Source organism: Oscillospiraceae bacterium NTUH-002-81 (assembly GCA_032620915.1).
Taxonomy (GTDB): Bacteria; Bacillota; Clostridia; order Lachnospirales; family Lachnospiraceae; genus JAGTTR01.
Genome location: CP136052.1, coordinates 1150172 through 1380857 on the forward strand (window position 1 = coordinate 1150172; position 230686 = coordinate 1380857).

Consider the following 230686-nt stretch of genomic DNA (forward strand, 5'->3'; position numbering starts at 1 on the left):
GGGATGCTGCTGATCGCCGGATGCCTTTGTTTTATTTTGCTGGGTATGGGCGGAAGTGCGGTACACTATGGCCTGTCACTGGCGGTGAAGGAGCGGTATCTTGCGAAAACAGTGGGTGTTTCCTATGGGGTGGGTATCTGTCTGCAATTTCTGAATCATCAGCTGGTGCAAAATGATATGGCAGAGTCGGTGGTGCTGGCGGTATCTGCTGCGGTGTTTGCCGTGCTTTTGCTGAGAGCAGACATCGGGCAGGAAAGGACAGAGACTCTGGACAGGAGCGTTGGAAATGAAGATATTTCTGCTCGTGCCGGTCTCTGGCTGATCCTGCTGGTGATTTTACTGACGTGTATTTTTTCCACCCTGGATGCGGCGGTGACGCTGGTGCATGCGGCGGGAGCTGCAGATGTGGGGCAGTGGCCGAGACTTTTGCTGGCGGGAAGCGGCCTGCTGGCAGGTGTTCTCTTCGATGGCTGGGAACACCGTGTTGGAAATATGCTCATGTACTGTGTGACGATCTTGTCCGTGCTTTGCATCGTGATCCTGGACAATGGCGGCGCCTTCTGGCTGGGGCTGGCGGTGTTTTATCTGTCAGCGGGATTTTTTGTCGTGTTTTTTACCGCCAGTTTTATGCGGTTATCGAAATATGAAAAATGCCCGCAGCTTTGGGCGGGGCTTGGAAGGGCGGTCAATAATCTGTGTGCTTTCTGGATGGGGCCCATGTCGGTGGCGCTGCTGCGGTCAGACAGGGAGGTGCTGCGGACGGGAACGCTGCTGGTGCTTCTGGTGTTGATCAGCCTGGCCTTTTTCTTCTATACCAATGCCGCAGAGATGGGAAATGCGCCCGGGGAGAGCCGGGAAAACGTCCGGGAGCCTGCGCGGGACGAAGTCCGGCGGATGGAAGCGTTTGCAGAAGATTTTTCCCTGACGGAACGGGAAAAAGAGGTGCTGCGCGTATTGCTGGTGTCGGAGGAAAATGTGCAGGACATTGCGGAGCAGCTGCTCATTTCCCGGGCGGCGCTGTACCGGCATATCGCCAGTCTGAATGAGAAGACCGGAACAAAGTCCCGCATCGGGCTCGTCCAGTTTTATTATACATATCAAGGGAGGACAGGGAATGAGAAAAAGACAGATCAGTAAAATGACAGCACTTCTGCTGGTGGCTGCGCTGTGTGCAGGCTGCGGTAGCGGAGGCGATAACCGGGCTGCATCGGACGGAACGGCGCAGACAGAAGCGGACAACGGACAGGAAGGGACAGCTGTGGATACAGCCGAAAGTACGAAAGCAGACGGCGGCAAGACGGCTGCCGGTGAAAATGCGTATGCAGCTTACCAGGGCTATGCTTATGCGGAAGCAGACGGCCAGGTGAAATATGCGCTGGATACATCAGATGGCCTGCGGCTGTACTGCTATTTTCAGTCGGATTCCCCGGCATATGAAGAGGTCATTTATGATCTGACGCTGGCGGGAGAAGGCGCTTCCACAGATGTGACGAAGGTGGTGCAGGAGCCGGATACGGATCTGACGGATTCTTTTGCCGGATTCCATTTCGCTTTTTATCCGCAGCAGGTGGTGATGACGGTGGAGCGGAAAGAGGAGAAGCTGGCAGGCGGCGAATCGGAAAATCTGCTGACGGGAGAGTATACCCTTGCCCCTTCGGACTGGAAGCCGCAGCAGACCGGAGAGAAGGCCGACGGGCGTTCGGCAGAGGCGGGCACAGAGACGGCGGATTTCATGGCTCCGTATCAGGGCAGGGAACTGGTGGCGCTGGCCCGGGCTTTTTATCAGAGGGAACATGATTTTCTGGCGCCGGAGGGGGCGTGCACCGACAATGGGGATGGCACGACTACCATCCAGCTCTACGAGAATGTACAGATTGATGCAGATACGTGGCACACAGCCACCTCTGCCTGGTACACGGTGGATGCCTATGGCCGGGGCAGAGACGATGTGATGGAGACAGAAGTCACGTTTCCGGGTCTTTCGCTGGCGGAGCTGGCCGCATACATGGGGACACCGGAGACGCTGACCTATGTACAGGAGGCAGAAGGACGAAATGAGTGGAAAATCACAGACGGAGAAACGATCGTTGCCTGCCTGAAAGCGCTGGAGCAGATGAAAGTAGGGGAGAAAACCGACCTTCGCGCGGCGGATGCCGGAGATACGCTGCTTTTTACAATGGCGGACGGAAGTACATGGACGCTGGATTTTGAAAACGGCAATCTGGTGCGGAACGGCAGCTGCTATGCGACTGAGGGCTGGAAGGCCGTTCGGGAGGTACTGAAGGAGGCGCTGGCCGGGGAGGGGATGCAATGAACCTGGGAAGAAAGCGATCACAAGCAGAGGTTGTAACAAAGACAGAAAATCTGTCGGCATCACAGAGGATATTGCGGAAAATCGAGAGGGCATTGATCAGTGGCTGGGAGCTGCGAAAAGCTGTGCTGCTGGCGGGGACAATCTTATCAATGCCGGTGTTTGGGCTGACAGCCTGCGGCAAGGCAGCGGCAGAAACGGCAGGCGCAGATACCCCGGCCGGGGCATGGACGCTGGTTCGCATGTCCTACAATGGCCTGACGGTGGAAAAAGAAGATCTGGAGGATATGGATGTTTCTATGGCATTGCAGCTGCTGGAGGACGGTACAGGAACGATGGACTATGACGGCGTGCTGCGGGAGCTGTCCTGGGATGAAACCGACATCACCATGGACGGTGTGGCAGATGCGTACACGCTGGCAGATGGCCTGCTGACCATGGCCGATGAGAACATGGAGCTGGTATTTGCACGGGCAGCAGGAAATCTGATGGCCGCAGGAACCGACGGAGACGGCGCTGGTGATCAGAATGGCGAAGATGAGGGCGACGACACAACGGGAAGCACAGATCTGGCAGGCAGAACGGGCAATTCCCCGTCTGGAAAGGCCCAAAATGCGATAGAGGACAACTGGACGGTGGTGCCCCTGGCATCGTCCCAGGCGCTGGTGCCCTACAGCTGCACGGAATTTAGCATGAACATTCCCCAGGGGTGGACGGTGCAGTCCTCTCCCATGCTGACCGGGATGTACCATGCCATTCGGGTGTTTGATCCGGCAAACCCGGTGAACCAGGTGTTCTTTATGCTGAAAATGGAGCCGCTGTTTGTCAGTGAGGATGCCCGCACCATGATGGCCCTGTATGGGCAGACCTTTGCCAGTTACCCGGTGCTGACCGATCCGTCAACGGAAGGGCTGTTTCACATATTTCCGCAACTGGCCTATGCCATCGGGAATACGTCCGATTATGACAGCATACAGGTTCCTTCTATAGAAAACTTTTCTGTGACGGAGCAGTTTGCCAGCAGCAGCGGAATGAGCAGCGTGGCTGTCAATCCGGCAGTGCTCCGGGGCACCTTTACGCTGGACGGCATGGCGGGCGAGGGAATGTTTTCGGCAGATGTGGTGCCCTTTGCCATGGATGTTGCCGGATATTATTCAGCCTATAATATCACCGTGCTCAGTGCGGCAAAAGATACGTTTCAGGACTGGGAAGCAACACTGGGAAAAGTGTTAAGCAGCCTGCAGTACACCCAGCAGTTCGTAGACTTTGCCATGTCCCAGAGCAATCAGTCTGCGGCCACCTCTCAATCTCTGAGCCAGACAGCCAGTGAGATGTCGGACACCATCATGTCCTCCTGGGAGAACCGCAATAAAAGTCAGGACATCATCAGCCAGAAGCAGAGCGATGCCACCCTGGGCTATGAGCGGATCGTAGACACCGAGACCGGCAGCATTTACAAGATCGACAACGGATTCACCGACTGGTATACGGGGCCGCGGTACAAAGCTGTCACCGATGACCAGTACACCGACGAGGTGGAGGCGGTGATCCACTGGAAATAAAGAGGGAAACTCCCCCGGCGTACTTTACCATACTTCGGGGGAGTTCGTTTCTTATGGTTTACAGCTCCGTATCACCGTCTGTTTCTTCACTTATGGTTGCTCTCGCAGCTTTCGGCTTCATCGTGCGGGCGTTGATGCCGTTGATCTCCACATGGTCGTCCACGGCGATGACCAGGCACTGGCGGCCGTCGATGATCCGGGTCTCCACCAGATCCGTGCGCTCGGGGTTGACCTGGATGACGATGTCCGGCGTCTTGATCTCAAATTTCTTCGTATTCACCACGTTGGTGGCCAGCAGGGTGGTGTTTTCTCCGGCAGTGTTTGCAAAGCTGTCATCAAAATTTTCCAGCTTTTCCTCGGCAACGCCGCTTTTCTCAAACAGATATCGCACCTCGTCCTTGTCCAGCGCCAGCGGATCGGGCTCGTCCTGATGCTCCTCCATCATTTCGTTGAGATTTTCATGGATGGTGCGCACGGTCTCGTAGGAGCAGTCCTCCCCCCAGGGTGTCCTCAATGAGGGCGTGGAACACTTCCTTCTGCTCGGCGGCGGACACGGGCTGGGGACAGCCGAAGATGGCATCAATGAGGCTGTCGTTTAAAAGCCCCGGATTTTTGGAATAGTACAGGACACTGTGGATGTCGGTGCTGCGGTCGTTGAAGGCCGGGAAAAGGAACCCCAGGTTCGGCAGTCCCACGATCCAGTCCCGGATGCGGTCCTGGAACCGGTTGTCCTGTACGTTGTAGGACAGGCCGGGTTTGCACAGATCTACGGGACAGATGCTGCACAGGATGTAGTCGTACACCTCATCGGAGGCGTCGAACATTTCCATATTGTCGGAAGCTCTGCCCGGAATGTCATAGGCGGCATGGATGAGCAAAATGAGAAAATTTTCCCCATAATCATAGGAAGTGATAATTTTATCATAAAACTGCTCCAGCAGGTCTTCATCAGTGAGTTTGCTGTCCCTGAGCCTCATGAGAAATTCCTGTGTGCCGCCGGTGAATTCGCTGTCCAGCGGAAATTCCATGTTCAGCAGGTTCTTCCCCACTGTGCCGGACAGGGTTTTACGGAAAATATCGAAATATTTAAAGATCTCTTCCTCAGGAAGAGAAAGAAAAGCCTCTTTCAACTCTGTTTTTTTGTTCTTTTCGCCGTCCACGTAACAACCGCACATACGGGTGATGGTGCAGTTGTTGGGCGTAAACTGCTTGCGGATCTCATTGATTTCCTTTTTATTCATGATAAGACACCTCATTTTATGTAGTAATTTTTTATTATATATGATTTGAAAAAATAAAACAAGCGGTTCAAAAATGGAAAATAATGATAAAAAATATCAATAATAAAAGTTAGGTTTGACGAATCGGAAGGTAAGCGCATATGATAGATTTACCAAAGGGAATGGCAATGCAATCCCGTTGGAATTTCATTCATTTACAAGAGGTGATTCCTGATGAAACAGCATAAGTTTTGGGCTTGGGCCACAGTGATCTGTATGGCAATGGTGTTATATACAGGACACCGGCGCAAATAAAAAGGAGGATAAAGAATCATGATTGAAAGTTCAGTACTTAAGAAACTCGGAGTTTTTGCAGGTGGCGTTTTATTTGGTACAGCCGGAATCAAGGTGCTGTCCAGCAAGGATGCAAAGAAAGTTTACACAGGCTGCACAGCTGCCGTTCTTCGCGCAAAGGATTGTGTCATGAAGACAGCATCTACTGTACAGGAGAACGCTGAGGACATCCTCGCTGAGGCAAAGCAGATCAATGAAGAGCGTGCCAAGAAGGAAGAGGAAGTTTTCGAGGACGAGGCTTGCTGCTGCGAATCTGAGACAGAGACAACAGAGGCTGAATAAGTTGCAGGACAGGGTGCCGCGGATCGAACCATATGAGGAGAACCGGGGCGCCCTCCTTTTTGCACAGGAGGAAGGATTTATATGAGATTTCAGATAAAGCATGAGATGCGGGGCAGACTTCGTATCCATGTGATCAAAAGCCGTATGACCTGTGAAGAGGCAGATATGCTGCAGTATTATTTGACACAGATCGAAGGCGTGGAGCAGGCGAAGGTGTATGAGCGGACCGGGGATGCGTCCGTTGTATATACCACAGACCGGCAGGTATTGTTAGAGAAGCTGCAGCAGTTCCGTTTCGACAGTTCGCTGGTACCTAAGGAGTATCTGGCGCACTCGGGCCGGGAACTGAACTCCGCTTATCAGGAAAAGCTGGTCATGAAGGTCGTTCTGCGTTATGCAGGAAAATTATTTGTGCCGTATTCCATCCGGGCCGTGTGGACTGCCATCAAGTCCGTGAAATATCTGAAGCACGGGGTACAGACGCTGGCCAAGGGCCGTCTGGAGGTACCGGTACTGGATGCGACCGCCATCGGGGTATCCGTATTCCGCGGCGATATGAAGACCGCAGGCTCTATCATGTTCCTGCTTGGCATCGGTGAGATCCTGGAGGAGTGGACCCACAAGAAATCTGTCAGCGATCTGGCGAGAAGCATGTCCCTGCGTGTAGGCAAGGTATGGCTGAAAACAGAGGGACAGGAGGTACTGGTGGATTCTTCCAAGGTACAGGCCGGTGATTCTGTCATCGTACACATGGGCAATGTGATCCCCTTCGACGGCATCGTGGAAGCGGGCGAGGCTATGGTCAACCAGGCATCCATGACCGGCGAGTCCCTGCCGGTACACAAGGTTTTGGACAGCTATGTTTATGCAGGTACCGTTGTGGAAGAGGGCGAGATCACCATTCGCTTGAAACAGACGTCCGGTTCTACCCGTTATGAGAAGATCGTGTCCATGATCGAGGAGTCCGAGAAGCTGAAATCCGGTCTGGAGAGCAAGGCCGAGCATCTGGCAGACCGCCTCGTACCTTACACCCTGCTGGGCACTGGCCTGGTATATCTGCTGACAAGAAATGCAACCCGGGCACTGTCCGTGCTGATGGTAGATTTCTCCTGCGCACTGAAGCTGGCTATGCCGATCTCGGTACTGTCCGCCATCCGTGAGGCAGGCAGCCATCATATGACGGTCAAGGGCGGCAAATTCTTGGAGGCAGTTGCCGCAGCTGATACCATCGTATTTGACAAGACCGGCACCCTGACCAAGGCGCGTCCGACCGTAAAAGAGGTTGTACCGTTCAACGGAAGAAAAGAGGCAGATATGCTCCGTGTGGCTGCCTGCCTGGAGGAGCATTTCCCGCACTCTATGGCAAAGGCTGTGGTAAAGGCAGCCCAGGATCAGAACCTGGAGCATGAGGAAATGCATTCCAAGGTGGAATATATCGTGGCACACGGCATTGCATCCACCATTCAGGAGAAACGGGTTGTCATCGGCAGCTACCACTTTGTATTCGAGGATGAGAACTGCGTGATCTCGACAGGGGAGCAGGAGAAGTTTGACAGCCTGTCACCGGAGATTTCTCATCTGTATCTGGCCATTGAAGGTGTCCTTTCTGCGGTCATCGGTATTGAGGATCCCCTGCGTGAGGAGGCACCGGCTGTGCTGGCAGCCCTGAAGGCAGCTGGCATCACCAAGACAGTCATGATGACCGGCGACAGCGAGCGGACCGCTGCAGCTGTGGCAGCAAAGATCGGTGTGGATGAGTATCATGCAGAGGTACTGCCGGAGGATAAGGCCAACTTCATCGAGGCAGAGAAGGCAGCAGGCCGTACCGTCATCATGATCGGCGACGGCATCAACGATTCCCCGGCACTGTCTGCGGCAGATGTGGGAATCGCAGTCAGCGACGGCGCAGAGATCGCCCGTGAGATCGCGGACATCACCATCACTGCGGATGATCTGCAGGAGCTGGTAACGCTGAAAGAACTGAGTGCCGGACTGATGAAGCGGATCCACGGCAACTACCGGAAGATTGTGGGCATCAACACGACGCTGATCGTGCTGGGCGCTATGGGTATCCTCACACCGTCCACCTCTGCCCTGCTGCACAACATGTCCACACTGGGCATCAGTCTGAAGAGCATGGAGAATCTGCTGCCGGAGACACTGTAAGAGGCAGATCTGGAAAAGATTATTGTAAATATCGTGATACGGATAAAAGGCGCTGCCGGGAATGGAAGAAAGCTTCCTCCCGGGGCGCTTTTTGTATCACAGGAACCGGTTGCCAGGAAGAAGAAATTCTTCTATAATAGATACATCACGATACCGGGGGCAAAAGGCTTACATCTATGTGAGCCTGCTCATCGTTGATATCATCACCTATGCATAGAGAAAAGCAAGACAGAACGGAGAATATATATGAGTCATAAACAGGATGAAAACGGAAAAATCTTGCTGGAAGGGATTCCCAATGCCCGGGATCTGGGCGTATATAAGACAAAGGACGGACATCAGATCAAACCCCGCCGGCTGATCCGCAGCGGCTGTCTGACGGGAATGACCGAGGCGGATACGAAGATTCTGACAGAGGATTATGAGCTGCGGGCGATCGTGGATTTCCGGACGGCAGCGGAACTGTCAGAAAAGCCGGATCCGACGCTTCCCGGTGTGACCTATATGCACAATCCGATTTTAAATGAGGCGCAGATGGGCATGACCCATGAGGAAAAAGCGGAGAACAAGGGACTGCTGGATTTTCTCGTGGAGCTCATTCAGACTGGAGAAAACGGGCCGGAGCAGTTCATGTCCGATCTGTACGCCCAGCTGGTGCTGCATGAGGAAACAGTTCGACGTTATCGGACATTTTTCGACGCTGTTTTAAACAACCGGGAGGGCGCATTGCTGTGGCACTGCTCCGCAGGCAAGGACCGGGCGGGCATGGGCGCGGTATACCTGCTGTGGGCGCTGGGCGTATCGGAACCGGTGATCCGGGCAGACTATCTTCTGACGGACCGGTATCTGGAGAAAAACTTAAACCGGATGATCGCCCATCTGGCGGAAACCGTACCGGATGAGAAGGTGTTAAATGGCGTGCGGATCATGAACACGGCCAGAGAGAGCTACCTGAACCGGCTGTATGCGGAAGTGGATCGGCATTATGGCTCCATGGATGCTTTTTTGCGGGAGGGACTTGGCCTTGGAGAGGAAGAAAAGCGGGAATTACGGGAAAACTACCTGGAATAGCGCAGGAGAGCACATATTTTCATTTGATTTCCTATTAGATTGTGGTAGAATAAGGTGAATTCAGGAAAACGGAGGAGAAAGGGTATGCTTGAACTCAAGAACGTCTCCTATGAGGTCAATGAAGACCAACGGGAGATCGAAATATTAAAGAACATTAATCTGAAAATAGAAGAGCGGTTTGTGGCCATCACCGGCCCCAACGGCGGCGGCAAATCCACACTGGCAAAGATCATTGCCGGTATTCTGGTGCCGACTTCCGGCCAGATCCTTCTGGACGGCGAGGATATCACAGGCATGAATATCACGGAGCGTGCCAAGGCAGGCATCAGCTTTGCCTTCCAGCAGCCGGTGCGGTTCAAGGGCATCACAGTGCGGGATCTGATCACCCTGGCAGCAGGGAAGAATCTGACGACGGCGGAGGCCTGTTCTTATCTGTCAGAGGTGGGCCTGTGTGCGCAGGAGTACATCAACCGGGAAGTGAACGCCAGCCTGTCCGGCGGAGAGCTGAAACGGATCGAGATCGCCATGGTCATTGCTAGAGGCACGAAGCTGTCCGTATTTGACGAGCCGGAAGCCGGCATCGATCTGTGGAGCTTCAATAACCTCATTCAGGTATTTGAGAAGCTTCATGAGGATGTCCACGGTTCGATCTTGATCATTTCCCATCAGGAGCGGATCTTAAATATCGCTGACCGCATTGTGGTCATCGCAGACGGCCGGATCAGCAAGACCGGAACGAAGGATGAGATTTTGCCGGAACTCTTATGTGAGCCCGGAAGCTGCAAATTTTACAAAGGAGAGAAGTAGACATGGATGCAATACAGTTAGGATTACTGGAACAGGTCGCAGATCTTCACGGCGTTCCGGAGGGTGCTTATAATATCCGTTCCAATGGCCAGGGAATCGCAAGAAATTCCACAGCTAACATTGAGATCGCGCCGAAGCAGGACAAGCCCGGCATTGATATCATTATCAAGCCTGGCACAAAGAAAGAGAGCGTCCACATTCCCGTTGTGCTCAGCCAGTCGGGACTGAAGGATATGGTATACAATGATTTTTATGTGGGAGAGGACGCAGATGTGGTCATCGTGGCAGGCTGCGGCATCCACAATGACGGCGGTGCGGATTCCCAGCACGACGGTATTCACCGCTTTTTCCTCGGAAAGAATGCCCGGGTAAAATATATCGAGAAGCATTATGGGGAAGGCACCGGTACCGGCGAGCGGATCCTCAACCCGGTGACGGAGGTTACCCTGGATGAGGGCAGCTACATGGAGATGGAGACCGTGCAGATCAAGGGTGTCAACTCCACCATCCGCACCACGAGAGGAAAGCTGGCTGCAGATGCCAAGCTGATCATTCATGAGAAGATCATGACAGACGGCGCCCAGACGGCAGAGACAGACTTCGAGGTGGATCTGGATGGGGAGAATTCCAGCGCCGATGTGGTATCCCGTTCAGTTGCCAGAGGAACATCTCACCAGTTATTCAAGTCAAAGATCAACGGCAACAATGTCTGTTCAGGACACACGGAGTGTGACGCTATCATCATGGATCATGCCAGCGTCAGCGCCGTACCGCAGCTGACAGCCAACAGCACCGAGGCCAGTCTGATTCATGAGGCTGCCATCGGAAAGATCGCAGGAGAGCAGCTGATCAAGCTGATGACCCTGGGACTGACCGAGGAAGAGGCTGAGGCACAGATCATCAACGGCTTCCTGAAATAAGACAACTATTTTATAGAAGAAACACAGACAGGAAAGGAAGAATAACAATGAGTATCAGATTAGGAATTATGGGTTACGGAAATCTCGGAAGAGGCATTGAGTGTGCCATCCGGCAGAATGCAGACATGGAGCTTGTGGCAGTATTTACCAGAAGAGATCCGAAGAGCCTGCACATCCAGACACCGGGCGTGCCGGTATATGCGGCAGAGGATGCGGTGAAGATGGCAGATAAGATCGATGTACTGCTTCTGTGCGGCGGCAGTGCCACCGACCTTCCGAAGCAGACGCCGGAATATGCGAAATATTTCAACGTAGTGGACAGCTTCGACACCCATGCAAGAATTCCGGAGCATTTTGCCAATGTAGATGCAGCAGCGAAAGAGAGCGGCCATGTGGCGCTCATTTCCGCAGGCTGGGATCCGGGCCTGTTCTCCCTGAACCGTCTGTATGCCAATGCCATCCTGCCGGAGGGCAAGGATTATACGTTCTGGGGCAAGGGCGTCAGCCAGGGACATTCCGATGCGATCCGCCGGATCAAGGGTGTCAAGAATGCCAAGCAGTACACCATCCCGGTGGAAAAGGCCCTGGAAGCTGTGAGAAACGGAGAGAATCCGGATCTGACAACGAGAGAAAAACATACGAGAGAGTGCTTTGTTGTGGCTGAGGAGGGCGCAGACCTGGCAGCCATCGAAAAAGAGATCGTGACCATGCCCAACTATTTCGCTGATTATGACACCACCGTGCATTTTATCAGCGAGGAAGAGTTTGCAAGAGACCACAGCACCATCCCTCACGGCGGCTTTGTCATCAGAAGCGGCAGAACCGGATGGGAGAAAGAGAATTCTCATATCATCGAGTACAGCCTGAAGCTGGATTCCAACCCGGAGTTCACCTCCAGTGTGCTGGTGGCTTACGCGAGAGCCGTTGCACGCCTGCACGCAGAGGGCCAGACCGGCTGCAGAAGCGTTTTCGATATCGCACCGGCTTATCTGTCTGCCAAGACAGGAGAGGAGCTTCGCGCTACCCTGCTGTAAGCGGTTGCGTGACTGAGAATATCTCCGAAAACAGGAGGGTTTATGAAGAAAGTTTTGATAGGGGAAGATGTGAAACGGACGCTGATGGTAGTGGCAGCTTCGGTATTCAGTGCGTGGAATATCAATACTTTTGTGCATGCAGCAGGGCTTCTGCCCGGTGGATTTACGGGTCTTTCCCTGCTGCTGCAGGAGTGCTTTGCGGCGTTCCTGCATCTGGCAGTGCCTTATTCTGCCATCAACGTCATTCTGAACTGCATTCCGGCAGCCATCAGCTTTAAGTTTATCGGGAAGAAATTCACCGGTTTTTCGGTGCTGTCCATCGTGCTCACCGGCCTGCTGGTGGATATGCTGCCGTCGGCGCCGGTGACGGATGAGGTGCTGCTGAACGCCATTTTCGGCGGCATCATCAATGGTCTGTGCATCACCATCTGCCTGAAAGCCGATGCCACCACGGGAGGGACGGATTTTATTTCCATCTTCCTGTCGGAGCGGTACGGCATTGATGCCTGGAATTATATCATGATGATCAACGTGTGTATCCTTTTGGTGGCGGGGGCCCTGTTTGGCTGGACGAAAGCGATGTATTCCATTATTTTCCAGTTTACCTCCACCCAGGTACTCCACGGCCTGTACCGCAGATACCAGAAGGAGACACTGTTCGTCATCACTGAGTGGCCGGATGAAGTATATCAGGCAATTCGGGATACGACCAATCACGATGCCACTCTGTTCAAGGGCATCGGCCTGTATCTGTACAAACCCAGGAAGATGGTATATTCCGTTGTTTCCCGGGAGGAGGCGCGCAAGGTTGTGGCGGCCATCCGCAAGGTAGATCCCAAGGCGTTCATCAATATGGTGAATACCGATCAGGTGACCGGACGGTTTTACCAGAAACCAAAGGATTAAAAAAATTGGTGAAAAATAAGGGCTACACAAATAAAGCAGACTGTGCTATAATACTTCTCATGCAGATATAGTTCATCGGTAGAACGCTAGCTTCCCAAGCTGGAGAGACGGGTTCGATTCCCGCTATCTGCTTGAGGCGTACCCGGAAGTACTGAAAGAACAAGGCAGTATTTCCGGGGTTTTTTATTAAATTAAAAATCAAAACAGACAATGAAGGAGGACACAGAATATGAACAACTTTGTGGTAGCGATTACAAGAACGTGCGGAAGCGGCGGTATGAGCATCGGCCAGCTGCTTGCGGACCATTATGGCGTGAATATTTATGACCGGAAGCTTCTGCAGCTTGCTTCAGAGGACAGCGGCATCAGTGAGGAGCTGTTTGCCAGCGCGGATGAGAATGTGAAGAAGAGCATGCTGTACAAGGTTTCCAGAAAGGTATATACCGGTGAGATCATTCCTCCGGAGAGTGAGAACTTCACATCGAACCAGAATCTGTTTGCGTTCCAGGCCAAGGTGCTCAAGGAGCTGGCAGAGCGGGAGTCCTATGTGGTGATCGGCCGTGCAGCCGACTATGTGCTGAAGGATTTCCACAACCTGATCCGTGTGTATATCCATGCACCGAAGGATATCTGCATCGAGCGGGAGATGAAGCGCCAGGGCATCACCGAGCATGAGGCATCCGCCTATGTGGAGAAGATGGACAATTACCGGGAGGCATACTATACCTACCACACCGGCCATGTGTGGAGAGATGCCAACAACTATGATCTGTGCCTGGATACATCCAAGTTTACCTATGAGGAATCTGCGGAGATCATCAAGAGCCTGATCCGCATCCATGCCGGAATTGACAAGTAAAAGGCGAAGTAATCCATACAGCAAAAGCAGAGACGGGAGTGAGAGGCATTCCCGTCTCTTTTTTTAAAACAATGTGGAAAATGTATGGTACAGGTTAAGAATGCCGTAGCCCCATTCCCGGTTGGGATAGGTAAGATCTGTGGAGCGTCTGGCACTGCGGATGAAGAAATTTTTGACGCCCAGGCCGTTGAGGGAGGGGGCATTTTGCCGGATGATGGCCCACTCGAAAAACAGGGCGGCAGCCCCGGCTCCGTGGGCGGCGGCCAGACTGGTGCCGGAGCGCTCCTGGAACCTTCCGCCCGGCAGCGGTCCGATGAGTCCGACACCCGGTGCAGCCAGATCCGGCTTGATGGACATGATGGGGGTGAAGCCCCGGCTGGCTTCCAGGTAGAGACTGGAATTGCGGTAATCGTAAGCGGTGTAGGTGATGGACGACAGGGAACTGCCCGGGCTGGCGACGGTCTGCAGCGGTGTGGAGCGCAGAAAATAGGTGTTTTCCCGGACAAGCCCCCGGGCGGGCAGCCACAGGTCATAAAACACCTCCGCCTGGGTGTCGGTGGTGACAGTGATCCGCCAAAGACCGGACTCGGGGGTAAGAAATCGGAGAAAGAGCATCTGGGCGCCGGACTGGGGATCCAGCGGGATCGTGGTGACGTAGATGGCAGACTGGGTGAAAATGTAACGGATGGTGGTGGAGGACTGGAACCGGGACGGGGTGATGCGGGCAGACTCACCGGAGGGGGACTGCAGGGTGACCTGATACGGGGCGAGGGAGCGGCCCCACAGCTCCATGGAAAATCCGGTCTCACCCTCTGCCACCCGAAGCTCGGCGATATCCTCTTTCTTCTCCGGCGTGTGGACGCCCCGGTAATGATGCCGGGCGTTCCCTTCGTTTCCGGCGGCGATGGAGATACACACGGCAAACTGCCGGGCGATCCGGTCGGCGTACTGGGACAGGGGACTGGTACCGCTGTGACTTCCCAGGCTGGTGCCAAGGCCGATGCACAGGCTGACCGGCAGGGTATCCATCTGGCCGGAGCAGGAAAGTACAAAGGAAATGGCCAGCATGATATCGTCCTCCTGATAGACATCGGCATCCGCAGGCAGAAGAAACAGCTCCCGCAGGTATTGTTTGGCCGTTTTGAGCCGGACAACGATCAGAGAAGCATCCGGTGCCACACCCCGGAAATTGTCGGTGCTGCTTTCTTTTCCGGCGGCGATGCCGGCTAGAAAGGTGCCGTGTCCGGTGGGATCTGCGGAGGGCACAACAGAGAGGGGATCCCCGGCTGTCAGCGCCCGGTTGATCTCTGCGGCGGAGAAAACCGCGCCGTAGGGGACCGAAGGATATCTGGGATCTGCATGGGTTTCGGTCAGCGCCTGATCCCACAGCCAGGCAATCCGTGTCGTGCCGTCGCTGTTTCGGAACACCGGCAGAGTGTAGTCGATGCCGGAATCGATGATGGCAACCGCAGTGCCCCGGCCTGTCAGCGACAGATACGGATGGTTTGCCAGACGGGTAATGCCGGAGCTGTCAAGGCTTGGCAGATCCATGGCCGTATAGCATTTGGGAATGGCACTGTAATCGGAGGCGGAAACGGTGTCCGGCATCAGGTAGGTGCGGGGCACGTAGAGTACGGCGTACCGGTCATCAATGACAGAGATGGCATGGGGTATGGAAGGGGCGGGGAGCCGGTCGGGGGTGTTGCGGTATTCTATGATAAAGTCTGCATAATTTTCATCCTGGGCCGGGGGAAGAGATGGGGTGTCTGTGAAGGAAGAAAATGCGTCTGGCATGGGTATTTTCCTGATTTATACATTTTTTATAAATATATGCACAGTTCATTCACATCATTCACAAAAACGCATCTGCGATGCTTTCCGCTACTGCGCAGCTCATTTTTGCTCATAAGAAGGCGCTCCCTACAAAGATTTTCACAGACAGATTTTCATGCGAACCTGAAATCTGCCTGCATAAATCTTTGTGTGAACTGTGATGTATAAAAATGCTTGATTTTTGTATAAAATGTGTTTATAATAAGAGAAACAGGATCCGGCGGGGGACGCCGGTTGAGAGAGGAGAGGTATATATGAAAAAGAAAGTAGTGGCACTGATGATGGCCTGTGCAGTTGCTGTATCTATGGCAGCCTGCGGACAGAAGGCAGCAGAGGATACAACTGCTGCAGAAGAGAAAGCAGATGAAACAGCGGATGCGACAGAAGAGACCGCCGATGACGCGGCAGCAGGCGGCACCCTGGTGATGGCAACCAATGCAGAGTTTCCGCCTTATGAATATCATGACGGCGGTGAGATCGTTGGTATCGATGCAGATATCGCAGCAGCCATCGCAGAGCAGTTAGGCATGGAGCTGAAGATTGAGGACATGGCATTTGATTCTATTATCATGGCAGTGAATTCCGGCAAAGCGGATGTGGGAATTGCGGGCATGACTGTGACAGAGGATCGTCTGGAGAATGTAAATTTCTCTGATCCCTATGCAACTTCCTCTCAGGTGATCATTGTTACCGGGGACAGCGAGATTGGTTCCAGTGACGATCTGTCCGGTAAGAAGATCGGTGTACAGCTGGGCACCACAGGCGACATCCTGGCAGATGATGTGGAAGGCGCAACCGTAGAGCGTTATAACAAGGGGTTTGAAGCTGTTCAGGCACTTTCCCAGGGAAAGATCGATGCGGTGATCATTGACCGTCAGCCGGCACAGGTGTTTGTGGATGAGAACGAGGGACTGAAGATCCTGGATGAGGCATTCGCAGAGGAAGAGTATGCCATTGCCGTTGCCAAGGACAATACAGAGCTGCTTGACAAGGTGAACGCAGCACTTGGTGAGTTGAAGGAATCCGGCAAGCTGGATGAGATCATCGGAAAGTACATCAGCGCAGAATAATCCATCGAAGAAGATATGCAGCCGACCCTCCACGCGTGACATCTGCATGTATGGCGCGTCCGGAGACGTCGGCTGTTCTGCTGTGTGGAAAAAGAGTCTGCGTGTGAAGAACAGATGCTTTTGTATGTAGCAGAGCAGTCGGTAGTAGACAGGAGAGAAAAAATAAGGGGGATGAGGGAATGGAAGCTTTTCTGAATGCGTTTTACAAAAATTTCATCAAAGATGACCGATGGAAATATATCACCAATGGTCTGGGGGTGACCCTGAAGGTAACCTTTTTTGCCGTACTCATCGGTATTGTACTGGGATTTCTGGTGGGAATCATCCGTTCCACCCATGAGCGGACGGGGAAATTCAGGTTGCTGAATGCCATCTGTAAGGTGTATCTGACTGTGATCCGGGGAACCCCGGTGGTGGTACAGCTGCTGATCATTTATTTCGTTATTTTTGCATCCACAGATGTGAGCAAGGTATTTGCGGCGATCATGGCTTTTGGTATCAACTCGGGCGCTTATGTGGCGGAGATCTGCCGAAGCGGTATCATGTCCATTGACATCGGGCAGCTGGAGGCCGGGAGAAGTCTGGGCTTTTCCTATGGCCGGACGATGTGGTATATCATTTTGCCCCAGGCGTTTAAAAATGTGCTGCCGGCACTGGGCAACGAGTTTATCGTGCTTTTGAAGGAAACATCTGTGGCCGGATATATTGCCCTGGAGGATCTGACCAAAGGCGGCGATATCATCCGCAGCCGTACCTATGATGCGTTTTTCCCGCTGATGGCGGTTGCTGCCATTTATCTGATCATGGTGGTAGTATTCAGCCACTTTGTGACGCTGCTGGAGAGGAGGCTGAAGAAGAGTGAGCGATAAGTATAACGGACCGCTGATCCGGGCGGTAAATGTAAAGAAAAATTTCGGCGACCAGGAGGTGCTCAAGGGCATCGATCTGGAGGTCAATGAAGGGGACGTGGTGGTGATCATCGGGCCGTCCGGCTCCGGTAAAAGTACCTTTCTGCGCTGCCTGAACCTGCTGGAGGTTCCTACGGATGGCCATATTTTATTTGAAGGAACGGATATTACAGACAAGAAAGTAAATATCGACCTGCACCGGCAGAAGGTGGGCATGGTGTTCCAGCATTTCAATCTGTTCCCCCATATGAACGTGATGAAAAATCTGACCTTGGGCCCCATCAAGCTGCAGGGCAAGAAGCCGGAGGAGGCAGAGAAGGAAGCCATGGAGCTTTTGAAGCTGGTAGGTCTTGCGGACCGGGCGGATGCATATCCCAACCAGCTGTCCGGTGGACAGAAGCAGCGAATCGCTATCGTCCGGGCGCTGTGCATGAAGCCGGAGGTGCTGTTGTTCGATGAGCCCACCTCGGCGCTGGATCCGGAGATGGTAGGCGAGGTGCTGAACGTGATGCGGGATCTGGCCAGAAGCGGCATGACGATGATCGTGGTCACCCATGAGATGGGATTTGCCAGAGAGGTGGCAAACCGGGTCGTATTCATGGACGAGGGAATTCTCATGGAAGAAAATACACCGGAAGAATTTTTCAGCCATCCGAAAAATGAGCGGCTGCAGTCGTTTTTAAGCAAGGTGTTATAATAACAAAAAAGTGGGGCGGGAATCGGTTGATTCCTGCCCCAATCTTATCTTTGGAAATGTGTGCAGTGATTAGCAAACAACAACGTTGACTGCCTGCATGCCCTTCTGTCCTTCGGCGAGATCGAAGGTTACCTGCTGACCCTCTTCCAGAGTCTTAAATCCGTTGGCAACGATGCCGGAAAAGTGAACGAATACTTCCTGGCCGTTCTCGGAATCGGTGATGAAGCCATAGCCTTTAGTTGCGTTGAACCATTTCACTGTACCTTTATTCATAGTAAAGATACCTCCTTTGATAAATTTAATGCGTATTTCAAGTAGGACTGAAAAAGAAAAAACGCATATAAGTAGGTCACGAATTAATTACTGACTTACATAATATGCGCATCAAAATCAACTGCTAAAATACTAACCTAAAGATAGCATATGCAAAAGACAGCGTCAAGAACAAATGAAAATAATTTGTGAATTTTTAGATTTATCCATTGAAAGAACACGGGGTTAAAGTTATAATAATAGGACATGAAAATTTAAAACAAAGGGTGGAATGCATGAAGAAAAGAATCCGTCTGCTGGCAGCGGCCCTGGCAGCATCTATGATGATACAGACACCGGTGTATGCGTCCAGCGTCAAGGATATGCAGAATCAGAAAAATAAGACGCAGCAGGAATTGAATAAAGTCAACGAGAATATTTCCAATCTGCAGAAGAATTCCCGGCAGACCCAGAATGAGATCAATGAACTGGACTCCGAGCTGGTCTCTCTTCTGGCAGATCTGGATATTCTGGAACAGGATATTACGAATAAAGAAGCGGAGATCGAACAGGCACAGAAGGATTATGATGCGGCCAAGGCACAGGAAGACAAGCAGTACGAGGATATGAAGCTCCGGATCCAGTACATGTATGAGAAGGGCGAGACGAGTTACGTGGAGCTTCTGCTTCAGGCGCAGAGTATTGCAGACTGGATCAACAAGGCTGATTATGCCCAGCAGGTATACTCCTATGACCGGGATATGCTCATCAATTATCAGGCAATCCGGCAGCAGGTGGCTGATCTGCAGGTACAGCTGGATGAGGATAAGGAAGAACTGCTGGAGATTGAGGCCAGCTACAAAGAGCAGCAGGCGTCCCTGGAGGCGATGATTGCAGAGAAGAAGAAGAAGGTGGCCAACTTTGAAAGCCAGCTGGCCAATGCCAAGAAGGAAGCAGCCAATTTAAAGAAGAAGATCGAGACGCAGAACAGTGAGATCAAGAAGGCGCAGGCGAAGGCAGCCGCCTCTACCACCAAAAGCGGCAGCTCTTCTTCGGGTTCCGGTTCTGTCAGCATTGGCAGCGGCGGAGGCGGCAGCGCTGCCGGAAACAGCATTGCCGGCTATGCCTGCCAGTTTGTGGGTAATCCATATGTATGGGGCGGTACCAGCCTGACCAACGGTGCAGACTGCTCCGGCTTTACCATGTCGGTATTTGCCCATTTCGGCATTTCCCTGCCCCACTCCTCGGGCGGTCAGGCTTCCGGCGGAAGGTCCGTGTCCTATGCGGATGCACAGCCCGGTGATATCATCTGTTATCCCGGCCATGTGGCGATCTATCTGGGCGGCGGGCGGATCGTTCACGCCAGCACGGCCAAGACAGGGATCAAATACGGCAATGCGACCTACCGTACCATTACAGCCATCAAGAGATACTACTAAAACTTCCGGTGTCAGAAAAAAGAAAGAAGAAAAGGCCCTGATGAGCAGGAACCTTTTCTTCTTTTTAAAATCAGGATGTTCTGTCTGTCGGAGCAAAGATCGCTTATCTGGTTTCTTTGCTGCTGTCTCGGGCAGCCAGCAGGATGTCCATGAGACTTTTGTCGGAGGGTGCTTCTGCACTCAGGAACCGGACCCCGTGTGCCGGGAAGATTTCCTCGATGTATGTGGTGCTCACAGAGGAACGGCGGCAGATGCGGGAGGCATCCTGTGCGATGACCGCCTCAATGAGACCGTTTTCCATATCGGCCATCAGCTCGTTGAAGGCCGGGCGGTCCATGGTAAGGCCGCTGACACCGCTGTCCACATAGAAGCGGGTGTTGGAAAGACCGTTGTCGCAGGCAGTCTGAAGAAGCAGGGCTTTCTGCTCCTCAATGATCTCGGGAACATCGCCGTAGGCGAACCGACAGTAAAGGGCTGTGATTTTATCCATTGATCTGTACCTCGTTTCATATTGTATTTATATATTTTAATCAAAAGATACACAGTTGGCAAGAGAAAGGATGAAATGCATTTATGCATGCGATATTCAGCTATACGACAGACCAGTGGCTGTTGTTTTTCTTTATTTATTGTTTTTTCGGATGGATTTTTGAGAGTACATATGTATCCCTGTGTAAGCACCGGTTTGTCAACCGCGGTTTCATGAGGGGGCCGTTCCTGCCGTTGTACGGGAGTGGCGCGATCCTTATGCTGTTCGTGTCTATTCCGGTGGAAAATCATCTGGTGCTCGTTTATCTGGCCGGCTGTATTGCGGCTACAGCGCTGGAATATGTCACCGGCGTGTGCATGGAGAAGCTGTTCAAGGTGCGTTACTGGGACTACAGCAAGCAGAAATTCAACTACAAAGGACAGATCTGTCTGTCCTCCACACTGGCCTGGGGCGGTCTGACCATTTTTCTTTTGAAGGTCATTCATCCGCCCATTGAACGGTTTGTGCTGGGGCTGAATGAACAGCTGGTGTCGGTGGTGACCCATGTGCTGACGGCACTGGTGGGAGTAGATATGGCACTTTCCTTCAAGGCAGCCCTGGATGTCCGGGATGTACTGGTGAAGCTTACTGCGTTGAAGGGAGATCTGGACAATCTGCAGAACCGGGCCAATGTGATCGTGGCTTTCGCCCAGGCAGACATGCTGGAGAAGAAGGAAGAACTGGAAAAACGGCTGGAAGGGCCGCTGGCAAGACTGGAAAGTACCGTCAGCCGTCTGGAGGCCCAGAAGGAAAAGCTGGGCGAGAAGCTGCCTGAGTTCGAGGGGCTGAAGACGAGAGTGGCTGTGACCCGGGAGAGACTGACCCAGGTGAAGAAGAACGGCCTGGATTTCTACGGCAGAAGCCTGTTGAAGAGCAGCCCGTCTGCCACCTCTGAGGAGTTTAAGGAAGCGCTGAAGATGCTGAAGGAAAGCCTGGAGGAACGGAAGCGCAAGGATCAAAAGGAATAACACTGCTGGAAAAGGTGGCAGCGGAAACCAATACATAGAATGAAGAAAATACTGACACAGGAGGAACCGGAAAAGGCTGTGCAGAAAAGAACAGGACGGAGAGAAGAAGCATGAACATCAACACGAAAAAAGCAAAAGGAAACGCGCTGCTGTTGCTGACAGCATTTATCTGGGGTATTGCATTTGTGGCCCAGAGTGCGGGCATGGATTATGTGGGGCCCTTTGCCTTTCTTTTTGCCAGAAGTGTCCTGGGCGGGTTGGTGCTTATCCCCTGCATCTTTCTGATGGACCACCTGACGCCGGAGGCGGAGCGGGAGAGAAAAGCGGCAGATGCCGAAACGACCGCTGCTGATCGGCGGCGTGTGCTGTGGCTGCGTGCTGTTTCTGGCCAGCAGCCTGCAGCAGTACGGCATACAGTATACAACGGTGGGAAAAGCCGGATTTATCACGGCGCTGTATATCATCATCGTGCCCTTTCTGCGGGTTTTTACGGGGCAGCGCATCCGGCGGAAGCTGTGGATCAGCGTGGCACTGGCCGTGGTGGGCATGTATTTTCTGTGCATCACCGAAGGTTTCTCCATCAGTGCCGGGGATTTTCTGGAGCTGCTGTGTGCAGTGGCCTTTGCCTGCCACATTCTCGTCATTGACCATTTTTCGCCCCAGGTGGACGGTGTGCGGATGTCCTGTATTCAGTTTTTTGTGTGCGCGGCGCTGGCGGGGGTGAGCATGCTGCTGGTGGAGCCGGTGTCTTTTTCGGCGATGACCCGGGCGTGGCTGCCCATCGTCTATGCGGGCGTGCTATCCAGCGGTGCAGGGTATACGCTGCAGATCCTGGCCCAGAAGGACACCGACCCGGTGGTGGCGTCTCTTCTGATGAGTATGGAATCGGTGTTTGCCATGCTGGCGGGCTGGGTGCTGCTGGGGCAGGCGCTGTCGCCCCGGGAGATGTTGGGCTGCGGGCTGGTTTTTGCCGGGATCATCCTGGCGCAGCTGTAGAGCATGCGAAAAAGACGTGAAAACAGGATGGAAAGCCTGTGACAGATGAGATCCTGAGAACAGAAAGAACGTAAATGCATAAGAATAAAAGAGAACGATGGAAGATTCCCGATTGAGAAAATTCCATCGTTCTTTTTTCATGATAAGAAAGTGTGTCCTATCCTATAGACGATATTATATTTGGCAGAAACGGCCAGCAGCAAGCTTTGCGAGCGTTGCTTCGGGCTTATTCCTGTCCGGGCTCCTCCTCGGCGATGGTGTCGGAAGACGGGGCATCACTGACGGTCACCTCTTCCTCGGGGGTATCCTGTGCAGGCTCAGAAGCATCCTGTGCAGGTGCAGCGGTGTCTGCGTTCTCTGTCTGGTGTGTCCGGTTCAGGGACACATATTCTCTGGAGAAGGGTTCGCCCGCTTCCTCCTGATCCAGTTCCTCGTCGAAGTCGTCAAAATCATCAAAGTCGTCGAAATCGTCCTCCTGCTTTTCCTGGCTGCGGTTTTTAACAAAATAAGCGGTAACTGCGGCTGCGATGGTGACCACAGCGGCAGAGAGGATCCATTTTCCGGATTTTTTCATATGAGATACATTCCTTTCTGTTGGAAATTGCTAGATGTCGAGATTTAAATCCCCCGACTTTGATGCCTGCGGATTGTTCCGTGCTACGCACTCCCACAATCCTCATCGACATTCGCATATCGTAGGATTATCATCCTACTTTTATGCTCATATCGGGGCGGGCCTCAAGGTCCTTCACCCACTTATGAGCAAGCTCATGTGGGTTTAGACCTTTTGGCCCTGGCATCATATCCTATATTGTAATACAAAACGGGAAAAAAGAAAAGGGAAAACTTTGCCGGAAACGCGGGAGAAGTTTGCGCGTCAGAAGGGGTACGTTTGTGTTGACAGGAGGGGGAAAGAGAATTAGAATACTTAAAAGATGTGTTTTTTCCTGTCAGGGGTAGGCAGGAGCATCGAGGATTTTCAGGAAGATGATGGGGCAAAGTAAAAGGAGCCGGAATATATGAGATATGAAGGAATGGTTTACAGACCCCCGAGTGAAGCACGCAGTTTGATCATACAGCTGACCATTGGATGTGCGAGAAATACGTGCACATTCTGCAGTATGTATAAGGAAAAGAAGTTCCGCGTCCGCCGGTTGGAGGAGGTGGCAGAGGATCTCAGATCTGCGAAGCAATATTACGGATCTTACGTACAACGGATTTTTCTTGCTGATGGAGATGCCCTGGTCGTGAAGACCGAGGATCTGCTCAGTATTTTGAAGGTTATCCGGCAGCTGTTTCCGCGGCTGGAACGGGTATCCGCATACGGGGCACCGCTGGATGTGCTGGCGAAGACACCGGAGGAATTGAAGCTTCTGAAGGAAGCCGGGTTGGATATGATCTATATTGGCGCGGAGTCCGGAGATGACGAGATCCTGCAGGATGTGAAGAAGCAGGCGACGGCAGAACAGATCCGGGAAGCCTGCCTGAAGCTGAAAGCAGCGGGCATCAAGGTATCTGTGACACTGATTTCAGGCCTGGGCGGCCGGGATCGTCTGGAGCAGCATGCCGTGGCATCCGGACGGCTCATCAGCGCTGTAAAGCCGGAGTATGTCAGCATCCTGACGCTGATGTTGGAGCCGGGCACACCGCTCTATGAGCAGCATAAGGCAGGAAAGTTTGAACTTCTGACCGCCGATGAGGTGGCCCGGGAAATGGTGTTGTTTCTGGAAAATACAGACAGCCAGGGAAGTATTTTCCGATCAAATCACGCTTCCAATTATGTGCCGCTGGGCGGAACCCTGAACCAGGATACGCCGAAGCTTCTGGCACAGCTTCATCAGGTAATGGAGCAGCGCGCTTACAAGCCGGAGGGCTTCCGGGGACTGTAAGACGCGGCTGTTTCAGCTGCCGCAGCTACAGGGCAGGCAGCAGGAACAACAGAAAAGAGGAAAAGATATGACCAGAGAAGAGGCATGGGAACTGCTGACAGAGTACAATCAGGACGCGTTCCATTTAAAACACGCCCAGACGGTGGAGGGCGTGATGAAATATTTCGCCAGAGAGCTGGGATATGCAGATCAGGAGGAGTTCTGGGGTATCGTGGGATTGCTCCACGACCTGGATTTTGAACAGTATCCCGAGGAGCACTGCATCCGTTCCCAGCAGATCATGAGAGAGCGGGGCGTGCCGGAGGACATCATCCACGCCACCGCCAGCCACGGATATGCCATTACGGTGGATATCCGGCCGGAGCATGAGATGGAGAAGGTGTTGTATGCCACGGACGAGCTCACCGGGCTTATCGGTGCGGTGGCGCTCATGCGGCCATCGAAGAGTACCATGGATCTGGAGCTGAAATCTCTGAAAAAGAAGTATAAAACCCCCAAGTTTGCGGCCGGGTGTTCCCGGGAGGTGATCCAGCGCGGCGCGGATATGCTGGGCTGGTCGCTGGACGAATTGCTGGAACGGACGATTTTGGCCATGCGGGAGGTTGAAAAGACTGTGGGATTGTGATATAATATCCCAGATATTACTGCGGGTGCCAGTTATCACTGCCGCGGTAGGACAATCGAGGAATGAACAGGAGGTAGATATCATGGCACATATCAAGACACTGAACACCAGAGGTTTACAGGGAACAATGAAGAAGGGCGGATGCGGCGAATGCCAGACATCCTGTCAGTCTGCATGTAAGACTTCCTGCACAGTTGGCAATCAGAGCTGTGAGAACGCAAGATAAATTCTGGTTATTCAGAAACTATTTATAATAAGCAGCGGCAACCTGCCGCTGCTTATTATGCTGTTACTTTACATTACACAGTTAGCAGGAGGATGAGAATGGTTCATCAATATAAGAACAACGGCCGGAATATCGTGCTGGACGTGAACAGCGGTTCTGTTCATGTGGTGGATGATCTGGCCTACGATGCCATTGCTCTTTATGATAAGAAGAGTGAGGAAGAGATCGTACAGGAGCTGAAGGGCAGCTACCCGGAAAACGATATCCGGGAAGTGCTGGAGGACATCCGGGCGCTGAAGGATGCCGGACAGCTTTTTACAGAGGACATTTACCGAGATTACATTATGGATTTCAAGAAGCGCAAGACCGTTGTCAAGGCGCTCTGTCTGCACATTGCCCATGACTGTAATCTGGCCTGTAAATACTGCTTTGCGGAGGAAGGCGAGTACCACGGCCGCAGAGCGCTCATGAGTTTTGAGGTAGGCAAGAAAGCACTGGATTTCCTCATTGCCAATTCCGGCAACAGAAGAAATCTGGAGGTGGACTTTTTCGGCGGTGAGCCGCTGATGAACTGGCAGGTGGTGAAAGACCTGGTGGCTTACGGCAGAGAGCAGGAGAAGATCCACGACAAGAATTTCCGTTTCACCCTGACGACCAACGGCATTCTCTTAAATGACGAGGTACAGGAGTTCGTCAACAAAGAGATGGGCAACGTGGTCTTAAGCCTGGACGGCAGAAAAGAGATCAACGACATGATGCGTCCGTTCCGGGGCGGCCAGGGCAGCTACGACCAGATCGTGCCCAAGTTCCAGAAGATGGCCGAGAGCCGGAATCAGACCAACTATTATGTGAGAGGTACGTTTACCCATTACAATCTGGATTTTGCCAAAGATGTACTGCACATGGCAGATCTGGGCTTCAAGCAGATTTCTGTGGAGCCGGTGGTGGCACCGCCGGAGGCAGATTACGCCATCCGGGAGGGAGGATGTGCCGGTTCTCTGTGAAGAGTATGACCGCCTGGCTGCCGAGATCGTGCGCCGGGAAAAAGCCGGAGAGCATTTTAATTTCTTCCATTTCATGATCGACCTGACCGGCGGTCCCTGTGTGGCAAAGCGCCTGTCCGGCTGCGGATCGGGAACGGAGTATCTGGCCGTGACGCCATGGGGAGATTTTTACCCGTGTCACCAGTTTGTGGGCCAGGAAGAGTTCCTTATGGGAAATGTGGATGACGGCATTGTCCGGGAGGACATCCGGGACGAGTTCAAGACGTGCAACGTGTACGCCAAGGAAAAATGCCGGGACTGCTTCGCCAGATTTTACTGCAGCGGCGGCTGTGCAGCCAATTCCTGGAATTTCCATCATTCCATCAACGATGTCTATGACATCGGCTGTGAGCTGGAGCGGAAGCGTGTGGAGTGTGCCATCATGATCAAGGCCGCACTGGCGGAGGATGAAGCATAAGCTGCAGGAAAACAGGCTGTACAGGTCTGCGGAGCAGCTGATCATAAATGTCTGTCCGGGCGCAGGGATTTTGGCCAGGCCCGCGGCAGAAGGAAAGATAAGGACAGAAAGATAGAAGAAAGGAAGTAAGCGAAAAGATGAAGAAGAGCAGAGGCGTGATCGTGATGCTCCTGACCGTGCTTGTCATCGGTGCACTGGGCTTCACCTGCATCAACGGGGTGGACAGCACCGGCAGCGGCGCAGCGAAGAATATCAAGCTGGGCCTGGACCTGGCCGGCGGTGTGAGCATCACCTATGAAGCCGAAGGAGATCCGACCAAGGAGCAGATGAAGGATACGGTGTACAAGCTGCAGAAGCGTGTGGAAGGCTACAGCACAGAGGCGCTTGTATATCAGGAGGGCTCTGACCGGATCAACATTGAGATCCCGGGCGTATCAGACGCCAACAAGATCCTGGAGGAGCTGGGCAAACCGGGTTCCCTGGAATTCCAGAATGAGGACGGGGAGACCATCCTTGCGGGAACGGATATCAAGACGGCAGAGGCCGGTACCCAGTCCAACAGCACCACAGGCAGCAAGGATTATGTGGTACAGCTGACACTGACCGACGAGGGTGCCAAGAAGTTTGCCGAGGTCACCGAAGCAAATATCGGCAAGCGCCTGCCTATCGTCTACGACGGTGAAGTGATCAGCGCACCTACCGTACAGAGTGCCATCACCGGCGGCGAAGCGTATATCACCCATCTGGAGTCCTTTGAGGCAGCAGACAATCTGGCTTCCACCATCCGCATCGGTGCCCTTTCCGTAGAGCTGAGCGAGCTGCAGTCCAAGACCGTAGGTGCCCAGCTGGGACAGACCGCTATTTCCACCAGCGTCAAAGCCGGTATCATCGGTCTGATCTGTGTGTTTATCTTTATGTGTATCGTATACCGGATTCCCGGTCTGGCAGCCAGCCTGGCGCTGGTTGTGTATACCGAGCTCATGCTGGCACTGATCAATGCCTTTGATCTGACACTGACCTTGCCGGGCATCGCAGGTATCATTCTTTCCATCGGTATGGCCGTGGACGCCAACGTCATCATTTTTGCCCGGATCCGGGAGGAACTGGCCACCGGCAAGACGGTGAAATCCGCCACCAAGATCGGTTTCCAGAAAGCCCTGTCCGCCATCGTGGACGGCAACATCACCACGCTGATCGCAGCACTGGTGCTGGGCATCAAGGGTACCGGAAGCGTCAAGGGATTTGCCCAGACACTGGGACTTGGTATCGTGCTTTCCATGTTTACGGCTCTGGTGGTCACCCGTCTGATCCTGAACGCATTCATTGCACTGGGCTGCAAGGACGTGAAGTTCTTCGGTGTGCAGAAGGAGCGCAAGACCATCAACTTCCTGGGAAAACGGAAGGTATTCTTTACCGCTTCCCTGGCAGTCATCATCATCGGTTTTATTTCCATGGGCATCCACAGATCCCAGGGCGGCGATATCCTGAACTACAGCCTGGAGTTCAAGGGTGGTACTTCCACCACTGTCACCATGCAGGATGACATGACCATTGACGAGATCGACAGTCAGGTGAAGCCCGTAGTAGAAGGCGTGACCGGAGATGGGGATGTACAGATCCAGAAGGTTACCGGCACCAATGAAATTGTGGTGAAGACGAGAAGCCTGTCCGTAGAGGAGCGCCAGTCCCTCAACGACGCGCTGGTGGATGCATTCTCCGTGGATGAATCCAAGATCACCTCCGAGAACATCAGCTCCACCGTCAGCTCTGAGATGAAATCCGATGCGGTCATTGCTGTGATCATTGCCACCATCGGTATGCTGTTATACATCTGGTTCCGTTTCAAGGATATCCGTTTTGCCACCAGTGCCGTGGCTGCGCTGGTACATGACGTGCTGGTGGTACTCACCTTCTACGCGGTGGCACGGATCTCTGTGGGCAACACGTTCATTGCCTGCATGCTGACCATTGTGGGATATTCCATCAACGCCACCATCGTCATCTTCGACCGGATCCGTGAGAATCTGGCAGCTATGAAGAAGAAAGACGAGCTGGAGGAGCTTGTCAACCGCAGCATCACCCAGACGCTGACCAGATCCATCTACACCTCCTTCACCACCCTGATCACCGTGGTCGTGCTGTACATTCTGGGCGTGACTTCCGTCCGGGAGTTTGCTCTGCCGCTGATCGTCGGTATCGTGTGCGGCGCATACTCTTCCGTATGCATCACCGGTGCTCTCTGGTTTGTGATGAAGAAAAAGCAGGAAAAAGCAGGCGCGAAGAAGGCGTAAATGGCCTGCGGGAAATAGAAAATAGTTACAGTTCACACGCGCCATTCGCAAAATCGCATCTTTGATGCTTTCCGCTGCTTCGCAGCTCATTTTTGCTCATTACCGGGCGCTCCCTTCGTATGTTCATGCAGCCAGATTTTCATGCAAGCATGGAATCTGGCTACAAGAGCATACGAGTGAACTGTAACAGAAAAATAGAGAAAACGTGCGTCCCCGGCGGGAATGGTGTAAAAGACTGTTCCAGGCCGGGGATGTATGCTATAATGATAGTGCGGGTTTGCGAGATGGATCAAGTTGCGAAACACATCGAAGGTTCCGCCTGCGATAGCAGGCAGTAGAGCACGATAGTGTGGGTTCGTGAGATGAAGAAGGGGGATTTTATATGGAAACTAAGAGAGTAACGGCTGTATATTTCAGCCCCTGCGGCAACGCGGGAAAAATTGCAGAGCGGATCGCAGCATCCATGGCGGAGGTGCTGCAGGCAGAGCGGGCGACGGTAGATTTTACCCTGCCGGGAGCGAGAGAGCAGGTATACACCTTTGGTCCGGAGGACGTGGTGGTGTTTGTGATGCCAGTGTACGCAGGTCGTCTGCCCAACAAGATGCTGCCCTGTGTGCAGGAGCTTTTTAAAGGGGATCACACGAAGGCGGTCATTGCCTGTTCCTACGGCAACCGGAGCTTTGGCGACGGTCTGACGGAGCTGCGGGATGAGCTGGTGAACAACGGTTTTGTGCCCTTTGCGGCAGCAGCCATCCCGTCAGAGCACTCCTTTGACAGTCGCCTGGCCACGGGAAGGCCGAACGCAGAGGATCTGGAAGCCATCGGTGCGTTTGCCAAGCAGGCGGCAGAGCGGATCACGGCGGGAACCGCAGAGACCATTGTACAGGTGCCCGGCAACAGCCCGGTGGGCCCCTTACTATACGCCCCTGGGACGGGACGGTCAGCCTGCCAAGTTCCTGAAAGCAAAACCTCTGACGGATATGGAAAAATGCAGCAAATGCGGGATCTGCGCAGGTGCTTGTCCCATGGGCTCCATCGAGGCAGACTGTGTGACCGTATCCGGTGTGTGCATCAAATGCCAGGCCTGCGTGCGGAAGTGTCCGGCGGGCGCCAAATATTTTGAAGATCCGGCCTTCCTTTCCCACAAGGAAATGCTGGTGGAGAACTTTACCGCAAGAAAAGAAAATGAATTCTTTATATGATACCAGAGGACAAAGGTCTGCATCCACGGGAGCTTGCTCACAAGTGGATGAAAGACCTTGGGACTCGCCCAGACATGAGCATAAAAGCGGGATGGTAATCCCGCGATATGCGAATGGATGTGTGAATTGTGAGAGTGCGGAGCACGAAGCAATTCACAGGTATCATCTGAAGGGGAGAAGAGACTATTGTTTCCTGGTGAAAGGGCCGGAAAGGATGGTCTCTTTTTCTCTGTATTTGCAAGTATCCCGAAACTTATGTTACAATGCCTTTTACAGGAGAGATCAGTATGACAGAAGAAAAATGGTTTGTAACAGCCAAGCGGGCGGATTTTCAGGGGATCGCGGACCGGTTTGGCATTTCCCCGGTGACGGCGCGCCTCATCCGCAATCGGGATATTGTGGGGGATGCGGCCATCGACGCGTACCTGCACGGCACGACGAAGGATCTTTCGGATCCCCGTCTCATGAAGGATATGGAGAAGGCGGCGGCCCTCATCGAGGAGAAGATCCGGGAAAAACGGCTCATGCGGATCGTGGGGGACTATGACATCGACGGCGTGTGTTCCTCCTACATTTTGCTCAAGGGCTTCCGGCAGCTGGGGGCGGTGGTGGATGTGCAGATCCCGGACCGCATCAAAGATGGCTACGGCATCAACGAGTCCATCATCCGCAAGGCAGCGGCGGACGGCATCGACACGATTGTGACGTGTGACAATGGCATTTCCGCCATCCCGGAGATTGCCCTGGCAAAGGATTTCGGCATGACGGTGATCGTGACAGACCATCACGATGTGCCCTTTGCGGATCAGCCGGACGGCAGGCGGGTGTTTTTACAGAGCGCGGCGGACGCGGTGGTGAACCCGAAACAGGCGGACTGCGCCTATCCCTTCAAGGTGCTCTGTGGCGCCGGGGTGGCCTACCAGCTCATGCATCTTTTGTATGCCCACGCCTTTGGGGAAGCGGAAGGGGCTGCCAGAAATGAGCAGGAGTTTCTTCCCTTTGCGGCCATCGCCACAGTGGGTGATGTGGTGGATCTCCAGGGAGAAAACCGGATTCTGGTGAAATACGGTCTGCGGGCGCTGGCCTTTGCAGATAATCCGGGGCTGCAGGCGCTGATGCAGGCATGCGGCGTGGATCCGGCGGCGGTGAGCGCCTACCATGTGGGCTTTGTGCTGGGGCCGTGCATCAATGCGGCGGGACGACTGGACACGGCCAGACGCTCGCTGGAGCTTTTTCTCACGGAGGATCCGGAAAAAGCAGTCCAGCTGGCCCAGGAGCTGAAAGAGCTCAACGATGCGCGCAAGGACATGACTCTTCGGGGCACGGAAGAGGCCAAAGCACTCATTGCCCGGAGCGATCTGAAAAACGATGCGGTGCTGGTGGTGCCGCTCTACAGCTGCCATGAGAGTCTGGCAGGCATCATTGCCGGGAAGATCCGGGAGGCGTACCACAGGCCCGCCTTTGTGCTGATCCGGGCGGAGGATGGGATCAAGGGCTCCGGCCGATCTATCGAGCAGTATTCCATGTATGAGGAACTGGTGAAATGCCGGCAGTATCTGGATAAATTCGGCGGACATCCCATGGCGGCGGGCCTGAGCATGCAGGAGGCGGCAGTGGATGATTTCCGTCGAGCATTGAATGCCAACGCGCGGCTGACGGCAGAGGATTTTATCCCCAAAGTGGCCATCGATGTGGCCATGCCCTTTGAGTATGTGACGGAGCAGCAGATCACGGAGCTGTCTTATCTGGAGCCCTTCGGCAAAGCCAACGAGAAGCCCCAGTTTGCCCAGAAGGATGTGGAGGTGTGCAGTGCCCGGGTGTTGGGGAAAAACCGGAATGTCCTGCGCCTGTCCCTGCGAAGTCCCTTCAGCCCGCTTCTTGTGGATGCGGTATCCTTTGCAGACCCGGCGGCATTTGACGCCTACGTCCGGCAGAAGTTCGGCGACGTGGAGGCGGAGAAGATGTATCTGGGCCGGAAGAATGCGGTGCGGCTTTCTGTGGTCTATTATCCCGAGATCCACACGTACCGGGGAGAAAAAAACATCCAGATCGTGGTGAAAAATTACCGGTGATGGGGAGCTTCCTGTCGGAAAATGCATCTGACTGCGGAAAACGGTTTGATATAAACAGGAAAAAGTGTTATACTGTTGACGAATATTCGCAGACAGTGATGGTCTGCGGACGAAACCGATGACAAATTACAATATACCGAGGTGGCGATTTCAGATGAAAAAACTGGAAGAATATGTAAGAAGCATACCGGATTTTCCGGAAAAAGGAATTATTTTCAGAGATGTAACATCCATCCTTCAGGATGCGGATGGACTGGCACTGGCCATTGATTCCATGCAGGAACTGCTGGACGGACTGGATTTTGACGTGATCGTGGGAACTGAGTCCCGCGGCTTTATTTTCGGTGTACCCATCGCATACAATCTGCACAAGCCGTTTGTGCCGGTGCGCAAGAAGGGAAAGCTTCCCTGCGAGACCATTTCCAGAACCTATGATCTGGAGTACGGCACCGCAACGGTGGAGATGCATAAGGATTCCATCAAGCCCGGCCAGAAGGTGGTCATTGTGGATGACCTGATCGCCACCGGCGGAACGATTGAGGCAAGCATCGCCATGGTGGAAGCACTGGGCGGCCAGGTCGTGAAGGTGATCTTCCTCATGGAACTGGCAGGACTGAAGGGAAGAGAGCGGCTTGCGGGCTACGACGTGGCTTCCGTGATCCGCTATGAAGGCAAGTAAAGCAGGATAAAATAGGACGGTTTTGTGTATGACGGTTCAGAGCGATAGAGAAGGTGCAGATATGGAGAATCAGTTACAGGAATTAAACCGGAACCTGGAAGATCCGGGCAATGCGAAGATCGACGGGGCAGTGAAGACGATGGAGGATTTTACGAGCCCGGAGCAGCTCTACCAGGAGCTGATCGCCAGTGTGAGAAAATATCATCCATCCGCGGACATTTCGATGATTGAGAAGGCGTACAACATTGCGTACAACGCCCACAAGGGACAGGTGCGCAAGTCCGGTGAGCCTTATATCATTCATCCACTTTGTGTTGCCATCATTCTGGCGGACCTGGAGCTGGATAAGGAGACGATCGTTGCCGGTCTTCTCCACGATGTGGTGGAGGATACGGTGATGACCAGCGAGGAGATCCGGCAGGAATTCGGCGCAGAGGTGGAGCTTCTGGTGGACGGTGTGACTAAGCTGGGTCAGCTGTCCTACTCCCATGACAAGGTGGAGGTACAGGCAGAAAACTTAAGAAAAATGTTCCTGGCCATGGCCAAGGATATCCGTGTCATCCTGATCAAGCTGGCGGACCGCCTGCACAATATGCGTACCCTCAAATATATGACCCCGGAGAAACAGAAGGAAAAGGCCAGAGAGACCATGGACATTTATGCACCCATCGCCCAGCGTCTCGGTATTTCCAAGGTCAAGGTAGAGCTGGATGACCTTTCCTTAAAATATTTGGAGCCGGAGGTCTACTATGATCTGGTGAAAAAGATCGCCGTGAAGAAGAGCGAGCGGGAGGCCTTTGTCAGCCGGATCGTGAAAGAGGTCAGCGCCCATATTTCCAATGCGGGCATCAAGGCCAAGGTAGACGGAAGAGTCAAGCACTTTTTCAGTATTTATAAAAAAATGGTGAACCAGGATAAGACGCTGGATCAGATTTACGATCTGTTTGCTGTTCGGATCCTGGTGGACACGGTGAAGGACTGTTATGCAGCCCTGGGTGTGATCCATGAGATGTATAAGCCCATTCCGGGCCGGTTCAAGGATTACATCGCCATGCCCAAGCAGAACATGTACCAGTCGCTGCACACCACGCTGATCGGCCCCAACGGCCAGCCCTTCGAGATCCAGATCCGGACCTTTGAGATGCACAAGACGGCGGAATACGGTATCGCAGCCCACTGGAAATATAAGGAAGCCTCCGACGGCAAGAAGCCTTCTGCCGATCAGGAGGAGGAAAAATTAAACTGGCTGCGCCAGATCCTGGAGTGGCAGCGGGACATGTCGGACAACCGGGAATTCATTTCCCTGTTAAAGAATGATCTGGATTTATTTGCAGAGAATATTTACTGCTTCACGCCTGCAGGCGATGTGAAGAATCTGCCCAAGGGTTCCACACCCATTGACTTTGCGTACAGCATCCACAGCGCCGTGGGCAATAAGATGGTGGGTGCCCGGGTCAACGGCAAGCTGGTGAACATCGATTACCAGATCCAGAACGGTGACCGGGTGGAGGTCATCACCTCCCAGAACTCCAAGGGCCCCAGCCGGGACTGGCTCTCCATCGTGAAGAGCACCCAGGCCAAGACGAAGATCAACCAGTGGTTCAAGAGTGAGTTCAAGGAAGAAAATATCGTCAAGGGCCGTGAGGTGATCAACCAGTACTGCAAGACCAAGGGTATCAACTATTCCGAGATCCGCAAGCCTGAGTATATGGAATCCGTCCAGCGCAGATACGGGTTCCGGGACTGGGATTCCGTGCTGGCGGCGGTGGGACACGGCGGCCTGAAGGAGGGCCAGGTCGTGAACCGGATGCTGGATGAATACCAGCGGGATCACAAGAAGAAGATCACCGACGCCAAGGTGCTGGAGGCGGCAGGGGGAGGCCAACAAGGACAAAGAGAAGCTTCACATTGTCAAATCTAAGAGCGGCATCGTGGTGCGGGGCATCGACGACGTGGCGGTGCGTTTTTCCAAATGCTGCAGCCCGGTGCCCGGGGACGAGATCGTGGGCTTCGTGACGAGAGGCCGGGGCGTTTCCATTCACCGGACAGACTGCGTGAACATCATCCATCTGCCGGCAGAAGAGCGGGCACGGCTCATCGAGGCGGAATGGCAGCAGCCGGACAATGAGAACACCGGAGAGAAATATGAGGCGGAGATCAAGATTTACGGCAACAACCGTATGGGCCTCCTGGTAGATATTTCCAAGATCATGACAGAGCGGGGCATTGATGTGACCGCCATGAACGTGCGGACGAGCAAGCAGGGAACGGCAACGATATCCATGTCCTTTGAGATCGGCGGGGTGTCGGAGCTGAATTCCATCATTGATAAAATCAGACAGGTAGAAAGCGTGATCGATATCGAGCGTACCACCGGTTAGGAGGAAATATGGGAAAAGCGAAGGTAGAGAAACTGGTCTGTGGTTCCGTGTGGACCAACTGCTATTTTCTCATCAATACACAGACAAAAGAGACCATCATCATCGACCCTGCGGACAACGCTCCGGCGCTGAAGCAGCATCTGGATGCCAAAGGATTGAAGCCTGTGGCGATCCTGCTGACCCACGGCCATTATGACCATATGATGGCTGCAGATGAGCTGCGGAAGGCTTACGGCATTTCGGTCATTGCCCATGAGAAGGAGCAGGAAGTGCTGGAGGATCCGAGAAAGAACCTGACGACCATGATCGGCATGAATTATACGCTGAAAGCAGATGAATTTGTGAAGGACGGACAGATGCTGGATCTGGCGGGCTTTTCCATCCAGGTATTGTTTACGCCCGGCCATACGGCAGGCGGCTGCTGTTATTATATCGCGGATGAGGGCATCGTGTTCTGCGGCGATACGCTGTTCAACGGTTCCGTGGGAAGAACGGATTTTCCCACCGGCAGCATGTCCAGGCTGATCCGTTCCATCAAAGAAAAACTGATGGTACTGCCGGACGAAACGAAAGCTTATCCGGGACACGAGGGTTCCACGGATATTTTATACGAGAAAGAAAACAACCCGTTCCTGTAACGGAAAGCCAGAAGAGAACGGCCGCGGACGGGAGCAGATGAATGCTCCGGGAGCGCGGCCGTCTTTAAGGTTACATGAGAAAGATGAAGATATGATAGAAATTCTGATCGGCAAAGAAGAATTTAAAAATGATATATATGAGCTGGTGAAGGCCTTCTATCCGGGAGAGCAGTTCACCGTGACGGTGGATGAACAGGTGGATGGCATCCAGGTGAAGCTGCCGGGAAGTGATGTACAGATGGCAGAAGAAGGAGCCTGTCCGGTGCGTGTGCTGGAAATCAGAGACACTTGGAGTGACCGGCAGGAGCCCCGCAAGGAGCGCAAAAGCGCCATGAAGCGGATGCTCTACCAGGCGCTTTCTGCCCGGACCGGCAGGGAGCTGCCCTGGGGCACTTTAACGGGCATCCGTCCTGTGCGCATTCCCATGGTGCTGCTGGAAGCCGGCATCGGCGAGGAAGAAATCGCCCAGCAGATGCAGCAGACGTATTACGCCAGTGACGAGAAGATCGACCTGGCCATCGACATTGCCAGGAGGGAGCGGCATGTGCTGCGGGCCATCGACTATGAGGACGGCTACAGCCTGTACGTGGGCATTCCCTTCTGTCCGTCCATCTGTCTGTACTGTTCCTTTTCTTCTTATCCTTATGAAAAATTCGGACATCTGGCAGAGCAGTATCTGGCAGCCATGTTTCAGGAGATCGATGCGGTGGCGGAGATTTTTGTCGGCAAGCGGCTGAATACCATCTATGTGGGGGGCGGTACGCCGACAACGCTGACGGCGGAGCAGCTGGACCGGCTGCTGTACAAGCTGGAGGACAGTTTTTCCTATGAATATCTGAAAGAACTGACGGTGGAGGCCGGACGGCCAGACAGTATCACCGAGGATCGGCTGCTGGCCATGAAACGGCACCGGGTGACGCGGATTTCCATCAATCCCCAGACGATGCAGCAGAAGACGCTGGATCTCATCGGCAGAAAACACACGGTGGAGCAGACAAAGGAAGCCTTCCATCTGGCCCGGGGGCTGAGATTTGACAACATCAACATGGATCTGATCCTGGGGCTGCCCGGAGAGACTGCAGCGGATGTGCGGAGCACCATGGAAGAGATCCGAAAGCTTTCCCCGGACAGTGTGACGCTCCATTCCCTGGCGCTGAAGCGGGCGGCACGGCTGAATCTGGAAAAAGAAAAGTACGAGCCGGTGAGCGCAGAAGAGATGGGGTGCATGATGGATATCGCTTCCTCTTATGCGGCGGACATGGGTCTGAAGCCCTATTATCTGTACCGGCAGAAAAATATGGCCGGAAATTATGAAAATGTGGGCTACGCAAAGGTTGACAAAGCCGGGATTTACAATATACTGATTATGGAAGAAAAGCAGACCATCGTGGCCTGCGGCGCCGGTGCTTCCACCAAGGCGGTGATCCACAGCGAGAACCGCATTGAGCGGGTGGAAAATGTGAAAAACGTGGAGCAGTATATTGACCGGATCGGGGAAATGATCGACCGGAAGCGGCAGTTTTTTGAAAAAAATCCGGTTTCGGGTGCGCTTTCCCAGGAACAGGTGGCCATGGATGACCTGGAACGGGAGCTTGCCCACGGCATGACGGTGAGCTGTCTGGCCAGACGGCTGGGCCGGGAGCTGGGCCTTTCAGAAGAGGAGCAGTACCAGCTGGCGGTGGCGGGCCTTCTGCACGACATTGGAAAATGCAGGCTGTCCAGCTATCTGTACGGCAATGCTCAGATCGAACTGAATGTGGAGAAAATGAAATATGTCCGCACCCATTCCCGTCTGAGCTATGATATCCTGAAAGAAAAGGGTTATGAGGAACCGATCCTGGAGGCGGTGCGCTACCATCATGAGAACTACGACGGCAGCGGCTATCCCGATAATCTGGCGGGGGAGGACATCCCGTATATGGCGCGGATCCTGCGGGTCTGTGACGTCTTTGCGGCGCTGACCTCGGACCGGCGGTACCGCAGCGCATTTTCCGCGGACACGGCAATGGAACTGATGATAGAAGAGATCAAAAACTTCGATATGGGCATTTTTCTGGCATTCCAGCGGATCGCCCATGAGGCGGGGACAGCGGACCTGCTGAACACGAAGCTGCATATACAGGAGGAAGAGGAATGATTACACAGGCACCCAGAGGCGTACAGGACTGGTACGGCGAAAACATGCACAAGCGGGCAGTGGTGGAGAAGATTGCCCGGGATCTGGCGAAAACCTACAATATGACAGAGATCATCACACCGATGTTTGAGCACACGGTGCTGTTTCAGCGCGGTGTGGGCGAGACCACCGATGTGGTACAGAAGGAGATGTACACCTTCAAAGACAAAGGCGACCGGAGCATTACGCTGAAACCGGAGGGAACCTCAGGCGTCATGCGTGCTTATCTGGAGCACAACATGTATGCCCAGCCGGCGCCCACCAAGTTATATTATGTGACCCAGGCGTTCCGTTATGAGAAGCCCCAGAGCGGAAGACTTCGTCAGCACCACCAGTTCGGCGTGGAGTTTGTGGGATCCAAGAGTCCCCTGGCCGAGGTGGAGCTGATCACGCTGGTGACCACCCTCATCAAAAAACTGGGCCTGAAAGATGCCAAGCTGCACATCAACAGCATCGGCTGCAAAAACTGCCGGAAGACGTACAACGAGGCACTGCTGGCTTACCTGAAAAAGCATGAGGAGTCTCTGTGTCCCACCTGTCGGGAGCGGATGCAGAAGAACCCGTTACGTGTCATTGACTGTAAGGTGGAGACGTGCAAGGCCATTGTGGCAGATGCCCCTAGGACCATTGACTATCTGGATGACGAGTGCCGGGAGCACTTCGAGGAGCTGCAGAGCCTGTTAAACGAGCTGAATATTCCCTACGAGATCGATACCGGTATCGTGCGCGGCCTGGATTACTATACGAAGACCGTGTTTGAGTTCGTCAACGAGGATGGCTTTACCCTGTGCGGCGGCGGCCGGTACGACGGCCTGATCCACGAGATCGACGAGAAGCAGGACATCCCTTCCGTTGGTTTCGGCATGGGCATCGAGCGTATTTTATATTTTCTGGAACGGGAAGGCGTGGAGCTGCCGCCCCAGGATCCGGTGGCACTGTATGTGGGCATCCTTGGAAAAGATGCCAAGGCCCGGGCATACAAGCTGGTCAATGAGATCCGCAGCCACGGTGTCATTGTGGAGACCGATTACATGGATCGCAGCGTCAAGGCCCAGATGAAATATGCCAACAAGATCGGCGCAAAGAAGACCGTCATCATCGGCAGCGAGGAGCTGGAAAATAATCTGGCCCACGTAAAAGACATGGAAACCGGCGAGCAGGTGGAAGTGGCGTTGGATAAAATTGCAGGGTTGTTCTGATATTTTGATAATATGATGTTGAGGTCAAAAGCCCCCGGCTTTGATGCCTACGGATTGTTCCATGCTATGCACTCCCACAATCCTTGCCGTTATTCGCATATCGTGGGATTGCTATCCCACTTTTATACTCATATCGGGGCGGGCCTCAAGGCCTTTCACCCACTTATGAGCAAGCTCATGTGGGCTTAGACTTTTTGGCCCTGGCATCATAATATATAATGAGGAGGAAGAGAAATGGCAGAGTCCATGCGTGGCATGAAGAGAAGCCACAGATGTACAGAAGTGTCGAAAGCAAATATCGGCGAGATCGTTACCGTCATGGGATGGGTGCAGAAGAGAAGAAATCTGGGAAACCTGATTTTCATCGATCTGCGGGATCGCTCCGGTATTTTACAGATTGTATTTGACAGCAACGATGTATCCGAGGCCGGAATGGAGAAGGCAGCTACTTTAAGAAGTGAGTTCGTGGTTGCTGTTACCGGTAAGGTCATCGCCCGTGCCGGTGCGGTAAATGAAAATCTGGCAACCGGTGATATCGAGGTGCAGGCCCACGAGCTGCGGATCCTGTCCGAGTCCGAGACACCGCCGTTCCCCATCGAGGAGAACATTCAGACCAAGGACGAGCTACGTCTGAAATACCGTTACCTGGATCTGCGCCGTCCGAACCTGCAGCGCAACCTGATGCTGCGGAGCAAGGTGGCAACCGAGGTTCGGAAATTCCTGGCAGACGAGGGATTCCTGGAGATCGAGACCCCCATCCTGATTAAGAGCACCCCCGAGGGAGCCAGAGACTATCTGGTACCGAGCCGTGTGCATCCGGGTAGTTTCTATGCACTGCCCCAGTCTCCCCAGCTGTTCAAGCAGCTTTTGATGTGCTCCGGTTATGACCGTTACTTCCAGCTGGCCAAATGCTTCCGTGACGAGGATCTGCGTGCGGACCGTCAGCCGGAATTTACCCAGATCGATATGGAGCTGTCTTTCGTGGACATTGATGATGTCATTGATGTCAATGAGCGTCTGCTGGCCCGGATCTTCAAGGAGGCCATTGGTGTGGACGTGCAGCTTCCCATCCCGCGGATGACCTGGCAGGAAGCCATGGACCGTTTCGGTTCCGACAAGCCGGACACCCGTTTTGGCATGGAACTGAAAAATGTATCTGATATTGTAAAAGACTGCGGCTTCGGCGTATTCACCGGTGCGCTGGCCAACGGCGGCACTGTGCGCGGCATCAACGCCGAGGGACAGGGCAGCATGCCGAGAAAGAAGATCGACGCCCTGGTAGAGTTTGCAAAAACCTATGGTGCCAAGGGCCTTGCATACCTGTGCATCAACGAGGACGGCAGCTACAAATCCTCCTTTGCCAAATTCATGACCGAGGAAGAGCTGCATGCCTTGGTGGCAGCCATGGACGGAAAGCCGGGCGATCTGCTTCTGTTTGCCGCAGACAAGAACAAAGTTGTATGGGATGTGCTGGGTGCGCTGCGTCTGGAGATCGCCAAAAACCTGGGACTGCTGCACAAGGACGAGTACAAGTTCCTGTGGATCACCGAGTTCCCGCTGCTGGAGTGGTCAGAGGAGCAGAACCGTTTCGTTGCCATGCACCATCCGTTTACCATGCCCATGGAAGAGGATCTGGACAAGATCGACACCGATCCGGGCGCTGTCCGTGCAAAAGCTTACGACATCACCCTCAACGGTACCGAGATCGGCGGCGGCAGCATCCGAATCCATCAGAACGACATCCAGTCCAAGATGTTCGAGGTGCTGGGCTTCACCAAGGAGCAGGCGCAGAACCAGTTCGGTTTCCTTCTGGATGCCTTCAAATATGGAGTTCCGCCGCATGCAGGACTGGCTTACGGCCTGGATCGTCTCATCATGCTCATGGCAAAAGAGGATTCCATCCGTGAGGTCATCGCCTTCCCTAAGGTGAAGGACGCTTCCTGCCTCATGTCCGGTGCGCCGGATGTGGTAGATCCGAAGCAGCTGGCAGAGTTGGATATCGCTGTCATCGAGAAAAAACAGGACGAGAAAAAGACAGAAGAATAATCTCAGAAAAAGAAAGAAAACCTGTTGAAAAAACGGGGTAAGAAAAAGCTTCCGCAAAGTTGGGGATGATGCCTGACGATGCGGGAGCTTTTTGTATGGTAGAAAATTGCTTATCAGAAACGATTTGCTGTGAAACAGGAAATGCGCCACAGGGATGTAACAAGCTGGAGGGTATATGTTATACGTTGCCCGAAGTAAAATGTAGACGCACTGCGGTGGGATAGACGAAATATCACAAGAGTGGTTCAGCGCAGAAAGAAAATCCGAAAACTAACGCCAGAAAGTCCTGCGGGCTAAGAACGGCTGCAAATCCACACTGCTAAAACCACCTGCAGGATCAGAATGGCAGGCATACCGATGACAAAATACCAGTGTCTGGTCTTGTGATGGAAGGTATACATGCCAGCGATGGCGCCGATGCTACCGCCCAGGATTGCCGACAGAAACAGCGTTTTCTCCGGGATGCGCCACTGATGCTTTCGTGCCCGGGATTTGTCCATGGCCATGAGCAAAAAGGCGATCAGGTTGATGATGACAAGATAAATGAAAACAATACGGGTAAATGACGGCATAAGAAGGACTCCTTTCTTTCACATTCGCATATCGTGGGATTGCCATCCCACTTTTATGCTCATGTGGGGGCTTCATTGATGTATTTGAATTGCTGCATTGCTGCGCAATTCGCGCAATTCTCGCCCACCTCAAACTCCCATAAAATGCCGTATACCCGACATTTTATTACGTTTTCGGTGTTCGGCGTGTCAATAAGTCTGAATTGCTCATTTGTGCAAGCACAATCGCATTTCAGACTTTTGACACTTACATCATAGTAACACATTACGGAAAAGGAATCAAAGAAAGTGGGAAAAGAAATACTTTGCTATTATATTAACGTGGTGCTATAATAAAAAACAAATTTCCGAAGGGAAAAGAAATGGAGGAGACAGGATATGTACAGTTTTGATGAAATCCAGAAAGTGGATCCTGAAATAGCGAAAGCGATCGATGATGAGCTGCAGAGACAGAACAGCCACATCGAGCTGATTGCGTCAGAAAACTGGGTCAGCAAGGCCGTGATGGCAGCCATGGGAAGCCCTCTGACCAATAAATATGCAGAAGGATATCCGGGAAAGCGGTATTACGGCGGATGTGAGAACGTGGATGTGGTGGAGACACTTGCCATCGAGCGTGCCAAAAAGCTGTTTGGCTGTGATTATGCCAACGTACAGCCACATTCCGGTGCCCAGGCCAATATGGCTTGTTTCTTTGCCATGATGGAGCCTGGCGATACCTTCATGGGCATGAGTCTTGACCATGGCGGACACCTGTCTCACGGAAGTCCGGTGAACATGTCCGGAAAATATTTCCATGTGGTTCCTTACGGCGTCAACGATCAGGGCTTCATTGATTATGACGAGGTGAGAAAACTTGCACTGGAATGCAAACCGAAGATGATTGTGGCAGGTGCCAGTGCTTATGCCAGAACGATTGATTTCAAGAAATTCCGTGAAATCTGCGATGAAGTAGGCGCATACCTGATGGTAGACATTGCCCACATTGCAGGTCTGGTGGCAACCGGCCTTCATCCCAGCCCGTTCCCGTATGCGGACGTGGTAACGACCACCACCCACAAGACCCTTCGTGGACCGAGAGGCGGTATGATCCTGGCAAACGAAGAGGCTGCCAAGAAGTTCAACTTCAACAAGGCCATTTTCCCTGGCATCCAGGGAGGCCCGCTCATGCACGTGATCGCAGCAAAAGCCGTGTGCCTGAAGGAAGCTTTAAGTGATGACTATAAGGACTACATGGTACAGGTAAAGAAGAATGCGGCAGCGCTGGCTGACGGCCTGATGAAACGCGGCGTCAAGATCGTATCCGGCGGTACAGACAATCATCTGATGCTGGTAGACCTGACAAGCGTGGGCCTCACCGGAAAAGAGGCAGAGAAGATTCTGGAGCGTGCCAACATCACCTGCAACAAGAACACCATCCCCAATGACCCGCAGTCTCCGTTCGTCACCAGCGGTCTGCGTCTGGGCAGCCCGGCAGTTACTTCCCGCGGTGTCAATGAGGAGGATATGGATCAGATCGCAGAGGCCATTGCGCTTATGCTCAAAGATGCAGATGCCAACGAAGAGAAGGCAAAAGCAATGATCAGGAAGATCACAGACAGCCATCCGCTGGTGGGATAATCGCGGCACGGTTGATCGACACAGGAAAAGCTGATAAAATAAGGAACCCGCCGGAGAGAGGCGCTGTAACAGGCACTCTTCGGCGGGTTTTTGATGTCTGTATGTGAAAATACCGGAAAAGCAGTTAAGAAATTTGTAAGAAAACGTTCAAAAAGAGGATATCGATGGAACCTGTGGATATGCTATACTAAATCCAATAGTATCATCCGGGGGCAGACGCTATATGCAGAGAGACCGGCAAAGATACAGGGAAAGAGAAGGGGAGGACACTTCTTTGGCAGAACAGGAAGCGGGAAAAACAGAAGTACAGAATCAGGAAAGGAAGCCGGTCATACAGGTGCGCAAGCTGTATAAGGTATATCCCATCGGAGAGTCGAAGGTGTTTGCGCTGAATGGCGTGGATCTGACGATACGGGAAGGAGAGTTCTGCTCTATCGTCGGAACATCAGGCTCAGGGAAATCCACGTTGCTGAACATGCTGGCCGGCCTGGAGAAGCCCACCAAGGGCGAGGTCATCATTGAAGGACATCATATGGAGCGAATGACGGAAAATGAGCTGGTTTCCTTCCGGCGGGATCATGTGGGATTTATTTTTCAGTCGTTTAATCTGCTGGGCACGATGGATGCTGTGGAAAATGTGGCACTGCCGCTGACATTCCGGGGAGAGAATAAGGCAAAGCGGATGAAAGCTGCAGAGGAGATGTTAAAGCTGGTGGGACTGTCCGGGCAGATGCACCACAAGCCTACCCAGATGTCCGGCGGCCAGCAGCAGCGCGTCGGTGTGGCCCGGGCACTTGTGGTGGATCCGAAGATCATCTTTGCAGATGAGCCGACGGGCAACCTGGACTCCCGGACTTCCGCAGAGGTCATGGAGCTGATGCAAAAGGTCGTGCGGGAGCAGGGCAAGACACTGGTTATGGTAACCCACGATAACCACCTGGCGGGATTTGCAGACCGGATCTTTCATATTATCGACGGCAAGATCGTGAAGATAGAGAATGGTGAGGAATACAGGGAGGAAATGAAACATGAGCGTGTATAAGAAACTGTTGGTTCTCGGAGTGTGTGCTGCCGTGCTGACGGCACCCATGCAGGCAGCAGCTGCCAATGTGGGCGGAGCAGGCCTGGAGCGGATGCTGTCCCAGAATCAGAATATCGAGGCAGTCAGTGTTGACGATTATAAAAAAGACATTAAGAAAGACATTGAAGATTACTTCAACGACAAAGTAAAAATTCTGGATAACGCTTTGAAAAATAAGCAGATTGACCAGGCAACCTATGATAAGACCCGTGCAGCATTGGAAAAAGAAAAGAAAGATGCCTGCGATAAGGTGGACAGCCGGAGATCAACGCAGAGTATCGATAATATTTTCAGCTCTGCGAAAAGCAATATGGATGGTATTATTGATAAGATGTCTGCTTCGTCAGGATCGAAGGATGAGAAGAAACCCGATACGGGTACGGGAAGGATCAGTGATACGGATAGTGCGAAGAAAGCCATCAACGATTATGCGGCTGTGATCCTTCAGGATACCTACAGCGCAGACGATGTGAGAGAGATCCAGAAGTATGCGCTGGAAGAGATTGACAACCGAAAGGATAAATGGACTCCAGCAGGACTGGAAGAGTTTGTGAACAAGACCAAGTCCCGTATGGAAAAATATGACAATTCCAACGCTCCTGCTGATGACAAAGAGCCGACACTCCCGGCGCCGACAGATTATGTGCAGGTGGGCGGCAACTGGGTGACACCGGTGGCAACGTACAGCCAGCGGGTGAATGTGGTGCTTCCTATCGTGAATATGGCGAAAGAGGATGCCACGGATGTGATCGTAACACCGGTGCTGGATACGGATCCGGAAAACTGGCCCTTTGATATTGAGCAGTCTTCCTATACAGTGAAGCTGGACCGGCTGGCCGGAGAAAATGTAAACGGGGATGCTATGGAAAGACGGCAGGAGATCACCTGGAATTTCAGGACACGAAAGGACGTGACATCCGGTTATAAGAAGATCGCATTCAACGTGCAGTATACCAACTCTGCAGGAGAGAAGGTGAACACCACGCTGAACACTTATGTAAAGGCGGTAGGTGCGCCGGGTTCCGGCACGGGAGATACCACATCTACGCCCCGTCTGATCGTCACAGGATTTGATACAGATCCGGAACAGGTACGGGCGGGCGATAACTTCACGCTGACAGTACACATGAAGAATACAGCCAAGAGAACGGCAGTTTCCAACGTGGAGTTTACGCTGAAGGCGGCAACGGAAGGCAAAGATGCAGATGCTGTCTATGAGGCATTTCTTCCGGTGGCCGGTTCCAGTACCATTTATGTGGAGAGCATTCCGGCAGGCGGAACGACCGACCTGGTCATTGATATGAAGGCGAAGGCCGACCTGGCCCAGAAGCCTTATGTACTCAATATTGATATGAAATATGAGGATGAGAAGCTGAAGGAATTCACTGCCAGCTCCAGTGTTTCCATCCCGGTTTACCAGGAGGCCCGCTATGAGATCAGTGAGCCTGAGGTGATGCCGTCCTCCATCGATGTGGGTTCAGAATCCAACGTCATGTTCAGTATTTACAATACCGGTAAGACAACCCTTTATAATGTATCTGTCCGGTTTGAGGGAGACAGTGTTTCCGGCGGGGAGGCCTTTGTGGGGAATATCCAGTCCGGCGGTACCGGCAATGTGGATACGATGCTGACCGGTGTGGCCCCCACCACTGATGACGGTATCATCAAAGCGATCATTTCCTTTGAGGACAACGAGACGAACAAGACTGAGGTGGAGAAGGAGCTGACGCTGTACGTCTCCGAACCGGTGTATGATGATATGGATATGAATGATTTTGACATGTCGGATGACACAAAGAGCGGGTTTCCCATCTGGGCAAAGATTCTCCTTGTACTGGTGGTGATCGCTGCCGTAGTGGCCGCTGTGATCATCGTAAAGAAGAAAAAGAAAGCAAGAGCAGCCTCTCTTCTGGAGGATGAACTGGCAGACAGCATCGGTGACGATGCCAAGGAAAATAAAGGAGAGTAACATGAATTTTCTGGATTTGCTCACGATGAGTGTCAACAATCTGTGGCGCAGAAAGCTCCGTACCTTCCTGACAGTGCTGGGCGTGATCATTGGAACAGCTTCCATCGTTGTAATGATCTCCCTTGGTATGGGAATGAACAAGGCCAATATGGAGCAGATCGAGAAATATGGCGGTCTGACGACGATCAACGTATATGCCAATGAAAATGGAAGCTCCACGCACTATGGATCCGGGACGGCTGTCTCCGATGGCGGTGTTTCCGGCTCCGGTTCCGGGAAGAATGAACCGGTCCGGCTGGACGATGCGATGATCGAGACATTGAAAAATATTCCGCATGTTTCTTTTGTTTCTCCGATGCTGACCATGAGTGTGGTGGCCAAGCAGGGTGCTTATATCTGTTCATATTTGAATGTGGTGGCCATGGAGCCGGAAGCTTTTACACAGATGAATATTAAGGTCGGGCAGGGATCGCTGCCCCGGGCAGGCGATCAGGAGCTGAAGTTTTTCTACGGCAATACGGTAGCAACCAATTTCATGAATGAAAAGACCCAGCAGTATTACTGGGAGACCGGTCAGGTGCCGGATGTGGATTTCATGAACCAGCCCATGTTTGTGATCTTCGATCAGGACGCATACTGGAAGTCGCAGAACGGAAATGGCACGAATGTGGATGAGAATGGGAATGCAACCGTAACACAGCCCCCGAAGAAATATATGATTGAATCCTGCGGCGTTATGGCCGGGGGCGTGGAGGACTGGGCTGACAACAGTGATTCCGTGCTGTGTGATATCAATCTGTTCAAGACGTACATCAGGCGGGTATTTAAAAACAAGGCGATCCCGGGTCAGCCCACGACCTCCTCGGGAAAACCGTACAAAGAGCTTTACTATAATCAGGCTTATGTAAAGGTAGACAATGTGGACAACATGAAGGATGTGCAGAAATCGATCCAGAACCTGGGGCTGAACGCCAGCAGCAATGCAGAGTGGATCGAGCAGATGCAGGAACAGTCCCGGAACATCCAACTGGTGCTGGGCGGCATCGGTGCGGTGTCCCTGTTTGTGGCGGCCATTGGAATTGCCAATACAATGATGATGTCTATTTACGAGAGGACAAAGGAGATCGGTATTATCAAGGTGCTGGGCTGTGCGCTCCAGAATATCAGGGAAATGTTTCTTATGGAAGCGGGATTTATCGGTTTTCTGGGCGGTGTTATCGGCGTGGTCCTCAGCTATATCATTTCATTTATCATCAATTTTGTGGCGTCCAGGCAGGGCGGGGATTATTATTCCTCGATTTCTTATATTCCGCCGTGGCTGGTGCTGCTGGCAGTGGGATTTGCCATTCTGGTGGGTATGGTGGCCGGATTCTTCCCGGCGGTACGCGCTATGAAATTAAGCCCGCTGGCGGCGATCCGCAATGAATAACCTTTATTTCTGCAATCGGCAATTACAGGAATGGCGGTGAGCTTTGATGAAAGGATGGGGGATGGAAATGACAGTATGGATATGTTGCGTGCTCATTGTTGTTTTATTATATGTACTGGCCATTCATCCGTCCTGTAGACGGGCGGCGCGGGAAGCAAAGCGAGAAGTCCGTTACTATGCCCACAGAGGCTTATATGACAATAACAGCGACGCACCGGAGAATTCTCTCCGGGCGTTTGCGCTTGCGGCGGAGGCCGGATACGGCATCGAACTGGATGTGAGGCTGACGAAGGACGGCGTCCCGGTGGTGTTCCACGATGCGGAGCTGGGGCGTGTGTGTGGCTGCTCCGGAAGTATCGAGGAGCTGAATGCAACGCAGACCGATGCCCTGCGGCTTCTGGGGACAGATCAGAAGGTGCCGCGGCTGCAGGAAGTACTGGAGCTGGTGGCCGGACGGGTGCCGCTGCTGATAGAATATAAGATGGAACAGATGGATGCGACAGTATGTGTGCGGGCTGACCGGTTGCTGAACAGCTACCCGGGAGAATACTGTATGGAGTCCTTTCATCCCTTTGCCCTGCTGTGGTACCGGCAGAACCGACCGGAGATCTTGCGCGGCATCCTGTCCACCGATTACCGGGATGGCAGGAGCCTTCCCATGACACCGCTGCATTTTTGCAGCAGGCATCTGCTGTTCAATTTCTTCGCCCGACCCAATTTTGTGGCCTATGACAGAAGGGTAAAAACAGAACTGTCCCGGGCGCTGTGCAGCAGGTTGTATCGAATTCCGCTGGCGGCCTGGACTGTAAAAAGCCGGGAGCAGCTGGAAGAACTGCGCCCGACTTACGACTGGTTTATCTTTGAAGGTTTTCGACCGTAAATTAATAGCCTAACTCTTCGCCCACAAGGATCACCTTGATGCGTCCCGGAATGCCGGAGCGCCTGGTGACAACGAACTGGCTGCAGATGCAGTCCGGGGAGAAGCAGTCTCCACAGCGTCCTGTGACCGCACAGGGCGTTTTTTTGTGCAGGCGGACGGTGTTGGGCGGCGTTGCGGTATTGCGCACCCGTTTCAGGCCCGCGTCCACATCGGTGACCACCTTATTCATACCGGCCAGAATGATGACGTTCTGGGGGCCGTAGCAGAGAAAGGCTACCCGGTTGCCGCGGCCGTCGATGTTGACCAGCTCGCCGTCCATGGTGATGGCGTTGGTACTCATGAGAAAATAATCGCAGCAGGCGATCTTACCATAGAGCTGCCGCTGTTCCTCGGGAGTTTTGGCACTTTCCCGGTCGATGATCTTATAAGGGCCATGACAGACTGCCTCCATCAGGCCACTTTCGTGCAGGGACATGGAGCCGCCCCAGGCGATGCTGGAGCCTTCGGGCATCAATTCCAGTGCTTTTGCCACAGCGGATGTGCGGTCCGGGCAGTAATAGCCCTCCATCTGGCGCTTTTCCAGCCCTTTGATGATGGTGGCGGCTGCGTTTTCATAATAAATCTGTTTTGGGGTCATAGGAGTTCCTCCTTTGTGTGTGAATGTTTTTGGAAAAATTTCTCTCTTTATTATAAACACAGGGATGCTGGCTGACAAGACGCCAATGTAAGGTTCCAGTCCACACGCACCATTCGCACAATCGCATCTTTAATGCTTTCTGCTGCTTCGCAGCTCTTTTTTTACTCATTACAAGGAGCTCCCTTCGTTGTATTGCATCCGAGTGAATTGTAACAATTTTCGCGACAGGAAAACGGCGGCCTTGTGCAGTGCCGGAAATTGAGATATAATGCACACATACTGGAAAAACGGAGGAACGACAAATGGCAAATATGCTTCCAAAGCGGGAGGAAGGAAAGAAAGAGACACAGTGGAGACTGGAGGATATGTACGCGTCCAATGAGGCCTGGGAGGCCGACGCAGCCCTGCTGTCTGAAAAAATAGAGAAGCTGGGCAGCTTCCAGGGAAGGCTGGGAGAGGGCGCGAAGGTTTTCCTGGAAGTGTTCCGGCTGCATGACGAGACAAATATGCTTTTTGAAAAGGTGTATGTGTATGCCAATCAGCGGCATCATGAGGATACCGGCAACAGCTTTTATCAGGCGCTGTCCGGCCGGGCGCAGACGCTGATGGTGGCGCTTTCCCAGGCGGAGGCGTATATGACGCCGGAGATCCTGGCCCTGCCGGAGGAAACGGTGGAGGGCTATTTTGCAGAGGAGCCAGAGCTGGAAATGTACCGCCATGCCTGCAGGGAAATTGTGCGTTTTAAGGAGCATACGCTGGATGCGGCCCAGGAGGCGCTGCTGGCGAAGGCCGGGGAGATGGCAGAAAGTCCCCGGGATATTTTTTTCCATGTTCAACAACGCGGATATCAAATTTCCCACCATCTGGGGAGAGGACGGGGAGCCCATCGCCGTGACCCACGGCACCTTCATCTCCCCTCATGCAAAGCCAGGATCGGGAAGTGCGAAAAGCAGCTTTTTCCTCGGTGTATGACACCTATCAGAAGTATAAAAATACGCTGGCGGCCACGTTCAAGGCCAATGTGGTGCAGGAGACGTTCTATGCGTCCGTCCGGGGCTATCAGAGCTCTCTGGAGGCGGCGCTGTTTGCCAACGGCGTGCCGGTGCAGGTATATGACAATCTGCTGGCTGTGGTGGATGAAAACCTGCCGTTGCTGCACCGCTATGTGGCGCTGCGGAAAAAGGTGCTGCAGACGGAAGAGCTGCACATGTATGATCTGTATGTGCCCATGGTTTCCGATGTGGACATGGACGTTCCCTTTGAGAAGGCAAAAGAAATGGTGCTGGAGGGGCTGGCCCCGTTGGGAGAGGAATATCTGGGCCTGCTGCGGGAAGGCTTTGCCAACGGCTGGATCGACGTGTACGAAAACGAGGGCAAGCGGAGCGGCGCTTATTCCTGGGGCGCTTACGGCACCCATCCCTACGTGCTCATGAACTATCAGGACAATCTGAACAGCGTCTTCACCCTGGCTCACGAGATGGGGCATGCGCTGCATTCCTATTATTCGGATCATAACCAGCCTTACGTGTACGCCGGTTACCGGATTTTCGTGGCGGAGGTGGCTTCCACCTGCAACGAAGCACTGCTCATCCGGCATCTCATTGACCAAGCGAAGGACCGAAAGGAAAAAATGTACCTGATCAACTATTTCCTGGAGCAGTTCCGCACCACCCTGTACCGGCAGACCATGTTTGCAGAATTTGAAAAACTGGCTCACGCCCAGCAGGAGTCCGGCGGCCAGCTGACGGCAGACTGGCTCTGCGAGACATACTATACTCTGAACAAAAAATATTTCGGCGAGGACATGGTGGTGGACGAGGAGATCGCCATGGAGTGGGCGCGGATCCCCCATTTCTATACGCCGTTTTACGTGTACCAGTACGCCACCGGATTTTCCGCAGCCATCGCCCTGTCCGGCAGGATCCTGAAAGAGGGCGCTCCTGCAGTGGAGGATTACAAGAAGTTCTTAAAGGGCGGCTGCAGTGCCTACCCCACCGAGCTGCTTCGGATGGCAGGTGTGGATATGGAAAGCACAGCGCCCATCACAGCGGCCCTGCAGGTGTTCGGGCAGTATGTGGAAGAACTGGAAAATCTTTTATAGAAGAAAATGCCTTCTTTGTATTGACTTTTGCCGGAAAACGGGATTTAATATTATTGTAACAATTACGTAACAATAATGGACGGTGAGAGCGATGACACCATTTGAAGCGATTTTTCAGAGACAGTCCATCCGGCACTTTCGAAAAGATCCCGTGCCGGAGACGGTTTTGCACAAGATAGAGAATTTTGAAGCGGAGCTGATCCCCATTTTTCCTTATGTGAAAATGGAGACGAAGGTTTACCGGGCAGAAGAGTATCACAGCAAAATGCCAGCCCTGTTCGGCGTGCAGGCTCCTTATTATCTGGCGGTGTATGCCCAGACGCTGGAGGGCAGCAGAAGCAATGCGGGCAACCTGCTGGAGCAGATCGCCCTGTATCTGCACAGCCGGGGCATCGGCACCTGTTTTGTGGGAGGCATGCGGCCGCCCAAGGGCGCACCGACGCCGGAGGGCATGGAATTTGTCATCATGCTGGCTTTCGGTCTGCCGAAAGGGAGAACTGAACCGCCCGGCAGAGAAAGCTCACCGGGAGTCCATGGAGCGGCTGTGCGTGTACAAGCAGGAGCCGCTGCGGGAAACCCAGGAGCTCATCGAGGCGGCACGTCTGGCGCCGTCCAGCCTCAACAGCCAGCCCTGGAAGTTTGTCGTATACCGGAACCGGCTGCACATCTTTGAGGTGCAGAAGCGGCAGGGCGGGAAGCGCAGTGCTTGGCAGGAGATCAACATGGGCATCATGATGGCCCATATTCTCATGGCGGCGGAGGAATACTGGATCGACGTGACCATGACCCATTCCGACAATCTGGCGGAGAAACCGGTGGCCAATTACCGGTATGTGGGAAGCGTGCTGGTGAAGCCGTAAATTGGGGAGGTTCTATGGCAGATTTCATGAGTTCCTACAAACACCTTGAAAAATTGTGTGGGGACATACTACAGGACGACAGACGGATATCTGCTTATATTGATGAAATGACAAAAATAGCCAGCGGTTCATCTGCAGTGCATGGCTGGAATGAAGATTTAAAGAAACTGAAACATTATCGGTGGGTGCGTAATCAGATTGTGCATGATCCTGATTATGAAGAAGAGGATTTATGTGGGCCGAATGATGTGCTGTGGCTTGAAAATTTTTATTCGCGGATCATGAACCAGACAGATCCGCTGGCATTATATTATCATCTTACAAAGAAAGTCGGAGAAGATAACCGGAAAAAGCAGGAATCTGTGAGAACAAATACATATGATACATATAACAGGCAACCCATGCCTAGGAGAGAACCAGAGCATTCATCAGGTGGGATGATTCTTGTTGTGTGTGTGATCATCATAGTAGCATGTGTACTCTTTCTGGGAAAATAGAATAAGAAACGAAAAAGGCTGCCACCTCTGTGACAGCCCTAAATTTTTGCATCAAAAAAGCGACAGACGGGACTCGAACCCGCGACCTCCACCTTGGCAAGGTGGCGTACTACCAACTGTACTACTGTCGCATGTGCGTTGTTTGAATTGTTATTGCCGAACGCATGATTAACTATACCAGAGGAATCCGGATTTGTCAACAGGTAAATTAAATTTTTTTAAAAAAAGTTCAGTTCAGCCGCGCCATTCGCAGAATCGTGCTGTCGCACTTCCCGCTGCTTCGCAGCTACTTTCTGCTCATCTCCGGCGCTCCGTCCATGCCGGCTCTCGTCCAGCTTTTCGTGCAAGCACGATCGCTGCACTCGTTTGTCATGGCTGAGCTGAACTCGAAGGTTGTCACCCCCCGATACGCGTGGTATAATGAAAGCCACGGTTACAGATCATTGATTTTTATATAAAGAGGATGACGAATGAATCGAATGCAAGGCAGAAGATTTTTGATGAAGATGGCGGCACCGCTGCTGGCGCTGACGCTGTTCCTGGCTCAGGGCGGGGAAGCGTATGCCGCAGCGCAGATCGTGTCGGATGTGGAGGCACGGCGGGCACTGCCCATCGTATCCAATGAGACAGAAGGCTGGCCCCAGGGGCCGGTGGTGTCGGCACAGTCGGCGGTGGTGATGGAGGCGTCCACAGGCGCGATCCTGTATGAGAAGGATGCCCACGACCAGCTGTATCCGGCCAGCATCACGAAGATCATGACGACGCTGGTGGCGCTGGAGCACTCCACCATGGACGAGACGGTGACGTTTTCCTATGACTCGGTGTTCAGCCTGGATACGGGCAGCAGTATCATCGGCGGTGTGAACCCCGGAGATACCATGAGCATGAAGGATGTGCTGTACGGCATCATGATTTGTTCGGGAAATGAAGCGGCTTACGCGGCGGCAGAGCATGTGGGCGGCAGCATCCCGGCTTTTGTGGATATGATGAACGCCAGGGCGCAGGAGATCGGCTGTACGGATACCCATTTTGAAAATCCACACGGCCTGCCCAACGAAAATCATGTGACGTCGGCCATGGATATGGCGAAGATCACCCGGACGGCCCTGGAAAATACCGCCTTTAAGACGATAGCAACCACAAGACGGTATACGTTTCCACCCACCTCGTCAGGGGAGGAGCGCATCCGCCTGAACCATCACAAAATGATGGAGGGCATGGAGTACGCCTACGACGGCTGCCTGGGCGGCAAGACGGGCTATACATCGGCGGCGGGTAGTACGCTGGTGACCTTCGCCCAGCGGGACGGCATGATGCTCATCTGCGTGGTGATGAACGAGGAGGCACCGTCCCAGTTTCTGGATACGGCCACCCTTCTGGATTATGGCTTTGCCAATTTCCGCAAGGTGGATATGAGCGAGTACGGTCAGGGGCAGGACAGCGAGAACAGCAGCTTTTTCCTGACCCAGGCGCAGACCCAGAATGCGGATACCGGCCTTTCTGTGCGGCAGAACGGCACGGCGGTGCTGCCGGTCAACGCTTCGGTGGATGATGTGAAGGGCGAGGCCCAGGCCGGAGACAGCGAAGGGACAGTGACCTCGGAGTTTTATTATCATGGCGTCTATGTGGGAAGCTCGGTGATGCGGGTGCAGGCGGCGGATCCCCAGTCAGGCAGCAGCCTGCTCTTTGGCGGCACCCGGGAGGAGACGGACACCACGTATGATATTTTTCACCCGGACAGCGGATTTGTCCTGTTCATCAACTGGAAATATATTCTGATCGTGCTGGTCGGCATCGGTGTGGCGGCGGGGATGGCATTCCTTATTATGCACACCGGCAGCCGGAAACGGCGCAGGAGAACGCCCCACCTGACGATCCGGTGAGCGCATGGCGGGAACAATTTGTCAGGCAGACAGGCATGGTTTGAAAAAGGAGAAGATGAGGGAACACAGATGGCAATAGATACACTACTGCAATTATTTGCTAAGATTTTTATCATGGTTGCTGTGGGATACTTCCTGCGGCGCAGAAATATTATCACAGTGCAGATCAAGCAGGCACTGAATTTCATGATCGTCAATGTTTTCATGCCATTCAGCATTCTGGTATCGGGAAACAGCGCTTTTTCAAAAGAAATGTCCCACAGTCTTCTGCTGGTGGCGGGGCTGTCGCTTATCTACTATATCGCTTCCATGGCTATCGGGATGGGACTGGGAAAACTGTTCCATATGGAGGAGCATCGGGCGCGGATTTTTGTGTTGATGCAGAGCTTTGCCAATGTGGGCTTTTTGGGTATTCCGCTGGCGGAAGAACTGTTTGGTGCCACGGGAACGCTGGTGGCAGTGGTGTATAATCTGGCCTTTGACGTGATCTTTTTTACCTATGGAATGTATTACATTCGTCACGGTGGCAAGCTGGATCTGAAAGCACTGCTGGGCAATGTGGTGGCCATCAGCGCCATCGCATCGGTAATCCTGTATTGCTCGCCGGTGCGGATGCCGGTACTGGTGGAGGAATCCCTGCGGATGATGGGAAGCTGTACCACACCTTTGTCCATGATAGTGGTGGGCTGCAGCCTGGCAGAGGTAAAGCTTTTGGATGTGCTGAAGAGCCGGGACGCATATCTGGTATCTGCTTTGCGTCTGGTGATCTATCCGGTGCTTTTCTGGGCAGCGGCTGTGGCACTGCATCTGGAGCCGGAGGTGACGGCGGCAGGTATTCTGCTGACGGCGCTACCTCCCGCAACCATGAACGTGATCGTAGCAGAGGAACACGGCTGTGCACCTGAATTTGCCGCACAGGCGGTGGTGCAGAGCATGGTGTTTATGATCGTGACCGTTCCGGTGGTCATGATGATTCTTGTGTAAGGCGTTTTGTGTAAAAATATAGGGCGCGTCTGTTTTCGGATGGCGCGAAGAAGGAGAAAATATGAGTCAGGCAGATCAGATTTTTATCAATATGTGTAAGGATATTCTGGAAAACGGAACAAGCACGGAGGGGGAGAAGGTGCGCCCCAAATGGGAGGATGGCAGCTTTGCCTATACGATCAAGCAGTTTGGTGTGGTGAACCGCTATGATCTGTCCAAAGAGTTTCCGCTGCTGACGCTGCGGCGGACGGCGCTGAAAAGTGCCACGGACGAGATGCTCTGGATCTGGCAGCAGAAATCCAACAACATCCATGACCTGCACAGCCATATCTGGGACAGCTGGGCGGACGAGGACGGTTCCATCGGTAAGGCCTACGGCTATCAGCTGGGTGTGAAACACCAGTACAGGGAGGGCATGATGGATCAGGTGGACCGGGTGCTTTATGATCTGAAACACAATCCCTACAGCCGGAGAATCATGACCAATATTTATGTCCATCAGGATCTTCATGAGATGAACCTGTATCCGTGTGCTTACAGCATGACCTTTAACGTGACGAAGAAACCCGGCCACGACAGGCTGACACTGAATGCCATTTTGAACCAGCGATCCCAGGATATTCTTACGGCCAACAACTGGAACGTGGTGCAGTATGCGGTGCTGCTGCACATGATCGCCCAGGTGTGCGGCATGGAGGTGGGGGAACTGGTGCATGTCATCGCCGATGCCCATATTTATGACCGGCATATACCGCTGGTGAAGGAGCTGATCAGCCGCCCCTGCTACGATGCGCCCACTTTCTGGCTTAACCCGGAGGTGAAGGATTTCTATCAGTTCACACGGGATGATGTGCGGGTGGATAATTATGTGACCGGGCCGCAGATCACAAACATCCCGGTGGCGGTATAAGACGTGGAAAATGAGGAAAAACAGAAACAGGAAGGAGGAAAACAGCGATGAATATGATCGTCAATGTGGATAACAACTGGGCCATTGGCTACCGGAACAGCCTGCTGGTGCGCATTCCGTCAGATATGAAGTTTTTCCGGCAGGAGACCACCGGCAAGGTGATCGTCATGGGAAGAAAGACGCTGGAGAGCTTTCCCGGCGGCCAGCCATTGAAAAACCGGATCAACATCGTGCTGACGACAGATCCGGCCTATCAGGTGAAGGGTGCTGTCATTGTACATGATCTGGAGGAACTGAAGGAGGCGCTGAAGCCCTACGACAGTGAAAATATTTACGTCATCGGCGGGGAGAGTATTTACCGGCAGCTGCTGCCGTACTGCGACACTGCCCATGTGACCAGGGTGTGCAACACTTATCAGGCGGACACCTGGTTTCCCAATCTGGATGAACTGCCGGACTGGGAGCTCACCGGAGAGAGTGAGGAACAGACGTACTTTGACCTGGAATACTATTTCCTGCGGTATGAGAGAAAGAAAAAATAAAACAGAGTTTCTTTGAGGGGGATACGGATGAATTTATTTACAGTTGGTGTGATCGTGATGTGTGCGGCTATGATCCTTTGCTGGGCTTACAATTTTATCAGGGCCGGAAGAGAGAAGCCGCAGAGTGTCCTGGCAAGAAGAGGCCTGTATATCTGTGGGATGGGAGCGGTCGCCCTGAATCTTTTCCGGATTTTTCAGATTTATGTATATTCACTGACACCCATGGTGCTGGCAAATGTGGTTGCCTTTCTATGCATTCTGATCGCGTTTATCCGTTCGGAGAGAGGGCAGGACAAAGACGGTACAGGGGCATAAAAAGAGAAGACATTACATGCCTCCTCCCCATCCGTGCCATTCTTCTGGATCCGGTGCGGTATCGGAAGCGGAATGTGCAGCGGTATTTTCTGATTGTTTGATGAGAGCGGCGATTTCCTCTTCGGAAAGCGTCGCTTTTAACTTTTCCAGGGTGGCGTTCAGATCCTTCCGGGCACCATCCACCGATGCCTTGGCCCAGGAAGCCTCCTGGCGCTGTGCCTGTTCCCGGAGAAGCCTTGCATATTCCCGATCGTCGATGTGGGGTGTGGTCGGAATGGCAGCTGTGATGCCGATCAGGACAAGAACCAGCTTCAGACCGATCAGTCCGCCGGCGCTGCTTTCATAAGCGGGATGAAAACCGGTAAGATACGCCTGGAGGAAAAAAGAATAGTTCCATACGGTAAAAGCGGCATATACTGTAAAAAGAAGCAGTGCCGTGGTGCACCCGACTTTCCCGCCCCATCCCTGCGGACGGATCAGACAGAACACCGTGCCTGCGGCAAGGAGGAGAAGGAAAAAGAATTCCAGCCAACAGACAGGGGAAAGAGAAGAGAGATTTCTTTCCAAAAGAAGATTGCGCAGCAGCCAGAGCTCACCGCAGATCACAAGAAGGAAGCAGATGACGGTGACACCTCTGCGGGAGGCCTGTGTGTCGGAAACAGATGCTTTCATAGAAAATCCCCCTTTGTTCGAAAAAAATAAAATCAATTCCGAATTTAGTATAACATAGAAATGATATTGGGTCAATTTCAGACTTTATATTGTGAATTTGGAAAATTTTAGATATAATAGGCACAGAAGGAATAAAATATGCCGGAAACGGCATAAAGGAAAAGCTGATGAGGGGGAATGATGATGAGACTGGTATTTGTGACAAGTGGTTTCAGTGGCATCCATCTGGCGTATGGCGTGATGGTGATAGGGATTATTTTCTGCTTTGTGATATCCCAAAATCAGAAAAAAGAAATGCGGAAGGCTGTGGATGCGTTTGCCTTTCCTTTTGTCCGGATCTCCAATTATATAAGTCCCACTGTCCCTGAAAACCATCTGGCAGTGGAAAAACAGGAGAATGGAGTGATACGGGTATTGCCGCCGGAGCAGCAGCCGGGCGCCATCCGGGCAATCATGAAACGGGCCAATGAGGAAACACCGGTGAAGCTGTTTGCTGAGATGGCAGATGCAGCTGACGAGGTGAAACGTCTGGCAGGCATCAACCGGACGCGAAAAGCACAGTTTGCAGATCCGGTGGAAGAGATCCTGCTGCTGACCCATACGTTTCTGACCGGGTGTGAGGATGTTCGCCGGATGGATACAACGGAAAAGGTGGAGCAGTTTGAAAGCTTTCTGCAGGAGCAGGTAAAATACCGGATGATTCTGCTTCGAAGGATCAGTGGAGGTTCAGCGGAGGAATACAGAGAGTTAAACCGGGTGTATGCCCGGGAGATGGAGATGCTGGAGAAAAAAGAAGGGGAAAATCATTAAATTGTATAATTTGCATAACGATAAAATGTAAGAAAAACGGATTTTCCAAAATATGGAATTAAAATAGACAAAAAACAGGTAAAAAGTGCATATATTATTGGATGAAATTTAGGGAAATTTTAACGAAAAATTTATAAACAGGCGGTTTGTGTTTACATTTTGCACAAAAGCGCATATAATGAAACTGGGAAATGGAAGACGGATATTTCGCAAATGGTTAAACAAACAGAGGAGGGAAGCTTATGAGCGAAATGAATATGAAGTCTACAGCTGCCGTGAAAGAACCGGAAGGTTTCAACCAGGGAAAATTTCCACTGAAGAAGCGTGAACTGGGTGGCATGCAGCCGTACATACCGCTGGGACCTTTCCAGCTCCGCCTGCCACTGATTCACCACCGCTGGTCCTGGACAGAGATGGCCGCCGCCATGTTTCTTGGCGTTGCCTGCCTGGGTGCCGGAACAGCGACAACCATGACCACATTTGGTCTGGACGAAGCGGCGAATATTGCAGCACTGGGCCTGACGGAAAATGGTGCTTTTCTGATGAGCCTGACCTTCGGTGTGCTGAATGCCATCTGCTATTATCTGCCGTCGTTGCTCGGTGACCCGGTTGTGCCCGGGTGGATCACACCGGCACTGCCGCTGACACTGAATTATCTGAGTGCCTATGCGCTTCCGGATTATGCCACCGGTGAAGTCGACCGGATATATGCGATGATTGCCCTGCAGATGCTGGTAGCCTTAAGCTTCCTGATCATGGGAGCTACCGGTCTGGGAAGAAAGTTGGTAGATGCGGTGCCGACTTCCATCAAAGCCGGAATCGTTCTCGGTGCCGGTGTTACGGCCGGTATGAATGTATTTTCCGCCCGTATGCCGAAAGCGCCGATTACGGTCGTGATCGCGGTACTGATGTCCTATTTCTTCCTGTTCAACCCGACATTTGCCCGGGCAGCACAGAAGAACAAATGGCTGAACCTTTTACGGAATCAGGGCGTTGTGCCTGCACAGGTATTCGCAATCGTACTTGCACCGTTCCTGATCCGGGAAATTGCGGTTCCTCAGATTCAGTGGGGGCTTACGCCGTTATCCTTTGGATTTGTATTGGAGCATTTTACCATATTTGGACTGGGATTCCCGGCAGCAAAATTCTTTGTTTCCGCAATCCCCATGGCACTGACCGTTTACATTATTGCATTCTCTGACTTCGTTCTGGCAAAGGAGGTTGTAACCGAGGCAACGGCAACCCGGCCGGATGAGACGGTTATCTTCGATGCAGGCCGTTCCAATCTGGTAAGCTTTCTCCGTAATGGGATCATGTCACTGTTTGCACCATGGGTGCCGCTGTGCGGTCCTCTGTGGGCATCCGGCCTGCTGACGATCACCGAACGCTATAAGAGAGGCTACAAGACGATGAACAGCTACTGGGATGGTGTGTGTACCTTCCGTGCGGCAACCGTTATTTCCGTACTGATCCTTCCGCTGGTGACCCTGATTCGTCCGGCATTTGCCATTTTCTTTGGTATCACGATGGGCGTTCAGGCATTTGCCTGCGGCAATATCGGTATGAGAATGTGTACCACTGCAAATGAGCGCGGGATTGCCTGCATCATTGCGGCAGCGCTTACCTTCTATACGCCGGGTTGGGCACTGCTGATCGGTATCATCGTGTGGATCGTAGTAGAGGGCAGCGAATTGTTTGCAAAGAAAGCATAGAGAAGAAACAGAAAAGAAACTCCATCCGAAAGCGGATAGGCTTGGATGAGCGAAAAGCAAAGGGGAAGGCACTGCTGTTTTTGACAGGCAGTGCCTTCCCCTTTTGGCAGAACATTCCCAGGCAGATCTGCGGGATGGTCAGTATGTGGGTCAGCTCCGTTCCCGTGCTCCCAGCAGCTGATCCGCCATCAGGGAAAGCTCATGGGCAGATGGCTCCCAGCCATTGAGGCGCCACGTCTGGATGAGGCCAATATAACCGGACACGATAAACGAAAAATAATATTCAAAATAGAGGGTATCGCGGAAGCGGAGCTTCCACAGGGAGTATGTCCGTCTGCGCAGCAGGTCCTTCAGTCGGTTGATGAATGTCAGATCTCCGTTGGGGCCAAGAAGTGCATCAGCGATATCTTTATTATCCAGAAGAAACTGAAACATATTCTCCGATAATCTGGCCACACTGCCTGTGCTGTCGGGGGCAGGCGGTGTCTTGTCCAGCAATTCGTTAAAATCAGCGAACCACTCGTCCTCCAGCTGTTCTAACATGTCGTAAATATCCCGGTAGTGGAGGTAAAAGGTCCCCCGGTTGATGTCTGCCAGATCAGTCAGTTCCTTGACAGAAATATCTTTGATGGGCTTTTCCTTCATGAGTGAGGTAAGGCTTTCCAGAAGAAGCCGTTTCGTTCGCCTGACCCGCCGGTCTGTCTTGTTTTCCGCCATTATGTTCATCCTTTCCTTAAAAAGTATTAAACAAATAAATCAGTGAGTAATTAAACAAAATATAAAAAGATGTTAAATATCACACAGAAAAAAACAAACTGCTTATTGAAATTCTAACATATATTTTACATAATAGCGATAGAAAAATACAGAGATTGTTAAGTAAACAGACAACTGTTGCTTATTTGACAAAGGAGAATCCCTCGCAATGAGCTTTAAAAGTATTTTGAAAAAATCGCTGACCAGCGGCTTGTTACAGCAGAAGCTGTCTGTACCGGAACTGATTGTGACGCTGCTGGTGACGGTGTTTTTTGCTGTTTATATTCTGATCCTGTATCGGAAAATGACAAAATCCACCTTTTATTCCCGGACGTTCGGCATTTCCCTGGTGATGCTGTCGGTGGTCACCGCAGGTATGATACTTTCCATGCAGGCGAATTTTGTTATTACCTTTGGTATGCTGGGATCTCTGTCACTGATCCGGTTCCGGACATCAGTAAAGGGGACGGTGGATCAGATCTTTATTTTCTGGAGCGTGAGTGTGGGGCTTCTGTGTGGGGCATCCTGCTATGGTGTGGCGCTGGCGGAGGCCGTGATCCTGACGGCAATATTATTTTTACTGCCCCGGACAAAAGAGCCGCGAAGAAATGTACTGCTGCAGCTGGAGATGGACTGTCAGGAGGCGGAAGAGCCGGTGCTGGCACTGGCAAAAGAATATGATAAAAAGGCACAGATCCGCGGGCGGAATCAGGGACAGGGCTTTCGGGAGCTGCTGATCCGTATGAATATCGGAAATGCGGACAGAGAAGCGCTTCTTGCCCGTCTCAATGGTGACGGACAGGTGCGGACAGCATTTTTTACTGATGGAGACGGGAAATAACGGGCAGATGATAAGGAGGAACCCTCATTCATGTATGGTGGAAATATTCGCAGATGGGTCAAGCGGGGGATTCTTTTGGGGGGTGGCGTGCTGCTCCTGGGAATTGCAAAGAGAAGCACTGCCTGGGCAGAACAAAAGCAGCAGGAGGTGCGGATGTTCGGGTTGTACTGGGAGGGAGAAATCCTTCCGTACCGCCGGGACAGCCGCACTTTTTATCTGCCGCTGACCGAAGAAATGAAGGAAACAGGTGTCAAAAAAGCCGGCTTTGCGGACTGTAACGGTGAGCCGGTGTCCTTTGTCCGGCTGCCGGAGACGGAAGAACTGGAGACGGCAGCTGCAGAAGGGACAGCCTATCCGTTCTCTTTTTCGGAGGGCGGAACCCCCTGTTTTCTGGTATTTACGGACATGCCCATGCTTTCTGTGGAGGAAACAGGAGCGGGAGACGGGGACTATACGCCGGTGAAGGTGACGCTGTTTTCCGGAATGTTTTCTGATGGTGCGGTGATACATACAGAAGGACGGATCAAGGTGCGGGGTGCACTGAGTACGCATTTTCCCAAGGTGGGATACTGTCTGAAGCTGGAAATGATGGACGAATTCGGCAACCGGAAGAAAAATCCCCTGTCGTTTCTGGTGATATATGCTCTAAGTGACTTCTTAATCATGATTTTGTCATGGTTAGTGAAGCAATCACTTAGAGCATTTTTGTTTCAGGAGGTACAGCCATGAGAAATGAAAAAATTACCCCACTGTACGAGCGCCTGAGCCGGGACGATGAGTTACAGGGCGAGAGCAACTCCATATCCAACCAAAAATAGATGTTAGAGGATTTTGCCCGCCGGAATGGGCTGCCCAACCCTACGCACTTTACCGATGATGGTATCTCAGGCACCCGTTTTGACCGCCCCGGATTTTTGGCGATGATGGAGGAAGTGGAGGCAGGGCGTGTAGAGGCAATCGTCATCAAGGACATGAGCCGGTTAGGACGCGACTATCTGAAGGTCGGTCAAGTTATGGAGGTTTTGCGGCAGCGAGGCGTTCGTCTGATTGCCATCAACGACGGTGTGGACAGTCTGAAAGGTGATGACGATTTTACCCCGTTCCGCAACATTATGAATGAATTTTACGCCCGTGATACCAGCCGGAAAATCCGCTCTGTGTTTAAGTCAAAAGGCATGAGTGGCAAGCACCTGACCGGCACTGTGATTTACGGCTACTTATGGGACGAAAAACGGGAGCATTGGCTGGTAGATGAGGAAGCTGCCGAAGTGGTACGCCGTATATTCTCCCTCACGCTGGAGGGATATGGGCCTTACCAGATCGCCTGCAAATTATCCACAGACCGGATTGAAATTCCTATCGTACACCTTGCCCGCTTCAACGAGGGTGTGAACCGTTCAAAGCCGGTCAAAGACCCCTATGGATGGGGATCATCTACCATCGTGAACATTTTGAAAAAACGAGAGTATTTAGGGCATACCATCAATTTCAAGACCCGCAAGCACTTTAAGGACAAGAAAAGCCACTATGTTTCTGAGGACGAATGGACGATCTTTGAGAATACCCATGAAGCCATTATCGACCAGCAGACCTTTGATCTGGTGCAGAAAATCCGTAGCAATGTACGGCGTTATCCAAACGGCTGGGGCGAAGCGGCTCCCCTCACAGGTTTGCTCTATTGTGCCGATTGTGGCGGCAAGATGTATGTCCACCGCACCAACAATGGCAGGCGGATTTCTCAATATACCTGTTCCAATTATACCAAAATTCCGTGTGGGACACTATGCCCCACTCAACACCGTATCAATGAGAGTGCTGTTCTGACATTGGTTTCTGACACGCTCCGGGCTATCGCTGAATATTCCAGAAATGACCGGACGGAATTTATTCACACCCTTCAGGAAACGCAGGTTTCTCAACAGAGTGCCGATATATCGAAAAAGCGCAGACGTCTGGCCGCTGCTCAAAAGAGAGCCGGAGAACTGGAAAAACTGATTTGCAAAATCTATGAGGACAACGCCCTCGGCAAACTGCCGGATGCACGATATAGGGCGCTTGATGCACAGTATGCCAAAGAGCAGGACGCACTTGAGATTGAAATTGTGGAGCTGGAAAAGGCTGTTACCGGCTACGAACAGAGCCAGAAATCAGCGGAGAAATTTATAGCCCTGATTGATAAGTACGAGAATTTTGACACTCTGACAAACACCATGCTCAACGAGTTTGTAGAGAAAATCCTTGTCCACGAACGCGCCCGAAAAGGCAGCCAGGACACCACGCAGGAAATTGAAATCTACTTCAATTTTTTAGGGCGCTATATCCCACCATCCTTACAGCCGGTTCCTTTAACCCCGGAGGAACAGGAAGAACTGCAGAAAAAAGAAGAACGCAAGGACAGGCTTCATCAGAATTATTTGAAGCGGAAAGCCAGCGGCGCACAGAAACAGTATGAGGACAAAATCAAGGCGAAGAAAAAAGCGGAAATGGACGCTAAGAAAGCCCTGATCCGGGCTGAGGATATGAAAAAAGGTGTTTTTTCTACTATTGGTCAGCTACCAAAAGAAGAACCACGCAAAGGCAGCATAGCAGCAAGCGCAGCAGTCTAATCATCACGAAGCAAAGGAGAATGAATATGAGTAAGTTGACTTACATTCGTTGTGGAGATTATGATATACCCAACCTAAAACTTTCTGAACAGCCGGAAACTTCTATCGGCAAGTACGGCAGAATGCGAAAATCCTACCTAAAGGAACATCGCCCCATTCTCTATAACCATCTGCTGATGAGCGAGAAGCTGTATCCACACCTGTTAGAGATTGAGCGGACAGCACAGGGGCGTGTGGAAACCATGTTGCCCCGCATGATGGAGGCGGCGGACGTCATTGAGGAACTGAAAGCCCGTGACCCCATGCGCTGGGTGGGCCTGATGAACACGCTGAAAGCGCAGGCGGAGGAAATTGTGCTGACAGAGCTGATTTATCAATAATTTTGCAAGCGGAGGCTGCTACTTGCGGCCTCTGTTTGTTTTGCAATTCCGCCACATCTTTTCCTTGAACTTTTATCCTAAATGAAATATAAAGAATATGTCGTCAGAGGTTGACGAGAGCAAAAAAACAATTTAACATATAATTAGTTACCGCTAACCAAAAAGGAGGAAGATATGAGTGAAAGAGTTACATGGAACAGAATGGTACGGTGAATATGCTACGCTAACTGATGAACATGATGATTATGTTCAAATCGAATATAAATGTAATGGAACAGGTCGTCTCTATGACTACACTCTTTTCCCTGGTATTGACTTAATTTTTATGGATTTTAACTGCTCAGATACATTCCATGAGCCTATTCCTAATAAGAATATCATCGAAATCCGTCATTACCAAAAAGGACGCGTTGAGTTTGAGCTAAGAAATAATAAAGTTTTCCACATGAAAGAGGGAGAATTTTGCATCAATGCCCTTGCTAATATTCCTGCGGCCTATTCCTTTCCCTTTGGATATAGTGTAGGACTAAGCTGTGTGATTGATAAGGATTCTGTCGATGTGGAAACACAACAGATTTTTTCGTACTACAACATTGATGTTCTAAATCTCGGACGAGAATTGGAATTAGAAAAAAAGTGGTTTTTATGTCGGACACCACAGCGGTTGTTACATATCTTTGAAGAATTGTATGCTGCAAAAGGTGTTGAAGAGCGAGATTATTTCCGTATCAAATTATTGGAACTATTTTACCATATCAAACAGCTGCGGATTGAAGATCAGTATGAGGCAACGTATTATGCCAAAGAACAAATTGAAATCATCAAACGCATCCGCCAACAGCTCATAGAAAACCTCGACAAAAAAATATCCATAGAAGAACTTTTGCGAAAGGAGCCAATGAGCAAGGTCACATTTCAAGCTATTTTCAAACAGATTTATGGCGATACGCCCTATGCACATATCAAAAAGTATAAAATGAATCTTGCGGCTGTTTATTTGCAGAAAACAGATCAATCAATCACGCAAATAGCCGGTGAACTTGGATATTCAAATATTAGTAAATTTGCGCGAGCCTTTCAAGAAGTGTTTGGAATGCTTCCAAAGGATTACCGTAAAGCAAAAAAGTGATTTAACTTTTGGGCTGTTTTCTTGATTTACTTTTCCCTTTGGAGTAGTTAGAGACTGCAAACCGGTGTAAAATGACAGTGTAGTTAGTTATTGCTAACTACACTGTCATTTTATTTTAAGGAGGTTTCAAAAATGGAACAAACGGTAAAGAAAAAAATTGGCGTTCGAGATATTATGACGATTGCCGCAATGATGGTCATCAATTTTGCAATTGCAATGGTGATTGGTATGGTTACATTGCCTTTCCCAGCAGTATATTTATACGGCTCTGCTGGTATTGATGCCTTTATTGGAGCAACATTTTATTTGGTTGCGGCAAATCGCATTAACAAACACGGATTGTTGTTTGCTTGGGCTACGGTTTATGGACTAATCCAAGGTGTTATGGGTTATATGTTCTTGGTTCCCTATTTCTTGATTGTAGCCCTCATTGCCGAGTTATGCATGGTTGGCAAGAATACATACCGAAGTGCAGTTCGCAACCGAATTGGCTGGATGGTCAACTCAATCGGAAATTTTGTAGGCTGTGCCGTACCGCTGTGGTGGTCTTGGGACAGCTATCAGGAAATGGCAGCAAGTAGTGGCTTTGATGCAAATACTTTGAATATGCAGTTTTCTATGGTAACTTCTCCAGCACTGATGCTTCTGGGTGTTGTCATTACTGCGGTTCTTGCAATTCTCGGTACATTGTTCGGCCAGCGCCTGCTCAGAAAGCATTTCCAAAAAGCTGGCATTGTAGGATGATGGCCGGAGAAAAAAAGCAAAGGCGGATTGACCAGATTGACGGGCGCACAGTTCTTCTCCTGACACTGTGCGCCTGCCTTGTGACTTTCTTGACGACAAGCTTTTTGGGGACATGGGATTTTTACCTTTTGCATTTTTTTAATTCTGTGCTGGTTTGGCTTATATAAACAGGCTCTGGGATGCTTTGTGGTCTATCTGGTGGCGATTGTATGGCTGATGATCGAGACAAAGTATCAAATCAGCATCCCCTCTCCGCTGTTACTCAGTATGATTTACAAGCTGTTACTGCCCGCTATGCCAGCCTATCTTCTGGCGAAAATCCCGTCCGGGAAGCTGACAGCCAGCTTGAGGAAAATGCCGATCCCCACCCGTATCATGCTTGTTTTGATCGTCATGCTCCGCTTTGCTCCGACTGTGCTGCATGAATTTGGAGAAGTCAGGGAAGCCATGAAAATCCGTGGCTTCTTAAAATCGGTTGGCAATGTTTTGAGGCATCCAATGGACACATTGGAATACGCCATTGTTCCGATGGTGTTCCGCTCCTTAAAGATCGCGGACGAGTTAGCCGCTTCTGCCATTGTCAGGGGAATTGAAAGCCCCTACAAGAAAGAAAGCTACTATGTCAGCCGGATCGCTGCGCTGGATTACTTTTTGATTGTTGTCAGCGTGGGAGCTGCCGTGTGCTGCTGTCTTTTATAGGAGGAATGGAATGGGAAAAGAAATTATGATCCGTGACCTGACCTTTTCCTATGGCGGGAACGGAAATCAACTGGAACACATATCGTTAGACATTGCCGCTGGGGAGGTCATTGTTATGACCGGCCCATCAGGGAGCGGGAAAAAGCTCTTTGACGAGAGTGATTAACGGCCTGATCCCCTACTTTTACGAGGGGGAATTAAGCGGAGAGGTTTTTGTGGACGGAAAACCGCTGAAAGAGATTCCGTCCTGGGAGCGCGGCAAAATCGCAGGGAATGTATTTCAAGACCCCAGGAGCCAGTTTTTTGCCAATGAGGTAGCTGGTGAGATTGCTTTCGGCTGTGAGAACTATGGGTATTCCCATGAGGAAATTCGGAACCATGTTCACCGGGCAGCGGCAGACATCAAAATTCAGGACATTCTGGATCACAGTCTGCACAGCCTGTCTTATGGGATGCGCCAGAAAGTTGCGATTGCATCGGCAGAGGCGATTGACCCGGAAATCTATGTCATGGATGAACCGTCCGCCAATCTGGATATTGCATCTACCTACCGCTTTGCAGACATTATCCGCGCTTTGAAGCAGCAGGGAAAAACCATCATTATAGCGGAACACCGGCTTTACTATCTGATGGATCTGGCAGACCGCTTCCTGTGTATGCAGAAAGGGAAAATTGTGCGGGAATTTACCGCGCAGCAGATGAAAGCCCTGTCCAATGAGGAAATCCGAGCGCTGGGGCTTCGCACTCCTGACCTGCACCAGATCGAGCAGGCAGAAATCCCGTCTGCGGCAACCAGCGAGGTTGTTCTGGAAGTGAAAAAGCTGAACCACTCTTTTGGTGAGACGATTGTGGCAAAGGATATTGACTTTCAATGCCGCAAGGGAGAAGTGGTAGCCCTGATTGGCCCTAACGGGACGGGCAAAAGCACCATAGGACGAATCCTGGCAGGGCTATTGAAAGAGAAATCCGGCGAAGTCGTTTTGTTCGGAAAGCATTGCAGACCGAAAGGCCGCTTGGGAAAGGTCTGGTACATTCCCCAGGATTTAGACAGCCAGCTTTTCGGTGAGGACTTGCTGGACGAACTGACTACCGGCGCAGAAGTCAACCCGGAGCGGAAACAAGCGGCGGAAGAAATCCTGGAGGCCCTGGAACTGACGCCATTCATCAAACAGCATCCCTCTACGCTGTCAGGAGGGCAAAAGCAGCGACTGGCTCTTGGCGTGGCGCTGATGCACGAAGCGCCGATTATCGTACTGGATGAACCGACAAGCGGGCTGGACGGTACAAATATGCGGAATGTCAGCCGGATGATCCGCAAGCTGGCAAAGATGGGGCGCACCATTATCGTCATTACCCATGACGCGGAGTGTGCGCTTGCCTGCTGTGAGCGGGCAATACGCCTGGAGAACGGCTGCATTACCGATGATTTTCAAATCAGAGGCGCAGAGCTTCTTTTAGACAAAATTGGATATGACAAAAAGGAGGGTTAGAAATGGCACAGCAAAACGAGAAGCAGCCGAAAGCGAAAACCGGACTGGCACGCTGCCTGGAGCTGGCTTCCGGCCATAAAGGGCTGGTGTTCCTGGCAGGGTTTCTGGCGGCGCTGGCTGCGATCTGTTCTTTTGTACCGTACTTATCAATCTACTACATCGTTCGGGAAATCCTGTTTGTTTACCCGGATATGTCGCTCTTGAATGTTTCCACAATCTCGACCTGGGGATGGCTGGCCCTGGCCGGAATTTTGGGGAACATCGTATTTTACTTTTTTGCCCTGTTGTGTTCCCACGTTGCGGCGTTTGGAACGCTTTATGAATTGAAGGTGGCCTTTGCCGACCACATCATGCAGATTCCCCTTGGGTATCATCTGACCTTGGGCAGCGGCAAAATGAGAAAGATCATGGACGAAAACATCGAAAGCGTTGAGAAATTCATCGCTCACCAGCTCCCGGATTTTGTGGCCTCGCTGGTCGCACCGCTTGTTCTGGTCATCATTCTTCTTGGAATTGACTGGCGGTATGGTGTGGTTTGTCTGGTCGGTATTGTTCTGGCCTTTATCGTGCAGTTTGCGGGTTTCAACGGAGAGGCAAAGGAAAAAATGCACCGTTTCCAGACCTCCCAGGAAAACATGAACAGCGCCTCCGTGGAATATGTGCGCGGTATGTCGGAGATCAAAGCATTTAATCAGACCGCCGATTCCTTTAAGCGGTTGAGCAAATCCATTACAGACTATACCTCTTTCGTGCTGGAGTACGCATTGGGCTGGCAGAACTGTATGCCTGCTTTTACCACGATCATCAACAATATTTATCTGCTTTTGATTCCCGTGGGCGTTCTGATTGGGATGCACACCACGGATTTCAGGGAGTATTCGCTGACATTCATTTTCTACCTGATTATTGTCCATGCGATTTCGGGCATCCTGAATAAGATCATGTATATCTCGGAGTCCTTCACGCAGATTGACGGCAGCGTGGAACGTATGGATGAAATCCTGCGTATCCCGACCCTGCCCGAAAAGAGTACGGCGGCAACAATTAAAAACTATGGGATTGCTTTTCAGGATGTCAGCTTTTCCTACGAAGCCGATTCCCAGGTCAAGGCCCTGTCTCATGTTTCCTTCCTTGCGGATCAGGGCAAGGTGACAGCCATTGTCGGCCCTTCCGGTGGCGGCAAGAGTACCATCGCCAGCTTGATCTCCCGGTTTTATGATGTGACGGACGGAAGTATTCAAATCGGCGGCGTTGACATTCGGGACATTCCGCTGGATGCGCTGATGGATAAGGTCAGCTTCGTATTTCAGGATACGTTCCTGTTCAAACAGAGCATCCTGGATAACATCCGCATGGGAAATTCAGATGCTACGGAGGAACAGGTGATTGCGGCGGCAAAGGCGGCAAGATGCCACGAATTTATCGAGCAACTTCCAAACGGTTATCAGACTGTGATTGGAAGCACCGGCATTCATCTCTCAGGTGGTGAACGCCAACGGATTGCCATTGCAAGGGCTATCGTAAAGGATGCCCCTATCATCGTACTGGACGAAGCAACCGCATTCAGCGACCCGGAAAATGAGTACCTGATTCAAAAAGCCTTTGAAAAGCTAATCCAGAATAAAACGGTTGTAATGATTGCCCATCGTCTGTCTACGATTCGCAACGCTGGCCAGATCCTTGTCATGGAAAAAGGACACCTGATTGAATCTGGCACCCATGACGAGTTGCTGAAGAAGGGTGGAAAATACGCGCAGATGTGGAGCAGCTATACGGAGTCGATCAACTGGAAAATCAGTACGGGAAAGGCGGTGTGATCTATGAGTAAGCTGAAAGAAAAGTTAATGCTGTCGGAGAAAGGCTACTCCGACCTAAAAAAAGCAATTACAGCCTGCACAATAACCAATATTGTGCTGCTGCTTCCTTCAATGGTGGCCTGCCTACTCTTTTGGGAACTGCTGAAACCGTTCACCGGAGAGGCAATTTCATGGGACGCACTGTGGAAGCTGCTGGGACTGGGGGTGGTTGCGGCTATTCTGGTATTCCTGGCTGCAAAAAATGATTATAGAAAAACCTACATTGCTTCTTATAAAGAGGCCAGCACGACCAGACTTCGGATCGCAGAACATCTTCGCAAGCTCCCAATGAGCTTCTTTAACACAAAAGATTTATCTGATATTACCACAAACATGATGGCGGATTGCAGCAGCATGGAATCCATGCTCAGCAGTACCATTCCGCCGCTGATCGCAAATATTATCTCTGTCACCCTGATCTGTATTTGTCTGGCATTTTTTGACTGGAGAATGGCCCTTGCGATTTTCTGCACGATGCCGATCACATTTCTTATCATCTTGGGCGGGCGCAAGCTGCAACTTCATCTGTTTGACAAACAGGTGGATGTGAAACTGGAGGCGTCCAGCCAGATTCAGGAATACCTGGAAGGTATTAAGATCATCAAATCTTGTGGTCTTGGCGGTTCCCGCTTTGATGCGTTGGATAAAGCACTCCAAGACATGAGAAAAATCGCCATCAGGGTGGAACTGGCCTCTGGTATTCTGGTTCAGGGAGCCAGCCTGGTTCTGCAAGCAGGTCTTGGTATCACCATTTTTATCGGGACGGTACTGATAACTGGCGGTCAAATTGAACTGCTTCCTTTGCTGGTGCTGTTCATGTTCTCCACGCAGATTTACGGCCCAATCCTTGCCATTCTCTCACAGTTGACCTCTCTGTTTCATTTGGGGACTGTCACCAACCGTATGCGTACCCTGCTGACCACGCCAGCTATGGAGGGGGAGGATAAGGATGTATCCAAGTATGACATTGAACTGAAAAATGTCACTTTCGGATATAACCAGGACGATGTTATCAAGGATGTGTCTTTCTCTATTCCTGCTGGCAGCGTAACGGCCTTGGTAGGGCCTTCCGGCAGCGGCAAAAGTACGATTTCCAAACTGATCGCCCGCTTTTGGGATGTGAGAAAAGGCCAGATCACCATCGGCGGTATAGATGTCAGCACCATTGAACCGGAACACCTGATGCGCTGTATGTCCTTTGTATTCCAGGATGTGACCCTGTTCAACGATACTGTTTTTAACAATATCCGTGTAGGCAACATGAACGCTACCGAGGAGCAGGTCATGGCGGCGGCAAAGGCGGCATACTGTGACGAATTTATCCAGAGATTGCCGGATGGTTATCAGACTGTCCTTGGAGAGAACGGCAGCACTCTTTCCGGTGGTGAACGTCAGAGGATTTCCATTGCCCGTGCGCTGCTGAAAGATGCCCCGATCATTCTTCTGGACGAGGCAACCGCATCCCTTGACCCGGAGAACGAGGTTTTGATCCAGCGGGCTATTGCAAAGCTGGTGGAGGGCAAGACGGTCATTATGATTGCTCACCGGCTTCGTACCGTTGTGGATGCCGACCAAATTCTCGTTCTTGATAACGGTAGACTGGTGGAACACGGTACACATGATGAATTGATGAAAAAGAACGGATTGTACCATAAACTGTTCCATATCCAACAGGAGAGTCTTGGTTGGGCTGTGTAAATTGTTTTAGAAGGGAGATGTTCCATGAAACTTCATGCGTCCGGGGAGGACTACCTGGAAACCATCCTTGTTCTCCAAAAGAAACGCGGTATGGTGCGCTCCGTAGATGTGGCCCGGCACATGGAGGTGTCAAAGCCCAGCGTGTGCCATGCAGTGGCTACCTTGCGGGACGGCGGCTTTCTTATGATGGACGAAGATCACTTTCTCCATCTGACCGATGTGGGCCGCGAGGTGGCTGAAAAAATCTATAAGCGTCACTGCTTCTTTACCGAGCAGCTTATCACCGCAGGCGTTGACCCCAAAACTGCGGAGGCCGATGCCTGTCGTATTGAACACATCATCAGCGATGAGAGTTTTGACCGGCTGAAAGAGGCAGCCGAACAAGAGCAAAACTAAAACCGAATAAGCCAAGCGATCCTGCCCCGCAAGACGGGGAAAGAAAAAAAACCGTTGCAGGGCAGGCAGCTTTGTGCGCCCAAAATGGATTTTCCGGGTACTGCGGCGGTTTTGAGTAACATCAAGGCCGCCGTTCCTTATGCCCTCGACAAAGGAGTGACGACTACACGCTGACACGGCGGCTTTAGGAGGGAACCGCCATGAAGCACATTGACCGCCGACAAATTCTGACGATATTTCACTACCGTCAAAAAAAGCCCAGTCAACGAACAGGCCCCGTCTGGTAGCCGGTGCGAAAATTGTCATTCTGTAAGTGAATATTGGAGTTTTTGCGCTCGAATAGCTTTTTGCTGTCCGGGCGCTTTTTTGTCCCTATGGAGCCGGAACATCGGGTCAGCATGGCCCGAACTTTATCCCCGGAGCCGCGCCCCGCCGCCTCATTCAGATTTACCCAAAAAATCTGAATGGAGGAAAGGCAGATGGAAGTTACCATCAATTATAACGGACAAGCTGTGGCTGTGGAGGTCACGCTGGAAGTCTATGAATTTCTTGACCGGGCCGATCATAAAACGGAGAACCTGTTCCATGAACAGCGGCGGCATTGGGATGGCCGGGAGTTTGACGAGTACATCATTACCACCGAGGGTGTAGGGGTCTACGGCGAAACGCCGGAGGAATACCTTTGCCGCATGGAAACGCTGCATGAGCTGATGGCGGTTCTGGACACCTGTACCGAGGTCCAGCGCCGCCGGTTCCTGCTCTATGCGCTTGACGGGCTGAGCCTTGCAGAGATCGGTGTGCTGTGCGGCTGCTCCAAAGTGGCTGTTTATCAAAGTGTGGAGGCGGTCAGAAAAAAATTTATAAATTTCTTTGAGAACAGGCTTAACGAATGACCTGTTTTCTGGCTACCAAGTGAAAGGGATCATTTCCCTTATCTCAGCGAGGGGCGGACAGCGGACGAGCTGCCCGCCTCTCCGATTTTCAGGAGGTAAGCCTATGAAAACAATCAATTTGCGGTGGATGTATCCCCACTACCGGCATGACGAGTTTGTGGATGTTACGGACGAGGTATGGGCAGCGATGTATCAGGCCAAGCGGGAGATGGAGAACTATGAGCGTCGGAAAGTCTACCACCGCGCCTACTACTCTCTGGACGCATACAGCTGGCTGGAAAATTACGCACTGGAACACAGCAGATCGCCGGAAGATATTTTGCTGGAACGAGAAGAAATGACCACCCGCCTATACCTGATAGCAGCTCTTCCGGTGGCTCTGGCTCATGCCACTCCGACACAGGCCCGCCGTGTTCACGCCTACTACATTGCCGGTATCAAGCAGCCGGAAATCGCCCGGAGAGAGGGTATCCATAGCAGTAAGGTCAGCGTTGCCATCCGCCGGGGGCTGCGGAATATGCGCCGCTGCTATGATGGCCTTTTCCAAACAGAGTGAGGGCATGCCTATGCAGACCATCAATCTCAAACAATATTATCCATTTTGCAAAGAGGACATTTTTGTGGAGGTGTCCGATGAGATCGTCGAAGCGTTTCTTCTGGACAAGAGAGCCGAGGCCGCCAGAGATCGCAAGATGTTCCGGTATAAGGCGTTTTATTCCCTCGATTGTAACGATGGAATCGAAAATGCCGCCATCGGCTGGGCGCAGCCATCGCCAGAGGACTACCTGATAGAAAAAGAAGAATTAGCCGAATACGAAGAACTGATACGGCGATTGTATGAAGCCATTTCCTCCCTGCCGCCTATGCAGGCTCGCCGTGTTCACGCCCGCTATATGCTGGGTATGAAAGTGAAAGATATTGCCGCAATGGAGGGTATCACGCCATCACAGGCGGGAAAATCCATCCACGCTGCACTGCGGGGGCTGCGCCGGTACTTTGCGCGTCAGAAATGGACGGTCAATCTATGAGCGTTTCCAAAGAAAAGAGGTGCCTGACATGAACGAAAAAATTACAGCTCACCCCTCAAAAGAAGAACGGGAGAAAGTCCTGAAGGAGATCCGGCAGCTTGAGAACCGTCAGAAGATTTTGGAGAACAAGCAGCGGAACGAAGAACGCAGGGTTCGCACCCGCCGCCTGATTGAGCGCGGAGCAGTTTTGGAGGGGATTTTCCCGCTGGCTCCCGACCTTTCCGGCGCGGAGGTCAAAGCATTTCTGATTGCCCTGTCCCATCTTCCGGGGGCTGCGGAATTGACTGCAAACCTGCCAAAATCCGGGGACACGCCATAAGTCCCTTGTTTACAAGGGCGCACTTATACACCGTTGCCGGTGCTGTGCGCGCGTCGTCGCAAAGTCCGCTCTGTTTCGTTCCCGCCTTGCGGCGAAAACTGCACACGCTCCCTTGCTCCTCCTTTCCCCACAAAAACCGCTCCGCTGGGTTTCTGTGGGGACCCCATATTCGGGCGTTGCGTACTTCGTCCACGATGGGAAGCTACGCTCCCCAAACCCCTTGTGCGCTCTGCGCAGCCAGACACCCGCTTTGCGTTTGTTCGGCTCCACAGAGCCTGTTATCCCCTCACTGAAAGGAGGTGTTCCCCATAGATTTCTGTCATATCCCCGTCAGTATTATCAAGCGCAGCGCAGGCCGTTCTGCCGTTGCCGCAGCTGCTTACCGCAGCGGAACCAAGCTGACAAATGAATGGGACGGCATGACCCACGACTACACCCGGAAAGGCGGCATTGTCCATGCGGAGATCATGCTGCCTGCCCACGCCCCGCCGGAATTTGCAGACCGTTCTATCCTCTGGAACAGCGTGGAGCAAATCGAGAAAGCAAGGGACAGCCAGCTTGCCCGCGAGATCGAAGCAGCCCTGCCCCGTGAACTATCCGGCGAACAACAGCTTGCCCTTGTGCGTGCCTATGTGAAGGACAACTTTGTAGACAAAGGAATGTGCGCCGACTTTGCCATCCATGACAAGGGAACCGGCAACCCTCATGTCCATATCATGCTGACGCTCCGGCCTCTGAAAGAAAATGGACAGTGGGGCGCAAAGTGCCGCAAGGCATACGATCTGGACGAGAACGGACAGCGTATCCCGGGTGGGAAAGGCGGCTGGAAAAATCATCGGGAGGATACGACCGACTGGAACGATAAAGGAAATGTGGAGATTTGGCGGGCGGCATGGGCGGCTTATACCAACCGTGCATTGGAGGCCGCCGGTCAGCCCGCCCTGGTAGACCACCGCAGTTACAAGCGGCAGGGCATTGATAAGATTCCCTCTGTCCATCTGGGGCCAGCCGCCAGCCAAATGGAAAAGCGCGGCATCCGCACCGACAAGGGCGAAGTAAACCGGCAGATCGCCGCCGACAACAAGCTGCTGAAAGAAATCAAAGCCCGCATTACCCGTCTTTATTGCTGGTCGAAAGCCGAAGCGGAAAAACCACAAACACAGCAAAGCAGCTTGACCGCCTTGTGGGAGGCCCAGCAGCAGTTGGACGCTCCCCGCACCCGTACCGGAAAAATCCGGGCTTTGCAGGAAAGCGCTGCACTATTCAGCTTTTTGCAGGCAAACGGCATCCAGTCTATGCAGCAGCTTCATGAAAAAATCGCTGATATGAACAGTCATTACTATGACTTGCGTGGAAAGATCGTCAAGGCCGAGCGCCGGATCACTACCCTTACCGAGCGCGGGGAGATGTGGGAACAGTACAACCAGTACAAGTCCATCCACAAGCAGCTTGCCAAAGTAAAGCCGGAAAAACGGGAACAGTTTGAACAGCGCTACAGCCGGGAACTGATTCTGTATGACGCAGCGGCCCGGTATCTGAAAGAACTGAAAGACAGCGGCGAGGCAATCACCCCAAAGGCATGGCAGCGGGAAATCGACCAGCTGGCCGCTGGAAAGCAGACGGACACGCTTGCCATGAAATCCATGCGGAAGGATTTGAAAGCAGTGGAACGGCTCCGCAAAACCGCCGAGCAGCTGTCCAGACAGGAACGGGACAAGTCTCACGACCGGGAGCCGGAGCGGTAAGGGCTACCGCGTTTCACGACATGCTTTTGCACACAGAAAAACCGCCGTACAGGTTTCCCCATACGGCGGCAGACTGTTTATTTGCCGAACAAGTCGCTGTGTGTGCCGGTGCGGGCCAGCGTCAGCACCAGAACATCATCTTCTATGCGGTAGACAAGCAGCCAGTCCGGGAGAATGTGACATTCCCGATGGCCTGCCCAATCGCCGGACAGGTCATGGTCACGGTTCTTATCCGGCAGCGGTTCGCCCATTGCCAGCAACGCTACGACCTGCTCCAGCACCTCGATCTTCAAGCCACGCTTGATGGCTCGTTTGTAGTCTTTTTTGAAACTGGTCGTGTACTTGACGGTATATTTGGTTTCTTTCATCTTTTCAGGTCAGCAAACAACTCGTCAAGGTCATTGTAGCCCTTTACAGACGGGTCTTTTGCAATCCTTTCCGCTTCCAGCATGGCAGCAACCGTTTCTTTGTTCGGCTGTTCCAGCCTTACTTCAAAGGGAATGCCGCCTTCACGAAGCGACTGGCGCACAAAGATGTTAAACGCCGTAGTCAGGTTCATGCCAAGTTCAGTAAACAGTGCGTCCGCCTGCGCTTTCAAATCTGCGTCCATGCGGATACTGATGTTTGTGGTATTTCCAGCCATACGATCAACCCCTTTCTGCTGGCAATTATAGTATATGCCATTTGCACGAAAAAAACAATACTTTGCACGAATATTTAACAATAAATTCATTCAAGGAGGTTACCGGCTTTATGAAAGAAATCATTTATGAAGAACAACAAGACTGAACCTATCCCTGTCATGGATTACCGCCAGTATCGCAGAGCGCGGAGGCTGGTGCATGAGTGCTGTAACTACATCGACGGAAACTGTATCGCCCTGGACGATGGGGAGGAATGTGTCTGTGTCCAGTCTATTTCCTACTCCCTGTTGTGCAGGTGGTTTCGGGCGGCGGTATTACCGCAGGATAAGGAACTGGAAACGGCGCTGTTCCACCGGCTGAATGCGAAGAAATGCTCCGTATGTAGGGCGCTGTTTACCCCCGGTTCCAACCGGGCCAAATACTGCCCGGAATGTGCCGCACGCATGAAGCGGATCAACGCCGCAAAGCGCAAGCGGAAACAACGGGAGAAATGTCACGCTTTAGGGGCTGAAAAACCCTTGTAAATCAAGGATTTTTTCGAGGGTGTCAAAGGCAGGCTGATAGATTTATCCTCTGACCCCTAAAACGGCCTTAAAATGCGTACAGAATCCCAAGAGAAACCCCAAGGAGGAACCCTATGTCAGACAACCGAAAATATTATTACCTGAAACTCAAAGAAAACTATTTTGATGATGATTCCATCGTGCTGCTGGAAAGTATGCAGGACGGTGTGCTGTATTCCAACATTCTGCTCAAACTGTATCTGAAATCGCTGAAACACGGCGGGCGGCTCCAGCTTGACGAGAATATCCCCTACACGGCGCAGATGATCGCCACCATCACCCGCCAGCAGATCGGCACTGTGGAGAGGGCCTTGCAAATCTTCCTGAAGCTGGGCCTTGTGGAAGTGCTGGACAGCGGCACATTCTACATGAGCAACATCGAACTTTTAATTGGCCAGTCCTCTACCGAGGCTGAGCGAAAGCGGGCTGCGAGGCTCCAAAATAAGGCGCTTTCCGCGCCCCGGACAAACGGCGGACATTTGTCCGACATTCGTCCACCAGAGATAGAGATAGAGAAAGAGATAGAGATAAAGAGAGAGATAGAGAAGGAACGCTCCGCCCACACCTATGGCCGTTACCAGAATGTTTTCCTGACGGATGAAGAACTGGCAGACTTGCAGGCCAGCTTTCCTGCTGTATGGGAACAGTACATCGAAAAACTGTCCGAGTACATGGCTTCTACCGGCAAGCGTTATCAGAGCCATGTAGCGACCATCCGGCGCTGGGCCGGTGAGGACGCGAAGAAAGCAGCCCCGCCCACCCGCAACCGGGATTACAGCGTAAAGGAGGATGAAACCGTATGACCCCGATTACCGCAGAAATCCGGGCGCTGATCGACAAGGCAGCCGCCGGTGTGGAACTGGCCGGGGACGAGTACATAGACCCGGCAGACGGCCTCATTCACTGTAAGAAGTGCGGCGGCCAGAGGCAGACCGTTGTGCCATGCTTTGGAAAACCAGGCTACTTCATGCCCCGCTGTATCTGCCAGTGCCAGCGGGAGGCTGAGGAGCAGCGCAAGGCCGCCGAGGAACGGCAGCGCCGCATGGAGCGTATCAAATGCCGAAAGGCACAGGGTTTGCAAGACCGTTATCTGTACGACTACACATTTTCCAATGACAACGGCCAAAATCCCCTGATGGACAAGGCCCGCGCCTATGTGGAGAACTGGAAGGAGGCATATAAAAACAACACCGGCCTGCTGTTGTTCGGGGATGTGGGAACCGGCAAGTCTTTTTTCGCCGGATGTATTGCCAATGCCTTACTTGACCAGGATGTGCCTGTGCTGATGACGAACTTCCCCACCATCCTGAACCGCCTGACCGGGATGTTTTCCGAGGACAAGGCCGACTTTATCGCCAGCTTTGACGAGTACGACCTGCTTATCATTGACGATCTGGGTGTAGAGCGCAGTACCGAATATGCTATGGAGCAGATGTTTTTCGTCATCGACAGCCGCTATCGCAGCCGCAGGCCCATGATTATCACAACAAACTTGAAACTGTCCGAGCTGAAAAACCCGCCTGATCTGGCCCACGCCCGTATCTATGACCGTATTTTGGAACGGTGTGCGCCGATCCTCTTTGACGGGAAGAATTTCCGGGAAGAAAATGCCGGTGCTACCCGACAGGCAGCAAAAGACATTGTAAACAGTAAGCACGACTGATTTTTTACCGGGCGGCACAGACCCGTTCGGAGAAAGGAGCGCCATGAACAAAGAACCCCGTACTATGCAGGCGGCAGACGCCGCTACTGTGTCCAGAGCGCCGGAAAACACGCCAGCGATGGTAAAGAAAATCGGCAAGACAACCTACAAGGTTCATGTCCATTTCAGCAATACCAGCACAGAAACCATGAGCGATAAAATCAAGCGTATGCTCAAAAATGAAATTCAGCAAATGTGACAGACTGATAAACGAAGCCGCCTTGTGCTAAACTGATGATGGTACGCACCAAAATTTTTGTCAAGGAGGACACGAAAATGCTTTACACAGAAAAAAGAGAAAACTGAAATCGAGCGCGTCCGCAAAGTGTTCGAGAAACACATCCAACAAATGACCGCTTATGATTTGGTTTGGTCGGACAAGGTCGGCTATGTGTGGCTGGCAATATCTATCGACCCAGTCTATATTGATACCGGCAACTGGATAGAGTCCGCTGCTGGCCTTTGTTATGAGTGCTTGAATGATATAGCACTGGATGTTTTTGGAATGACCGGAAACGACCATGACTTCGAGGACGCCGATCCGCTGGAACTGGCCGAGATTAAGCGGCGCTGGAAACCCTATATCGGCCAACTGCCGAAATATGCGTACCTTTGCGACGAACTGTTAAGCAGGAGCAAATAACCCATCCGCAAAAGTGTCAGGAGCTAAAATCTGCTTCTGGCACTTTTTTTTTGTGGCTTTTTTGTGAATTTGATGAAAAAGTCCTTGACAATTTGTCTCTGGATATGCGGATCAGTGATTCCTGGAACCTGACGGCATTGTATGCAGATGATCTGAAAATCCGGGATAAGGTGTCCATTGACCTGTGGCAGCAGCTGATGGCGGAGGAAGATGCCTACGGAACAGAGGCGGCTTTTGGTGCCAACATGGAGTATGTGGAGGTGCTGCGGGACGGGGATCACCTGGGTCTGTATGGCCTGTTTGATGACATGGCGCCGGAATTGCTGAATCTGACCAATACGGCGGACTTCTGGATTTTTCTGCAGTCCATCGGTGGTGTGGATAATGCTGTCAAAAATATGTACTATGCGGCCCGCTTTGAGAACGGTGCGTACCGGCTTTATTTTGTGCCCTGGGACATGGATATGAGCTGGGCAGATGGAGACTTTTGCCAGAGAACGGATGCAGGCACTGGATGAATATATCAAAGAACTGTAAAATTGTGGACGGATAATGAGGCAGATGTTCAATAAAATACATATGAAAATAAAATTGTTCATTGATGAAGGGCGGTCAGTTTCTTATAATATAGGATGTCAGGATTGCGGGGGCAATCCGCAGGTATGCGAATATTCAGACTTACGATGATAAGATAACGAATGATAGGACAAGATCAATGACAGACAGACGGAAACGGAGATGGCTGTTTGCGGCAAGTCTGCTGCTTTTGCTTGCACTGACTGCGCTGGCACTGCGAAGACAGCCGAAGATTTACAGCAATGAGGCCCGGGTACTGGACGCGGAGGCGATCAGCGGGCTTTTGGATACCCGGCAGGAAGCCGGAACTGAAGACGATGAAAAATCAGGGGAGCTTTATCGGAAAGAAGAGAAGCTCCCTTATTGTGCGTATGAGAGAACCTTTTATGTGCCGGTGCTTTCCGGGAAAATGCCCCGGGCAGCAGATTTTCAGGTAGAATCCACGGGCAGGGAGCAGCAGGTGGTATTTGCGGATTTTCCGGCGGATGAAGAAGCGCTGGTCCGGGCGGTGAAGGCAGGGGAAGGCTTTTCTCTCTACATTTACGATGATGAGGTATTTCGGAAATATCAGGTGGTATTTACCGGAACGCCGGTGCTGGACATTACGTTTTCTGACGAGACGGACGGGGAGTATACCATTGTCCATATCGACATGCACAGCGGGCCGAAGGACAATGGAAAAGTGGTATCCTCCGAGGCAAAAATGCGGGTGCGGGGCGGTGTCAGCCGGAATTATCCGAAACTGGGCTTCAAGCTGAAACTGTTTGAAGAGGACGCCCAGGGCAACCGGCAGAAGCGCAACGCCAGTCTTCTGGGGCTGCGCAGGGACAGTAAATGGAATCTGGCAGCGCTTTATGCGGATGATACGAAGATCCGGGATAAGGTGGCCATTGATCTGTGGGCGGATATGTCTGCAGATACCATTCCGTTTTCTGAGACGTTCGGTACCCGGATGGAATATGTGGAAGTTATTATGAATGGGGAATATATGGGACTGTACGGTCTGATGGAGCCCATTGACGAGAAACAGCTGGGCATTACAGACGGCGGTTCCCAGGGGCTTCATGAGTATTATTATAAAAAGGAAGGAGAGGATATCGGTCAGGACAGTGATTTTGTATTCCCGTCCGTGGACGAGCGGGTACCGGAGAAGGAAGAAGGCCTGCCGGACATGATCCTGGCCGGACTGGAGCTGAAAAACGGCAACGGACATGCGGCACAGAATGCCTGGGCGCCCATCCGGGAATATATGAGGATGGTTCGGGAGGAGACGTTTGCCGAGGATGCCGGGACTCTTCTTGACCTGGAAAATGTGGCGGACGTGTGGATCTACATCCAGGCTATCATGGGTGTGGATAACCGGGCGAAAAATCTGTATTATTGTGCGAAAGTGGTGGATGGCGCCTATAAGATCTATTTTGTTCCCTGGGATATGGATATGACCTGGGGGAATGAGACGGATGAGACGTCACCGACGCTGCAGAGCTATTACACATATCCGGTGGACAAGATCCTGAGCTGGAGCCCGGGCACACAGCTCATTGAAAGAAATGTGGGAAATATCCGGCAGATCATCAAGGAACGCTGGGAAGAACTGTACGATGGCGGTGTGCTCTCGCCGGAAGTGCTTACCGGACAGATGAAGCAGCAGAGCAGCTATCTTCTGGACAGCGGCGCCTTCGCAAGAGATGCTGAGTGTTGGGAGGACAGTCCCCATACCGATGATTTTACCCGGATTACCGATTATGCAGAAAAGCGGCTGCAGGTGCTGGACGAATACATCCGAGGGTTGTAGAATCCATCCGAGACAGTTCAGACGCGCCGTTCGCAGAACCGCGCCTGACGGCACTCTCCGCTGCTTCGCAGCTCATTTCTGCTCATACGTGGCGCTCATCTCATCCTTTTATACAGACATCTTTTCGTGCAAGCCCGAAAGCTGTCCGCATAAAGGATGGCTGAACTGTTAGGTTGGCATTGACACTCTTTTTCTTTCTATGGTATTCTGTCAATACGAGGAACACTTTGCTGTGGCAGAGTGATAGTATACTAGTAAAGCAAAGAGGAGGAACTTGTATTATGAAAAAGAAATTGGCAGTTGCACTGGCAGCGGCAATGGTAGCGGGCATGACCGGGTGCGGATCCGGTGACAATGCAGCATCTACGACAGACGGTTCACCGGAGGCTACAGTGAAAGAGTCTGAGGAAGCAGCAGAGGACGCAGCAGGGGATACGGCGGATGCAGCTGCATCCACAGAGGGAGAGCGCACCACGTTTACAGTAGGGTTTGATGCAGAATATCCGCCTTACGGATATATGGATGAGAACGGAGAGTACACAGGATTTGACCTGGAGCTGGCACAGGCAGTCTGCGACCTGAAGGGCTGGGAGCTGGTGAAGACACCGATCAACTGGGATTCCAAGGATATGGAGCTGAATTCCGGATCGATCGACTGTATCTGGAACGGATTTACGATTGACGGAAGAGAAGATGACTATACCTGGTCTGAGCCTTATATCAACAACAGCCAGGTGATCGTAACCGCTGAGGATTCCGGCATCAATGCCCTGTCTGATCTGGCAGGCAAGATCGTCGGTGTACAGGCTGCTTCCGCAGCACTGGACGTGCTCAACAGTGATGATCACAAGGATCTGACTGCATCTTTCGGACAGCTGCAGGAGTTTGGTGATTACAATAACGCATTTGTAGAGCTGAAGGCAGGTGCCATCGATGCCATTGCCATGGATATCGGTGTGGCACAGTATCAGCTGACATCCAGAGGAGAGGGCTTCAAGATGCTGGATGAGTACCTGAACAGCGAGCAGTACGGTATCGGCTTCAAGAAGGGCAACACCGAACTGCGTGATGAGGTGCAGGAGGCTCTGGACGAGCTGGTTGGCGATGGTACTTTCACCGCACTGGCTGAGAAATATGAGCTGACAGACTATACAACTCTGGATAAATAATTTGGCCCGCAGACTGTAGAAGAATTGCTTTTGTGAGGGTGCTTTCTGCCGGGAAAGGTTCTGGCCTTTCCCGGCAGGACACCCTCGCATTTTGCTGTTCTGTCACCCGGCTGCTTTATGGCCGGAGAAAATATCGGTTGATGTTTTTTCCGGCGATGCGGCAGCACAAATGATGAAAATGCCGTAAGAACGGAGGAAATGCCATGACCCTGAATACGATGCTGGTGCAGCTTTCCACAGGAATGATGAAATCTGTGGGGATTTTTTGCTGGACGCTGATTTTTTCCCTTCCGCTGGGACTGCTTGTCTCCTTTGGACGGATGTCAAAAAATCCGGTGATCCGGTTCCTGTTTAAAATCTATATTTCCATCATGAGAGGAACGCCGCTGATGCTGCAGCTGCTGGTGGTGTTCTATGGACCGTATTATCTGTTTGGCATGTCCATCGGCGGTGCCTATCGGTATATTGCCATTCTCATCGGCTTTTCTGTCAACTATGCGGCTTATTTTGCAGAGATCTACCGCTCCGGTATCGAATCCATGCCGGCGGGGCAGGTATGAGGCGGCCCGGATTCTCGGCTACAATAAGGTACAGACCTTCGGCAAGATCATCCTGCCTCAGGTCATCAAGCGGATCCTTCCGGCGGTCACCAACGAGGTGATCACGCTGGTCAAGGACACGTCCCTGGCCTTTGCACTGGTTTACATGGAGATGTTTTCCATCGCCAAGCAGATCGCTGCAGCCGAGACAACCATGATGCCGTTCGCCATTGCCGGTATTTTCTACTATGTTTTCAACCTTCTCGTTGCCACCATCATGGAGTGGCTGGAGAAGAAGCTCAGCTATTACCGTTAGGAGGGATGGACAATGAAACTTCTGGAAATGAATCATATCAGAAAATCCTTCGGAGACACGGAAGTCTTAAAGGACATTTCTTTTTCTGTGGAAGAGGGCGAGGTCATCTCCATCATTGGGCCTTCCGGTTCGGGGAAATCCACGCTGCTGCGGTGCGCCACCCTGCTGGAGCAGATGGACGGCGGCGAACTGATCTATCTGGGAGAAAAGGCAGCCTGGAACGATGCCAATGGACACAGTGTTTATGCAAAACAGGGAGATCTGAAAAAAATCCAGCAGTATTTCAGTCTGGTGTTCCAGAACTTTAATCTGTTTCCCCACTATTCGGTGCTGAAAAACATCATGGATGCACCGATCTGTGTGCAGAAACGGAATAAGGATGAGGTGCAGAAAGAGGCGGAAGCCCTTCTGGCGAAAATGGGACTGGAGCACAGGGGAACTGCATATCCCTGTGAACTCTCCGGCGGACAGCAGCAGCGGGTATCCATTGCCCGGGCGCTGGCCATGAAGCCGAAGATCCTGTTTTTCGATGAGCCCACATCTGCGCTGGATCCGGAACTGACACTGGAGATCCTCAAAGTCATCCGGGAACTGGCGAAGGAGAAGATGACCATGGTCATCGTCACCCACGAGATGAATTTTGCCAGAGAGGTATCCAACCGGATGATTTTCATGGACAAGGGTGTGATCGTAGAGGAGACTACACCGGAAGAGATGTTCAAGTCCACCAACGAGCGGACGAGAGAATTCCTGGGGAGATATCATGAGCTGGGATAAAGCGCTTTTATAGTTTCGTAGAAAAGTCCCGAAAGAAGGCATAATTATAGCACTCTTCGGGGCGGTCCAATAAAACAGTATAATAATGTTTTCGGGAAGGCGGCATGAGTAATCATGCCGCTTTTCCGTTCATAACGTCATAGAGTAAATTGGCGGGGAGTATGCCGATATAGTTGTAGCTGATGGTCACATCTTGCACTCGGTGTCCGCTGGACTTGTCCGGTGCATGAACATATACGGCGTTGACCATATCGTTCAGAATAGTGGGTGTCAGTTTCTCCGAGCCTGTGAAACTTTTTCTACTTCGTACCACCGTATTTCCCCCTCTACCCATACTACAATCCGAACAGGGCGTTTTGGCCAGTTTTGGAGGACTTTTTCAAAAAATGTCGCTCCTATCCGTAACTTTTCGCTGCCCACTTCACCAGACGCCTTGTGTTTCTTCGGATATTCGTATATAATGTATCGTGTTGAGTATTATCCATGCGGAGGTGCGGTATGAACGGGATCAAGGGCTATATCTCCATTCGGGAGGCGTCCTACCGTTGGGGCGTGTCAGAGCGGCGGGTCAACCAATATTGCGCCGAGGGGCGGATCCCCGGTGCGTCCCGGTTCGGGCGATCATGGGCGATCCCGGAAAACGCGGAAAAGCCGTCCGACCCGCGCTTTCAGGAACAGCGCCGCGATCCCGGCAGGACAAGCACCTGACGGATACCCCTCTGCATTTGAAGCATCCGCAAAAAGGAAGTGAACGATATGGTCTGCGACGAGGCTTTCTACCGGCAATATCTGAACGGCGACGACGCGGGGCTGGAGGCCCTGATGAAGAAATACGGCGCCCCCCTGACCCTGTATATTGACGGCTATCTGCACGACGTTCACGAGTCTGAGGAGCTGATGCTGGACGTTTTCGCCTATCTGTTCACGAAAAAGCCGAAGATACGGGACGGCGGCTTCAAGGCGTATCTCTATAAGGCGGCACGGCACATGGCGCTGCGCCATAAGAGCAAGCGGAAGCCCCTGTTCAGCCTCGACGAGCTGACCGGCGAGCCGGACGGGCGGCTGCTGACGGAGGAGGTTATCCGGACGGAGGAGCGAAACCGCATTCTGCATTTCTGCATGAGCGAAATGAACCCGGACTATCGGGAGGTTTTATATCTCACCTATTTTGAGGATATGAGCTACGCGCAGGCGGCGGAGGTCACGGGGAAAACGGTAAAACAGATCACCAACATGGTGTATCGCGGAAAAGAGAGTCTGCGAAGGCTGCTGGAACGGGAGGGAATCACAAATGCGGAGTCATGAGGAACGTGTCGCGGAGACCAAGCGGCGCATCGCCAAAATTGAGCGGGAGAAACGGCGGCGGCGCAATACGATCACCATGGCTTCCGCTGTGGCGGCGTGCCTTGCGCTGCTTGTAGGCGCGTCCCTCGCCATGCCTGGTATTGCCGCAAACCTCCAGACCGGCGATTATTCCGGCTTTGAAACGGCAGCCAGCATCTTTCACGGCGGCGCTGCCTTGGGATACATCGTCATCGGGCTGCTGGCGTTTTTGCTTGGCGTGTGCGTGACCATCCTGTGCTTTCGCATCCGGCAGATGAACCGGGAGGACGATCAGAACGAGGAAAGCGAGGGGATTCATGGAGCTGATTGAGAACCTGCTGCAATTACTGACCACGTTCGTCGGCGCACTGCTTTCGGGCATATCCTACCGGAAAAGCCACCGGCAGGCGTACTTTCTGCTGCTGTGCTTCTACGGCTGCTTCGCCTTCGGCGCGCTTTACTGGACGCTGTATCTGCTGCTGTTCGATACCACACCGCGGGTCTTTTATGTATCGGAGTTCGGCTGGGTGGCCAGCGTAATTTTCCTGCGCATTTTGCAGGCCACGCTCACCAGTCAGGACGAGCGCAGCTTCCGCTGCCGCAGGGCATGGCTTGCGCCTGCGTTCGGCCTTCCGCTGCTGGCGTTCTACTGCGCCTTTGGAGACATCCTCTCCAATCTGATCTGGTGCGGCATGATGATGAACCTCTCCTTCTGTGCCATACGCGGTCTTTCCTATGCGAAAACGCAGACGGGCGCGGCGCGGAATGTGCGGCACTTCCACATCGGCGTGCTGTGCTTTGCGTTCGCGGAGTATCTGCTCTGGACGGCGGGCTGCTTCTGGCCGAACACCTCTCCGGAAAGCCCCACCTTCTGGTGCGATATGCTGCTGACGCTCGCCATTCTCGGCCTGCTGCCTGCCACGAGAAAGGCGGTGGAAGCATGACCTACATCGAGAATATTTTTATCTGCATGGTGTCCCCGCTGCTGGTGGCCGCTTTGTGCATGGGCAGGCGGCAGCTCCGCTTCTTCCTGTTCTGCATTGCCGGGATGGGGGTGTGCCTGCTTTCGGCCTATATCAACACCTTCCTTGCGGCGGTGTGTCAGGCGGACGCCCTTGCCGCCACGGCGGAGATTGCGCCGGTGGTGGAGGAAATGATGAAGCTGCTGCCGCTGGTGTTCTATCTTCTGGTGTTCGAGCCGGAGGGGGATAAGATCAAGACTGCCGCAATAACGCTCGCCCTGAGCTTTGCCACCTTTGAAAACGTCTGCTATCTGATCCAGAACGGCGCGGACCGCTTCTCCTTCATCTTCTTCCGGGGCTTCGGCACGGGAGCGATGCACGTCCTCTGCGGACTGATCGTGGGCGGCGGGCTTGCATACACGTGGCAGCGGACGTGGCTGAAGATCGCAGGCACCTGCGGCCTGCTGGGCGCGGCCATTACCCTCCACGCCATCTATAATCTGCTCATTGTCCACGGCGGCGCGGCGCAGTACATCGCCTACGCCCTGCCGGTGCTGCTGGTGGCGGCGGGAAAGCTGTCCGCTTTCCGCTTGTCGCAGAGGGAATAACCGAACATTCACCCATTGAGAGCTGCTTTTTGGCAGCTCTCAAATTTTTTGAAAAATTTTTCGTTTTGGGTGAGAGTTTTTTCGTTTTTTTGTACCTATATAAGTGAAAGGGTTTTTATCACAGTTCCAGACAAACCGGAAAGGGGTTCAAACAATATGTACGATACCGCAAGACGGGTCGCACTCGTCAAGCAGCGGGTGCGGGAAAACACCCGCCGGAGGCAGCGGCGCGGCATTTATGGACTGAGCGCTATGTGTATGCTGCTGTTCGCGGCACTGATGCAGGCGGCGGGCACGGTCGCCGGGCGGGGACAGACCGCCGCATGGGGCAGCTTCGGCGCGATGCTGCTGCGGGAGGACGCGGGCGGCTATGTGCTGGTGGCCGTCGTCTCCCTTTGCCGCGGCAGCGGCGATCACCGCGCTGTGCTTCCGGCTCAGAAACAGAGAAAACCAGAAAAAAGACGGGGCGGACAAACCGAACCGACACGAACAGGAGGAGAAAAGCCAATGAAGAAACAAATACTCAGCATCCTGCTCCTATGCTGCATGGTGCTGACCATGCAGCCTGCGCCTGCCTTCGCGGCGGAGGGAGAGACCGGCGCACGCGCATCGAACCCGGGCGGTCTGTGCGAACACCACCCGGAGCATGACGAGGCCTGCGGCTATACCGAAGGGGCAGAAGATGCCCCGGGGACACCCTGTGGCCATGTGTGCGAAATCCGTGAATCCGGAGACGGCGGCGCAGACCCGGTTGACTCGGCAGAAGCATCCGGCGTTACAGCACCAAAGGTTTCGAGCAATATAGCCAGTCCTGCTACCACACAATACACCTATGTGCTGCATTACGACGGATATGGCGGAGCCAATGTGCCTCCGGATCAGGTTGTGTACAGCTCAGAGAGAAGTGTATGGATTCCCGTATCAAGTATGATTCCGGTTCGTGACGGATATATATTCGAGGGGTGGGGAAACAGTCCAAATGGTACGGCGTTATATAAGTACGGCGTTGCCGGGGCTTATCATAGCGTCCTGGTCCCATATAACTTTACACCCGTTACCACCTCGACTATCTATGCTATATGGAAAGAGAATCCGGAGCCGCCGACCAGCGCAGCCGCGCCGAAGTTTCGCATCAATACCAGAACAAACGAGTGGGAGGTCTCCTATGACGACGGCGCAACCTGGACGTCTCTCGGCGTGAGGGCAACCGGTGAAAAGGGCGAGCAGGGCGCCGACGGTCAGGACGGCAAGGACGGTGCAGACGGCATAACACCGCAGCTCAGAATCGGCAGTGATAGCATCTGGGAGATTTCCTATGACGGCGGACAGACCTGGGCTTCCCTCAACGTGAAGGCAACCGGGGATAAAGGTGAGCAGGGCGCCGACGGTCAGGACGGCAAGGACGGTGCAGACGGCATAACACCGCAGCTCAGAATCGGCAGTGATAACATCTGGGAGATTTCCTATGACGGCAGACAGACCTGGACTTCCCTCAACGTGAAGGCAACCGGGGATAAAGGTGATACCGGAACAGCAGGCAAAGACGGCAGGGATGGTGCCAATGGCAAGGACGGCACGGACGGGCTTGCCCCATACATAGGCACAAACGGCAACTGGTGGCTGGGCGACACCGACACCGGCGTGCGGGCTTCCGTCAAGGGCGACAAGGGCAGCCCCGGCAGAAGCGGAGCGACCGGTTCTGACGGCAAAAGCGGTAAGGATGGGGTCGGGATCTCCAAAGCGGAGATCAATGCGGCCGGCGAGCTTGTCCTCAGCTATACCGACGGCACGACAGTCAATCTCGGCAAGGTGGTCGGCGCGGATGGTAAGGACGGTCTGACCCCATTCATCGGTGAAAACGGCCACTGGTGGATCGGTGAAGCCGATACCGGCGTAAGTGCCGCAGCGGATTCAGCCGCTCCCGCAAGCTCTGACAGCGTCTGTGTGACTTCACCCGTTCTGATTGTCATCGGTTTCGCCGCCGGCCTTGCGCTGCTCGGCAACATCGGCTTGATTCTGTATATTGTACTGAAAAAGAAAAAAGCCCCGTTTGATACTATTTCCTGATTAAAAGCCTGATTTTACTCAGGAAGGCAGCGCTTGACAACTATTTTCGGGCGGCTGCATGAGAAGAACAGACAAAACGAAGGTTCTAAGGAGGAAACGACATGAAGCGAACGCTATTATCGCTGCTGCTCTGCCTCAGCATGGTGCTGACCATGCTGCCTGCGCCTGCCTTCGCGGCGGAGGGAGAGACCGGCGCACGCGCATCGAACCCGGGCGGTCTGTGCGAACACCACCCGGAGCATGACGAGGCCTGCGGCTATACCGAAGGGACAGCGGAAATTCCCTGTTCTCATGAGCACACGGAGGAATGTCATAGTCTCATAACCCGGTGCGTCCATGCGCATACGGCGGAATGCTACCCGGCGGAAAGCGTGTCGGAGAATGCCGACGGCTTATCAGAGGCCGAAAACGCAGCACCGACGGAATGCGTCCATGAGTGCACCGAGAAAAGCGGCTGCATCCTTCAAGCATCAGACTGCAAGCACGCGCATGGCAAGGATTGCGGCTACGCACCGGCTGCCATGGGAAAACCCTGCACCTATGTATGTGAGATTTGCGATTCCAAGGACGGCAAAACGCCAATGCCTCTGCTCGGCGCAGTCCGTCCCGCTGCCACCCAATACACCTATACGCTGCATTACGATGCCAACGGCGGCAGCGGCGCGCCGCCAAGTGAGAGCAAGATCAGCTCGGAATTATCTGTATGGATCCCCATATCAGAAAAAATTCCAACCCGTGACGGATATACCTTCAAGGGTTGGGCAGATAGTCCGAATGGGGAACCAAGGTATCTTCGCGAAGAGGGATATTATTGGAATTACCTGATGGTACATCCGTCTTTGAGCGAAACCATCTACGCCATATGGGAGGTGCACAATCATAGCTGGGGCGAATGGACCTCCAACGGCAACGGAACGCACACACGCACCTGCGCCACGGACAGCAGCCATACCGAAACAGGCAGCTGCTCCGGCGGCAAGGCCACCGGCACGGAGAAGGCCATTTGCGAAACCTGTCATACGGCCTACGGAGAGCTTTTGCAGCTCACCAAAACGGTCATCACCACCCCGCCCACGCTGCCCTCCAAGGGGTATGTCGGCGATCAGTACCTTGATGGAGATCTCAAAGGCGGCGAAGCAAAGGTCGATGGTACGGACACTGTTGTTCCCGGCTCGTTCCGCTTCAAGCACAATTGGGGCGGCGTAGTAGACCCGGGCGAAAACCGCATGGAAATCCTCTTTACCCCCGACGACGCGGAGACATACGCCACAGCGGAATGTATCGTCATCGTGACGGGGATCAAGTACACGATCACAAGCGTCATAGAGGAAGACCTCCCCGACGTGCCGTTGGGCACGGCGTTTGAGGATCTGTGGCTTCCTCACTTCGTCGAGGTAAAGACCAACACCGGCAGGATCTTCTTTCCCATCCCCGTGACATGGGACAGCTCCTCCTATGACCCGAACGCTCGTGGCGAGCAGATCATTACCGGCCAGCTGCATGTTGAAGAAAGCCGCTACGAGGATGAGCTGGAGCCGACAAGCACGGTCAAGGCCATCGCCAGAATCACACTCATTGGCGACGGAGCCATTGTGCCAACGCTTGAGCCGCCCACCTACTCCAGGCAGATATACAGCGGTGATTTTTGCCAGCTCGCCTTTTCCGACGAGTATCTTTCCGGCGGAAAAGCCACGGCAGATGGCGAAACGGTTCCCGGCGTGTTCACTCTGAACGAGGAGCAGGAAAAATACGGCTACTGGAACAGAGGCGGCGGGCTTGTTCAGGTGGGGTTGCTGGCGCTCAAGGTCACCTTCACCCCCTATGACCGGCTGAGGTTCAGCACGGCGGAATGTACCGTCAACGTGGACGTCATTCCCCGCAAATTCAGGCAAGCCAATACATCGTATATTGACAATAAAAAGATTGGAACAGCCTTTGAAGATCTCGGTCTGCCGAACGCGTTCTATTTCTTCGCGGCGGCCGATGAACCAAACCACGAGGGAAGCGGGCTGAACGGCAATGTGCCCGGCATCATCAAGTGGGACGATTCAAACTACGACCCCAATTCGTATGAGGAGCAGACCATCTACGGTACAGTCAACCGCGCCGAATTTGAGAAGTACTACATCGTACCCGAGGGCGCCGACCTCAGAGGCGTGGTAAAGGTCACGCTGCAGGCCGACCCGGTGGAGACGGAGATCACGCAGCCGCCCGTCTTCCGGTGGAAAAACGGCGATTTTACGCTGCCCGACAATACCATGTTCGTCAATCGGATCTTCGAGATGGGAGCCACAGGCGGGGCAAGCGCCGTTTTTGCGGACGGCGTGGCAAAGGTCAAGGGGACGGATACCGTCGTCCCCGGCACGTTCTCCTTCCAGGAGGGCACGCCCGGATGGTTTGACGAGCTGGGCGAGAACGTTGTGACGGTGGTATTCACGCCGACTGACCAGCGCGGCTACCGGAAGGCGGAGACCACGATCAAGGTCAACGTCATCAAAAATACCTTCAAGCGCTGCGAGGAGCCGGATCCCATTACGGAGAAGAAACTCGGTACGACCTTTGCAGGGCTTAATCTGCCGGAAATTGTGGTCGTCGAGGCCATCGACGGTCTCAGGGTTGGCATAGAGGTTTCGTGGGAGGAATCGTCCTATGACGCGCAGTCCACGGCTTGGCAGACCATCCCCGGTACGCTGGTATTCGACGCTAACGACGAGCACAGATATCAGCAGCCGGAGCCTGCGGTAACAGCCGCGATCCGGGTGAAGCTCCTGGGTTCGGAGAATGCGCCGGCGATTACTACCACGACGCTGCCCGGCGGCACGGTCGGCACGCCGTACCACCATCAGCTTCAGGCAACTGGGGGAGGCTTCATTCTGTGGGAACTTTTCAGCGGCGAGCTGCCCGATGGCTTGACGCTGAAACAAACCACCGGCGAGATCAGCGGCACGCCCACTGCGGAACAGACCGCCCAATTTACCGTTCGAGCTCTCAACAGCGTGGGCAACGATAAGAAGGAGCTGTCTATTACGATAACCAACACCCCCGCAGTCGAGCACACCGTCACCGTCAGCAATGACGGCAACGGCACCGGTGCCGCAACTCCTTCCACCGCTACCGCCGGTACGACGATCACCCTGACCGCAACGCCCGACGAGGGATACCACTTCAAGGAGTGGCAGGTCATGCGCGGCAATGTGACTATCAAGGACGATAAGTTCACCATGCCGGACAGCGAGGTGGAGATCAAGGCCATCTTCGAGAAAGACGCGCCTTCCGCAGGGGATCTGGTAGACCCTGTGGTTCGGATCATTCCGACCAGAGGAGGTATGTATTTTGCGCAGCAAGGCACACGGACGGCGGCGGATTTCTTCAAGCCGGGGGAGGTGCCCAAGGGTGCAAAGATCACGGCCATCACACCGCCCGCGTCTCCATCTATTCTGGACAGCATCAGCGTAGATAATGACGGGCTTCTGAGCTATGCTAAAAATGAGGCGGGTGGCGAGCAGCTGAAAACAGACGTCTACACCGTCACCATCACCAGCGATGACTACGCGCCCATTACCGCTCCGCTGACCGTGCGCCAGTATCTCTTTGCAGGCTTCAGAGCACCACTCGATGTAAGCGACTGGGTCTACGGAGATACCCGCACTTACAAGTGGAAGGCGATAAATCCCGGCGAAAACGGCACCTGGTCGGCGATTATGCGAGAGCAGGGAATCTTTGAAATTTACGAGGAAACCGTCGATACGACCAGCGAGCCGGGGGTGTCCCACTATACGACGAAGGTCAGGGCGATCAAGGCGGGCCGGACCTATATCGATATTCTCTATGTATCCGATACCACGGCGTCGTGGTCGCCATGGACGCATAGTTCTGTTTTCGCCGGTGGCACGGTCGTTGTGCGAGGTCTCACCGTGACGGCAGGCAGCGCAACCATCACCAAGGGCGATGCGCTGCCAACAGACCTTGTGAGTTGTACCGGCCTGCTGGATAGCGAAGGACGCACGGATGACCAGGATACGGTGCTGGACAACGCCCTTTCCTATCGGCTGCTTGACGCAGACGGCGCGGAGGTCACGGTGGATACGGCGAGGAATACCCCCGGGACCTACACCGTTGTCCCCGCTGCCATCCTCAAATCCGGCTGGGACGAGCGGTATTCGCTCAACAGGGTCAACGGCACGCTGACGGTGGAGGATAAGGTCGAGGAGCTGTTCACCGTCACTGTGACCAGCGGCGGCAACGGCACGGCGTCCGCATCTCAAGCAAAGGCCGTGGCCGGCACAGAGATCACCCTGACCGCCACGCCCAACAAGGGCTACCACTTCAAGGAGTGGCAGGTCATGAGCGGCAGCGTGACCATCAAGGACAATAAGTTCACCATGCCGAACGACAACGTGGAGGTCAAGGCTGTCTTCGAGGAGGACGTTCCTGCACCTACTGAGTTTACCATCACCGTGAAAACGGACGGAAACGGAACGGCTTCCGTCTCTCATGCAAAAGCCGTGGTCGGTACGGAGATCACCCTGACCGCCAAGCCAAACACCGGCTACCACTTCAAGGAGTGGCAGGTCATGAGCGGCGGCGTGACCATCAAGGACAATAAGTTCACCATGCCGAACGCCAACGTGGAGATCAAGGCAATCTTCGAGGAGGACGTGTCTGCACCCACCGAGTTCATCGTCACCTTTGACGCGGGCGATGGTACGCCCTCTGTCGGCAGCATGACCACCACCAATCAGAAGCTAAGTTCGCTGCCCAGTGCCTCCCGGAGCAAGCACAACTTCGATGGCTGGTACACCGAAAAGAGCGGCGGTACGAAGGTTACGACGGATACCGTATTCTCTGCAAATACCACCGTCTACGCCCACTGGACGTACATCGGCGGCGGCTACAACCCGCCCGTCTATTACACGCTGACCTTTGAAACGAACGGCGGGGATAAGCTTTCTCCCGTCAGCGGCAGCTACAACGCCCTCATTGACCTGTCGAAGTATGTGCCGAAAAGAAGCGGCTATGCCTTTACGGGCTGGTACAGCGAACGCAGCCTGACAAACAAGGTTTCCGGCGTTTATCTGACGAAGGATATGACCGTGTATGCAGGCTGGCGCGTGACCATAGTCCCGCAGACCGACGACAGCAGCGTGTTAGGCTTGTGGGGGATCTCCCTCTGCACATCTCTTGCCGGATGCCTTGCGCTGATCACATGGCAGATCAGGCGGCGGCGTGAGGAAAAATCGCTGCAAAGCATCGAAAAGTAAACAGGCTCACCTTTAGGGGCGCGGGCAAATAGCCCCGCGCCCCTTTTTCGGCTTCATTCGTCAGGAATCTCTGTGCATACGTCCCCACCGACCAATAGGTCTGGATTCCTCCGATAAGCGAATGTCGGGAATATAGTAATCACCACAACGAATATAGTTCAGTTCCTGCATCATATGTACCTCCAATAAGATTCAAACATTCTGTTAAAGATAGAAAAAGGCGATACCTGGTTGTGAAAACCAAGTATCGCCAATTTTTCTTGTTGCACTCCTGTACGGCAGCTACCCTATGTCAGTAATGTCCTCATACTGTCTTATTGGAAACTACCCTTTCGGGACTTTTTTTGTTTTTTGGATAATTACTGCCAGTAGATCAGTGCCCCGTGCCGGTCTGTGTCTCTATGCAATTTTCCTTCATCGTACAGCGCTTCCAGGCAGGTGAGTACCTTCTGGGCCATGAGATATTGCCGCAGCCCCAGTACCGGGCGTAGCTCTGTACGGGTGCGGTGATAGATCTTGCAGGTGATCTCATAGGCGGTGAGGGGATGCCGGGAGGCTTTCAGCACCAGCTGGGCGGTGCCGCACAGATGCCGGTAGGAAATGCGGATGTCCTCAATGGCCTTCCGAATGTCTGCTTCCCCGCAAATCGCGTCATTGTGGGCGGGAAAGAGCCAGTGCAGGTGCAGGTCAGCCACCTGCTGCAGGGCATCCTCGTAAATGTGCAGAAAATGCTGATCCCGGGTTTCGGTGAGGATGACCGGGGCCAGGCGGCGGATGATATGGTCGCCGCAGAACAGGATGCCGTGGGCCGCCTCGTACAGCCCCAGCTGTCCCGGGGTGTGGCCGGGCAGCGCCATGGCCTGCAGCCGGTAGGGGCCGATGGCCAGCACGTCCCCGGGAGAGAGAACTTTCACATCGTGGAAAAAGGGACGGTAATCTCTCGGATCAAATACCCGCTGGCCGATGATGGAAATTTCTGCATCGTGGAAGCCACAGGTGTAGCCGATATCCGTGCGGATGCGGGTCAGACCGGTGCGGGCGTCCTCGTACTCCGGCGCACTCATGTAGATGGCAGCACCTTTTTGCCGGAACCACCACACCATGCCCACGTGGTCAATGTGGTAATGGGTGAGCAGCAGGGCAGTTTTCTCCGGCTGCAGATGAAAGGTCTCAAATACATGCTCAAAAAAGGCCAGCGAGGAGGTAGTGTCATAACCGCAGTCGATGAACAGCGTCTGTTCTCCCTGGTGGATCATATAAATATTCACGTCATTCTGGGTGGATTTCTCCGCCGGGATCGTGCCCATATAGATATGGGGAAGAATTTCTTTCATAAAAAACCTCATTTGTCATTTGTTGTACATTTAGTATACCCGTGTTAGAATAAGAAGGAAAGTAAAAAATGAGGAGGAAATACACATGTTTCGTTCCAATACCAAAGTGATCAGAATCGGAGACCGGGTCATTGGCGGGGGCAATCCCATCCTGATCCAGTCCATGACCAATACAAGAACCGAGGATGTGGCCGCCACGGTGGCCCAGATTCAGGAGCTGGAGGCGGCGGGCTGCGAGATCATCCGCTGCACCGTGCCTACCATGGAGGCGGCGAAAGCACTGCCCGAGATCAAAAAACAGATCCATATCCCGCTGGTGGCGGACATTCATTTTGACTACCGGCTGGCCATTGCCGCCATGGAAAACGGCGCGGATAAGATCCGCATCAATCCTGGTAATATTGGAAGCCGGGAACGGGTGCAGGCAGTGGTGGATGTGGCCAGGGAGCGGAACATTCCCATTCGTGTGGGTGTCAACAGTGGTTCTCTGGAAAAGGAACTGGTGGTGAAATATCACGGTGTGACGGCAGAGGGCATTGTGGAGAGCGCCCTGGACAAGGTACACCTGATTGAGGATATGGGTTATGACAATTTGGTCATCAGCATCAAGTCTTCCGACGTGCTCATGTGCGTCCGGGCCCATGAGCTGCTGGCGGGAAAGACGCCCTATCCGCTTCATGTGGGGATTACTGAGGCGGGCACGGTGCTTTCCGGCAACATCAAGTCGTCGGTGGGGCTGGGCATCATTTTGTATCAGGGCATCGGCGACACCATCCGGGTATCCCTGACCGGCAATCCGGTGGAGGAGATCAAGTCGGCCAAGCTGATCCTGCGGACGCTGGGCCTTCGAAAGGGCGGCATCGAGGTGGTATCATGTCCCACCTGCGGGCGCACCAGCATTGACCTTATTGGCCTGGCAAACCAGGTGGAGAATCTGGTGCAGCGCTATCCGCTGGACATCAAGGTGGCAGTCATGGGCTGCGTGGTCAACGGCCCGGGCGAGGCAAAAGAGGCAGACATCGGTATTGCAGGCGGCATCGGGGAGGGACTGCTCATCCGTAAGGGGGAAGTCATCCGCAAGGTGCCGGAGGATCAGCTTCTGTCCACATTAAAGGACGAGCTGGATCACTGGGAGGCGTAAAAATACATGGCAAAAGCGTTCATGGAAGTATTTCCGGGACTGAAATTAAGTGAAGATATCCAGGATCTGTTTGCACAGACAGAGGTGGAGCGGGTGGCGACCACCCGCAACCGGGACATTCTGCGCATTTATATGAACAGTGAGCGGCTCATCCAGAAGCCCCAGATCTACAAGGCAGAGCAGACTATCCGGCAGCAGCTGTTTCCGCGGATGCGCATGTCCATTAAGATCATTGAAAAATTCCGGCTGTCGGAGCAGTATTCCCCCCGGACGCTGATGGATGTGTATTATGACAGTATCCTGACGGAGTTCAAAAATTACAGCCGGGTGGAGTATAATCTGTTTTCCCAGGCCAAATGGGAGTTTACCGAGGATCGGAAGCTGACATTACACATCCCGGACAGTGTCATTGCCCGGGAAAAAAGTGACGAGATCGTCCGGGTGCTGGAAAAGATTTTCTGCGAGCGCTGCGGCATGGATCTGATCACCGCCGTGGAGTATGAGGCGCCCAAGGAGAGCAAATACCGGAAAAACAGTGAGGAGCAGATCGCAAGGGAGATCCAGGAGATCGTGCGCCACACGAAGGGAGCCGGGGAAGGGCCGCTGCTGGAAGCCAAGGGGGCAGACCTGCCCTGGGACGATGCGCCAAAGGCGGAGAAGCCGGCGGAAAAAGCGGAGAACAGGGACAAAGAAACAAAAGAAAAAGCTGCCGGGCAGACCGGCGCGTCCAGGGACAAGGGCGGCCAGAACGGACAGGCAGCAGGCGGCAGAACGTTCCAGAAGAAGGAGTTCCGCAAAGGCGGCTTCCAGAAAAACGGCGGCGGCTTTGCCGGTGGCTACAAGCGCTCCGATAATCCCGATGTTTTATATGGAAGAGATTTTGAAGACAACGCCATCCCCATGGATCAGATTCTGGGTGAGATGGGCGAGGTGACCGTCCGGGGCCAGATCAGCAGTCTGGAAACCCGGGAGATCCGGGGCGAGAAGACCATCATCATCATGAATGTGACGGATTTCACCGACACCATGAGCATCAAGATTTTTACAAAAAACGAGTTTTTAAGTGACATTCTGGGTGGACTGAAGCAGGGTGGCTTCATTAAGCTGAAGGGTGTCACCACCATTGATAAATTTGACAGTGAGCTGACCATCGGTTCCGTGGTGGGCATCAAGAAGATCCCGGATTTCCGGGTGCGGCGGATGGACACCAGCGCCCAGAAACGGGTGGAGCTGCACTGCCACACGAAGATGAGCGATATGGACGGTGTGTCCGATGTGAAGGATCTCATCGGCACGGCCATTTCCTGGGGACACAAGGCGCTGGCGGTCACCGACCACGGCATTGTCCAGGCGTTCCCGGACGCCAATCACGCGGTGCCCAAAGGCAGCGATTTCAAGGTGATCTACGGCGTGGAGGCGTACCTGGTGGACGACTTAAAACAGATCGTGCAGCACGCCAAAGGCCAGAAGCTGGACGACACCTATGTGGTGTTCGATATCGAGACGACCGGTTTTTCCAATCTGAAAAACAAGATCATCGAGATCGGCGCCGTGAAGGTGGTGGGCGGCGTCATCACGGAGAAGTTCAGCACCTTCGTCAACCCCCAAGTGCCCATTCCCTTTGAGATCGAGCATCTGACGGGTATCAATGACAACATGGTGCTGGATGCGCCCACCATCGACAAGGTGCTGCCGGAATTCATGGCATTCTGTCAGGACGCCGTCATGGTGGCCCACAATGCGGATTTCGATATGGGATTTATCAAGCGGAATTTAAGCCTTCTTGGCATGGAACGGGATTTTACCATCGTGGACACGGTGGCCATTGCCCGGATCCTGCTGCCCAACCTGAACCGGTTCAAGCTGGACACGGTGGCGAAGGCGCTGAATATTTCGCTGGAAAATCATCACCGGGCCGTGGACGATGCGGGCTGTACGGCGGAGATTTTTGTAAAATTTGTGGAAATGCTGAAAAAGATGGACGTCTACACGCTGGACGATCTGAACCGGATCGGCAAACTTTCCGACGATGCCATCCGCAAGCTGCATTCCTACCATGCCATCATTCTGGCGAAAAACGAGACGGGGCGGCTGAATCTGTACCGGCTGATCTCCGCCTCTCATCTGAAATATTTCCAGCGGCAGCCCAAGATCCCCAAATCCCTGCTTATGCAGTACCGGGAGGGACTGATCCTGGGGTCTGCCTGCGAGGCCGGAGAGCTGTTCCGGGCGCTGGTGCGGGACAGCACCGAGGAAGACATTGCCCGGATCGTGAATTTTTATGATTATCTGGAAATCCAGCCCATCGGCAACAACATGTTCATGCTGCGGGACAACGAGTCGGCGGCCCAGACCGAGGAGGATCTGCGGGACTACAACCGGCGGATCGTGGCGCTGGGCGAGCAGTTCAACAAGCCGGTGGTTGCCACCTGCGATGTGCATTTCCTGAACCCGGAGGACGAGATTTACCGCCGGATCATCATGGCCAGCAAGGGCTTCAAGGACGCGGACGATCAGGCACCCCTGTTTTTGCGCACCACCGAGGAAATGTTGAAGGAATTCGAGTATCTGGGCAGCCGGAAAGCGGAAGAGGTGGTCATCACCAACACCAACCGGATCGCGGACGCCATCGAGCCCCTGTCCCCGGTGCGGCCCGACAAATGCCCGCCGGTCATCCCGGATTCGGACAAAATGCTCCGGGAAATCTGCTACACCAAGGCCCATGAGATTTACGGAGAAAATCTGCCGGACATCGTTACCGAGCGGCTGGAGCGGGAACTGAACTCCATCATTTCCAACGGGTTCGCCGTAATGTACATCATCGCCCAGAAGCTGGTGTGGAAATCCAACGAGGACGGCTATCTGGTGGGCTCCCGTGGTTCCGTCGGTTCCTCCTTCGTAGCAACCATGGCCGGTATCACGGAGGTCAATCCGTTAAGCCCTCATTATTACTGCGCCTCCTGCCACTACAGCGATTTTGATTCCGAGGAGGTCAAAGCCTTTGGCGGCCGTTCCGGCTGTGATATGCCGGATAAAACGTGTCCGGTGTGCGGCGCACCGCTGAAAAAGGACGGGTTCGACATCCCCTTTGAAACGTTCCTGGGATTCAAGGGAAACAAGGAGCCGGATATCGACCTGAACTTCTCCGGGGAATACCAGAGTAATGCCCACAAATACACGGAGGTCATTTTCGGTGCCGGGCAGACGTTCCGGGCGGGCACCATCGGTACCGTGGCGGAGAAGACAGCCTTTGGCTATGTCCGGGGGTATTTTGAGGATAAAGGCATCCGAAAACGAAGCTGTGAGATCGAGCGGATCGCGTCGGGCTGTGTGGGCATCCACCGGACGACGGGCCAGCACCCCGGCGGCATCATCGTTCTGCCTCTGGGCGAGGAGATCAACAGCTTTACGCCGGTACAGCATCCGGCCAACGATATGACCACGGACATCATCACCACCCATTTTGACTATCACTCCATTGACCACAACCTGCTGAAGCTGGACATTCTGGGGCACGATGATCCCACCATGATCCGTATGCTGGAAGACCTCATTGGATTTGATGCGAAAAAAATCCCGCTGGACGACCGGAAGGTGATGACGCTGTTCCAGAACACCAGCGCCCTGGGCATCACGCCGGAGGACATCGGCGGCACCCGGCTGGGTTCCCTTGGCATCCCGGAGTTTGGTACGGAATTTGCTATGCAGATGCTGATTGATACCAAACCCACGTCCTTTTCTGATCTGGTGCGAATCGCCGGACTAGCCCACGGAACGGACGTATGGCTGGGCAATGCCCAGACGCTGATCCTGGAAGGAAAAGCCACCATTTCCACGGCCATCTGTACCCGTGACGATATCATGATCTACCTGATCAGCAAGGGGCTGGATTCCGAGGAATCCTTCAAGATCATGGAGGCTGTCCGAAAGGGTACCGTGGCCAAAGGAAAGTGTGATAACTGGCCGGAGTGGAAGGCGGATATGATCGCCCATGACGTGCCGGACTGGTATATCTGGTCCTGCGAGAAGATCAAGTACATGTTCCCCAAGGCCCATGCGGCGGCTTATGTCATGATGGCCTGGCGGATCGCCTACTGTAAGGTGTACCATCCGCTGGCCTATTATGCGGCCTATTTCAGTATCCGTGCTACCAGCTTTAACTATGAGCTCATGTGCCTGGGAAAGGAGCGGCTGGAATATCATATGAAGGATTACGAGGCCAGACGAAAAGCCAAACAGCTCAGCAACAAAGAGGAAGATACGTTAAAGGACATGAAGCTGGTACAGGAAATGTACGCCAGAGGCTTTGATTTTGTGCCCATTGATATTTTCCGGGCGGAAGCGTCCCGGTTCCAGATCATCGACGGAAAGCTGATGCCTGCCCTGGCAACCATCGACGGCATGGGAGACAAGGCGGCGGAGGCCATTGTGGATGCGGCCAAGGACGGCCCGTTCCTGTCCAAAGACGACTTCCGGCAGCGCACCAAGGTGCCCAAGACCGTGGTGGATCTCATGGACGATCTGAACCTGCTGGGCGACCTGCCCGAGTCCAACCAGCTGTCACTGTTTGATTTTACGTAGACAGTTTGCAGCATCAGATTGTATCGGTGTGTGCCTGGTTCGCGCCGGCTTGCGGCAACAGATGGTATTGTTGTGTGGATGGTTTCCGAGAGTCTGTGGTGTTAGCTTGTATTGACGGATAGATGTGTTGTGAAGGCAGGCGTTTTGGATGCATAATTGTAAAATCGGTTTTGAAAAATAAATGGAAGATATAGAAAGGATTCACATGGCTATAGAAGCAATCTTCTTTGATTTAGATAATACGTTGCTGGATTTTAACCGGGCAGAGCGGGCGGCACTGCAAAAGGTGCTGCCCGGCTACGGCATTACCCCCACACCGGAGGTGCTGGCCCGGTATCATGAGCTCAATGACTACCACTGGAAACAGCTGGAGCTGGGAAATCTTACGAGAGAACAGGTTATGCAGTACCGGTTTGACCGGCTGCTGGAAGAACTGGGGGTGTCCGGTGACGGCGCCCGGCTCTCGGATGCGTATGAAAATCAGCTGGCCGCAGGGGAAAACTTCTATATAGAAGGGGCAAGAGAACTGCTGGACGACCTGAAAGAAAAGTATGTGCTTTGCTTGGCCACCAATGGCGCTGCCCATGTGCAGCGGCAGCGGCTGCACAACAGCGGGCTGGACAAAGATTTCGCTCATATCTTCATATCAGAGAAACTGCAGGCGGACAAGCCATCGGCCGCTTTTTACGATGCCTGCTTTGCGGCATTGCCGGGCATCAAAAGAGAAGAGACCGTCATGGTGGGCGACAGCCTCACTTCTGATATCAAAGGAGGAAAAAGCGGCCGGGATGCGGACCGTGTGGTATTGCCCGAAAGGGCATCCGAGGCCGGCACGGGCACAGATGGCAGCGGTGCCGGATAAGATCATAGAAACACTGGGAGAACTGAAAACGGCTCTGGGGTGACCCCGGAGCCGTTTTCAGTTCAGCCGCGCATATCCCGGGCTTTCAGTTCAGCCGCACCCATTCGCAAAATCGCGCCTGTCGGCGCTTTTCGCTGCTGACGCAGCTGGCTTTTGCTCATTACCGGGCGCTCTGCCCTGGGTTTTCAGTTCAGCCGCGCCCATTCGCAAAATCGCGCCTGTCGGCGCTTTTCGCTGCTGACGCAGCTGGTTTTTGCTCATTAGCGGGCGCTCTGCCCAAGCTTTCTCCCGCCCGGATTTTTATGCGAGCATAAAATCCGTCCGAAAGCAAGCTTGGCTGAACTGAAATTATAAAATTATAAAATCTTTATAAACCTATTGACAAAGAATAGGGGAAGTGTTAGTTTATCTACATAAGATATTAGCACTCCTAAGTAATGAGTGCTAACAAATCAAAAGGAGGGAGCAGAATGGAACTGGATGACAGGAAGAAGAAAATCCTGACAGCGATCATCCGCAATTATCTGGAGACAGGTGAGCCGGTGGGATCGAGAACGATTTCCAAATATTCCGATCTGAATTTAAGTTCTGCGACCATCCGCAATGAGATGTCGGACCTGGAAGAGATGGGTCTGATTCTCCAGCCCCATACGTCGGCGGGCCGGATTCCTTCGGATAAAGGATATCGCCTGTATGTGGACACGATGATGGAGGAGAAGCAGCGGGAGATCACAGAGATGAAAGAGCTGATGATCGAGAAGGCTGACAAGATGGAGCAGGTGCTGCAGCAGGTAGCTAAGGTGCTTGCGGACAATACCCATTATACCTCCATTATTTCTTCCCCGAGATATCACAGGAGCAAGCTGAAGTTCATCCAGCTGTCTCTTGTGGACGAACGCCAGCTTCTGGCGGTTATTGTCGTGGAGGGAAACATTGTCAAGAACAAGATCATTGACCTGGACGAGGCCATGGACAATGAGATGCTTCTGAAATTAAACATCCTCCTGAACACAAGCCTGAACGGGCTGACGCTGGAGGAGATCAACCTGGATATGATTTCCCGGTTGAAGAAACAGGCCGGGATCCACACGAACGTGGTGAGCAGCGTCATTGATGCTGTGGCGGAGGCCATACAGGTCAGCACCGAGGACATGGAGATTTACACCAGCGGTGCGACGAACATTTTGAAATATCCGGAGCTCAGTGATAATGACCGGGCAACGGAGCTGATCGGCACCCTGGAGGAGAAGCAGGAGCTGGCGAACCTCATCGACGATACGATGGAAAACAACAGCAACACCGGCATTCAGGTGTATATCGGTCAGGAGACGCCGGTAAAGGCGATGAAGGATTGCAGTGTGGTGACTGCCACCTACGATCTGGGAGACGGCATGCAGGGAACGGTTGGCATCATCGGGCCGAAGCGAATGGATTACGACAAGGTGATCCAGACGATGCGGACACTGATGGTACAGCTGGATGGAATTTATAAACGATCTGGGACACCAGAGGAAAGTGGTGATCAGTAATGGGAAACGAAGAATTCAAGAATGAAGATGCGGTAAAACAGGCAGTGGAAGAGGCGAAACGCCAGGCGGAAGCAGCTGCGGAGGAAGCCGCAGAAGAAGAGACAGCAGAAGCTGCAGAGGCGGAAGAGGCAGACGCACAGGATGCGGAAGAGCCCGAAGAGGATGCGGAAGCTGCCGCAGAGGACGGCCAGGAGAAGAAGGGGCTGTTCGGTAAGAAAAAGAAGGACAAAAAAGACAAGAAAGATATCCAGATAGAGGAGCTCACCGACCGGGTGAAGCGCCAGATGGCGGAGTTTGATAACTTCCGCAAGAGAACCGAGAAAGAGAAAGCAGCCATGTTTGAGGTGGGAGCCAAGAGCGTGGTGGAGAAGATCCTTCCGGTCATTGATAACTTCGAGCGAGGTCTGGCAGGTCTGACCGAGGAGCAGAAGGCAGAGCCTTTTGCCCAAGGCGTAGAGATGACCTACAAGCAGCTGATGACGACGCTGGAGAGCATCGAAGTGAAGCCCATTGAGGCGGTTGGAAAGGAATTCGATCCGAACCTCCACAATGCCGTGATGCATGTGGAAGATGAGAACCTGGGCGAGAATGTCGTCGCAGAGGAATTCCAGAAAGGTTACACCTACCGTGATTCCGTGATCCGTCACAGCATGGTAAAGGTAGCCAACTAAAAAGCTTTCAGGACGCGTCAGCGTTTTGATATAAAGACAGGTAATCAGCAACAGAGAGATAGATTTGATAGGAGGCTTTATTTATGAGCAAGATTATTGGTATTGACTTAGGTACAACAAATTCATGTGTAGCAGTTATGGAAGGCGGTAAGCCGGTAGTTATCGCCAATACAGAAGGTGCAAGAACCACACCGTCCGTTGTGGCATTCACCAAGACAGGAGAGCGTCTGGTGGGCGAGCCGGCAAAGCGTCAGGCAGTTACCAACGCAGAGAAGACCATCTCTTCCATTAAGAGATATATGGGTCAGGATTACAAGGTATCCATCGACGATAAGAAATATTCTCCGCAGGAGATTTCCGCAATGATCCTGCAGAAGCTGAAAGCAGACGCAGAGAACTATCTGGGCGAGAAGGTAACAGAGGCTGTCATCACCGTTCCTGCTTACTTCAATGATGCACAGAGACAGGCAACCAAGGATGCCGGCAAGATCGCAGGCCTGGATGTAAAGCGTATCATCAACGAGCCTACCGCAGCAGCGCTTGCTTACGGCCTGGACAATGAGAAAGAGCAGAAGATCATGGTTTATGACCTGGGCGGCGGTACTTTCGATGTATCCATCATCGAGATCGGCGACGGCGTCATCGAGGTTCTGGCAACCAACGGTGATACCCATCTGGGTGGCGATGACTTCGATAACCGGATCACCCAGTGGATGATCGACGAGTTCAAGAAGACAGAGGGCGTAGACCTTTCCAATGATAAGATGGCACTGCAGAGACTGAAAGAGGCTGCTGAGAAGGCAAAGAAAGAGCTGTCTTCCGCAACCACCACCAACATCAACCTGCCGTTCATCACAGCAACCGCAGAGGGCCCGAAGCATATGGACCTGAATCTGACAAGAGCAAAATTCGATGAGCTGACCAAAGATCTCATCGACCGTACCGCAGTTCCGGTACAGAACGCATTAAAGGATGCAGGCCTGACTGCAGCAGAGCTTTCCAAGGTACTGCTGGTCGGCGGTTCCACACGTATGATCGCAGCACAGGAGAAAGTAAAACAGCTGACAGGCCATGAGCCCAGCAAGACCCTGAACCCGGATGAGTGCGTTGCCATCGGTGCAGCTATCCAGGGTGGTAAGCTTGCAGGCGATGCAGGTGCCGGGGATATCCTTCTTCTGGATGTAACACCTCTGTCCCTGTCCATCGAGACCATGGGCGGCGTTGCTACCAGACTGATCGAGAGAAATACAACGATCCCGACCAAGAAGAGCCAGATCTTCTCCACCGCAGCAGATAACCAGACAGCCGTTGATATCCACGTGGTACAGGGTGAGCGCCAGTTTGCAAGAGACAACAAGACCCTCGGCCAGTTCCGTCTGGATGGTATCCCGCCGGCAAGAAGAGGCGTTCCGCAGATCGAGGTTACCTTTGATATCGATGCCAACGGTATCGTAAACGTATCCGCCAAGGATCTGGGAACCGGCAAGGAGCAGCACATCACCATCACTTCCGGATCCAATATGTCCGAGGCCGATATCGACAAGGCAGTAAAAGAAGCTGCTGAGTTCGAGGCACAGGATAAGATCCGTAAGGATGCAGTAGATACAAGAAATGATGCGGATTCCATGGTATTCCAGACCGAGAAGGCTATGGAGGAAGTGGGAGATAAGCTGGATGCTGCTGACAAGGCAGAGGTTCAGACCGCTTTGGATGAGCTGAAGAAGATGATCGAGGCTACACCGGCCGAGAGCATGACAGAGGCTCAGGTAGCTGATATGAAGGCTGCAAAAGAGAAATTAATGAACAGCGCACAGAAGCTGTTTGCAAAAGTATATGAGCAGGCTCAGGGAGCAGCAGGTGCCCAGGGTCAGGGCCAGCCGGGACCGGATATGGGTGGATACACTCAGAACGATGCAGGCAAACCGGAAGATGACGTGGTAGACGGCGATTACCGGGAGGTCTAAAACGCAAGGGGCGGCCTGCACGGACAGGGTCGCTTAAGCACCGGAAGTCCGGCTGCGGAGGACATCTCCTGCAGCCGGACTTTGGTGCGTTGCATACGGTATATCATGAGAAACAAGATGAAAGGTGAATAAAATGGCGGAGAGCAAGAGAGATTACTATGAGGTGCTTGGCGTAGACCGGAGTGCGGACGAGGCAGCCATTAAAAAAGCATATCGTGTACTGGCAAAAAAATACCATCCCGATGCCAATCCGGGAGACAAGGAAGCGGAGAAGAAGTTCAAGGAGGCTTCCGAGGCTTACGCGGTGCTGAGTGATCCGGAGAAGAGAAAACAGTACGATCAGTTCGGCCATGCTGCTTTTGACGGAAGTGCGGGGGCAGGCGGCTTTGATTTCAACAATATGGATATGGGAGACATTTTCGGAGATATTTTCGGAGATTTCTTCGGCGGCGGCAGAAGCCGCAGTGCGAACAGTGGCCCGATGAAGGGTGCCAACGTGCGCGCCAGTGTTCGCATTACCTTTGATGAAGCCATTTCCGGCTGCGAGAAGGAGCTGGAGCTGACGCTGAAAGATGAGTGCCCGACCTGCCACGGATCCGGCGCCAAGGCGGGAACCTCCCCGGTTACCTGCTCCAAGTGCGGCGGAAAAGGCCAGGTGGTATTTACACAGCAGTCATTGTTTGGTATGGTAAGAAATGTACAGACCTGTCCGGACTGCCACGGCACCGGTAAGGTCATCAAGGACAAATGTCCGGACTGCTACGGAACCGGCTATATTGCCAGCAAGAAGAAGATCCAGGTGTCCATTCCGGCCGGTATCGACAACGGCCAGAGCATCCGTATCCGGGACAAAGGAGAACCCGGCGTCAACGGCGGCCCCAGAGGCGATCTGCTGGTGGAGGTTGTGGTTTCCAGACATCCGGTATTCCAGCGGCAGGATATGAACATTTTCTCCACCGTGCCCATCAGCTTTGCACAGGCAGCACTGGGCGGCGAGCTGCGGATCAATACCGTGGACGGCCCCGTCATTTATGATGTGAAGCCCGGCACCCAGACCGACACCAAAGTGCGTCTGAAAGGCAAGGGTGTGCCTTCCCTGCGGAACAAATCTGTCCGCGGCGACCACTATGTCACTCTGGTGGTGAAGACACCGGAGCGGCTGAGCAATGAGGCCAAGGAGCTGTTAAAGCAGTTTGACATGGCCAGCGGCAACAGCCTGAACCAGTCGGAAGAGGCGGCAGGCAAGGACAAGGAGAAAGGCAAGGATAAGCCGAAGAAGAAGGGTTTCATGGATAAGCTAAAGGAGACCTTCGAGGAATAGCAGTGCGGCAGTTGCAACCAGACAATCAGTTTTGAAGAACAGGAAGGGATTAACATGACAAAGATAGACATTATTTCAGGGTTCCTCGGAGCCGGAAAGACCACATTGATCAGAAAATTGCTGGACGAGGCGCTGAAAGGCCAGAAGATCGTCCTCATCGAGAATGAGTTCGGTGAGATCGGTATCGACGGCGGCTTCTTAAAAGATGCCGGTGTGCAGATCACAGAGATGAACTCCGGTTGCATCTGCTGCTCTCTGGTGGGCGATTTTGGCACCGCTCTGCAGGATGTATTAAAGCAGTTCGCCCCTGACCGGATCATCATCGAGCCCTCCGGCGTGGGCAAGCTGTCTGACGTCATGAAGGCTGTGCTGAAAGTGGCAGATGAGGCAGATATCGAGCTTTCCACTTACACTGCTGTGGCAGATGCCATGAAGTGCAAAATGTTTATGAAAAACTTCGGCGAATTCTACAACAATCAGATCGAGAGCGCCAAGTGTATCGTGCTGAGCAGAACCCAGAAGCTCTCCGAGAAGAAGCTGGATGAGGTTGTTGCTATGATCCGGGAGAAAAATCCGGAGGCAACCATTGTCACTACTCCTTGGGATGATATTTCCGGCGCACAGATCATGGATGCCATGGAGAAAAAGAACGATTTCGTTATGCAGCTGATGGAAGAGGAAGAGCATGACCACGATCACTGCGGCTGCGATCATGACCATGATCACGAGCATCATCATCACGATCATGACCATGACCATGAAGAGCATGACCACCACGATCACGACCATGACCATGAGGAGCATGATCACCACGATCATGACCATGACCACGAGGAGCATGATCACCATGATCACGAACATCATGAGCATCACTACGATGAGCACGGTAACTGCAGCTGCGGCCACCATCATCATGACCATGAGGGCCATCATCACGCAGATGATGTATTTACCAGTTGGGGCACCGAGACCCATCATAAATACACCGACGACGAGGTACAGGAAGTGCTGGAGCGCATGGCCAACAGTCAGGAATTCGGCATGGTACTGCGTGCAAAGGGCATGATCCAGGCAACAGACGGCACATGGATCTACTTTGACCTTGTGCCCGGCGAATACGAGATCCGTAAGGGAGAGCCGGAAGTGACCGGCCGCCTGTGCGTGATCGGTACAGAACTGAAAACAGAAGAGATCGAGCGGGCATTCCGTTTGAAGTAAGGATGTGAAGAAATGCTGGAGATACCGGTATATATTGCGACAGGCTTTCTGGAAAGCGGAAAGACCTCTTTTATCAAAGAAATCCTGGAAGACCATGAATTCACAGAGGGCAAGAAAGTGCTTGTCATCTGCTGTGAGGAAGGCGTAGAGGAATACGAGGAAGAAGTGCTGGCCGACGGCAACGCCGTACTTGTCACCGTGGAAAGCCCGGAAGAACTCACCACCGATTTCCTCAAACAGCTGCAGCGCCAGCACCGCCAGAAGCTGACCATCTTCGAGTACAACGGCATGTGGAAAATCGAGAAGCTGCTGGAAGTACTGCCGAAAAACTGGCCGGTGGTACAGACCTTCACCATGATCGATGCCAGCACCTTTGAAATGTACTTAAGCAACATGCGTTCCATCATGATGGAGCTGGTGAAGCTGTCCGATGTGGTCATTTTCAACCGCTGTACCAAGGACACGAAGAAGGGAAGCCTGCGCCGTTCCGTGAAGGCTGCCAACCGACAGGTACAGATCATTTACGAGTCCATTGACGGCAGCGATGAGGATGACGATGACGATGATCTGCCCTTCGACCTGACGGCGGACACCATCGAGATTGAGGACGACGACTACGGTCTGTGGTATCTGGATGCCATGGACCACCCGGAAAAATATGACGGCAAGACCGTACATTTCACGGCTATGGTATACCGGGGCGACAAGCTGCCCAAGGGCTATTTCGTGCCGGGCCGCTTTGCCATGACCTGTTGCGCGGAAGATGTCACCTTCGTGGGCTTCCTGTGCAAATCCCAGTTCGCGGACAAACTGCGGCAGAAGGAATTCATCAAGCTCACCGCCACGGTGAAAACCGAGATGCGAAAAGAATACCAGGGCCCCGGCCCGGTGCTCACAGCGGTGAAGATCGAGAAAGCCGAGAAGCCGGAAGAAGAGCTCGTATACTTTACGTAAAAAACAGCGAAAGATATTGAATAAAAGAAACAAGAGAATCGACAACGCCTGTGAAGGATGAACACATGGTGTGTCGGTTCTCTTTTTTTGTAATTTAAGTAAATTACATATTGACGAAACTGGAAAGTGGATGTATTATGATATTGTAATTTAATTAAAGTACAGTATAGTATAGTGTAGAAAGCGGTGATGTAATGGCCGAAATGAGACAACTAAACGAAATTATGAGTTTTTCCCTGGGCAAAAATCCTACGAGAATTCATGCACAGGAATTGCGCTTATATTCCCCTGAGAATTTTGAAAATGATTTATCGTGTGTGAATGTACATGACAAAAGATCGGAATGCATTATCAATCTGATGAAGACGAAAGCGGCACCTGTTTCGACAGCGAATGCAGATAAATGCCTCACGTCGAATTTTTTGCGATGCAAATTCGATTCTAAGATACTGGATAAATGGTATTTCTGTTTTCAATTTAACGAGGGGAAGGATTTTGAGCAGCAGATAGCGATGTTCCATCAGGGGACAACCTTGAGTGTGAAAAAATTGAATGTGAAAACCATCGGTGAGTTAAAAATAAGACTGCCAGAGATCGAAAAGCAGCGGGTAATCGGCGAGCTTTATCGGCGATCATTGATAGAAAATCGGCTGAGAATCAAACAGGCGGAAGATATGAACCATCTGACGCTTGCGCTGATCCGAAAAATAGAGGAGGATGAAAAGGATGGAGAGTAAAGACTTATTGCAGGTATTATGGAATGGAGCAGATGTGCTGAGGGGGAAAATGGATGCCAACGAATATAAAACATATTTGTTAGGACTGGTTTTCTATAAATATCTGTCAGATGCTTACCTGGCAAAAGTATATGATTTGCTGAATGATGAAACACCGGACGATTTACAGGAGGCGCAGAAGCAATATGAAGAAATCATGAAGACTGCTGATGCCAAAGAATTGCTTCAGGAACTGAAACATTCTTTGCATTATACCCTTGACCCGGATATGACATATGTCAGCATGCTGAATGCGGCAAAGGACAATGCATTTAACAGAGAAAAATTGCAGGCTGCATTTAACCGGATCCAGGAATCTGATGCATTATTCAATGGGCTATTTGCTGACGTAGATTTATATTCCAACAGATTGGGAACGGGAGACCAGAAGCAGAGTGCAACGGTGGCAGAAGTCATCAAAGTGTTGGATGGAGCTGATTTAATCCATGCCAAAGGAGATGTCCTGGGAAATGCATATGAATATCTGATTGGTCAGTTCGCATCTGAGACAGGAAAAAAAGCAGGGGAGTTTTATACGCCGCATGGCCCGGCACAGATTCTTTGCAGAATTGCGATGACCGGGCAGGAGAACAAAAAAGGCCTGCAGGTATATGACCCGTGTATGGGCTCTGGTTCTCTGATGCTCAGCTGCAAAAATTATTCAAGCGAACCGGATTATATCAAGTATTATGGACAGGAACTGATGCCATCGACCTACAATCTGGCGAGAATGAATATGTTCCTTCACGGGGTGCTTCCGGAAAACCAGCATCTTCGAAATGGAGATACGCTGGATGCAGACTGGCCGACAGACGAAGATACAGAATTTGATGTAGTTACCATGAATCCGCCCTATTCAGCTCACTGGTCTGCGGCCGAGGGTTTTAAACAGGACGAAAGATTTATGGATTATGGAGGAAAGCTTGCACCGAAATCAAAAGCGGATTATGCATTCCTACTGCACGGATTTTATCATTTGAAACAAACAGGAACCATGGCAATCGTATTGCCGCATGGCGTTCTTTTCAGAGGTGCAGCAGAAGGGGCAATCAGGGAAACCCTGCTGAAAAACGGTTCCATTTATGCGGTTATTGGATTACCGTCCAATATGTTTTATAATACGTCCATTCCCACATGTATTATTGTTCTCAAAAAACACAGAGAAGGCAGAGATGTGTTATTTATCGATGCATCCAGCCTTTATACAAAAGAAAAGAAACAGAATGTGATGCATGAAGAGCATATTAACAAGGTGCTGGAGCTGTATCGAGACAGAAAAACTGTAGATAAACTGGCGTATGTGGCATCCTTTGATGACATCCGGGCCAATGACTATAACCTCAATATTCCCAGATATGTAGATACCAGTGAGGAAGAAGAAGAGATTGACTTAAAGCAGCTGACGCAGGATATCAGAGAGACAAATAAGGCGATCAAAGAAGAGAATCATACCTTATTGTCCATGCTTCGGGAACTTACTTTCCGTTCCGAAGAAACCAAAGAGGCTGTTGAGGATTTTATCAAGATATTTGAGGAGGTGTAGACATGGGGAATACACCGGAAATCAGGTTTAAAGGATACACGGATGATTGGGAACAGCGTAAGTTGGGAGATGTCGTTCAGATAACTATGGGACAATCACCTGATGGTAGTACCTATTCCGATGAGCCGAGTGATTATATTCTTGTCCAAGGTAATGCCGATTTGCAAAACGGTTGGGTTTGTCCTCGTATTTGGACAACACAGATTACTAAGAAAGCGGATGCAGGCGACTTGATAATGAGCGTTCGTGCTCCAGCTGGAGCAATGGGAAAAACCGCTTATAACGCTGTAATTGGGCGTGGTGTTGCAGCAATCAAAGGAAATGAATTCATATATCAACTGCTCGTAAAAATGGATATGGACGGCTTTTGGAAAACACTTTCCTGCGGCTCAACATTCGAATCACTCAACTCGGACAATATAAAAAATGCTGAAGTTAAAGTGCCAATAACAGCGGAACAAGTACAAATCGGTAACTTCTTTCGGCAACTCGACAACCTTATCACCCTTCATCAGCGTAAGTGTAATGAAACAAAAAAACTGAAAAAATACATGCTTCAAAAAATGTTTCCGAAAAATGGTGAAAAAAAACCGGAAATAAGATTTGAAGGATTTACGGACGATTGGGAACAGCGTAAGGTTACAGAATTAGGTGAAATATATATTGGTTTAGTCACGACAATGACTGAACACTATACAGATCAGGGTCATTTATTGATTAGAAATTCAGATATAAAAGATGGGTATTTTGAATTTGGGGAAAATCCAATTTATCTTGATGAGGAATTTTCTAAACAAAATAAATCAAGAATGCACCAGCTAGGGGATGTAATAACGGTACATACAGGTGATATAGGAACATCTGCTGTAATAGGCGAAAATGAAGTGAATTCAATAGGTTTCGCAACAATTGTAACTCGACCAAATCAAGAAATATTAGACTCAGGTTATTTTGCAACGTATTTGAATACTGATACTCATAAACAATGGGCTATTTCAATAGCAACGGGTGATGGACGCTCGAATTATAATCTGAAAGATTATACAAAACTTATGGTTCCGATACCTCAAATTGAGGAACAAAAGAAAATTGCAGCTTGTATTGGCAATTTGAATAACCTTATCACCCTTCATCAGCGTAAACTGGAAGAGTTACAAACAATGAAAAAATTTATGCTGAGTAAGATGTTTGTCTAGGAAGGAGGGCCAAAATGGGAAAAATCACTTTATTTCACGGAACTCCAGATAAAATTGTTATGCCGGTATTCGGTGGCGGGAATGATAAACATGATTATGGACGTGGATTTTATTTGACAGAAAATATGGAACTGGCAAAAGAATGGGCGGTGTGCAGACCAAATGATACAAACGGCTGGGTGCATCAATTTGAATTGGATTGTTCCGGGTTGAAAATTTTGGACTTTCAGGAAGAAAATCTTCTTAGCTGGCTGGCAGAACTGATGAAACATCGGGATGCGGCAGATTCCAGGCGATATCGAATGCTTTCTGCTCGATTCATCGAAAAATATGGGATTGATACCAGTGGATATGATGTGATCAAAGGCTGGCGTGCGGATGCCTCGTATTTTTACATTGCAAAAGAGTTTGTGAGAGATAATATTGATGTGGATATTTTGCAGGAATTGCTTTCTCTTGGTGGATTGGGCATTCAGTATTGCTTGAAATCCAAGCGGGCATACGCGCAGTTAAAGGAAATAGAGAATGGACTGACTGCTGTTGATTATGCAGAATTTAACGACAGGTATAATCAGCGTGATATTGTAGCAAGAAGAAATATGCGAGCACTGGTTGATTCAGATGCAAATAAAGTAACAAAAGTGTTCAGTACGTTGCTTTAAAGGATGGTGATGGTGATGCGGGCTTATGCAGATGCCTATTTGGAGGATGTGGTAGAAAATCAGGGGAAACTGTTTGATTTGGTGTCACAGGAATTCCCGGATAAAGATACAGAGGATTTCATCAATGCTTACATGACAAGTAAAACCAGGTTAAGCATTGATGAGGCGAAGGCGTATGTGAATACGATGGATGCAAAAGAGCTTTGGAATTATTTCGTTGAAACAGAAAAGTATGTATTGAAACCGGGGAAAGCACTGGAAGGGTTTATGCCGGATTGGATCGGAGAATTCTATGCATACTATCAGTGGTATTATAATATGCCAAGTGCGGAAATTATAAAAAAGATTCCATTAAATTTTCTGAAAAAAGCATATTATGGGCTTCATGATCTGGAATTGGATCTGGCAGTGCAGAAAGTAGGCATGGTGTGATGCATGTGATTGGCTTTCATAACCCGGAAGAAGAATACGGATTTTTGAGTAACTGGTATCCTTCTGCATTTTGCTGGAACGATATTCAGTTTGCCTCTGTAGAGCAATACATGATGTATCGAAAGGCGTTGTATTTTGATGATCAGGAAATTGCTGCGCAGATTTTGAAAACGGAGGATGTGGCAAGAATCAAAGAACTGGGCCGGATGGTGTCTGGATATGATGATCGGTTGTGGGGTGGAATCCGTCAGCTGATTGTGTACGAGGGCTTGAAGGAGAAATTTTCACAAAATCCACGTCTTAGGGAGCAATTACTGGAAACCGGAGATGCGATACTGGCAGAGTGTGCGGTGAAAGACCGCATTTGGGGCATTGGATTGTCCATGACAGACCCGAATCGCTTTGATTTAAATTTGTGGAAGGGACAAAATCTGTTGGGGTATGCACTGATGATGGCGCGTTATGAACAGAAAAGGCTGTTGACGGGGAAACAGGGGTATAAAATACTCTAGCTTGGGAACAGCGTAAGTTTGGCGATATTGGCTCAATTGCTATGTGTAAGCGAATTTTTAAAGAGCAGACATCAGATGAGGGTGAAGTGCCTTTTTATAAGATAGGCACATTTGGTGTTGAACCAGACGCATTCATTTCAAAAGAGTTATTTGACGAGTATAAAACTAAATATCCATATCCGAACAAGGGCGATATATTGATTTCTGCTTCTGGTAGCATTGGCAGAACCGTTGAATTTACTGGAAAAGATGAATATTTTCAAGATTCAAATATCGTGTGGCTTAAACATGGAAATGAGATAGACAACAGCTTTTTAAAAGTTTTATATAGCGTCGTAGAGTGGTCTTGTGAAGGTTCTACTATCAAGAGATTATATAATGATAATTTCTTAAAAACGGAGTTTATGCTTCCACAAATTGATGAGCAAATCAAATTAGGAACATATTTTTCTAATCTGGAACACTTTATCACCCTTCATCAGCGTAAGTGTGACCAACTAAAATTATTGAAAAATTATATGCTGCAAAATATGTTCCCGCAGAAAGGAAAAATGACGATGGCAGAATTGGAATCGGTAATCGAAAAACGTCTCGTAGATCAGCTTTGCGGCGGAGAGTCCCAGTGGACATACAGGCCTGATCTTAAGACGGAAGCGGATTTATGGAACAATTTTAAATACATATTGGAACAGAATAATAAGGCAAAGCTGGATGATCAGCCACTGAGTGAATCCGAATTCGCCAAGGTGAAGAATGATCTCTCCCATGCGTCATTTTATGATGCCGGGAAATGGCTGGTTGGAGAGAATGGAAAAGTATATGTTCATGTGCAGAGGGGAAATGAGACGCTTCACCTGGTTGTTATGAATAATGAGCATATTGCAGGCGGATCCAGTGTTTATGAGGTGATTAATCAGTATCAGGCATTTCAGGAAGATGGGGATGGGCAGGGAAGAGACCGTAGGTTCGATGTGACGCTTCTCATCAATGGAATTCCAATGATCCATATAGAATTAAAAAATAAAGAGCATTCCTATATGGATGGATACCGGCAGATCAAGAAATATATTGCCGAGGGAAAATTTCATGGAATATTTTCCAATGTGCAGATGTTTGTGGTCAGCAATGTGGTGGATACAAAATATTTTTCGGCAGCCAAGGACACGGAATTAAACAAGAAATTTCTGACGGGCTGGATCGACAATGAAAATTTGCCGGTATGCGATTACATTGATTTCGCGCAGGCAGTTTTGAGAATCCCGCAGGCCCATGAGATGGTGACAAAGTATACGGTGCTTGATAATGATAAGAGAAAATTGCTTATTTTAAGACCATATCAGATTCATGCCATTGAGGCGATGAGAGCGGCTTCCAAAGTGGGAAAGTCTGGATTTATCTGGCACACAACGGGCTCTGGAAAAACAATGACATCCTATAAAGCAACCAGAAATCTTCTGATGGATATTCCTTCAATCCAAAAGACGGTATTTCTGATTGACAGGAAAGACTTGGATTTACAGACGAAGGGCGCTTTTCAGTCCTATGCGGACAATGATACCATTGATGTGGATGATACCGAGCATGTGGGAAGCCTGATCAAAAAGCTGGCGGACGATAACCGTCAGATGATTGTAACGACCAGACAGAAAATGCAGGTGATGATTCACCGGCGTTTGAAGGAGGGGAGCAGGGAGTACAACAAAATAAAATCCCTGAAAATTGCGTTTGTGGTAGATGAGTGCCACCGGGCAGTTACGCCGCAGACCAAAAGAGATATGGAACGGTTTTTCAATCAATCCATTTGGTTCGGATTTACGGGGACACCCATATTTGAAGAAAATAAGTATGAGCAAAAAGGGGACTTGCCGCAGACGACAGAAGAATTATATGGCCCGTGTCTCCACAACTACACAATAAAAGAAGCCATTCATGATGGCGCGGTATTGGGCTTCAATGTGGAGAATCTGGGGCCTAAGGATGTCTCAAAAGACGATGAGGAAAAGTATTATCACAGTGAAGGGCATATGAGAAATGTCCTGAATATTGTGTTGAATCACTCTCTTTCCAAGTTTGGCATGCAAAATGGAAAGGGGAAGACATATGAGGCAATGCTTACGGTAGAGTCCATTGCAGTGGCACAAAAATATTATGATATGATTCTGAAAATCAAAGCAGGAGAGGATAAACTGAAAATCAGTGAGGATGTCAGGAAGGCGCTTCCTGATTTTCCCAAAGTGGCAATCACTTTTTCTGTATCTGAAAACGATGAGGCATCAAAGGCAAACCAGGATGCGATGAAGAGATATCTGGCTTATTATAATAAACTTTTCGGCACAAAGTATGAATTAAGTGGCCTGGGTGCGTACAACGGAAATCTGAATGACAGATTGGCCAGAAAGGAAAAACGGTATATAGACAGAGAGCAGCAGGTGGATCTTGTGATTGTGGTAGACCGCTTACTGACAGGATTTGATGCCCCGTGTCTCTCGACGCTTTTTATCGACAGACCGCCGATGAGCCCACAGGGACTGATTCAGGCATTTTCAAGAACCAACCGTTTGTTTGACCAGAATAAAGAATACGGACAGATTGTGACATTTAGAGACCCGAAGGATTTCAGGGAAAAGATTAATGAAGCGCTTGTATTGTATTCGAAAGGTGGCATCGGACAGGCAATCGCAGAAGGCTGGGAAACGGTGCTGGAGAATTTCAGCCTGTCTTTAAGAACAATACGCACATTTGCGCCTGAGCCCAAAGATGTCATGGAATTGTCCAAAAAGCAGAAGAAAACCTTTATCAAGCTATTCAGAGACCTGGATCATGATTATGCGCATCTGAAATCATTTTCCACATTTGAACCGGAAATACTGGAGGAATATCATTTCAGCCAGGATATCTATGAAAATTATGCGGCGGTATATAAGAATGTGCTGGAGGAACTGCGAAAAGATCCGCCGGATGATACAGATGATCCCATCCGGGATGACTATGATTTGGTGGCTTACAGCAAATTCAGAATTGATTTTGAATACATCATGGAACTGTTGCAGGGATTTGTGGATTCACTAAATCAGAAGGATGATGATTTTGATGAGGTTGAGTTTGAACGTAGGTTTTTTAGATTAAAAGCGCTTATAAAAGAGTATTGTGCAGATAATCCAAAATTGAGTGATTTGCTGATGCAGGTGTTAAATGAGATTAAACAGGATAAGGCAAGATTTCTTGGACAGGATGTCTCTGTTATGATCAATCAAATGCGTTATGCAGCAGTTGACAAAGAAATAAAGCGATTTGCAGAGCAGTGGTTTATCCCATTTGATGATGTGAAATACGAGGTGTTCAATTTTAAGGACGGAGAGCTTGCCAACGAAAATAAGCTGAAGGAGCAGGCGGATTATGCGGCATATAAGGAACAGACACCAAGTGCCCTTCCAAAGTTCAAATTTAACAGTGCACTGATACGGGAGTTTAAGGAAGTGCTTATGCCTGAAATTGAACTTTGGATTGAACAGTAGAAATATGAAAGCTTGCAGTAATAAGATGAGACTTTAGAGGGTCATGTATTTGCTGCAAGCTTTTCAGGGATTCATCGGCGCATGTTGTGTTTACGAGTTTAGATTAGACAAAGACCGCATGATGATATCAATGTCTTTGCTTTCCAGTTCCTGAATAATGTGCAAGTATGTTTTTTGCGTGGTGGTCATATTGGAGTGTCCTAATCTGCGCGCCACGCTTGCGATGGATACACCGGCAAACAGCAATAGGGAAGCGTGTGTGTGCCGTTACGGTATAATAACGACAAACAGAAAAAGCCTTTATTTTCAAGGGGTTTGAGCGTTTGTCGTCTTTTATTCAATTCCTTTTCCAAGTTGAAAATTGACGAAAACTATAAAGAAAAAAGGAGGCTGTTTTATTAACGACAAAATTTAATAGTGCCAGCGGTCCGGCTTTATGTCTGACCGCTGGTTGCCGTGGGCGTTTCACTTTTATAGGTGGACGCCCTTTTTTCATACTCATTTTCGAGAGAAAGGAGATCCACATGGAATTAAACGAAATGGAAAAAAAGCTGCTCTTTCAAGTGGAGGGCGATTATCAGACAAAGATCCTGAATGAACTTTATATGACCGTGCGGTATTCAAATAATTCCGAACAGCGGGAGGCGGCAGAAGGTCTTATGGCAAAACTTCGTGTTCTGTCAAATGCAGAGTGCATGGACTTGGTAAAAGATATTCAGAAGAATTACCGTCTGCCCTATCCAGCCCGGACGATTGGAGAAAAGATCGCCGAGGCCAGACAACAATCAGGGGCAGAAAAATTGAAGGGGCATGACATCATGGCACTTGAACGCTTTGATCCAGAAGTAAAGCACATGATCGTCTTTGATGTATTGTCTTACGATTCCCCTGTTGGCGACAAAGGCGATAAGATGCGCTTGTTCCTTACAGATGCCGGCTATCAGAAATTTTTAGAGAGCCAGGAACGGGGCGAAGTGAAACTGAAAAACCATGCGAAGGTCTCTGACGGTCATCTCCATTATGACCGCAGGGATCATGCCTTGTAACGGAATAGTCGAAGAAAGGAGGCGGTACAATGGCAGTATTCCGTGTAGAGAAAACAAAGGACTTTACGATAATGAGCAATCACCATCTGCGCAATACGGAGTTGTCCTTAAAGGCAAAGGGGCTTTTATCACTTATGTTGTCGCTGCCGGAAGATTGGGATTATACCACAAAGGGACTCGCCCATATCTGCAAGGATGGTGTGGATTCTATCACTACTGCCCTGAAGGAACTGGAGCGGCATGGTTATCTCACCAGACAGCGCCTCCGCTATGATAACGGGCAGTTGGGAGACATTGAATATACGATCCATGAGCAGCCTGTAAGTACCGAAAACACAGGGCTTTCACCTAAACGGGAAAATCCAAGACAGGTAAAACCAGAACAGGCAAAACCTAAACAGGCGGAACCTGAACAGGAAAATCCGGCACAATTAAATACTAATCCATTAAAAACAAAAAAATCAAAAAAAGATAAATCAATAACTTATCCATCAATCTATCCGGCAGAGCCGGAAGCGGCAAACCGCACGGATGGGATGGATCGGATAGAGCTGATAGAAGCCTATCGTGAAATCATCAAAGAAAATATTGAATATGACTTACTGGTCTTACGGTATGGCAGGGAACGTTTGGATGAAGCCCTTGAACTTATGCTTGAAGTGATTTTGTCGAAACGCCCTTACATTCGCATTGCCGGAGATGATTTTCCGAGGGAGATCGTCAAGAGCCGGTTCCTGAAGATCAATTCCGGCCACTTAGAGTATGTCTTTGACTGTATCGACAAGAACACAACGAAGGTCGGAAACATCAAAGCGTATCTGCTGGCGGCGCTGTATAATGCCCCGGCTACAATGGACAGCTATTACCGTGCCGAGGTCAATCACGACCTGTACGGCTGTTAGGCACCTTTGGGTGTCTTTTTTCATTTCATCACAGGAAGGAGGCAAAGCACAATGAAAAGAAACACTGTGCCGGTACTATGCCCGGCGTAACCAAAGAACAGATTCAGGCAGCGCGGGAAGCTGACTTGTTTACTTACCTGCAATTCCATGAACCCGGCGTGCTGAAACAGGATGGACCTAATTTCCGGCATAAGGAGCATGACAGTCTGGTATATGTGACCGGGAAAAGGTACTGGTACTGGAACAGCCGCGGACGGAGTATCAATGCGCTGGACTACCTGATCCAGATTCGGGGATATGGTCTTGTGGATGCGGTTCATGCTCTGGTAGGTGGCGAAATCCCACAGGAACCGGCTTACCGAAGTACGGCAGAAATACAGGTATCAAAAGAGCCGGAAAAGAAAACATTCGCTCTCCCCTGGGCCAGACGTTGCGCGACCGCTGCGGTCTCCTATTTGCAGAAACGGGGGATCAGCTCAGAAGTCATTCGCCAGTGTTTACAAGCCGGGATTTTTTACGAAGCCCGGTATCATGGAGAACCGGTTTGTGTGTTTGTTGGGAAAGATGATTCCGGGAAAGCGAAGTTTGCCTGTATGCGCAGTATCAGCGGCAATCTCAAAAAGGATGTCTATGGCAGCGACAAAGGATATAACTTTTGTTATCCCCCGCAAAGTCCGGGCAGCCGGCATGTGGCAGTCTTTGAAGCTCCTATTGATGCGCTTTCCCATGCGACACTTCAAGAGCTGGAGGGATGGAAATGGAATGGTTATCGCTTGTCTTTGGGCGGTACTTCCCATGTGGCGCTGACTTCTTTCCTGGAACGCCACCCGGAGATACGGCGTGTTACCCTTTATATGGACCACGACCTTGCCGGATTTGTCAATGCCCGGAAAATCAAGACCATGCTTCACGAGGATAAACGTTTCCGTCATATCCGGGTAAGTGTCAACCCTCCCCGGATGGGAAAAGATTACAATGAGAAATTGCTGCTGGTTCGGGAACAACTGCAAACCAGCCAGCACCAACGCCGCCCAAAAGAGGCGGCTGTTTCAATTTAGGGAGGATTTCAACATGAATGGATCTCAACATATCTGCTTTACAGACAGCGCCGGAAAAGCGCTGTTTTCCATTCCCGACAATGGTTTACTCTGCCTGTTCTATGGAAACGGGGACAGGCACTTTGCTGTTTGTCATCGTCTGGATGACACCCATGCAGAAATTGACGGGGTAAATTATTCGCTGCCGGATTTTGCCAAAAGGATGAAACACAACCAGATCAGCTTTGCTCCGGCATAAGGCTGGAAAACAAATAACAGGAGGATTTGAAAATGAAAAAAATTGAAAATACCGCTTTGCAGATGATTGCCGAGGCTTCCCGGTGTCCAGACTACGGCCCCGATATGGTTAAATCGCTGATGAAAAAGCTGGACATGAACGAAAAGGGCTTTGCTCTTTTGATGAATGTTGCCCCATCCACAGTGCGTCTTTGGACCAGCGGAGCTGCACAGCCCTGCGGCACAGCAAAACGCCTCATGCAGATTTATGAAACCGGTCCGGAGATTGTCGGCAAGATTGCCGGCGGGCAGCTACCGGCAGATGGGAGGGATTGATTAAATGGCGGAGACAGATAGCCAGCCGTTTGCGGAAAATGAGCAGGTCAAAGAGCTGCTTCACATGAAAGGAGGAATTTGATTGAATCAGGAACCACTACCGCAGATTCATTTGATCCGTGATACAGACTTATCCGTCTTTGCGTATGAGCTCCATATTTTTGCCGGAGATTTTCTTAGGGAATGCGAATTTAATATGCGTTCTCTGGCGACAAATACCGGGGCTGATTCCATTGCCATCATGGGAAAAAATCACATATGGCTTTCCGACGCTTTGTTTGCTTATTGTTCTACGGCGGATCTTTATCAAATGATCTCAACAACGGAGTTTATCGGAGCGAGGGCTTTCCTGTTTCATACGGATCGCAGAGAGGGCGGTCACTTGTACGGAGATGTCCTGATGATGGATTTAGACACGCTGCGGCAGGATATAAAAAGAAATATCCTCTATCCTTGCGGCGTCAATATCGAACGCAAAGATGGTTCAGCGGCTACGGTCAGCCTGAAAGAATGGACTGAAATGGAGCTTTACGAAAAAGATGCTCTGAAAAGTTGGGGGTTTTCTTATGCCCCGAATCAAGTTACGGAATGGCAGTACCACTATTCCACGATGTTCAGACAGTGGATGGATCAGGCATTTCGTTATATGCCCCAGGATTTAGAAGAACGCCTGAATATGCAATATATGGAGGCAGCCCAGAACCCGGATATGGATAAGTACCGCATACCACAGGGAACGGCAAAGCAGATGCTTCTTTATGACGAAGCCCCTGTGTATCGCCTTCTTCCATCCGGTTCGGAGAAAAATTGCGCCCATCGCGGCAATCTCTACGGGCCTGTGGTATGAAAATTACCGGGAGTTTGCCATTGCACCGGAGGATTTAGGCGCTCTGGACAAACTGATCCGCAGGGAAACTGACCGGCTCACAGGAAACCTCCCACAACTTCACAAAAACGAAGAACGTCGCCCTGCCCCGGAGCGATAAGAATTTTACACTGACTGGAGGTGATGAAGATTGGCAGGAGTGCATGAAGATTTCGGTGAAAAGATCGGCGGTGCGAAAAAAGACCTGTGGAAAGACCGCGGGCTGTATGCGGATGATCTGGAAGCCATGAATGAGCGCGAAGCCGAAAAATTTGTGAAAAAGGATAATGTCTGGAAAAAGCCGGACTATGCAGCCATGCTGGAGGAAGGGATTCCTCTTGGCGTGGTCTATTTTATCAAAAAAGCAAGGGACGGCTTAAACGCCTCTCCTCAGTATTACCGCACGGATGACACCCCGGAAAAACGGACTGCGAGGCAAAAGGAGTATATAAAAACAGTCCGGGAATTGCAGACAGTGCTTTCAGATGTCCGTACTGTGGAGGATGCCATGAGAGCCTATGACCGCTTTTTTCGTCGACAATGGATATTTAGAAAAGGTACAGGGCTGGGGAAGCGGAATCCATTACCGGGCAACGAAAAAGGGTCAGGACAATCCCGTGATTACAAACAAATTATCCAATACTATGCTGATCCGCTCGGCTGAATATTTTGAGCGCAACTTTACTCAGAAAGCAAAAAAGGAACAGTTTTGTGTTTCCAAAGAGCAGAAAATACCGAAAGGTTATGCGATCCACTTCAACGACGGGAAACATACCTATTCTAAAAATGAGGACTGGAAACCCGGTACCTACTATGTGACAAAAGGCTATTCGATCCTGCGGACCAATTTTGAGACCAAAGAAGCTGCCCTGAAATGGGTGCAGGAACTTGCCAAAGGCAGGAACAAAAATGGGAAGATCCGGTTTGTCCCTCCCCCAGCTCGCCCATGTCAAACGTACCGGCCCGGATTATCGGAATGGCGTGGAGATCACCGGACAGCATTATCTTGATACATTTGGATTCCGCGGCGGCGAGTTTGGAAACTGGATGAACCAGAACGACCGTCAGACCTCCCTTAACATGGGATTTGAAGCACTAAAGGATCTGGCGTCAGCCCTTAAGATCAGCGATAAAGATATTGCTTATCAGGGAACGCTTGCTATCGCTTTTGGTGCAAGAGGCAGCGGCAATGCTGCGGCTCATTATGAACCTTTGCGTACAGTCATCAATCTTACGAAAATGCACGGGGCCGGTTCGCTGGCACATGAATGGTGGCATGGACTTGACGATTATCTTGGTACAAAGATGGGCGCAAAAGGGATGCTGTCAGAACAGCCCCGCCTCTATGCGCCGTTCCAAAAACTCATTGACACCATGAAGTATAAACCGGAAACACCGGAACAGGCAGCAAAGCGCACGGAAGCACAAACAGAACGCACCCGGAAAAATGCGGCAAGCTGGCTGGATTCCTCGGTTCTTGCCTCTCTGAAACGGTATGGCAATGAGGAACAGATGGAAACCTACGCAGTCTTGCGGGAAGCATTTTTGTCCGGCGAACCCGGCTCTGTGGGACAGATCAGCGCATTTAAGAAGAATGTTACCGGCCGGGTAATTCCCAAAAGTGAACGGGAACGGCTGGAAATTTTTGAGCGTATGCTTTCCAGGATGCAGGCGCAGGAAGCTCCGCAGATTGGACGGACGGAAACTGATTTTTACCGTAATTCGGTACGCATGGGAAAAGAATGTGAAAAAGACGGCGGTTATTGGGACAGCAATGTGGAAATGACAGCCAGAGCCTTTGCCTGTTATATCAAGGACAAACTGCCCTACACATCGGATTATCTGGCAGGCCATGCCGACTGTGCCCTTACCCTGGTTTCCGGTAAAGACGGAGAAATGGAGGTATTGAAAGCCTTTCCTGTGGGGGAAGAACGCCGTGCGATCAACGCTGTTTTTGACGAGATCATTCAGGATTTGAAACGGGAACAGCTATTGACCCATGCCGATGTAACGCTTCCTCTCTCTGTTTCTGAACTTCGTGAGGCAGCGGACGGTCAGCTATCCATGTTCGGCGTCGGCCGTCCTTCCGTGATGGATCAGCTTGCGGCAAACAGACCGGCAGATAAAAAATCACCGGCACAGACGATTTTCAGAAAAAACCATGAGCCGGAAATATAGCAGGAGGTGAACAGCATTTTGGAAGAAAACAGGGATTACCATGCCTACCGGTATGGCGACCACTTGACGCCGGGATCAGAGCTTAAAATTGAACACAGCGTAGTTTGTGAAAATGTGGATATTTCTACTCTGATCACAATGGGAACCGATAGCCTGGAAGCCATGCGCCAGGGAAGTATTGACGGGGAGCAGAAAGCCTATGAAATCGTGGTGGCTGCTGCAAAACAGTGGGAACAGCAGGCAGCGGCAACACAGACGATCAACCGGGCTTTGGAATATCTTCGTACACCGGAGATCGAACATACCGGCAACCAGTGGAAAGACACCGATAACTGGAGGGCGGATCAGAAAATCAGCAACCGGGTCTATCAGATGACCTGCAGTATTTGGGAAGATACGAAATATGACAGAGAAACCAAACAGAGTGTTCCGATTGCCTGGTATGTGACATGGGAAGTCCGTATTCATTCCCCGAAGCAGGGATATGGAGCAAAGATTGCCGGACAAAACCAGAAACGATATACAGATAAGAACGCAGCCATAAAATACCTGGACGGGCGAAAGAAAGCCTATTCCCATTTATTCACGGAAATTTCCCCGCCGATCCCGAAAGAATATGAGCACCATTTTATGGTTCACGGTACTCTTTTACCTGGCTATACGGTTGAAGGACTGGAACAGGCCAAAACGGAACATGCCGCCGCCGAGGTTTCGGAGGGCGGTATTTTTACACCCGAAAACCAGGAGAAGCCTTCCGTCCTGGGGAAGCTCTCTGTGGCAAAAACTCAGGAAAAAACGCCAACCACTCCCGGTACGGCAATGAAAAAGAAGGAGGATATACAATTATGAAAGTGTTAATGGTAGAGCCGGGCAAGTCCCCTTATGCTGCGGAGATCGAAAGTGGTCTGAAATCCTTGCAGGCGGCAGTGGGCGGAGATATTCAGGCGGTCTATCCGTATGAGGACCCGGTGGCTCTGATCTGCAATGAAGAAGGCAAGCTGATGGGGCTGCCTTTGAACCGAGCTCTCTTTGACGATGACGGCCACATCTATGATATTGTGTCCGGGAATTTTCTGATCGTTGGTCTTGGCGAGGAAAATTTTACAGACCTTTCCCCGGATCTGATGGAGAAATATGGGGAGCAATTCAAGTACCCTGAAAAATTTGCAAGGCTTGCCGGCGAGATCATTGCAGTCAAGCAGCCTGCAACCAATGAACACCGGGAAAAACCGATGATGCACCATTCCGGCCCGGATTTGTAGAAAGAAAGGAGCCAATTATGTTAATGGCAGTAAATGAACCTTATGCCCTTATGGTGCAGCCGGACGATATTCTGATCTCTCCCCGTGAGGTAGATGAACATTTTGGGACGATGGTATGCTTCCATCCCCGCTATGCGCTGGGCGACCATCACAACTATATGGACAAAGACGACTTCCTGCGGGAAATGTATTTAGATACCGTAGGACATGATGAAGCCGGCATGAAACGCTATGAACGGATGGTAAACATTGTAAGCAGCCGTTTCCGGCATGGACCAAAGACAGAGGAACGGGCGATCGATGAAGCAATGCAGAAAGTAATTTCGGAAAAGTATCTGATGCTCCCCCTCTATCTCTACGACCACTCAGGTCTTGCCATGAGTACAGAAAGTTTCTCAGGCAGGGCCCCTCATGCAGAATGGGACAGCGGACAGGTCGGCTGGATCTATGTTTCCAAAGAAGATGCCCTAAAGGAATTTGACGCTGACAAGATGACCGGCGCCATCCGGCAGAAAGCGGACGCACTGATGCGCAGTGAAGTCGCCGCTTACGATTCCTATCTGCATGGCGAATGTTATGGGTTTGAGCTTTATAAAAACGGGGAGCTGTCGGATAGCTGCTGGGGCTTTATGGGTAACTTTTCCGATGTGTTGAAAGATATGGCGGAATACCTCCCGGATGAGTGCAAAGGGATGGTCGATCATCTGGAGGAACAGGAACGCCCGGCTACGATCATCAAGACGCTTTTGAAACATGCTAAAATTCAGGTCGATCAGGCAGCAAAAGCCTTTGAACACGCTTCCCGACAGCAGGTTCTTGGGGAAAGCCGGTAAAAAGTTATTTCCATATTATAAATACCGATTTTATCAGAAAGGAGGATGCTCTTGCAGGAAGATCTCGAACAACGAACGGTTTCTGTTTCTATACAGGCAGCAAAACTGTCAGGGCGGGTACTGCGTGCGGCTATTGCTGCGGTACTCCAAAAGATGGAACAGGAACGCACAATGCCAAAAGTCGGGCGCAACAGCATGAAGCGGCTGACTTATAAAGACCCCGGAGCCAATACCATTGAAGTTTCAGGGCGAATCCGCTCTTTTGAACGGTATGCCAGGAAACATCAGGTACGCTACCATATAGAAAAGGAACTTGGGACCGATCCCCCAAAATGGACGGTATATTTCAAGGCAAACCAGGCGGATGCACTGACGGCAGCTTTTAAGGAATATACGAAGAAAGACCTTACACGCAGCACCAGACCGTCGCTGCTTACACAGCTTCATAAGTTCAAAGAACTGGCGCAGTCGCTTGGCCGTGACCGTGTAAAGAACAAAGAACACGGAGGACCGGAACGATGAAGATTGATGCAGAAACACTGAAAAAACAGGTCATTCTCCATCTGCCTTATATTCTGTTCCTTCTGGTATTTGCCAAGCTGGGCGAGGCGGTGCGTCTGGCTCCCGGAGCAGACGCTTCCCAAAAGCTGTTAGGACTGTCCGAAGGCTTTGCCCTTGCGTTTCAGAGTATGTGGCCGGGAGCGGCAATGGACTGGCTGATTGGTTTATGCGGTGCAGCCATTATGCGGCTGGCAGTCTATCTTAGAGGGAAAGACGCTAAGAAATACCGCAAAAATGTGGAATATGGTTCTGCAAGATGGGGAAATAAAGCCGATATTGCCCCATTTATGGACCCAAAGCCGGAAAACAATATCATTCTTACCCAAAGTGAAGGACTGATGTTAAACGGACGGCCCAAAAATCCGGCCAATGCAAGAAATAAAAATGTACTGGTAGTCGGAGGATCAGGTTCGGGAAAAACGCGCTTTTTCATCAAGCCCAATCTGATGCAAATGCACAGTTCCTACGTCGTCACCGATCCGAAAGGTACAGTCCTTGTGGAATGCGGAAAGATGTTGCAGCGAGGCACACCAAAGCTGGACAAGGACGGAAAGCCTATGCGTAATGAAAAAGGAAAGATTATCTATGAGCCCTATAAAATACGGGTATTCAATACGATCAATTTTCAGAAAAGTATGCACTTTAACCCATTCGCCTACATTCATTCCGAGAAAGATATTCTGAAGATCGTCACTACCCTGATCGCCAATACCAAAGGCGAAGGAAAAGCCGGAGACGATTTCTGGGTCAGTGCGACACGTTCGCAGGCGGTAAAAAGTCTGCGCACAGTGTTGGTTTATTAAATAATAACCAGTCTGTGAACTGGTAATCCGATAGGTGGAATGATGGGGTAACGCCCTGAAACGTCTATCCTTGACGGACTTGCGTCAGCTGTAATGGCTGGGGTGAGAAGCTCCGTGACAACGACCGAGAGTAGTCGTAGGAATCTGCCAAAAGATTCTCGAAAACGCCCCAGAGGTGGGGTGCGCTACCTATAGGTCTAGGATCTATAAAATATCTATGGTTAGAATGTTTACTTTGGCGAGTAAACTGACGAAAACTGCGAATGTACGGTTCTAAAAGAAGACCATATAGAAATGTATGGGTGCGTTAAAGCGCAGTCAGTGTGGTTCAGTAGAAATTGACCCTACGAACGACCATGTTGTGTTACAGGCACATCCAAGCTGACAGGACTATAGCAGAGACCTAAGGATATATGTACAGATAGGATTATCGGAACGTGGAAAGGCATCAGATTCCATTATGGGATAGCCTGACGAAGAAAATAAGCAGGTGAACTGGTGCTGAAAAGCCGTGATCGAACTTATGATGAGTTCTGCGAAAAAGAGGAACTCGGAGGAATGGTCACAAGTCGGTTGAAATAAACAGGCATTATTCAGTCTTATGATAAGGATTACGAGTAAGACCAAAAGGGTCACTTTCGAGAGGAGGTGATGCCTTATGCCAAAGAAAAGTAAAACATTATGTGTAGATGACCTGCGTCATGCGGAGTACTATGGAATGCAAGATACTTTTGATGAACTATATCAAAAAAGTCAGAACGGTGAAGTATTTGAGAATCTTATGGATTTGATAGTGAGCAGGGATAACATTTTACTTGCGTACCGAAACATCAAAGCGAACAAAGGCAGCTACACGGCAGGAACAGATAAAAAGAACATCACAGATATTGGGAGTCGAACTCCTGATGATGTGGTAAAAAGAGTGAGATTTATTGTTACGGGAAGCGAACACGGCTACAGACCAAAGCCTGTAAGACGGAAAGATATCCCGAAACCAAACGGAAAAACACGTCCGCTGGGAATCCCATGCATATGGGATAGGCTGATACAGCAATGTATCAAGCAGATCATGGAACCAATCTGCGAAGCAAAGTTCAGCAATAATAGTTATGGATTTCGTCCGAACAGATCCGTTGAACATGCCATTAACAGAACCTACACCATGCTTCAAATGATGAACCTTCATTATGTTATTGAGTTTGATATTAAAGGATTTTTCGATAACGTAAATCATAGCAAGTTAATCAGACAGATATGGTCGCTGGGTATCCATGATAAAACGCTGATTTTTATTATCAAGCGAATACTAACAGCTCCAATTAAAATGCCCGATAATACAACGGTATTGCCCGACAAGGGTACACCACAGGGAGGAATTATCTCACCACTACTGGCAAACATCGTTCTAAATGAATTGGATTGGTGGATAGCCAGTCAATGGGAGGAAAATCCAATTGCTATAAGCAGAGGGCGAGAAAGAATAATCGGAAAAACTAAGGTTTTTGATAAAAGCCATGGTTATAGGATTATGAAAAACACAGAAATGAAAGAAATGCATATCATTCGGTATGCGGACGATTTTAGGATTTTCTGTAGAACGAAAGAGGACGCAGTCAGGACAAAAGAAGCGGTTACGGAGTGGATTGAAGAGAGGTTGAAATTAGAGGTGTCTCCTGAGAAAACAAGGATTGTGAACACCAGAAAACGGTGGTCAGAGTTTCTTGGATTCAAAATAAGGGTAAGGTTGAAGCATCATAAATATGTGGTGCAGTCGGCAATCTGTGACAAAAAGGTTGAAATTGAAAGAGCAAAGCTAGTGGAACAAGCGAAAAACATCGCAAAACCCAGAGAGAAAAAAAGTTGTTTATCAGAAATTCAGCTATATAACTCCATGGTGTTAGGCATACAGAATTACTATCAGCTTGCCACCTGTATCAGTATTGATTGCAGAGAATTCCATAGGCGAGTAATGACAGTTTTGACGAACAGGTTAAATACAGAAACAGGAAGTATGCTAAAACGTGAGGGTGGAACTATCACCCAAGCAGAAAAGGAAAGATTCGGACAGTCAAAAATGATTCGATATGTTTCAGGAATTGACCAGATGATCTATCCGATTGCATTCATCAAAAATAAAATACCGATGGCGAAGCGATCAATCGTTTGTAGTTATACAAAAGAAGGTCGTGCTCTGATTCATACAGAACTTAACCTTAATCAGTATGTTCTGAAAGGACTGAGAGAAAAAATATCCGTTGGTCATAGCACAGAATACCATGACAGTAAAATATCTTTATTTTCTGCTCAAAAGGGAAAATGTGCAATCAGTGGAGAAGAATTCGCAGATGCGGAACATGTAGCTGTATGGCTCAAAGTACCAGGATCACTTGGTGGATTTGAAAGATATAAAAACATGGTTCTGATTCACAAAAAATATCTGATTCTGTTACAAGAACTGCCCCAAGCAGCAATAAAAGACCTGATAAAAACACTCAATATCACAAAAAAGATGCTCGTGAAAATCAATAGTCTGCGAGAGCAGGCGAACCTGTCAGCAATAATATAAAACTTAAATTTGGTGACTGATTAAATGTCTTGTGAAGACAATCGATGGAGCGCCGGATGCGGTGAAAGTCGCATGTCCGGTGTGAAGTGGGGGAAAAGGTGGAGATAATATCAAAACCTTACCTATCACTATAAGCAGAAACCTTGCTTTATACGGCACTGATCGGATATATCTACTATGAAGCTCCGGTAAACGAACAGAATTTTGCCACACTGGTAGAAATGCTGAACGCAATGGAGGTCCGTGAGGATGACGAGTCATTCAAAAATGCCGTTGACCTTCTCTTTGACGCTCTGGAACAGAAAGACCCGGATCATTTTGCCCTGCGTCAATATAAAAAATATAAGCTCGCTGCCGGAAAAACAGCGAAGTCGATCCTTATTTCCTGTGCTTCCAGACTGGCTCCTTTTGACATTAAAGAAGTCAGGGAAATTACCATGTATGACGAGCTGGATCTGGATATGCTGGGGGATGAACGGACCGCTCTTTTCCTTATTATGAGTGATACGGACGGAACCTTTGCATTTTTGATCAGTCTGATCTATTCCATTTTGTTTAACCGCTTATGCGAGCGGGCGGATGATGTATATGGGGGCAGGCTTCCCATCCATGTGCGCTGCCTGATCGACGAGGCGGCAAATATCGGGCAGATCCCGAACCTGGAGCGTCTTATGGCGACCATCCGAAGCCGTGAGATCTCTGCCTGCTTGGTGCTGCAGGCGCAAAGCCAGCTCAAAGCCCTGTATAAAGACAACATGGACACCATCATCGGTAACTGTGACGCCTCTCTTTTCTTAGGAGGCAAAGAAGAAACTACCTTAAAAAGCTGGAACTCCCTATTAGGGAAAGAGACTATTGATCTGTATAACACCAGTGTCACAAAGGGAAATCAGGAATCCCACGGACAAAATTTTCAAAAGCTGGGAAAGGACCTGATGTCGGTGGATGAACTGGCAGTTATGGACGGGGGCAAATGTCTGCTGCAGATCAGGGGTGTGCGGCCGTTCCTCTCCCGGAAATACGATATAACCAAACACCCAAATTACAAACTGCTTTCCGATTTTAATGAGAAGAACGCTTTTAATATCGAAAAGTTTCTTTCTACCCGGATGCCGATGCGTCCCGGTGAACGATACCGTAATTATGAAGTCACAGCCGAAGATCTGGCTTCCCAGACTTTATAGAGTTGTTCCTGCCTGTCAAAGCATGACGCCCTGGCAGGCTTTGTTTTTGTCACGATGAAAGGAGGATATTTTGAGGATTCGTGATTCTCCCTGAAAAGTAAATAACCGCAGGATTTTTCCTGCCCCATGCCGCCGTGCTGTTTGAAACAGATTTTTTTCTAAAAACAGTGCGGCGGCTTTTTTTGTTTCCGGCCTGATACGGCCATATCACAAATTAAAATTTCTGAAATTAAAGGAGGAACATTATGGCATTTTTTGCAAGCGCGATTGATACTTTGAAGATCCTTGTGATCGCCCTGGGCGCAGGTCTGGGCGCATGGGGTGTTGTAAACCTTCTCGAAGGTTACGGAAATGATAACCCAGGTGCAAATGCTCATGTGCGGTAAAGTAATAAAAAGATTTAGGTAGCCGCCTTAACTATTCCTAAATAAGATAATATGCACAGTATTTTCTCGTAAATAGAAAATAAATTATTGCATTTTACCAATTATTATGTTAAAATGACAATGTAACAAAGAGCTATGTATTTTTAAGGAAAGGGAGGAACTTATGAATTTAAGAAAATCTATTTTAGCACTTTCAGTAGTAGCTGGAATTGTAGCTGCTCCAATGACTGTATTTGCCGCTCATACTCATAGTTGGGGTTCTCCCCAGTACTATGGATATGAAGATGAAATGCCTGGTATATATGATGACTGGGATAAATGTGCGACACGTCATGTATATAATTACAAACAATGTTTAATTTGTGGAGAAGTAAGCATTTATGAAGTTGAGACGATTGAAATGTCTCACAAATAGGTGAATGGTGCATGTGTATATTGCAACAAAGGTTACGCGAAAGAGATAACTATAAATGAGCAAATATCGAATTTTGCACAAACTTATCCCACAAACTTAAAAGCTTCTTCGAATGAGGCGCTGCTTTTTATGAGGCGGTACAGGTTTGCAAACTGTTCCTGCTTTAGCTGCTGCTTCAAGGATGCGTATCCCTCTTCGAATGTGCAGTAGTTTCCAGAATGCATACAGCACAAATAGTGGACCAACGACATGATCAGCCAATACCTTTGGATTCCCTGACGGGATCGGATTTGATAACTATCCAGCGCAAGTTTACTTTTGCTCTGCCGGAAAAATAATTCAATCGGCCACCGTTTCGTATAGGTGTCCAGGATCTCCTGCGTGGATAACTCTGCATTTGTAGAGAGAAATACACGCAATGCTTTGGGATTCCCAAATCCATCCTTCGGATAGCTGAGGATCACCGCTGCATTTGGAATGCCATTCAACTCCCCTTCATAGCGGTATACATAGAATTCACGGCTGCCAACGGTCACGAGGCTGACATCCGGGTCTGTTTTCCGCAAATGAAGGGCAAATGCACTGGCTTTTTGACGGATCCCGCATGGATAAAGGATTCGGTTGGTCTTTAATGCCCCAACCGTATAGAATCCTTTCCGAATAAAACGGTCCATCACTTTTGCAGTAGTATACCAGCTGTCACAAAGAAAGTAGGAAATGACCGGCGCAGCGGGAAGTTCTTCCGCGATCTCCTGTACAATCTGGATCTTTGATCTTGATTTATCGTACAGGATGACTGCATAATTCAGGGTAATCCCGTTGCAGGAAAGCATAACGGAGACAACCTGATGCCCATAATCCTGACAGCCTTTTAAATGTGATTGATGAAAATACGCAGCTTCGATTGGATGAACCGCCTGTGACGAAGGCCGGGTATGTGAAGCAATCGTATCATCCACAATACAGTAAATCGGTTGTCCGGAACGCTGTGCTTCCCTATAAATGGCTTGGAGGATGCTGCTTTTTAAAACATCCTGCAATGCATCGTCCTTCCATTTTCCGTGATTCAGGAAATAAGCGGTCGTTGTCCTGTGGCAATGGCTGACTTCTTGGAAATCAACTGTTTTTCCCCGGTATCCCCGGAGAAAAACAGACAGGATGATGGTCAATAAGTGGTTCAGATACACATCGGATAAAAATAATCCGAGATTTAATGCTTTCAGGTAATTGTAAATATGTTTGGAATGATGTATACTGTTTGCAACGGACACCCCCTTGTTTGAGTGAGTATGTTGTTTGTTGGTACTTCAATTATACATCCTTCTACAGAGGGTGTCTTTCTTTTGTGCAATATTTTGGATTTGCTCATTTATAGGAGATAAATTAACATAGTATCATTACCGGCAAGTTTATAATCAAAAAATAGAAAGCATTGAGAATATTTCAAAATTTCTTGAAAGTACTCTCAGTGCTTTCTTTGATAATATGAAAGGAGAAATAAATGCAAAAAAAACAACTTTCTGTATTAGTACTAATTATTTTATGCTTTTTATTAGGATGTAACAGAGAAACACCAAAAGATGAATCTCAACAAAATTATGAAGATGAATCTAATATTTCTAAAACAAATGGAGAAGAACTTGTAAATATAAACAGTGAATTGTTAGGTTCGACTCCTTTTGATATCCAAATCGATAAAACAGCATTGCAGACTAGAAAAGAAACAGAAACAGAAGTTACAATAAAGACAAATTTAACAGACTGGGGTTATACTGTTTCTTCTGAAAAAGGGAAAATATCTGATATAAATAAAAATTCATTCATATATATAGCACCTAAAGATGAGAGGGATGATACTATAAAAATACAATTATCGGACTATGAAAATGGCATATCATATGAATATACAATTCCACTTATTTTTGCGGGAAACAATGAACATTCTTTAGATAAATTCAAGGAAAATCTTTCAAGATTACCTAATAGTTAGTAAAGAGTCGATAGACTAAAGTACCACCATCCTCTTTTATTTCAACTGAATATCCATCCCGCCGCACCGCAGCGGCACATGAAGCAGTAAATCCGAAAAAGATTTGCTGCTTTTTTTGCGTCCATTTTTGGCAAATTTCCAAAAGTTCCGTATTAGACAGTGAAACCAAAAAAGGCTGCCATTTTTTTTCAGACAGCGGGCAAAACGCAGCTTCCGAAACGCCTTATTGTCGGGAAAGACCGAGCCGCCGGAAAAGTTCTTGCCGGAAAGTCCGTCCATTCTGCTCTTTTGTGGTTTGTAGGGAGTAAGGGAAAAACGCCAGCCCGCAGCCTTTTATAAAAAAAGCTGGTTATAGATTTTCTGAAAAAGTGGCAGTAGCAAGTGAACGGCAGGCCGGCAGTTTCTTAGAGCAAGATTCTACCGAGGTGCCAAAATTCGCTTATCGCTCATTTTGCCCCTGCGGGAATCTTGTTGGGGAGTGCCTTCCCCAAACCCTGCTTATGCGGCTTGCGCCGCTGAAAAACCCCTCAAAATATTTTTTCGGATTTTTCAAAAACAGTTCCGCTTCACACCCTGTTTTTCTCCTATTAGTGAGAGGACACCACGCACAGAAAGGAGGTCAACCACCTATGAAACGATACAACACGCCGCACCGCAGCCGGGTAGTCAAAACACGCATGACCGAGGAAGAATACGCCGAGTTTGCCCAGCGGCTTTCTGCTTACCACATGAGCCAAGCCGAGTTTATCCGGCAAGCCATAACCGGGGCAGCCATACGCCCCATCATAACCGTTTCCCCCATCAATGACGAGCTGCTTGCCGCTGTCGGGAAGCTGACCGCCGAATACGGGAGGATCGGCGGCAACTTAAACCAGATAGCCCGGACGCTGAACGAGTGGCACAGTCCCTATCCGCAGCTTGCCGGGGAGGTACGGGCGGCGGTTTCCGACCTTGCTGCCCTAAAGTTTGAAGTCTTGCAGAAAGTGGGTGACGCTGTTGGCAACATTCAAACATATCAGCTCTAAAAACGCCGACTATGGCGCAGCGGAAGCCTATCTCACATTTGAGCATGACGAGTTTACCATGAAAGCCACCCTTGATGAAAACGGGCGGCTGATACCGAGGGAGGATTACCGCATTTCTTCCCTCAACTGCGGGGGCGAGGATTTCGCTGTTGCCTGTATGCGAGCCAATCTCCGCTATGAGAAAAACCAAAAACGGGAAGATGTGAAAAGCCACCACTATATCATCAGCTTTGACCCACGGGACGGGACAGACAACGGCTTGACCGTAGACCGGGCGCAGGAGCTGGGCGAGCAGTTCTGCAAGGAGCATTTCCCCGGACACCAAGCCCTAATCTGCACCCACCCGGACGGGCATAACCACAGCGGGAATATCCATGTGCATATCGTCATCAACTCCCTGCGGATTTACGAAGTCCCGCTTCTGCCCTACATGGACAGACCAGCCGACACGCTGGAGGGCTGCAAGCACCGCTGCACCAACGCCGCTATGGAATATTTCAAGAGCGAAGTCATGGAAATGTGCCACCGGGAGGGGCTTTACCAAATCGACCTCTTGAACGGCAGCAAGGAACGGATAACCGAACGGGAATACTGGGCGGCAAAGAAAGGGCAGCTTGCCCTTGACAAAGAGAACGCCGCCAGAGAAGCCGCCGGACAGCCGACCAAGCCCACCAAGTTTGAAACGGACAAGGCGAAGCTGCGCCGGACGATACGGCAGGCACTTTCCCAAGCTGGCAGCTTTGACGAGTTTTCTTCCCTTTTGCTGCGGGAGGGTGTGACCGTCAAGGAGAGCCGGGGGCGGCTTTCCTACCTCACGCCGGACAGGACAAAGCCTATCACAGCCCGAAAGCTGGGGGACGATTTTGACAAGGCTGCTGTCCTTGCCCTGCTCACGCAGAACGCCCACAGAGCTGCCGAACAGACCAAAGCCATACCCGAATACCCTGCCGCAGTTAAAAAGCCGTTACAAGGGGAAAAAGCTGCAAAAACCACCCCGGCAGACAACACCTTGCAGCGCATGGTTGACCGGGAAGCCAAGCGAGCCGAGGGCAAGGGCGTGGGCTATGACCGCTGGGCGGCAAAGCACAACCTAAAGCAAATGGCAGCTACCGTTACCGCCTATCAGCAGTACGGCTTTTCCTCCCCGGAGGAACTGGACGAAGCCTGTTCTGCCGCCTATGCCGCCATGCAGGAAAGCCTTGCGTGGTTGAAGCAGGTGGAAAAGACGCTGAACGGGAAAAAGGAGCTGCAACGGCAGGTGCTTGCCTATTCCAAGACCCGCCCTGTCCGGGACGGGCTGAAACAGCAGAAAAACGCCAAAGCAAAAGCAGCCTACCGTCAGAAGCATGAAAGTGACTTTATCATAGCAGACGCAGCCGCCCGCTATTTCAGGGAGAACGGCATTTCCAAGCTGCCGAGCTATAAATCCCTGCAAGCAGAGATTGAAAGCCTTATCAAAGAGAAAAACAGCGGCTACAACGATTACCGGGCAAAACGGGAGGAGTACCGCCGCTTGCAGACTGTCAAGGGCAATATCGACCAGATTTTACGCCGGAGCGAGCCGCAGCGCAGAAAGGAGCAGAGCCATGAACGGTAATATCCCCCGCATGGACTACCGCCAGTACCGGGCAGCCCGCCGCCTTGTGCATGAGTGCTGCAACTATGACAGCGGGAACTGCCTGCTGTTGGAGGACGGCGAGCCTTGCGTGTGTGTACAGAGTATCAGCTATTCGCTGCTCTGCCGCTGGTTTACCGCCGCTGTCCTGCCCCTTGATGAAGCACTGGAAGCCGCCCTCTTGCGCCGGGGAAGCCGGAAACGCTGCGCTGTCTGCGGGGCGTTCTTCTTCCCAAAATCCAACCGGGGGAAATACTGCCCGGACTGCGCCGGACGCATGAAGCGGATAAACGCCGCCAAACGGAAGCGGAAACAAAGGGAGAAATGTCACGCTTTAGGGCATTTCAAACCCGCATAAATCAAGGCTTTTTTGGAGGGTGTCAAAGGGTGCGTGATACATTTATCCTTTTCCCTTAAAAACGCCCCCTAAAAGCGTAACAGAACCCACAGACAGACACCACAAGGAGGTGAACCCTATCGCTGATTATATGACCGCAGGAACGGAGCTGCCCGCTTACCTGCCTTACCCCCGTTTCCTGCTGGAAACAGACCTATCCCACACCGCAAGAGAGTTATATGCGCTGCTGTTAGACCGTTCCACCCTTTCGCAGAAGAACGGCTGGCAGGACAGCGAGGGACGGACATACATTGTCTACCCCATAGCAGAGATAGCGGAAATGCTGGATAAAGGCTGCACCACCATAAAGGGCGCACTGAACGAACTGGACGCTGCCGGGCTGCTGGAACGCAGACGGACGGGCTTTTCTGCCGCCAACCGTCTGTATGTGAAAGTGCCGCCTATCCCAGTGGTACAGTTTTCCGACCAACTGACGGACGGAAAACCGCCCCTCATAAGGGCGGGAAACCGACCAACTGACAGCCGGAAAACTGACCTTATGACGGTCGGAAAACCGTCCCCTAACCAAACTAATATAAACAACCTAATAGAGAGCCAAACAAAAGGAGCGAGTGAGGGGCAGCCCCCCGCCGCTTATGGCAGATATAAAAATGTATTCCTTTCTGACACAGAACTTTTGGAGCTGGAACAGGACTTCCCCGGCAAGTGGGAGTATTACCTTGACCGCCTTTCCTGCCACATCGCTTCCACCGGGAAGCAGTACCAGAGCCATGCAGCCACCATTTACAAGTGGGCGCAGGAGGACGCTGCCAAAGAGAAGCCAAAGAAAGGCATACCGGACTATTCATTCAAGGAGGGAGAAAGCCTATGACCGATACAATCCACAACACCATACTGCCTATGACCGACACCACAGCCGAGCCGGAGGATTACACCGGGGAGGACGGGCTTTTATACTGCGGCAAATGCCGGAAACCCAAAGAAGCCTATTTCCCGGAGGGCAAGACCTTTTTCGGGCGTGACCGCCACCCGTCAGAGTGCGACTGCCAGCGGGCAGCCCGTAAGGAACGGGAAGCCGCCGAGAAGCGGCGCAGCCACCTTGAAACGGTGGAACGGCTGAAACGGCAGGGCTTTACAGACAAGACCATGCAGGACTGGACATTTGCCAACGATAACGGCAGCTGCCCGCAGATGAAGAACGCCGCCGGATATGTGGCACGCTGGGAACAGATAAAGGACGGGAACTACGGGCTGCTCTTGTGGGGCAGGGTAGGCACTGGGAAAAGCTATTTTGCCGGGTGTATTGCAAACGCCCTCATGGAGCAGGAAGTCCCGGTGTGCATGACAAACTTTGCAGCAATATTAAACGACCTTGCCGCCAGCTTTGCGGGCAGGAACGAATATATTTCCCGCCTTTGCAGCTTCCCCCTGCTCATCATTGACGATTTTGGAATGGAGCGTGGCACAGAATACGGTCTGGAACAGGTCTACAATGTGATTGACAGCCGCTACCGGAGCAGGAAGCCGCTGATTGTGACGACCAACCTCACGCTGGAGGAATTGCAGCACCCGGAGGACACCGCCCACGCCCGGATTTATGACCGCCTGCTTGAAATGTGTTCCCCTCTCTGCTTTACCGGGGAGAATTTGAGGAAAGCCGCCGCACAGGGAAAAATGGAACAGCTGAAACGGCTGCTTGCCGGAAAGGAGATTTGCCTATGACCGACACCCAGAGAAACAAATGCCCTGCCCGCCGCCCGGACTGCGTGACCGAAACGAGGATAGGCAACACAATCCTTGTGGTGTCTGGCTTTTTCAAGGAGGGGGCGACCGACACCGCCGCTGACAAGATGATGAAAGTGCTGGAAGCAGAAGCCGCCGCCGGATATTTGACCTGTGATAAGCCTGATTGAAAAACCGTCATTTTTACCGACCGTAAAGAAGCAGATTTGACGCTTTTGCCGCTATACAGACAGCCGCCCCATGTGGTACAATCAAGGTACGGAATAGTGGGGCTGGCTGTCGGAAACGGAGGAATTTATGTTAAGACAGACCACCCAGCAACTCATTACCGCCCTTTACCCAAGACTGTCCCATGAGGACGAGCTGCAAGGCGAGAGCAATTCCATTTCCAACCAAAAGAGGATTTTGGAAACCTATGCCAAACAGAATGGATTTTCCAATCTGCGCTGGTACACCGACGACGGTTATTCCGGTGCGAACTTTCAAAGACCCGGATTTCAAGCCATGCTTGCAGACATTGAAGCAGGGAAAGTCGGGACAGTTATCGTCAAGGATATGTCGAGGTTAGGGCGAAACTACTTACAGGTGGGAATGTACACAGAAATGATTTTCCCACAGAAAGGTGTCCGCTTCATCGCTATCAATGACGGAGTGGACAGCGCACAGGGGGAAAATGATTTTGCCCCGCTGCGGAACATTTTTAACGAATGGCTGGTGAGAGATACGAGCAAGAAAATCAAGGCAGTAAAACGCTCTAAGGGCATGAGCGGAAAGCCCATCACAAGCAAGCCCGTCTATGGCTACCTCATGGACGAGGACGAAAACTTTATCATTGACGAGGAAGCCGCCCCGGTGGTACGGCAGATTTACAGCCTTTGCCTTGCCGGGAACGGTCCGACCAAGATAGCCCGTATGCTGACCGAGCAGCAAATCCCCACGCCGGGGACGCTGGAATACCGCAGGACGGGCAGCACCCGCCGCTACCACCCCGGCTATGAGTGCAAGTGGGCGACCAATACCGTGGTTCATCTGCTGGAAAACCGGGAATATACGGGCTGTCTGGTAAACTTTAAGACCGAGAAGCCGTCCTACAAGCTGAAACACAGCATAGAAAATCCCCCGGAAAAGCAGGCGGTTTTTGAGAACCACCATGAGCCTATCATTGACCGGGAAACGTGGGAACGGGTGCAGGAGTTACGCAAGCAGCGCAAACGCCCCAACCGTTATGACGAAGTGGGCTTGTTCTCCGGCATACTCTTTTGTGCCGACTGCGGCAGCGTCATGTACCAGCAGCGATACCAGACGGACAAGCGCAAGCAGGACTGTTATATCTGCGGAAGCTACAAGAAACGCACCGCCGACTGCACAGCGCACTTTATCCGCACTGACCTCTTGACCGCTGGCGTACTCTCCAATCTGCGGAAAGTTACCAGCTATGCGGCAAAGCATGAAGCCCGGTTTATGAAGCTTTTAATCGAGCAGAATGAGGACGGGGACAGACGCAGGAACGCCGCCAAGAAAAAGGAGCTGGAAGCCGCCGAGAAACGCATAGCCGAGTTATCTGCTATCTTCAAGCGGCTGTATGAGGACAGCGTAACCGGGCGCATATCGGACGAGCGTTTCACAGAGCTGTCGGCAGACTATGAAGCCGAGCAGAAAGAACTGAAAGAACGTGCCGCCAGACTGCGGGAAGAACTTTCCAAAGCGCAGGAAGCCACCGCAAACGCTGAAAAGTTTATGAATGTGGTACGCAGGCACACTACCATTGAAGAACTTACCCCTACTCTGCTGCGGGAGTTTGTGGAGAAAATCGTTGTCCATGAAAGCGTTGCCCTTGACGGGAAACGCCGGGGCAAGTTACGCAGACAGGAAATCGAAATCTATTATTCTTTTGTCGGCAAGGTAGAACTGCCCGACACCTAACCGCCCGACCTATCCGACATACCTCATGTGCCGGATAGGAACGGCAAAATTTTTTACACTTCTATTACTTCTTTATCACACATAAGCAAAATCCCAGGGGATCAAGCAGCTTATGGCAGGCGGAGGTATCGCTCTGGTTGGTGCAACGCTGATCCCGCTGCTTTCCGGCCTGTTCGGTTAAGGGCTGACTTATGGGCAGTCTGTTTGAATGGATAACAGACTGGATTAAAGAGGGCCTGATCGATGCGATCACCGGACAGTACACCAGTATTTTCAACTCCGTCAACAATCAGGTTGCGGATGTGGCAAATCAGGTAGGACAGACCCCGCAGGGCTGGAATGGCGGCGTGTTTTCCATGATTCAGAATCTTTCAGAAACCGTCGTCATTCCCATTGCGGGCATGATCCTGACCTTTGTTCTGGTGTATGAACTGATCCAGATGATTCTCGAAAAGAACAACATGCACGAATTCGATACATTCAACATCTTCAAGTGGATTTTCAAGACTTTTGTTGCCACTTACCTGCTCACCAACTGTTTTACGATTGTGATGGCGGTCTTTGATGTGGCCCAAAATGTGGTGTCGCAAAGTGCCGGTGTCATAAACGGGAACCTGGATGTGCAGGCGGCGTTGTCTGATCTGAAAACCCAGCTTGAAGCAATGGGAATGTGGGAACTGATTGGACTGTGGCTGGAAACCAACATCATCAATCTGTGTATGTGGGTACTGTCCATCGTGATCTTTGTCATTGTATATGGCCGTATGATCGAGATTTATTGCGCGTCCAGAAGCGCCGCTTTTCATCCAAAGGCGGTGCGCGGACATTTTGGGAATCCGGCTTTAGCAAGCCGGTAAAGAAAAGTATCAAAGACGTGAAACGCGTCACTTTAGCGTCATCCGATTTACCCCGGAGGGAAACCACAAGGGGGACAATAGCGTATCGGAAAAATCGCGAGTTGGGAAAACCATCTACCCACGACTGAGCGGCAAGACGCAACATTGTGAATGAGGAGCAAGGCTAAACTGCTTTAAGGGTAGTCCGAGGCGGGATACTCGACCCGGCGGCGCAGGATGGTTGTATTCGCCGTATGTCATAGCGGAATGTGACAGGTAAACACAGACCGCACGATACTTATGACAGCCAGCCGCAGTAAGCGGAAAAGGACGAAAACCCACTACCGACATCACAATACGCTTATCCCAAAGTGTCTAACTGGAGATTGCCTAAACCGGAACGCCGGAACTATCCGGCTATGCGTAATGCCGCAAGGCGATAAATTTCAAGGGGTAAAAACCCAAGAAAGATGACGCTGAATATCCGGCATGGCAACGGAGCCTCCGTAGTAGTCCGAGGGCGGGAAAGCCGTCTACATGGCGAAGGGAGGCAGGATGTCAACCAATTCATAAAAAGGAAAGGTGCGTGAGGCATTATGAGAAGTCCTGAAAATGTGTTGGAAAGCCTAAAATCCAAGGCGTGTAACAAGAGTTACAAGTACGAGCGGTTATACCGCAACCTGTACAATCCACAATTCTATCTGCTGGCATATCAGCGGATACAGGCGAAACCAGGCAACATGACAGCCGGAACAGACGGCAAAACCATTGACGGAATGGGAATGGCAAGGATAAACGCCCTCATTGAAAAGATGCGGGATTTTAGTTATCAGCCTAACCCGGCAAGGAGAACGTATATCCCGAAATCCAATGGGAAAATGCGTCCTCTGGGGATACCGTCATTCGACGATAAACTGATACAGGAGGTGGTGCGGCTCATCTTGGAGAGTATTTATGAGCCAACCTTTAGCGACTATTCCCACGGTTTCCGTATAAACAGAAGCTGTCATACGGCACTCAAATATGTGCAGAAATATTTTACGGGGACAAAGTGGTTCGTTGAGGGGGATATAAAGGGCTGTTTTGACAACGTAGACCATCATGTGTTGATTGCTATTTTGCGAAAGCGGATTGCAGATGAATATTTCATCGGTCTGCTCTGGAAGTTCTTGAAAGCTGGATATATGGAGGATTGGAATTACCACAATACTTATTCCGGAACTCCGCAAGGCTCCATCATCAGCCCTATCCTGGCAAACATCTACATGAACGAACTGGACAGTTATATGGCAGAGTATGCAGAGAAATTCAACGGCGGAAACCGCCGTAAAATCAATCCTGCGTTCAAGAAGAAATTGGATGTCTGCCGAGGAAAAGAACAAAGGCTTAAAAGAAATATCTCTAAAATGAGCGTGGAAGAAAAAGAGGGCTTAATTGCAGAAATCCGGGAACTTCGGCGTAGTCTGAAATCTATACCGTATAGCGACCAGATGGACGATAGCTATAAACGGCTTTGCTATATCCGATACGCCGATGATTTCTTAATCGGAGTTATCGGCAGCAAAGAGGACGCAGAACAGATTAAACAAGATGTAGGCTACTTTATCCGGGACAAACTCCATCTGGAAATGTCCGAGGAAAAGACATTGATTACTCATGGACACGACGCTGCGAAGTTCTTGGGATATGAGGTCACAATCGCCAAAGGCGAACACAACAAAAAGACCAAAACCGGGGCTACCAGACGGGTAAACAATGGAAAAGTCTTACTTTATGTTCCCCATGATAAGTGGGTAAAACGATTGTTCTCCTACAATGCCCTCAAGATTAAATATGACAAACAAAATGGAAACAAAGAGGTTTGGGAGCCTGTCCGGCGCACTCGCCTGTTGCACTTGGACGATTTGGAAATCCTAAACCAATACAACGCAGAAATCCGTGGATTGTATAACTACTACCGACTTGCAAACAACGTGTCTGTACTCAATAACTTCTACTATGTAATGAGATACAGTATGCTCAAAACCTTTGCTGGAAAATATCGGACACGAATCAGCAGAATTATCCGCAAGTACCGTCAAGGAAAAGATTTTGTTGTGGAATATCCGAAGAAAAACGGCAAGGTCGGAAAGGTATTGTTTTACAATAATGGGTTCCGCCGGGACACTAAAGTAGAAAGCGGAAATCCTGATATAGTAGCAAGAATTTTTGAGAATTATGGGCGTAATAGCCTTATAAAAAGACTGCAAGCAAACAGGTGTGAGTGGTGTGGCGCAGAGAATGTGCCGCTTGAAATACACCATATACGAAAACTCAAAGATTTAAGTGGCAGAAAACAATGGGAAATCGCCATGATTGGGCGTAAGCGCAAGACAATGGCACTCTGCATTGACTGTCACGATAAGTTACACGCAGGAAAGTTAGACTGACATCTGGAGAGCCGGATACATCGAGAGGTGTAAGTCCGGTTCGGAGGGGAGTTCTCGGAAACCTGCCATAGTGATATGGTAAGGCGCCGGGTTCTTACCCTACTAACCGTGAGCCTTGCACCGATCCCGTTTTCCACAATGGCAAACCGGGAATGGGGACAAATGGGAACCGGGTATCTGCGTTCCCTTTTTGCCCTGGGCTTTCAGGGGTTTTTGATCCTGATCTGTGTTGCCATTTATGCAGTGCTGGTCCAGTCTATCCCATCGTCCGGCGACGTGCACGGCGCGATCTGGGGAACGGCGGGTTATACGGTACTGCTGGCTTTTGCCCTGTTTAAGACAGGTTCGTTATCCAAATCCATATTTAATGCAAGATAGCATGAACAAAACCAATTCTAAAAAGGAGGATTTTATATATGAGTAAAACCAATACAGAAAAAATGGCGCCGGAGACACAGACGCCGGAAATGGCAAACGGCATGAAGCTGGATGTCCGCGTGCGTCCGATTGCCCCAATGGGAAACCTGCTGGCGTTTGCCAATGTTACGATTGGCGGATGCTTTAAGATTGACGGCTTCCGTATCTGTTCCAGTGAAAAGGGGCTGTATGTCAATATGCCCGCAACCCAGGATAAGGGAGGCAACTGGAAAGATGTCTGCTGGCCGGTTACGGCAGAGTTCCGCAAGCAGCTCAACGATGCCTTAATCGATGGGTACGGGCAGGCTATTGAAAATTTGCAGGCAACTCTTGAAGCGACAAAGGGAGCAGCGGAAAAACCTTCCCTGACCGGTGCATTGAAAGAAAATGCCGGTAAGGTCAAAGAACAGCCGGCCAAACCGGCCACATCTAAGAATGAGCAGGCTCGCTAATGCCGGAAACGAAACAGTACGGCATTATCTATGCCGATCCGCCCTGGCATTATGACAGGAAACATGGAAGCGGCGTTGCGGAAAACCATTACCCCACAATGAGCATTGAAGAAATCTGTGCCCTGCCGGTATCGGAACTTGCCGCAAAAGACAGTGCCCTTTTTCTGTGGGCGACCTTCCCGCAGCTCAATGAAGCCTTCCGGGTGATCGATGTCTGGGGATTCAAATATAAAACGCTGGCTTTTCTATGGCTCAAACAGAACCGGAAAGCGGATAGCTGGTTTTATGGCATGGGCTTTTGGACCCGCTCAAACGCGGAGGTCTGCCTGCTGGCAACCAGAGGCCGTCCGAAACGCCAATGTGCGGGAATCCATCAGTTTGTGATCTCCCATATTGAGCAGCACAGCAAGAAACCGGACGAGGTGCGGGATAAGATCGTAAAACTCATGGGCGATCAGCCCAGAGTGGAACTGTTTGCAAGACAAAAGACACCCGGCTGGGATGTATGGGGCAATGAAGTGAACTGTACGCTGACTATACCGGAGCGAAAGGGGTGATTTTGATAGAACAAGATGCAAAGCGGCTGCTTATGGAACGGCTGGACGAGTGTTTGAAGGTTCATGCGGATATGCTGGATGCACAGAACATCGGCAGTATTTACGAGTTACAGGGACTTTCGGAACTCCACTATTATCTGAAGGTTGAGCATGTATTTACTCCGGCGGAAGTAGAGGCGCTTCTTTCTTTTCAGGACCCGTTGGATGTAGCCCGATGGTGTTGGGAAGAAAATAACCATGAACACAGTTTCCCGATCTGCGATCTTCTCAAAGAAATTGATGCAGCGCAAAAATTTGAACATTTCACAAGCGAACCTTCCGCACAGGACAAATATACGCTCCTGATGAAACGGCTGGGACAGAATTACTTTGCTTACAGGGAAAGCCTTATGTCAAGAGATAAGGAATCCTTAATTGAAAAAGCTGCTGAAATTACAGCCATGCAGGAGGCGTATTCCTATCTGACAACAAAGTTTGAGTTCAGGGATGAAATGCTGGATGATGTGCTGGCGCTTGAGAATCCTTTGAAATACTTTGCAGACCGTTGGCTTATGCCGGTTTCAGATGTGTTCGACGTGGATATGGATATTCGGGAAAATATTGCCGGAATCCGAGACAGCCAGGAATACCTGTGTCAGAGAGAGCCGGCTGTTTCTGTCCTGGCACGGCTGCAAAATGCGGCTCAGGAAGTGCGGGAATGTCCGGCTGCGGAGAAAGCGGTACGCGATTTTGGTGCACGCTAATGGACCGGAAACTATATTACGATGGGAGGTGTATAGATGCCTTATGTACCTGTACCAAAGGATTTAACCAAAGTTAAGACCAAGCTGGCCTTCAATCTGACGAAGCGCCAGCTTATTTGTTTCAGCCTTGCCGGGCTTGTCGGCCTTCCGGTGTATTTCTTTACCCGCGGGGCGATCGGGAACTCGGCGGCTGTACTTTTGATGATCGGGCTGATGATGCCCTTTTTCTTCTTCGCCATGTATGAGCGTGACGGGCAGCCGGCAGAAAAGATTTTGAAGAACCGGCTCCGTTATAAGCTCTGGCCGAAGGACCGTCCATACAGGACGGATAACCTGTATAAATCTATGTCAAAGAAGGAGGTTACAAAGATTGCCAAAAAACAAGCAGCAGGAAGCTCAGGAAAAGCGTCTGCAAAAAAACATCAGGCAGGCCAAAAAGACCAGAGCCGATGCAAAGCAGGGCAAAACTAAGTCTGCCCGTTCCAAGCCGTCTAAAAAAGGCGGCTTTTTTGCCGGGCTGAAAGCAGATGCCCCGCAGACGGTCCAGCAGAGCATTCCCTACCGTGAAATGTACCGGGATGGGATCTGCCGGCTGACTGATACCCTTTACACCAAAACGGTGCAGTTTTTTGATATTAACTATCAGCTTGCACAGGCAGATGATAAAGCACAGATCTTCGAGGGTTACTGCGATTTCTTAAATTACTTCGACGCCTCGATCCATGTGCAGCTTACCTTTATCAACCAGCGGGCCAATATGCAGGATTTTACCAGAAGCATTGACATCCCTCCCCGCGGCGACGAGTATGACGGAATCCGCAGGGAATACGGGGATATGTTAAAGAACCAGTTGCAGAAAGGAAATAACGGTCTCACCAAACGTAAATACATTACCTTTGGGATCGAGGCAGATGACCTGCGTACTGCGAAAATGCGTCTGGAACGCATTGAAACGGATGTGCTGGCAAATTTCAAGACCCTTGGAGTCCAGGCAAGATCCTTAAACGGACTGGAACGTCTGGAGCTTCTTCACAGCCAGCTTCACCCGGACGGTCAGGAAAAGTTTCATTTCCAGTGGTCGGATCTGCCTAAGACCGGTCTTTCTACCAAAGACTTCATTTCCCCATCCGGGCTGTCTTTTTCAAAGGATGGAAAGACATTCCGGGTAGGCGATCATTCCGGTGCTGTCTCCTTTTTGCAGATTTTGGCGCCGGAGCTTACCGACCGGCTTTTAGCGGATCTTCTTGACTTAAACGACGCCGTGACCGTCAACCTGCATATCCAGTCTATCGACCAGGCGCAGGCGATCCGAAACATCAAGCGTAAAATGTCGGACCTGCAGAAAATGACCATTGAGGAACAAAAGAAAGCGGTCCGATCTGGGTATGACATGGACATCATTCCCACCGACCTTGCCACCTATGGAGAAGAAGCCAAAAATCTTTTGCAGGATTTACAGAGCCGCAATGAGCGCATGTTCCTTGTGACGGTACTGGTGGAAAATATCGCTGCCAAACGTCAGAAGCTGTTCAATGATATTTTTGCCGCTTCGGGTGTGGCACAGAAATACAACTGTGCCTTAAAACGGCTGGATTACCAGCAGGAACAGGGGCTTATGTCCTCGCTTGCTCTTGGTACGAACCAGATTGAGATTGAGCGCGGGCTTACGACTAGCAGCACAGCGATCTTTGTACCGTTTACCACCTGTGAACTGTTCCAGGAGGGCGAGGCATTGTATTACGGCCTGAACGCCCTTTCCAATAACCTGATTATGGCGAACAGAAAAACGCTGAAAAACCCCAATGGGCTGTTTCTCGGTACCCCAGGAAGCGGCAAATCTTTCTCTGCCAAGCGTGAGATCGTCAATGTGTTCCTTCTGACGGAGGACGACATCATTATCGCCGACCCGGAAAATGAGTATGGGCCGCTGGTACAGCAGTTCGGTTCCCAGGGGCAGGTCATTGATATTTCCCCTACTTCCACGAACTACATCAACCCGATGGACATCAATCTGGACTATTCCGATGATGAAAACCCGATCACTTTGAAAAGTGATTTTATCCTGTCGCTGTGTGACCTTATCATCGGCGGCAAAGAAGGACTTTCCCCCATTGAAAGGACGATCATCGACCGTTGTACCAGACTGGTGTACCGGGAATACCTGCAGGACCCGTGCCCGGAAAATATGCCGATCTTAGGTGATCTTTACGAGCTGCTTTTGAAACAGTCTGAACCGGAGGCACAGAATATCGCAACGGCGCTGGAAATCTATGTCAATGGTTCCCTTAACGTGTTCAACCACCGTTCCAATATCCAGATGGATAAACACCGGGTACTGTGTTTCCAGCTTAAGTCACTGGGAAAAGCCTTAAAGGAAATCGGGCTTTTGATCATGCAGGATGCGGTGTGGAACCGTGTCACGGCCAATCGCTCCAAACATAAAACAACCTGGTTCTATATCGACGAATTCCATCTTCTTTTGAAAGGGCAGACAGGAAGTTTCAGCGTGGAGATCTGGAAACGCTTCCGTAAATGGGGCGGAATCCCATCAGGTTTAACGCAGAATGTCAAGGACCTTCTGGCTTCCCGTGAGATCGAAAATATTTTTGAGAACTCGGACTTTATCTATATGCTCAACCAGGCCCAGGGAGACCGTCAGATTTTGGCAAAGCAGTTGGGAATCTCCCCGCACCAGCTTTCGTATGTGACCCATTCCGGTCCCGGCGAGGGGCTTTTGTTCTTTGGAAATGTGATCATCCCTTTTGTGGACCACTTCCCGAAGGACACACTCTTGTACAGCGTGCTTACCACAAGACCGGATGAAGTAGCGGGGACCAAAGCGTGAGACAAAAATTAAAATGGATCGGAGGTGAGAACAATGGCACACGACAGGGAATTTCAAAGGAGGCGCAAAGATACCCGGATGCCGGTGCGTGATTCCCACGGGGAGGATCAACCGGCAGCCAGGCAGACCGAACAGAATTTTGACCTGCGCAGGGCACGGGACACCCCTTCTTCTGTCAACGGCAAGACACACAGGCAGGACATCCCTGTACAGACGGAATTTTCCCATCTGTCACCGGAAACACCGGCGTCCTTGCTGGAACAGGGCGAAGCGTATGCAACCGCTTTGGATGGTTTTTCGGAACACTTTGAGACACCGGATGCTACCAGGACAGCGCCCCCGATACAGGACAACGTGCGAAGCAATTTCCGGCAGGAGGCTTCCAGGCGTTCTTTTGTAACAGAGGATGTGACAGACCATGATACCGGAAAATATGCTCCTTCTTCCGAAGGCTCAGCCCCACCGAACGGCACAGACAGATCCGGTCAGGAACACCGTTACCGAACACACCAGCATGGGAACAAATATCAGCAGCGTTTTCAGGAAGCGGCACAGGCGGAGGAACAGGCAGCGCAGAAGGAAAAGGGTATGGATAGCGAACCGCCGAAAACATCCAAACTGGAATTTACTGCGGATGAACTGCCGCCGGAGCCAAAGGATAAAAAGCTCACCCATGCAAGACGGAGGGCGGAACGGACTGCACAAAAAGCAGAGCAGGCACAAGACCGTCTGCCAGCCCGGAAGAAACTGCGCATGGAGACGGTTTCCGACCCGGAGACCGGAAAAGCCAAAAAACACTTAAAATTTGAAAAGGAGGTTAAATCCCAAAAGGCCCATGTAAAAGGACCTGTACCTCTGCGTCCGGTCAAGGCGGGCGCCAATACTGCCATTGGTTACGCTCATAAAAAGATTTATGAGGCAGAGGATGAAAATGTGGGGATCAAGGCAGCCCACCGCTCTGAACTTGTGGGCGAGGCGGGGCTTCGCACGGCATATCACCGGCATAAAACTGCCCCCTACCGAAAGGCAGCGAAATTACAGCAAAAATCAGCAAAGGCAAACGCAAGACTTGCCCACCGGCAGGCTCTTAGCGACCACCCGGAGTTGAAGAAACATGCGATTGCCCGGATGTGGCAGAAACAAAAACTGAAAAGGCAGTATGCCAAGGCTGCCCGTGAAGCCGGGAAACAGGCCAAAAATGCCGCAGTCGCAACAGAGAGGGTCAGCGTCGGTATTGTCCATGCGGTCAAACAGCACCCTGTGATCTGCCTTGTTCTCCTGCTTCTCCTTTTGGTAATTTTCCTGATCATGTCCCTGTTTTCTACATTCTCCAATATCGGAACCGGCGGTCTGGGAAGTCTGGCTGCTTCTACCTATCTTGCAGACGATCAGGACATCAATCAGGCGGAGCTTACCTATACCGAGTGGGAAACAGATCTGCAAATGGAAATAGACCGGGTGGAATCAGACCGCCCCGGCTATGACGAATACCGGTATAACCTGGGCGCGATCGAGCATGACCCGTATGTGCTGATGGGGTATCTGACTTCTGCTTATCAGGGATTTACTTACGATGAAGTGGAAAGCGTGCTGCGGCAGCTTTTTCAGGAACAATATACCCTGTCCTTTTCAGAAGAAACCGAGATCCGTTATCGCACAGAAACTTCCGTTGACCCGGAAACCGGGGAAGAAACCCAGGAGGAAGTGCCTTATGAATGGCGCATCTTAAATGTCAAGCTCACAGTCACACCTCTGGAAAACCTGGTCGTTTCCCGGATGAACGCAGACCAGAAAGAGATCTGCGAGATCCTGCTGCAGACAAAAGGAAACCGCCAGTATGTCAAAAATGTCTTTGGCACCAACTGGCTTCCTTATGTGACCAGCTACTACGGCTATCGGGTACATCCCATCAGCGGGGAAAAGAACTATCACACCGGTGTGGACATCGGGATGCCGGAGGGCACAGAGATCCTTGCCGGGCATGACGGAACGGTCACCCTTGCGGGAAATGCCGGCGGTTATGGCTTGTGTGTCGCTATTGAAGGCGAGGCATACGAAGAACATACCCTGACGACCAAATACGGGCACTGTTCCCAGATCCTTGTTTCTGCCGGGCAGGAGGTCAAAGCCGGGGATGTGATTGCAAAGGTCGGGAATACCGGAAATTCTACCGGGGCCCACCTGCACTTAGAAGTCCTGGTTGACGGCCAGTATTTGAATCCCCTGTATTTTGCCGATACCGGCGATACCAGCGAACGGCACCTGCCGGAAGTTGGTTCAGGCGGCACAGGAAACTACTTCGATTATGACATTCCACCGGAAGCCCTTGCAGATGAACAGTTTGCCGCAATGATGGCCGAGGCGGAAAAATATCTTGGCTATCCGTATGTATGGGGAGGCGCAAGCCCTTCCACTTCCTTTGACTGTTCCGGCTATGTGTCCTGGGTAATCAACAACTGCGGCGTTGGCTGGAATTTTGGAAGGCTGACCGCGGATGGTCTTTTAGGTGTATGTACGCCGGTATCAAGTGCGGATGCAAAACCGGGCGACCTGATCTTCTTCCAGGGGACCTACAACACCAGCGGCGCAAGCCATGTAGGGATCTATGTGGGAAATGGAATGATGATCCACTGTGGAGACCCGATTTCTTATGCAAACATCAATACAAGCTACTGGCAGCAGCATTTTTATACATTTGGGCGTCTGCCTTAACAGATTGGAGGTAATAAATTGAATCCTAAAATTGAAAAACTGGAAAAGGAAATTGAAAAGACCAAAACAAAGATTGCGGAAATGCAGGCAAAGCTCCATAAGCTGGAGGAACAGAAAACAGAGCTGGAAAATACCGATTATGTAGCGGTGGCGCGCAGTTTCAAACTGACGCCCCAGCAGCTTGCGGATTTTTTGAAATCACAGCAGGCAGCCCCTTCGGAAACTGTTTTACCGCAGGAGAAGGAGGATGTGCATGAGGCTTAAAAAACTTTCCCTGCTGCTGGCGCTTACGCTTCTTGTAAGTGTCAGCGCATTACCTGTAACGGCTCATGCCGGCGGTTCCAAAGACACCACACCGCCAACGCTGACTGCTTCCATGGAGGGCGATGCCCTGAAAATAGAAAGCAGTGACGATCTATCCGGCGTGGAGGCGGTCTTTGTTGATGAAAACCGTATCAACTCCCTCACCGACGGGAAAGCGTCGGTCGCACTGAAAGATTATGCCGGAACAGAAAAACAGGTAAGCATATACGCAAAAGATTATGCCGGCAACCGTTCTGATGTGGTAAAGCTGGATAATCCGTATTACAAAGAACCGGCTCCTGAAAAGAAACCTGCTACGACAGCACCCCAGAGTCCGTCCGGTACACAGACAAAACCGCCTAAGGAAGAAAAACCTTCCGGCTCAAACGCTGCAACCCCTTCCGGCGGCGGAAATTCTTCCGGTTCAGATAACAGTACCGGACAGCAGGAAAATACTTCTGCGATCCCGGAAGGTGCATTTACCCCGGAAGGCACCGGAACGGTACAGGACAACATCAGCGGTACGGATGGGGAAAAACAGTTTTACACCATCACTACGGACGCGGGCAATGTCTTTTATCTGGTGATCGACGGGAAACGGGAAGATAACAATGTCTACTTCTTAAACGGCGTCACAGAGTCCGACCTGATGGCACTTGCAGAAAAGAACAATGGCAGCATGAGCATGATCCCCCAGGAAGAAAGCTGTAACTGCACAGAAAAAATGTGAGGCAGGAAAGGTTAATACCGGCTGTCCGGTCTGCAAAAATGACTTAAATGGCTGCAAAGGAAAAGAAAAAGCCGGCGGAAACTGAAAAACCGGCAGAACCGGAAAAGCCGAAGAAAGAAACCGGCAGCGTCGGCACGATCCTGTTTATCCTTGCTGCCTTACTTGCGGTCGGCGGGATCGGTTACTATGTAAAAATCGTGCGTCCGAAACAGCAGGCCGAGGACGATGCGGAATTTGAGGATGACGGTTATGGCGAAGGCTTTGACCCGGATGAGGCATACGGGGAACCGGAATATCTTTCCGAGGATGATTTTGACGACAAGGACAGCAAATAAGGCCGTCCTTTTAGATTTTATGAAAGTGAGGATTTTTTCATGGAACATATCATAACCAGACGCCGCGGCTTTCGCAAGCTGTTGGCGTTTTTGCTTTGTATGGCAAGCATTTTGGGGCTTCTTCCGGCTCAGGCTTTTGCCATGTCTGTCGGACAGACGGCAAGCTCCTGGCTGGGCGACCAGTATGTGGGCTCTGATGGGAACCACTACCGTGCCCCGGCGCCTTACACCTATCTTGCCTACCATGCAGACGGAACCATCGATGTACACACCAGTTCCGGGGGCAATGCTTACCGGCACTATATGCTGACGGATTCTGACGGGATCAGCCACCAGGTTTACTGTGTGGAGAGCGGGATTCCTTACCATACTTCGGAAAATACCTATGTTTCGGAAAGCGGGACCAACAGCCAATACCTGAACCTGCTTCCTGCCGAGGCAAGGAGGGGGATCACCCTGACTGCGATCTATGGCTGGAAACCCGGTGCGGCGCTCCCTGTTTCCGGAATCAACGAGGATGACTATAAGATGGCAACCCAGATCATCCTTTGGGAATACCAGCAGCAACTTAGAAGCGATCCGTACAGCCGCCACGGAAACGGCCACGCAGACGCCGACCAGTATTTCAGCGTGATCGCCGGACGACCGGCAGAAAAAGCCTATGACTGGATTCTTGCACAGGTCGCTTCCCATTCCACAGTACCTTCCTTTACTTCTTCTAAGAAAAGCGAAGCACCGGAACTGGAACTGAAATGGGATGTAGAAAAAAAGGTCTATACCCTGACGGTCACAGATACCAATAACTTGAAGATCGATCTGGAGGCTTTGAAAGGCAGCGGCGTTTCTGTGACAAGAAACGGAAATGAATACACCTTTACCAGCAGGCAGATGATGATGGACCCGGTGCTGTTTGAATTCCGAAAGAATATCCCGGTGGCAAACGACATGCTGATCTGGGGCAGACCCGGCTACCAGACCATGATGACCGGCGCCAGCGATCCGGTTTCCTTCTTTGTAAAATTCAAAACGGAAACTTACGGTACCGCAAAACTTGTCAAGACCAGTGAGGACGGCATTGTTTCCGGTATCACCTTCCATATCTCCGGTACGGACATTTTGGGAAATGAAGTCAATGAGGAAGTTACGACCGGAGAAAACGGCCAGATTGAAAAGAAGCTCCTGCCGGGAACCTATCTGGTAAAAGAACTTCCGGTGGACCGCTATGTGACCCCTTCCGCACAGTACGTGACCATTGAAAGCGGGCAGACTTCTTCGGTACATTTCAGCAATATTCTGAAGAAATTTCGCGTCCATGTGGTAAAGAGTGATGCTGACACCGGAAATGCTCAGGGGGATGCCACGCTTGCAGGGGCGGCCTATGGGATCTTCCGTGATGGCGAACTGATCGACACTTATACTACCGGACCGGATGGCAGCTTTATGACCCGCTATTATGTATGCGGGGATGGCTGGACGATCCGGGAAATCGAACCGAGCACCGGGTATCTTCTGAATGAAACCATTTATGAAGTGGGTGCATCCCCTTCCCTGTATGAAGTGGAACTCAATACCACAGAAAATCAGGTGACGGAAACGGTTATTTACGGAAATATCCAGCTTGTCAAGCACACCGATGACCTGGACCCGGATGTGCCTGAGGGCGAAAAATACCGACGATCCCAATGCTGGTATCATCGAACGCCCGGAAGCAGGCGCAGTCTTTGAAGTTTACTTAAAGGCAGCCGGGAGCTATGACGCGGCAAAGGAAAGTGAACGTGACCTTCTTACCACGGATGCGGATGGTTTTGCTTCCAGTAAACCGCTTCCTTATGGACATTATACGGTCCATCAGATCGCAGGCGAGGAAGGCAAAGCCTTTGTCCCGGACTTTACGGTATTCATTTCCTCTGACGGAAAGACTTACAGCTATATCCTGAACAACCGCACCATCACAGCCCGTCTGAAAGTTGAAAAATGTGACGCAGAGACCGGAAAGATTATCCCTGTGACCGGAACCGGTTTTCAGATCAAGGATCTTTCCACCGGGGAATTTATCACCCAGACCGTCTACTATCCGAACCCGGAAACACTGGATACCTTCTATGTTTCTGACGAGGGCTGGCTGATGCTGCCGGAGCCTTTGGCCGCCGGGGATTATGAACTTTATGAGGTGGCTGCCCCTTATGGCTATGTGCTTTCCGATCAGCCGGTACCGTTTACCATTGACGGCAGCGAGGCGGTTGTGACGGTCACTCAGTACAATATGCCGCAGAAAGGCCAGCTTACCATCACAAAGACCGGAGAAGTATTTGCTTCTGTCCAGGAAAACGACGGACTGTACCAACCGGTATATGAGGTTGCCGGACTTCCCGGAGCGGTCTATGATGTGATCGCAGATGAAGATATTTATACCGGTGACGGTACCTTGCGGGCAGAAAAAGATACGGTTGTGGAAACACTTACGACCGGCGAGGACGGCACAGCGAAAAGCGGGTCTCTCTATCTTGGCCGTTATCGTCTGGAGGAACGTCAGGCGCCTTCCGGCTGTGTGTTGAATCCTCAACCGGAATATGTGGAACTGACCTATGCGGGTGAGACCGTAGAGGTTACACAGACAGCGGCCGGTCTTTATGACGAACGCCAGAAAGTGGATGTCACACTTTTCAAGGCAATGGAGACCGATGACCTGTTCGGTCTTGGCATGAACGAGGAATATAAGGATATTTCCTTTGGACTTTATGCTTCCGCAGACCTGACGGCGGCAGATGGCAGCGTAATCCCGGCAGGTGGACTTCTGGAAGTGGTCTCTGTTTCGTCTGAGGAATCCGGCGGTTACAGCGCTTCCTTCGCTTCCGACCTGCCTTTTGGCAGCTATTATGTCAAGGAACGCACAACCAACGGCGCCTATATCCTTTCGAATCAGGAATATCCGGTTGTCTTTGAGTATGCTGGTCAGGAAACCGCCCTGGTACAGATCCTTGTCAATGAAGGCGAGGCTGTTTCCAATGAACTTCTCCGTGGGCGTGTAGACGGTGTAAAAGTCGGGGAAAACCCGGAAGGCGGCGAGGATGTCACGCTTGCCGGTGCGCTCATGGGTCTGTTTAGACCTGATACCGAAGAATTTACTGAAGAAAATGCGCTGCTTACTGCTATTACCGGAAAAGACGGCAGTTTTTCCTTTGAGAACATTCCTTACGGACACTGGATCGTCAAGGAGATCTCTGCCCCTGACCTTTATACGGTAAGCCCGCAGCAGCACCATGTATATATCGGTGCAGACGGACAGCATATCGAGATCCGTGTGGAAAACACCCTGATCCGCGGCAGTGTGCAGGTAACTAAAACCGAAGCTGTGGAGGAACCGTCCCCTGTGGAAAAGGAGGATAAGAAAGACAAGAATTCTTTCCTGCGCTTCCTGCCCGGTGCAGTGTTCGACCTGTATGCGGATTTCAACGCCAACCAGGAATATGATCCTGACGATCAAAAGATCGGTACGCTGAAAGAAACCGATGCAGGCTATCATACGGCGGAAAACCTTCTGGCTGGCGGCTACTTTATCAAAGAAAGCAAAGCGCCGGAGGGCTATCAGCCTGACTCAAACGCTTACTATTTTTCCATCACAGAAGATGGACAGGTCGCAGTTGTGGAAAATGGAGAAGCCGGGCACGGATTTACCAATGAGGCTTACCGCGGCAACTTAAAGATCACAAAGGATTCCAGCGACGGGCGCAAAGATGGTTTTGCCATCGAGGTTAAGAGTGCGGACGGCTCCTACTGCGAGACATTCACCACTCCAAAATCCGGCGTGATTGAAGTTAAGGGCCTTCGTGTCGGTATTTATACCGTAACAGAAGTTGCAAACCGGGCAAGCAAGGATTACATCATTCCTGATGCCGCTACGGTGGAGATCAAGGCAGATCAGACATCTACGGTCCAGTTCTTTAATGAAAAACCGGAAAAGCCGGATAACCCAAAGAACCCGGAAAAGCCTTCTGTTCCCTCCAATCCTTCCACCCCTCAAAAGCCGGTACCGCAGACCGGGGATGATCCGTATATTTTCCTGTATGGCGGACTGCTGGCAGCCGCACTGATCGGCGGCAGCGTATTTGCTGTGTATTATTTCAAAAAGGGAAAATACAGCAGGACTTCCCTGAAAAGAACGGCTGTCGGGGTTTCTGTCCTTTCACTCTGCGTTCTGGTGGCTCTTGGCAGCGGTTTTTTGGTGTTCCGTGACTTGAACCAGTATGCTGAGAGTAAAGATGCCTATCGAGATCTTGCCGGATATGTAGAAGTACCGGAGCAGACAGACTCCCCGGAACAGGCAACCGATCCGACAGAAACAAAACAGGACGATGCCGATATTGTCCTGCCTTCGGTAGACTTTGAAGCGCTCCGTGAAAATGGACCGGACATCATCGGATGGCTTTCCCTTCCTGATACGGTGCTCAATTATCCGGTGACGCAGACTGACAACAATGAGTATTACCTGAACCATCTTTATGACGGGACCTATAACAAGGTTGGCTGCCTGTTTGCCGACTATGAAAACCGGGCAGATTTTTCAGACCGCAATACGATCATTTACGGTCATAATATGCGGGATGGTTCCATGTTTGCCTTGCTGAACCGGTACGATGAACAAAGTTACTTTGATACTCACAGGCAGATGTATCTCGTTACTCCGAAGGGGGGTTATGTCATGGAGATCTTTACGGCATTTGCAGCAAAACCGGAAGAATCCGGCAGTAAAACTTCTCCCTGGCAGCTTTCCTGGAAGGATGACGGTGCTTATACTACCTGGCTTACAGCTATGAAGGAACGTTCTGCGGTGGAAAGTGATGTGACTGTGACCTGCAGCGATAAGGTACTGACCCTTTCTACCTGTACGCCGGGCGGCACAGGACGCTTTCTTGTCATGGGAAAACTCGTGAAAGTAGATAACGAAATATAGATTTTAGACGGTGCGGGGGCAAAAGCTCCCGCACCTGCTGTTTACAAGGAGGATTTTATTTTATGGTAAATACCATGATTTCCATTCCCGGCTATGTCCATCTTTACCGCTCGCTTTTGCGGTTTTACGACATGCCGGAAAATGAAGTCCGGGAAATGCTCTATCTTCTGAATACGGCAAACCTGGACTGCTATGAGTATTATCACCCGGACCGCAGTGTGATCCAGAGCGGACCGGTCGCTTTTTGCGGATGGCTGGAAACGAAAGACTGCCGCCCTTACCGCACAGAGGTACAGCTTTACAAATCGCTGCTGTTTTTGAAGCACAGCATCGACCGTGACCTGATCGTATCAGCTCAAAGGGAGGCTCTGCAAACCCTGCGCTGTATTATCTCCAATCTGGAATACCGCTTTTATAAAGCCTATGGCATGGAGATCGAGGACAAACGCACGGTCTATGGGGAATGTACCTACCGTCTGGTTCCCAGGGAGGATGAACCCAGCGTGTGCCTGATGCACGACTGGATCTACCTGCCAACTGCCTGATGTCACGAATAATATATAAAATATGTGACATATATGAAAACTGTACTGCCTTGCAAAATTTTTGATTTTTGATGTATAAATCAGATTTTTAATGGGAACACTCAAAATAAGAGGAATAGGACCTATTGCAATCATGTCACGAATAATATATAATATTCGTGACATGAAGGGAGGCGGTATTGTGGACAACGGATATACAAAACGAATACGAGAGCGTGTTCTTTCTCTTGAAGATGGAACTGTTTTTGTGATGTCTGATTTTGCGGATATTGCAGATACATCCACTATTCGTCAAAGTTTAAGCCGTTTAGTGCAATCAGGAACATTGCGCCGTATTTTGAAAGGAGTTTATGAAAAACCAAAATATAGCAAACTTCTGGATGAATATGTGGCGGCAGACCCGGAAGCGGTGGCGAACGCATTGGCACGAAGTTATCACTGGACGATTGCCCCATGTGGGAATACAGCATTGAACCTGTTAGGTCTTTCAACACAGGTAACAGCAGTATGGTCCTATATCAGCGATGGTCCATATAAGACCTACGAGTGGAACTCTACAAAGCTGGAATTTAAGCACCGGACCAATAAGGAGATTACCGGATTGTCCTATATGACAAGTTTGGTTATACAGGCATTAAAAACGCTTGGCAGATCGAATGTTACGCCAGAAGTCATACAGATGCTTTCCGAAAAACTGACAGACAAGGATAAACAGGCTTGTTTGAAGGAAGCAACCGAGTCTACGGATTGGGTTTACGATACGATACGGCAGATTTGTGGAGGTGAAAAGGTACAATGAGAAATATAGCAAGACTTTCAGATAACGACCGCAGGGAGCTGTTCAGAAATACAGCAGATAAAATGGGGCTGAATGATGCCATCGTGGAAAAAGACTTTTGGGTATGTTTTACGCTGGATTATTTATTTCACCGCTCACCATGGAAAGAGTCCATCACCTTTAAGGGTGGTACCAGCCTTTCAAAAGCCTTTCACCTGATCAGCCGGTTTTCAGAAGATATTGATTTGATTCTGGACTGGCGTGTATTGGGATATGGCAAAGATGAACCATGGGAGAAACGTTCCAATACAAAACAGGATGCTTTTAACAAAGAAGCCAATGTGCGTGCAGAGGTATTTCTGTCCGAAACATTCTGCCCGGCAGTCAAAGCCGGCTTATCCCAGGAAATCGGTTGTGAAGCAAATGTCTACATAGATGAAAAGGATAAACAGACGGTCATTTTCGCCTATCCGCACCTTTTTACGAATACGGCGACTTTACAGGTGATCCGTTTAGAGATTGGTGCGCTGGCAGCGTGGACTCCTGCAAAAACAGCGCTGATCGAACCATACGCGGCAAAATATTATCCGAAGATTTTTGAGCAAAAAGAAACCGCAATCCTTACCGTTGCCCCGGAACGGACCTTCTGGGAAAAAGCCACAATCCTGCACCATGAAGCGAACAGACCGGAACATTTGGAAATGCCGCAGCGGTATTCCAGACATTATTATGATCTCTACCGCATGGCTGCAACACCGGTTAAAGAAGCTGCTTTTTCCAGGCTTGACCTCCTGAAGAAAGTTGTAGATTTCAAAATGAAATTCTATCCCAGATCATGGGCGAAGTACCCGGAGGCTGTGCCGGGCACATTAAAATTACTCCCGCCGGAATATCGGTTTGCAGCATTGGAAGCGGACTATAACTCTATGCAGGATATGTTGTATGGGGATGTTCCGACATTTGAGACAGTCATAGCAGCGGTCCAGGAACTGGAAAAAGAGATCAATACACTATAAACAATTACATATCCATTTATTTGCCGGCTATTCTAAGATGCTTTAGAATAGCCGGTTTCTTGTTTTCAAAGGAGGGATGCTATATTACGCAAAATGAAGTCAATGCCGTTTTTGACGAACAGGTGCGGCTCTGTGCTGATACCTTGAAACGGAAAACCAAAGAATACACCGGGGATGACCCGGACCGGCTGGGTGCATTTAAGGCAGCGGCAGCTTTACAGCACACAACGCCCCAGCGTGCCCTTGCCGGTATGCTGGCAAAGCATATTGTTTCTCTATACGATATGTGCTTTGCCGAAGAAGTGGTTTATCCGATGGACACATGGGACGAAAAGATCACAGACAGTCTTAACTATCTGTTCTTACTGAAAGCGATTGTAAAGGAGGGACATACCAATTAAACAGATTGAAGTAAAAATTTTGAACTGCCAGGCGGTAGCGGAAGCAGAAAAAAACATGGTCTTTGCGGCAAGGCTTACCCAGCAGGGACATAAGATTGCCTCAATGGACGACCTGATGGAGCTCTACGAAAAATCATTCAGCGTTCAGACAGTAGCAGCTATGGGGGCGCTTCCCCATCCTACCATCCAGAAATTTGCGGTGATCACGGTAGCCATTGTCGGCGCCAGCAGGCGTTTTCTGGCGCAGATCACCCGCCACCAGAACGAAGTAAAATTTATGAGTGCATCGCTGCAGTACAGCAACTATACGGGACAGGCGGATTTCGCTGTCCCGTATTCTATTATGACGGCTCCGGCAGTGGTACGGGAACTGTACTTAAAAAGCTGTAATGAAAGCATGAAATGTTATGAAGCCCTGTGCACTGCCGGAAGCGGGCACGATGCGGCCGGCTATGCCACGCCCCAGGGATTGCGGAATGTACTGCTCATCAGCGCCACCCCTTATCAGTGGAAACATATCATCAGCCAGCGGGTATGCCGGAGAAATACAGATGAAACAAGGATCGTGCTGCTAAAGGTCTGGAAAGAACTTTATGAACTAAGCCCTACTTTGTTTGCCCCATCACTGACCGGGCCTTTTTGTCAGATGGATCGATGTCTGGAAGGGAAAATGACCTGCGGACGAAAACTGCAGGCAAATATGACGCCAGAGGATATTTTGGAAAAAGATTATCCTGCTCTTTGGGAAGGAGACTGCCGATGAAAATAAAACTGATCGACTTTGGCGTACCGGAGCACCAGCGTCCTTACCGTCCGCATGGCAATGATGCCGGAGCGGATGTTTATCTGCCCTATGACTGTACCTTACAGCCCGGAGAAATCGCCAAAATTCCTTTGGGTTTTGGACTGGAAATACCGGATGGATATGCGGGATATATCTTTCCCCGTACCAGCATGGCGGTAAAAGGTCTGGTCTGTGAACTGCCGCCTGTGGATTCCGGCTACCGTGGAGAGATCCATGCGATCATCAGCAATGTAAGCAATCAGGCGCAGTCTCTTTTTAAGGGAGCCCGTATCGGGCAGCTTGTGATCACGCCGATCGTCATTGCGGATTTTGTAACCGATCTGGGAACAGAACGAGGAACCGGCAGCTTTGGCAGTACCGGCGAATAGAAAAAGGCTGTTTGGAGAACAGTTTTTGAATACTTATCGGTATAGGGAGCGGACATTTCGAGAACATTATAAAATATAATAAAGAAAGTCACGAAAAAAGCGGCCATTACCGTGACCGCTTACTTTCTGCTATTGAGTTCTTTCATAATACCGAGGATATATTGCATGGATTGAGGATCAAGCTGTCTTGCCTCTGCAATGAATTCCTTTAAGGTTTCCGGGTAGGTATTTCCTTCATCAAAGAATTCCTGCGGTGTCACACCCAGATATTCGCAGATGTAGAAAAAAGACTGCATAGCGGGAAGTGACTTTTTATTCTCAATATTATTGATGTAGTTGTTTGCCTGACCTAACGATAAAGACATATCGCGTGCGGAAACTCCTTTTTGTGTCCGCAGCTTCGCTAATCGTTCCGGGACAAAATCTTCATACATCGCCTTCACCTCCCATTCTGTAATAGATTGTACCTCACGCCCCTTTATTATCCGCAAAAGGAAAAAGGGTATTATCGTTGACTTGCTAAATTAAATCTATTACTATGTGAAAAGTGAAGAATTTTACCTATCAGATGGAGGGATGACAGATGAAAGGAAAGACTTGCTGTGTTACCGGACACAGGGATTTGCCGCAGAATGAGATCAACAAAATAAAAGCCGCTTTGGAACATGAGATCGATGCTGCCGTTACAGATGGATTTACCTGTTTTATGAGTGGCTTTGCAGATGGCGTGGATCAGTATTTTGCAGAGCTGGTGTTGGAAAGAAAGCAGACTAATCCGGCGCTGGAGCTGATCGCAGTGATCCCTTACCGCAAACGTCTGGACAGCCTGAATAAGAAAACAAGAACCCGTGAACTGCTGGAGGCTTGTGCGGATGTTGTTGTCATACAGGAAAAATATCTCCCAAGCGTCTACTCCCACAGAAACCGCTATATGGTGGAGCACTCCGACCGAGTGATCGCTGTATATGACGGACGGGAAACCGGCGGTACGGCAAAGACGATCCGCTTCACCCATCGGATGAAAAAGGAACTGCGGGAAATCCCGGTTGGAGAGATCGTCCTGCCGGATCACTTGAAACCAAAAACAAAATAGATACCTGTTGATGCGCTCACTTTGAAGTGGGCGTTTTTCTTTACCCATTTTTAGGAGGAATGCTTATGTGGAACCTGATTTCACATTTCCTTACCTTTGCCGGAGGAATGGCTTCCGGCGTTATGTTGATGTGTCTTATGCAAACCGGAAAACTTGCGGATAAAGAATTTGAAACTATGAAGGAGGAATAAAAATTGAAACTTGTGATTGCAGAAAAGCCCTCTGTTGCTATGTCACTGGCAGCAGTATTAGGCGCAACGGAAAGAAAAGACGGTTATCTCGAAGGTTCCGGCTATCTGGTGAGCTGGTGCGTGGGACATCTTTTGGAACTGGCACAGCCGGAGGCTTACAAAGAACAGTACGCCAAATGGCGGTATGAGGATCTTCCGATCCTACCGGAAAACTGGAAATATGAAGTGCCAAAGGATAAGAAAACGCAGCTTGCCCTTTTGTGCCGATTGATGAAGGACAAACGGGTGGATTCCGTGGTATGCGCTACGGATGCCGGACGAGAAGGAGAACTGATCTTCCGTCTGGTCTATGAATATGCCGGATGTAAAAAGCCTATGGAGCGCCTTTGGATTTCCAGTATGGAGGATGCGGCGATCCGTGAGGGCTTTGACCATCTCCACCCCGGCAGTGATTACGATAAGCTCTATGATGCGGCGGTCTGCCGGGCAGGAGCCGACTGGCTGATCGGGATCAATGCCACCCGGCTTTTTTCTGTCCTGTATGGTGTCACCCTAAATGTCGGCCGTGTTATGTCACCGACACTGGCACTTTTGGTACAGCGTGAGTCGGATATTGAATCCTTCATCAGTAAGCCTTTTTATGTGCCGGAAATCACCTGCGGAGGTTTTACTGCTTCCGGCGAAAAAATGACGGAACGATCCGAGGCTGAAAAAATCCGTATGGACTGTGACCACAACTCCGCTTTTGTGCGTTCTGTGGAAAAGCAGGTAAAAACTATACAGCCTCCCCGCCTTTATGACCTTACAACTCTGCAAAGGGAATGTAACCGTATTTATGGCTATACGGCTCAACAGACCCTTGATTATGTGCAATCTCTCTATGAAAAGAAGCTGGCAACCTATCCGAGAACGGACAGCCAGTATTTGACGAAGGACATGCAGGCAACCGCCGCTTCCCTGATCCTGTGGCTGCGTGACAATATGACCTTTGGAAAAGGCTACGCCGGAGAGCCGGACATTGACCGGGTAACAGATGACAGCAAAGTGACTGACCACCATGCCATTATCCCAACTGTGGAAATCGCACGGACAGACCTGTCAGAGCTTCCTTCCGGGGAGCGGGATGTGCTTACCCTGCTTGCCGTCAGACTGCTTTGTGCCACAACGCAGGTACACCGATTTGAAGCGGTCACCGCTATATTGGACTGCCAAGGATATACTTTTACGGCAAAAGGAAAGACTATTTTACAGTCCGGCTGGAAAGAGGTGGAACGGATTCACCGTATGAGTATCAGGCAGAGTGAAACGGAACACAAAGAAAATGAAGCTGTCGCTCTCCCTGTGCTGCAGGAAGGACAGACTTTTGAAGCTGTATCAGCAAGTCTCCGTGAAGGGAAAACTTCACCGCCGAAACACTATACGGAGGACACACTGCTGTCCGCTATGGAGACTGCCGGTGCGGAAGATATGCCGGAAGATGCCGAGCGTAAAGGATTGGGTACTCCGGCTACCCGTGCGGCAACACTGGAAAAGCTGGTTTCTGCCGGATTTGTACAGCGAAAGAAAAAGCAGCTCATTCCTACGGAAAAAGGAAAGAACCTGATCGCAGTCCTGCCGGACAATATCAAATCTCCCATCTTAACTGCAGAATGGGAATCCATGCTGAAACAAGTGGAACATGGCGAACTGTCGGCAACATCTTTTATGGATCAGATTGCAGATATGAGCCGGACGCTGGTAAAAGAACATACTACCCCGGAAGAACGTTTTGCGGATCTGTTTCCTTCTTCCAAAGGAACTGCACACGAAGCCGTGGGGGTATGTCCCCGCTGCGGTGCCCCGGTATTTGAAGGAAAGAAAGGTTTTTTCTGCGGCAACAGGGAATGTTCTTTTGCTCTTTGGAAAGATAACCGTTTCTTTTCCAGCAAGAAAAAATCTATCACAAAGTCTGTGGCAGCGGCTCTTTTGAAAGAGGGCCGCATTTCTATGTCCGGGCTTTACAGTGAAAAAACAGGAAGGACCTATGATGCGGAAGTGATTCTGGATGATACCGGCGGTAAATATGTGAATTTCAAGCTGAAATTTCCAGTAAAGAAAGGCAGGCGTAAATGAGCGATCGAAAAACCTTTGAATATGGCGGTTATCACTTCACGCCCATACGAAAATTTCACAAAAAAGAAGGCGACTTTTTCGCCATATCGAAACGGCTGGCAAGTGACCCCAACTTAGGGCTGTGTACCTATCAGGATCGGCAAAAAGCACCTTATGATTACAAAGACTTTTATACCGTTTCAACAGACAAAGAATGTGATATTTTCCGCTGCGAAGAAAATGGATTGTTGTATGTACCAGGAAAAAATGAACTTTTTATTTACCATGAACCAAAACAGAAAAAGCGGAACTCTATCGCCGATGCCCTTTCACAGCCCAGGAATGTTACTGATACAACCGAAATTTCCAGCGGTCGGCAAAGCAGAGCCCCGGAAAGGTAGGCGTTATGGCGGAGAGAGAATTGAACCGCTCGGAGCGGGCTACGATCCGAAAGCTGGTTACGGAGCTTTGCGCCAACTATGACTCCCAGGATAAGATCTGCCTTCCTCTGGACAGCCCTTGTTACATGCTGAATAAATGGTGGACCGGTGCTTATTGCAGGTACTTTGAAAAAGCGGTGCTGCCGGTGGATGCAGCACTGGAATCAGCCATTACCGGCGAGGACACCTCCATGAGACAGAAAATATGCCCTGTGTGTGGAAAGGCATATCTTCCTACAACCAGCCAGGCATATTGTTCCGCTGCCTGCCGGGTCTATGCAAGACGGAAATCCGAGCGGGAACGCAAACGCCGGAAGCGGCAAAACCAACCATGATATGTCCGCAACTTAGCCTTAAAAGTCCTTGATTTTCAAGGGCTTTTTGCACCTGTTTTCAAGGGAGCTGTATAAGAATACTCCGGTGCTTTGAAATGAGGTTAAGTTGCAGACAAAACATATATTTTAACAAAAACGATAGGAGGCGATTTTTTTGAATATCAACACGATTACCGCGGAGGACCTTCGCCGCATGCCGGATAAGGAAGGACTGATTTTACAGGGCTGTGGCGGGGATCTGACAGAGTGGGTGGACGGGATCAATGAAATGCTGACAAAAGCAGGCATATTGAAAGATGGCTGTCAGTTTGAGAATGTGGCTGCTTTTCAGCACGGCGAACTGACCTGTCTGCTTTACCCGTTTGATGATGTGAAACTGGATATAGGAAAACTTGCCCTGTGGCGTTTACAGACCCATGAAGTCTATGGCGGCACATGGCTGTCGGACTTTGTGCCGAATTATTTAGGCGGATTTATAGAAACACCGGAAGCGTTGGCAGATAAACCGGATTGTCCGCTGATCGGAGCAGATGGGAACATTTTTAATCTGCTGGGTATTGCTTCCCGTACTTTGCTGGAGCATGGTTTGAAAGAACAGGCAAAAGAAATGTCTGATCGGGTATTTGTTTCCGGCAGTTATGGAGAAGCGCTCTGTATCATTGGCGAATATGTCAACATCACAGATTCCGAACCGGAGCATAAGAATTCTCTCCGTCAGCAGCTAAAGGCAACAAAACCGGCAGACCCAGTAAAAAAGCAACAAACTTCCAAACAGCAGGAACGATAAGGAGGGATGCGAAATGGAAAGGAAACGGACCTATGGTGTATGGGCAGTACGAAGCAGCACTTCTATTTTCGGACCGGCACAAAGCTGGTGCAAGGAAAATGGAAAACCGTTGGAGTTTGATAGCAAAGCCGACGCTGAAAACTATGCAAAGGAAGCCAACGAGCATACGACAGCAAATGTCCGATACTATGTGAAAGAAAAAGAACCGGAACCCGGCGCTGTTCGGAAAGGAACATCTCAACCGGAACTGGATGCGCGCAGCCATGAAGAAGTAATACCAAGAAATGATGCAGCGGAAAAACAAAACGAGATTCCGGGCCGACAGATTCCTTCTCAAACAGATCCGCTGGTAGAAATCCGCTCTGCGGTCCATAGTAATTACGCGGGTATGGTCGCTATGCTGGGTGCGGACAACCGTGTGTATTTGGGGCGTGAGGAACGTTGCCATTACCAGGATATGCAGCCATCTTACTATGACAATCAGGACGGTTCCCTGTGTTTTGTCTGTGATCAGCCCGATATGTATTATTTTCTTTATGGAGAAGGCTGGGCGCATACCCAGACGGAAATGTTGGAACGAGGGCTTACCTTGCGCCAGTATGAAGAATTTGCGAGACTGCAAAATGGGGTCCTTGCACAGTTTACCACCCAAAGAGAAATTCTGTTTGCCGGACAGCCGTTTCAGGCGCCGGAAAGTTATCTTCGCAATGCGGAACTTTATGAGGAAGGACAAACCGGGAACTACAATATGCTGGATGGCAGGCTGAACAACGAACCTCCTGTGCGCCCGGATCTGACAGACGGACAGACGGATGAAGAAATCCGGGAGCTGGTGCCGGAAGCAAAGCCGTCTTTGATGGACCGTTTGAAAGCAGACAAACCGGAGCATGAAGCAAGGCAGATGATCCCTCCTGTGCCGGAAAGGGAACGCTGATGGCCGGGGTAAGATTTGAGGATGTAGATCTTTTGGGTGCTCTTTCCCGTATCGTAGATCTTCATACCCAACATTATAAAGAGGACTTTGACCTGGATAAGGAACTGATTTCAAAACTGGCTGTGTCAGACCGTTCAGAGGATAAACAGCTTCTTTGGATGTCACGCCCTTGCGGAACCTATACCCTGCGCGAACGGGAAGTTTATCTGGATGGAAGCCATGAAAATAAAGTGTGGCGGTTTTACCAGGAACAGACAAATGATCCCGTTTTGGCTTATGCCATCTCTTTGAAAGAAGTCAGGGACGGAAAAATATTTGGCAATCTCTATCCGCTAAATTATAGAGAACATGTGGAACGGATGAAAAAGCTGACCTGTCCAATCGGAAATGTAGCCGTTGCATTTGCGGATGGAAATGTTATCACGATTCCCTATCAGGAACGGAGACAGCTTATGAACCGGTTTATGCCAGAGCATGGAGCCCCTAAAACAATGACTTATCTGCCGGAAAATGAGCCGGAGCTGATGATGATTCTAAAACGGGAACGCTTCAAACGCAGCTATCATGCGACAGCCGGAAATCTGGAGGAATATCTTGATAAGCTGGAAAAGACCACCCTGCGGGAAAAACTCAAAAGAGCAAAGACGGTGGTTTCAACACAGGAGGTCTCATCTCATAAAAGAGGGTTGGAACGATGAAGGGCGGGCATAACAAAAAATCCGTCCGCGTCGAATTTGTCATGTCCGAACCGGAGGCCGAACTGGTAAAAGAACGCATGGCGGAACTTGGCATTACCAACCTGTCGGCATATCTGCGAAAGATGGCCGTAGACGGTTACATCATTCACCTTGATATGGGAGATATTCAGGAAATGATCCGGCTTCTCCGCATTTGTTCCAATAACTTAAACCAATATACCAGACGGGCCAATGAGACCGGCAATATTTATGCCGCAGATATAGATGACATCCGCACCCGTCTGGACAGCCTTTGGGATGGCATGGACAAACTGATCCGGGGATTTGCAAACATTTCATAAACAGCCGGAAAGCCGTTGCTTTCTTTTTGCCGTCACGGTAAAATTTTTATAAGGGCAGATGCCCTTCTGAAAGGAGGCAAAGCGTATGCGTTTGATAGGTAAATTACTGGCACTTCCCTTTATGCTGGTTACGGGGATTCTTTATCTGGTATGTAAATTTTTAGTGGTTCTTTCCGGTGCGGTACTTGGGATTCTTTCTGGGATCATCTTTCTGGCGGCATTGGTGCTGTTCTTTGTCGCAGGATTTTTGCCGGGTCTTGCATGGCTTATGATCGCCTTTCTTATCAGTCCATACGGTCTGCCTCTGGCGGCTGCATGGCTGGTAGGGATCATTGGCGGGGCAAACAGTGCCTTAAAGGATTTTATATTTGGTTAAGCAGATTTGGCGGGGCGCATAGGCAGCCCCGCTCTTTTTCTGCAATTATAACTTCTCTGATTGGAATTAAGTTAAGGAGGTGACGAAAATAGCGACCACCAGACTGATGCCTCTGCATGTAGGAAAAGGTCGGAATATCTCTACTGCGATCTCAGATATTATTGATTATGTAGAAAATCCGCAGAAAACCGATTTTGGAAAATTCATTTATGGCTATGAGTGTGATACCCGGCTTGCTGATGCAGAGTTTCTTCTGTCCAAACGACAGTATGCAAATCTGACCGGCAGAAATCAGGGTGCAGATGATGTGATCGCCTACCATCTCCGTCAGGCATTTAAGCCCGGCGAAGTTACGCCAGAAGAAGCTAATCAGATCGGCAGGGAGCTGGCACTGAAGCTCACAAAAAGGAAACCATGCCTTTGTTGTCTGCACCCATGTGGATAAGCACCATGTCCATAATCACATCATTATCAACTCTACTACACTGGACTGTCAGAAAAAAATTTCGCAACTTCTGGGGCTCTACCTGGGCAATCCGGCGAATGAATGACAAGCTGTGTTTGGAGCATGGACTTTCGATTGTAGAAAATCCGAAACCCAGCCGGGAGCATTATGGCACATGGCTGGGAAATAAAAAGCAGCCTTCCTTTCAGGAGCAGATACGCATTGCTATTGATGCTGCATTAGAGGAAAAGCCAAAAGATTTTGAGGAACTTCTACAGAAGCTGGAAACTGCTGGGCTGGAAGTCAACCGTGAAAGAAAACATCTTCGGTTCCGAGTTCCGGGACAAGAAAATTATACCCGATGCGATACGCTCAAAGGCGATTATACAGAACAGACCATCAAAGAACGGATTGCCGGTACACGGACAGTAAAACCCCGCCATGCCTTTTCTAAAAAAACGGTTTCCAAAGTTGGATTGCTGGTTGATATTGAAGCTGCAATCCGTTCCGGCAAGGGCCCTGGTTATGAGCGCTGGGCAAAAGTGTTCAATCTAAAGCAGCTTTCTCAGGCAGTGCTCTACTTAAAAGAACATGGCGATATGGGTTATGAGGATCTTCTGGAAAAAACCAACGCCACTACCACTAATTTCAATACTTTATCCGTTCAGATCAAAGATCTGGAGTCAAAAATGAACGCCAATGCCGAGCTGCAAAAACAGATCGTAAACTATGCGAAAACGCGGGCTGTCTATGTAGAATATCGCAAAGCCGGGTACAGCAAAAAATTCCGAACAGAACATGAAGCTGAAATTCTGCTGCACCAGGCGGCAAAGAATCATTTTGACGAGCTGGGAATCAAAAAGCTCCCCTCTGTCAAATCTCTCCGGGAGGAATACACCGATCTTCTGGAACAAAAACGGAAAGCCTATTCTGCCTATAAGCAGGCCAAAAATGATATGAAAGAACTTCATAATGTTCGGGCCAATGTGGAATACCTATTAGAGATTTCTTCCCCACCACAACCGCAGCGCAGCACAGAAAAATCCCGTCAATAAGGTTTGCTAACTTGAATTCTATAGACCTTGACTTTCCGGGACTTCTTAACTATAATAATACTCAAGCAGGGGGCCTACCTTGTAGTTGAGAAGGTTAAAACCTGACCCTTTGAACCTGTTGGCTAATACCAACGCAGGGAGCTAAAGAATACAGATTCGTATTTTTTGGACATTCTCTGTTTTGGGAATGTCCTTTTTTAATTGAATAAGATATGATATGTGTTTGCGAGGGAACTGAACAAGTTGAAAAAGGTAAGACCTGACCTCTGGACCTGTCGGCTAATACCGGCGTAGGGAAGCAATTTCTTACGCTCGTATTGCGTCTGAAAGAGCTTCTAATTGTTTTAGAGGCTCTATTTTTTTATTTCAGGAGGAACAAACATGGCATTTATGAAAGACATTTTAACCCGCAACATCCCCATTTGGGAAGAATGTGCAGCTACCCCATTTGTGCAGGAAGTGCAAACTGGAAAGCTACCTCTTGAAAAGTTCAAGAGATATATGATTCAGGATAGTATCTATCTGAAAAACTATGCCCGTATATACGGCAAGGCAATTTTTCATGCTGATACATTAAGAGAAATTCAGCTTTACTATTCCATGCTGAATTTTGTAAATGATACGGAATCAGAAGTGCGTCTGGATTATCTAAAGCAGTTTTGCATGACGGATAATGATATTGAACTGATCGCTCCTCTGCCTGAAAATCAAAATTACATTGATTTCATGTTTGAGATTGCGTCACATGGAAAGAATGAAGAAATTTTAATGGCGGTTCTTCCCTGTATGCTAAGTTACAGCTATATATTCCGCAAATTGGCGGCTGTTCCTACAAGCAGACAGTCAAGATATTGGGACTTTATCAAAGATTATGCGGATGAACAATATGCAGAAAGCTGCAAAGAATGGTCTGCTTTTGCAGAGCATAAATGTGCCGGGTTATCAGTAGCAAATAAAAAGTATCTGGCTGATATTTTTGAAAAAGCAAGTTTGTTAGAGCTTGCTTTTTGGAAGATGGCCTATCGGAACGAGAGAATGGAGGAAAATGCAAAATGAAAAAAGTATTGTCCATTGCCGGATCAGATTGCAGCGGAGGTGCAGGTATTCAGGCTGATTTGAAAACTTTTTCTGCTCACGGTGTATTTGGAATGAGTGTTATTGTTTCTGTTGTTGCAGAGAACACCAGCCGTGTTATCGACATCCAAGATATTACCCCGGATATGATTGAAAAACAGATTGACGCCGTATTTGAAGATATTGAAGTGGACGCAGTAAAAATCGGTATGCTTTCTACACCAGAATGTATGAAAGCGGTGGCAAAGAAACTATTACAATATAAGCCCCAAAATGTCGTAATCGACCCGGTTATGTATGCCAAAAATGGCTGCCCATTGATGAATCCTACGGCGGTTTCCACCTTGATAGACACAGTAATTCCACTGGCCGATGTACTTACTCCGAATATTCCAGAGGCAGAGAAAATAGCAGATATGCAGATTTCCACAGTTTCAGATATGGAGGCTGCCGCAAGAAAAATATATGCCATGGGTTGTAAGGCGATTGTTGTCAAGGGTGGACATCATATAGGAAATGCTGTTGATGTCCTATTTAATGGAGAAAATTTCTACCATTTTGAAACATCCCGCATTGATACGAAAAATACTCATGGGACAGGCTGTACCTTTTCTTCTGCAATCGCTTCCCAGCTTGCAAAGGGAAAAAGTGTTCCGCTTGCAGTCGAATCTGCAAAGGCTTATGTCACAATGGCAATCGAACACTCTCTTGCGATTGGAAAAGGCTGTGGCCCGACGCACCATTTCTACGAATTGCATCAGCATGGTTTATCTAAAGAATAGGCAGGTGCAAAATGAACTTTGATTATACACTTTATCTTGTTACTGATCGTCAACTAATGAGCTGCGATAGCCTGACAGAAGCGGTAGAACAGGCAATTTTAGGAGGCTGCACAATGATACAACTCCGAGAAAAAGAATTGTCCTCATTAGAATTTTACAATCAGGCTGTTGCCGTGAAACAGGTTACGGATAAATACCATATTCCCCTTATCATAAACGACCGGATAGATATTGCAATGGCTGTGCAGGCTACGGGGGTACATATTGGACAGCATGATTTACCTGCGGCTGCCGTCCGCAAAGTAATTGGGGAAAATATGCTGTTGGGAGTATCTGCATCTTCCATTGCAGAAGCAATACAGGCACAACAGGATGGTGCAGATTATTTGGGAGTTGGCGCAATGTTCCCTACTGGAACTAAAACCGACGCTGATTCTGTATCAATGGAGGAATTACAGAAAATCCGCACAGCCGTTTCTTTGCCGATCGTTGTTATTGGCGGTATCAATAAAGGAAATACAGGGCGTTTCAAGCCCATGGGAATTGACGGGCTGGCTGTTGTATCTGCCATCATAGCGCAGTCCGATATAAAAGCTGCTGCTGCGGAACTGAAAGATTTATTTTGCGGAAAGGAAAAGAAACATGGATTTTAATGCGGCAATCTTTGATTTAGATGGAACAATTCTGGATTCAATGGATGTATGGGAGCATATAGATATTCAGTTTTTGAAAAAGAGAAATCTTCCTGTCCCGGAAAATTATGTAACTGAAATATGTGCAAGGAGTTTTGAGGAAGCCGCACAATATACCATTGATCTTTTGGGATTGCAAGAAACGGTAGAGGGAATTATTGAGGAATGGAATAATATGGCGGTCGAGGAATACAGTAACCATGTCGGTCTGCTGCCCCATGCCCTTGATTATCTTCTGCGCTTAAAAGAACATGGAATAAAACTTGCAGTTGCTACGGGGTTGCCGGAAAAGCTCTATATTCCATGCTTAAAGAACAATTCTATTTTAGAATTATTTGACGCTCTATGTTCAACAGATGAGGTTCAGCGGGGAAAAGAATATTCGGATGTCTTTGAATTGGCCGCAAGAAAATTAGGGGTTGCACCTGAACACTGTATTGTGTTTGATGATGTGCTTTCAGCAATTAAAAGCGCAAAGGCAGCCCGTATGTTAGCAGGCGGGATTTATGATAAGTATTCCGCAGATCAGCGTACAGAAATAGAAAGGATTGCGGATATTTACTTACTTGATTTTCGGCAAGCACCGATCCCACACAAAGAGGTATGAAAATGGAAAAATGGGATTTATATAATGCAAAACGGGAAAAGTCTGGAATAACAGTGTGCCGTGGAGAAATCATACCCAAAGGGCTGTATCATTTATCTGTGAGTGTATGGATCGTCAACCAGCAGGGGCAGTATCTTTTATCACAGCGGCATCCGAAAAAGCAATACCCTCTTTATTGGGAATGTACGGGTGGTTCTGTACTTTCCGGGGAAACCAGTTTACAAGGAGCAATCCGAGAGGTAAAAGAAGAATTAGGAATACTGCTTACTCCCGGAAGTGAAAAATTGATTTATCAGAGCAGACGGGAAAATGTGCAGGATTTTTACGATGTTTGGCTATTTCATAAGGATATAAAGATTGAAGAAATGCGTTTACAGGAAACAGAAGTTGTGGATGTTCAATGGGTAAATCCAGATAAGTTATTTGAGATGTTTCGCCTGAAACATCTGCACCCTCTAATTACCTATGTAGATCAGCTAATAGGCTGAAAAAGCGCCGGGCGCATAGGTATCAAAGCCTCTGCATCTGGCGCTTCTTTTTTGTCCTTTTTCCCACATTTAGAACCCCGTTTTGCAGGGAACAGGATAACTTTATCCACCTGCCTGCCGGCCATGCGGAAAAACCCTTGATTTCCGTGGACTTTTAACGCCCTAAATGCGTAGACAGGAGGTATCTTTTCCGCTGGCGCTCAGCCTTTTAATTCCGTGTTGCACATGAGGCGGAAATCTTACTGCACCAGACAGCGAAGAATCATTTTGACGAACTGGGAATCAAAAAGCTCCCCTCTGTCAAATCTCTCCGAGAGGAATACACCGATCTTCTGGAACAAAAACGGAAAGCCTATTCTGCCTATAAGCAGGCCAAAAATGATATGAAAGAACTTCATAATGTTCGGGCCAATGTGGAATATCTATTAGAGATTTCTTCCCCACCACAACCGCAGCGCAGCACAGAAAAATCCCGTCAATAAGATTTGTCTGCTTTTGGTTTTCAGCGTTCCAACGGAACGCGCAGCCATTGCCACCGGCAATGATCTCAGGGGTTTGGGGATATGTCACCAACAAGCATTAGCAGGAATTCCGGAAACGGGATTTCTGCTAAATACGCAATCTTACGTAAGATTGCATTGCTTGCCAGTAGTTTTAAGAGTCTTTGGCAGAGGATCTGTTTACAGTTGCCGCATTGATAAACCTTTGATAACTGCCTATAATAGAATTGTTATTTTGAGTTGCTACAACAGAAAAATGCAAAAAATTAAAATTTTCCGTCCGCTGTAACATTTCGCGGACATTTGAGGTTTACAATGGCCTTATCAAATATGGAGGTGATACAACTATGACATGGCCTTTTGAGAATGACACCAGCGCCATTGTAAAAAAATTAGCAGACCGGAGCATGAAAGCGGATAAAAGACGCAATGCGTTTATTATCATAACGATTGCTTTTGCAGTTAGTTTGATGATGGTATTAGCACTATATAATCTCGGAACAGACCGTGAAAATAGGCTTTATCTGCAAGGACGCTACCAGAGCAGCTTTATTAACAGTACCAGTGCCGTCTTTGAAAAACTGGAACATAACAACCAGATTGAAGCAGTCGGCAAAGAGGCTGCAATGGGAACGAGCCGTATCAATGACTACACTTTGGATGTGTATTACAGAGATCAAAATGCACTTGAACTAAAAGGCGTTACTGACTTGCTGGGAAAAATGCCGGAGGCAGAAAATGAAATCATTGTGGAACAGTCCTATTTGGAGCATTTAGGGCTGCCGGTTCAACTGGATCAGACCGTTACACTGGATATGCCTTTTGGAGAAAATCAGACATATCATGTTTGCGGCATTATTCAAAGCAGAAATGCGTCCCGTATTTATCAAGTCATTGTATCGAATGGCTTATATAGCCGGTATGGAAAAGCAAACTGTTACGATCTTTTGGTTCGCGTGAAAAATACCGAAAATATGGACAGCGAAACTTTGAAACTGCTGATAAACGAAATTGCGGAACAAAGCGGTGTACCTGAACAGTATGTTATGTATAGCTCTACCTACTTTGGATTGGCAGAAGAAAAATCCACGCAGGAGCTATTGGTGATTATCGGAGCAAGCAGTCTAATTGTACTGGCCTGTTCTTTGGTTATTTACAGCCTGTTCTACATTTCTGTTATCGGGAAAACACATGAGTATGGCAGACTGCGTGTGCTGGGGGCTACATCTGTTCAGATCAAGCGTATCGTGCGAAAAGAAAGTTTTTTGTTATCCTGTGCTGCAATTCCTATCGGCGTTGTATTGGGAAGTGTTTTGGGCTATTGTTTCGTGCCGGACGGCTGGCATTGGATGACTACACTGGAATGTGCCGTTGTGATTGCCCTTGTTACAGAAATTGCTTTGAAAATTGCTGTCCATACCCCTGTAAAGAAAGCCTCTATGGTATCGCCTATTGAGGCGCTGCGAATCAATACGACTGATACACCGGCGACAGAAAAAACGCGGATCGAACATCGAAAAATTACGCCATCTTCGCTTGCCCGAATGAGCTTTGCCCGGAACAAGAAAAAAGCTATACTAACCGTATTGTCTTTGGGATTTGCCGGAGTTTTACTGATGTGTGCCGCCACCTACCTTAATTCAACTGATGTAGAAAGCATGGCAAAACAGCAATTTGCAAATGGCGACATTGTACTTTCCCTTGATCCCGCCAACACAAATGCGGAAGATCGCCCCGCCGGGATCAATGCACTTCAAACGAAAAATCCATTGGATGAAGTTTTGGAAGAAACGATTTCAGATATGGATGGCGTAAAGAATATTGAATTTATACAGGGCTGTGTTTCAAATATGGAATTTCCCACTCCTTTCAAGGATGGTAACAGCCATTTCTTTACCCAAATTGGAATCCCCGAAAATCAGTACGAGGCCTTTTCACAAGGACTAATTGAGGGAACCGCAGACCGCCAGAAACTTATCAACGGAAAAGGAGTTATCGTAGATAATTCCGCCAAGCTGTTAAGCGACTATTATAATTACACTCCTCAAATTGGCGATATAGTCAAAGTGGAAACAGCGGATGGACAATGGGAAGAATTTACTGTAATGGGGATTGGGAAAGCTCCTAATCTCGGTGGGGATTCAGCTTCTTTCTATTTTCCGCAGGAACTCTTACCTATGATGAAAGAAAATGTTTCCAACTTCAACATAACCTGCATTGTAGATGTGGAAAGAGATCAGCTTACAGAAGTTGAGAATAAGATTTTCCAGTTGGCGGAAAATCGTGGAGGTATAGAAGTTTTCAGTATCAGCGATATTATTACTTATCTGCAAGAGGAAATGGATAACATAAAAATGCCGTTATACGGATTGGTATTTTTCATTGCTGTTTTTGGGCTAATCAGCCTTATCAACACGCTAATGACAAACATTATATCAAGACAGCAGGAATTTGGTATTTTACAGTCTGTGGGATTGAGCAGTAAGCAATTCTCCAAAATGCTGCAAACAGAATGTTTCTATTATGTTTCTGGTACGGCTATTTTAACTTTAACGATTGGAACTTTAACAGGATTTGTACTTTGCAAAGTTTTCAATCAGGTTGGGACATTCGGGACATTGACTTATCATTTTCCAGTTTTAGAAATAAGCATATATTTTGTAGCGCTTTTCTTCATACTGGCCGCTTACTCCGTTTTCTCTGTACGATATAGCAAAAGACATCCTGTGATCGAGCGCATTAAAACAATGGAGTAAATTTTCCTTTATCAGAAAATTGTGTTTTCTGCAACAAAGGACATTTGCCTGTTATACTATCTACAAAAAGCAAAGGAAGTGAGGATATGAAGCAGATTTTAATTGTCGAGGACGACAGTTTTTTGAATAAGATGGTGGCCTATAACCTGACCGCAGACGGCTACGGCGTGACTTCTGCCCTAAACGCCAGAACCGCAGCCGAAGCCATACGCCAGCGGGAATTTGACTTAGTGCTGCTGGACATCAACCTGCCGGACGGCAACGGTTTTGAGCTGTGCAAACTGATAAAGCCCCAGCACCCGGACACCATTGTGATTTTCCTGACCGCTAACGATCAGGAGAGCGACCAGATACGGGGCTATGAGGTGGGCGCGGTGGACTACATCACAAAGCCCTTTGTGATCGGGGCCTTGCAGCGAAAAATCAAAGCCATGTTCGCCATGCTGGAACACCACAAACCGGCCAAGGACATTTACGACGACGGGCGGCTGTTTCTGGACTTCTCGGAGCAGACGGCTTCCTTAAACGGCAAGCCCCTGACCCTATCCCCGATGGAGTACAAAATGCTGAACCTGTTCCGTAAAAATCCCCGGCAAGTGCTGACCCGTGGGCAGCTTTTGGAAAAGCTGTGGGATATAGACGAGAAGTTTGTGGACGAACACACCCTGACAACCTCCATCAGCCGGATTCGGAGTAAGATCGAATCCGACGGCGGCGCGCCCTACATCAAAACTGTTTACGGCATGGGCTATCAATGGACGGGAGGCGAGGCAAAATGAAGTTGCAAAACCTCTCGGTAAAGCGGCTGTTTGGCCGGGTAGCAATGGGGCTTGTCCTTTCCATGTCCGGGATCACCATAGCCCTGTTTCTTGTGACAAAACAGACGGCGGTGCTGCTGACGGGCGGGGCGCTGCTGCTGTGCGCCCCTTGTGGGGATTTTTGTACTGACGCAGGCGTTTGGAAAGCGGCTGTCGCAGTTTACCGCTGACCTATGCCAGACTTTAGACCACATGATCGCCGGAAATGAAGCGCCCCAGCGGCCAGAGGACAGCGAAACCCAGCTTGCCAGAATTGGACACCGGCTGGCAAGGCTCTATCAGATCATGCAGGAGAACCGCCGCCGGGTGGACGAGGAACGGCAGGAGTTACAGACCCTTGTATCGGATATTTCCCATCAAGTGAAAACGCCGGTAAGCAATCTGAAAATGGCGACGGACACGCTGCTGGAAAAGCCTATGACCAAGGCGGAGCGCACCGACTTTATCCGGGGAATCCGCAGCCAGACGGATAAGCTGGACTTTCTCTTTCAGGCCCTTGTGAAAACTTCCCGGCTGGAAACGGGCGTGATCCAGTTGGATAAGAAACCGGGCCGCCTCTTTGATACCGTGGCACAGGCCATGAGTGGAATTGTGTATGCAGCAGAGAAAAAGGAAATCGTCGTGTCCGTGGACTGCCCGGAGGATTTGACCGTTTTCCATGACAGCAAGTGGACATCCGAAGCCCTTTTTAACCTGCTGGACAATGCGGTGAAGTACACCCCGGCAGGCGGGAAAATCGCTGTGTCGGTGGTGCTGTGGGAAATGTATGTGGAAATCAAAGTAGCCGACACCGGCAAGGGCATTTCCGAAAGCAATCAGGCCGCCATCTTCCGGCGCTTCTATCGTGAGGAAGAAGTACACGAACAGCAGGGCGTGGGCATTGGCCTGTATCTGGCCCGCGAGATCGTAACACGGCAGGGCGGCTATATCAAAGTGGTTTCGGAGCCGGGCAAGGGTTCGGAATTTTCCATTATGTTGCCGACTAAATAAAGCACACTTATAACAGGAGAAAACACCATGAAAAAAATCAATTTTTGCAAAGCAACAACAATCATCTTAATAATCAATGTTATTTTATCTATTGTTTTATTTTTCGTTGTTCCTGATAAAATAGCAATTCAATGGGTAGGTACATCCCCCAGCAATGCAGTAGATTCTTACTATGTATTTTTTGGTGCCGGTATTGTCAGTGCTTTTTGCTTTTACGGGAAAACCTATTTTTACAATGTTCCTGTTTAGATTGTGGAATAGAACTAACGAGCATTTAGTGACATACTTAAATTTGTGTCTGCAAGTTGTATTTCTTACTTGTGAAATCTATATCGGATTATATAACCTATGTAATTTTAATGTTGCCATTAGTATAATTCTCATTGTGGAACTTATGATAGATGTGGTGATTGGATTGAAATTATTTCACAATCAATCTATCTAAAAGATTGTGTAGTATGATTCGGCGGACGACCATTTCCGGCTGTCCGCCGTGAATTTTTTTGAAATGTCCGAGCGTTGTAACATTTCACCCCGATTTTCAATGAAATTTTTTGGCCGCTGTAACATTTCGCGGACATTTGGGTTTTACAATACCCTTATCAACAAAAGTGAGGAGGCGACGCAATGGAACTGACCCCGACATTGATTTTGAATCTGGCGCTGCTGATCGTCCCGCCCGTTGCCATTGTGCTGGTGTTCCGGCAATGGCTGGCCCGGCACATCCGCTGGACGGTTGCCTTGACTGCTCTCTGTGATGTTCTGCTATTTTGGGATGAACTGTTCTACTATGAGAGCTTCGGCCTGTTCGCTGTGCTGATTCTGGTGCAGTTGGCGGCCACCGGCGCAGCAGCGTTCCGCATTTACAACAAACAAAAAAAGGATTGAATTTTATGAGCATTTTACAGACTATCGACCTGAAAAAGTATTACGGCACAGAGCCGAACATCACCCGCGCCCTTGACGGTGTGAACTTCTCCGTGGAGGACGGCGAATTTGTGGCCGTTGTGGGAACCTCCGGCAGCGGCAAGTCTACCCTGCTTCACATGATGGGCGGGCTGGACACCCCTACTTCTGGCAATGTGATTGTCCGGGACAAAGAACTGTCGAAGATGAACGACGAACAGCTTACCATCTTTCGCCGCCGCAACATCGGCTTTATCTTCCAGAACTATAACCTTGTTCCGATCCTGAATGTGTATGAGAACATCGTCCTGCCGGTGGAGCTGGACGGGGACACGGTGGATCAGAAGTTTTTGGACGAGATCGTTCACCTGCTGGGACTGGAAGATAAACTGAAAAATATGCCGAACAATCTTTCTGGCGGACAGCAGCAGCGTGTGGCTATCGCCCGGGCCTTGATCACCAAACCGGCTATTGTGCTGGCCGACGAGCCCACCGGCAACCTTGACAGCAAGACCAGCGCCGAGGTGCTGGGGCTGATCAAGCGTACCAGTGCGGAGTTCCGACAAACCGTTGTGATGATCACCCACAACAACGACATTGCCCGCCTTGCAGATCGGATTGTCCGCATTGAGGACGGAAAGATTGTGGAGTAAGGAGGTGGCAGGCTATGACATGGCCTTTTGAAAATGATACCAGCGGCATAGTAAAGCGCATATCAAACCGCAGTATATCGGCAAATCGAAAAAGAAATATCTTTATTATTTTGACGATTGCACTTGCCAGCGCATTGCTATCTGCTATTGTCCTCTATGGCTTTGGGGTTATGCAGGAAACGCAGAACCGCAACCAAAAAACAGCGCAGATTATGTATCATGCGATTTCTGAACAACAGGGACAGGAACTATACAAGCAAGAAGAAATTGCGTGGGTTGGAGAATTTTTCAACGCATTTTCTGAACAGGTAAACCATTCAACCGTGAATTTTACTTATGCAAATGCAGATATGCTAAAATCCCAAAGTATGCCCTATTCGGGAGATTTACCAGCTTCGGAGAATGAAATTGTAGTGCAAGAATCCTTTTTGGATAGTTTGGGCTATTCAAATGAATTGGGACAGACAATTCAAATCCCCTTTTCTGACGGCACTACCCATGATTTCAAATTGACGGGAATCTTAGATGTGAAAACCGGCGATATTGGGCGCTATACAGCCATTATATCGAAAGAATTAGTAAGACAGCAGTATGGCGACGAGGGCATGATTGATTATTACATTGGGCTGAAAGGCGCTCAAAATATGAGCGAGGAAGAAGCCACCAACTATGCAAACACTCTGGCGCAGCAATTAAAAATTTCCGATGATAATGTGATTGTCCGTTCCACATATTTTAACTTAAAGGACGAAAATCACGGAAGCGATATGCTGTTCTATTTCTTGATTGGTTTTGTAACTTTCATTGGTTCCGGCATTGTGATCTATTCGATTTTTTATATTTCAGTAGCAAGCAGTATCCGTAACTATGGACAGCTTCGCACAATCGGAACTACAAAACGACAGATCAAAAAGATGGTTTACCGCGAGGGGAAATTACTTGCTGCCATTGCTATCCCGATTGGTCTGGTTATTGGAAATGTGATTGGGTACTTTCTGGTTCCTGCCGGTTGGTACTGGCTGACCACTTTATGTGTGACGGCCGGGGTTGGCCTTTTTGCATTTATTATTGTGATGATTGCCATTCATACTCCTGTAAAAAGAGCTGCGGCAGTATCTCCGCTGGAAGCATTGCGATATTCCGATTATCAGGGGAAAATGAAAGAAAGTTCCGTGCTGCACCGTAAAATAACGCCTGCTTCACTTGCTAAAATGAATCTGTCCAGACAAAAGGCAAAGTCCACTTTAACAATACTTTCTCTTTCACTCGGCGGAGTATTGGTAGTATTGATTTCGACAATGTTAGTTTCCTATGATGGCGTTGCAGAGGCAAGAGGCAGGGCGTTCCCTGTCGGTGAATTTAACATTCAGCTCAACGCAAATCAATCGTGGGACACTGCTGGTATTTCTTTGTCTGGATTGCAGCAAAAGAATTTTCTAAATGCCGATTTTGTAAATGCAGTAGAATCTATTGATGGTGTTACAGGAATCAAGCACTGGTATTACACGGACGCAGAATATCGTGTAAATGGTAATTCTGGAAAATGGATTCAGGGCTTTTGCCGAGATGAACAGCAGAATTTGGAGAAAGAGCGAATTGCGGGAACGACTGATTATGATGAACTGGTGGCAGGAAATGGAATTGTCTTGCTTCAAGAGCGTGCCGATCTCTATGATATTGAGGCTGCGTTGGGTGATACCGTCGAAGTGGACTATAAAACCGAATCCGGCCAAATTTGCACAAAGACCTATACCGTCATGGGCATTGTAAACGAATATTCTTACTCCGGCTTCTCAAAATGCTTTGCGCTTCCGGAGCAGTTTATGAATGAAGCGACCGGGATAGATTGCACAGGTACGATTTCTGTAATTACCGATATGGAAAAATTTGATACAGTTGAAGCTGCATTAAATCAACTGATAGACGGAAATAGCGATTTGGTTATGGAAACCATAAAAGAAAGTATCACTTATTATAGCGGACTTCAACAACTTTCCATCGGGGTATTGTTGATCGTGGCTGTTATTGTTGTGTGCTTTTCTTTAATCAACCTTGTCAATACGACAATCACAAACTTCTTATCCCGTAGGCAGGAAATTGGAATGTTACAGGCGATTGGTTTGAGTAAAAAGCAGCTTATCAAAATGCTGTGCTATGAGGGGTTGATGTATTCAGTTTTTGCTACGCTGGTAACATTGGTTTTGGGGACTGGACTGGGCTTCCTATCCGTACAGGTAGTTGTGAAAACGATGAATCCATACTTTTACTATTCATTTCCGTGGCTGATCGTATTGATATATTTAGCAATCCTGCTGATTGTGCAATTCACCTTGATTTCTTACACAACTGGAAATCTGAAAAAACAATCTCTTGTTGAGCAAATCAGGACGATGGAATAGCCGTATGGGATCGGCGGGGCGGCGTGTGCTGCCCCGCTTTTTTCGCCATTTCTCAAAAAAATTTTTGAAATGTCCGAGCGTTGTAACAATTCAGCCTGTTTTTCTGTCGAAATCAAAGGCACCTCGGACATTTGTGTAACATTTGTAGTTTATGCTTGTGGTAAATCAATATTGGGGGTGAGGACACATGAAAAAGATACTGCTGATCGACGACAGCGACACCTATACATGGTGTCTGAAAATATACTTACAGCACCGGGGCTACCCGGTGAAAACGGCTTGTACGCTGAAAGAAGCGCGGGCCGCCATCCAAGAGGAAATGCCGCTGGTGGTCTGCTGTGATCTCGACCTGCCGGATGGTTCTGGCATGGACTTTCTGGACGAGGTGCGGGCCGCAGACAAGGAGCTGCCTTTTATTCTGGCGTCCTGTCATGACAAGGACGACTACGAACAGGAAGCTATGCGCCGGGGCGCGACGCTGTGCATGGACAAAATGAAAGGACTGCTACTACAAGATAAGCTGGTGGAATACGCCTACCGGCAGTTATCCGGCGAAAAGGCCCCGACTTTTCACAAGCTGCTCTTTGTCTATGCAGAAGATACCAGCGCCGAAGTGCTGCGGGCTGCTATGCTACAAAAGGGCTTTGACCTGATTCTGGTTTCCTCGATTTGGGAAGCCAAGCGCCGGATTTTTGAGGATAAGGAAATAGAACTGATCTTGTGCGATCTGGAACTGCCGGACGGCACAGCAATGGAGCTGTTTCATACGCTACGGCGGGTGGCGGGGATGTTCCAAATGAAGAATCCCCCTGTCCGGCTTCTGCCGTTCTTTATCCTCACCGAGAACAACGACCCTGCCACGGAATATGAATACCGGCATGAGGGCGTGAACGACTATATCACCGCCCCGGTCAATATCCCGGAGCTGATCCGGCGAGTTCTGTTCTTTGTGGAATGAAGCTTTTTTATTCGGCGGCTTTGTTAAGCAAGGCCGCCATTTTTAATTCATTTATCTTCAATGTTTGTTCTGAATATCGTATAATGTAGGGGAACGGCTGTGGTTTCATAGAATGGTGAGGTGTTTATATTATGAATGAACGAGAAAAAACGATTCGACTATGGTTTGATATGTGGCTCAATCAGCAGGATATGGGCATTGATGATATTTTTACAGAAGATGTGATCTATACAGAAAGTTGGAGTCCCCAGTATAACAACCGAAAAACAGTAAAGCATTGGTTTCAGGAATGGAATACCCGTGGCAAGGTGGTCATTTGGGAAATCAAGCAATTTTTTCACAAGGGAGATCAAACGATTGTGGAGTGGTATTTCAAAAATGAAATGAACAATGGAAGTATAGAGGAATTTGATGGAATCTCGCTGGTTGAATGGACAGAGGATAATAGAATAAAGTCGTTGAAAGAATTTGGGTGTAATCGCAATACCTATAATCCATACCAGGAAGGCGATCCCCCTCAATTCAGAGCAGAAAAAGCGAATTGGTTTTGATTGAGTGCTTATAATGTTAGCTGCTGTGGTTTCATAGAAAGTTGAGGAATTTTTGAGATTTACCATATATCATATAAAGAACGGAGGTGCATAATTTTGAATCCCAAATTACTGATCGTTGATGATGAACGCGGTATTGTTGATATGATACAGAGTTATTTTCAAACACAATATGATATTCTGACTGCTTATAGCGGACAAGAAGCGCTCAAAAAAGTAGCCTGCAAACCAGATTTAATTTTATTGGACATCAATATGCCGGGAATGGATGGTCTGACTGTATGCCAGCAGATACGGGAACACATAGCCTGTCCCATTCTTTTTTTAACCGCTCGTATGGAATCCAGCGATAAGATCATTGGCTTTCAGGCCGGGGCGGATGATTATATCGTCAAGCCCTTTGATTTGGATGAATTGGGGGCGCGTATTGCCGCACATCTGCGCCGGGAGCAGCGACGCCAAAATAATTCGGCAGTACGCTTCTTTGGTGAATTGATACTGGATTATTCTGCCCGAACAGTTACAATCAATAATCTGAACATCCCGCTATCTAAGAGGGAGTTTGAGATTGTAGAACTTTTATCCCTCAATGCAGGACAGGTTTTTGACCGCGAGCGAATTTATGAGCTTGTGTGGGGCTTGGATGGGGACGGAAACAGCGATACAATTATGGAGCACATTCGGAAAATACGCGCTAAATTTGCAGCACATACATTGCACAATTACATTGAAACGGTTTGGGGGTGTGGTTATCGGTGGAACGCCTAAAAAATATGGGACTAAAGAAATCTTTCCTGCTATTATCCCTCTCCTGTTTGGCAGTGGCATTTCTCCTGCTTGGGGCAGTTATCTTCCTTTGCCGAGGCATTGAAAACCATTATCCTTTAGGCGGTGTAGAAATCTTGTCGGATGGCTCTGTTGTACCTCTGCCGTCTCCTACGGTGTCACAACAGCGTATTTTAGCTATCCTAAACATTGTGCAGACGGTTTCCTGTATTCTTTTTCCAGTAGGCGGATTGATTGTTTCAGTCTTTCTTTTTTATTATCTCAAATTGAAACAGCCTATTTCCTGCCTGCAAAATGGCATTATGCGGATTCAGAATAATGATCTGGATTTTTCGCTGCCGATTTTGTCTAACGATGAAATGGGACAACTATGTGCTGCCTTTGAAGAAATGCGGAGTGAACTTCTGAAATTGAATCGGCTGTTGTGGCAACAGGCCGAGGAACGCAAACGGCTCAATGCCGCATTTTCCCATGATCTGCGTAACCCGATTACGGTATTAAAAGGAAGTGTAAAACTTTTGCGGCAAGGTATTCAGGACGAACAAACCATAGACCGGCTGGAAAGTTACACTTTACGGATTGAGCAGTATGTAGAAGCTATGAGCAGTGTTCAAAAGTTGGAACAACTCTCTGTTAAGCCAAAAGAAATCCGACTATCAGTTTTGCAGAGTGAATTGCAGGAAACAGCACGACTGTTAGCGCTATCCAAAAAAGTTTCTGTTTTAGTACCATCAGGTGGAACAGTTTGTATAGATCACGGGCTATTTCTTACCGTAGCGGAAAATCTGATTGGAAATGCGGCGCGATTTGCAGAAAAAGCAATCTCTATTCAAATAACGCTGCAAAATGATTCTATGACCTTGAATATAGAAGATGATGGTGCTGGTTATTCGCTGTCTCTCGTGCAGAATGGGCCAAACCCTTTTGAAACGACAAGTAGTAATTCCTCACATTTCGGAATGGGGCTTTACAGCAGCAGAATTTTATGTGAAAAACATGGTGGCCGATTGATTTTGGAAAATCGGGCTGGGGGCGGTGCATCCGCAATGGCTATTTTTCATTTTATGTAATCCTTGAGCGATTTTTGAGATTTATCATTTACACTCTCCTTATACCACAAATAAGGAGAGTGTTTTTTATGAATATTGAGGCAAAGAATTTATCAAAGATTTATGGTGACGGTGAAAACCGAGTGGTGGCTTTGGATCGTGCAAATCTCGAAATTGTATCCAGCGATTTTATTTCCATTATGGGGCCATCGGGAAGCGGAAAAAGCACCTTGCTTCATTTGCTTTCCGGCTTGGATAAGCCATCTTCCGGCTCGCTGACCTACGATGGTAAAGATATTTACAGTTACAGCGATAAGGAGTTGTCGGCATTCCGCCGGAAACGGATTGGATTTATTTTTCAGCAATTTAATCTGCTTCCGGTTCTGACGGCGAAAGAAAATATTATCATGCCTCTTTTGCTGGATAAGCAAAAACCGGATGAAGCATACCTGAAACAGCTTACAGAACTGCTTGGCATTCAGGGCCGCTTGGAACATCTGCCCCATGAGTTATCCGGCGGCCAGCAGCAGCGTGTAGCCATTGCCCGCGCTTTGATTGCAAAGCCGGATGTAATTTTTGCGGATGAGCCTACGGGAAATCTGGACAGCAAAAGCGGCGGCGAAGTCATGGAACTGCTTCAAAATGTATGGAAAAAGATGGGGAAAGCTCTCGTTGTCATTACCCATGACAGCCGTATTGCACGAATGGCAGATCGGCAGTTTCAGATTGTAGATGGTGTGCTTACGGAGGTGACAGCGAAATGAAATCTTATCGTACATTAGCATTGAAAGAACTGCTGTCCCAAAAAGTCACTTCTATTCTTATTTTGATTGCCGTTGTGCTGTCTACTATGATGACAACCATTGTAGGACAATCCATTGGCGTACTTAGTGCAATGCGGGAACAGCAGGCCATCGCTATCGGAGGAAACCGATATGCCACTTTTTTGCAGATGAATGCAGATCAGCTTCACGCACTGGAACAGGATGAGCGTCTTTCCTATGTAGGGAAATCTATTTATATGGGAAGTTTAGAACTCTCCCCATCTCTTACCCTTGGTTTGATGGAATATTTGGATGACAATGCCGCTATCTATCCGTCCAGTACCAGTGTAGAAGAAGGTCGTCTGCCGGAAGCCCCGATGGAAATAGCTCTTTCGGAAGATATTCTGAAATATCTTGGCTTTGAGGGCGGTATTGGAGATAAGATTACACTTTCACTGCAAAAAAATCTTCGCCACAACATTGCGGACAGCTATTCCTATACAGCAGAATTTGTTCTTACAGGGATATTGAAAAATAACTACTTGGGATATACAAGCGGCACTGTTACGGGAGTTGTAGGGGAAGGAACTGCCGAACAACTTTTACCGGAATCTTATATTTGTTACAATGTGGATATTCGGACTGCCGATAAAAAGAATTTTCAAGCAGTTGTCGATGACATCAATAAGGAATTGAACATCCATGAGCTTGATACCAGCTACAATATTGTATATTTGAACGCTTTGGGAATTTCCTATACTGCAAATTCCGAGGATGCCAATGATAAGGGATTCTCTTTTATGACAGTCGCAGGGATATTAGTGGGTACTTTGATTTTGCTGGCTGCTGGTCTTGTGATTTACAACATTCTGAAAATATCTGTATCAAAACGGATAAAGGGATATGGAACACTTCGGGCTATTGGAGGCGAAAAAGGACAGCTTTATCAGATCATTGTAATTGAAGTAATCCTATTATGCCTGATGGGGATTCCTATTGGTATGCTTCTTGGCTTCTTGAGTGCCAGAGGAATTTTAGAGGCAGCTACCGGCTTGGTTTCCCCTGAATTGTTCTTGGTTCAGGATGCTTCTGAATTGAAAACTCTAATAGCAGAGAACAGTTCTTTGAATGGAACCTTACTGGTTTTAAGCGGAGCAATCACTTTGGCGTTTGCGCTGTTTGCAGCATTGCCAGCAGCCAGATCAGCCGCAAGGGTATCCCCCATTATGGCGATGTCTGGAACAAATCTGAAAATTCGCCGCAGAAAGCGTAAAACAAAGAAAATCCATAATTTTGAAGCATACTATGCCCGTCTGAACTTAAAGAGAAATAAAGGCCGTACTGCAATTACAATTTTGTCCCTTGTTATGAGTATCACGGTTTTTATAGCGCTGCAAGGGTTTTCCTCTCTCCTGAACGCTGCAAGCGCACTGCAAGATAACCATTTAGGAGATTATCAGATCACAAATGAAAGTGTTGGATTTACCACAGATGATCTGAACACTTTGCGAAAAAATGAAGCTGTGCAAAGTGTAGCCGCCATACAATTTTCGCTTTACGAACAAAATGAAAATGGGCTGCTCGATGAAATCAGTCTTGAATTTCAACTGAAACCCGGTGAAACTTTTCAGGTTGTCGGATTGAACGATGAATATTGGGATTATTTTATGGGGGATCAATTACCAGAAGAACAGCTTGGACAACTGAAATCAGGGAACGCCTGTATAGTAAGGAATCCTATTCCCATGAGCTACGGCGAAGATGTTCTTGAATTTACAAATATAGAGGCCGGAGAAAACATCTGTGTTGCGGGAATGGAGCTGAATGTTTTGAAAACCTTGGATGGCTATGACGGTTATCTTGGTATTGGAAATGGCGGTTTCACAAATGGTGTTCAGGTGATCGTTGATGATGCTATCTATGAACGCCTGACGGGAAAAGATACCTATTCAGAGTTTTTGCCTACGCTGAACGAGGGCGCAGACAGGGAAATTTTTGATACATTTATCGAGGCATTTTGTGATAGGACGCCGGGGACAACATTCTTGTCGTATGAAGAAAGCGACCAGCAACTGAAAGAGAGCTTTGCACAGATTCAAATGCTGGCATGGGGGCTGATCCTTTTCGTTGGCCTGATCGGTATTCTTAATATCATCAATACCGTTTACACAAATATTCACACCAGAGTAACAGAAATCGGTATGCAGCGGGCCATTGGAATGAGCGCCGGTAGCCTTTATAAAACTTTTCTTTGGGAAGGTGCATATTACGGAATCATTGCCTCTGTGATCGGAAGCGTACTGGGATATGGTTGTACGATCTTCATTGAGGCGGCCACGAGCGACACCATCCAGCTTGTTGCAATCCCTGTCATGTCCATTCTTGAAGCAACCCTCTTGGCAGTAGGAGCTTGCTTGCTGGCAACAGCAATTCCACTGCGGAAAATTTCAAAAATGAGTATTGTAGATTCGATTGAAACGGTTGAGTAGAACACTATTTTTTGAAATGTCCGAGTGTTGTAACAATTCAGCCTGTTTTTCTGTCGAAATCAAAGGCACCTCGGACATTTGTGTAACATTTGTAGTTTATGATGATTATAAATCAAAGATAACTTTCACTTAGGTATTAAGACATAATATGGAGGTGATGATGTGATGGGACATTAGCTGTTTTGGATATAGAAGAATCCGGCAAGCAGATCGGAGAAAAGTTATTTCTGCTTCTTAACGAGGAACAAAAGAATGCTCTGATGCAATATATTTTGGAACAGGGAGTCTGTCATGGAACGGTATTCAATTCCTGTCACACTTCCTCCGCAGCAAAGAAAAATCCTCTAACAGAAATACAGGAAGGCGAGCTTTATCTATGCCTGGAACACCGCACTGTCAGGGTTAGGGAACGGATAATCAACCTGACAAGTAAGGAGTTTGATATACTGGCATTACTCATTGCCAATCCCAAACGTGTTTTTACTTACGAACTGATTACCGATTTGGTTTGGAAAGAGAATTGTGATTTCTATTCGAGAAAAGCCATTCATAATCATATAAGTAAGTTGCGTAAGAAATTGCGCTTTGAACCGGATCTTCCAAACTATATTGAGAGTGTCGCCGGAATCGGCTATAAATTTGAACAACTATAATATGAGCCCACAAGGTGTCGGTTCCCCTTGTGGGCTTGCTTTTTGCAGCATATATTCTAAGGAGCAGAATATGTAGAAAATTGCGAATATAAAGAGTAAAAAGCGAATGTCTGCGGACTGATACAGGAAACATAAACGATATAATTTTCTCCCAAGGAGGTATCAAGCAGCCGATTCAGGTTCCTCCTTGATGGGAGGAAATGCCTATGCGTCTATGCAACACAGATTCGCAGATAAACTGCTTTACATTCAGTCACCTATACGTCGTAGTCCAGTTCGTATGGATTGCGGCGTTTTTGGTTTCGACAAAGTTTGAGCATTTTCGCTGTCAGCCTCCCGGAGAAATTTCATATTGCTGCTTTGGCGCGCCTGTTCTTTGTACGGGCGCGCTTTTTTGTACCCTTTTTTTAATCAGAAAGAGACTAAGACTCTATCGCTGCCGCAGCTCCACCCTCTGATTTCGATTTTTGCCATCAACTCAAACATCGAAATTGGAGGAATTTACTATGAAAAAAATCAATCTTCGGGATTATTACCCGTATTATACACAAGACATGATCGTTGAGGTGCCGGATGAAGTTGCGGACATTCTCCGGGAATATAAACTTGCTGAAGCAGCTTATTTTTTGCGTACATACCGGCACAAAGCCTATTTTTCTTTGGATTATGACATCAATGTGGAACATGAGGCTATGGTGCTTGTTTTGACACCGGCAGATATTTTTGAACAGAAGGAAGAAAACGCCAAACTATATGAAGCGCTTGCCTCGTTGCCGGAAAAACAGCGTAACCGTATCACTTCACATTTTTTGTTGGGAATGAGTTTATCGGATATTGCAAAAAGCGAAGGAACCGGCGTCAGCTCTGTACATGAAGGAATCCAACGTGGACTTCGGCGTTTGAAAAAAATTTTAGAAAAAATAAATACAGACCCCGAAAATTACCATCAAAAATGAAATGTATAGTAGAGGGACATATTCGGCGGGACAAGCCGGACGGGTGTGGTAAGGAAGCATATATATCCTCCCACCCCAACTGCAATATCAATTTGTCTGCCATGCCCCTTGCTCGTTCCTTGACAATCGAATATACGCTGTTACAGGTACTTCATTCTGTGTTCCGAGCGGCAGATGGGGCGGCGCGGTGACAGGCGGCCTAAGGAGGTGATGAATCCAGGCTGTCCGAGCGATAAACGCAACCTACGAAACCGGCTATGGCAAGCTAGACGCGATAACGACACAGATCATAATGGTACTTCTTCACAGCTTCCTAAAGACTTGGGGAGAGCTCCTGCGGCGTTTGCTTGCTCCGGCAAAGCGGCGGCGTATGCGGGACTATGATGCGGTGACGCTACCCGCAGCCTGTAACAGCCCCGTCCTTATAACAGAAGGACTTGCCGGGGTGCGTGGCAAATACGGCAGTAAAATCGAAATCAGATATAATGGGCCGGATTTATGTGTGCAATAACCATAGATCCGACCTATTCATGTGGTTTTGATAACACAGTTTTCAGAAGGGAGTTGATACTATGGAATTGAACACCATTGTCAGTGAAGTGGGTACGCTGGTAGACATTCGAGATGTCTCTGTCAACAAAGAACTTTCCCGTGATGAACGGATTGCAGAATTTGTTCAGCAAATCAAAAATCCATACCATTTTAAGTGTGGACGTTTTACTGTACAAGCCAGTTTTTCTGCTGAAGGTGCTACTCTGGAAGAATGTATCAAGGGTATTTTGCGATAGCTGCAATTCTAAGAAAGGGGCTGACTTTTCCGTAAAAGCATGGTAGAATAAGAATCGGAAAAGGAATTGAATATGGAATAACCACACTTCTTGAATTGCGGGGATTTTTCTGTGCAACGAAAGGAGTGTTTTTTTATGCAGGTTTACAAAGCGATTAAGTACATCCGTCTTTCTTATACGGATGATAAAACAGTAGAAAGTGACAGCGTTGCTAACCAGCGGCGCCTGATTGATGACTACATAGCCCGACACCCGGAAATTGAGGTTGTGGCAGAAAAAATTGACGATGGTTATAGTGGTGTTTTGTTTGATCGCCCGGCATTTCAGGAAATGATACGGATGATCGAACAAGGCGAAGCTAACTGCGTGATTGTCAAAGACCTCTCCCGCTTAGGTCGTGAGTACATAGAAACAGGCCGTTATATGCGCAGGGTATTTCCAGCCTATGGAGTGCGTTTTATCGCAATTAACGATAATGTGGACACGGAAAATGACGCTGCCGATGATCTCACGGTTTCTGTCAAAAACATTATGAATGAGGCTTACTGTCGGGATATTTCTGTTAAGACACGGAGCGCCCTGGAAGTAAAACGGCGCAGCGGGGATTTTGTAGGTGCTTTTACCATTTATGGTTATGTGAAAGTCGGAGATAAACACAAGAGCCTGGAAGTAGACGAATATGCTGCCAATGTTGTGAGGGATATTTTCAGAAAACGGCTGGAGGGATTCAGCGCTTCCCATATAGCGGATGAACTGAACCGATTAGGAATTCTTTCGCCTTTAGCGTATAAGCGCAATCACGGAATGCCTCATGCAAAAGGTGGCTATACAGACCGAAAAGATTGCAAATGGTCTGCAACTACAATCATCCGCATTTTGCAGGATGAAACTTACACCGGAACACTGGTCCAGGGCAAACAGACAACGCCCCATTTCAAATTAAAAGAGCGTGAGGACAAACCTTCTTCGGAATGGATTCGTGTGGAGGGAACCCATGAAGCGATCATACAAAAGCACGATTTTGATCTGGTACAACGGCTCCGCAGGATTGACACAAGGACTTCTCCCAAATCGGATAAGGTTTACCTGTTTTCCGGTATTTTGATCTGCGGCTGTTGTGGCTGCCGTATGACCCGCAAGACGAACCGCTATAAAGATAAAGAGTATCACTATTATTACTGCCCGACCGGCAAAAAGAATGGCTGCACATCATCGGTCATGCTGAAAGAATCGGATCTGATTGAATGTGTGCAGGACAGTTTGAAAGGACATATTGAAAATGTTGCTTCTCTGGATGCCCTGCTGTCCAGTATCAGTCAGGAACGGATCAACCGGGAATTGGCGCAGGAATATGCCGCACAGATCAGAGTAAATAAAAAGCGTGTGGCACAGACCGAGGGCTTTAAGGCAAAACTCTATGAAAATCTGGTGAGTGGAATTCTGACAAAGGAAGAATTTCTCTCTTATAAGCGAAAATACAATGCAGATATTGAACTGTTCCAAAAGGCAATCGCTGAATGGAACGATAAACTTACAGATGTATTGGAAAACCGAAGCGAACGAAACCGTTGGATCAACCATTTTATGAAATTTTCTACTATGGAGGATATTGACCGCCGGGCAGTCATGCAGCTTATCCGAAGCATACGGGTAATGGGTAAAGATGAACTGCATATTGAATTTAATTACCAGGATGAATATCAGAAAGCAATCTCTTTGGCGGAACAGATTGCTACAAAAAATGAAGAAAGGATGGTGGGCTAAATGGCAAGAAAAAGCAGAAAACAGACGGCAGCGCCTATGCCGACACCATCTTTATATGTACATGTGGCTCTGTATATCCGTCTTTCTGTGGAGGATAACAAAAAGCGGGGCTGCTCAGTAGAAAATCAAAAGCTAGTACTGAATGACTTTCTTTCAGATAAACCGGACTTCGTTGTGTATGATACCTATATCGACAACGGAGCGACAGGGACAAATTTTCACCGCCCTGGATTTCAGCAAATGCTATCTGATATTGAAGCAGGCCACATTAACTGTGTGATTGTTAAGGATCTTTCCCGATTAGGGCGAAATTCTATTGACACAGGTTATTATATCGAACAGTATTTCCATGCTCATAATGTTCGCTTCATTGCTGTTACGGATCAGTTTGATACAGCGGATTCCGGAAATCTTCATGGCGGTATCATGCTGCCTTTGAAAAATATGATCAATGAAGCCTATGCTCTGGACATTGGACGAAAAATCAAAGCACAAGCGCGGCAGGCTATGAAAGATGGCGACTATATTGGTGCACGGGCACCTTACGGTTACAGGAAAGACCCTGATAATTGCCATAAACTTCTGATTGATGAAAATACTGCCCCTGTGGTAAAACAGATTTTTGAATGGGCACATGAGCATGTGTCTCTGAACCGGATTGTCCGCAATCTAAATGAGATGGGGATTCCGGCACCGAGCCATTATAAAAAGGCCACTGGCGAGATTACCAGTCCGGGCCTGATTGGAAGCGGCAAATGGCAGACCCGTACAGTGATGAAAATTTTAGAAAGCGAAGTCTATACAGGCGATCTGGTGCAAGGAAAAACAAAGATTGTAGATCATCAGCAGGTCAAGGCTGGAGAAGATAATCTGATTATTGCCAAATGCACCCATGAACCGATCATTAGCTATGAATTGTTTAGTGCAGTTCAGGAATACAGAAAACAGATCTGTGAAGAAAGCAAAGCAACTCCAAAACGCCCCTACACGCCAAACATTTTCAAAGGCAAAGTGTTCTGTGCTGATTGTGGCAGAAGCCTTCACCGGCAACGTGCCGAGCGCCGGAAAGGCCCCGATACTTATTGGTTCCACTGCCTTACAAACAGCCGGGTAGAAAAAGATAGCTGCAAAGGCGCAACGATGCAGGAAAAGGAACTGATTTCTACTGTTACGGCTATTCTTGAAAAAGAGCTGACAGTTGCGCTGGGAATGTCGCTGCCACTCTTTCAGTTGGAGGCAAGACAAAAACAGGAAAAAGATAAGCTGAAAATTCAGATGTCTGCCAAACGGCAGGAAATTGAAAAAACACGCCGACTGATCCGTGGTCTATATGAAAATTTTGTGCAGGGTATTTTGACAAATGATGAATACTTTGAATTGAAGGCGGATTATGAATATGCTATCAATGCTCTGTCTGGTGAGATTGAAGTATTTGAAAAATCTATGGACTCCCTGGACAACCAGCTTGCCCGATACCGTGCAATGGAAAAGGATGCAAAAACACTGGCACAGGATCATGTGCTGACTGCAGAACTGATTGAACGGCTCATTGAACGAATTGAGATCGACCACGAGCGGAATATTCATGTAACCTTCCGTTTCAAAAATGAATTTCAGGGAAAGGCGGTGGAACCGTGCGCAACTATGTGATTGCCCTTTATATCCGTCTTTCTGTGGAAGATTTCAAAACCGAAAGTTTGAGCATACCAAATCAAAAACTGATTCTTCGTGAAAAAGCTATGTCTCTGCCGGAATGGGATAACAGTGAGATTTTGGAATTTATTGACAACGGTCATACAGGGACAAACTTTGAGCGTCCGGCGGTGCAGGAACTTTTAACAATGGTTCAGGCCGGAAAGATCAACTGTATTATTGTAAAAGACCTTTCCCGATTTGGACGTAACAGCATTGAAACCGGCTATTTTATTGAGCGGGTATTTCCTCTTTACCACACCCGTTTTATTTCCGTCAGTGATGATTTTGACACAGCTAATTTCAAAGGTGATACTGGAGGGATTGATATTGCTTTCAAGTATCTTATTAGCGAGTGTTATAGCCGAGATATGTCCATGAAAACCAAAAGTGCAAAATACGCAAAGATGCGTCGTGGGGAATATCAGAGTGTCATCTGTCCTTACGGCTATCGCAAGAGTGCAGACGGACGTATGGAACCGGACGAGGATGTTGCCCCGAATGTGCAGATGATATTTCAATGGGCGTCTGAAGGCAACACCGCAGCCGAGATCACAAGAAAACTGTATGCCATGAATATCCCCACCCCTGGGGAATATCGCAAACTTAAAGGCAAGGACTATTACAATGTTTCCCGAACAAACGGCGTTTGGAGTACATCAACGGTCCTGCGTATTTTAGAAGATCAAAGATATATCGGTACCTATGTAATTGGCAAGAGAAAGGTAAAAGAGATTGGCAGCCGACATACACAGTTAAAGGATGAAAGTGAGTGGTTCAAAATACCGAACCATCATCCGGCTATTGTAAGTGTGGATCTATTTGAGAAAGCCAATGCTTCAATCAAGCGTTTCTCTCTGTCAAATAAAAAGCCGCGTGATTATCTGCTCCGTGGTAAGGTATTCTGTGGATGCTGCGATCATGCAATGTCTCTACGAAATGGTGCGTGGTTTTATTGCCGTCATTCCGAGGTGGCTGAAACGCTTTCTTGTCATGGTGTGCGCATAAAGATGGCAGATCTGGAGCAGGTTGTATTTGAAACAATTCGGGCTCAAATGTGTCCGGCATTGGGAATTGATAGCAATAAGGATAAATTGGATTTGCAGACAGTCCAGCAGGCCGAACATGAAGAAAAACTCCGTTCTATTCAAGACAGCAAGCGGCATCTTTATGAGCAGTATGCACTCGGAGAGATTGGTTTGGAAACCTATCGAACACGAAAAGCGGTTTATGACACGGAACTGGTACAAGCCAAAAATGTTCATGCTGTCATTACTGCACAGACAAAGCAGATAAAAAGTGATTATGAGATTAAGCTGAAACAACAGGAAATTGTGCAGGAAGTCGGAAACGCCAACATGCTGACAAAAGCTCTGATTGACCGGCTTATCAACAAAGTTTACGTCTTTCCAGGAGAGCGGATTGAGATTGAATATGCAACACAGGATTTCTTAGAAACTAAGGAATCCGAAAAGGAGGTATAACCGTGAACACCCATTTGAAACAGCTATGGGCAGCTATGAAGCTGCCCGAAAAACTTCAAAAAAAGTTATAAATTTTTTTTGTCGTGGGCTTGACATACGGGTGCCGCAACCCGTGCACGGTGATCAAAGGGATGTTGGCCTTGCGGCAATGCCTGGCGAGAAGCGCATTTACAGTAGAATTATAAACTTTATTTTTCACAAAAATGGGTTTTTCTTCAGGCAACGGTTTGATGAGTTCTGCGAATTGGATGACGGTTTGCCAGTCTAACGGGATTTTTCGGATGGAAGATTGATTCTTGGTGGGAAGAAATCCCCCGTCTCCTTTATAGTCCCATGTTTTGGAAACGGAAAGCATTTGACGGGAAAAGTCGAAATCTTTTGGAGTAAGAGCCAGTGCTTCTGAAAAACGCATGCCGGTTTTGGCAATCAGGAGAAGAAGCCAGTCTAAATTGATTTCTGTATGTAAATCCAGATCGTCAAGTAATTTGTGGAGTTCATACTGGTTCAGATACTTGGGTTTCTTTTCTCCAGGCGTTTTCCCTTTGATGATTGCTTTTCGGGTGGGGTCTTTTGGAAGTAGGCCTTCATCTACGGCATCGAGGATGGCACATTTGAGATGATGGTGAAAATCCATGGTCGTCTGGCGCTCATGTGAAAGGGCATAGTCATTGAGAAGTTTTTGATATGCAAAGCGATCCAGGCCGCATAAAGGAAGCTCAGGAATGAGTTTTTCAAGCCAGTGATGTGCCATGTGATATTTTTGCATGGTTATGGGACGGATAGCTCCTTCTTTATAGATGGTGATCCATTGTTTGTAATAATCGCAGAATAAAAGGGTAGAGGTGTTGGTTGAGGTTACATCCATAGTTCAGTTCTCCTTTGTTTCAGTGGTGTTTGCGCCGATGAAGTTTTATTGTGTATTCAGTATAGAGGGGATTTGCGGCAAATCAAACAGGGGGTACGGCCATTGGTTGTGGCTTAGGGTCTTGTCCCCTCCCCAAGATTGTGTTACTATGAGAGAAGCGGCCGTATGCCTGCAGGTGGCATGCGGCGTTTTCATGAGGCTGTAAACATACAGGAGGTTTTTATAAATGAAGTGGAAAAAATTTACGCTGAAGACACTGGCGGAAGCGGAGGATATCGTCATTGCCACACTGGCGGAGGCCGGCATCGAGGGTGTGGAGATCGAGGATAAAGTACCGCTGACGGAGAAGGACAAGGAGCAGATGTTTGTGGACATTCTGCCGGATGCGCCGGACAATGACGGTATTGCTTACCTGAACTTTTATCTGGAGGAGGATGCGGACGTGGATGCGATCCTTCCCGGGGTGCAGGAGGCGCTGGAGGAGCTGCGCCAGTTCATGGATATCGGAGAGGCCAGCATTGCGGCGTCTGAGACAGAGGATAAGGACTGGATCAACAACTGGAAGCAGTATTTTAAGCAGTTTTACGTGGACGATCTGCTGATCATTCCGTCCTGGGAGGAGATCAGACCGGAGGATCAGGGCCGCCCGGTGATCCACATTGATCCGGGTACCGCTTTTGGCACGGGCATGCATGAGACGACCCAGCTGTGTATCCGTCAGCTGAAAAAATATGTCAGGCCCGGGGATGAGATTCTGGATGTGGGCTGCGGCAGCGGCATTTTGTCCATCGCAGCAGTGAAATTCGGCGCCGGTCATGCGGTGATGACGGATCTGGATCCCTGCGCCATCACAGCAACGAAGGAGAATATGGAGGTCAATGGCATCGGCGAGGCGCAGTATGACGTGATGATCGGCAACCTGATCGATGACAAAGCGGTGCAGGATCAGGTGGGCTATGAGAAATATGACATTGTGGCAGCCAATATTCTGGCGGACGTGCTGGTACCGCTGACACCGGTGATCGTGCACCAGATGAAGAAGGGCGGTATTTATATCACTTCCGGTATTATTGATGAGAAGGAAACCGTTGTGGTGGAGGCCGTGAAAGCTGCCGGCCTGGAAGTGGTGGAAGTGAACCACCAGGGCGAGTGGGTGTCTGTGACAGCCAGAAAGAATTAAGAGGCAGTCTATGTATCATTTTTTTGTGGAACCGGAACAGATTTCGGAAAAAGAGATCCGGATCACCGGGAGTGATGTGAACCATATCCGCAGTGTGCTGCGCATGAAGCCGGGAGAGGAGATCCTCATCAGCAGCCGTACCGGTGGGGACTACCACTGTGCGGTGGAGGAGATCGGCCAGGATGAGGTGCGCACATCCATTATGTGGAAGGAAGCGCTGGGCAGGGAGCTTTCCTGTCCCATCGTACTGTTTCAGGGGCTGCCCAAGGGCGATAAGATGGAAATGGTCATTCAGAAAAATGTGGAGCTGGGTGTCCATGCCATTGTGCCGGTGTCCATGAAGCGCTGTGTGGTGAAGCTGGATGAAAAAAAGGCCCAGGCAAAACAGAAACGGTGGCAGCAGATTTCCGAGAGCGCGGCGAAGCAGGCCAAACGGGGCATCGTGCCGGAAATTTTGCCGGTGATGTCCTTTGCCCAGGCGCTGGACTATGCGAAGGATTTTGAACAGAAGCTGCTGCCCTACGAGTGTGCCGAGGGCATCGAAGGGACGAGACGTATCCTTTCTGGTATTCAGCCGGGACAGAAGGTGGCGGTTTTCATTGGCCCGGAGGGCGGTTTTGACGAAAAAAGAAGTAGAAGCGGCGAAGGATGCGGGCTTTCAGGTGCTGACGCTGGGCCGCAGGATTTTGCGGACGGAGACGGCGGGCATGATGCTGTTGTCCGTGCTTGGATATTTACTGGAGGAATAATGGAAGATGGAAATATATCTGGATAATTCCGCCACCACGAAATGTTTTCCGGAGGTGGCGCAGGTGGTGATGAAAACCATGCTGGAGGATTACGGCAACCCGTCCTCCATGCATCAGAAGGGCGTGGACGCGGAGAAATACATGCGGGACACCCGTTCGGTCATCGCTTCCAACCTGAAAGTGCAGGAGAAAGAAATCTTTTTCACTTCCGGCGGCACGGAATCAGACAATCTGGCGCTCATCGGCGTGGCCATGGCCAATCAGCGGGCCGGGAAGCACCTGATCACGACACAGATCGAGCATCCGGCGGTGCTGGAGACGATGAAATATCTGGAAACCCAGGGCTTTTCTGTGACCTACTTGCCGGTGGATCACGACGGCATTGTGGAGCTGGATGCCCTGCGGGCGGCCATGACGCCGGAAACCATTCTCGTGTCGGTGATGTTTGTGAACAATGAGATCGGTTCCGTGCAGCCCATTGAGGAGATTTCTAAGATTGTGAAAATGGTCAATCCCCAGGCGCTGCTCCATGTGGATGCGGTGCAGGCCTACGGCAAATACCGGATTTATCCCAAGCGGATGGGCATTGATCTGCTGGCTTTTTCTGGGCACAAGATCCACGGCCCCAAGGGCATCGGCGTGCTTTACATTTCTTCTGCGGCAAAGGTGCGGAATATCAATTACGGCGGCGGCCAGCAGAAGGGGATGCGTTCCGGGACGGACAATGTGCCGGGCATCGCAGGCCTCGGGGAAGCGGTAAAAGAGATTTATACAGATTTCGACAGCCATATCGACAAGCTGTATGCGCTGAAGCAGCTGTTTGTGGAAGGGGTACAGAAGCTGGATGAGGTGTGGGTCAACGGCCGCACCGGCCGGGACAGTGCGCCCCATGTGGTGAGTGTGACCTTTCCGGGCATCCGCAGCGAGGTGCTGCTCCATGCCCTGGAGGATAAGGGCATTTATGTGTCCTCCGGTTCTGCCTGTGCCACCAACAAACCGGCGGTCAGCGCCACGCTGAAAGCCATCGGCATGCCAAAGGAGGGGCTGGATTCCACCCTGCGGTTCAGTTTTTCCGTATTTACCACAGAAGAAGAGATTCGGGAAACGCTGTCAGCTTTGAACGAGCTGGTGCCCATGCTGCGACGGTATCGCCGTTCCTAGTAAAAAAACAGCATGCGAGTGAATGAAAAAGATATAGAGGGAAAAGAATGTTTAAAATGTTTTTGATCAAATATGCGGAGATTGCCATCAAGGGAAAAAACCGGTATCTGTTTGAGGATGCCCTGGTGGAACAGATCCGTCACACCCTGGAGCGGGTGGAAGGTCACTTTGTGGTGACAAAAGAATCCGGTCGTGTGTATGTGTCCTGTAAATCGGATTTTGATTTTGATGAAGTGGTGGCGGCATTAAAGACCGTTTTCGGCATCGTCGGCATCTGTCCGGTGGTGCATATCGAGGACAGGGGATTTGACAATCTGGCAGAACAGGTTGTGAAGTACATGAAAACCCAGTACCCGGAGCAGAACCAGTCTTTCAAGGTATTTACCCGCCGGGTCAACAAGCGCTATCCCATGGAATCCATGGAAGTGAGCGCGGCGCTGGGCGAGCGGATTCTGGATGAACTGCCCGGATTTTCTGTGGACGTGCATCATCCTGATATTGAACTGCATGTGGAGATCCGCAAAACCATTTATATTTATTCCGAAACCATCCCGGGCCCGGGAGGTATGCCCCTGGGCACCAATGGCCGGGCCATGCTGCTCTTATCCGGCGGTATTGACAGCCCGGTGGCTGGTTACATGATCGCCAAGCGCGGCGTGTTCGTGGATGCGGTATATTTCCATGCGCCGCCGTATACCAGTGAGCGGGCCAAGCAGAAGGTGGTAGATCTGGCAAAACTGGTGTCCAGATATGCAGGACCCATCCGCCTGAAAGTGGTGAACTTTACGGACATACAGCTGTATATTTACGAGCAGTGTCCCCACGATGAGCTGACCATCATCATGCGCCGGTACATGATGCGCATTGCAGAGAAACTGGCAGAACAGGCCGGCTGTCTGGGCCTCATCACAGGCGAGAGCATCGGCCAGGTGGCGAGCCAGACCATCCAGAGCCTGGCCGTGACCAACCAGGTATGTACCATGCCGGTATTCCGTCCGCTTATCGGCTTTGACAAGCAGGAGATCGTCACCATCGCGGAGAACATTGACACCTACGATACGTCCATTCTCCCCTACGAGGACTGCTGCACGATCTTCGTGGCCAAGCATCCGGTGACCAAGCCCAACCTTAAGTCCATTCTGCGTTCCGAGACCAAGCTGACGGAGAAGATCGACGAGCTGGTGCAGACTGCTATTGACACCGCAGAGACCATCGTTTGCGAATAAAACAGGAAGCCATTTCTTATGAAATAAAACACCCCCGGAAGATTTCTCTCCGGGGGCATCAGTCTCTTCTGTATGGGGTGTTGCGATGTACGTAAGCCAGCAGGCCGGTTATTCTACAATATAAGGCTTCAGAGCTTCCATCACTGCGTCCATGTTATCTCCTGCGTGAACGTTCAGATCGATCGGTTTGGACAGATCCAGGCTGAAGATACCCATGATGGATTTTGCGTCGATGACGTAACGGCCGGATACCAGGTCAAAATCATTGTCAAACTTCGTGATGTCGTTTACGAAGGATTTCACTTTATCGATAGAGTTTAATGAAATCTGCACAGTTTTCATAAGAAAAACCTCCTTACATTGATACTTTTATCTTAACTTTATTGACTGCGAAAGTCAACAGCTATTCATGTAAAAATCGCGGAAAGGAAAGAACCGATGAGAAAAGCAGCATTGCATAATCTGGGCTGTAAAGTCAACGCATATGAGACGGAGGCGATGCAGCAGCTTCTGGAAGAAAACGGCTATGAGATCGTGCCGTTTGAGGAAAAGGCAGATGTATATATCGTCAATACGTGTTCGGTGACGAACATGGCTGACAGAAAGTCCCGGCAGATGCTGCACCGGGCGAGAAAGCGCAATCCCCAGGCGGTGATCGTGGCGGCGGGCTGCTATGTGCAGACAGCGGCGGAGAGCCTGAAGGAAACGCTGGCGGCGGACATTCTGATCGGCAACAATAAAAAACAGGAGCTGCCGGAGATTCTGGCGGCGTATTTTGAAAAAGCGGATGCAGGAATCAAGTGTCAGCCAGATTTTGAAAGTGCTGACCGGGCAGATACAGCGGATAAAAAAACGGAGCAGACAGCAGTGTCAGGGCAGGATGGCATGCCGGGACAAATGTCCGCAGACGATGGCGCAGCCGCAGTACCGGAAACAGCGAAAACGACGGGAAAGATGGCTGATGCGGATATCTTTATCGAGGATATCTCCGTGGAGCACAGCTATGAAAATCTGGGACTCACCCGCACGGCAGAGCACACCCGGGCGTACATCAAAGTGCAGGACGGCTGCAACCAGTTCTGCAGCTACTGTATTATCCCCTATGCCAGAGGCCGGGTGCGAAGCCGGGGCCTGGAGGATATTCTGGCGGAAGTGCGCACACTGGCAGCGGCCGGTTACAGAGAGGTGGTGCTCACCGGTATCCATCTGAGTTCTTACGGCATTGATTTTGCAAAGACCAGTGGGGAACAGGATTATCTTACCGGCGGTGCAGGACGGCTTCTTGCGCTTCTGGAGGCTGTGGGAGAGATCCCCGGTATTGCCCGCATTCGTTTAGGGTCGCTGGAGCCCAGGATCATCACCAGAGATTTTGTGGAGCGGCTGTCCCGGATCCCTGAGATCTGTCCGCATTTTCACCTGTCCCTGCAGAGCGGCTGCGATGAGACACTGAAACGGATGAACCGCCATTATACCACAGAAGAGTATCTGGCGGCCTGCGGCCTTTTACGGCAGTATTTTGAAGATCCGGCGCTGACCACGGATCTTATCGCCGGATTCCCAGGAGAGACGGAGGAAGAGTTTGCACGGACGATGGATTTTGTGGAAAAAGTGGGCTTCTACGAGACCCATGTGTTCAAATATTCCGTGCGGCAGGGCACAAGAGCAGCCACCATGAAAAATCAGGTGCCCGAGGAGATCAAGACAAAAAGAAGCGGAAAGCTTCTGGAGCTGTCGGAACGGAAAAAAAGGAATACGAAGACCGGTTCCTGGGCCGGGAGGTAGAGCTGCTGGCCGAGGAAGAGGCCATGTGCGGCGGCGTGCGGATGATGACCGGGCACACAAAGGAATACCTGAAAGTGGGGGTTCCCATGGATGATGCGGTGCTGGAACGCGTGAAAAGCGGGGATATCGTAAAAGGAATTGTGGGGAGAAACGTATTTTTGGTGGAATAAAGTGGAAAAAGCATGGGCGCGCCATTCGCAGCCAGATTGCAACAGAAAAGTTCAACCGCGCCATTCGCAGAATCGCCCTTACAGGGCTTTCCGCTGCTGCGCAGCTAATTTCTGCTCATTACACGGCGCTCCCCCTCATGCTTATTTCCATGTCCATCTTTTCATGCGAGCATGAAAGCTGTCCATGGAAAAAGCATGGTTGAACTTTTCTGAAAATTAGTATAGAATAGAAATAGTTTATCAGCGGAACAAGGCGGGGCACCCCGCCAGAAGATTAAGGAAGTGAGAATTTGGATAAAATTACAAATACACAGTTTTTCAAGGTGGACAGCGCACCGCAGATGGGCGTGGAGGACATCCTCAAAACTGTATACAAGGCAATGACAGAGAAGGGATACAATCCTGTGAATCAGATTGTCGGATATATTATGTCCGGAGATCCGACCTATATCACAAGCCATAAGGGCGCCAGAAGCCTGATCATGAAGGTGGAGCGGGACGAACTCGTGGAAGCACTGCTGAAGAACTATATCAGGCACAACTGTGAGTAAAGGAACTTTGGCGAACGTATGAGGATTATGGGACTGGACTATGGCTCGAAGACGGTGGGCGTGGCCATCAGCGACGCTCTGGGACTGACGGCGCAGGGGATAGAGATCATCCGCCGCACCCAGGAGAATAAGCTGCGGCAGACGCTGGCACGGATCGAGGCACTGGTAAAGGAGTATGAAGTAACGGCGATTGTACTTGGATTTCCCAAGAATATGAATAACACAATCGGAGACAGGGCCGAGAAGTCGCTGGCATTCAAGGAAATGCTGGAGCGGAGAACGGGTCTGAATGTTTTTATGTGGGATGAGCGGCTGACGACGGTGGAAGCAAACCGCACACTGATAGAAGGCGGGGTGCGCCGGGAAAATCGCGGAAAATACGTGGACAAGCTGGCTGCGATATTTATATTACAGGGATTCCTGGACTCAAAAGAAGGAAAGGAGTTATTTTTGCGTGGAGAAAATTAAATTTATCCCGGATGGAGAAGCAGAGGCAGTGGAGTTTTTTGTCATTGAGCAGACAAGACTGCGCGGCGTGAACTATCTGCTGGTCACGGAGACGGAAGATGAGAGTGAGGACGCGGACGCCTATATTTTAAAGGATCTGTCTGCGGATACAGATACAGAAGCAGTCTACGAGTTTGTGGAGGACGACAAGGAGCTGGAAGCGGTTTCGGATGTGTTCGAGAAGCTGCTGGACGGCGTGGATTTTGAAATCGGAGAGTAAGCGATGGCAGCTGATCGGGCAAGACTTAGAGAACTGTTAAAAGCAAAGGGACTGAAGATGACGAACCAGAGGCTTCGGATTCTGGAGACGTTGGAGGAGAATGAAGGACAGCACCTGACGGTGGAGGAGCTTCATGCCCGTGTGAACGCATATCTTCCGGAGATCGGCCTTGCAACCGTATATCGCACGATCCAGTTATTTCTGGAGATGGGGCTGGCTGACCGCATTGATCTGAATGACGGCCAGGTACGCTATGAGATCGCAGATGCCGGGGACGACAGAAGGCATCATCGCCATCACCATCTGATCTGTGTGAAATGCGGCAGAGTGTGGGCTTTTGAGGGAGATCTGCTGGAAGAGCTGGAGAGCCGTCTCATGACGGAGCTCTCTTTTCAGGTGATCAATCACGAGGTGAAACTGTTCGGTTACTGTCAGGAATGTCGGAATATATAGAAAATCGTTTCAGGAGGTGTCATTTTTTTTGAAAAATATAAACAATTCAAAATTGAAAATCATTCCGCTGGGAGGACTGGAGCAGATCGGAATGAATATTACTGCCTTTGAGTTTGAAGACAGTATTATTGTTGTGGACTGCGGTCTGTCATTCCCGGAGGATGATATGTACGGAATCGACCTGGTCATTCCGGATGTGTCTTATCTGGAGGAAAATATCCAGAAGGTGAAGGGCTTTATCATCACTCACGGACATGAGGATCACATCGGCGCGCTGCCGTATGTGCTGAAAAAGGTCAACGTGCCCATCTATGCGACCAAGCTGACCATTGCCATTATCGAAAACAAGTTAAAAGAGCATAATTTGCTGAAAACCACCAAGCGGAAGGTGGTAAAGTTCGGCCAGCATATCAATCTGGGCAGCTTCCGCATCGAGTTTATCAAGACGAACCACAGTATTTCCGATGCGTCGGCGCTGGCCATCTACTCCCCGGTGGGCACCATTGTCCACACCGGTGACTTCAAGGTGGACTATACCCCGGTATTCGGCGATGCCATCGACCTGCAGCGGTTTGCGGAGATCGGCAAGAAGGGTGTGCTGGCCCTTATGTGCGACAGCACCAACGCGGAGCGTCCCGGTTTCACCATGTCGGAAAAAACAGTCGGCAAGGCCTTTGACAATATTTTCGAGAATCACAAGCATTCCCGTATCATTATTGCAACGTTTGCATCCAATGTGGACCGTGTACAGCAGATCATCAACTGTGCCTGCAAATTCGGCCGGAAGGTTGTGGTGGAAGGCCGCAGCATGGTCAATATCATTTCCATTGCCATTGAGCTGGGCTACATCAAGATCCCGGATAACACACTGATCGACATTGAAAATATGAAAAATTACCCGCCGGAGCAGATGGTGCTGATCACCACAGGCAGCCAGGGCGAGTCCATGGCGGCGCTGTCCCGGATGGCGGCAAACATTCATAAAAAGGTGAGCATCATGCCGGGCGATACGGTGATTTTCAGTTCTCATCCCATCCCGGGCAATGAGAAAGCCGTATCCAACGTCATCAACGAGCTGTCCCGGAAGGGCGCAGACGTGATTTTCCAGGATACCCACGTATCCGGTCATGCCTGCCAGGAGGATATTAAGCTCATCTACTCTCTGGTGCATCCGAAATATTCCATTCCGGTGCACGGCGAGTATCGGCATCTGAAAGCACAGGCTGCCATTGCGGAGAGCCTGGGATATGACAAGGAGCATATCATCATGCTGACTTCCGGCGACGTGCTGGAGATGAGTGAAAATGATGCGAAGATCGTCGGCCATGTACACACCGGCGGCATTCTCGTGGACGGCCTGGGCGTGGGCGATGTGGGCAACATTGTCATGCGCGACCGGCAGCATCTGGCGGAGGACGGCATTCTCATCGTCGTGCTGACGCTGGGCAAATATACGAATCAGGTGCTGGCAGGCCCTGATATCGTATCCCGCGGTTTTGTTTATGTGCGGGAGTCCGAGGATCTGATGGAAGAAGCCAGACTGACGGTGCAGGATGCACTGGAGGGATGCCTGGGAAGCAGCCGCGGACAGGACTGGAACCGGATCAAAACGGTGATCAAAGATGCACTGTCTGATTTCGTTTGGAAGAAGACGAAGAGAAGCCCTATGATTCTGCCAATCATCATGGAGGTAGACGCATAGTTACGTAGGAGGAAGCATATGAACAGGAACAGCGTACTCGGTACACTCATCAGCATTCTCATAGAAATTCTGCTGATCCTTGTACTGGTGTTTGTCATCTGGGGGGCCGGCAGATGGGCCTACAGCTTTGGCTATGCCATTTTTGCGGAAAAAACGGTGGAGGAAGAGCCGGGCACCGATATCCAGGTGACGATTACGGAAGGACAGTCCAACCGGCAGATCAGCAAGATGCTGGAGGAAAAAGGGCTCATCCGTGACGCCAATCCGTTCTATGTGCGCCTGATGCTGACAGACTATAAGAAGCTGATCCAGCCGGGCACTTATACACTGAACACATCCATGCAGTCCGAGGAAATGATGGCGGTCATGTCCGGAGAGACTGACGAGGATGAAGAGAGCTAGAAAGATTAGGAGAATACCTGTGATTGTAGATGAAAGAATAACATCGTATATTCATTCGCTGGATCAGGGAAATACACAACTGCTGACGCAGATCGAGCGGGAAGCCCGTGCAGATCTCGTGCCGATCATCCGGCAGGAGACTGCCAGCTTCCTGAAAGTGCTTCTGCGCATGCAGCGGCCGAAAAACATTCTGGAGGTGGGAACCGCCGTCGGTTTTTCGGCTCTTTTTATGAGTGAATATGCGCCGGCGGACTGCCGGATTACGACCATTGAAAAATATGAGAAGCGCATTCCCATTGCCCGGGAAAATTTCCGCCGGGCGGGAAAAGAGGACGTGATCACCCTGCTGGAGGGGGATGCCACGGAGATTCTGCATAGCCTGACCGGCAGTTATGATCTGATCTTCATGGATGCGGCCAAGGGGCAGTATATCCATTTCCTGCCGGATGTGCTGCGGCTTCTGGCTCCGGGCGGCGTGCTGCTGTCTGACAACGTGCTCCAGGACGGGGACATCATCGAGTCCCGGTTTGCGGTGGAGCGGCGGAACCGGACGATCCACAGCCGGATGCGGGAGTATCTGTATGCGCTGACCCACACGCCGGGGATCACCACCTCGGTGCTGCCCATGGGGGACGGGCTGACGCTGACGGTGAAAGGAGAAGATTATGAACAGACGACCTGAACTGCTTGTTCCGGCCAGCAACCTTGAAGTGCTGAAGGTGGCTGTCCGCTACGGCGCAGATGCGGTATATATCGGGGGTGAGGCTTTCGGGCTTCGCGCCAAGGCAAAAAATTTTTCCATGGAGGATATGCGGGAGGGCATCCGCTACGCCCATGCCCATGGGGTACGTGTCCATGTGACGGCCAATATTCTGGCCCACAACCGGGATCTTCCCGGTATGCGGGCTTATTTCCAGGAGTTAAAAGAGCTGCAGCCGGATGCGCTCATCATTGCGGATCCCGGCGCTTTCATGCTGGCCCGGGAAATCTGCCCGGAGATTGACATTCATGTGAGCACTCAGGCCAACAACACCAACTATCTGACATACCAGTTCTGGCATGCCCAGGGGGCGAAGCGGGTGGTATCTGCCCGGGAACTTTCCCTGGCGGAGATCCGGGAGATCCGGGAAAACATTCCGGCAGACATGGAGATCGAGTCGTTCATCCACGGCGCCATGTGCATTTCCTATTCCGGCCGATGTCTTTTGAGCAGCTATTTTACCGGCAGAGACGCCAATCAGGGCGCCTGTACCCATCCGTGCCGGTGGAAATACGCGCTGGTGGAGGAGACAAGGCCCGGGGAATATCTGCCGGTGTATGAAAATGAGCGGGGCACCTTTTTGTTCAATTCCAAAGATCTGTGCATGCTGGAGCATATCCCGGAGCTTCTGGATTCCGGCATCGACAGCTTCAAGATCGAGGGTCGGATGAAAACAGCGCTGTACGTGGCCACCGTGGCCCGGACGTATCGGAAAGCCATTGACGACTGCCTGCAGTCCGAAGAACTGTGGCGGCAGAACCTGCCTTGGTATCAGGAGCAGATCCGCAGCTGCACCTACCGGGAATTCACCACGGGATTTTTCTTCGGCAGACCGGACGAAGAGGCACAGATTTACGACAGCAACACGTATCACAAAGGTTACACCTACCTGGGACTGGTGGGAGAGATCGAACCGACAGACGGACATTGCCCGGCAGGCTGTATCTGCACGGAGCAGCGCAACAAGTTTTCTGTGGGGGAGACCATTGAGGTGATGAAGCCGGATGGCAGCAGTCCTGCGGCAAAGGTGCTGGCCATTTACGACGGGGACGGCAATTCCATGGAGAGTGCACCACATCCCAAGCAGAAGCTGTATGTGAAGCTTACTGTGGCGGCGGAACCGCTGGACGTGCTGCGGCGGAAGGACTGATAAATTTGCTGAAAAGCAGATGTGAGGACGCACAGAAACGAATCCTCCATCTGCTTTTTGACATTTTACATTACATATTTATGCAGTGTTGCACCTGCTGCGCCCGGCCCGGCAAGCATTTCCCGGAACATGCGCTCAATCTTCTCCCCGATGCCTGCCTGGTAAAGATCAATGAAAAACAGACGCTCATTGGAGAGGATGGGGCGCAGCTGGTCGGTGAAGGTGGAAGGTTCTCCCACCACAATATCTTTTAACTGCGCCTGCAGTTCTTCCTTCATGGGATCGGGAGCCAGTTCATAGGTCTTCCCGGCATCGTCCACGCCGAGCAGATACCGGAGCCAGCCTGCGATACCGAGCGGAATGGCGGTGAGCCGGGAAGCATCCCCGTATTTTGCCACGTAGGATTTCACTGTCTCCCCGAAACGGATCCCCAGCATCTGGGAAACATCCACTGCCAGCCGCAGGTTCGTGTCTCCCAGATATTCGTTGGGGAAACGATCCAGGAACAGCTCATCTACAAAGGCCTGGGGTGAGAGAATTCCCGGATCGGGCACTACGGGAAGTCCCTCATCGTAGGCTACCATTCGGGCCATTTTCATCATATCCGGGTTGGTGTTCAGCATGTGGGCGAACAGATCGTAGCCCAGCACCACACCCAGGGGACCGGTGGCGGAATGCACCGGGTTCAGGCAGACAGTTACCTTCATGCGCTCGGATAGGTTGACGGTGTTCCGGTCAGTCAGATAGACGCCGAAGCCCTTCTCCAGAGTGGGGCGGCCGCCTGGAAAATGATCCTCAATGACGAGATACTGGGACTTTTCTGCGTTGACAAAGGGTGCAATGTAGGTTTTCTTTTCTGTAATGACAGGCTGCATTTGTTCCACACCCAGCGCTTCCAGATCTGCTGCGATGGCTTCACTGGGACGGGGCGTGATCTTGTCGATCATCGTCCAGGGGAAAGCAACCGTGTTTTCATCGGCAACATAGGAAAGGAAGCCTTCATCCACAAAACCGGCTTTCTGCCATTCCTCTGCCATCGTCAGCACAGACTGCCGGAGAATGGCACCGTTCTGGGAACAGTTGTCCATGGATACCAGTGCCAGAGGGTATTTTCCGGCCTGATACCGGGCATAGAGCATGGCAGTGAGCACTGCCATGGCGCCGCCGGGCATGTCCGGACCGTTCTGGATATCTGCCTGTACAAAGGGGAAATAGGTACCATCGGCCTTGTGGAGGGCATAACCCTTTTCTGTAATGGTGAAGGACACCAGCTGGAGGGATGGACTTGTGAAGACCTCTTTCAGCCGTGCCCAGTGTGCCGGATCAGAAGCCTGTGCCTTGATGGCTTCGGCCATGGAGCCCAACACCTTGTACTCCCGGCGGCCATCCCTGTGGAGAATAACGCTTAAGCCCAGATTGTCAAAGGGGGCATAGATTTTGTCCACCACATCATAGTCAAAGGTTTCCACACAGGTGATCCCCCGGTCCAGGGCGCCACTTTCCAACAGGCCGTCAGCAATGCCGCCGATGAAAATGCGGAAAATATTGCCGATGCCAAAGTGCACCCACAGGGGTTCCTTTCTTGCTTTTTCTGATACTGCTTTCACGTCATAGCCGGGAAGTGTGATGCCGGCTTTGTTCCAGGAAGCCCGATCTTGGATGCCGTCCATGGTCAATTTCATGAGAAAACCCTCCTTCATATGTTTTTGCGTTTGCTTATCGCTTCTTATAAATTGAATATAGTACATTTTTTGAGAAAAATCCATAGGCAGGGTGTGTGATTTTGGGTTAATCTTCAGGATTCGCCGGATGACAGATTCCGGGGATCCATCATAAATCTGCAGATGGGAAAGGCACGAAACTGCTCTTGGTTTCATATGTTATAGCAACTACGTTTTGAGGTATCTGCTTGAAAACATTTCCGAAGCCACTGACGACAGAGGAGGAGAAGGAATATCTTAAGAGGTATCGTAAGGGCGACCAAACGGCCAGGAATGTACTGATCGAGCGGAACTTAAGGCTGGTGGCACATATTGTAAAAAAATATCAGTCGTCGGGGGAGGATACAGAAGATCTGATCTCCGTCGGCACCATCGGGCTCATCAAGGCCGTTATGACATTTGACGCGGCCAAAGGCAGCCGACTGGCCACTTATGCAGCCCGGTGCATTGATAATGCTATGCTATCATAGCGGAACAAACGGCGGTTGAGGTGGCGGAACGGGTGTCTTTTGAGGCAAAATGGCGCCTGCTGGCGAGAGTGGGAGTACGCTGATATATTCTGATTTCCAATGTATCGGGTGCAGTAAAAGTAGCCCCGCTGCAAATTCTTCAGTTTCCAGTGGTGCTGCCGCACAAGTTTCAGAACGCAGAAAAGTTCAATTTGCAGTTCCTGGACTTCTCAGAAATCACCGAAACAGCGGACAAGCTGCGCTGGCTTCGCTACCAGAAAGGCCTGCGCCAGAGAGACGTTGCAGACTACGCCGGGATAGACCGGAGCACCTATGTCCACTATGAGGAATACGGCAAAGATCTCTATCCGCCGGAGCACATGGAGAAAATCGCGCAGCTTTTTGAAGTGCCGGTCAATACGCTTCTGGATGACTACAATCTATTTCTGAGAAATGGTCAGGGTGAGCAGATCAAGGCGATCCGAACGAAACTGGGGCTGACGCAAAAACAATATGCGGACAAGCTGGGTGTCAGCCTTGGCAGTCTCAAGCATTGGGAGCAAAACCGCAAGCAGATTTTCAAATCCACATGGGAGAAGTATTTCAAGCAGACGTAATCATAGCAAAACGAGCAGACCGGCTGTTGAGGCTGGCCTGCCCGTTTGCTATGTATTATTGCTGCGCTTTCAGGTGTTTCACGGCTGCGTCCACCAGTTCCAGCTTCTGCTCCGCGGAGCAGGGCAGCTTCTGGATGGATTTCAGCGCCTGCTCGGACTGGAACTTCGCCAGCTCCTGCCCAAGCTCCTGCTGCGCCTGCTTTGATTTCGGGAAGATCAGAAATACTTCCATGGCTGCCCTCCTTTCCAGTGCGTTTTCTGCTTCAATCTATGCTTGTGTTCCGGCTGCTATGTAGACAAATAGAACTCGATTTCGCGGCTGCGAGGAAAATCGTATTGCCGCGCGGCTTTGGTGGTGCGGGAATGCTTGCAATTCAAGGGCTTTTCGCCCCTGAATTGTCTACGCCCGAGCGGCGTTTGCGAGCGGATTTCGCCTTCTGCTGGCGATGAACCTCTCTGGCGCAGGCGGGGCAGTATTTTGTCCTGCCGGAGCGGGCGAGAATGCCCGTGCCGCAGACTTCGCAGCGGCGTAGTTTTTTTCGGGCTGAGGATGGCCTGTTCCAGCTTTGGCTGTCCCGGCGTCAGGCGGAAGAGCGTGCCATCCGGCAGCCGCTCGATGGGGTCAAGCTTGTGCATCTTCGCCTTCCTTTGTGATGAGTTTTGCATCCGCTGGGTAATTCAGCGTAATAAGCGCGGGCTTTCCCAAGCCCTGCTTGCGCCGAACGATCAAGCCGCTGTATTCCAGCTCCCGGAAGATCCGCGTGGCGCTTTGGCGGCTGCGGTGGAGCTTTGTCTGTGCCTGCTCCAAGGTGAAGTACAGCCGGATCGTGCCGTCCGGCTCGACGTAGCCGTTCTGGCGGGAAATGCTGGCTCTGTCCAGCAGCAGCGCATAGAGCACCTTGGCGTCGTTGCTGATGTCCCGCAGGGCTTCGTCTTGGAGAAGGAACCTCGGAAGCGGCACATAGGACGCCGCCGGGCTTTGCATCGTGAGCTTGCAAAAAGTTTTCATCTGACCTCCTGTCCCATCCATCAATCCATCCATTTTTGTGTTGATTGATAGATTGATTCTCTTGTATCTTGGTTTATTTCTTATTAGTTAGAGGATGAATTTCAGCCCCGATGGAGGGCACGAAAATCGTCGTCCTGAAATCCGGTTGCGGAACGCTCCGGAGCGTCAGCTTGTCCACCGTCCGGAAAACCGGTGACGGAAAACCCACACATGGAAAATCCCGTTGTGGTCAAAGCTCATCTCTCTGCCGCACTTTCAGCAGTTCCCAGATCTCGGCTTGCCGCGCTTTCAGTTCGGCAACGTCGTCTTCATAGCAGCGCCCGGTGCTGTTGATGCGACGGCAGATCTGGTTGATGTTCGAGGCGGCAGCTAGCTTCTTTTGCTCGGTGTAGTCCACCTTGATGATGTAGCCGTCGATGAGCATCTTGCGGGCATACGCTCCAAAATTGTGTGTCCCCAACTGGCGCATCTTGTGCTGGATGAGATGCAGCTCCTGCTCGTTCAGGCAGATTTCCTTGCGGATGGGGCGCGTGCGGTCCGGCATGAGAATCACCCCTTCAGGTGCAGCCCGAAGGCACCGTTTTCTTCCAGAATTTCCAGATAGCCGTTGCCGGTGAGTTCAGCAAAAACCGGAGCAACTTTTTCGGGCGGAAGGGTCAGAGCATTTGCAAGTTCCTGCGCACTCAGACCGCCGTCCTCGAAGGTGTACAAGAGCGCGCCGGTGAGCTTGGCTTCTGCGGAGAGGTTCGTATCCAGCAGGAGGCGGGTGGGTACAGCAGTCATGTGGGGGTGGTTGTAGTAAGTGGTCATAGTGTTTTCTCCTTTCAATTTTGAAAACTTTGTTTGAAGGGCGGGTTTATATGGATTGGTTTCCCTTTCACCATCCCACGGACAATTTTTGGCCGTTTGTCAGGTGGCACGAAAAAATCTTTGGTTGTGCAGAAGGCCCTCTATATAACCAACGGACATTTTTTCGAGGTTTGTCCGAAAAAGTTTTGAGGGTGGAGGCCCCCTCCTGCACGCTCACCTCAAAAGATCCTTTCACTATTCAACGGACAGAATGAATCGGAGTGTCACGATTTTGTCTCACGGACGTTTTCCTCTCTACCTTTTAACGGACATTTTTCCTCAAAAACTTGGCACCCCCTTTCAAAAAACTTTTCTTGCTCCTGATTCCCCCTCTACTTAGCTAAGTGAATCAGCGACCGGTTTTGTCCCAGATTTCTCGAAAGAGTTTTGAGGACGGCGAGACAAGCCCTGTGCGCTGCTCCAAATTGCCCTTTCTACTTTCCAACGGACAAAATGATGCGGGGCGTTACGATTTTGTCATAACAAGGGCAAAAAAGAAGCGCCTGCCACTACGACAAGCGCTTTGATTTTGCATCAATTATTCGAGCAAATCCTCTATATCCCTTTGATCGTATTCAGTTTTCCGCATCAGCCGACAGACGCCGTCTGCCTCATCCCGCTGCTGCAAAAGCTGGGTGAACGCCCGATAGAGTGCGGCCTGCCGACGCTCGATCACGCCGCGATTCTGCTGCATGGCATCCGCTGCTTTGCGGATGGACAGTCCCTCGGAAAAGCGTTTCCGGAAGAGATTGGCGTAGTCGTTGAGCACCGTTTTGAGCGACTGCTGGGCAAATGCGAGATCCTCACACATGGCCTGATATGCCTCGCGGTTGGATACGCCGATGTACTGCTTCCGCTCCCGGATGAGTTTGTATCGCCGCAGATCCATCCGGTAGTTTTCGCAGATGTCCTTGGCGTATTCATAGTAGGTTCTGCTGCAACGGATGGCGCGCTCCGCGTACTCGTCATCAACGTAAGTGAAGGGCTTGCTCTTGGGCTCCGGAAAGCCGTCCTCTGTTACTTCTCCGATCATTTCCGATTCGACCTCACGTCGGGTCTGACGGATGTATTTATCTCTAAGAATACCATCCACATTCACCTGCTCACAGAAGGACTCCAGGCGAATGGTGTAGTATTCCTCATTGCCTTCCCGGATGAAGCTGGCATCCTTGCAGATCACAACAGCTTCGCCGGTATCGATATCTTTTACCACGCGGACAACGTAGATCCGCTTGCCGTCGTATCGTTTATAGTAACCGGCAAAAACGCGTTTGACTGCCATGCATAGGCCCCTCCTTTCCGGGTGATTTGCTATCAGTATATCATAGAGTGCGGCCGATAAACAGGACAATTTGAAAAACGCGGATCAGAGAGTATTGAAGAATAGCAAGCACATCCGGTGTCCGTACACACCGGAAAAATGCACGCGCTGCCCCCCTCCGTCCAAGCGTGAATTTTATCATTTGGGATACTCCCAAACCCTGTGTTTTTGATAAACCTCGGTTGTAATCAGAGAAATGAGATGATAACAAGAGCAGCACAGACAGCTGGGCTACCGAAATGGCAACGGACGCGATTATTTCCAAAATATTTTTGAAAAATCATGCGGATAAATCATTTCGTATTGTAATTTGTCGAAACTTGTGTCATAATTATTTACAACGTTGCTAAGCGCTGTTGCGCTTGGCTGCAAGCATGATGAATCAGTGCTCTGCCAAACGGCGGGGCACATTTTGTTTATCAGGAGGAGATTCCTTATGGCAGTCAGTTATAAAAAGCTCTGGAAAATGCTGATCGACAAAGATATGAAGAAAAAAGATCTCTGCGCGAAAGCCGGTATCAGTACGGCCTCCGTCACCAAGATGGGCAAAGGCGGCCATGTCACTACAGAGGTGCTTGCTAAGATATGTGCAGCGATGGATTGTGGAGTGGATGATATTATGGAGATTGTGCTTGATGAAAGTGAGAAAAAATAGAGAAAAGATAATGTAAAATCCTTCTCAAATTGTAAGGCCAGAATGAAAAAATTTGAGGAATCCAGAAAACAACATAAGGAGGAATGCATATGGCTTCACTAACACATGTCTGTATGTGGGCGGATAATGGCTGGAAGCGAATTACAGCAGAACAAGCCGCCAGATTGCATCCGGGTGGAACTGTATCTGCTCATAGTGGTCTGTTTATGTGTGAACTCTGTGGCCAGTATGTTATTCTTACCAACGGTGATATTAGGATACGCTACTTCAAACACAGTGCTTATGAGAAAAGCAAAGATTGTCCTGAGCGCACATTCGGAGCTGGATATTCAATCTCTTACGGTTCTCAGGAACACGATTTACCAATCCGTATTACAAGCGTATCCTCATCTTCTTTCAGCTTTGAAGTCGGCTTGATTCGTGTTCCAATAAGTTCTCTCGGCAAGGATTTTTGTATAGAAATCAAACCAAAGGGAGCATTTGATATACCCTATGTGTATACCAAAGAACGTCTGAACTACGACAGTATTACATATCTTCCTATCGGTGAAAGGCCGTTTGAAAAATACACTCTCAGTTTCCAAAATGGAAACGATAAATTACGTGAATTCTGGCCGGCAGAGATTAAAGGCATTGATCCGGAAGGCACATTGTTTGAAAAAGTTTCCGGCAAAAAACTCTCATATGATGCCGATGTTGAGATTGGTAAAGAATACTACCTGCTAAAACGTGGCTACATCTATAGGAAGTCATTCAGCAGCGTGCGAATTCAAGAAATCATGCAAAAACGAATCGGGTGGGAAACTTGGAGTCTCTATGTGGTTTCTGCATCTGCATTTAATGAAGATGCAGCCCGATTCTATCTCGACTTCCATTGTCGGCTGACAGATCACCCTATTTCATTGCAACCGGTATGGCCGTTATTTGTTGAAGGAAATTATATTGTTAAGCACAATCAAAACAGTATGTATATGCTTATCGAAGGTAATGTAGCCGCAGTTAAAACATTTCCTTCTGTGACAGTTCGTCAGCTAAATTACAATTCATCTCAGTCAAAACTATATGAGGTGTTTTGTTCCGGCAGACAGCAGTTAATATCTGCTGGCCGCACTCAAGCCTTACAATACACATACCTTTGGAAAGAGCCTCTTGATCAAGTGGGCTTGCATCCAGAAGTTTCAGTAACCGATATTGCAGGTGCTGAGGTTGATCCTGGCGAGACCGATACTTTACCGCACGACAAAACATTGCGCTTCAAATCAACATTTGATGGAGAGCTAATTATCTTCAACAATAACCGTGTTGTAGATAAGCGGAAATTATCCGCTGACAAATATATAGAGTTGAACGGACTATCCTACGGTTTAGGCGTTCAAGTTGTCATTGGCTTTGATGTCATCTGGCAAATCGATTTCAAGAAGCAACAGCCCATCGTTGTAAATGACGAAATTGAAATGCTGAAGCGAATTACTAATGTATCAGAGGCAACAATCCCGGCTCCGCACTCTTTGCGAAATATGTTAGCGGGTATGAATTGCTATCCGCAGGTATGTCAGTGGATACGAAAATGTATTAAAAATGGCACCATTAATGAGCAATCATACCGCAGATTGCAAGAGGCCTATCGCAGCATGAATACGAATAGATAAGGAGATGCATTATGAATTACATTGATCTTCTTACTCAGGAAGAAAAACCAATCCTCTGTAGAATCATCACTGGTAGAGATTTCAAAGAACTCTTTAAAAGAAACGAACAGGAATTCTCGAAAATACGAAAAGGATTCAGAGCCAAATCATTGACAGAGCAGCAAGCGCTTTCGATTGCTATAGTCAATGTTGATAAGCCCTTTATTGCAATGTGGGTCAATACAAGGGTAGATATCTGGCTTAAGGAAATTCAGGAAAATATTGAGGAACTTGAAGAGGAGGGTTCAACGCATGACATTGCCCTGGCATCGACTATGCTTGACTCCGTCTTTGCCAATAATGTTGATTTATACCTCAAACTTGCAGGAAAAACTATGGATGCGGATGTCCGCTCTAAACTTCATGAAAGAATGGAGAGCATCAAATCTGAGCGTGCAAGGAATGCGGAGGTGGCTGACCGTATTAAGGTTATGGAAGAAGAAAAACGCCATCTACTCGATCAAATTGCTGCTGCTCAGCAGAGTGTTAATACTATAAAGGCGGAATACGAACGGAAAATACAAGAGCTTGAACAGGATAAAGACACATTGGAATCCTTGTTAGCTGAAGCGCAAGAGAGAATTACTGAGTTGCAGACTGCTCCTACCGCTGCTAAAAGTGACGATGCCGATTATCTCGCACAGTTTGACGATACAGATACTTCTGTTCTGCCCTCTGTTGGTAGCGATGAGATCGTTTCTTTATGTGGTGTTATCTCAGATTACAATGGGCAGAAATGGCTTATTCGACATGCTGATTTGAGTCATAATGGGCACTATCACATTTTCCGCAAAAGTGAAGATGTTCCGCCGTACTTCACAAATAGAGACAAGATTTTCTATAAGGACGGCCCTTCCAATGACGGTTTTTATGGCATTTGGACTTGGTCCGCAACTCCGAATGAGAAGGACCCTTCCAAGGATTATATATTATCCCGGTACAACATGGATCTTGATGCCATTGAAGTCGTTACCATTTCAGAAGCATCAAACCTTGACAACCTGATCAATCTGCTGAAAAACGGGATCGAATACCAACCTCATAGTCATAGAGTCATGTTCGCCTTTTATGCATCCAAAGGACAGTACATGGGCATTCTGTGCAACACCCAAGAACTCAACACGGTTAATGGAAAAACTGCCTTTGCTGAAGATTGCATTGAAGTACCAGTATATGAATTTACTGGTGGCAACATTTTGCGTTTGGATAATGGGCTCTCTTTCTATAGAAATGCGTTTGCTGGTCTTCCAAGTAAGCTTTATCAATTGAAAAGTCCACTTGATATTGTAAAGAATATCGTTTTCTCTTCAATTTCTTGGGGTACATATAAAACAAGAGGGTTGACTCGTGCCGAGTATAGAACCTTCAAGGATTTTCTCGGTTCAATTCCGGTTGACGACATAACGCGCAAGATTGAGACTGCGTGCCGTTGCTCCAATTCCGCTGCTAAAGAATTGCTGGATGAATTCCTAAATGTGGTCTGGAAATACGTTGATGGAGATAGTTTAGAAGACGAAATAATCCTCTCTGCTATTTCTGCAAGTACTGAACTTCAGGAAAGAATAAAAGCACTCATTCGAACGGATTGGGAAGCAGAGAATAAAAGCTTACTAGATAAAGCCCAGAAAAAACTCGATTCACTTGATGCCCAGTTAAAATCTGCTACTATTAGTTTAACCAAAGCACAAGAAGCGTTTAATAAAACAAAATCGGAAGAAGAACGTCTTGCCGGTGTCATAGCAGAAAAAGAAAAACTGGCTGAGGATGTTGAAGTAGCAGTTGCTGAAAGAATACAAAAGGCACGCGAAAACGCGGCAGATTTCATTGCAAATATGGCTTTTGTTGGTGGACAACCGATTCAAGTTGCAGCCACAGAAACTCCTGCCGCAGTTGAAGTTTCGTCCAAACCTGTTATTGCCCCATATCACACTTTTTCAGCATTCGATGATCTAAATGATCTCGAAGTTCATCACTCTTGGGCAGATGTCATTAATACAGCCGCATTTGAACTCAAGGAAGCTGGTGTAGCAGAAAAATACAGAAGCAGCCTAGCCGCGTTCCTCTGCGCTGCCTATATCGAAAAACAGCCAATTTTTCTTGTTGGCCCTAATGCAATTGACATTGTTCAAGCATTCAGTGCAGCCGTAACAGGTCATAAATATGGAATGCTCTGCTGTGAGGGCGGTTATTGCAATCAGGTAATCACTGAAATTGGCACCGATGGCGAAGACATCGTGATAATCAACAATCTTCTTGCAAGTGGCTGGATGAACAGACTCCCGGAGATTCTTTCTCAAAAAGATATTTTCTATGTTGCCACCCATCCATATGCAGAAGATATCCAAGTTGAGCCAAAGAGCCTGTACGGATTTATGCTACCGCTGTTTACAGAGTTTTTTGTGGATGAAAAAGCTACCGGAAAATACTATGGAGGTTATTTTGCTGAGGACTTCAAAACCTACTCAACGCCAAAGGGTACACGTAAAGATTTAAGGGTCCTTTCAAAATTAAAGATAGGTTCGTTAGTCAGGAACCGAATCAACAGACTTGTTGCTACGATGCACGGCATTTACTCTGCAACAACAACGGATGAGGACTTCTTATATGCTGTCCTTCCTATTGCTTATGCTTCACTGGAAATTAATGAACTCACAGAGGCGATTGCTGATCCTCAAAAGGATATCGCAATTTCTGAAGGCCTCAAGCGTGATCTGCAGTATGTTTTAGGAGAATTCTAATGAATAAGTATAATGGGCTGCTTTCGTCAGTGGCGCACAAGTATCATATCTGCAAAGGAGAACGAGAAACAGAGAACGAATGGAAAACTCGTCTGGTGTATAGTATCTGTGGAATGATGGCTTATGCTTCGCTCTGGGACGACTCGGAAGAAGGCACCATTTCCATTGTGCACTTAAAAAGGAAAGTCCGCAGCATGCTTGCAAATTACAAATCAATGTACCCGGAGCTGTCTGGCAGCTTACCATATGTTTCTGAAGAGCTCGAAGATGAGATTGCAGACCAATTCTTAAGCACTGGCGTGGTTTATCACCGCCCCAACCGAATAGTTCCATCAATGAAGCATGAAGAACCGTTTGGTGATATCTTATTTCAAAGAGGTATTGCTTTGGATAGTATTTCCTGTGTATCCGGTATTGGATTTTATTCAAAACAGTATGGAGCAAAAAATACAGATAAGATAAAGGCAATGTTCGGTCTCGACCAAGAGAATTTACAAACATTGTGGCGTATAACGCTGTCTGCTGCTTCTTGGAAATCCGATCTGTCGTTTGAGCAAAATACAGAGTACCTTCGCTTAAAACCGCACTTCTCTCAAGGGTACTGGGTAAACAAGCCGGATACGACTGGTACTGTTTCGATTCTTCGAACCGGAATGAAAGGTTCACAGTTATACTATCTTTACCGCTATTATGGCACCACGATGGAAGTCAGCCCACTCCCACAGTGGCAGGTAGAGTTCTACAATTACAGATCGCTTGCATGTGCCTGTCTCTCTACCTATGGAACATTGCCGCCAATAGAGTATTTCGAGGATGGAGCATTAGTCCATGTACATATGAATTATTTGCTCCCACCACGTGAACTTGAGTTTTTAAAACTCTATAGCTGGCCTGAGATATGCACATCACTCCCGTGCAATTTTAGGCGAAAGCTCTCAATAGAAGTCTTTACAGCCATTAAGAATGTTCTATCTGATGAGGGATATGAATTTAAAGGAGGGACAATCTGATGCCAAACGGAGCAAATTCTGTTCATAAGCAGTTGCGAACGGAGTTGGAAGACTATATTAAATCACAGTATTTCGGAAAGTCTCCCCTCCTGCTCTCTGCCTTAAGCGATCATATTGATGATGAGGGACTGCTTTACCAGAAACCCTTTATTGAGTCATCTCCGGCATACGTTACTGTCCAAAACGGCATTGAAACAGCATCCATAGAACCTTGGCTGAAAGATTATTTTTTACAGTTGGCAGAAGCGGGTATCGGTGTTTTCCCATCTCCATTTGCTCACCAGATATCTGCGCTTGAAGCAGCAACCAGAGGTGAAAACCTGTTTGTGTCAACGGGTACTGGTTCTGGTAAAACTGAGTGTTTTATGTGGCCGCTTCTTGCGAAGATGGCTGATGAAGCGAGAAACTCCAAAGAATCATGGGCAAAACGAGGTGTTCGCACAATTGTTATGTATCCCATGAACGCTCTGGTTTCAGATCAGGTTAGCCGACTCAGAAGGATGATTGGAGATCCTGATAAGAAGTTTATCAAGATATTCAGAAACACCTGCGGTGACGAAGTTCGCCGTCCCCAATTTGGTATGTATACTGGTCGAACCCCATATCCTGGAGCGCAGCCTTCTACAGAACAGGACAGAAAACTTGAAAAAACTTTGGCCAGAATGTCTTTCCCGCAAAGTGATTCTGAACAAGAATACTTCAATCACCTTCTCAAAGAGGGAAAGATCCCCGCAAAGGCAGATATGCATCAGTTTCTGCAAGGACTTCATGAGAGTAGGCATATTCCAAACGATGAGGACGCAGAGCTAATAACCCGCTTTGAAATGCAGCAATTTTGCCCAGACATTCTCATCACAAACTATTCTATGCTGGAATATATGTTGCTGCGCCCTAGAGAACAGAAAATCTGGGATGATACTCGCGAGTGGCTTGCTTCGAACAACGAGAACAAATTGCTGTTTGTTATTGATGAAGCACACATGTACCGTGGTTCATCAGGCGGTGAAGTTGCGTTGCTGATTCGCAGACTTTTCCATAAACTTGGCATTAGCCGTGACCGCATGCAATTTATACTTACAACCGCAAGTATGCCCAACAAGAATCAGCAAGACGTTGATTCAGTAATGAAGTTTGCAAATGAGCTTACTGCCTCCGACAAAGCAACCCGGTTTTGCTATCTCACCGGCGAAAGAGAAGTCATTGATGGTCAGTTGAAATATGACATACCTGCTGAGCTTCTCTTAAGCTCAGATCCTAGCCAATTTGAGGACAAGGATGACTTAAAGCTTTCTGCGCTCTTGTCGTTCTGGCGTCAATTGGAAGGCTTTGACCAGAATATCAACTCCTTGGAAGCAATCTGCAACTGGATGTACGACAATCTTGTCTATTATCGCCCGTTCCATGAACTCATCAAGTATTGTCGTGGGAATGCAGTATCCCTAGGAGAGTTGTCTTACGGTATCTTTCCGGATCTCAGTCAGGAAAATGCTTTAAAAGCGGTCAGTGTCCTTCTGGCAATTGCACCACTTGCAAAAAACGCCAAGGGTTCTGTCCTTTTCCCTGCACGCATGCATATGCTTTTCAAAGGCATTTCTGGAGTTTATGCCTGTGCCAATGCGAATTGCAGCCGTTCTCATTCGGAAGGAGGTCTCACTTTAGGTGAGGTCTATTTGTCTGATGGTAATTTGATTTGCCCCCATTGTGGCAGTGTGGTCTATGAGCTTTATAATGACAGACGCTGTGGTGCGCTATTCTTCAAGGGCTATGTCCTTGAAGATGACTCGGAACTTCATGGAAATGTATACCTGTGGCGCTACCCCGGTCAGTTAATGGATCACAGGATGAAAGAAGTACATCTGTTTATTCCAATTGACGATTTTGAGCTACCTGCAAAACAGGGTAAAAACGCCATCAAACCCTGTTATCTTGATGTGAAGAGCGGGTTTATCAACTTTACGGATGACTCTTCCGCTGGTAAGTCATGGATTAGAAAGCTATACTACTGCAACTACTCTGCAAAAGGCAGGCCGCAGATCATTACCTTCCCGACCTGCCCGCATTGCAGGCATCAACTTTCTACATCGCAGCTTACCTCATTCAGCACTCGAGGTAATCAGTCTTTCTTCAACTTGATTAAGTCGCAGTTCCAACTGCAACCTGCTGTACCAGGAAAGGACAGTGATCCTGTTCGTTTTCCTAACGAGGGACGCAAGGTTTTGCTTTTCTCTGATAGCCGTCAACGTGCAGCAAAACTGGCTAGAGATATGTCTGATGCTTCGGACATTTCTGCTGCAAGGCAGTTATTTGCAATAGCGATAAAAACAATGGAAGAGCAAACAGTCGAGCAATCCATGAATACGCTGTACGATTATTTCTGCCTTGCAGCTGGTCAGCGTCATGTGCAGATGTTCCATGCCGATGAACGCACAAAATTCGCTGAAGATTGTGCTTCCGCGCTGAATAATTACAATCGATGCGTAAAACGGGGAAGGGACTACGCTCCGCGATTTACGATTGCGAACGCGCCTGTACAGATGCAAGAATACCTTCTTCGACTGTTCGCTGGAGGTTATAACACTTTGTACGACTCCGCTACGAGCTGGATTGAACCTACCGATCAGGCACTTTTTAATGCTGTCGATGCTCTCGAGGAAAACCATGTGACGGTCACCGATGAGGAGTTTATCAATCTCTTCAATGCTTGGATTCTATCGATCTGTGATATGTCTACTGCTCTTGGCCATACCATCAATGATACGGTTCGGTTAAAGGTTCGCCCAAAGCGAGGTGGTTATGGACTTGATAAAGATTGGGAGTTTTCGAAAGTCATCCGAGAGATCATGGGTTGGAGTGACGGAAATGAAACTGAGATGGCTTGGAAACGAGTATTGAAAGAAGCATTCCTTGACTCAGCGCAACCTGATAACGGCAAACTATATATTGATCTTTCCAGAGTAAAGACACGTTATGATGCTACGCATGTATGGTACAAGTGTGAGCAGTGCTCTGAGTTGACACCTTTCTTCCTAAAAGGCAGATGCCCAAGCTGCGGTTCTACTCATATCCACAAGATGGAATCCGACGAATACGAAGCACTTAGTTTCTGGAGAAGGCCGGTTGCTGACGCGGTTCAGGGTGAGCCAATCCATGTGATCGACACAGAGGAGCATACTGCTCAGCTCTCACATAAAGACCAGCGTGACGACCTTTGGAGTAAGACCGAACAATATGAGTTACGCTTCCAGGACTTGATTCAAGATGGTGAAACGCCTGTCGATATTCTCAGCAGCACAACCACCATGGAAGTTGGTATTGATATTGGCTCCCTAGTTGCAGTTGGTCTGCGAAACATTCCTCCAATGCGTGAAAACTATCAACAGAGAGCTGGCCGTGCGGGCCGTCGTGGATCTAGTTTATCTACAATCGTTACCTTCTGTGAAGATGGTCCTCATGATACATTGTACTTCAATGACCCGATTCCCATGTTCCGTGGCGATCCCCGCAGGCCTTGGATCGATGTGCGAAGCGAGAAACTCCTCCAGCGCCATCTGGCTATGGTTGTCTTACAGGAATTTCTCGCAGAAAAACATATGAGCCTTGATACAGTTTCCGCAGCCGTTTTTCTCGAAGATTTCCTTGACAGTTTCAAGAACTATCTTGCTTCCTACAGTGTTGATAAGGACAAGCTCCTTTTGCCTATTGGAGTGGTATTTCATTATTCAGAGTTTGCGGATGAACTCAAAGAGGCCCTTGATACACTTAAAGAAAAATGCCATGCTCATCCCGAGCTTTTTGGTGTAGATGAAGGCGCCAAGGAAGGCGATGCAAAAGTTCTCTTGGATGCTCTTTATGAAGAAGGTATCATCCCAACATATTCGTTCCCGAAGAACGTCGTCAGTACTTATATACCAGATATGAACGGGAAAATCCTTTACGAGGTTGAACGTGGACTTGATGTAGCTATTGGCGAATATGCTCCTGGCAGAGCAATTGTGGTTGATAAGCAAACCTATCAGATTGGCGGATTCTACTATCCTGGAAGTGAACGTCATCACGGTCAATCACTAACCCCGGCACGTGCCTACGCAGAAGACCCAAATTATGTGAAGCAGATTATCTCTTGTCCTGAGTGCGGCTGGTTTGGCTTGATGGAGGAAAACACAAAACAGTGCCCATTCTGTGGGAACGATGATCTCAAAATCACTCGTGAAATGATGCGTCCATGGGGCTTTGCACCAAGAAATGCTGAAGCAATACCGGATGTTCAGCTATCAGAAGAGTATACCGCCGTACAGCAGCCTCTGTATTCAACTCTACCAGATGCAGAAGAAATGAAACTTGCCCCAGGTTGCAAGAACATACGAATTGCTTCACGAACAAATCAGCGAATCATCATGCTGAATAAAGGATCGGATGACAAGGGCTTTATGGTCTGCAAAGACTGTGGTGCTGCTATGCCAGGCGACGATATTTCTGTTCTGAATGACGTTAACAGGCCATACAAGTCAAAGTATGCTCGAAACAGATGCCGTCACGGTAATTCCTTTAATGTGAATCTTGGCTATGACTTCATAACTGATATGTTGGTCCTTGAATTCACAATTGACGACAAGGTTATTGATGCACGCCGTAATGATAATCCATGGCTTAACCGTGCATCTCAATCCTTAGCTGAAGCACTGCGACTGGTAGCAAGCAAAAAACTCGATGTTGAATTCACCGAACTTGTCACCGGTTATCGTCTCAGGACTGGGGCTGAAGCCTCCTATGTCGATATCTATCTTTACGATAGTCTATCGAGCGGCGCTGGTTATGCTGTCAGTGTAGCCGATGCAATTGCCGAACTACTATCCGATATGAAAGAGCTGTTGAGTTCCTGTGATTGTGGATCTGCGTGTTCCAAATGCCTAAAGCATTACAGGAACCAATATGTACATGGCATTCTTGACCGCTTTGCTGCACTTCAGCTCCTTGAATGGGGTGTTGATGGCATAAAAGCATCTCCTATCAAACCAGAGACACAGATTAACATGATCATGCCTTTAGCGAATATCCTTAAGCAATCAGGCTGCGAAATCACTGCTGATAGTGAAATTACCGCAACTGGACGAAGAATCAAAAAGAAGATTGTTATCTACCCGGCAATGTGGGTTGAACCACATGCTACAAACACCATTTTCGTGAACGATGCTTATATCAAGTACGCCAAGCCATATGCCGTCCAAAAGATTCTAGATAACATTTGATGGAGATTATGCCTGAGTAGTGAGAAATAAATGGAGAAGAGATATTGTAAAATTTTTCTGAAATTGTAAGGAGCGAAACTATGTTACACCACGGCCTATATGAACAAGTTATCAATAACGCCTTGACTAGCGAGCTTGCGGAGATTCCGGAAGCCCGCAAGGCGGTTGCACCCATTGACAAGGCCGAGGCGTCCAAGGTTCTGGCGCAGTATCTGGCAGATGTGGTTCAAAAGGGCTTGGATAACGTGCTGGACAACGGCGGGGATATTTCTGCCCAGATCGGGCTGACCAACCAGATCGTTGATCTCATTCAAAATACAACGAAAGAAGCTGATTTTGCCGCGCTGGGCGTT

The 230686-nt window shown here is 49.8% G+C and carries 198 protein-coding genes, 2 tRNA genes, 24 pseudogenes and 2 riboswitches (2 of these 226 cut by a window edge); of the genes and pseudogenes, 197 read left to right on the forward strand and 27 right to left on the reverse strand.

Annotation, left to right across the window (positions count from 1 at the left end):
- The 3 genes in view from RJD28_05475 to RJD28_05485 are tightly spaced (each overlapping or abutting the next) and all read left to right on the forward strand, a layout consistent with a single transcriptional unit that may run on beyond the window.
- Nucleotides 1–1137 carry the 3' portion of a helix-turn-helix domain-containing protein gene (locus RJD28_05475; GenBank protein ID WNV58951.1) on the forward strand. It extends 351 nt beyond the left edge of the window, so the window shows 1137 of its 1488 coding nt (coding positions 352–1488); its start codon lies off the left edge, out of view; the stop codon is at nt 1135–1137.
- Nucleotides 1115–2314: a hypothetical protein gene (locus RJD28_05480; GenBank protein ID WNV58952.1), complete on the forward strand. Its 1200-nt coding sequence runs from the start codon at nt 1115–1117 to the stop codon at nt 2312–2314. The genes RJD28_05475 and RJD28_05480 overlap by 23 nt, the downstream gene beginning before the upstream one ends.
- Nucleotides 2311–3873, forward strand: a complete 1563-nt coding sequence (locus RJD28_05485; protein WNV58953.1) for a hypothetical protein — start codon at nt 2311–2313, stop codon at nt 3871–3873. Before RJD28_05480 ends, RJD28_05485 begins: the two co-directional genes overlap by 4 nt.
- Nucleotides 3874–3931: 58 nt before the next feature.
- Here RJD28_05485 and RJD28_05490 read toward each other — a convergent pair.
- Nucleotides 3932–5114: pseudogene (locus RJD28_05490) on the reverse strand (DUF4317 domain-containing protein).
- 312 nt (nt 5115–5426) lie between these two features.
- Between RJD28_05490 and RJD28_05495 the strand changes: the two are divergent.
- The 9 genes from RJD28_05495 (at nt 5427) to RJD28_05535 (ending at nt 13492) form a co-directional block, all read left to right on the forward strand.
- Nucleotides 5427–5729, forward strand: coding sequence for a DUF6110 family protein (locus RJD28_05495; protein WNV58954.1), 303 nt, complete (start codon nt 5427–5429; stop codon nt 5727–5729).
- A gap of 81 nt (nt 5730–5810) precedes the next feature.
- The gene (locus RJD28_05500) at nt 5811–7895 is read left to right on the forward strand and encodes a heavy metal translocating P-type ATPase (GenBank protein ID WNV58955.1); all 2085 of its coding nucleotides are present in this window, start codon (nt 5811–5813) and stop codon (nt 7893–7895) included.
- Nucleotides 7896–8141: 246 nt separating this feature from the next.
- Nucleotides 8142–8966, forward strand: a complete 825-nt coding sequence (locus RJD28_05505; protein WNV58956.1) for a tyrosine-protein phosphatase — start codon at nt 8142–8144, stop codon at nt 8964–8966.
- 84 nt (nt 8967–9050) lie between these two features.
- The gene (locus RJD28_05510; protein ID WNV58957.1) at nt 9051–9773 is read left to right on the forward strand and encodes an ATP-binding cassette domain-containing protein; all 723 of its coding nucleotides are present in this window, start codon (nt 9051–9053) and stop codon (nt 9771–9773) included.
- 2 nt (nt 9774–9775) lie between these two features.
- A complete protein-coding gene (locus RJD28_05515) occupies nt 9776–10693 on the forward strand; it encodes a SufD family Fe-S cluster assembly protein (GenBank protein ID WNV58958.1) in 918 nt (305 codons plus the stop codon).
- Nucleotides 10694–10740: 47 nt separating this feature from the next.
- Entirely contained in the window at nt 10741–11727 is a 987-nt protein-coding gene (locus RJD28_05520; protein WNV58959.1) for a diaminopimelate dehydrogenase, read from the forward strand.
- Between the two features lie 42 nt (nt 11728–11769).
- On the forward strand, nt 11770–12633 hold the full coding sequence (locus RJD28_05525) for a YitT family protein (protein WNV58960.1): 864 nt from the start codon (nt 11770–11772) through the stop codon (nt 12631–12633).
- 61 nt (nt 12634–12694) lie between these two features.
- A tRNA-Gly gene (locus tag RJD28_05530) sits at nt 12695–12765 on the forward strand.
- Between the two features lie 97 nt (nt 12766–12862).
- Nucleotides 12863–13492 carry a cytidylate kinase-like family protein gene (locus tag RJD28_05535; protein WNV58961.1) on the forward strand — a complete coding sequence of 210 codons (630 nt, stop codon included), beginning with the start codon at nt 12863–12865 and terminating at the stop codon, nt 13490–13492.
- 63 nt (nt 13493–13555) lie between these two features.
- Here the strand turns inward: RJD28_05535 and RJD28_05540 are convergent, their stop codons facing one another.
- Nucleotides 13556–15286: a S8 family peptidase gene (locus tag RJD28_05540; protein ID WNV58962.1), complete on the reverse strand. Its 1731-nt coding sequence runs from the start codon at nt 15284–15286 to the stop codon at nt 13556–13558.
- Nucleotides 15287–15579: 293 nt separating this feature from the next.
- Between RJD28_05540 and RJD28_05545 the strand changes: the two genes are divergently transcribed.
- From RJD28_05545 to RJD28_05555, 3 genes are all read left to right on the forward strand, one after another.
- The gene (locus tag RJD28_05545; GenBank protein ID WNV58963.1) at nt 15580–16395 is read left to right on the forward strand and encodes a basic amino acid ABC transporter substrate-binding protein; all 816 of its coding nucleotides are present in this window, start codon (nt 15580–15582) and stop codon (nt 16393–16395) included.
- A gap of 179 nt (nt 16396–16574) precedes the next feature.
- Entirely contained in the window at nt 16575–17264 is a 690-nt protein-coding gene (locus tag RJD28_05550; GenBank protein ID WNV58964.1) for an amino acid ABC transporter permease, read from the forward strand.
- On the forward strand, nt 17254–18000 hold the full coding sequence (locus RJD28_05555) for an amino acid ABC transporter ATP-binding protein (protein WNV58965.1): 747 nt from the start codon (nt 17254–17256) through the stop codon (nt 17998–18000). The genes RJD28_05550 and RJD28_05555 overlap by 11 nt, the downstream gene beginning before the upstream one ends.
- 69 nt (nt 18001–18069) lie before the next feature.
- On the opposite strand, the gene RJD28_05560 is transcribed toward RJD28_05555, so the two are convergent.
- A complete protein-coding gene (locus RJD28_05560) occupies nt 18070–18273 on the reverse strand; it encodes a cold-shock protein (GenBank protein WNV58966.1) in 204 nt (67 codons plus the stop codon).
- 275 nt (nt 18274–18548) lie between these two features.
- On the opposite strand from RJD28_05560, the gene RJD28_05565 reads away from it, so the two are divergent.
- Entirely contained in the window at nt 18549–19691 is a 1143-nt protein-coding gene (locus RJD28_05565) for an NlpC/P60 family protein (GenBank protein WNV58967.1), read from the forward strand.
- 103 nt (nt 19692–19794) lie between these two features.
- Here the strand turns inward: RJD28_05565 and RJD28_05570 are convergent, their stop codons facing one another.
- Nucleotides 19795–20181, reverse strand: coding sequence for a recombinase family protein (locus tag RJD28_05570; GenBank protein WNV58968.1), 387 nt, complete (start codon nt 20179–20181; stop codon nt 19795–19797).
- An 83-nt stretch (nt 20182–20264) separates the two neighbouring features.
- Here RJD28_05570 and RJD28_05575 point away from each other — a divergent pair, with 83 nt between their 5' ends.
- From RJD28_05575 to RJD28_05585, 3 genes and pseudogenes are all read left to right on the forward strand, one after another.
- Nucleotides 20265–21188 carry a hypothetical protein gene (locus tag RJD28_05575; GenBank protein ID WNV58969.1) on the forward strand — a complete coding sequence of 308 codons (924 nt, stop codon included), beginning with the start codon at nt 20265–20267 and terminating at the stop codon, nt 21186–21188.
- 110 nt (nt 21189–21298) lie between these two features.
- A pseudogene (locus tag RJD28_05580) lies at nt 21299–21427 on the forward strand (EamA/RhaT family transporter).
- Between the two features lie 91 nt (nt 21428–21518).
- Entirely contained in the window at nt 21519–22184 is a 666-nt protein-coding gene (locus tag RJD28_05585) for a DMT family transporter (protein ID WNV58970.1), read from the forward strand.
- A 226-nt stretch (nt 22185–22410) separates the two neighbouring features.
- Here the strand turns inward: RJD28_05585 and RJD28_05590 are convergent, their stop codons facing one another.
- Nucleotides 22411–22758, reverse strand: coding sequence for a hypothetical protein (locus RJD28_05590; protein ID WNV58971.1), 348 nt, complete (start codon nt 22756–22758; stop codon nt 22411–22413).
- Nucleotides 22759–23203: 445 nt separating this feature from the next.
- On the opposite strand from RJD28_05590, the gene RJD28_05595 reads away from it, so the two are divergent.
- The 13 genes and pseudogenes from RJD28_05595 to aspS all read left to right on the forward strand — a co-directional run bounded on the left by RJD28_05595 (nt 23204) and on the right by aspS (nt 41069).
- Nucleotides 23204–24073 carry a radical SAM protein gene (locus RJD28_05595; protein WNV58972.1) on the forward strand — a complete coding sequence of 290 codons (870 nt, stop codon included), beginning with the start codon at nt 23204–23206 and terminating at the stop codon, nt 24071–24073.
- Nucleotides 24074–24140: 67 nt separating this feature from the next.
- Complete coding sequence (locus tag RJD28_05600; protein ID WNV58973.1) at nt 24141–24698, forward strand: hydrolase; 558 nt, start codon at nt 24141–24143, stop codon at nt 24696–24698.
- An 82-nt stretch (nt 24699–24780) separates the two neighbouring features.
- Complete coding sequence (scfA, locus tag RJD28_05605) at nt 24781–24924, forward strand: six-cysteine ranthipeptide SCIFF (GenBank protein WNV58974.1); 144 nt, start codon at nt 24781–24783, stop codon at nt 24922–24924.
- 98 nt (nt 24925–25022) lie between these two features.
- Nucleotides 25023–26385, forward strand: a pseudogene (scfB, locus tag RJD28_05610) (thioether cross-link-forming SCIFF peptide maturase).
- A gap of 137 nt (nt 26386–26522) precedes the next feature.
- Nucleotides 26523–28676, forward strand: a complete 2154-nt coding sequence (secD, locus tag RJD28_05615; protein ID WNV58975.1) for a protein translocase subunit SecD — start codon at nt 26523–26525, stop codon at nt 28674–28676.
- A gap of 980 nt (nt 28677–29656) precedes the next feature.
- Nucleotides 29657–29878 carry a 4Fe-4S binding protein gene (locus RJD28_05620; protein WNV58976.1) on the forward strand — a complete coding sequence of 74 codons (222 nt, stop codon included), beginning with the start codon at nt 29657–29659 and terminating at the stop codon, nt 29876–29878.
- Between the two features lie 287 nt (nt 29879–30165).
- On the forward strand, nt 30166–31950 hold the full coding sequence (recJ, locus tag RJD28_05625; GenBank protein WNV58977.1) for a single-stranded-DNA-specific exonuclease RecJ: 1785 nt from the start codon (nt 30166–30168) through the stop codon (nt 31948–31950).
- Between the two features lie 154 nt (nt 31951–32104).
- Nucleotides 32105–32629: an adenine phosphoribosyltransferase gene (locus RJD28_05630; protein ID WNV58978.1), complete on the forward strand. Its 525-nt coding sequence runs from the start codon at nt 32105–32107 to the stop codon at nt 32627–32629.
- A gap of 139 nt (nt 32630–32768) precedes the next feature.
- Nucleotides 32769–35010 (forward strand): annotated as a pseudogene (locus RJD28_05635) (bifunctional (p)ppGpp synthetase/guanosine-3',5'-bis(diphosphate) 3'-pyrophosphohydrolase).
- Between the two features lie 8 nt (nt 35011–35018).
- Nucleotides 35019–35648, forward strand: a complete 630-nt coding sequence (locus tag RJD28_05640; GenBank protein ID WNV58979.1) for an MBL fold metallo-hydrolase — start codon at nt 35019–35021, stop codon at nt 35646–35648.
- Nucleotides 35649–35739: 91 nt separating this feature from the next.
- On the forward strand, nt 35740–37785 hold the full coding sequence (gene hemZ, locus RJD28_05645) for a coproporphyrinogen dehydrogenase HemZ (protein WNV58980.1): 2046 nt from the start codon (nt 35740–35742) through the stop codon (nt 37783–37785).
- Nucleotides 37782–39023: a histidine--tRNA ligase gene (gene hisS, locus RJD28_05650; protein ID WNV58981.1), complete on the forward strand. Its 1242-nt coding sequence runs from the start codon at nt 37782–37784 to the stop codon at nt 39021–39023. The genes hemZ and hisS overlap by 4 nt, the downstream gene beginning before the upstream one ends.
- 234 nt (nt 39024–39257) lie before the next feature.
- On the forward strand, nt 39258–41069 hold the full coding sequence (aspS, locus tag RJD28_05655; protein ID WNV58982.1) for an aspartate--tRNA ligase: 1812 nt from the start codon (nt 39258–39260) through the stop codon (nt 41067–41069).
- 293 nt (nt 41070–41362) lie between these two features.
- Here the strand turns inward: aspS and RJD28_05660 are convergent, their stop codons facing one another.
- A complete protein-coding gene (locus RJD28_05660) occupies nt 41363–41641 on the reverse strand; it encodes a DUF1294 domain-containing protein (GenBank protein WNV58983.1) in 279 nt (92 codons plus the stop codon).
- A gap of 378 nt (nt 41642–42019) precedes the next feature.
- On the opposite strand from RJD28_05660, the gene glyA reads away from it, so the two are divergent.
- The 5 genes from glyA to RJD28_05685 all read left to right on the forward strand — a co-directional run bounded on the left by glyA (nt 42020) and on the right by RJD28_05685 (nt 48620).
- Nucleotides 42020–43261 carry a serine hydroxymethyltransferase gene (gene glyA / locus RJD28_05665; GenBank protein WNV58984.1) on the forward strand — a complete coding sequence of 414 codons (1242 nt, stop codon included), beginning with the start codon at nt 42020–42022 and terminating at the stop codon, nt 43259–43261.
- Between the two features lie 274 nt (nt 43262–43535).
- Entirely contained in the window at nt 43536–44303 is a 768-nt protein-coding gene (locus RJD28_05670) for an ABC transporter ATP-binding protein (protein WNV58985.1), read from the forward strand.
- A complete protein-coding gene (locus RJD28_05675) occupies nt 44290–46311 on the forward strand; it encodes a hypothetical protein (GenBank protein WNV58986.1) in 2022 nt (673 codons plus the stop codon). Before RJD28_05670 ends, RJD28_05675 begins: the two co-directional genes overlap by 14 nt.
- Nucleotide 46312: 1 nt before the next feature.
- Nucleotides 46313–47740 carry an ABC transporter permease gene (locus RJD28_05680; GenBank protein ID WNV58987.1) on the forward strand — a complete coding sequence of 476 codons (1428 nt, stop codon included), beginning with the start codon at nt 46313–46315 and terminating at the stop codon, nt 47738–47740.
- A gap of 67 nt (nt 47741–47807) precedes the next feature.
- Nucleotides 47808–48620, forward strand: coding sequence for a glycerophosphodiester phosphodiesterase family protein (locus RJD28_05685; GenBank protein ID WNV58988.1), 813 nt, complete (start codon nt 47808–47810; stop codon nt 48618–48620).
- Nucleotide 48621: 1 nt separating this feature from the next.
- On the opposite strand, the gene RJD28_05690 is transcribed toward RJD28_05685, so the two are convergent.
- Nucleotides 48622–49257 carry a lactate utilization protein gene (locus tag RJD28_05690; protein ID WNV58989.1) on the reverse strand — a complete coding sequence of 212 codons (636 nt, stop codon included), beginning with the start codon at nt 49255–49257 and terminating at the stop codon, nt 48622–48624.
- Between the two features lie 302 nt (nt 49258–49559).
- Between RJD28_05690 and pepF the strand changes: the two are divergent.
- The 4 genes and pseudogenes from pepF to RJD28_05710 all read left to right on the forward strand — a co-directional run bounded on the left by pepF (nt 49560) and on the right by RJD28_05710 (nt 52715).
- Nucleotides 49560–51358, forward strand: a pseudogene (gene pepF, locus RJD28_05695) (oligoendopeptidase F).
- A gap of 91 nt (nt 51359–51449) precedes the next feature.
- Nucleotides 51450–52031, forward strand: a complete 582-nt coding sequence (locus RJD28_05700; protein ID WNV58990.1) for a nitroreductase family protein — start codon at nt 51450–51452, stop codon at nt 52029–52031.
- Nucleotides 52032–52080: 49 nt separating this feature from the next.
- Nucleotides 52081–52218 (forward strand): hypothetical protein, encoded by a 138-nt coding sequence (locus RJD28_05705; GenBank protein WNV58991.1) that lies wholly within the window; start codon nt 52081–52083, stop codon nt 52216–52218.
- Between the two features lie 14 nt (nt 52219–52232).
- A complete protein-coding gene (locus tag RJD28_05710; protein ID WNV58992.1) occupies nt 52233–52715 on the forward strand; it encodes a DUF6548 family protein in 483 nt (160 codons plus the stop codon).
- Nucleotides 52716–52773: 58 nt separating this feature from the next.
- On the opposite strand, the gene RJD28_05715 is transcribed toward RJD28_05710, so the two are convergent.
- Nucleotides 52774–52846 (reverse strand) — tRNA-Gly (locus RJD28_05715).
- Between the two features lie 339 nt (nt 52847–53185).
- Here RJD28_05715 and RJD28_05720 point away from each other — a divergent pair.
- From RJD28_05720 to RJD28_05740, 5 genes are all read left to right on the forward strand, one after another.
- A complete protein-coding gene (locus RJD28_05720; GenBank protein ID WNV58993.1) occupies nt 53186–54598 on the forward strand; it encodes a D-alanyl-D-alanine carboxypeptidase family protein in 1413 nt (470 codons plus the stop codon).
- A gap of 69 nt (nt 54599–54667) precedes the next feature.
- Nucleotides 54668–55582, forward strand: a complete 915-nt coding sequence (locus RJD28_05725) for an AEC family transporter (protein WNV58994.1) — start codon at nt 54668–54670, stop codon at nt 55580–55582.
- A gap of 61 nt (nt 55583–55643) precedes the next feature.
- Entirely contained in the window at nt 55644–56492 is an 849-nt protein-coding gene (thyA, locus tag RJD28_05730; GenBank protein ID WNV58995.1) for a thymidylate synthase, read from the forward strand.
- Nucleotides 56493–56539: 47 nt separating this feature from the next.
- Nucleotides 56540–57034, forward strand: a complete 495-nt coding sequence (locus tag RJD28_05735) for a dihydrofolate reductase (protein ID WNV58996.1) — start codon at nt 56540–56542, stop codon at nt 57032–57034.
- Nucleotides 57035–57061: 27 nt separating this feature from the next.
- Nucleotides 57062–57349: a hypothetical protein gene (locus RJD28_05740; GenBank protein WNV58997.1), complete on the forward strand. Its 288-nt coding sequence runs from the start codon at nt 57062–57064 to the stop codon at nt 57347–57349.
- A gap of 12 nt (nt 57350–57361) precedes the next feature.
- Here the strand turns inward: RJD28_05740 and RJD28_05745 are convergent, their stop codons facing one another.
- Entirely contained in the window at nt 57362–58021 is a 660-nt protein-coding gene (locus tag RJD28_05745; GenBank protein ID WNV58998.1) for a hypothetical protein, read from the reverse strand.
- A gap of 183 nt (nt 58022–58204) precedes the next feature.
- Here RJD28_05745 and RJD28_05750 point away from each other — a divergent pair, with 183 nt between their 5' ends.
- Together RJD28_05750 and RJD28_05755 are read left to right on the forward strand one after the other, a co-directional pair.
- Nucleotides 58205–58831: a hypothetical protein gene (locus RJD28_05750; protein WNV58999.1), complete on the forward strand. Its 627-nt coding sequence runs from the start codon at nt 58205–58207 to the stop codon at nt 58829–58831.
- A 242-nt stretch (nt 58832–59073) separates the two neighbouring features.
- A complete protein-coding gene (locus tag RJD28_05755; protein ID WNV59000.1) occupies nt 59074–60543 on the forward strand; it encodes a hypothetical protein in 1470 nt (489 codons plus the stop codon).
- Between the two features lie 150 nt (nt 60544–60693).
- Here RJD28_05755 and RJD28_05760 read toward each other — a convergent pair whose 3' ends face one another.
- Nucleotides 60694–61260, reverse strand: a complete 567-nt coding sequence (locus tag RJD28_05760) for a TetR-like C-terminal domain-containing protein (GenBank protein WNV59001.1) — start codon at nt 61258–61260, stop codon at nt 60694–60696.
- A gap of 208 nt (nt 61261–61468) precedes the next feature.
- Between RJD28_05760 and RJD28_05765 the strand changes: the two genes are divergently transcribed.
- The 16 genes and pseudogenes from RJD28_05765 to mobQ all read left to right on the forward strand — a co-directional run bounded on the left by RJD28_05765 (nt 61469) and on the right by mobQ (nt 77123).
- Nucleotides 61469–62140 carry a DUF4956 domain-containing protein gene (locus tag RJD28_05765; protein WNV59002.1) on the forward strand — a complete coding sequence of 224 codons (672 nt, stop codon included), beginning with the start codon at nt 61469–61471 and terminating at the stop codon, nt 62138–62140.
- Between the two features lie 30 nt (nt 62141–62170).
- The gene (locus RJD28_05770) at nt 62171–62869 is read left to right on the forward strand and encodes a hypothetical protein (protein WNV59003.1); all 699 of its coding nucleotides are present in this window, start codon (nt 62171–62173) and stop codon (nt 62867–62869) included.
- Nucleotides 62866–64746: pseudogene (locus RJD28_05775) on the forward strand (recombinase family protein). The gene RJD28_05770 and the pseudogene RJD28_05775 overlap by 4 nt, the downstream one beginning before the upstream one ends.
- A gap of 26 nt (nt 64747–64772) precedes the next feature.
- Nucleotides 64773–65126 carry a TnpV protein gene (locus RJD28_05780; protein WNV59004.1) on the forward strand — a complete coding sequence of 118 codons (354 nt, stop codon included), beginning with the start codon at nt 64773–64775 and terminating at the stop codon, nt 65124–65126.
- Nucleotides 65127–65304: 178 nt separating this feature from the next.
- Nucleotides 65305–66255 (forward strand): AraC family transcriptional regulator, encoded by a 951-nt coding sequence (locus RJD28_05785; protein WNV59005.1) that lies wholly within the window; start codon nt 65305–65307, stop codon nt 66253–66255.
- A gap of 132 nt (nt 66256–66387) precedes the next feature.
- A complete protein-coding gene (locus RJD28_05790; protein ID WNV59006.1) occupies nt 66388–66999 on the forward strand; it encodes an MptD family putative ECF transporter S component in 612 nt (203 codons plus the stop codon).
- Nucleotides 66996–67698, forward strand: a pseudogene (locus RJD28_05795) (energy-coupling factor transporter transmembrane component T). Before RJD28_05790 ends, RJD28_05795 begins: the two are co-directional and overlap by 4 nt.
- A 10-nt stretch (nt 67699–67708) precedes the next feature.
- Nucleotides 67709–69188, forward strand: a pseudogene (locus tag RJD28_05800) (ATP-binding cassette domain-containing protein).
- A 2-nt stretch (nt 69189–69190) separates the two neighbouring features.
- Nucleotides 69191–71005 carry an ABC transporter ATP-binding protein gene (locus RJD28_05805; GenBank protein ID WNV59007.1) on the forward strand — a complete coding sequence of 605 codons (1815 nt, stop codon included), beginning with the start codon at nt 69191–69193 and terminating at the stop codon, nt 71003–71005.
- A gap of 3 nt (nt 71006–71008) precedes the next feature.
- A complete protein-coding gene (locus tag RJD28_05810) occupies nt 71009–72742 on the forward strand; it encodes an ABC transporter ATP-binding protein (GenBank protein WNV59008.1) in 1734 nt (577 codons plus the stop codon).
- 24 nt (nt 72743–72766) lie between these two features.
- Nucleotides 72767–73138 carry a metal-dependent transcriptional regulator gene (locus tag RJD28_05815; protein ID WNV59009.1) on the forward strand — a complete coding sequence of 124 codons (372 nt, stop codon included), beginning with the start codon at nt 72767–72769 and terminating at the stop codon, nt 73136–73138.
- Nucleotides 73139–73617: 479 nt separating this feature from the next.
- Nucleotides 73618–74031: a sigma factor-like helix-turn-helix DNA-binding protein gene (locus tag RJD28_05820; protein ID WNV59010.1), complete on the forward strand. Its 414-nt coding sequence runs from the start codon at nt 73618–73620 to the stop codon at nt 74029–74031.
- A 103-nt stretch (nt 74032–74134) separates the two neighbouring features.
- A complete protein-coding gene (locus tag RJD28_05825; protein ID WNV59011.1) occupies nt 74135–74587 on the forward strand; it encodes an RNA polymerase subunit sigma-24 in 453 nt (150 codons plus the stop codon).
- A gap of 10 nt (nt 74588–74597) precedes the next feature.
- Complete coding sequence (locus RJD28_05830) at nt 74598–75059, forward strand: sigma factor-like helix-turn-helix DNA-binding protein (protein WNV59012.1); 462 nt, start codon at nt 74598–74600, stop codon at nt 75057–75059.
- A gap of 28 nt (nt 75060–75087) precedes the next feature.
- A complete protein-coding gene (locus tag RJD28_05835; protein ID WNV59013.1) occupies nt 75088–75378 on the forward strand; it encodes a DUF3847 domain-containing protein in 291 nt (96 codons plus the stop codon).
- A 299-nt stretch (nt 75379–75677) separates the two neighbouring features.
- On the forward strand, nt 75678–77123 hold the full coding sequence (mobQ, locus tag RJD28_05840; GenBank protein ID WNV59014.1) for a MobQ family relaxase: 1446 nt from the start codon (nt 75678–75680) through the stop codon (nt 77121–77123).
- A 77-nt stretch (nt 77124–77200) separates the two neighbouring features.
- Here the strand turns inward: mobQ and RJD28_05845 are convergent, their stop codons facing one another.
- Both RJD28_05845 and RJD28_05850 read right to left on the reverse strand, forming a co-directional pair.
- Nucleotides 77201–77491, reverse strand: a complete 291-nt coding sequence (locus tag RJD28_05845) for a type II toxin-antitoxin system YafQ family toxin (GenBank protein WNV59015.1) — start codon at nt 77489–77491, stop codon at nt 77201–77203.
- Nucleotides 77488–77766 (reverse strand): type II toxin-antitoxin system RelB/DinJ family antitoxin, encoded by a 279-nt coding sequence (locus RJD28_05850; GenBank protein WNV59016.1) that lies wholly within the window; start codon nt 77764–77766, stop codon nt 77488–77490. The genes RJD28_05845 and RJD28_05850 overlap by 4 nt, the downstream gene beginning before the upstream one ends.
- A gap of 126 nt (nt 77767–77892) precedes the next feature.
- On the opposite strand from RJD28_05850, the gene RJD28_05855 reads away from it, so the two are divergent.
- The 10 genes and pseudogenes from RJD28_05855 (at nt 77893) to RJD28_05900 (ending at nt 85847) form a co-directional block, all read left to right on the forward strand.
- On the forward strand, nt 77893–78291 hold the full coding sequence (locus tag RJD28_05855) for a cysteine-rich VLP domain-containing protein (GenBank protein ID WNV59017.1): 399 nt from the start codon (nt 77893–77895) through the stop codon (nt 78289–78291).
- A gap of 113 nt (nt 78292–78404) precedes the next feature.
- On the forward strand, nt 78405–79133 hold the full coding sequence (locus RJD28_05860; protein WNV59018.1) for a phage replisome organizer N-terminal domain-containing protein: 729 nt from the start codon (nt 78405–78407) through the stop codon (nt 79131–79133).
- On the forward strand, nt 79130–79993 hold the full coding sequence (locus RJD28_05865) for an ATP-binding protein (GenBank protein WNV59019.1): 864 nt from the start codon (nt 79130–79132) through the stop codon (nt 79991–79993). The genes RJD28_05860 and RJD28_05865 overlap by 4 nt, the downstream gene beginning before the upstream one ends.
- 43 nt (nt 79994–80036) lie before the next feature.
- The gene (locus RJD28_05870; protein WNV59020.1) at nt 80037–80231 is read left to right on the forward strand and encodes a transposon-encoded TnpW family protein; all 195 of its coding nucleotides are present in this window, start codon (nt 80037–80039) and stop codon (nt 80229–80231) included.
- A gap of 150 nt (nt 80232–80381) precedes the next feature.
- A complete protein-coding gene (locus tag RJD28_05875) occupies nt 80382–80675 on the forward strand; it encodes a hypothetical protein (GenBank protein WNV59021.1) in 294 nt (97 codons plus the stop codon).
- A 50-nt stretch (nt 80676–80725) separates the two neighbouring features.
- On the forward strand, nt 80726–81193 hold the full coding sequence (locus RJD28_05880; protein ID WNV59022.1) for a CotH kinase family protein: 468 nt from the start codon (nt 80726–80728) through the stop codon (nt 81191–81193).
- A 197-nt stretch (nt 81194–81390) separates the two neighbouring features.
- A complete protein-coding gene (locus tag RJD28_05885; GenBank protein ID WNV59023.1) occupies nt 81391–83046 on the forward strand; it encodes a CotH kinase family protein in 1656 nt (551 codons plus the stop codon).
- 281 nt (nt 83047–83327) lie between these two features.
- Nucleotides 83328–84215, forward strand: a complete 888-nt coding sequence (locus tag RJD28_05890; protein ID WNV59024.1) for an amino acid ABC transporter substrate-binding protein — start codon at nt 83328–83330, stop codon at nt 84213–84215.
- Nucleotides 84216–84418: 203 nt separating this feature from the next.
- Nucleotides 84419–85070: pseudogene (locus tag RJD28_05895) on the forward strand (amino acid ABC transporter permease).
- Between the two features lie 12 nt (nt 85071–85082).
- A complete protein-coding gene (locus RJD28_05900; protein ID WNV59025.1) occupies nt 85083–85847 on the forward strand; it encodes an amino acid ABC transporter ATP-binding protein in 765 nt (254 codons plus the stop codon).
- A 112-nt stretch (nt 85848–85959) separates the two neighbouring features.
- Here the strand turns inward: RJD28_05900 and RJD28_05905 are convergent, their stop codons facing one another.
- Complete coding sequence (locus RJD28_05905; protein WNV59026.1) at nt 85960–86160, reverse strand: DUF4368 domain-containing protein; 201 nt, start codon at nt 86158–86160, stop codon at nt 85960–85962.
- Nucleotides 86161–86345: 185 nt separating this feature from the next.
- Here RJD28_05905 and RJD28_05910 point away from each other — a divergent pair, with 185 nt between their 5' ends.
- The 7 genes from RJD28_05910 to RJD28_05940 all read left to right on the forward strand — a co-directional run bounded on the left by RJD28_05910 (nt 86346) and on the right by RJD28_05940 (nt 96068).
- Entirely contained in the window at nt 86346–86555 is a 210-nt protein-coding gene (locus RJD28_05910; GenBank protein ID WNV59027.1) for a DNA-binding protein, read from the forward strand.
- Nucleotides 86556–86603: 48 nt separating this feature from the next.
- Nucleotides 86604–87152 carry a sigma-70 family RNA polymerase sigma factor gene (locus tag RJD28_05915; protein WNV59028.1) on the forward strand — a complete coding sequence of 183 codons (549 nt, stop codon included), beginning with the start codon at nt 86604–86606 and terminating at the stop codon, nt 87150–87152.
- The gene (locus RJD28_05920) at nt 87139–87501 is read left to right on the forward strand and encodes a DUF4179 domain-containing protein (protein WNV59029.1); all 363 of its coding nucleotides are present in this window, start codon (nt 87139–87141) and stop codon (nt 87499–87501) included. The genes RJD28_05915 and RJD28_05920 overlap by 14 nt, the downstream gene beginning before the upstream one ends.
- A complete protein-coding gene (locus tag RJD28_05925; GenBank protein WNV59030.1) occupies nt 87488–88114 on the forward strand; it encodes a histidine kinase in 627 nt (208 codons plus the stop codon). The genes RJD28_05920 and RJD28_05925 overlap by 14 nt, the downstream gene beginning before the upstream one ends.
- Nucleotides 88111–88740, forward strand: coding sequence for a PrsW family glutamic-type intramembrane protease (locus RJD28_05930; protein ID WNV59031.1), 630 nt, complete (start codon nt 88111–88113; stop codon nt 88738–88740). The genes RJD28_05925 and RJD28_05930 overlap by 4 nt, the downstream gene beginning before the upstream one ends.
- Before the next feature lie 156 nt (nt 88741–88896).
- Nucleotides 88897–90807, forward strand: a complete 1911-nt coding sequence (locus RJD28_05935; GenBank protein WNV59032.1) for a hypothetical protein — start codon at nt 88897–88899, stop codon at nt 90805–90807.
- A 101-nt stretch (nt 90808–90908) separates the two neighbouring features.
- Nucleotides 90909–96068 (forward strand): InlB B-repeat-containing protein, encoded by a 5160-nt coding sequence (locus tag RJD28_05940; protein WNV59033.1) that lies wholly within the window; start codon nt 90909–90911, stop codon nt 96066–96068.
- A 69-nt stretch (nt 96069–96137) separates the two neighbouring features.
- Here the strand turns inward: RJD28_05940 and RJD28_05945 are convergent.
- Together RJD28_05945 and RJD28_05950 are read right to left on the reverse strand one after the other, a co-directional pair.
- Nucleotides 96138–96242 (reverse strand): annotated as a pseudogene (locus RJD28_05945) (TnpV protein).
- Between the two features lie 185 nt (nt 96243–96427).
- Nucleotides 96428–97402 (reverse strand): MBL fold metallo-hydrolase, encoded by a 975-nt coding sequence (locus RJD28_05950; GenBank protein ID WNV59034.1) that lies wholly within the window; start codon nt 97400–97402, stop codon nt 96428–96430.
- Between the two features lie 85 nt (nt 97403–97487).
- On the opposite strand from RJD28_05950, the gene ispG reads away from it, so the two are divergent.
- The 16 genes from ispG to RJD28_06030 all read left to right on the forward strand — a co-directional run bounded on the left by ispG (nt 97488) and on the right by RJD28_06030 (nt 120279).
- Nucleotides 97488–98543 (forward strand): flavodoxin-dependent (E)-4-hydroxy-3-methylbut-2-enyl-diphosphate synthase, encoded by a 1056-nt coding sequence (gene ispG / locus RJD28_05955; protein ID WNV59035.1) that lies wholly within the window; start codon nt 97488–97490, stop codon nt 98541–98543.
- Nucleotides 98544–98549: 6 nt separating this feature from the next.
- Nucleotides 98550–103124 carry a PolC-type DNA polymerase III gene (locus tag RJD28_05960; protein ID WNV59036.1) on the forward strand — a complete coding sequence of 1525 codons (4575 nt, stop codon included), beginning with the start codon at nt 98550–98552 and terminating at the stop codon, nt 103122–103124.
- 205 nt (nt 103125–103329) lie between these two features.
- Nucleotides 103330–103986 carry an HAD-IA family hydrolase gene (locus RJD28_05965; protein WNV59037.1) on the forward strand — a complete coding sequence of 219 codons (657 nt, stop codon included), beginning with the start codon at nt 103330–103332 and terminating at the stop codon, nt 103984–103986.
- 470 nt (nt 103987–104456) lie between these two features.
- Nucleotides 104457–105515, forward strand: coding sequence for a heat-inducible transcriptional repressor HrcA (gene hrcA / locus RJD28_05970; protein WNV59038.1), 1059 nt, complete (start codon nt 104457–104459; stop codon nt 105513–105515).
- The gene (grpE, locus tag RJD28_05975) at nt 105515–106186 is read left to right on the forward strand and encodes a nucleotide exchange factor GrpE (GenBank protein ID WNV59039.1); all 672 of its coding nucleotides are present in this window, start codon (nt 105515–105517) and stop codon (nt 106184–106186) included. The genes hrcA and grpE overlap by 1 nt, the downstream gene beginning before the upstream one ends.
- Before the next feature lie 83 nt (nt 106187–106269).
- Nucleotides 106270–108150 (forward strand): molecular chaperone DnaK, encoded by a 1881-nt coding sequence (dnaK, locus tag RJD28_05980; GenBank protein WNV59040.1) that lies wholly within the window; start codon nt 106270–106272, stop codon nt 108148–108150.
- A gap of 133 nt (nt 108151–108283) precedes the next feature.
- On the forward strand, nt 108284–109471 hold the full coding sequence (gene dnaJ, locus RJD28_05985; protein WNV59041.1) for a molecular chaperone DnaJ: 1188 nt from the start codon (nt 108284–108286) through the stop codon (nt 109469–109471).
- Nucleotides 109472–109525: 54 nt separating this feature from the next.
- Nucleotides 109526–110689 carry a GTP-binding protein gene (locus tag RJD28_05990; protein WNV59042.1) on the forward strand — a complete coding sequence of 388 codons (1164 nt, stop codon included), beginning with the start codon at nt 109526–109528 and terminating at the stop codon, nt 110687–110689.
- Between the two features lie 12 nt (nt 110690–110701).
- Nucleotides 110702–111643: a GTP-binding protein gene (locus tag RJD28_05995; protein ID WNV59043.1), complete on the forward strand. Its 942-nt coding sequence runs from the start codon at nt 110702–110704 to the stop codon at nt 111641–111643.
- A 194-nt stretch (nt 111644–111837) separates the two neighbouring features.
- Nucleotides 111838–112380 carry a hypothetical protein gene (locus RJD28_06000; GenBank protein ID WNV59044.1) on the forward strand — a complete coding sequence of 181 codons (543 nt, stop codon included), beginning with the start codon at nt 111838–111840 and terminating at the stop codon, nt 112378–112380.
- Nucleotides 112361–113962 carry a type I restriction-modification system subunit M gene (locus tag RJD28_06005; GenBank protein WNV59045.1) on the forward strand — a complete coding sequence of 534 codons (1602 nt, stop codon included), beginning with the start codon at nt 112361–112363 and terminating at the stop codon, nt 113960–113962. The genes RJD28_06000 and RJD28_06005 overlap by 20 nt, the downstream gene beginning before the upstream one ends.
- A 2-nt stretch (nt 113963–113964) precedes the next feature.
- Nucleotides 113965–115158 carry a restriction endonuclease subunit S gene (locus tag RJD28_06010; protein ID WNV59046.1) on the forward strand — a complete coding sequence of 398 codons (1194 nt, stop codon included), beginning with the start codon at nt 113965–113967 and terminating at the stop codon, nt 115156–115158.
- A 14-nt stretch (nt 115159–115172) separates the two neighbouring features.
- Nucleotides 115173–115820 (forward strand): DUF3990 domain-containing protein, encoded by a 648-nt coding sequence (locus RJD28_06015; protein ID WNV59047.1) that lies wholly within the window; start codon nt 115173–115175, stop codon nt 115818–115820.
- Nucleotides 115821–115835: 15 nt separating this feature from the next.
- Nucleotides 115836–116252 (forward strand): hypothetical protein, encoded by a 417-nt coding sequence (locus tag RJD28_06020; GenBank protein WNV59048.1) that lies wholly within the window; start codon nt 115836–115838, stop codon nt 116250–116252.
- Nucleotides 116252–116764: an NADAR family protein gene (locus RJD28_06025; GenBank protein WNV59568.1), complete on the forward strand. Its 513-nt coding sequence runs from the start codon at nt 116252–116254 to the stop codon at nt 116762–116764. The genes RJD28_06020 and RJD28_06025 overlap by 1 nt, the downstream gene beginning before the upstream one ends.
- 557 nt (nt 116765–117321) lie before the next feature.
- Entirely contained in the window at nt 117322–120279 is a 2958-nt protein-coding gene (locus RJD28_06030; GenBank protein ID WNV59049.1) for an HsdR family type I site-specific deoxyribonuclease, read from the forward strand.
- A gap of 90 nt (nt 120280–120369) precedes the next feature.
- Here RJD28_06030 and RJD28_06035 read toward each other — a convergent pair.
- Nucleotides 120370–120546 (reverse strand): annotated as a pseudogene (locus tag RJD28_06035) (tyrosine-type recombinase/integrase).
- A 257-nt stretch (nt 120547–120803) separates the two neighbouring features.
- Here RJD28_06035 and RJD28_06040 point away from each other — a divergent pair.
- The 16 genes and pseudogenes from RJD28_06040 (at nt 120804) to RJD28_06115 (ending at nt 134890) form a co-directional block, all read left to right on the forward strand.
- Nucleotides 120804–121325, forward strand: a complete 522-nt coding sequence (locus tag RJD28_06040; GenBank protein ID WNV59050.1) for a DUF5720 family protein — start codon at nt 120804–120806, stop codon at nt 121323–121325.
- A 29-nt stretch (nt 121326–121354) separates the two neighbouring features.
- Nucleotides 121355–122227: a DUF6017 domain-containing protein gene (locus tag RJD28_06045; GenBank protein ID WNV59051.1), complete on the forward strand. Its 873-nt coding sequence runs from the start codon at nt 121355–121357 to the stop codon at nt 122225–122227.
- A 77-nt stretch (nt 122228–122304) separates the two neighbouring features.
- Complete coding sequence (locus tag RJD28_06050; protein WNV59052.1) at nt 122305–123285, forward strand: toprim domain-containing protein; 981 nt, start codon at nt 122305–122307, stop codon at nt 123283–123285.
- Between the two features lie 13 nt (nt 123286–123298).
- Nucleotides 123299–123523, forward strand: a complete 225-nt coding sequence (locus RJD28_06055) for a hypothetical protein (protein ID WNV59053.1) — start codon at nt 123299–123301, stop codon at nt 123521–123523.
- A gap of 32 nt (nt 123524–123555) precedes the next feature.
- On the forward strand, nt 123556–123837 hold the full coding sequence (locus tag RJD28_06060; GenBank protein WNV59054.1) for an XRE family transcriptional regulator: 282 nt from the start codon (nt 123556–123558) through the stop codon (nt 123835–123837).
- Nucleotides 123838–124078: 241 nt separating this feature from the next.
- The gene (locus RJD28_06065) at nt 124079–124684 is read left to right on the forward strand and encodes a hypothetical protein (GenBank protein WNV59055.1); all 606 of its coding nucleotides are present in this window, start codon (nt 124079–124081) and stop codon (nt 124682–124684) included.
- A gap of 265 nt (nt 124685–124949) precedes the next feature.
- Nucleotides 124950–126880 (forward strand): annotated as a pseudogene (locus tag RJD28_06070) (LPD1 domain-containing protein).
- 18 nt (nt 126881–126898) lie between these two features.
- A complete protein-coding gene (locus RJD28_06075) occupies nt 126899–127729 on the forward strand; it encodes a hypothetical protein (GenBank protein WNV59056.1) in 831 nt (276 codons plus the stop codon).
- Nucleotides 127726–128142, forward strand: coding sequence for a DUF3846 domain-containing protein (locus RJD28_06080; protein WNV59057.1), 417 nt, complete (start codon nt 127726–127728; stop codon nt 128140–128142). The genes RJD28_06075 and RJD28_06080 overlap by 4 nt, the downstream gene beginning before the upstream one ends.
- A 17-nt stretch (nt 128143–128159) precedes the next feature.
- Nucleotides 128160–128975 (forward strand): hypothetical protein, encoded by an 816-nt coding sequence (locus RJD28_06085; GenBank protein ID WNV59058.1) that lies wholly within the window; start codon nt 128160–128162, stop codon nt 128973–128975.
- Between the two features lie 51 nt (nt 128976–129026).
- Nucleotides 129027–129497, forward strand: coding sequence for a PcfB family protein (locus RJD28_06090; protein ID WNV59059.1), 471 nt, complete (start codon nt 129027–129029; stop codon nt 129495–129497).
- A pseudogene (locus RJD28_06095) lies at nt 129494–130285 on the forward strand (type IV secretory system conjugative DNA transfer family protein). The gene RJD28_06090 and the pseudogene RJD28_06095 overlap by 4 nt, the downstream one beginning before the upstream one ends.
- Nucleotides 130286–130997: 712 nt before the next feature.
- On the forward strand, nt 130998–132905 hold the full coding sequence (gene ltrA / locus RJD28_06100) for a group II intron reverse transcriptase/maturase (protein ID WNV59060.1): 1908 nt from the start codon (nt 130998–131000) through the stop codon (nt 132903–132905).
- Nucleotides 132906–133039: 134 nt separating this feature from the next.
- A pseudogene (locus RJD28_06105) lies at nt 133040–134089 on the forward strand (TraM recognition domain-containing protein).
- 245 nt (nt 134090–134334) lie between these two features.
- Nucleotides 134335–134463: pseudogene (locus tag RJD28_06110) on the forward strand (Maff2 family protein).
- A gap of 175 nt (nt 134464–134638) precedes the next feature.
- Nucleotides 134639–134890: a desmoglein-4 gene (locus tag RJD28_06115; GenBank protein ID WNV59061.1), complete on the forward strand. Its 252-nt coding sequence runs from the start codon at nt 134639–134641 to the stop codon at nt 134888–134890.
- A gap of 83 nt (nt 134891–134973) precedes the next feature.
- Here RJD28_06115 and RJD28_06120 read toward each other — a convergent pair whose 3' ends face one another.
- Nucleotides 134974–135930 (reverse strand): transposase, encoded by a 957-nt coding sequence (locus RJD28_06120; GenBank protein WNV59062.1) that lies wholly within the window; start codon nt 135928–135930, stop codon nt 134974–134976.
- A gap of 461 nt (nt 135931–136391) precedes the next feature.
- On the opposite strand from RJD28_06120, the gene RJD28_06125 reads away from it, so the two are divergent.
- From RJD28_06125 to RJD28_06255, 27 genes and pseudogenes are all read left to right on the forward strand, one after another.
- A complete protein-coding gene (locus RJD28_06125; protein ID WNV59063.1) occupies nt 136392–136880 on the forward strand; it encodes a murein transglycosylase in 489 nt (162 codons plus the stop codon).
- A 629-nt stretch (nt 136881–137509) separates the two neighbouring features.
- Entirely contained in the window at nt 137510–137905 is a 396-nt protein-coding gene (mobC, locus tag RJD28_06130; GenBank protein WNV59064.1) for a plasmid mobilization relaxosome protein MobC, read from the forward strand.
- A complete protein-coding gene (locus RJD28_06135) occupies nt 137877–139502 on the forward strand; it encodes a relaxase/mobilization nuclease domain-containing protein (GenBank protein ID WNV59065.1) in 1626 nt (541 codons plus the stop codon). The genes mobC (RJD28_06130) and RJD28_06135 overlap by 29 nt, the downstream gene beginning before the upstream one ends.
- On the forward strand, nt 139492–139878 hold the full coding sequence (locus RJD28_06140; protein WNV59066.1) for a cysteine-rich VLP domain-containing protein: 387 nt from the start codon (nt 139492–139494) through the stop codon (nt 139876–139878). The genes RJD28_06135 and RJD28_06140 overlap by 11 nt, the downstream gene beginning before the upstream one ends.
- A gap of 130 nt (nt 139879–140008) precedes the next feature.
- The gene (locus RJD28_06145; GenBank protein WNV59067.1) at nt 140009–140749 is read left to right on the forward strand and encodes a replication initiator protein A; all 741 of its coding nucleotides are present in this window, start codon (nt 140009–140011) and stop codon (nt 140747–140749) included.
- On the forward strand, nt 140746–141600 hold the full coding sequence (locus tag RJD28_06150; GenBank protein ID WNV59068.1) for an ATP-binding protein: 855 nt from the start codon (nt 140746–140748) through the stop codon (nt 141598–141600). Before RJD28_06145 ends, RJD28_06150 begins: the two co-directional genes overlap by 4 nt.
- Nucleotides 141597–141791, forward strand: a complete 195-nt coding sequence (locus RJD28_06155) for a transposon-encoded TnpW family protein (GenBank protein ID WNV59069.1) — start codon at nt 141597–141599, stop codon at nt 141789–141791. The genes RJD28_06150 and RJD28_06155 overlap by 4 nt, the downstream gene beginning before the upstream one ends.
- Before the next feature lie 127 nt (nt 141792–141918).
- On the forward strand, nt 141919–143544 hold the full coding sequence (locus RJD28_06160) for a recombinase family protein (protein WNV59070.1): 1626 nt from the start codon (nt 141919–141921) through the stop codon (nt 143542–143544).
- Nucleotides 143545–143629: 85 nt separating this feature from the next.
- Nucleotides 143630–143725, forward strand: a pseudogene (locus tag RJD28_06165) (Maff2 family protein).
- A gap of 10 nt (nt 143726–143735) precedes the next feature.
- Complete coding sequence (locus RJD28_06170) at nt 143736–144401, forward strand: CD0415/CD1112 family protein (GenBank protein WNV59071.1); 666 nt, start codon at nt 143736–143738, stop codon at nt 144399–144401.
- Nucleotides 144402–144976: 575 nt separating this feature from the next.
- Nucleotides 144977–146809, forward strand: coding sequence for a reverse transcriptase domain-containing protein (locus RJD28_06175; protein ID WNV59072.1), 1833 nt, complete (start codon nt 144977–144979; stop codon nt 146807–146809).
- A gap of 102 nt (nt 146810–146911) precedes the next feature.
- Nucleotides 146912–147187, forward strand: a pseudogene (locus tag RJD28_06180) (hypothetical protein).
- 38 nt (nt 147188–147225) lie between these two features.
- Complete coding sequence (locus RJD28_06185; GenBank protein WNV59073.1) at nt 147226–147678, forward strand: SpoVG family protein; 453 nt, start codon at nt 147226–147228, stop codon at nt 147676–147678.
- On the forward strand, nt 147678–148235 hold the full coding sequence (locus RJD28_06190; protein ID WNV59074.1) for an MT-A70 family methyltransferase: 558 nt from the start codon (nt 147678–147680) through the stop codon (nt 148233–148235). Before RJD28_06185 ends, RJD28_06190 begins: the two co-directional genes overlap by 1 nt.
- Complete coding sequence (locus RJD28_06195) at nt 148232–148978, forward strand: hypothetical protein (protein WNV59075.1); 747 nt, start codon at nt 148232–148234, stop codon at nt 148976–148978. Before RJD28_06190 ends, RJD28_06195 begins: the two co-directional genes overlap by 4 nt.
- A 36-nt stretch (nt 148979–149014) precedes the next feature.
- A complete protein-coding gene (locus RJD28_06200) occupies nt 149015–149449 on the forward strand; it encodes a PrgI family protein (protein ID WNV59076.1) in 435 nt (144 codons plus the stop codon).
- Nucleotides 149349–151823 (forward strand): conjugal transfer protein TraE, encoded by a 2475-nt coding sequence (locus RJD28_06205; GenBank protein ID WNV59077.1) that lies wholly within the window; start codon nt 149349–149351, stop codon nt 151821–151823. The genes RJD28_06200 and RJD28_06205 overlap by 101 nt, the downstream gene beginning before the upstream one ends.
- Before the next feature lie 33 nt (nt 151824–151856).
- Nucleotides 151857–154535 (forward strand): peptidoglycan DD-metalloendopeptidase family protein, encoded by a 2679-nt coding sequence (locus tag RJD28_06210; GenBank protein ID WNV59078.1) that lies wholly within the window; start codon nt 151857–151859, stop codon nt 154533–154535.
- A gap of 18 nt (nt 154536–154553) precedes the next feature.
- Nucleotides 154554–154799 (forward strand): DUF4315 family protein, encoded by a 246-nt coding sequence (locus tag RJD28_06215; GenBank protein ID WNV59079.1) that lies wholly within the window; start codon nt 154554–154556, stop codon nt 154797–154799.
- Nucleotides 154789–155903: pseudogene (locus RJD28_06220) on the forward strand (DUF4366 domain-containing protein). Before RJD28_06215 ends, RJD28_06220 begins: the two are co-directional and overlap by 11 nt.
- 39 nt (nt 155904–155942) lie before the next feature.
- A pseudogene (srtB, locus tag RJD28_06225) lies at nt 155943–160854 on the forward strand (class B sortase).
- Nucleotides 160855–160916: 62 nt separating this feature from the next.
- Complete coding sequence (locus tag RJD28_06230; GenBank protein ID WNV59080.1) at nt 160917–161399, forward strand: hypothetical protein; 483 nt, start codon at nt 160917–160919, stop codon at nt 161397–161399.
- A gap of 181 nt (nt 161400–161580) precedes the next feature.
- A complete protein-coding gene (locus RJD28_06235) occupies nt 161581–162198 on the forward strand; it encodes a DUF6088 family protein (protein WNV59081.1) in 618 nt (205 codons plus the stop codon).
- Nucleotides 162195–163193 carry a nucleotidyl transferase AbiEii/AbiGii toxin family protein gene (locus RJD28_06240; protein WNV59082.1) on the forward strand — a complete coding sequence of 333 codons (999 nt, stop codon included), beginning with the start codon at nt 162195–162197 and terminating at the stop codon, nt 163191–163193. The genes RJD28_06235 and RJD28_06240 overlap by 4 nt, the downstream gene beginning before the upstream one ends.
- A gap of 83 nt (nt 163194–163276) precedes the next feature.
- On the forward strand, nt 163277–163594 hold the full coding sequence (locus RJD28_06245; GenBank protein ID WNV59569.1) for a hypothetical protein: 318 nt from the start codon (nt 163277–163279) through the stop codon (nt 163592–163594).
- Between the two features lie 55 nt (nt 163595–163649).
- Nucleotides 163650–164357 carry an FAD-dependent thymidylate synthase gene (locus tag RJD28_06250; protein ID WNV59083.1) on the forward strand — a complete coding sequence of 236 codons (708 nt, stop codon included), beginning with the start codon at nt 163650–163652 and terminating at the stop codon, nt 164355–164357.
- Nucleotides 164354–164767 (forward strand): deoxyuridine 5'-triphosphate nucleotidohydrolase, encoded by a 414-nt coding sequence (locus RJD28_06255; GenBank protein WNV59084.1) that lies wholly within the window; start codon nt 164354–164356, stop codon nt 164765–164767. Before RJD28_06250 ends, RJD28_06255 begins: the two co-directional genes overlap by 4 nt.
- Nucleotides 164768–164886: 119 nt before the next feature.
- Here the strand turns inward: RJD28_06255 and RJD28_06260 are convergent, their stop codons facing one another.
- The gene (locus tag RJD28_06260) at nt 164887–165201 is read right to left on the reverse strand and encodes a helix-turn-helix transcriptional regulator (protein ID WNV59085.1); all 315 of its coding nucleotides are present in this window, start codon (nt 165199–165201) and stop codon (nt 164887–164889) included.
- A gap of 149 nt (nt 165202–165350) precedes the next feature.
- Here RJD28_06260 and RJD28_06265 point away from each other — a divergent pair, with 149 nt between their 5' ends.
- From RJD28_06265 to RJD28_06435, 35 genes and pseudogenes are all read left to right on the forward strand, one after another.
- Nucleotides 165351–165860, forward strand: a complete 510-nt coding sequence (locus tag RJD28_06265; protein WNV59086.1) for an SLOG family protein — start codon at nt 165351–165353, stop codon at nt 165858–165860.
- A gap of 65 nt (nt 165861–165925) precedes the next feature.
- A complete protein-coding gene (locus RJD28_06270; protein ID WNV59087.1) occupies nt 165926–166051 on the forward strand; it encodes a DUF3789 domain-containing protein in 126 nt (41 codons plus the stop codon).
- 3 nt (nt 166052–166054) lie between these two features.
- Complete coding sequence (locus RJD28_06275) at nt 166055–168163, forward strand: DNA topoisomerase 3 (protein WNV59088.1); 2109 nt, start codon at nt 166055–166057, stop codon at nt 168161–168163.
- A complete protein-coding gene (locus RJD28_06280; GenBank protein ID WNV59089.1) occupies nt 168160–168543 on the forward strand; it encodes a hypothetical protein in 384 nt (127 codons plus the stop codon). The genes RJD28_06275 and RJD28_06280 overlap by 4 nt, the downstream gene beginning before the upstream one ends.
- Before the next feature lie 5 nt (nt 168544–168548).
- Nucleotides 168549–168917 carry a cysteine-rich VLP protein gene (locus tag RJD28_06285; GenBank protein ID WNV59090.1) on the forward strand — a complete coding sequence of 123 codons (369 nt, stop codon included), beginning with the start codon at nt 168549–168551 and terminating at the stop codon, nt 168915–168917.
- Nucleotides 168918–169071: 154 nt separating this feature from the next.
- Complete coding sequence (locus RJD28_06290) at nt 169072–169704, forward strand: hypothetical protein (protein ID WNV59091.1); 633 nt, start codon at nt 169072–169074, stop codon at nt 169702–169704.
- A 13-nt stretch (nt 169705–169717) separates the two neighbouring features.
- Nucleotides 169718–170638: a DUF4316 domain-containing protein gene (locus tag RJD28_06295; GenBank protein ID WNV59092.1), complete on the forward strand. Its 921-nt coding sequence runs from the start codon at nt 169718–169720 to the stop codon at nt 170636–170638.
- Nucleotides 170638–171336, forward strand: a complete 699-nt coding sequence (locus RJD28_06300) for a hypothetical protein (protein ID WNV59093.1) — start codon at nt 170638–170640, stop codon at nt 171334–171336. Before RJD28_06295 ends, RJD28_06300 begins: the two co-directional genes overlap by 1 nt.
- A complete protein-coding gene (mobC, locus tag RJD28_06305; protein WNV59094.1) occupies nt 171333–171677 on the forward strand; it encodes a plasmid mobilization relaxosome protein MobC in 345 nt (114 codons plus the stop codon). The genes RJD28_06300 and mobC (RJD28_06305) overlap by 4 nt, the downstream gene beginning before the upstream one ends.
- A gap of 85 nt (nt 171678–171762) precedes the next feature.
- Entirely contained in the window at nt 171763–172053 is a 291-nt protein-coding gene (locus RJD28_06310; protein WNV59095.1) for a CD1845 family protein, read from the forward strand.
- A gap of 88 nt (nt 172054–172141) precedes the next feature.
- Nucleotides 172142–173553, forward strand: a pseudogene (locus RJD28_06315) (relaxase/mobilization nuclease domain-containing protein).
- 57 nt (nt 173554–173610) lie between these two features.
- A riboswitch (TPP riboswitch) is annotated at nt 173611–173710 on the forward strand.
- Between the two features lie 60 nt (nt 173711–173770).
- Nucleotides 173771–173868, forward strand: a riboswitch (TPP riboswitch).
- Between the two features lie 66 nt (nt 173869–173934).
- On the forward strand, nt 173935–174609 hold the full coding sequence (locus RJD28_06320) for a TenA family protein (protein ID WNV59096.1): 675 nt from the start codon (nt 173935–173937) through the stop codon (nt 174607–174609).
- Nucleotides 174606–175409: a bifunctional hydroxymethylpyrimidine kinase/phosphomethylpyrimidine kinase gene (thiD, locus tag RJD28_06325; GenBank protein WNV59097.1), complete on the forward strand. Its 804-nt coding sequence runs from the start codon at nt 174606–174608 to the stop codon at nt 175407–175409. The genes RJD28_06320 and thiD overlap by 4 nt, the downstream gene beginning before the upstream one ends.
- Before the next feature lie 11 nt (nt 175410–175420).
- Nucleotides 175421–176062: a thiamine phosphate synthase gene (thiE, locus tag RJD28_06330; GenBank protein ID WNV59098.1), complete on the forward strand. Its 642-nt coding sequence runs from the start codon at nt 175421–175423 to the stop codon at nt 176060–176062.
- Nucleotides 176052–176708, forward strand: coding sequence for an HAD family phosphatase (locus RJD28_06335; protein WNV59099.1), 657 nt, complete (start codon nt 176052–176054; stop codon nt 176706–176708). The genes thiE and RJD28_06335 overlap by 11 nt, the downstream gene beginning before the upstream one ends.
- A gap of 2 nt (nt 176709–176710) precedes the next feature.
- A complete protein-coding gene (locus RJD28_06340) occupies nt 176711–177196 on the forward strand; it encodes an NUDIX domain-containing protein (GenBank protein ID WNV59100.1) in 486 nt (161 codons plus the stop codon).
- Between the two features lie 847 nt (nt 177197–178043).
- A complete protein-coding gene (locus RJD28_06345) occupies nt 178044–180452 on the forward strand; it encodes an FtsX-like permease family protein (protein ID WNV59101.1) in 2409 nt (802 codons plus the stop codon).
- Nucleotides 180453–180538: 86 nt separating this feature from the next.
- On the forward strand, nt 180539–181231 hold the full coding sequence (locus RJD28_06350) for a response regulator transcription factor (GenBank protein WNV59102.1): 693 nt from the start codon (nt 180539–180541) through the stop codon (nt 181229–181231).
- Nucleotides 181228–182260: pseudogene (locus tag RJD28_06355) on the forward strand (HAMP domain-containing sensor histidine kinase). The gene RJD28_06350 and the pseudogene RJD28_06355 overlap by 4 nt, the downstream one beginning before the upstream one ends.
- Before the next feature lie 27 nt (nt 182261–182287).
- Entirely contained in the window at nt 182288–182509 is a 222-nt protein-coding gene (locus RJD28_06360) for a hypothetical protein (protein WNV59103.1), read from the forward strand.
- Nucleotides 182510–182887: 378 nt separating this feature from the next.
- Complete coding sequence (locus RJD28_06365) at nt 182888–183148, forward strand: hypothetical protein (GenBank protein ID WNV59104.1); 261 nt, start codon at nt 182888–182890, stop codon at nt 183146–183148.
- A 5-nt stretch (nt 183149–183153) separates the two neighbouring features.
- Complete coding sequence (locus RJD28_06370; protein WNV59105.1) at nt 183154–183819, forward strand: ABC transporter ATP-binding protein; 666 nt, start codon at nt 183154–183156, stop codon at nt 183817–183819.
- A 14-nt stretch (nt 183820–183833) separates the two neighbouring features.
- Nucleotides 183834–186218 (forward strand): FtsX-like permease family protein, encoded by a 2385-nt coding sequence (locus RJD28_06375; protein ID WNV59106.1) that lies wholly within the window; start codon nt 183834–183836, stop codon nt 186216–186218.
- 187 nt (nt 186219–186405) lie between these two features.
- On the forward strand, nt 186406–187176 hold the full coding sequence (locus tag RJD28_06380; protein WNV59107.1) for a response regulator: 771 nt from the start codon (nt 186406–186408) through the stop codon (nt 187174–187176).
- A 131-nt stretch (nt 187177–187307) separates the two neighbouring features.
- Nucleotides 187308–187727 (forward strand): nuclear transport factor 2 family protein, encoded by a 420-nt coding sequence (locus RJD28_06385; protein WNV59108.1) that lies wholly within the window; start codon nt 187308–187310, stop codon nt 187725–187727.
- Nucleotides 187728–187823: 96 nt separating this feature from the next.
- Nucleotides 187824–188495, forward strand: coding sequence for a response regulator transcription factor (locus tag RJD28_06390; GenBank protein WNV59109.1), 672 nt, complete (start codon nt 187824–187826; stop codon nt 188493–188495).
- Nucleotides 188483–189583, forward strand: coding sequence for a HAMP domain-containing sensor histidine kinase (locus RJD28_06395; GenBank protein WNV59110.1), 1101 nt, complete (start codon nt 188483–188485; stop codon nt 189581–189583). Before RJD28_06390 ends, RJD28_06395 begins: the two co-directional genes overlap by 13 nt.
- Nucleotides 189584–189651: 68 nt before the next feature.
- Nucleotides 189652–190326, forward strand: a complete 675-nt coding sequence (locus RJD28_06400) for an ABC transporter ATP-binding protein (GenBank protein WNV59111.1) — start codon at nt 189652–189654, stop codon at nt 190324–190326.
- On the forward strand, nt 190323–192815 hold the full coding sequence (locus RJD28_06405; GenBank protein WNV59112.1) for an FtsX-like permease family protein: 2493 nt from the start codon (nt 190323–190325) through the stop codon (nt 192813–192815). The genes RJD28_06400 and RJD28_06405 overlap by 4 nt, the downstream gene beginning before the upstream one ends.
- A gap of 260 nt (nt 192816–193075) precedes the next feature.
- Nucleotides 193076–193468, forward strand: coding sequence for a winged helix-turn-helix domain-containing protein (locus tag RJD28_06410; GenBank protein WNV59570.1), 393 nt, complete (start codon nt 193076–193078; stop codon nt 193466–193468).
- A gap of 506 nt (nt 193469–193974) precedes the next feature.
- Nucleotides 193975–194424 carry a sigma-70 family RNA polymerase sigma factor gene (locus RJD28_06415; GenBank protein WNV59113.1) on the forward strand — a complete coding sequence of 150 codons (450 nt, stop codon included), beginning with the start codon at nt 193975–193977 and terminating at the stop codon, nt 194422–194424.
- Between the two features lie 572 nt (nt 194425–194996).
- The gene (locus RJD28_06420) at nt 194997–195212 is read left to right on the forward strand and encodes a hypothetical protein (GenBank protein ID WNV59114.1); all 216 of its coding nucleotides are present in this window, start codon (nt 194997–194999) and stop codon (nt 195210–195212) included.
- Nucleotides 195213–195347: 135 nt separating this feature from the next.
- Nucleotides 195348–196976 carry a recombinase family protein gene (locus tag RJD28_06425; protein WNV59115.1) on the forward strand — a complete coding sequence of 543 codons (1629 nt, stop codon included), beginning with the start codon at nt 195348–195350 and terminating at the stop codon, nt 196974–196976.
- Nucleotides 196977–198626, forward strand: a complete 1650-nt coding sequence (locus tag RJD28_06430) for a recombinase family protein (protein WNV59116.1) — start codon at nt 196977–196979, stop codon at nt 198624–198626.
- Nucleotides 198611–200152, forward strand: coding sequence for a recombinase family protein (locus tag RJD28_06435; GenBank protein ID WNV59117.1), 1542 nt, complete (start codon nt 198611–198613; stop codon nt 200150–200152). Before RJD28_06430 ends, RJD28_06435 begins: the two co-directional genes overlap by 16 nt.
- 55 nt (nt 200153–200207) lie before the next feature.
- Here the strand turns inward: RJD28_06435 and RJD28_06440 are convergent, their stop codons facing one another.
- Nucleotides 200208–201017, reverse strand: coding sequence for a site-specific integrase (locus RJD28_06440; protein ID WNV59118.1), 810 nt, complete (start codon nt 201015–201017; stop codon nt 200208–200210).
- A 226-nt stretch (nt 201018–201243) separates the two neighbouring features.
- On the opposite strand from RJD28_06440, the gene prmA reads away from it, so the two are divergent.
- From prmA to thiI, 4 genes and pseudogenes are all read left to right on the forward strand, one after another.
- Nucleotides 201244–202197, forward strand: coding sequence for a 50S ribosomal protein L11 methyltransferase (prmA, locus tag RJD28_06445; GenBank protein ID WNV59119.1), 954 nt, complete (start codon nt 201244–201246; stop codon nt 202195–202197).
- A 10-nt stretch (nt 202198–202207) separates the two neighbouring features.
- A pseudogene (locus tag RJD28_06450) lies at nt 202208–202946 on the forward strand (16S rRNA (uracil(1498)-N(3))-methyltransferase).
- 6 nt (nt 202947–202952) lie between these two features.
- A complete protein-coding gene (locus tag RJD28_06455; GenBank protein WNV59120.1) occupies nt 202953–204107 on the forward strand; it encodes a cysteine desulfurase family protein in 1155 nt (384 codons plus the stop codon).
- A gap of 47 nt (nt 204108–204154) precedes the next feature.
- Nucleotides 204155–205333 (forward strand): tRNA uracil 4-sulfurtransferase ThiI, encoded by a 1179-nt coding sequence (gene thiI / locus RJD28_06460; GenBank protein ID WNV59121.1) that lies wholly within the window; start codon nt 204155–204157, stop codon nt 205331–205333.
- Between the two features lie 108 nt (nt 205334–205441).
- Here thiI and RJD28_06465 read toward each other — a convergent pair whose 3' ends face one another.
- Nucleotides 205442–205675 carry an HPr family phosphocarrier protein gene (locus RJD28_06465; GenBank protein WNV59122.1) on the reverse strand — a complete coding sequence of 78 codons (234 nt, stop codon included), beginning with the start codon at nt 205673–205675 and terminating at the stop codon, nt 205442–205444.
- Between the two features lie 96 nt (nt 205676–205771).
- Between RJD28_06465 and mtaB the strand changes: the two genes are divergently transcribed.
- The 10 genes from mtaB to RJD28_06515 all read left to right on the forward strand — a co-directional run bounded on the left by mtaB (nt 205772) and on the right by RJD28_06515 (nt 213030).
- The gene (gene mtaB, locus RJD28_06470) at nt 205772–207115 is read left to right on the forward strand and encodes a tRNA (N(6)-L-threonylcarbamoyladenosine(37)-C(2))-methylthiotransferase MtaB (GenBank protein WNV59123.1); all 1344 of its coding nucleotides are present in this window, start codon (nt 205772–205774) and stop codon (nt 207113–207115) included.
- Between the two features lie 23 nt (nt 207116–207138).
- Nucleotides 207139–207285, forward strand: coding sequence for a hypothetical protein (locus RJD28_06475; protein WNV59124.1), 147 nt, complete (start codon nt 207139–207141; stop codon nt 207283–207285).
- A gap of 290 nt (nt 207286–207575) precedes the next feature.
- Nucleotides 207576–207836: an IreB family regulatory phosphoprotein gene (locus RJD28_06480; protein WNV59125.1), complete on the forward strand. Its 261-nt coding sequence runs from the start codon at nt 207576–207578 to the stop codon at nt 207834–207836.
- Nucleotides 207837–207854: 18 nt separating this feature from the next.
- Nucleotides 207855–208304, forward strand: coding sequence for a Holliday junction resolvase RuvX (ruvX, locus tag RJD28_06485; protein ID WNV59126.1), 450 nt, complete (start codon nt 207855–207857; stop codon nt 208302–208304).
- The gene (locus RJD28_06490) at nt 208291–208563 is read left to right on the forward strand and encodes a DUF1292 domain-containing protein (GenBank protein WNV59127.1); all 273 of its coding nucleotides are present in this window, start codon (nt 208291–208293) and stop codon (nt 208561–208563) included. Before ruvX ends, RJD28_06490 begins: the two co-directional genes overlap by 14 nt.
- Before the next feature lie 3 nt (nt 208564–208566).
- Nucleotides 208567–209016 carry a Fur family transcriptional regulator gene (locus RJD28_06495; GenBank protein WNV59128.1) on the forward strand — a complete coding sequence of 150 codons (450 nt, stop codon included), beginning with the start codon at nt 208567–208569 and terminating at the stop codon, nt 209014–209016.
- A gap of 28 nt (nt 209017–209044) precedes the next feature.
- Nucleotides 209045–210718, forward strand: coding sequence for a ribonuclease J (locus RJD28_06500; GenBank protein ID WNV59129.1), 1674 nt, complete (start codon nt 209045–209047; stop codon nt 210716–210718).
- 18 nt (nt 210719–210736) lie between these two features.
- Nucleotides 210737–211120: an endolytic transglycosylase MltG gene (locus RJD28_06505; GenBank protein WNV59130.1), complete on the forward strand. Its 384-nt coding sequence runs from the start codon at nt 210737–210739 to the stop codon at nt 211118–211120.
- Nucleotides 211121–211139: 19 nt separating this feature from the next.
- Nucleotides 211140–211802 carry an O-methyltransferase gene (locus tag RJD28_06510; GenBank protein ID WNV59131.1) on the forward strand — a complete coding sequence of 221 codons (663 nt, stop codon included), beginning with the start codon at nt 211140–211142 and terminating at the stop codon, nt 211800–211802.
- The gene (locus tag RJD28_06515) at nt 211786–213030 is read left to right on the forward strand and encodes a U32 family peptidase (GenBank protein ID WNV59132.1); all 1245 of its coding nucleotides are present in this window, start codon (nt 211786–211788) and stop codon (nt 213028–213030) included. Before RJD28_06510 ends, RJD28_06515 begins: the two co-directional genes overlap by 17 nt.
- Before the next feature lie 65 nt (nt 213031–213095).
- Here RJD28_06515 and RJD28_06520 read toward each other — a convergent pair whose 3' ends face one another.
- Nucleotides 213096–214712, reverse strand: a complete 1617-nt coding sequence (locus RJD28_06520; protein WNV59133.1) for a mannitol dehydrogenase family protein — start codon at nt 214710–214712, stop codon at nt 213096–213098.
- 227 nt (nt 214713–214939) lie between these two features.
- Between RJD28_06520 and RJD28_06525 the strand changes: the two are divergent.
- Nucleotides 214940–215215 (forward strand): annotated as a pseudogene (locus RJD28_06525) (sigma-70 family RNA polymerase sigma factor).
- 197 nt (nt 215216–215412) lie between these two features.
- Nucleotides 215413–215817, forward strand: a complete 405-nt coding sequence (locus tag RJD28_06530) for a helix-turn-helix domain-containing protein (GenBank protein WNV59134.1) — start codon at nt 215413–215415, stop codon at nt 215815–215817.
- A gap of 55 nt (nt 215818–215872) precedes the next feature.
- On the opposite strand, the gene RJD28_06535 is transcribed toward RJD28_06530, so the two are convergent.
- From RJD28_06535 to RJD28_06560, 6 genes are all read right to left on the reverse strand, one after another.
- A complete protein-coding gene (locus RJD28_06535; protein ID WNV59135.1) occupies nt 215873–216049 on the reverse strand; it encodes a hypothetical protein in 177 nt (58 codons plus the stop codon).
- A gap of 56 nt (nt 216050–216105) precedes the next feature.
- Entirely contained in the window at nt 216106–216453 is a 348-nt protein-coding gene (locus RJD28_06540; protein ID WNV59136.1) for a hypothetical protein, read from the reverse strand.
- Nucleotides 216440–216826 carry a replication initiator protein A gene (locus RJD28_06545; GenBank protein WNV59137.1) on the reverse strand — a complete coding sequence of 129 codons (387 nt, stop codon included), beginning with the start codon at nt 216824–216826 and terminating at the stop codon, nt 216440–216442. Before RJD28_06545 ends, RJD28_06540 begins: the two co-directional genes overlap by 14 nt.
- Before the next feature lie 229 nt (nt 216827–217055).
- Nucleotides 217056–217370, reverse strand: a complete 315-nt coding sequence (gene mobC / locus RJD28_06550) for a plasmid mobilization relaxosome protein MobC (GenBank protein ID WNV59138.1) — start codon at nt 217368–217370, stop codon at nt 217056–217058.
- A 5-nt stretch (nt 217371–217375) separates the two neighbouring features.
- A complete protein-coding gene (locus RJD28_06555) occupies nt 217376–217636 on the reverse strand; it encodes a hypothetical protein (GenBank protein WNV59139.1) in 261 nt (86 codons plus the stop codon).
- 577 nt (nt 217637–218213) lie between these two features.
- Nucleotides 218214–218957, reverse strand: coding sequence for a hypothetical protein (locus tag RJD28_06560; protein WNV59140.1), 744 nt, complete (start codon nt 218955–218957; stop codon nt 218214–218216).
- A 475-nt stretch (nt 218958–219432) separates the two neighbouring features.
- On the opposite strand from RJD28_06560, the gene RJD28_06565 reads away from it, so the two are divergent.
- The 6 genes and pseudogenes from RJD28_06565 to RJD28_06590 all read left to right on the forward strand — a co-directional run.
- Complete coding sequence (locus RJD28_06565; protein ID WNV59141.1) at nt 219433–219651, forward strand: helix-turn-helix transcriptional regulator; 219 nt, start codon at nt 219433–219435, stop codon at nt 219649–219651.
- An 89-nt stretch (nt 219652–219740) separates the two neighbouring features.
- On the forward strand, nt 219741–221300 hold the full coding sequence (locus RJD28_06570) for a hypothetical protein (protein ID WNV59142.1): 1560 nt from the start codon (nt 219741–219743) through the stop codon (nt 221298–221300).
- A gap of 11 nt (nt 221301–221311) precedes the next feature.
- Nucleotides 221312–224077, forward strand: a complete 2766-nt coding sequence (locus RJD28_06575; protein WNV59143.1) for a hypothetical protein — start codon at nt 221312–221314, stop codon at nt 224075–224077.
- Nucleotides 224077–225087, forward strand: coding sequence for a hypothetical protein (locus RJD28_06580; GenBank protein ID WNV59144.1), 1011 nt, complete (start codon nt 224077–224079; stop codon nt 225085–225087). The genes RJD28_06575 and RJD28_06580 overlap by 1 nt, the downstream gene beginning before the upstream one ends.
- Entirely contained in the window at nt 225087–230333 is a 5247-nt protein-coding gene (locus RJD28_06585; GenBank protein WNV59145.1) for a DEAD/DEAH box helicase, read from the forward strand. The genes RJD28_06580 and RJD28_06585 overlap by 1 nt, the downstream gene beginning before the upstream one ends.
- A gap of 80 nt (nt 230334–230413) precedes the next feature.
- Nucleotides 230414–230686: pseudogene (locus tag RJD28_06590) on the forward strand (DUF3427 domain-containing protein) (it continues 2885 nt past the right edge of the window).

Bases quoted from the DNA above. Each gene is read 5' to 3' on its own strand.
- RJD28_05515 (WNV58958.1), top strand. From the start codon at position 9,776: ATGGATGCAATACAGTTAGGATTACTGGAACAGGTCGCAGATCTTCAC.
- RJD28_06580 (WNV59144.1), top strand. From the start codon at position 224,077: ATGAATAAGTATAATGGGCTGCTTTCGTCAGTGGCGCACAAGTATCAT.
- RJD28_06380 (WNV59107.1), top strand. From the start codon at position 186,406: ATGAAAAAGATACTGCTGATCGACGACAGCGACACCTATACATGGTGT.
- RJD28_06585 (WNV59145.1), top strand. From the start codon at position 225,087: ATGCCAAACGGAGCAAATTCTGTTCATAAGCAGTTGCGAACGGAGTTG.
- RJD28_06085 (WNV59058.1), top strand. From the start codon at position 128,160: ATGTTAATGGCAGTAAATGAACCTTATGCCCTTATGGTGCAGCCGGAC.
- grpE (WNV59039.1), top strand. From the start codon at position 105,515: ATGGGAAACGAAGAATTCAAGAATGAAGATGCGGTAAAACAGGCAGTG.
- thiE (WNV59098.1), top strand. From the start codon at position 175,421: ATGAACTTTGATTATACACTTTATCTTGTTACTGATCGTCAACTAATG.
- RJD28_05865 (WNV59019.1), top strand. From the start codon at position 79,130: ATGACCCCGATTACCGCAGAAATCCGGGCGCTGATCGACAAGGCAGCC.
- RJD28_06125 (WNV59063.1), top strand. From the start codon at position 136,392: ATGCAAAAAAAACAACTTTCTGTATTAGTACTAATTATTTTATGCTTT.
- RJD28_05815 (WNV59009.1), top strand. From the start codon at position 72,767: ATGAAACTTCATGCGTCCGGGGAGGACTACCTGGAAACCATCCTTGTT.
- RJD28_06410 (WNV59570.1), top strand. From the start codon at position 193,076: ATGCAATATATTTTGGAACAGGGAGTCTGTCATGGAACGGTATTCAAT.
- RJD28_05710 (WNV58992.1), top strand. From the start codon at position 52,233: ATGGCAGATTTCATGAGTTCCTACAAACACCTTGAAAAATTGTGTGGG.
- RJD28_05820 (WNV59010.1), top strand. From the start codon at position 73,618: ATGGAAGTTACCATCAATTATAACGGACAAGCTGTGGCTGTGGAGGTC.
- RJD28_06005 (WNV59045.1), top strand. From the start codon at position 112,361: ATGAAAAGGATGGAGAGTAAAGACTTATTGCAGGTATTATGGAATGGA.
- RJD28_05560 (WNV58966.1), bottom strand. From the start codon at position 18,273: ATGAATAAAGGTACAGTGAAATGGTTCAACGCAACTAAAGGCTATGGC.
- RJD28_06155 (WNV59069.1), top strand. From the start codon at position 141,597: ATGACCGACACCCAGAGAAACAAATGCCCTGCCCGCCGCCCGGACTGC.
- RJD28_05925 (WNV59030.1), top strand. From the start codon at position 87,488: ATGGAGCTGATTGAGAACCTGCTGCAATTACTGACCACGTTCGTCGGC.
- RJD28_05930 (WNV59031.1), top strand. From the start codon at position 88,111: ATGACCTACATCGAGAATATTTTTATCTGCATGGTGTCCCCGCTGCTG.
- RJD28_05525 (WNV58960.1), top strand. From the start codon at position 11,770: ATGAAGAAAGTTTTGATAGGGGAAGATGTGAAACGGACGCTGATGGTA.
- RJD28_06025 (WNV59568.1), top strand. From the start codon at position 116,252: ATGCATGTGATTGGCTTTCATAACCCGGAAGAAGAATACGGATTTTTG.
- RJD28_05965 (WNV59037.1), top strand. From the start codon at position 103,330: ATGGCTATAGAAGCAATCTTCTTTGATTTAGATAATACGTTGCTGGAT.
- RJD28_05740 (WNV58997.1), top strand. From the start codon at position 57,062: ATGAATTTATTTACAGTTGGTGTGATCGTGATGTGTGCGGCTATGATC.
- RJD28_06505 (WNV59130.1), top strand. From the start codon at position 210,737: ATGAACAGGAACAGCGTACTCGGTACACTCATCAGCATTCTCATAGAA.
- RJD28_06265 (WNV59086.1), top strand. From the start codon at position 165,351: ATGAAAGGAAAGACTTGCTGTGTTACCGGACACAGGGATTTGCCGCAG.
- RJD28_05595 (WNV58972.1), top strand. From the start codon at position 23,204: ATGAGATATGAAGGAATGGTTTACAGACCCCCGAGTGAAGCACGCAGT.
- RJD28_06495 (WNV59128.1), top strand. From the start codon at position 208,567: ATGGCAGCTGATCGGGCAAGACTTAGAGAACTGTTAAAAGCAAAGGGA.
- RJD28_05545 (WNV58963.1), top strand. From the start codon at position 15,580: ATGAAAAAGAAAGTAGTGGCACTGATGATGGCCTGTGCAGTTGCTGTA.
- RJD28_06565 (WNV59141.1), top strand. From the start codon at position 219,433: ATGGCAGTCAGTTATAAAAAGCTCTGGAAAATGCTGATCGACAAAGAT.
- RJD28_06040 (WNV59050.1), top strand. From the start codon at position 120,804: ATGGAATTAAACGAAATGGAAAAAAAGCTGCTCTTTCAAGTGGAGGGC.
- RJD28_05600 (WNV58973.1), top strand. From the start codon at position 24,141: ATGACCAGAGAAGAGGCATGGGAACTGCTGACAGAGTACAATCAGGAC.
- RJD28_05760 (WNV59001.1), bottom strand. From the start codon at position 61,260: ATGGCGGAAAACAAGACAGACCGGCGGGTCAGGCGAACGAAACGGCTT.
- RJD28_06115 (WNV59061.1), top strand. From the start codon at position 134,639: ATGAATTTAAGAAAATCTATTTTAGCACTTTCAGTAGTAGCTGGAATT.
- RJD28_06000 (WNV59044.1), top strand. From the start codon at position 111,838: ATGGCCGAAATGAGACAACTAAACGAAATTATGAGTTTTTCCCTGGGC.
- recJ (WNV58977.1), top strand. From the start codon at position 30,166: ATGACAGAAGAAAAATGGTTTGTAACAGCCAAGCGGGCGGATTTTCAG.
- RJD28_05915 (WNV59028.1), top strand. From the start codon at position 86,604: ATGGTCTGCGACGAGGCTTTCTACCGGCAATATCTGAACGGCGACGAC.
- RJD28_05900 (WNV59025.1), top strand. From the start codon at position 85,083: ATGAAACTTCTGGAAATGAATCATATCAGAAAATCCTTCGGAGACACG.
- RJD28_06415 (WNV59113.1), top strand. From the start codon at position 193,975: ATGAAAAAAATCAATCTTCGGGATTATTACCCGTATTATACACAAGAC.
- mtaB (WNV59123.1), top strand. From the start codon at position 205,772: ATGAGAAAAGCAGCATTGCATAATCTGGGCTGTAAAGTCAACGCATAT.
- RJD28_05830 (WNV59012.1), top strand. From the start codon at position 74,598: ATGCAGACCATCAATCTCAAACAATATTATCCATTTTGCAAAGAGGAC.
- RJD28_06045 (WNV59051.1), top strand. From the start codon at position 121,355: ATGGCAGTATTCCGTGTAGAGAAAACAAAGGACTTTACGATAATGAGC.
- RJD28_06295 (WNV59092.1), top strand. From the start codon at position 169,718: ATGGAAAGGAAACGGACCTATGGTGTATGGGCAGTACGAAGCAGCACT.
- RJD28_05780 (WNV59004.1), top strand. From the start codon at position 64,773: ATGAGTAAGTTGACTTACATTCGTTGTGGAGATTATGATATACCCAAC.
- hrcA (WNV59038.1), top strand. From the start codon at position 104,457: ATGGAACTGGATGACAGGAAGAAGAAAATCCTGACAGCGATCATCCGC.
- RJD28_05765 (WNV59002.1), top strand. From the start codon at position 61,469: ATGAGCTTTAAAAGTATTTTGAAAAAATCGCTGACCAGCGGCTTGTTA.
- hemZ (WNV58980.1), top strand. From the start codon at position 35,740: ATGATAGAAATTCTGATCGGCAAAGAAGAATTTAAAAATGATATATAT.
- RJD28_06425 (WNV59115.1), top strand. From the start codon at position 195,348: ATGCAGGTTTACAAAGCGATTAAGTACATCCGTCTTTCTTATACGGAT.
- RJD28_06385 (WNV59108.1), top strand. From the start codon at position 187,308: ATGAATGAACGAGAAAAAACGATTCGACTATGGTTTGATATGTGGCTC.
- RJD28_06160 (WNV59070.1), top strand. From the start codon at position 141,919: ATGTTAAGACAGACCACCCAGCAACTCATTACCGCCCTTTACCCAAGA.
- glyA (WNV58984.1), top strand. From the start codon at position 42,020: ATGTACAGTTTTGATGAAATCCAGAAAGTGGATCCTGAAATAGCGAAA.
- RJD28_05685 (WNV58988.1), top strand. From the start codon at position 47,808: ATGACAGTATGGATATGTTGCGTGCTCATTGTTGTTTTATTATATGTA.
- RJD28_06010 (WNV59046.1), top strand. From the start codon at position 113,965: ATGGGGAATACACCGGAAATCAGGTTTAAAGGATACACGGATGATTGG.
- RJD28_06060 (WNV59054.1), top strand. From the start codon at position 123,556: ATGAAAAAAATTGAAAATACCGCTTTGCAGATGATTGCCGAGGCTTCC.
- aspS (WNV58982.1), top strand. From the start codon at position 39,258: ATGGCAGAGTCCATGCGTGGCATGAAGAGAAGCCACAGATGTACAGAA.
- RJD28_06545 (WNV59137.1), bottom strand. From the start codon at position 216,826: ATGAAAACTTTTTGCAAGCTCACGATGCAAAGCCCGGCGGCGTCCTAT.
- RJD28_05485 (WNV58953.1), top strand. From the start codon at position 2,311: ATGAACCTGGGAAGAAAGCGATCACAAGCAGAGGTTGTAACAAAGACA.
- RJD28_05935 (WNV59032.1), top strand. From the start codon at position 88,897: ATGTACGATACCGCAAGACGGGTCGCACTCGTCAAGCAGCGGGTGCGG.
- RJD28_06080 (WNV59057.1), top strand. From the start codon at position 127,726: ATGAAAGTGTTAATGGTAGAGCCGGGCAAGTCCCCTTATGCTGCGGAG.
- ruvX (WNV59126.1), top strand. From the start codon at position 207,855: ATGAGGATTATGGGACTGGACTATGGCTCGAAGACGGTGGGCGTGGCC.
- RJD28_06375 (WNV59106.1), top strand. From the start codon at position 183,834: ATGACATGGCCTTTTGAAAATGATACCAGCGGCATAGTAAAGCGCATA.
- RJD28_05495 (WNV58954.1), top strand. From the start codon at position 5,427: ATGATTGAAAGTTCAGTACTTAAGAAACTCGGAGTTTTTGCAGGTGGC.
- RJD28_05590 (WNV58971.1), bottom strand. From the start codon at position 22,758: ATGAAAAAATCCGGAAAATGGATCCTCTCTGCCGCTGTGGTCACCATC.
- RJD28_05510 (WNV58957.1), top strand. From the start codon at position 9,051: ATGCTTGAACTCAAGAACGTCTCCTATGAGGTCAATGAAGACCAACGG.
- RJD28_06210 (WNV59078.1), top strand. From the start codon at position 151,857: ATGGCACACGACAGGGAATTTCAAAGGAGGCGCAAAGATACCCGGATG.
- RJD28_06065 (WNV59055.1), top strand. From the start codon at position 124,079: ATGGGAAAAAATCACATATGGCTTTCCGACGCTTTGTTTGCTTATTGT.
- RJD28_06050 (WNV59052.1), top strand. From the start codon at position 122,305: ATGCCCGGCGTAACCAAAGAACAGATTCAGGCAGCGCGGGAAGCTGAC.
- RJD28_05690 (WNV58989.1), bottom strand. From the start codon at position 49,257: ATGACCCCAAAACAGATTTATTATGAAAACGCAGCCGCCACCATCATC.
- RJD28_06400 (WNV59111.1), top strand. From the start codon at position 189,652: ATGAATATTGAGGCAAAGAATTTATCAAAGATTTATGGTGACGGTGAA.
- RJD28_06475 (WNV59124.1), top strand. From the start codon at position 207,139: ATGTGCGGCGGCGTGCGGATGATGACCGGGCACACAAAGGAATACCTG.
- RJD28_05705 (WNV58991.1), top strand. From the start codon at position 52,081: ATGGGCATCATGATGGCCCATATTCTCATGGCGGCGGAGGAATACTGG.
- RJD28_06335 (WNV59099.1), top strand. From the start codon at position 176,052: ATGGATTTTAATGCGGCAATCTTTGATTTAGATGGAACAATTCTGGAT.
- mobC (WNV59064.1), top strand. From the start codon at position 137,510: ATGAAACGATACAACACGCCGCACCGCAGCCGGGTAGTCAAAACACGC.
- RJD28_06020 (WNV59048.1), top strand. From the start codon at position 115,836: ATGCGGGCTTATGCAGATGCCTATTTGGAGGATGTGGTAGAAAATCAG.
- RJD28_05845 (WNV59015.1), bottom strand. From the start codon at position 77,491: ATGAAAGAAACCAAATATACCGTCAAGTACACGACCAGTTTCAAAAAA.
- RJD28_06280 (WNV59089.1), top strand. From the start codon at position 168,160: ATGAGCGATCGAAAAACCTTTGAATATGGCGGTTATCACTTCACGCCC.
- scfA (WNV58974.1), top strand. From the start codon at position 24,781: ATGGCACATATCAAGACACTGAACACCAGAGGTTTACAGGGAACAATG.
- RJD28_05940 (WNV59033.1), top strand. From the start codon at position 90,909: ATGAAGCGAACGCTATTATCGCTGCTGCTCTGCCTCAGCATGGTGCTG.
- RJD28_05480 (WNV58952.1), top strand. From the start codon at position 1,115: ATGAGAAAAAGACAGATCAGTAAAATGACAGCACTTCTGCTGGTGGCT.
- RJD28_05700 (WNV58990.1), top strand. From the start codon at position 51,450: ATGACACCATTTGAAGCGATTTTTCAGAGACAGTCCATCCGGCACTTT.
- RJD28_05920 (WNV59029.1), top strand. From the start codon at position 87,139: ATGCGGAGTCATGAGGAACGTGTCGCGGAGACCAAGCGGCGCATCGCC.
- RJD28_06520 (WNV59133.1), bottom strand. From the start codon at position 214,712: ATGAAATTGACCATGGACGGCATCCAAGATCGGGCTTCCTGGAACAAA.
- RJD28_06570 (WNV59142.1), top strand. From the start codon at position 219,741: ATGGCTTCACTAACACATGTCTGTATGTGGGCGGATAATGGCTGGAAG.
- RJD28_05540 (WNV58962.1), bottom strand. From the start codon at position 15,286: ATGCCAGACGCATTTTCTTCCTTCACAGACACCCCATCTCTTCCCCCG.
- thiI (WNV59121.1), top strand. From the start codon at position 204,155: ATGTTTAAAATGTTTTTGATCAAATATGCGGAGATTGCCATCAAGGGA.
- RJD28_05585 (WNV58970.1), top strand. From the start codon at position 21,519: ATGCCGAAACGACCGCTGCTGATCGGCGGCGTGTGCTGTGGCTGCGTG.
- RJD28_05565 (WNV58967.1), top strand. From the start codon at position 18,549: ATGAAGAAAAGAATCCGTCTGCTGGCAGCGGCCCTGGCAGCATCTATG.
- RJD28_05680 (WNV58987.1), top strand. From the start codon at position 46,313: ATGAATTTTCTGGATTTGCTCACGATGAGTGTCAACAATCTGTGGCGC.
- RJD28_06310 (WNV59095.1), top strand. From the start codon at position 171,763: ATGCGTTTGATAGGTAAATTACTGGCACTTCCCTTTATGCTGGTTACG.
- mobC (WNV59138.1), bottom strand. From the start codon at position 217,370: ATGCCGGACCGCACGCGCCCCATCCGCAAGGAAATCTGCCTGAACGAG.
- RJD28_06420 (WNV59114.1), top strand. From the start codon at position 194,997: ATGGAATTGAACACCATTGTCAGTGAAGTGGGTACGCTGGTAGACATT.
- RJD28_05825 (WNV59011.1), top strand. From the start codon at position 74,135: ATGAAAACAATCAATTTGCGGTGGATGTATCCCCACTACCGGCATGAC.
- RJD28_06440 (WNV59118.1), bottom strand. From the start codon at position 201,017: ATGGATGTAACCTCAACCAACACCTCTACCCTTTTATTCTGCGATTAT.
- RJD28_05995 (WNV59043.1), top strand. From the start codon at position 110,702: ATGCTGGAGATACCGGTATATATTGCGACAGGCTTTCTGGAAAGCGGA.
- RJD28_06340 (WNV59100.1), top strand. From the start codon at position 176,711: ATGGAAAAATGGGATTTATATAATGCAAAACGGGAAAAGTCTGGAATA.
- RJD28_05885 (WNV59023.1), top strand. From the start codon at position 81,391: ATGACAGACAGACGGAAACGGAGATGGCTGTTTGCGGCAAGTCTGCTG.
- RJD28_05950 (WNV59034.1), bottom strand. From the start codon at position 97,402: ATGAAAGAAATTCTTCCCCATATCTATATGGGCACGATCCCGGCGGAG.
- RJD28_06150 (WNV59068.1), top strand. From the start codon at position 140,746: ATGACCGATACAATCCACAACACCATACTGCCTATGACCGACACCACA.
- RJD28_06190 (WNV59074.1), top strand. From the start codon at position 147,678: ATGCCGGAAACGAAACAGTACGGCATTATCTATGCCGATCCGCCCTGG.
- ltrA (WNV59060.1), top strand. From the start codon at position 130,998: ATGCCAAAGAAAAGTAAAACATTATGTGTAGATGACCTGCGTCATGCG.
- RJD28_06240 (WNV59082.1), top strand. From the start codon at position 162,195: ATGAGAAATATAGCAAGACTTTCAGATAACGACCGCAGGGAGCTGTTC.
- mobC (WNV59094.1), top strand. From the start codon at position 171,333: ATGAAGGGCGGGCATAACAAAAAATCCGTCCGCGTCGAATTTGTCATG.
- RJD28_06345 (WNV59101.1), top strand. From the start codon at position 178,044: ATGACATGGCCTTTTGAGAATGACACCAGCGCCATTGTAAAAAAATTA.
- RJD28_05620 (WNV58976.1), top strand. From the start codon at position 29,657: ATGGAAAAATGCAGCAAATGCGGGATCTGCGCAGGTGCTTGTCCCATG.
- RJD28_05550 (WNV58964.1), top strand. From the start codon at position 16,575: ATGGAAGCTTTTCTGAATGCGTTTTACAAAAATTTCATCAAAGATGAC.
- RJD28_06320 (WNV59096.1), top strand. From the start codon at position 173,935: ATGGCATTTATGAAAGACATTTTAACCCGCAACATCCCCATTTGGGAA.
- RJD28_06370 (WNV59105.1), top strand. From the start codon at position 183,154: ATGAGCATTTTACAGACTATCGACCTGAAAAAGTATTACGGCACAGAG.
- RJD28_06360 (WNV59103.1), top strand. From the start codon at position 182,288: ATGAAAAAAATCAATTTTTGCAAAGCAACAACAATCATCTTAATAATC.
- RJD28_05805 (WNV59007.1), top strand. From the start codon at position 69,191: ATGGCACAGCAAAACGAGAAGCAGCCGAAAGCGAAAACCGGACTGGCA.
- RJD28_06260 (WNV59085.1), bottom strand. From the start codon at position 165,201: ATGTATGAAGATTTTGTCCCGGAACGATTAGCGAAGCTGCGGACACAA.
- RJD28_06560 (WNV59140.1), bottom strand. From the start codon at position 218,957: ATGGCAGTCAAACGCGTTTTTGCCGGTTACTATAAACGATACGACGGC.
- RJD28_05870 (WNV59020.1), top strand. From the start codon at position 80,037: ATGAACAAAGAACCCCGTACTATGCAGGCGGCAGACGCCGCTACTGTG.
- secD (WNV58975.1), top strand. From the start codon at position 26,523: ATGAAGAAGAGCAGAGGCGTGATCGTGATGCTCCTGACCGTGCTTGTC.
- RJD28_06405 (WNV59112.1), top strand. From the start codon at position 190,323: ATGAAATCTTATCGTACATTAGCATTGAAAGAACTGCTGTCCCAAAAA.
- RJD28_06170 (WNV59071.1), top strand. From the start codon at position 143,736: ATGGGCAGTCTGTTTGAATGGATAACAGACTGGATTAAAGAGGGCCTG.
- RJD28_06455 (WNV59120.1), top strand. From the start codon at position 202,953: ATGGAAATATATCTGGATAATTCCGCCACCACGAAATGTTTTCCGGAG.
- prmA (WNV59119.1), top strand. From the start codon at position 201,244: ATGAAGTGGAAAAAATTTACGCTGAAGACACTGGCGGAAGCGGAGGAT.
- RJD28_06030 (WNV59049.1), top strand. From the start codon at position 117,322: ATGGCAGAATTGGAATCGGTAATCGAAAAACGTCTCGTAGATCAGCTT.
- RJD28_06015 (WNV59047.1), top strand. From the start codon at position 115,173: ATGGGAAAAATCACTTTATTTCACGGAACTCCAGATAAAATTGTTATG.
- RJD28_05890 (WNV59024.1), top strand. From the start codon at position 83,328: ATGAAAAAGAAATTGGCAGTTGCACTGGCAGCGGCAATGGTAGCGGGC.
- RJD28_05575 (WNV58969.1), top strand. From the start codon at position 20,265: ATGCATGCGATATTCAGCTATACGACAGACCAGTGGCTGTTGTTTTTC.
- RJD28_06350 (WNV59102.1), top strand. From the start codon at position 180,539: ATGAAGCAGATTTTAATTGTCGAGGACGACAGTTTTTTGAATAAGATG.
- RJD28_05875 (WNV59021.1), top strand. From the start codon at position 80,382: ATGACCGCTTATGATTTGGTTTGGTCGGACAAGGTCGGCTATGTGTGG.
- RJD28_05735 (WNV58996.1), top strand. From the start codon at position 56,540: ATGAATATGATCGTCAATGTGGATAACAACTGGGCCATTGGCTACCGG.
- RJD28_06515 (WNV59132.1), top strand. From the start codon at position 211,786: ATGAACAGACGACCTGAACTGCTTGTTCCGGCCAGCAACCTTGAAGTG.
- RJD28_06575 (WNV59143.1), top strand. From the start codon at position 221,312: ATGAATTACATTGATCTTCTTACTCAGGAAGAAAAACCAATCCTCTGT.
- RJD28_06175 (WNV59072.1), top strand. From the start codon at position 144,977: ATGAGAAGTCCTGAAAATGTGTTGGAAAGCCTAAAATCCAAGGCGTGT.
- RJD28_05675 (WNV58986.1), top strand. From the start codon at position 44,290: ATGAGCGTGTATAAGAAACTGTTGGTTCTCGGAGTGTGTGCTGCCGTG.
- RJD28_05500 (WNV58955.1), top strand. From the start codon at position 5,811: ATGAGATTTCAGATAAAGCATGAGATGCGGGGCAGACTTCGTATCCAT.
- RJD28_05960 (WNV59036.1), top strand. From the start codon at position 98,550: ATGGCAAAAGCGTTCATGGAAGTATTTCCGGGACTGAAATTAAGTGAA.
- RJD28_05755 (WNV59000.1), top strand. From the start codon at position 59,074: ATGAGCGAAATGAATATGAAGTCTACAGCTGCCGTGAAAGAACCGGAA.
- RJD28_06535 (WNV59135.1), bottom strand. From the start codon at position 216,049: ATGGAAGTATTTCTGATCTTCCCGAAATCAAAGCAGGCGCAGCAGGAG.
- RJD28_05810 (WNV59008.1), top strand. From the start codon at position 71,009: ATGAGTAAGCTGAAAGAAAAGTTAATGCTGTCGGAGAAAGGCTACTCC.
- RJD28_05640 (WNV58979.1), top strand. From the start codon at position 35,019: ATGGGAAAAGCGAAGGTAGAGAAACTGGTCTGTGGTTCCGTGTGGACC.
- RJD28_05990 (WNV59042.1), top strand. From the start codon at position 109,526: ATGACAAAGATAGACATTATTTCAGGGTTCCTCGGAGCCGGAAAGACC.
- RJD28_06230 (WNV59080.1), top strand. From the start codon at position 160,917: ATGGTAAATACCATGATTTCCATTCCCGGCTATGTCCATCTTTACCGC.
- RJD28_06300 (WNV59093.1), top strand. From the start codon at position 170,638: ATGGCCGGGGTAAGATTTGAGGATGTAGATCTTTTGGGTGCTCTTTCC.
- RJD28_05835 (WNV59013.1), top strand. From the start codon at position 75,088: ATGAACGAAAAAATTACAGCTCACCCCTCAAAAGAAGAACGGGAGAAA.
- RJD28_05855 (WNV59017.1), top strand. From the start codon at position 77,893: ATGAAGAACAACAAGACTGAACCTATCCCTGTCATGGATTACCGCCAG.
- thiD (WNV59097.1), top strand. From the start codon at position 174,606: ATGAAAAAAGTATTGTCCATTGCCGGATCAGATTGCAGCGGAGGTGCA.
- RJD28_06365 (WNV59104.1), top strand. From the start codon at position 182,888: ATGGAACTGACCCCGACATTGATTTTGAATCTGGCGCTGCTGATCGTC.
- RJD28_05910 (WNV59027.1), top strand. From the start codon at position 86,346: ATGAACGGGATCAAGGGCTATATCTCCATTCGGGAGGCGTCCTACCGT.
- RJD28_05790 (WNV59006.1), top strand. From the start codon at position 66,388: ATGGAACAAACGGTAAAGAAAAAAATTGGCGTTCGAGATATTATGACG.
- RJD28_06140 (WNV59066.1), top strand. From the start codon at position 139,492: ATGAACGGTAATATCCCCCGCATGGACTACCGCCAGTACCGGGCAGCC.
- RJD28_05860 (WNV59018.1), top strand. From the start codon at position 78,405: ATGTCAGACAACCGAAAATATTATTACCTGAAACTCAAAGAAAACTAT.
- RJD28_06250 (WNV59083.1), top strand. From the start codon at position 163,650: ATGGTCTTTGCGGCAAGGCTTACCCAGCAGGGACATAAGATTGCCTCA.
- RJD28_06185 (WNV59073.1), top strand. From the start codon at position 147,226: ATGAGTAAAACCAATACAGAAAAAATGGCGCCGGAGACACAGACGCCG.
- RJD28_05660 (WNV58983.1), bottom strand. From the start codon at position 41,641: ATGCCGTCATTTACCCGTATTGTTTTCATTTATCTTGTCATCATCAAC.
- RJD28_05570 (WNV58968.1), bottom strand. From the start codon at position 20,181: ATGGATAAAATCACAGCCCTTTACTGTCGGTTCGCCTACGGCGATGTT.
- RJD28_06465 (WNV59122.1), bottom strand. From the start codon at position 205,675: ATGAAAACTGTGCAGATTTCATTAAACTCTATCGATAAAGTGAAATCC.
- dnaK (WNV59040.1), top strand. From the start codon at position 106,270: ATGAGCAAGATTATTGGTATTGACTTAGGTACAACAAATTCATGTGTA.
- RJD28_05770 (WNV59003.1), top strand. From the start codon at position 62,171: ATGTATGGTGGAAATATTCGCAGATGGGTCAAGCGGGGGATTCTTTTG.
- RJD28_05505 (WNV58956.1), top strand. From the start codon at position 8,142: ATGAGTCATAAACAGGATGAAAACGGAAAAATCTTGCTGGAAGGGATT.
- RJD28_05745 (WNV58998.1), bottom strand. From the start codon at position 58,021: ATGAAAGCATCTGTTTCCGACACACAGGCCTCCCGCAGAGGTGTCACC.
- RJD28_05630 (WNV58978.1), top strand. From the start codon at position 32,105: ATGAAAAAACTGGAAGAATATGTAAGAAGCATACCGGATTTTCCGGAA.
- ispG (WNV59035.1), top strand. From the start codon at position 97,488: ATGTTTCGTTCCAATACCAAAGTGATCAGAATCGGAGACCGGGTCATT.
- RJD28_06200 (WNV59076.1), top strand. From the start codon at position 149,015: ATGCCTTATGTACCTGTACCAAAGGATTTAACCAAAGTTAAGACCAAG.
- RJD28_05535 (WNV58961.1), top strand. From the start codon at position 12,863: ATGAACAACTTTGTGGTAGCGATTACAAGAACGTGCGGAAGCGGCGGT.
- RJD28_06255 (WNV59084.1), top strand. From the start codon at position 164,354: ATGAAAATAAAACTGATCGACTTTGGCGTACCGGAGCACCAGCGTCCT.
- RJD28_05750 (WNV58999.1), top strand. From the start codon at position 58,205: ATGAGACTGGTATTTGTGACAAGTGGTTTCAGTGGCATCCATCTGGCG.
- RJD28_05725 (WNV58994.1), top strand. From the start codon at position 54,668: ATGGCAATAGATACACTACTGCAATTATTTGCTAAGATTTTTATCATG.
- RJD28_06285 (WNV59090.1), top strand. From the start codon at position 168,549: ATGGCGGAGAGAGAATTGAACCGCTCGGAGCGGGCTACGATCCGAAAG.
- RJD28_06055 (WNV59053.1), top strand. From the start codon at position 123,299: ATGAATGGATCTCAACATATCTGCTTTACAGACAGCGCCGGAAAAGCG.
- RJD28_05850 (WNV59016.1), bottom strand. From the start codon at position 77,766: ATGGCTGGAAATACCACAAACATCAGTATCCGCATGGACGCAGATTTG.
- RJD28_06555 (WNV59139.1), bottom strand. From the start codon at position 217,636: ATGACCACTTACTACAACCACCCCCACATGACTGCTGTACCCACCCGC.
- dnaJ (WNV59041.1), top strand. From the start codon at position 108,284: ATGGCGGAGAGCAAGAGAGATTACTATGAGGTGCTTGGCGTAGACCGG.
- hisS (WNV58981.1), top strand. From the start codon at position 37,782: ATGATTACACAGGCACCCAGAGGCGTACAGGACTGGTACGGCGAAAAC.
- RJD28_06270 (WNV59087.1), top strand. From the start codon at position 165,926: ATGTGGAACCTGATTTCACATTTCCTTACCTTTGCCGGAGGAATGGCT.
- RJD28_06540 (WNV59136.1), bottom strand. From the start codon at position 216,453: ATGCACAAGCTTGACCCCATCGAGCGGCTGCCGGATGGCACGCTCTTC.
- RJD28_06145 (WNV59067.1), top strand. From the start codon at position 140,009: ATGACCGCAGGAACGGAGCTGCCCGCTTACCTGCCTTACCCCCGTTTC.
- RJD28_05520 (WNV58959.1), top strand. From the start codon at position 10,741: ATGAGTATCAGATTAGGAATTATGGGTTACGGAAATCTCGGAAGAGGC.
- RJD28_06430 (WNV59116.1), top strand. From the start codon at position 196,977: ATGGCAAGAAAAAGCAGAAAACAGACGGCAGCGCCTATGCCGACACCA.
- thyA (WNV58995.1), top strand. From the start codon at position 55,644: ATGAGTCAGGCAGATCAGATTTTTATCAATATGTGTAAGGATATTCTG.
- RJD28_05720 (WNV58993.1), top strand. From the start codon at position 53,186: ATGAATCGAATGCAAGGCAGAAGATTTTTGATGAAGATGGCGGCACCG.